The 176,391-nt window shown below is 68.4% G+C and carries 164 protein-coding genes, 4 tRNA genes and 6 pseudogenes; 75 read left to right on the plus strand and 99 right to left on the minus strand.

Annotation, left to right across the window (positions count from 1 at the left end; genetic code table 11):
- Positions 1 to 213: 213 nt before the first annotated feature.
- The 4 genes from ACM6LU_RS31005 to ACM6LU_RS31020 are packed head-to-tail and all read right to left on the minus strand — an operon-like array spanning position 214 to position 6,566.
- The gene (locus ACM6LU_RS31005; RefSeq protein WP_414941355.1) at positions 214 to 2,388 is read right to left on the minus strand and encodes a transglutaminase TgpA family protein; all 2,175 of its coding nucleotides are present in this window, start codon (positions 2,386 to 2,388) and stop codon (positions 214 to 216) included.
- Positions 2,385 to 3,512, minus strand: a complete 1,128-nt coding sequence (locus tag ACM6LU_RS31010) for a DUF58 domain-containing protein (protein ID WP_414941356.1) — start codon at positions 3,510 to 3,512, stop codon at positions 2,385 to 2,387. Before ACM6LU_RS31010 ends, ACM6LU_RS31005 begins: the two co-directional genes overlap by 4 nt.
- A gap of 2 nt (positions 3,513 to 3,514) precedes the next feature.
- Complete coding sequence (locus ACM6LU_RS31015) at positions 3,515 to 4,468, minus strand: AAA family ATPase (protein ID WP_414941357.1); 954 nt, start codon at positions 4,466 to 4,468, stop codon at positions 3,515 to 3,517.
- Positions 4,469 to 4,496: 28 nt separating this feature from the next.
- On the minus strand, positions 4,497 to 6,566 hold the full coding sequence (locus tag ACM6LU_RS31020) for a fibronectin type III domain-containing protein (RefSeq protein WP_414941358.1): 2,070 nt from the start codon (positions 6,564 to 6,566) through the stop codon (positions 4,497 to 4,499).
- Between the two features lie 129 nt (positions 6,567 to 6,695).
- Here ACM6LU_RS31020 and ACM6LU_RS31025 point away from each other — a divergent pair, with 129 nt between their 5' ends.
- Positions 6,696 to 8,012, plus strand: coding sequence for a type VII secretion protein EccE (locus tag ACM6LU_RS31025; RefSeq protein WP_414941360.1), 1,317 nt, complete (start codon positions 6,696 to 6,698; stop codon positions 8,010 to 8,012).
- Here ACM6LU_RS31025 and ACM6LU_RS31030 read toward each other — a convergent pair.
- Positions 8,005 to 8,481 (minus strand): TspO/MBR family protein, encoded by a 477-nt coding sequence (locus ACM6LU_RS31030; RefSeq protein WP_414941361.1) that lies wholly within the window; start codon positions 8,479 to 8,481, stop codon positions 8,005 to 8,007. The genes ACM6LU_RS31025 and ACM6LU_RS31030 overlap by 8 nt on opposite strands.
- A gap of 77 nt (positions 8,482 to 8,558) precedes the next feature.
- Between ACM6LU_RS31030 and ACM6LU_RS31035 the strand changes: the two genes are divergently transcribed.
- Together ACM6LU_RS31035 and ACM6LU_RS31040 are read left to right on the plus strand one after the other, a co-directional pair.
- Entirely contained in the window at positions 8,559 to 9,302 is a 744-nt protein-coding gene (locus ACM6LU_RS31035; protein ID WP_414941362.1) for a nucleotidyltransferase domain-containing protein, read from the plus strand.
- A gap of 457 nt (positions 9,303 to 9,759) precedes the next feature.
- Positions 9,760 to 9,885: a hypothetical protein gene (locus ACM6LU_RS31040; RefSeq protein ID WP_007031507.1), complete on the plus strand. Its 126-nt coding sequence runs from the start codon at positions 9,760 to 9,762 to the stop codon at positions 9,883 to 9,885.
- 66 nt (positions 9,886 to 9,951) lie between these two features.
- On the opposite strand, the gene ACM6LU_RS31045 is transcribed toward ACM6LU_RS31040, so the two are convergent.
- From ACM6LU_RS31045 to ACM6LU_RS31055, 3 genes are all read right to left on the minus strand, one after another.
- Positions 9,952 to 10,743: a SigB/SigF/SigG family RNA polymerase sigma factor gene (locus ACM6LU_RS31045; RefSeq protein WP_414941513.1), complete on the minus strand. Its 792-nt coding sequence runs from the start codon at positions 10,741 to 10,743 to the stop codon at positions 9,952 to 9,954.
- A gap of 110 nt (positions 10,744 to 10,853) precedes the next feature.
- Positions 10,854 to 11,195, minus strand: a complete 342-nt coding sequence (locus ACM6LU_RS31050; RefSeq protein ID WP_414941363.1) for an STAS domain-containing protein — start codon at positions 11,193 to 11,195, stop codon at positions 10,854 to 10,856.
- Positions 11,196 to 11,254: 59 nt separating this feature from the next.
- Positions 11,255 to 11,803: a hemerythrin domain-containing protein gene (locus tag ACM6LU_RS31055; RefSeq protein WP_414941364.1), complete on the minus strand. Its 549-nt coding sequence runs from the start codon at positions 11,801 to 11,803 to the stop codon at positions 11,255 to 11,257.
- Positions 11,804 to 11,902: 99 nt separating this feature from the next.
- Here ACM6LU_RS31055 and ACM6LU_RS31060 point away from each other — a divergent pair, with 99 nt between their 5' ends.
- From ACM6LU_RS31060 to ACM6LU_RS31075, 4 genes are all read left to right on the plus strand, one after another.
- The gene (locus tag ACM6LU_RS31060) at positions 11,903 to 12,280 is read left to right on the plus strand and encodes a VOC family protein (protein ID WP_414941365.1); all 378 of its coding nucleotides are present in this window, start codon (positions 11,903 to 11,905) and stop codon (positions 12,278 to 12,280) included.
- Positions 12,281 to 12,448: 168 nt separating this feature from the next.
- Positions 12,449 to 13,198, plus strand: a complete 750-nt coding sequence (locus ACM6LU_RS31065; RefSeq protein WP_414941367.1) for an ANTAR domain-containing protein — start codon at positions 12,449 to 12,451, stop codon at positions 13,196 to 13,198.
- Positions 13,199 to 13,254: 56 nt separating this feature from the next.
- Positions 13,255 to 14,040, plus strand: a complete 786-nt coding sequence (locus ACM6LU_RS31070; RefSeq protein ID WP_414941368.1) for an ANTAR domain-containing protein — start codon at positions 13,255 to 13,257, stop codon at positions 14,038 to 14,040.
- A 68-nt stretch (positions 14,041 to 14,108) separates the two neighbouring features.
- Positions 14,109 to 14,564, plus strand: coding sequence for a hypothetical protein (locus tag ACM6LU_RS31075; RefSeq protein WP_414941369.1), 456 nt, complete (start codon positions 14,109 to 14,111; stop codon positions 14,562 to 14,564).
- On the opposite strand, the gene ACM6LU_RS31080 is transcribed toward ACM6LU_RS31075, so the two are convergent.
- From ACM6LU_RS31080 to ACM6LU_RS31120, 9 genes are read right to left on the minus strand one after another with little or no spacing between them, the layout of a single operon-like run.
- Positions 14,561 to 15,922, minus strand: coding sequence for an MATE family efflux transporter (locus ACM6LU_RS31080; RefSeq protein WP_414941370.1), 1,362 nt, complete (start codon positions 15,920 to 15,922; stop codon positions 14,561 to 14,563). The genes ACM6LU_RS31075 and ACM6LU_RS31080 overlap by 4 nt on opposite strands.
- Positions 15,919 to 16,977 (minus strand): cysteine synthase family protein, encoded by a 1,059-nt coding sequence (locus tag ACM6LU_RS31085; RefSeq protein WP_414941371.1) that lies wholly within the window; start codon positions 16,975 to 16,977, stop codon positions 15,919 to 15,921. The genes ACM6LU_RS31080 and ACM6LU_RS31085 overlap by 4 nt, the downstream gene beginning before the upstream one ends.
- Positions 16,974 to 18,320 (minus strand): Y4yA family PLP-dependent enzyme, encoded by a 1,347-nt coding sequence (locus ACM6LU_RS31090; protein ID WP_414941372.1) that lies wholly within the window; start codon positions 18,318 to 18,320, stop codon positions 16,974 to 16,976. Before ACM6LU_RS31090 ends, ACM6LU_RS31085 begins: the two co-directional genes overlap by 4 nt.
- A complete protein-coding gene (locus ACM6LU_RS31095) occupies positions 18,311 to 19,294 on the minus strand; it encodes an ornithine cyclodeaminase (RefSeq protein WP_414941373.1) in 984 nt (327 codons plus the stop codon). Before ACM6LU_RS31095 ends, ACM6LU_RS31090 begins: the two co-directional genes overlap by 10 nt.
- On the minus strand, positions 19,291 to 19,917 hold the full coding sequence (locus ACM6LU_RS31100) for an ABC transporter ATP-binding protein (protein ID WP_414941374.1): 627 nt from the start codon (positions 19,915 to 19,917) through the stop codon (positions 19,291 to 19,293). Before ACM6LU_RS31100 ends, ACM6LU_RS31095 begins: the two co-directional genes overlap by 4 nt.
- 2 nt (positions 19,918 to 19,919) lie before the next feature.
- Positions 19,920 to 20,708, minus strand: coding sequence for an ATP-binding cassette domain-containing protein (locus ACM6LU_RS31105; RefSeq protein WP_414941375.1), 789 nt, complete (start codon positions 20,706 to 20,708; stop codon positions 19,920 to 19,922).
- Positions 20,705 to 21,514, minus strand: coding sequence for an ABC transporter permease (locus tag ACM6LU_RS31110; protein WP_414941376.1), 810 nt, complete (start codon positions 21,512 to 21,514; stop codon positions 20,705 to 20,707). The genes ACM6LU_RS31105 and ACM6LU_RS31110 overlap by 4 nt, the downstream gene beginning before the upstream one ends.
- Positions 21,507 to 22,523, minus strand: coding sequence for an ABC transporter permease (locus ACM6LU_RS31115; RefSeq protein ID WP_414941377.1), 1,017 nt, complete (start codon positions 22,521 to 22,523; stop codon positions 21,507 to 21,509). The genes ACM6LU_RS31110 and ACM6LU_RS31115 overlap by 8 nt, the downstream gene beginning before the upstream one ends.
- A complete protein-coding gene (locus tag ACM6LU_RS31120) occupies positions 22,490 to 23,992 on the minus strand; it encodes an ABC transporter substrate-binding protein (RefSeq protein WP_414941378.1) in 1,503 nt (500 codons plus the stop codon). Before ACM6LU_RS31120 ends, ACM6LU_RS31115 begins: the two co-directional genes overlap by 34 nt.
- Before the next feature lie 696 nt (positions 23,993 to 24,688).
- Between ACM6LU_RS31120 and ACM6LU_RS31125 the strand changes: the two genes are divergently transcribed.
- The 5 genes from ACM6LU_RS31125 (at position 24,689) to ACM6LU_RS31145 (ending at position 32,616) form a co-directional block, all read left to right on the plus strand.
- Positions 24,689 to 26,995 (plus strand): PQQ-dependent sugar dehydrogenase, encoded by a 2,307-nt coding sequence (locus tag ACM6LU_RS31125; RefSeq protein ID WP_414941379.1) that lies wholly within the window; start codon positions 24,689 to 24,691, stop codon positions 26,993 to 26,995.
- Between the two features lie 174 nt (positions 26,996 to 27,169).
- Positions 27,170 to 28,990, plus strand: a complete 1,821-nt coding sequence (locus ACM6LU_RS31130) for a hypothetical protein (RefSeq protein WP_414941380.1) — start codon at positions 27,170 to 27,172, stop codon at positions 28,988 to 28,990.
- 409 nt (positions 28,991 to 29,399) lie between these two features.
- Positions 29,400 to 30,089, plus strand: a complete 690-nt coding sequence (locus tag ACM6LU_RS31135) for a hypothetical protein (protein ID WP_414941381.1) — start codon at positions 29,400 to 29,402, stop codon at positions 30,087 to 30,089.
- Positions 30,016 to 30,333: a hypothetical protein gene (locus ACM6LU_RS31140; protein WP_414941382.1), complete on the plus strand. Its 318-nt coding sequence runs from the start codon at positions 30,016 to 30,018 to the stop codon at positions 30,331 to 30,333. The genes ACM6LU_RS31135 and ACM6LU_RS31140 overlap by 74 nt, the downstream gene beginning before the upstream one ends.
- Positions 30,334 to 31,722: 1,389 nt before the next feature.
- Entirely contained in the window at positions 31,723 to 32,616 is an 894-nt protein-coding gene (locus ACM6LU_RS31145) for a dienelactone hydrolase family protein (RefSeq protein WP_414941383.1), read from the plus strand.
- A gap of 51 nt (positions 32,617 to 32,667) precedes the next feature.
- Here the strand turns inward: ACM6LU_RS31145 and ACM6LU_RS31150 are convergent, their stop codons facing one another.
- Positions 32,668 to 34,977 (minus strand): ATP-binding protein, encoded by a 2,310-nt coding sequence (locus ACM6LU_RS31150; protein WP_414941384.1) that lies wholly within the window; start codon positions 34,975 to 34,977, stop codon positions 32,668 to 32,670.
- A 201-nt stretch (positions 34,978 to 35,178) separates the two neighbouring features.
- Here ACM6LU_RS31150 and ACM6LU_RS31155 point away from each other — a divergent pair, with 201 nt between their 5' ends.
- A complete protein-coding gene (locus tag ACM6LU_RS31155) occupies positions 35,179 to 36,021 on the plus strand; it encodes an acetylxylan esterase (RefSeq protein ID WP_414941385.1) in 843 nt (280 codons plus the stop codon).
- Positions 36,022 to 36,299: 278 nt separating this feature from the next.
- On the opposite strand, the gene ACM6LU_RS31160 is transcribed toward ACM6LU_RS31155, so the two are convergent.
- From ACM6LU_RS31160 to ACM6LU_RS31200, 9 genes are all read right to left on the minus strand, one after another.
- Positions 36,300 to 36,488, minus strand: coding sequence for a hypothetical protein (locus ACM6LU_RS31160; protein WP_414941386.1), 189 nt, complete (start codon positions 36,486 to 36,488; stop codon positions 36,300 to 36,302).
- Positions 36,489 to 36,823: 335 nt separating this feature from the next.
- Complete coding sequence (locus ACM6LU_RS31165) at positions 36,824 to 37,714, minus strand: SAM-dependent methyltransferase (protein WP_414941387.1); 891 nt, start codon at positions 37,712 to 37,714, stop codon at positions 36,824 to 36,826.
- Positions 37,681 to 38,313 carry a cysteine hydrolase family protein gene (locus tag ACM6LU_RS31170; protein WP_414941388.1) on the minus strand — a complete coding sequence of 211 codons (633 nt, stop codon included), beginning with the start codon at positions 38,311 to 38,313 and terminating at the stop codon, positions 37,681 to 37,683. Before ACM6LU_RS31170 ends, ACM6LU_RS31165 begins: the two co-directional genes overlap by 34 nt.
- The gene (locus ACM6LU_RS31175) at positions 38,310 to 39,392 is read right to left on the minus strand and encodes an isocitrate/isopropylmalate family dehydrogenase (protein ID WP_414941389.1); all 1,083 of its coding nucleotides are present in this window, start codon (positions 39,390 to 39,392) and stop codon (positions 38,310 to 38,312) included. The genes ACM6LU_RS31170 and ACM6LU_RS31175 overlap by 4 nt, the downstream gene beginning before the upstream one ends.
- Positions 39,393 to 39,422: 30 nt before the next feature.
- Entirely contained in the window at positions 39,423 to 39,959 is a 537-nt protein-coding gene (locus ACM6LU_RS31180; RefSeq protein ID WP_414941390.1) for an EF-hand domain-containing protein, read from the minus strand.
- 312 nt (positions 39,960 to 40,271) lie between these two features.
- Positions 40,272 to 40,946 (minus strand): hypothetical protein, encoded by a 675-nt coding sequence (locus tag ACM6LU_RS31185; protein ID WP_414941391.1) that lies wholly within the window; start codon positions 40,944 to 40,946, stop codon positions 40,272 to 40,274.
- A 652-nt stretch (positions 40,947 to 41,598) separates the two neighbouring features.
- Positions 41,599 to 41,671 (minus strand) — tRNA-Glu (locus tag ACM6LU_RS31190).
- Between the two features lie 132 nt (positions 41,672 to 41,803).
- A tRNA-Gln gene (locus tag ACM6LU_RS31195) sits at positions 41,804 to 41,875 on the minus strand.
- 51 nt (positions 41,876 to 41,926) lie between these two features.
- Positions 41,927 to 42,661: an HAD family hydrolase gene (locus ACM6LU_RS31200; RefSeq protein WP_414941514.1), complete on the minus strand. Its 735-nt coding sequence runs from the start codon at positions 42,659 to 42,661 to the stop codon at positions 41,927 to 41,929.
- Positions 42,662 to 43,210: 549 nt separating this feature from the next.
- On the opposite strand from ACM6LU_RS31200, the gene ACM6LU_RS31205 reads away from it, so the two are divergent.
- Entirely contained in the window at positions 43,211 to 44,449 is a 1,239-nt protein-coding gene (locus ACM6LU_RS31205) for an FAD-dependent oxidoreductase (RefSeq protein ID WP_414941392.1), read from the plus strand.
- Positions 44,450 to 44,516: 67 nt separating this feature from the next.
- Here ACM6LU_RS31205 and ACM6LU_RS31210 read toward each other — a convergent pair whose 3' ends face one another.
- From ACM6LU_RS31210 to ACM6LU_RS31235, 6 genes are all read right to left on the minus strand, one after another.
- The gene (locus ACM6LU_RS31210; RefSeq protein WP_414941393.1) at positions 44,517 to 45,287 is read right to left on the minus strand and encodes a fumarylacetoacetate hydrolase family protein; all 771 of its coding nucleotides are present in this window, start codon (positions 45,285 to 45,287) and stop codon (positions 44,517 to 44,519) included.
- A 19-nt stretch (positions 45,288 to 45,306) separates the two neighbouring features.
- Positions 45,307 to 46,932, minus strand: a complete 1,626-nt coding sequence (gene cimA / locus ACM6LU_RS31215) for a citramalate synthase (RefSeq protein ID WP_414941394.1) — start codon at positions 46,930 to 46,932, stop codon at positions 45,307 to 45,309.
- A gap of 599 nt (positions 46,933 to 47,531) precedes the next feature.
- Positions 47,532 to 48,575, minus strand: coding sequence for a 3-isopropylmalate dehydrogenase (locus ACM6LU_RS31220; protein WP_414941395.1), 1,044 nt, complete (start codon positions 48,573 to 48,575; stop codon positions 47,532 to 47,534).
- Positions 48,576 to 48,811: 236 nt separating this feature from the next.
- Positions 48,812 to 52,216, minus strand: coding sequence for a S8 family serine peptidase (locus ACM6LU_RS31225; protein WP_414941396.1), 3,405 nt, complete (start codon positions 52,214 to 52,216; stop codon positions 48,812 to 48,814).
- A 287-nt stretch (positions 52,217 to 52,503) separates the two neighbouring features.
- Positions 52,504 to 54,102 carry a phosphoglycerate dehydrogenase gene (gene serA / locus ACM6LU_RS31230; RefSeq protein ID WP_414941397.1) on the minus strand — a complete coding sequence of 533 codons (1,599 nt, stop codon included), beginning with the start codon at positions 54,100 to 54,102 and terminating at the stop codon, positions 52,504 to 52,506.
- A gap of 101 nt (positions 54,103 to 54,203) precedes the next feature.
- Positions 54,204 to 54,770 carry a TetR/AcrR family transcriptional regulator gene (locus tag ACM6LU_RS31235; RefSeq protein WP_414941398.1) on the minus strand — a complete coding sequence of 189 codons (567 nt, stop codon included), beginning with the start codon at positions 54,768 to 54,770 and terminating at the stop codon, positions 54,204 to 54,206.
- 98 nt (positions 54,771 to 54,868) lie between these two features.
- Between ACM6LU_RS31235 and ACM6LU_RS31240 the strand changes: the two genes are divergently transcribed.
- From ACM6LU_RS31240 to ACM6LU_RS31250, 3 genes are read left to right on the plus strand one after another with little or no spacing between them, the layout of a single operon-like run.
- Positions 54,869 to 55,771, plus strand: coding sequence for a TIGR03620 family F420-dependent LLM class oxidoreductase (locus ACM6LU_RS31240; RefSeq protein WP_414941399.1), 903 nt, complete (start codon positions 54,869 to 54,871; stop codon positions 55,769 to 55,771).
- On the plus strand, positions 55,768 to 56,604 hold the full coding sequence (locus tag ACM6LU_RS31245) for a TIGR03620 family F420-dependent LLM class oxidoreductase (RefSeq protein ID WP_414941400.1): 837 nt from the start codon (positions 55,768 to 55,770) through the stop codon (positions 56,602 to 56,604). Before ACM6LU_RS31240 ends, ACM6LU_RS31245 begins: the two co-directional genes overlap by 4 nt.
- The gene (locus ACM6LU_RS31250) at positions 56,588 to 57,544 is read left to right on the plus strand and encodes an ankyrin repeat domain-containing protein (protein ID WP_414941401.1); all 957 of its coding nucleotides are present in this window, start codon (positions 56,588 to 56,590) and stop codon (positions 57,542 to 57,544) included. Before ACM6LU_RS31245 ends, ACM6LU_RS31250 begins: the two co-directional genes overlap by 17 nt.
- An 811-nt stretch (positions 57,545 to 58,355) precedes the next feature.
- Here the strand turns inward: ACM6LU_RS31250 and ACM6LU_RS31255 are convergent.
- The 4 genes from ACM6LU_RS31255 to ACM6LU_RS31270 all read right to left on the minus strand — a co-directional run bounded on the left by ACM6LU_RS31255 (position 58,356) and on the right by ACM6LU_RS31270 (position 62,191).
- The gene (locus tag ACM6LU_RS31255; RefSeq protein WP_414941402.1) at positions 58,356 to 58,619 is read right to left on the minus strand and encodes a DUF397 domain-containing protein; all 264 of its coding nucleotides are present in this window, start codon (positions 58,617 to 58,619) and stop codon (positions 58,356 to 58,358) included.
- An 88-nt stretch (positions 58,620 to 58,707) separates the two neighbouring features.
- Positions 58,708 to 59,721: a ketol-acid reductoisomerase gene (gene ilvC, locus ACM6LU_RS31260; protein ID WP_414941403.1), complete on the minus strand. Its 1,014-nt coding sequence runs from the start codon at positions 59,719 to 59,721 to the stop codon at positions 58,708 to 58,710.
- 92 nt (positions 59,722 to 59,813) lie between these two features.
- Positions 59,814 to 60,320, minus strand: coding sequence for an acetolactate synthase small subunit (ilvN, locus tag ACM6LU_RS31265; RefSeq protein WP_076162709.1), 507 nt, complete (start codon positions 60,318 to 60,320; stop codon positions 59,814 to 59,816).
- Positions 60,317 to 62,191 (minus strand): acetolactate synthase large subunit, encoded by a 1,875-nt coding sequence (locus ACM6LU_RS31270; protein ID WP_414941404.1) that lies wholly within the window; start codon positions 62,189 to 62,191, stop codon positions 60,317 to 60,319. The genes ilvN and ACM6LU_RS31270 overlap by 4 nt, the downstream gene beginning before the upstream one ends.
- 344 nt (positions 62,192 to 62,535) lie before the next feature.
- On the opposite strand from ACM6LU_RS31270, the gene ACM6LU_RS31275 reads away from it, so the two are divergent.
- Together ACM6LU_RS31275 and ilvD are read left to right on the plus strand one after the other, a co-directional pair.
- On the plus strand, positions 62,536 to 62,994 hold the full coding sequence (locus ACM6LU_RS31275) for a PH domain-containing protein (RefSeq protein ID WP_414941405.1): 459 nt from the start codon (positions 62,536 to 62,538) through the stop codon (positions 62,992 to 62,994).
- Between the two features lie 63 nt (positions 62,995 to 63,057).
- Positions 63,058 to 64,902, plus strand: coding sequence for a dihydroxy-acid dehydratase (ilvD, locus tag ACM6LU_RS31280; RefSeq protein ID WP_414941406.1), 1,845 nt, complete (start codon positions 63,058 to 63,060; stop codon positions 64,900 to 64,902).
- Between the two features lie 73 nt (positions 64,903 to 64,975).
- On the opposite strand, the gene ACM6LU_RS31285 is transcribed toward ilvD, so the two are convergent.
- The 3 genes from ACM6LU_RS31285 to ACM6LU_RS31295 form a co-directional block, all read right to left on the minus strand.
- Positions 64,976 to 65,518, minus strand: a complete 543-nt coding sequence (locus tag ACM6LU_RS31285) for a DoxX family protein (protein ID WP_414941515.1) — start codon at positions 65,516 to 65,518, stop codon at positions 64,976 to 64,978.
- 88 nt (positions 65,519 to 65,606) lie between these two features.
- Complete coding sequence (locus tag ACM6LU_RS31290) at positions 65,607 to 66,431, minus strand: DUF72 domain-containing protein (protein WP_414941516.1); 825 nt, start codon at positions 66,429 to 66,431, stop codon at positions 65,607 to 65,609.
- 41 nt (positions 66,432 to 66,472) lie between these two features.
- Positions 66,473 to 67,378, minus strand: coding sequence for a 2-hydroxyacid dehydrogenase (locus ACM6LU_RS31295; RefSeq protein WP_414941407.1), 906 nt, complete (start codon positions 67,376 to 67,378; stop codon positions 66,473 to 66,475).
- Between the two features lie 64 nt (positions 67,379 to 67,442).
- Between ACM6LU_RS31295 and ACM6LU_RS31300 the strand changes: the two genes are divergently transcribed.
- Positions 67,443 to 68,666, plus strand: coding sequence for a PQQ-dependent sugar dehydrogenase (locus tag ACM6LU_RS31300; protein WP_414941409.1), 1,224 nt, complete (start codon positions 67,443 to 67,445; stop codon positions 68,664 to 68,666).
- 65 nt (positions 68,667 to 68,731) lie between these two features.
- Here the strand turns inward: ACM6LU_RS31300 and ACM6LU_RS31305 are convergent, their stop codons facing one another.
- The gene (locus tag ACM6LU_RS31305; RefSeq protein WP_414941410.1) at positions 68,732 to 68,962 is read right to left on the minus strand and encodes a hypothetical protein; all 231 of its coding nucleotides are present in this window, start codon (positions 68,960 to 68,962) and stop codon (positions 68,732 to 68,734) included.
- 155 nt (positions 68,963 to 69,117) lie between these two features.
- Between ACM6LU_RS31305 and ACM6LU_RS31310 the strand changes: the two genes are divergently transcribed.
- On the plus strand, positions 69,118 to 69,411 hold the full coding sequence (locus ACM6LU_RS31310; protein ID WP_414941411.1) for a hypothetical protein: 294 nt from the start codon (positions 69,118 to 69,120) through the stop codon (positions 69,409 to 69,411).
- A gap of 209 nt (positions 69,412 to 69,620) precedes the next feature.
- On the opposite strand, the gene ACM6LU_RS31315 is transcribed toward ACM6LU_RS31310, so the two are convergent.
- The 4 genes from ACM6LU_RS31315 to gatC are packed head-to-tail and all read right to left on the minus strand — an operon-like array spanning position 69,621 to position 73,435.
- Complete coding sequence (locus ACM6LU_RS31315; protein WP_414941412.1) at positions 69,621 to 70,127, minus strand: hypothetical protein; 507 nt, start codon at positions 70,125 to 70,127, stop codon at positions 69,621 to 69,623.
- Positions 70,120 to 71,625: an Asp-tRNA(Asn)/Glu-tRNA(Gln) amidotransferase subunit GatB gene (gene gatB, locus ACM6LU_RS31320; RefSeq protein WP_414941413.1), complete on the minus strand. Its 1,506-nt coding sequence runs from the start codon at positions 71,623 to 71,625 to the stop codon at positions 70,120 to 70,122. The genes ACM6LU_RS31315 and gatB overlap by 8 nt, the downstream gene beginning before the upstream one ends.
- On the minus strand, positions 71,622 to 73,139 hold the full coding sequence (gene gatA, locus ACM6LU_RS31325; RefSeq protein ID WP_414941414.1) for an Asp-tRNA(Asn)/Glu-tRNA(Gln) amidotransferase subunit GatA: 1,518 nt from the start codon (positions 73,137 to 73,139) through the stop codon (positions 71,622 to 71,624). Before gatA ends, gatB begins: the two co-directional genes overlap by 4 nt.
- Complete coding sequence (gatC, locus tag ACM6LU_RS31330) at positions 73,136 to 73,435, minus strand: Asp-tRNA(Asn)/Glu-tRNA(Gln) amidotransferase subunit GatC (RefSeq protein WP_414941415.1); 300 nt, start codon at positions 73,433 to 73,435, stop codon at positions 73,136 to 73,138. Before gatC ends, gatA begins: the two co-directional genes overlap by 4 nt.
- A 245-nt stretch (positions 73,436 to 73,680) precedes the next feature.
- Between gatC and ACM6LU_RS31335 the strand changes: the two genes are divergently transcribed.
- On the plus strand, positions 73,681 to 74,334 hold the full coding sequence (locus tag ACM6LU_RS31335; protein WP_414941416.1) for an amino acid-binding protein: 654 nt from the start codon (positions 73,681 to 73,683) through the stop codon (positions 74,332 to 74,334).
- Positions 74,335 to 74,918: 584 nt separating this feature from the next.
- On the opposite strand, the gene ACM6LU_RS31340 is transcribed toward ACM6LU_RS31335, so the two are convergent.
- The 4 genes from ACM6LU_RS31340 to ACM6LU_RS31355 are packed head-to-tail and all read right to left on the minus strand — an operon-like array spanning position 74,919 to position 79,327.
- Positions 74,919 to 75,416 (minus strand): GNAT family N-acetyltransferase, encoded by a 498-nt coding sequence (locus tag ACM6LU_RS31340; RefSeq protein WP_414941417.1) that lies wholly within the window; start codon positions 75,414 to 75,416, stop codon positions 74,919 to 74,921.
- On the minus strand, positions 75,409 to 77,583 hold the full coding sequence (gene ligA / locus ACM6LU_RS31345) for an NAD-dependent DNA ligase LigA (protein ID WP_414941419.1): 2,175 nt from the start codon (positions 77,581 to 77,583) through the stop codon (positions 75,409 to 75,411). The genes ACM6LU_RS31340 and ligA overlap by 8 nt, the downstream gene beginning before the upstream one ends.
- A complete protein-coding gene (locus ACM6LU_RS31350) occupies positions 77,564 to 78,268 on the minus strand; it encodes a hypothetical protein (RefSeq protein WP_414941420.1) in 705 nt (234 codons plus the stop codon). The genes ligA and ACM6LU_RS31350 overlap by 20 nt, the downstream gene beginning before the upstream one ends.
- A 21-nt stretch (positions 78,269 to 78,289) precedes the next feature.
- Positions 78,290 to 79,327 (minus strand): methionine synthase, encoded by a 1,038-nt coding sequence (locus ACM6LU_RS31355; protein ID WP_414941421.1) that lies wholly within the window; start codon positions 79,325 to 79,327, stop codon positions 78,290 to 78,292.
- 120 nt (positions 79,328 to 79,447) lie between these two features.
- Here ACM6LU_RS31355 and ACM6LU_RS31360 point away from each other — a divergent pair, with 120 nt between their 5' ends.
- From ACM6LU_RS31360 to ACM6LU_RS31370, 3 genes and pseudogenes are all read left to right on the plus strand, one after another.
- A complete protein-coding gene (locus ACM6LU_RS31360; protein WP_414941422.1) occupies positions 79,448 to 80,257 on the plus strand; it encodes a phospholipid scramblase-related protein in 810 nt (269 codons plus the stop codon).
- Between the two features lie 182 nt (positions 80,258 to 80,439).
- Positions 80,440 to 81,478: pseudogene (locus ACM6LU_RS31365) on the plus strand (MBL fold metallo-hydrolase).
- Complete coding sequence (locus tag ACM6LU_RS31370) at positions 81,475 to 81,918, plus strand: GNAT family N-acetyltransferase (protein WP_414941423.1); 444 nt, start codon at positions 81,475 to 81,477, stop codon at positions 81,916 to 81,918. The pseudogene ACM6LU_RS31365 and the gene ACM6LU_RS31370 overlap by 4 nt, the downstream one beginning before the upstream one ends.
- Before the next feature lie 80 nt (positions 81,919 to 81,998).
- On the opposite strand, the gene mnmA is transcribed toward ACM6LU_RS31370, so the two are convergent.
- The 4 genes from mnmA to ACM6LU_RS31390 are packed head-to-tail and all read right to left on the minus strand — an operon-like array spanning position 81,999 to position 87,022.
- Positions 81,999 to 83,090 carry a tRNA 2-thiouridine(34) synthase MnmA gene (gene mnmA, locus ACM6LU_RS31375; protein WP_414941424.1) on the minus strand — a complete coding sequence of 364 codons (1,092 nt, stop codon included), beginning with the start codon at positions 83,088 to 83,090 and terminating at the stop codon, positions 81,999 to 82,001.
- 5 nt (positions 83,091 to 83,095) lie between these two features.
- A complete protein-coding gene (locus ACM6LU_RS31380) occupies positions 83,096 to 84,292 on the minus strand; it encodes a cysteine desulfurase family protein (RefSeq protein ID WP_414941425.1) in 1,197 nt (398 codons plus the stop codon).
- Positions 84,293 to 84,340: 48 nt separating this feature from the next.
- Positions 84,341 to 85,735 carry an MFS transporter gene (locus ACM6LU_RS31385; protein WP_414941426.1) on the minus strand — a complete coding sequence of 465 codons (1,395 nt, stop codon included), beginning with the start codon at positions 85,733 to 85,735 and terminating at the stop codon, positions 84,341 to 84,343.
- An 18-nt stretch (positions 85,736 to 85,753) separates the two neighbouring features.
- Positions 85,754 to 87,022: a LuxR C-terminal-related transcriptional regulator gene (locus tag ACM6LU_RS31390; protein ID WP_414941427.1), complete on the minus strand. Its 1,269-nt coding sequence runs from the start codon at positions 87,020 to 87,022 to the stop codon at positions 85,754 to 85,756.
- A 135-nt stretch (positions 87,023 to 87,157) separates the two neighbouring features.
- Between ACM6LU_RS31390 and ACM6LU_RS31395 the strand changes: the two genes are divergently transcribed.
- The gene (locus ACM6LU_RS31395) at positions 87,158 to 88,048 is read left to right on the plus strand and encodes an NADP-dependent oxidoreductase (RefSeq protein ID WP_414941428.1); all 891 of its coding nucleotides are present in this window, start codon (positions 87,158 to 87,160) and stop codon (positions 88,046 to 88,048) included.
- Positions 88,049 to 88,142: 94 nt separating this feature from the next.
- Here ACM6LU_RS31395 and ACM6LU_RS31400 read toward each other — a convergent pair whose 3' ends face one another.
- The 4 genes from ACM6LU_RS31400 to ACM6LU_RS31415 all read right to left on the minus strand — a co-directional run bounded on the left by ACM6LU_RS31400 (position 88,143) and on the right by ACM6LU_RS31415 (position 91,945).
- Entirely contained in the window at positions 88,143 to 89,054 is a 912-nt protein-coding gene (locus ACM6LU_RS31400) for a lysophospholipid acyltransferase family protein (RefSeq protein ID WP_414941429.1), read from the minus strand.
- Positions 89,051 to 89,833: a GNAT family N-acetyltransferase gene (locus ACM6LU_RS31405; protein WP_414941430.1), complete on the minus strand. Its 783-nt coding sequence runs from the start codon at positions 89,831 to 89,833 to the stop codon at positions 89,051 to 89,053. The genes ACM6LU_RS31400 and ACM6LU_RS31405 overlap by 4 nt, the downstream gene beginning before the upstream one ends.
- Before the next feature lie 173 nt (positions 89,834 to 90,006).
- Positions 90,007 to 90,966 carry an electron transfer flavoprotein subunit alpha/FixB family protein gene (locus ACM6LU_RS31410; protein ID WP_414941431.1) on the minus strand — a complete coding sequence of 320 codons (960 nt, stop codon included), beginning with the start codon at positions 90,964 to 90,966 and terminating at the stop codon, positions 90,007 to 90,009.
- Positions 90,967 to 91,159: 193 nt separating this feature from the next.
- Complete coding sequence (locus ACM6LU_RS31415; RefSeq protein ID WP_414941432.1) at positions 91,160 to 91,945, minus strand: electron transfer flavoprotein subunit beta/FixA family protein; 786 nt, start codon at positions 91,943 to 91,945, stop codon at positions 91,160 to 91,162.
- A gap of 243 nt (positions 91,946 to 92,188) precedes the next feature.
- Here ACM6LU_RS31415 and ACM6LU_RS31420 point away from each other — a divergent pair, with 243 nt between their 5' ends.
- Positions 92,189 to 93,040, plus strand: coding sequence for a DegV family protein (locus ACM6LU_RS31420; RefSeq protein WP_414941433.1), 852 nt, complete (start codon positions 92,189 to 92,191; stop codon positions 93,038 to 93,040).
- Here the strand turns inward: ACM6LU_RS31420 and ACM6LU_RS31425 are convergent.
- Positions 93,021 to 93,443: a hypothetical protein gene (locus tag ACM6LU_RS31425; RefSeq protein WP_414941434.1), complete on the minus strand. Its 423-nt coding sequence runs from the start codon at positions 93,441 to 93,443 to the stop codon at positions 93,021 to 93,023. The two genes, ACM6LU_RS31420 and ACM6LU_RS31425, sit on opposite strands and share 20 nt — an antisense overlap.
- Before the next feature lie 136 nt (positions 93,444 to 93,579).
- Here ACM6LU_RS31425 and ACM6LU_RS31430 point away from each other — a divergent pair, with 136 nt between their 5' ends.
- The 4 genes from ACM6LU_RS31430 (at position 93,580) to ACM6LU_RS31445 (ending at position 97,745) form a co-directional block, all read left to right on the plus strand.
- A complete protein-coding gene (locus ACM6LU_RS31430; protein ID WP_414941435.1) occupies positions 93,580 to 94,353 on the plus strand; it encodes a methyltransferase domain-containing protein in 774 nt (257 codons plus the stop codon).
- Positions 94,350 to 95,861, plus strand: coding sequence for a 1,4-alpha-glucan branching protein domain-containing protein (locus ACM6LU_RS31435; RefSeq protein WP_414941436.1), 1,512 nt, complete (start codon positions 94,350 to 94,352; stop codon positions 95,859 to 95,861). The genes ACM6LU_RS31430 and ACM6LU_RS31435 overlap by 4 nt, the downstream gene beginning before the upstream one ends.
- A gap of 13 nt (positions 95,862 to 95,874) precedes the next feature.
- On the plus strand, positions 95,875 to 96,363 hold the full coding sequence (locus tag ACM6LU_RS31440) for a glutathione peroxidase (protein ID WP_414941437.1): 489 nt from the start codon (positions 95,875 to 95,877) through the stop codon (positions 96,361 to 96,363).
- Between the two features lie 128 nt (positions 96,364 to 96,491).
- Entirely contained in the window at positions 96,492 to 97,745 is a 1,254-nt protein-coding gene (locus ACM6LU_RS31445; protein WP_414941438.1) for a glycosyltransferase family 4 protein, read from the plus strand.
- A gap of 223 nt (positions 97,746 to 97,968) precedes the next feature.
- On the opposite strand, the gene ACM6LU_RS31450 is transcribed toward ACM6LU_RS31445, so the two are convergent.
- The 4 genes from ACM6LU_RS31450 to aceA form a co-directional block, all read right to left on the minus strand.
- Positions 97,969 to 98,112 (minus strand): hypothetical protein, encoded by a 144-nt coding sequence (locus tag ACM6LU_RS31450; protein WP_414941439.1) that lies wholly within the window; start codon positions 98,110 to 98,112, stop codon positions 97,969 to 97,971.
- Between the two features lie 192 nt (positions 98,113 to 98,304).
- Positions 98,305 to 98,436 carry a hypothetical protein gene (locus ACM6LU_RS31455; protein ID WP_414941440.1) on the minus strand — a complete coding sequence of 44 codons (132 nt, stop codon included), beginning with the start codon at positions 98,434 to 98,436 and terminating at the stop codon, positions 98,305 to 98,307.
- Between the two features lie 432 nt (positions 98,437 to 98,868).
- Positions 98,869 to 100,473, minus strand: coding sequence for a malate synthase A (gene aceB / locus ACM6LU_RS31460; protein ID WP_414941441.1), 1,605 nt, complete (start codon positions 100,471 to 100,473; stop codon positions 98,869 to 98,871).
- Between the two features lie 103 nt (positions 100,474 to 100,576).
- Positions 100,577 to 101,863, minus strand: coding sequence for an isocitrate lyase (aceA, locus tag ACM6LU_RS31465; RefSeq protein WP_414941442.1), 1,287 nt, complete (start codon positions 101,861 to 101,863; stop codon positions 100,577 to 100,579).
- Between the two features lie 228 nt (positions 101,864 to 102,091).
- On the opposite strand from aceA, the gene ACM6LU_RS31470 reads away from it, so the two are divergent.
- Both ACM6LU_RS31470 and ACM6LU_RS31475 read left to right on the plus strand, forming a co-directional pair.
- On the plus strand, positions 102,092 to 103,519 hold the full coding sequence (locus ACM6LU_RS31470; protein WP_414941443.1) for a short-chain fatty acyl-CoA regulator family protein: 1,428 nt from the start codon (positions 102,092 to 102,094) through the stop codon (positions 103,517 to 103,519).
- A 78-nt stretch (positions 103,520 to 103,597) separates the two neighbouring features.
- Positions 103,598 to 104,422, plus strand: coding sequence for an NAD(P)H-binding protein (locus ACM6LU_RS31475; RefSeq protein WP_414941444.1), 825 nt, complete (start codon positions 103,598 to 103,600; stop codon positions 104,420 to 104,422).
- A gap of 66 nt (positions 104,423 to 104,488) precedes the next feature.
- Here the strand turns inward: ACM6LU_RS31475 and ilvA are convergent, their stop codons facing one another.
- Entirely contained in the window at positions 104,489 to 105,745 is a 1,257-nt protein-coding gene (gene ilvA, locus ACM6LU_RS31480; RefSeq protein ID WP_414941445.1) for a threonine ammonia-lyase IlvA, read from the minus strand.
- Positions 105,746 to 105,839: 94 nt separating this feature from the next.
- Here ilvA and ACM6LU_RS31485 point away from each other — a divergent pair, with 94 nt between their 5' ends.
- Positions 105,840 to 106,406, plus strand: coding sequence for an NADAR family protein (locus tag ACM6LU_RS31485; protein ID WP_414941446.1), 567 nt, complete (start codon positions 105,840 to 105,842; stop codon positions 106,404 to 106,406).
- A 186-nt stretch (positions 106,407 to 106,592) separates the two neighbouring features.
- Here ACM6LU_RS31485 and ACM6LU_RS31490 read toward each other — a convergent pair whose 3' ends face one another.
- Positions 106,593 to 107,351: an acyltransferase gene (locus ACM6LU_RS31490; protein WP_414941447.1), complete on the minus strand. Its 759-nt coding sequence runs from the start codon at positions 107,349 to 107,351 to the stop codon at positions 106,593 to 106,595.
- Positions 107,352 to 107,404: 53 nt separating this feature from the next.
- On the opposite strand from ACM6LU_RS31490, the gene ACM6LU_RS31495 reads away from it, so the two are divergent.
- Positions 107,405 to 108,364 (plus strand): nucleoside hydrolase, encoded by a 960-nt coding sequence (locus tag ACM6LU_RS31495; RefSeq protein ID WP_414941448.1) that lies wholly within the window; start codon positions 107,405 to 107,407, stop codon positions 108,362 to 108,364.
- Entirely contained in the window at positions 108,364 to 109,488 is a 1,125-nt protein-coding gene (locus tag ACM6LU_RS31500; RefSeq protein WP_414941449.1) for an NlpC/P60 family protein, read from the plus strand. Before ACM6LU_RS31495 ends, ACM6LU_RS31500 begins: the two co-directional genes overlap by 1 nt.
- Positions 109,489 to 109,627: 139 nt before the next feature.
- On the opposite strand, the gene ACM6LU_RS31505 is transcribed toward ACM6LU_RS31500, so the two are convergent.
- A complete protein-coding gene (locus ACM6LU_RS31505) occupies positions 109,628 to 111,001 on the minus strand; it encodes an MFS transporter (protein WP_414941450.1) in 1,374 nt (457 codons plus the stop codon).
- A 59-nt stretch (positions 111,002 to 111,060) separates the two neighbouring features.
- On the opposite strand from ACM6LU_RS31505, the gene ACM6LU_RS31510 reads away from it, so the two are divergent.
- A complete protein-coding gene (locus ACM6LU_RS31510) occupies positions 111,061 to 111,453 on the plus strand; it encodes a MerR family transcriptional regulator (RefSeq protein ID WP_414941451.1) in 393 nt (130 codons plus the stop codon).
- Here ACM6LU_RS31510 and ACM6LU_RS31515 read toward each other — a convergent pair.
- Positions 111,436 to 112,144, minus strand: a pseudogene (locus ACM6LU_RS31515) (FAD-dependent monooxygenase); the annotation flags it as partial. The gene ACM6LU_RS31510 and the pseudogene ACM6LU_RS31515 sit on opposite strands and share 18 nt — an antisense overlap.
- Between ACM6LU_RS31515 and ACM6LU_RS31520 the strand changes: the two are divergent.
- Positions 112,118 to 112,362, plus strand: a pseudogene (locus tag ACM6LU_RS31520) (transcriptional regulator); the annotation flags it as partial. The pseudogenes ACM6LU_RS31515 and ACM6LU_RS31520 sit on opposite strands and share 27 nt — an antisense overlap.
- A 27-nt stretch (positions 112,363 to 112,389) precedes the next feature.
- On the opposite strand, the gene ACM6LU_RS31525 reads toward ACM6LU_RS31520, so the two are convergent.
- Positions 112,390 to 112,824 (minus strand): hypothetical protein, encoded by a 435-nt coding sequence (locus tag ACM6LU_RS31525; protein WP_414941452.1) that lies wholly within the window; start codon positions 112,822 to 112,824, stop codon positions 112,390 to 112,392.
- A gap of 129 nt (positions 112,825 to 112,953) precedes the next feature.
- Between ACM6LU_RS31525 and ACM6LU_RS31530 the strand changes: the two genes are divergently transcribed.
- The 3 genes from ACM6LU_RS31530 to ACM6LU_RS31540 are packed head-to-tail and all read left to right on the plus strand — an operon-like array spanning position 112,954 to position 114,428.
- Positions 112,954 to 113,415: a nuclear transport factor 2 family protein gene (locus ACM6LU_RS31530; protein ID WP_414941453.1), complete on the plus strand. Its 462-nt coding sequence runs from the start codon at positions 112,954 to 112,956 to the stop codon at positions 113,413 to 113,415.
- Positions 113,393 to 114,049, plus strand: a complete 657-nt coding sequence (gene lexA, locus ACM6LU_RS31535) for a transcriptional repressor LexA (protein ID WP_414941454.1) — start codon at positions 113,393 to 113,395, stop codon at positions 114,047 to 114,049. Before ACM6LU_RS31530 ends, lexA begins: the two co-directional genes overlap by 23 nt.
- A 37-nt stretch (positions 114,050 to 114,086) precedes the next feature.
- Positions 114,087 to 114,428 carry a VOC family protein gene (locus ACM6LU_RS31540; protein ID WP_414941455.1) on the plus strand — a complete coding sequence of 114 codons (342 nt, stop codon included), beginning with the start codon at positions 114,087 to 114,089 and terminating at the stop codon, positions 114,426 to 114,428.
- A gap of 2 nt (positions 114,429 to 114,430) precedes the next feature.
- Here ACM6LU_RS31540 and ACM6LU_RS31545 read toward each other — a convergent pair whose 3' ends face one another.
- A complete protein-coding gene (locus ACM6LU_RS31545; protein ID WP_414941456.1) occupies positions 114,431 to 114,778 on the minus strand; it encodes a DoxX family protein in 348 nt (115 codons plus the stop codon).
- A 135-nt stretch (positions 114,779 to 114,913) separates the two neighbouring features.
- On the opposite strand from ACM6LU_RS31545, the gene ACM6LU_RS31550 reads away from it, so the two are divergent.
- Genes ACM6LU_RS31550 through ACM6LU_RS31565 form a run of 4 tightly spaced genes read left to right on the plus strand, consistent with a single transcriptional unit; the run spans position 114,914 to position 118,022 of the window.
- Positions 114,914 to 115,522: a TetR family transcriptional regulator gene (locus ACM6LU_RS31550; RefSeq protein WP_414941457.1), complete on the plus strand. Its 609-nt coding sequence runs from the start codon at positions 114,914 to 114,916 to the stop codon at positions 115,520 to 115,522.
- Position 115,523: 1 nt separating this feature from the next.
- Complete coding sequence (locus tag ACM6LU_RS31555; RefSeq protein WP_414941458.1) at positions 115,524 to 116,180, plus strand: enoyl-CoA hydratase/isomerase family protein; 657 nt, start codon at positions 115,524 to 115,526, stop codon at positions 116,178 to 116,180.
- A gap of 17 nt (positions 116,181 to 116,197) precedes the next feature.
- Positions 116,198 to 117,226: a sigma-70 family RNA polymerase sigma factor gene (locus ACM6LU_RS31560; RefSeq protein ID WP_414941459.1), complete on the plus strand. Its 1,029-nt coding sequence runs from the start codon at positions 116,198 to 116,200 to the stop codon at positions 117,224 to 117,226.
- Positions 117,227 to 117,233: 7 nt separating this feature from the next.
- The gene (locus tag ACM6LU_RS31565) at positions 117,234 to 118,022 is read left to right on the plus strand and encodes an alpha/beta hydrolase (RefSeq protein WP_414941460.1); all 789 of its coding nucleotides are present in this window, start codon (positions 117,234 to 117,236) and stop codon (positions 118,020 to 118,022) included.
- Positions 118,023 to 118,596: 574 nt separating this feature from the next.
- Here ACM6LU_RS31565 and ACM6LU_RS31570 read toward each other — a convergent pair.
- The gene (locus ACM6LU_RS31570; RefSeq protein ID WP_414941461.1) at positions 118,597 to 119,460 is read right to left on the minus strand and encodes a nitroreductase/quinone reductase family protein; all 864 of its coding nucleotides are present in this window, start codon (positions 119,458 to 119,460) and stop codon (positions 118,597 to 118,599) included.
- Positions 119,461 to 120,110: 650 nt separating this feature from the next.
- Between ACM6LU_RS31570 and ACM6LU_RS31575 the strand changes: the two genes are divergently transcribed.
- Positions 120,111 to 120,371, plus strand: a complete 261-nt coding sequence (locus ACM6LU_RS31575) for a GNAT family N-acetyltransferase (RefSeq protein ID WP_414941462.1) — start codon at positions 120,111 to 120,113, stop codon at positions 120,369 to 120,371.
- Here the strand turns inward: ACM6LU_RS31575 and ACM6LU_RS31580 are convergent, their stop codons facing one another.
- Positions 120,372 to 120,800 (minus strand): acyl-CoA thioesterase, encoded by a 429-nt coding sequence (locus ACM6LU_RS31580; RefSeq protein WP_414941463.1) that lies wholly within the window; start codon positions 120,798 to 120,800, stop codon positions 120,372 to 120,374.
- 28 nt (positions 120,801 to 120,828) lie between these two features.
- Positions 120,829 to 121,605, minus strand: a complete 777-nt coding sequence (locus ACM6LU_RS31585) for a helix-turn-helix domain-containing protein (protein ID WP_414941464.1) — start codon at positions 121,603 to 121,605, stop codon at positions 120,829 to 120,831.
- Between the two features lie 66 nt (positions 121,606 to 121,671).
- Between ACM6LU_RS31585 and ACM6LU_RS31590 the strand changes: the two genes are divergently transcribed.
- A complete protein-coding gene (locus ACM6LU_RS31590; RefSeq protein WP_414941465.1) occupies positions 121,672 to 122,391 on the plus strand; it encodes a hypothetical protein in 720 nt (239 codons plus the stop codon).
- Between the two features lie 109 nt (positions 122,392 to 122,500).
- Here ACM6LU_RS31590 and ACM6LU_RS31595 read toward each other — a convergent pair whose 3' ends face one another.
- From ACM6LU_RS31595 to ACM6LU_RS31620, 6 genes are read right to left on the minus strand one after another with little or no spacing between them, the layout of a single operon-like run.
- The gene (locus tag ACM6LU_RS31595; RefSeq protein ID WP_414941466.1) at positions 122,501 to 122,875 is read right to left on the minus strand and encodes a DUF427 domain-containing protein; all 375 of its coding nucleotides are present in this window, start codon (positions 122,873 to 122,875) and stop codon (positions 122,501 to 122,503) included.
- 41 nt (positions 122,876 to 122,916) lie between these two features.
- Positions 122,917 to 123,279 carry an HAD family acid phosphatase gene (locus tag ACM6LU_RS31600; protein WP_414941467.1) on the minus strand — a complete coding sequence of 121 codons (363 nt, stop codon included), beginning with the start codon at positions 123,277 to 123,279 and terminating at the stop codon, positions 122,917 to 122,919.
- A gap of 27 nt (positions 123,280 to 123,306) precedes the next feature.
- Positions 123,307 to 124,476 carry a THUMP-like domain-containing protein gene (locus ACM6LU_RS31605; protein ID WP_414941468.1) on the minus strand — a complete coding sequence of 390 codons (1,170 nt, stop codon included), beginning with the start codon at positions 124,474 to 124,476 and terminating at the stop codon, positions 123,307 to 123,309.
- A 1-nt stretch (position 124,477) separates the two neighbouring features.
- Positions 124,478 to 125,440 carry a class I SAM-dependent methyltransferase gene (locus ACM6LU_RS31610; protein WP_414941469.1) on the minus strand — a complete coding sequence of 321 codons (963 nt, stop codon included), beginning with the start codon at positions 125,438 to 125,440 and terminating at the stop codon, positions 124,478 to 124,480.
- Between the two features lie 5 nt (positions 125,441 to 125,445).
- Positions 125,446 to 126,225, minus strand: coding sequence for an enoyl-CoA hydratase/isomerase family protein (locus ACM6LU_RS31615; RefSeq protein ID WP_414941470.1), 780 nt, complete (start codon positions 126,223 to 126,225; stop codon positions 125,446 to 125,448).
- 55 nt (positions 126,226 to 126,280) lie between these two features.
- A complete protein-coding gene (locus ACM6LU_RS31620) occupies positions 126,281 to 127,093 on the minus strand; it encodes an ABC transporter ATP-binding protein (RefSeq protein ID WP_414941471.1) in 813 nt (270 codons plus the stop codon).
- Between the two features lie 352 nt (positions 127,094 to 127,445).
- Between ACM6LU_RS31620 and ACM6LU_RS31625 the strand changes: the two genes are divergently transcribed.
- Together ACM6LU_RS31625 and ACM6LU_RS31630 are read left to right on the plus strand one after the other, a co-directional pair.
- A complete protein-coding gene (locus ACM6LU_RS31625; protein WP_414941472.1) occupies positions 127,446 to 127,994 on the plus strand; it encodes a cysteine dioxygenase in 549 nt (182 codons plus the stop codon).
- Positions 127,995 to 128,070: 76 nt separating this feature from the next.
- Positions 128,071 to 128,466: a rhodanese-like domain-containing protein gene (locus tag ACM6LU_RS31630; RefSeq protein WP_414941473.1), complete on the plus strand. Its 396-nt coding sequence runs from the start codon at positions 128,071 to 128,073 to the stop codon at positions 128,464 to 128,466.
- A gap of 4 nt (positions 128,467 to 128,470) precedes the next feature.
- On the opposite strand, the gene ACM6LU_RS31635 is transcribed toward ACM6LU_RS31630, so the two are convergent.
- Together ACM6LU_RS31635 and glgP are read right to left on the minus strand one after the other, a co-directional pair.
- Positions 128,471 to 129,295, minus strand: coding sequence for a hypothetical protein (locus ACM6LU_RS31635; protein ID WP_414941474.1), 825 nt, complete (start codon positions 129,293 to 129,295; stop codon positions 128,471 to 128,473).
- Between the two features lie 211 nt (positions 129,296 to 129,506).
- Positions 129,507 to 132,047 (minus strand): alpha-glucan family phosphorylase, encoded by a 2,541-nt coding sequence (glgP, locus tag ACM6LU_RS31640; RefSeq protein WP_414941475.1) that lies wholly within the window; start codon positions 132,045 to 132,047, stop codon positions 129,507 to 129,509.
- A 138-nt stretch (positions 132,048 to 132,185) separates the two neighbouring features.
- Between glgP and ACM6LU_RS31645 the strand changes: the two genes are divergently transcribed.
- The gene (locus ACM6LU_RS31645; RefSeq protein ID WP_414941476.1) at positions 132,186 to 133,658 is read left to right on the plus strand and encodes a neutral zinc metallopeptidase; all 1,473 of its coding nucleotides are present in this window, start codon (positions 132,186 to 132,188) and stop codon (positions 133,656 to 133,658) included.
- 362 nt (positions 133,659 to 134,020) lie between these two features.
- On the opposite strand, the gene ACM6LU_RS31650 is transcribed toward ACM6LU_RS31645, so the two are convergent.
- A complete protein-coding gene (locus tag ACM6LU_RS31650) occupies positions 134,021 to 134,998 on the minus strand; it encodes a tetratricopeptide repeat protein (protein WP_414941477.1) in 978 nt (325 codons plus the stop codon).
- A gap of 132 nt (positions 134,999 to 135,130) precedes the next feature.
- Between ACM6LU_RS31650 and ACM6LU_RS31655 the strand changes: the two genes are divergently transcribed.
- Positions 135,131 to 135,514 (plus strand): hypothetical protein, encoded by a 384-nt coding sequence (locus tag ACM6LU_RS31655; protein WP_414941478.1) that lies wholly within the window; start codon positions 135,131 to 135,133, stop codon positions 135,512 to 135,514.
- 1 nt (position 135,515) lies between these two features.
- On the opposite strand, the gene ACM6LU_RS31660 is transcribed toward ACM6LU_RS31655, so the two are convergent.
- A complete protein-coding gene (locus ACM6LU_RS31660) occupies positions 135,516 to 135,818 on the minus strand; it encodes an MTH1187 family thiamine-binding protein (RefSeq protein WP_093935487.1) in 303 nt (100 codons plus the stop codon).
- A 182-nt stretch (positions 135,819 to 136,000) separates the two neighbouring features.
- Between ACM6LU_RS31660 and ACM6LU_RS31665 the strand changes: the two genes are divergently transcribed.
- A complete protein-coding gene (locus ACM6LU_RS31665; RefSeq protein ID WP_414941479.1) occupies positions 136,001 to 136,501 on the plus strand; it encodes a MarR family winged helix-turn-helix transcriptional regulator in 501 nt (166 codons plus the stop codon).
- Positions 136,502 to 136,563: 62 nt separating this feature from the next.
- On the opposite strand, the gene ACM6LU_RS31670 is transcribed toward ACM6LU_RS31665, so the two are convergent.
- The 3 genes from ACM6LU_RS31670 to ACM6LU_RS31680 form a co-directional block, all read right to left on the minus strand.
- A complete protein-coding gene (locus ACM6LU_RS31670; RefSeq protein WP_414941480.1) occupies positions 136,564 to 136,932 on the minus strand; it encodes a DUF3817 domain-containing protein in 369 nt (122 codons plus the stop codon).
- Positions 136,933 to 137,097: 165 nt separating this feature from the next.
- Positions 137,098 to 139,512, minus strand: a complete 2,415-nt coding sequence (locus ACM6LU_RS31675) for a GH92 family glycosyl hydrolase (RefSeq protein WP_414941481.1) — start codon at positions 139,510 to 139,512, stop codon at positions 137,098 to 137,100.
- 94 nt (positions 139,513 to 139,606) lie between these two features.
- On the minus strand, positions 139,607 to 139,972 hold the full coding sequence (locus ACM6LU_RS31680; protein ID WP_414941482.1) for a hypothetical protein: 366 nt from the start codon (positions 139,970 to 139,972) through the stop codon (positions 139,607 to 139,609).
- Positions 139,973 to 140,144: 172 nt separating this feature from the next.
- Between ACM6LU_RS31680 and ACM6LU_RS31685 the strand changes: the two genes are divergently transcribed.
- From ACM6LU_RS31685 to ACM6LU_RS31695, 3 genes and pseudogenes are all read left to right on the plus strand, one after another.
- Positions 140,145 to 141,131: a LacI family DNA-binding transcriptional regulator gene (locus ACM6LU_RS31685; protein ID WP_414941517.1), complete on the plus strand. Its 987-nt coding sequence runs from the start codon at positions 140,145 to 140,147 to the stop codon at positions 141,129 to 141,131.
- Entirely contained in the window at positions 141,128 to 142,183 is a 1,056-nt protein-coding gene (locus ACM6LU_RS31690; protein ID WP_414941483.1) for a class I mannose-6-phosphate isomerase, read from the plus strand. The genes ACM6LU_RS31685 and ACM6LU_RS31690 overlap by 4 nt, the downstream gene beginning before the upstream one ends.
- A gap of 109 nt (positions 142,184 to 142,292) precedes the next feature.
- A pseudogene (locus tag ACM6LU_RS31695) lies at positions 142,293 to 142,544 on the plus strand (sugar ABC transporter substrate-binding protein); the annotation flags it as partial.
- Positions 142,545 to 142,881: 337 nt separating this feature from the next.
- Here the strand turns inward: ACM6LU_RS31695 and ACM6LU_RS31700 are convergent.
- A complete protein-coding gene (locus ACM6LU_RS31700; RefSeq protein ID WP_414941484.1) occupies positions 142,882 to 143,337 on the minus strand; it encodes a hypothetical protein in 456 nt (151 codons plus the stop codon).
- Positions 143,338 to 143,802: 465 nt separating this feature from the next.
- On the opposite strand from ACM6LU_RS31700, the pseudogene ACM6LU_RS31705 reads away from it, so the two are divergent.
- A pseudogene (locus ACM6LU_RS31705) lies at positions 143,803 to 144,522 on the plus strand (cation acetate symporter); the annotation flags it as partial.
- A gap of 149 nt (positions 144,523 to 144,671) precedes the next feature.
- Here ACM6LU_RS31705 and ACM6LU_RS31710 read toward each other — a convergent pair.
- Positions 144,672 to 145,415 carry an isocitrate lyase/PEP mutase family protein gene (locus ACM6LU_RS31710; protein ID WP_414941485.1) on the minus strand — a complete coding sequence of 248 codons (744 nt, stop codon included), beginning with the start codon at positions 145,413 to 145,415 and terminating at the stop codon, positions 144,672 to 144,674.
- Positions 145,412 to 145,876: a carboxymuconolactone decarboxylase family protein gene (locus ACM6LU_RS31715; protein WP_414941486.1), complete on the minus strand. Its 465-nt coding sequence runs from the start codon at positions 145,874 to 145,876 to the stop codon at positions 145,412 to 145,414. Before ACM6LU_RS31715 ends, ACM6LU_RS31710 begins: the two co-directional genes overlap by 4 nt.
- Positions 145,877 to 145,921: 45 nt before the next feature.
- On the opposite strand from ACM6LU_RS31715, the gene ACM6LU_RS31720 reads away from it, so the two are divergent.
- Complete coding sequence (locus ACM6LU_RS31720; protein ID WP_414941487.1) at positions 145,922 to 147,301, plus strand: PLP-dependent aminotransferase family protein; 1,380 nt, start codon at positions 145,922 to 145,924, stop codon at positions 147,299 to 147,301.
- 126 nt (positions 147,302 to 147,427) lie between these two features.
- Here ACM6LU_RS31720 and ACM6LU_RS31725 read toward each other — a convergent pair whose 3' ends face one another.
- Entirely contained in the window at positions 147,428 to 148,108 is a 681-nt protein-coding gene (locus ACM6LU_RS31725) for a peptidylprolyl isomerase (protein ID WP_414941519.1), read from the minus strand.
- 146 nt (positions 148,109 to 148,254) lie between these two features.
- Between ACM6LU_RS31725 and ACM6LU_RS31730 the strand changes: the two genes are divergently transcribed.
- Both ACM6LU_RS31730 and ACM6LU_RS31735 read left to right on the plus strand, forming a co-directional pair.
- Positions 148,255 to 148,842, plus strand: a complete 588-nt coding sequence (locus ACM6LU_RS31730) for a hypothetical protein (RefSeq protein ID WP_414941488.1) — start codon at positions 148,255 to 148,257, stop codon at positions 148,840 to 148,842.
- Between the two features lie 133 nt (positions 148,843 to 148,975).
- Positions 148,976 to 149,332: a beta/gamma crystallin domain-containing protein gene (locus ACM6LU_RS31735; RefSeq protein ID WP_414941489.1), complete on the plus strand. Its 357-nt coding sequence runs from the start codon at positions 148,976 to 148,978 to the stop codon at positions 149,330 to 149,332.
- A 254-nt stretch (positions 149,333 to 149,586) separates the two neighbouring features.
- Here ACM6LU_RS31735 and meaB read toward each other — a convergent pair whose 3' ends face one another.
- Together meaB and ACM6LU_RS31745 are read right to left on the minus strand one after the other, a co-directional pair.
- Positions 149,587 to 150,555 (minus strand): methylmalonyl Co-A mutase-associated GTPase MeaB, encoded by a 969-nt coding sequence (gene meaB, locus ACM6LU_RS31740; RefSeq protein WP_414941490.1) that lies wholly within the window; start codon positions 150,553 to 150,555, stop codon positions 149,587 to 149,589.
- A gap of 4 nt (positions 150,556 to 150,559) precedes the next feature.
- Positions 150,560 to 151,750: an acetyl-CoA C-acetyltransferase gene (locus ACM6LU_RS31745; RefSeq protein ID WP_414941491.1), complete on the minus strand. Its 1,191-nt coding sequence runs from the start codon at positions 151,748 to 151,750 to the stop codon at positions 150,560 to 150,562.
- A gap of 131 nt (positions 151,751 to 151,881) precedes the next feature.
- On the opposite strand from ACM6LU_RS31745, the gene mce reads away from it, so the two are divergent.
- The gene (mce, locus tag ACM6LU_RS31750; protein WP_414941492.1) at positions 151,882 to 152,331 is read left to right on the plus strand and encodes a methylmalonyl-CoA epimerase; all 450 of its coding nucleotides are present in this window, start codon (positions 151,882 to 151,884) and stop codon (positions 152,329 to 152,331) included.
- On the opposite strand, the gene ACM6LU_RS31755 is transcribed toward mce, so the two are convergent.
- Both ACM6LU_RS31755 and ACM6LU_RS31760 read right to left on the minus strand, forming a co-directional pair.
- A complete protein-coding gene (locus ACM6LU_RS31755; RefSeq protein ID WP_414941493.1) occupies positions 152,325 to 152,888 on the minus strand; it encodes a TetR/AcrR family transcriptional regulator in 564 nt (187 codons plus the stop codon). The genes mce and ACM6LU_RS31755 overlap by 7 nt on opposite strands.
- A gap of 16 nt (positions 152,889 to 152,904) precedes the next feature.
- Complete coding sequence (locus ACM6LU_RS31760; RefSeq protein WP_414941494.1) at positions 152,905 to 153,273, minus strand: SPW repeat protein; 369 nt, start codon at positions 153,271 to 153,273, stop codon at positions 152,905 to 152,907.
- A gap of 241 nt (positions 153,274 to 153,514) precedes the next feature.
- On the opposite strand from ACM6LU_RS31760, the gene ccrA reads away from it, so the two are divergent.
- From ccrA to ACM6LU_RS31780, 4 genes are all read left to right on the plus strand, one after another.
- Positions 153,515 to 154,855 (plus strand): crotonyl-CoA carboxylase/reductase, encoded by a 1,341-nt coding sequence (ccrA, locus tag ACM6LU_RS31765; RefSeq protein ID WP_414941495.1) that lies wholly within the window; start codon positions 153,515 to 153,517, stop codon positions 154,853 to 154,855.
- A gap of 104 nt (positions 154,856 to 154,959) precedes the next feature.
- A complete protein-coding gene (locus ACM6LU_RS31770) occupies positions 154,960 to 156,069 on the plus strand; it encodes a chromosome segregation protein (RefSeq protein WP_414941520.1) in 1,110 nt (369 codons plus the stop codon).
- A 104-nt stretch (positions 156,070 to 156,173) separates the two neighbouring features.
- Entirely contained in the window at positions 156,174 to 156,623 is a 450-nt protein-coding gene (locus ACM6LU_RS31775; RefSeq protein ID WP_414941496.1) for a universal stress protein, read from the plus strand.
- Entirely contained in the window at positions 156,623 to 157,780 is a 1,158-nt protein-coding gene (locus ACM6LU_RS31780) for an adenylate cyclase regulatory domain-containing protein (RefSeq protein WP_414941497.1), read from the plus strand. Before ACM6LU_RS31775 ends, ACM6LU_RS31780 begins: the two co-directional genes overlap by 1 nt.
- A 291-nt stretch (positions 157,781 to 158,071) precedes the next feature.
- Here ACM6LU_RS31780 and ACM6LU_RS31785 read toward each other — a convergent pair whose 3' ends face one another.
- The 3 genes from ACM6LU_RS31785 to ACM6LU_RS31795 are packed head-to-tail and all read right to left on the minus strand — an operon-like array spanning position 158,072 to position 161,047.
- On the minus strand, positions 158,072 to 159,304 hold the full coding sequence (locus ACM6LU_RS31785) for an aldehyde dehydrogenase family protein (protein WP_414941498.1): 1,233 nt from the start codon (positions 159,302 to 159,304) through the stop codon (positions 158,072 to 158,074).
- Between the two features lie 52 nt (positions 159,305 to 159,356).
- Positions 159,357 to 160,070 (minus strand): M50 family metallopeptidase, encoded by a 714-nt coding sequence (locus tag ACM6LU_RS31790; RefSeq protein WP_414941499.1) that lies wholly within the window; start codon positions 160,068 to 160,070, stop codon positions 159,357 to 159,359.
- 35 nt (positions 160,071 to 160,105) lie between these two features.
- Complete coding sequence (locus ACM6LU_RS31795) at positions 160,106 to 161,047, minus strand: DNA-3-methyladenine glycosylase family protein (RefSeq protein ID WP_414941500.1); 942 nt, start codon at positions 161,045 to 161,047, stop codon at positions 160,106 to 160,108.
- 142 nt (positions 161,048 to 161,189) lie between these two features.
- On the opposite strand from ACM6LU_RS31795, the gene ACM6LU_RS31800 reads away from it, so the two are divergent.
- The 3 genes from ACM6LU_RS31800 to ACM6LU_RS31810 all read left to right on the plus strand — a co-directional run bounded on the left by ACM6LU_RS31800 (position 161,190) and on the right by ACM6LU_RS31810 (position 164,365).
- Entirely contained in the window at positions 161,190 to 161,960 is a 771-nt protein-coding gene (locus tag ACM6LU_RS31800) for a class I SAM-dependent methyltransferase (protein WP_414941501.1), read from the plus strand.
- Positions 161,957 to 163,285 carry a M20 family metallopeptidase gene (locus ACM6LU_RS31805; protein WP_414941502.1) on the plus strand — a complete coding sequence of 443 codons (1,329 nt, stop codon included), beginning with the start codon at positions 161,957 to 161,959 and terminating at the stop codon, positions 163,283 to 163,285. The genes ACM6LU_RS31800 and ACM6LU_RS31805 overlap by 4 nt, the downstream gene beginning before the upstream one ends.
- Positions 163,286 to 163,411: 126 nt before the next feature.
- Positions 163,412 to 164,365: a trypsin-like peptidase domain-containing protein gene (locus ACM6LU_RS31810; protein WP_414941503.1), complete on the plus strand. Its 954-nt coding sequence runs from the start codon at positions 163,412 to 163,414 to the stop codon at positions 164,363 to 164,365.
- Positions 164,366 to 164,452: 87 nt separating this feature from the next.
- Here ACM6LU_RS31810 and ACM6LU_RS31815 read toward each other — a convergent pair whose 3' ends face one another.
- Positions 164,453 to 164,830 carry a DUF3224 domain-containing protein gene (locus ACM6LU_RS31815; RefSeq protein WP_414941504.1) on the minus strand — a complete coding sequence of 126 codons (378 nt, stop codon included), beginning with the start codon at positions 164,828 to 164,830 and terminating at the stop codon, positions 164,453 to 164,455.
- A gap of 47 nt (positions 164,831 to 164,877) precedes the next feature.
- Positions 164,878 to 166,404: a helicase HerA-like domain-containing protein gene (locus ACM6LU_RS31820; RefSeq protein ID WP_414941505.1), complete on the minus strand. Its 1,527-nt coding sequence runs from the start codon at positions 166,402 to 166,404 to the stop codon at positions 164,878 to 164,880.
- A gap of 112 nt (positions 166,405 to 166,516) precedes the next feature.
- Between ACM6LU_RS31820 and orn the strand changes: the two genes are divergently transcribed.
- Complete coding sequence (gene orn, locus ACM6LU_RS31825; protein ID WP_414941506.1) at positions 166,517 to 167,125, plus strand: oligoribonuclease; 609 nt, start codon at positions 166,517 to 166,519, stop codon at positions 167,123 to 167,125.
- Between the two features lie 78 nt (positions 167,126 to 167,203).
- Positions 167,204 to 167,279, plus strand: a tRNA-His gene (locus ACM6LU_RS31830).
- Positions 167,280 to 167,599: 320 nt separating this feature from the next.
- Here ACM6LU_RS31830 and ACM6LU_RS31835 read toward each other — a convergent pair.
- Entirely contained in the window at positions 167,600 to 168,820 is a 1,221-nt protein-coding gene (locus ACM6LU_RS31835) for a L,D-transpeptidase (protein ID WP_414941507.1), read from the minus strand.
- 204 nt (positions 168,821 to 169,024) lie between these two features.
- On the opposite strand from ACM6LU_RS31835, the gene ACM6LU_RS31840 reads away from it, so the two are divergent.
- Positions 169,025 to 169,097: transfer RNA gene (locus ACM6LU_RS31840), tRNA-Lys, on the plus strand.
- 39 nt (positions 169,098 to 169,136) lie between these two features.
- Here ACM6LU_RS31840 and ACM6LU_RS31845 read toward each other — a convergent pair.
- Positions 169,137 to 170,303, minus strand: coding sequence for a tyrosine-type recombinase/integrase (locus ACM6LU_RS31845; RefSeq protein ID WP_414941508.1), 1,167 nt, complete (start codon positions 170,301 to 170,303; stop codon positions 169,137 to 169,139).
- A 330-nt stretch (positions 170,304 to 170,633) separates the two neighbouring features.
- Here ACM6LU_RS31845 and ACM6LU_RS31850 point away from each other — a divergent pair, with 330 nt between their 5' ends.
- The 5 genes and pseudogenes from ACM6LU_RS31850 to ACM6LU_RS31870 all read left to right on the plus strand — a co-directional run.
- Positions 170,634 to 171,428 (plus strand): hypothetical protein, encoded by a 795-nt coding sequence (locus tag ACM6LU_RS31850; protein WP_414941509.1) that lies wholly within the window; start codon positions 170,634 to 170,636, stop codon positions 171,426 to 171,428.
- Positions 171,429 to 171,989: 561 nt separating this feature from the next.
- Positions 171,990 to 173,288 carry a DUF4041 domain-containing protein gene (locus tag ACM6LU_RS31855; RefSeq protein WP_414941510.1) on the plus strand — a complete coding sequence of 433 codons (1,299 nt, stop codon included), beginning with the start codon at positions 171,990 to 171,992 and terminating at the stop codon, positions 173,286 to 173,288.
- Between the two features lie 231 nt (positions 173,289 to 173,519).
- Entirely contained in the window at positions 173,520 to 174,107 is a 588-nt protein-coding gene (locus tag ACM6LU_RS31860) for a hypothetical protein (protein ID WP_414941511.1), read from the plus strand.
- 298 nt (positions 174,108 to 174,405) lie between these two features.
- On the plus strand, positions 174,406 to 175,848 hold the full coding sequence (locus ACM6LU_RS31865) for a hypothetical protein (RefSeq protein WP_414941512.1): 1,443 nt from the start codon (positions 174,406 to 174,408) through the stop codon (positions 175,846 to 175,848).
- Between the two features lie 235 nt (positions 175,849 to 176,083).
- Positions 176,084 to 176,233: pseudogene (locus tag ACM6LU_RS31870) on the plus strand (transposase); the annotation flags it as partial.
- Between the last annotated feature and the right edge of the window lie 158 nt (positions 176,234 to 176,391).

A 176,391-nucleotide genomic window follows, 5' to 3' on the forward strand; every position in this document is an offset into this window, starting at 1 on the left:
ATGGGGGACACTCGACGTCCCCGATCCTCCGTTGATCATGGTCAACTCGGTCGAGTGGGGAGGATGACACCGTTTTCAGCCAGTAGGCAAAGACAGGTCGGGCAGAAACCGAATCGCCACTCACGACCCGCTTGACCAGCTCTGCGACCCTGCCTTCAGGGTAGGCAAGGAGGCCTTCACGGACCAGAGCCTGCCCTGCGGGGAAAGTCCCCTTCAGCCCCCTTCGCGAGACTTGATCGGGATCAGGGTCCGCGGCTCGAGTGCCGCCAGCACCCGAGCCGCGAACGGTCTGGCGGCGAGGCCTTTGCGCACCTCGCCCACTTCCTGCCAGGCCCGCCGGACGGCGCCGTCGCCCACCGGGACACCGGACCACAGCGTCACGTCCAGCACCTTGGCCAGCCGCGCGACCGGCTCCCTGATCTCTTCCCCGGCAAGCGAACCCGCCGACTCCGCGAGATCGCGCGGGGTCATCCCGATCCGGAACGGCACACCGTGCGCGCGCAACCGATCACGGATCTCGTCCCAGGCACCGAGCACGCCTTCGGCACCCGAACGGCGACGCCGCCGTCGAGCTCGGACGACCTTCGCCAGCGGGACCCCGAAGAGCCAGAGGAGTCCAAAAAGGACGATCAAGGTGGCGAGCGCGAGCCACCACCAGGTCGCACCGGCGTCGGCGCTCTGGCCCTCGGCGGCGTCCGGTGGCGTGCCCGGTGGAAGCTGCGGCGGCCGCAGCTCCTGCTCGGCGGGCAGCTGGGCCCTCGCCCGCGCGACAGCCTTGCCGGGACCGCCTTGCCCCTGCTTCGCCTTGCCCGCCGTGGCGGTCGGGTCGAGCGCCACCCATCCCGCCCCGGCGACCGCGACTTCGGGCCACGCCAGGACATCGCGGTTGCGGACGACGTTCATCCCGCCGTCGGTCTCGGCCGAACCGCGGAAGCCGACGACCAGCCTGGCCGGAATACCGCTCATCCGCGCCAAGACCACGTACGCGGCGGCGAACTGCTCACTGGACCCCCGCTTGCTCTCCACCAGGAAGTGCCGAAGCTGCGGCCAGCCGTGCCCGGTCGGCAGGTCCTCCTTGCCAACCGCGACCTGATAGTTCGTGCTGAGGAAACGTTCCAGCTGCAACGCGGACTGGAACGTCGGGCGCAGACCCCGCACGGCGTCCTTGGCCATCCGCTCGATCTCGGGCGGCACCGCGCCGAGACCGCTGAGACCGCCCGGCGCCCTCGCGTCCACCTCACCGGTACCGAGGTCGACGTCGGGTGAGGACCAGGTGAGCCGGTACTCCCGCGCCGGCCCCGCCGAAGGCGATTCCATCAGCAGGGTGCCCGCGGTCTCGTCCACCAGCGGTGTCAACCCGTCCACACCGGTGAGACCCGGATGACTCGGCAGCCACGGTCCCGCGAGTCCGCGCACCCGCAGCTCGGCGCTGCCACCCGCACCGTCCGGCGCGCCGTCGAGACCCGCGCCGAGCCGCCGGAGCCGGGAATCGGCCAGCCAGTTCGCGCCGTCGAAACCGTTCAGCACGATCAAACGCCACTGGTCGACCGGTGTGTCACTCCGGTAGCGGAAGACCTCTTCGTCCGGCTGTGTCAGCCGCTGCGCGATCTCGTCCAGCGGATTGCCGAGCCTGCCCTTCGGCGGCGGCGCGGCCTGGGTGTCCTTGAGTGTCAGCGGATCGCGGCCGACCGGGTCGAGCCCGGCGAGCGCGACCGACCCGGCGAGCAGCGCGACCACGGTGGACAGTGCCGGCCACACCGCCGACCCCGTCACCCGCCACGAGAACCGCGGCCCGCCGGGCACCCGGCTCACCGATCGGGTGCGACGTCCGGTCCAGAGCAGGAGTCCGGCAGGCAGTGCGTACGCCAGTGCCGCCGCCACCGCGCCGATGCCCGTCAGCGCCTGATACGCCTGCGCGAGTCCGGCGACGGCCAGGCTCGGCACGAGCGCCACCAGCGGTTTCTTCAGGCGCAGCACCAGTTCCAGTCCGACCACGACGGCGAGCAGCACCGACAGCGGGACGAACAGCAACTGTTCGGGGACCGGCCGCGCGGGCCAGGTGGACTGCAGGGTGAGCCGCCAGCCCTCGGTGAGGCCGCGTGCCACCCCCCGCAACGACGCCCCGGTGGGGAGAGCGGCGAGCGTGGTCGAGGTCAGCACCGTCTCGATCAACCCGAGCAGGCAGGCCAGCGCCACGAGCAACGGCCTGAAGGGAGTCAGCTTGGGGAACTTCGCGGTCAGCTCGACGCAGCCGTAGCCGACGAGGACGACCACGAGCACCGGAACGAGCAGCGGTTTCCAGCCGAACACCGGCGTGAACAGCAGTCCGGCGACCCCGGACGCGCCGAGCAGCGCGGCGACCGCGATCCGGTCGAATCTCGCGCTCATGCCTTCCCCGCCAAGGAATTCCATCGTGCCACGGCACCGGTCGCGTCGACCGCGATGATCAGGCCGTTCGCCCCGGCCGACGGCCTGAGGTCACCGAGCCGGAACACGGTGTCGGGTTGCCAGCGCGCGGCGTGGCCGAGATCGGCGTCCGGCCCGGTGATCACGACGAGCACGCCACCGGGACGCGACGCGGCGGCCAGCGCCGAGGGCAGCAGCGGTGCGTCGTCCGCCGCGTCCTGCGTGACGAGCGCGAGTTCGTCCAGCAACGTCCTCGCCGCGCGTACCCCGCTGTCGGTCAGGGTGTCCGCGCCGGTAGCGGTGATCAGGCGGCAGTGCTGCCCCGCCGACGCCGACGCGTAGAACAGCGAGGCCGCCACCTCGACGGCCTCCTCGAAGACGGCCGGGTTCATCGACGCGCGCCGCGTGTCGAGTACGGCGGTGAACCGCGGCTGGGCCGGATCGGCGTACTCGCGCACCATGAGCCGTCCGGTCCTGGCGCTCGCCTTCCAGTGCAGATGCCGGACCTCGTCGCCGATCACGTACTCCCGCACCGCGCGCAGATCCGCCGACCCGCGCAGTGGCGGGTCGGTGATCGGGCCTTCGTGGTGGTGCCGTGGATGGCCCGCCTGCGCCGCGCGCACCGCGTGCCGTCGCGGATGCACCCACAACCACGCGGTGCCCCCGACGGTCAGGTCGCCGCGGGCGAGGTCGAACAGATCCGGCCGGTGCACCACGAGCGGCCCGACCCGCAGCTTCCCGCGGGTCGTCGTCGGCAGTTCGTAGTGGTACGTCGCCTCCGCTCCGGGGGCGAGCGGGCGCACGCGCAGGTGATGCGTTTCGGTCCCGATCCCGTCTCCCGCGGCGAAACCGCCGTGACGGCGCGAACCGGTGTTGCGCACCACGAGCGAGGCCAACGCGGGTTTCCCGCACTCGACCCGGTCCGGCTGGACGGTCCGGCCGATCTCCACCTTCGGCCGGAACCTGGTGGTGGCCAAGGCGATCAGCACCGCGCCCGCCGCGATCCCCGCGAAGGCACGGAAGAACGTGTACCCGGCCAGCTCGCCGAGGGCGTGGAACCCGGCGGCGAAGGCGAGCACGATGACGCCGCGGCGGGTGAGCCGCACGCCTACCTCCCCATCGCGGCCATGGGCGCGGCCGTCGCGCCCAGGAGTTCGTCGACGATGTCGGCGGTCCGCCGCTGGTTGAGTTCGGCGTCGGGCGTGAGCACGAGACGGTGGTCCAGCACCGGATGCGCGACGTCCTTGACGTCGTCCGGCGTCACGAAGTCACGGCCGAAGGTGGCGGCGAGCCCCTGTGCCGCCCGGATCAGCGCGATGCTGCCGCGCGGGCTCGCGCCGTAGCGGACGTCCGGATGCGACCGGCTCGCCGCGGCCAGCCGGACCGCGTAGTTGACGATCTCCGGTGCCAGATGGGACTTCCGGACCTCGGTGATCACCTGCTGGACATCGGCGATGCCCAGCACCGGCTTCAGTTCGTCCGGGGTCACGCCCGCGCAGTCCCCCATCACCACCCGCATCTCGGACTCGAGATCCGGGTAGCCGACCGAAATACGCATGAGGAACCGGTCCAGCTGCGCTTCGGGCAGCCGGTAGGTGCCCTCCAGCTCGATCGGGTTCTGCGTGGCGACCACGAGGAACGGCCTCGGCACCGCCTGGCCGACCGAATCGACGGTCACCCGGCGCTCGGCCATCACCTCCAGCAGCGCGGCCTGCGTCTTCGGCGTCCCCCGGTTGATTTCGTCCGCCAGCACGACGTTCGCGAAGATCCCGCCGGGGTGGAACTGGAAACGCTCGGCGTTCTGGTGGTAGACCATCACGCCGGTGATGTCGCCGGGCAGCAGGTCGGGGGTGAATTGGATCCGGCTCCACTTGCCGCCGATACTGGCGGCGAGGCAGCGCGCGATCGTCGTCTTCCCCACGCCGGGCACGTCCTCCATCAGCAGATGCCCTTCGGCGAACAGCGCCGCCACGGTGAGCCGGACGACCTCCGGTTTGCCGCGCACCACCGATTGCACGTTCTCGGCGATCTGCTCGTAGGCGACCCTGGGTGTGAGCGTCACAGAACTTCCTCGTTTTTTCGTCGGCCGGTCACGACGGCACACCCCGCCAGGTGTCCGTGGCGGTACCCGCGGAGGTCTTGATGTACGCGGTGATCGTGATGGCGCCGACCCAGGCGACCTCCGGAATGACCAGGGTCGTCGCCCCGGAACAGGCCACCGGGTTGGTCTTGCCGAAGAACTCCGCCTGGCAGGTCGCCGGCGCGCCCTTGCCGTCCGCGACCACCGAAACGAGCAGCGAACCGTTCTTGCCCCGTACCTGGGTGATCGTGATCGTCGGCGGCCCCGAAGCCACCGGCACGGTGACCTTCCTGCTGCCGGCGGCCCCGGTGAGCGCGGATCCCGAACCGAACTTCGTGACCGCGCGGACCGTGATGGTGGCGGTGCCGGTGACCCCGGTGAATTCCGTGGACGTGGCCGAAAGCTTGCGCTCGCCCTGGCCCGTCGCGCTCACCAGGTAGTGCACCAGCGTGCCGCCACGGAGGTCGGGCTGGGTCCAGCTCACCGACACCTTCCCGTCGGCACCGGCTTTCGCGGTGACGACCGGGGCCGCGGCGGGTCGTGACGTCGGTCCCGGGACGACCGCCTTGGCACTGGCGCCCGCCCCGACACCCGCCGAGTTCTCCGCGACCACGGTGATCACGTACGCGGTTCCGTTCTTCAGCCCGGAAACGGTGGTCCCTCGTGCCGATCCGCCCACCCGCGTCGAACCGCCGGGCCAGGTCAGCCGGTAGCCGGTGACCCGCGCGCCGTTGTCGGCGGCCGGGCCCCACGAGACCTTGATCGAGCCGTCCCCCGAGGTCGCGCCCACGTTCCTCGGCGCGCCGGGCGGAGTCGCCCTCGCCACCGGCGGCGGAACGGGCTTCCGGGTGCTCGGGGGCGCCTGCTGCTGTTGCTGCTGTTGCCGCTGCTGGGGCGGGGGTTCCTCGCCGGGCGGCGGTTCCGGGGCGGACGACGGCTCGCTCGCGGTCTGGCTGTTGGCCGCCTTGTCGACGTCGACGTCGAGCACCGCGCCGTTCTCGCCGTTGACGACCAGCACATGCGAACCGTCGGCACTGTCGACGTAGATTCGGTTGTCCTCGCCCTTGGCCAGCCTCGGCGGAGTCCCCTCACCAGGCACCTTCGCGGTGGACTTGAGTGTGCCCGCGAGATCGTAGGTCAGCACTTCCCCGCGGGTTTCGTCGACCATGGCGACGACGTTCGACGAGGAGACCGGGCCGTTGAACCGGCTGCCCTTGGTCAGCTCGACCGAAATCGGCTTCGCGGACGGGCGGTCCTGGTCAAGCCCGCTGATGTCGATCAGGTGGAGCTGGTTGCGCTCCGGGTCGGCGATGGCCAGCCGGTCACCGACGGCGCTGTTGGCCACCTGGGCCGACGGCGAGAGCTTGATGCCGAGCGGGAGGCCTTCACCGAGCCCGTCCATGCCGGCCCGGTGGAGGCTGTCGCCGGTGGTGTCGAGCACTACCGGCCGGTCACCGACCAGCGTGAGCCCTCCCCCGTGCGTCGGCGGGAGGTGCGCGGTGCAGGTCAGGACGGCGGCGCCCTTGGGCAGCTCGCAGATCGCGCCGTTGTCGACGCGGTGCACCCACACCGTGCCGTCGAGGGTCGCGACCGGCCGGGACAGTGGTCCCCCTGCGGGCACGGTCGCGGCCGGATCACCGAGGCGCACGAGCTGACCGGCGTTGCGGTAGACCAGGTACGGCCCGCCCGCGATCTCCATCACGAACGGGGCCTCCGGCGCGGGCGGCGGGGTGGACTCCTCCACGCTCAAGGTCGACTTGTCGAACTCCGTGATGCGGTTCCGCTCGACCACGTAGCCCGAATCGTCCCCCTGCACGACCTGGTTGCCGCGTCCGGCGCTGGGCACGTTCGCGCGCGCGTCGACGCGGTTCGTCGAGCCGTCGACGTGGAACGCGGCCTGGGCGGCGTCGTTGTAGACCCAGTGGCCGACCTGGACGAACTCCAGCCCTTCCGGGGTCGACGCCTGCCCGGTCACGGCCAGGCCGACCAGCGCGAGGCAGCCGGAGACCACCAGCGCCACGGCCATCCTGGTCCTGGCCACCACGCTGAATCGCTTCGCGCCCCGCTCGTCGGTGTTCACGCGATCAAACTAGAGAGCGACCATGAAATTTCGATGAAACAGCCCGTCCAGGGCCTGACGGCCCCTGTCATCGAAACCTCATGTTCGCGGGGCACGCTGGGGCGCACACCCGGTTGAGGAGGCACGACGATGACCGATCCCGGCGCGGCCAGGACGGGCGGACGGTTCCCCGCGCCGCCCCCGCCGCTTCCCCAGGCGGCACCGGCCGTACCGCGAGCCGGTGCCCTGCCCGACCCGCTCGCCTACGCCGCGCCCGCCGCGCGAGCCGCCGCACGCGAGGCCGCGCTGGCCGCACTGACCGCCGCTCGCCAGGCGGAGCAACTGCCGCGATGGTCCGCGCAGGTGCCCGCTCCCACCCCCGTGCCCAGTGCGCCGCCGTCGCCTCCACCGGTGCCCGCTTCAGGACGGCGTCCTGGCCGGTTCGGCGGGATCGGGGTGCTGCAGATCGTCTGCTGGCAACTCGTCCTTGTCTCGCTCGTGCTGGTGGCGGGACGGCCTTGGCCCTTGGCGGCCGTCGTGGTCACCGCGGCCGTGCTGGTCGTGGCGCTGGCCGCCGTGCGGATCCGGGGACGCTGGCTCTACGAATGGCTCGGTTCGGCGTCGGGATACCTGACGCGCGACCGCGACCGGGACCTCCGGAACGCGGGTGAGGCCGGCCGGGCGCTGCTGCGCCTGCTGTCGCCCGAAGCGGCGGGGACCACCGGCGAGATCGGCGGCGAATCGGTGTTCATGGTCAGCCGCGCCGACGGGATCACCGCTGTCCTGCAACCGAAATCGGCCGCGCGGGAGCAGCCGATGCCGTCGCCGCTGACGTTGCTGCCGCCGTCGCGGGAACAGGCCTTGGACGTCGCCGCGCAGGTCATCCACCACGTCGGCGCGGACCGTTCGCGGCCACCGCGTGGCTGGGTCGCACTGCAGGCCCTGCGCACGGTCGACGTCCACCGCGACGCCGATGTGCGGCAGGCGCTCGGGAACACGGTCCGGCGTGTGCGGCGCCAACTCCGTCGCGACGGGCTTCCGGTGCGGGCGCTCGCCGAGAACGAGGTCCTCGGCGCGCTCGCGTCACTGGCGCACGTCACGGCTGGCCGGGCCCGCATCCGGGAGGAATGGCGGTTCTGGCACAGCGGCCCGATCTGCCAGGCGACCTTCCACCTCGACGGCTGGGCCGCGCTGTCCCCGGTGCTCGCGGCCCAGCTTTCGCGCCGTCTGCTCGACGCCGCGCCTCGGGCCGCGGTGACACTCGCCGTGACCGCGCGCCGCACCGCCGCCGAGACCGAACCGCGGGTCAGCGCCGCGATCCGGGTCGCCGCCGCGGGCGCTCAGGCGACGGAGCACGCGGTACGGGATCTGGAACTCGCCGCGCGCCGGGGCGGGCTCACCTTGGAACGTCTCGACGGCAGGCACGCCAAAGGGGTGGCCGCCACGCTGCCGATCGGGGTCAGTTGAGCACGACGATCGCGAGGTTGAGCGCCGTCGCGTACAACGTCCAGACGAGGTACGGCACCAGCAACGCGGCCGAAACCCGGGAAGACCGGCGGAAGTGGAACGCGGTGACGACGATGGCGACGTCGAGCAGGACGATGTCGGCCAACGCGAGCGCGTAGGCACCGCCGGCGAAGAACAGCGGAGTCCACGCGGCGTTCAGGACCAGTTGCACCGCGTACCAGACCAGCCCGCGACGCTCGCCGCCGGATTTCCAGTACAGCCAGCCGGAAACCGCGATCCCGAGGTACAGGACCGTCCACACCGGACCGAACAGCCAGGCGGGCGGCGCGAACGGCGGCAAGTCAAGTCCACTGTAGACGGAGCGAGCGTTCGCGGCGGCCAGCCCGCCGACGACCGCGGCCAACGCCACGGCGGCCAGGAACGGCACCAAGGCCAGTGACGTACGACGTCGCTGGGGGATCGTGGTCATGGATCGAGCGTAAGGCCGTGGCCAGGGTCTCGCGCGCTCAAAAACCCTTGACGCACGCCCGTAAGATCGACTGTGTCATGAACGACGAGACCTTCCTTGCGCACGTGGCCGGCACCCTTGCCGCGCTGCCAGCCGTACACGCCGTCACCCTCGGCGGATCCCGCGCCCAGAACACGCACGATTCCGGCAGCGACTGGGATTTCGCCGTTTACTACCGCGGCGGCTTCGACCCGGCGGACCTGCGGGACGCCGGCTGGGAGGGCGAGGTCTCCGAGATCGGCGCCTGGGGCGGCGGGGTGTTCAACGGCGGCGCCTGGCTCACGATCGACGGCAGGCAGGCCGACGTCCACTACCGCGACCTCGACTCCGTCGAACACCACCTCGCCGAAGCGCGGCAGGGCCGGTTCCACTGGGAGCCGTTGATGTTCCATCTCGCCGGGATCCCGAGCTATCTGGTGGTCGCCGAACTCGCCGTCAACCGGGTACTCCGGGGTGATCTGCCTCGGCCGGACTATCCGGAAGCGTTGCGAGAGACGGCTCCGGCGATGTGGCGGGGCCGCGCGGAACTGACACTGCGGTACACCCGGGGCGCGTTCGTCCCCCGAGGGCAGGCCACGGAGGTCGCGGGCGCGCTGGCCGTCGCCGCCATGGAGACCGCGCACGCGGTGCTGGCGGCCCGCGGCGAATGGGTCACCAACGAGAAGCGGCTGTTGCGGCGAGCGGGCTTGCGCGAGATCGACACGATCGTCGCCGGCCTGCGCGCGGATCCCGGCGTCCTCGCCAAGGCCGTGGACGAGGCGGAAGCCCTGTTCCGCTTCTGAGCACGCGAGATCGGCATTGGCGGACGGACCGGGAAGGTCGTTTCGCCACCAAGTAGCCGGATTGTCGAAGTGGTCCGGCAGGGATCGGCGGGCTCTGGTTGCCGCCATGTCCAGGACCGATGCCTCCGCCCTCGCACGGACCACACTGGCGGCGCACCAGTCGTTCTCGTGCTGGAAGAACGGGGCCGGTCCCTGGCCGCGCTCCGGCGTGACCCGGTGGGCCCGGTCATCGTCTCCACCGGTTCACCCGCCGACCCGTCCTCCAGGCGATGGTCCGCGCCGAGACGCGTCCAGCACGCCCACGACCTGCTCGTGGCGAAGGTGCCGTACGCGGCGCCGTTCCTGGATACGGACCTCGCGGCCGGCTGTCACCGGACCGTGTGGCGGGCGTCACGGAATGACCGTCGATCTTCAACGCTACAGAGAGGTGAGACCCGTACTCACCCAAGGGAGTGACATGTCCGCTACCGCCACGCCGGAAGAGACCGCTCTGGCCGTCCCCGCGCTCGACGACTTCGACTTCCCGCTCACCGACGGAGCCGCTTGCCGCATCGACGACCCCGACTGCGAAGCCTGCCAGTAAGTACAGGAAGGCCCCCTTCCTCGCGCTAGACGCAAGGACGGGGGCCTTCCTGTATTTGGTCCAAAATCACCGTGGGTCGGCGAGCCGCCCACGCAGGTCGTGCAGAATCTTCGTGAGCAACCGCGACACGTGCATCTGGGAAAGGCCGACACGCTCGGCGATCTGCGACTGGGTCAGACCGTCGAAGAACCGCATCGTGACGATCGCCCGCTCCCGTTCCGGCAGCCGGTTCAGCAGCGGGACCACGGTGTGGCGGTCCTCGATGAGCTCGAACCGGGCATCCAGCTCCCCCACCACGTCCGCCAAGGGAGCCGAGCCCTCGCCGTCGTTGACCGGCCGGTCGAGGGACGAGGTCTGGTAGCTGTTCGCGGCGAGCAGGCCCTCCCGGACGGTGTCGACGTCCATGTCCAGGTGATCGGCGAGTTCACTGGGGGTCGGGGCCCGGCCGAGGACCTGCGTGAGTTCCGTGGTCCCCCGCGAAAGCCGGGCACGCAGCTCCTGCATCCCACGCGGGACGTGCACCGCCCAGCCGGTGTCGCGAAAGAAGCGGCGTACTTCGCCCATCACCGTCGGCACCGCGTAAGCCACGAAATCCACACCCTGGCCTGGGTCGAACCGGTCCACGGCCTTCATCAGCCCGATCCGGGCCACCTGGATCAGATCTTCCCGCGGCTGACCTCGTCCGCTGAACCGCACGGCGATGTGTTCGGCGATCGGCAGGAGTCCGAGAATCAGTCGTTCGCGCAGGTGTCGCCGATCCGGGTGATCGGCGGGCAACGCCACCAGCTCGTCGAAGAGGGGGCGGCAATGCGAATAGTCGTCACTCCGCCGTGTCCTTCCAGCCCGCGGGGACGGCACAACGCCCTGGTCGTCGACCAGGGATGGAGTGCTCACCACCGGCATGACTCTGCTCCCGTCGTCATGCTCGTTAGTACCCGGAGTTCCGGTCCGGCAAACATCGACGGGAGCTACTCGGCCATCTTCAGCGTCGACAGCAGACCGGTGAGTTCGATGGCCCGGTGCACGACCTTCGAGGGGGCGATGCTCAGCTCGATGCCCGACTCCGCGCAGTGGCGGTTCAGCTGGATCAACACGGACAACCCCGAGGAATCGCAAAAGCCGACTCCGGTCATGTCGATCACCGCGACGCGGGCCCCGCCCGCCAGCAGAGCGCGGGTCTCCGCCAGGAGCCGAGGACTGGTCGAAATGTCGATATCGCCCGCTACTCCGATGGTGACGGCATCGTGCGAACGCTCCGCCTCGGTCACGGCAAGTGGAGCAGGTTGCCCGAGCTCGGTGTTGAACGCCATTTCACGAAGGTAAGAGTCCACAGGCCGGACCGCAACCGCCGGGCGGCGAAGTCGATCGCTCACGACTTGAGAACCTGCTTGGTGATCTCCTCCTTGTCCATCTTCGACGTACCCTCCACACCCGCGTTGCGGGCCTGAGTCAACAGTTCCTCCCTGGTGGCTTCGCCGGGCCGGTCACCGAGGTGGGAGGTCCGGCTGGCCACGAACGCGTCACCCAGCTCGCGGCGCCGGGGATCGTCGAGCTCCCGCCGCATTTTCGGCAGGATCGTGGACTCTTCTTCCTTCACGTGATGGGTGACGGCCTCGACCAGGTCGGAAAGCACCTTGTCGAACTTCTTCGAGGCGGGGTCGGCGGCGTTCAGCTTCGCGAGCAGCAGCTCGGCTTCGGCGTGCTCCTTCTGACCGTGCGCGACGTCCTCGGCCTCGGCCGCCTCGCTCTTCGCGGCCGGGTACACCTCGGCCTCCTCGGCCCGGCTGTGCGCGGTGAGCAGCGACGAGAGCACTGGCACGAGCAGTCGCCGTTTCTCCGGATGCTTCTCGAGTTCATCGAACAGCCGCTCCACTTCCCGGTGGTCCTGCATGATCAAATCCACGACGTCGCCTGTCACGGCCGTCTCCTCGGTTCGGGATCGCTCTTCGCCGGGGGTATACCCACGTCTGGCCGGTTCACTCCTCCCGGGCTCGGGAGTACCGGTTATCCTCGCCGCATGGCCTGCCGTATCACCGAACTCGTACTCGACTGTGCCGATCCGGTCCGGATGGCGGCGTTCTGGTGCGAGGTGCTCGGGTACGTCGAGCTCGGCAAAGAGGACGACGACATCGAGATCGGCCCACCCGGAACCGGGTTCGGCGGTCCGCGGCCCACCCTGATCCTGAGCCGCAGCGACGACCCGAAGCCCGGCAAACTGCCCCTGCACCTCGACGTGAACCCCACCGACCGCGATCAGGACGCGGAGCTGCAGCGTTTGCTCGCCGCCGGCGCGCGGCCCGCCGATGTCGGCCAGACCGGGACGGAGTCGTGGCACGTGCTCGCCGACCCCGAAGGAAACGTGTTCTGCCTCCTTCGCAAGCGGCTCGACCCCTGACGGACCGTCCACTTCGGACTCTCGGGCCGGTCCGGAAGGAAGGCCGGTTCTGTCGTCGCCCTCCAGCGGCTAAGCTCGACGCGATCCGTTGAGCCCGAGCGGTTCGTCGCGGGACGACCGTCGGTGGCCGGCCCCGCTCAACCGGTGCAGGGAACGGAGCGGACCACGATGACCGAAGAGTCCCCGATGAACGGGCAGCTGGACGAGCTGGCCTCCGCCGTGACGGAACTGGCGCGCACGTTCGAAGCCGATTCCCACGACGGGGAGATCCTGGCGACCATCTGCGCGGAAGCGGTGCGCGTCGTGCCGGGCGCGGACATGGCCAGTATCACCGCCATCGATTCCGGAACGGCGGAGACCGCCGCGAGCACCGACGACCGCGCCGTCCGGATCGACCGGATCCAGTACAGCACGGGTGACGGCCCCTGCCTGCAGGCGGCACGCAGCGGGAAGATCGTCCGCCTGTCGGTCGGCCCCGCCCAGCGGATGTGGCCGGACTTCACCGAATCGGCACGGGCGCTGGGGGTGGGCAGCTATCTCGCCGCGCCTTTGCACGTCGACGACCGGCTCAGTGGCGCGCTGAACCTCTTCGGTTTCGGCGACCACGGATTCCGCGACAGTGACGCGCACCTCCTGAACCTGTACACCTCGGTCGTCACCTTCGGGCTGCATAGCGATCGGCGCTATCGCGACGCCCGCTCCCTCACCGTGCAACTCAAGGAAGCCATGCGAACGCGAGGCGTGATCGAACAGGCGAAGGGCATCCTCATGGCCGTCCACCGGATCTCCGCCGACGCCGCCTTCGAGCGGCTGGTCACCGAATCGCAGCACAGCAACACGAAACTCCACGACGTCGCCGCCCGCTTCGTCGAGGAGGTCACCGCCGGGGAAAGCGACGCCGCGCCTCGGACCATGTGAGAATCGCCGGGTCACTGGGTATCCGGTGAACACGGAAACCTACTGAATGGTCACTGATGGCAGACGAACGACTTTGGCAGCGTGAGAAGGCCGACTTCATCTCCGGCACGAACGGGTCCGCAGGGCCGCTGTCCAAGCAGTTCGTGGAACTCACCCGCCTGCTGCTGGCCGCCTCGACGCCCGCTCAAGTCCTCGAGCAGGTGATCGCTGCCGCGTACCGGGTGGTACCGGGCGCGGATCTGGTTTCGGTCACCCTCCGCGCGCCAGACGGGACTTTCTACACCCCCGTCTCGACCGGTGAGGTGGCTTTGGAACTCGATGAGGTGCAGTACCGCGCCGGGACCGGCCCCTGCGTCGATACTGCCGCAGACGGGAGCCCCGGTCACGTCCGCAGTGATGATCTGACGACCGAGCAACGGTGGCCGGACTTCTCCCGTGCCACCGTGAAGCACGGCTTCATTGCCATCCTGTCCACCGTGCTGGTGCCCGACGCGACTCCGCCGAAGCTGCCAGGGGCACTGAACATCTACAGCCGCCGCCCCGACGCGCTCGGTGCCGTCGCTCAGGACACCGCGCTGCTGCTGGCCACCCACTGCTCACTCGCACTGGCGAGCACCCAGGCCGTGAGCCGGGCGGAACTGGAAGCGAGCCACCTCCGGCAGGCCATCGAATCCCGCGACGTCATCGGGCAGGCGAAGGGGATCCTCATGCAACGACGCGGCCTGACCGCCGACGAGGCCTTCGACCTGCTTCGCCGCACTTCCCAGGACCTCAACGTCAAGCTCGCCGAACTCGCCCGCACCCTCGCATCCCGGCACACCGAACTCGACATCCCCGACTGACGGTCCGGTTTCGCGAGAATCAACTGTGGGTAGCCGGTGACCGGGGCATGACTTACGTGAGATGAGTTATGACAACGACCGGAAGAGTTAAGCGGAACCGCATCGACACGGCCGACGTCGGGCAACTGGAAACAGCGGTCGACGTCCTGCGGGCGCTGGACTACCGCCAAGGCGGGGGCTTCAGCCGGGACGCGGTGCATGTCATGAAAACGGTCAGCCTCCTGCTCCACTGGAGCGCCGTCCCCGCCGTACTCCGGTCGCGGCTGCTGACCGTGCTCGCCGAGCTGCACAATCTGCTGGGCTGGACGGAATTCGACATCGGCCACCGGACCCCGGCCACCCCCGTGATCCCGCTCGCCCACGCCATCAGGCGAACTCGCGTGATCAGCTGGACATCTCACGTGATCAGGTGGACATCTCACGTGATTAAACGGACAACACGCGAGATATCCGTCCAATCACGCGAGTTGTCCGTCCAATCACGCGAGTTACGCCGACAGCGCCCGGGATCGCACCGCAACTAGAGGACTAAACGCCGTCCGAGCAGGACCGCGGTCGCCGCGAAACCGAGGCACAGACCCGTCCAGACTCCCCAGCCGCCCCAAGCGAACACATAGGCGCACAGGACCATGGCCGGCACACCGACGACCCAGTACCCGACGAGAGTGCAGCGGAGCCCGGAAGCGGTGTCCCCGAGCCCGCGCAGCAAGCCGACGAGGATGTTCTGGGTTCCCTTGCTGTACTGCTGCGCGATGGCGAACAGCAACAAGGTCGACGCGGTGCCGAGTACCACCGCGTCCGCCTCGTCGTGCAGGAACGGCCACAACAGAAGCTGAGGCACCACCAGGTAACCCAGGCTCACCACCGCCATGAAGGCCCACGAGAGAGTGAGTGCCTGACGTGCGATCGCGGGTGCCTGCCGTCGTTCGCCATGGGCGACCGCGCGGCTGACCAAAATGGACGATCCCTGCGACAGCCCGATGTTGACCTGGTAGACGATGTAAGCGAGCTGGTTCGCGACGTTCGACGCGGCGAGCATCGCCGGGCCGAAAGCACCCATCAGCACCGTCGCGATCGAGGTGATCGCGGCTTCCGATCCGTAGGTGAAGCAGATCGGCGTCCCGTGCCGGACGATGTGCCGCACCACCGCCAGATCCGCGCGCCAGAGCGCGAGCGAAACCATCGGCCGCAGCCGTGGATCCCGGCGGACGGCCGAGGCGAACACGGCGAGGGTGAAGAACTGGACCAGCGTCGTCGCCAGGCCGATTCCGGTGACACCCAGTTCGGGCAGGCCCGCCCAACCGTAGATGAAGGCGGCGTCGAGGGCGGCGTTGACCGCGATCGACACGCACGTCACGGCGAGCAGGGAACCCGGACGACGCAGTCCGACGGCGAACTGGCGCAACACGTTCAGCCACACCATGGGGAACAGCCCACCGGCCAGCGCGAACATCATCGCCCTGGCGAGCGAGACGATCTCCGGCTGCTGGCCGAGCAGCGGCAAAGCGGCCGCGAGTCCACAAAGGACGCCCGCGCCGATCGCCGCGGTCAGTGTCGCGACGAGCAGCGCCGACCGCAGGAGCGACCGGATCTCGTCCCGCGCCCGAGCGTCGAGTTCGTCCGTGCCGGTACGGAGTTCACCCGCCCCGGCCGCCGTCGCCACGAGGTTCCCGACGCCGGTGACCATGCCGACGCACATGGTGCGGATCTGGTTGTACAGCAGGATCGCCAGTCCGCCCGCCGCCACCGCGGTCACGCCGAGCAGCCCGAGCATGGCCAGGTCGACGCTGGTGAGCGCCACCTGCGCCAGCTGGATCCCCGCGATCGGCGCCGCCAACGCGACCAGCGCCCGATATCCGCGCGTCGCCACCGGCGTGCTCACGCGCTCACCGCCACCGGCGCCGAACGAGCCCGCCTGTCGCGCGTGGCCACGCGCACGGACTCGGCGTACGTGGTGAACCAGCGGTCCATCCGGCGGTGGGCCAGCTCGTCGAGCACTCCCCTGGCACGCAGCCACTCGTCGTCGTAGACCGAGTCGAGGTACTTCTCCCCGGAGTCGTTGCACAGCACCACGACCGTGCTTCCGGCCGGGTAGGAGTAGAGCCGTCGGAGCGCGACGTGGATCGCGCCGCCGGTGGTCCCGCCGACCAGCACGCCGGTACGCCGCGCGACGACGCGGGCGCCGGCGAAGGCGTCGCTGTCGGACACGCGGTGGGCTTCGCCGATCACGGACCGGTCCACGTTGTCCCCCACCGGGAAACCGGCCGGGCTGCCCGCCCCGGTCTGGTGGTAGATCCCCGGCGCGCCACCGAAGATGATCGAGCCGACGGGCTCGACCGCCACCGCGTGGGTGCCGGCTCCCGCCGCGCGCAGGGCACGGGCCGTCCCGCACAGGGAGCCGCCGGTGCCGATCGCCGCGACGAGCACGTCGACGTCGCCGAGCTGCCGCACCAGTTCCCGTGCCAGCCCGGTGTACCCGTTGCCGTTGCCGGGATGGTTGTGCTGGTCGGGATGGTAGGCACCGGTTTCGGCGGCGATGCGGGCCGCGACCCGCCTGCGCTGGACCGAACTGACCCCGCCGTCCGGCGGGCACTCGACGAACACCAGTTCCGCGCCCAGCGCCCGCAGCATCCGGAGTTTTTCCCTTGCCGCGTGGTGATCGACGACGGCGGTGAACCGGTAGCCACGCTCCAGCGCGACCAGTGCGAGCCCGTTCCCGGTGTTGCCGGAGGTGGGCTCGACGATATGCCCGCCGGGCCGCAGAAGGCCGTCGAGTTCGGCCTCGTCGATCATCTGCCTGGCCATGCGGACCTTGCACGAGCCGGTCGGGTTGAGGTGGTCGAGTTTGAGCAGCAGGCGGGTCCCGGTACCGGTGCGCGCGAGCTCCAGCAGCGGCGTGTTCCCGATCAGATCGGACGCGCGCTGGACGATCGTCATCGGATCTCCTGGATCGGGTGGTCGGTGTCGAGATGCCAGCGGTCACCGTCGAGCACGACCTTGGGCGGGAGGGGAAGCTGGTGGAAGCCGCTCTCGTTCTTGTCCATCTGGTAGCCGGCCGTGTTGGGGTACACGAGCAGGTCGCCGGTCTTCGGCCGCGCGGGCAGTTCCACCGCGCGCCAGGTCAGCACGTCGTACTCCATGCAGCTGGAACCCCCGACGATCGTGCGCACCGGCGTGCCGCCCGGACCGTCCTGCCGTACCAGGACCGGGTCAGGCAGGAACTCGCTGCCCTTCCACTGCTCCGAGAGGCTCATGGACAGACCCGCGACCGTGGTGATCAGGTGCTCGTCGGCGGCTTTGCAGCCCAGCACCGGGAACACCGAGAAGCCGGCGCCGTCGACAAGAGCACGGCCCGGTTCGAGCAGCAGCTCGATCCCGGACGCGCGCAGCAGATCCGCCAGCGGTTTCCCGGCGATCTCGTGCCGGAGGATGGCGGTGACCATGGCCGCGCCGGTCGGCGACTGGTGATACGGATAGGTCCGCGCCGGGTTTCGGCAGGCGTGGAACCAGCCGTCATGCCTGCCGGACTCGAACCGGGCCCAGTCATCGGCGTCCACATAGGACACGGCGATCCCGCCGCCGATGCTGATCTTGGACGCGGGATGCCCGAGCGCGCGGGCGTCCCGGCAGAGGCCGATCAAGTACGCGGCGAGTTCCGCCCGCGGCACCGGGTCGTAACCGTCCAGGTGGAACGAGAACCCACGCAAGACGACAGGGCCCGCGCACTGCCGCACGGCCGCCGTCAGCGCGTCGGCGGCGAAGCCGAACCTGCTCTCCGGCGCCGACGGCGGACGCACCCGCAGCAGCACCTCGGCGGTTTCCCCGATCTCCGTGGCCAGCCGCGTGACGCGTTCCAGTTCGTCGGCCGCGTCCACCGCGATGAGACAGCGATGCCGCAGGGCGAGCCAGAGCAAACCGTCGGGCTTGGCGGCACCGGTCACGCCGATCGACTCGCCGCGCAGACCGTTTCCGAGGGCGTGCACCAGTTCGGGCACGCTCGCGACGTCGACCCCGGTGCCGGGCCGGGTGCATTCCCGCAGCCATGCCGCCGCCTTGTTCGCCTTCTTCCCGTAGTAGACGGTGCCGTCAACACGCTCGGCGGCGAGCGCGGCGACCATTCCGCCGAGGTTTTCGGCGAAGGACGCCGGATGGACCACGTGGAACGGGCCGCCGCCGATACCTCGGGCGATCTCCCACAGCGTCTCCGAACCACGCAACCGGTGTGCCCAAGGACGTTCGAGTGCGGGCAGGGGCGGGGACAGCGTGTCGATCAGGTCCACAGAGCCACCTCGCGGCCTCGGCCTGCCGCGATGGCGCGGGCGGCCAGCGCGTGCGCCACCGGGATGTCGGTGATGATCATGCCGCTGCTGAACGCGAACACCCGGTCTTCGTCGCGGTGGCGGCCCGGTGCGCGACCGGTGAGGATGTCGGGTAGTTCGGCGTCGATGCGGAACACGCCGTCCGGGCCCGCCATCCGCTGCCCGGTCACCTCGACCTGCGCGCCGTTGGTGGCCACGGTGTAGTCGGCTTCGGCGAGGGTGCCCTCCTGGACTCCCTTGCTGGCGACGGAGATCAGCAGCCCGCCCGGCGGCAGCCAGCCGAGCCGGATCTTCGGGTGCGCGGCCCTGCCCGAGGCGGCGACCACGATGTCGGACTCGCGTGCGGCGGCCTCGACGTCGTCGACGAGTTCGACCTCGCGGTCCGGGAATCGATCCTTCACCGCGGCGACGCTGTCACGGAGGCCGTCGGGATGCGTGCCGAACAGCCGCAGCCGTTCGAGGTCCGGCAAGGCGGTGAGCAGGTACGGCAGGGTCCGGATCCCCTGCGCGCCAGTGCCGACCATGAGCGCGGTGCGCGCGCCCGGCCGGGCGCAGGTACGCGCGATCAGCGCGGTGCTGGCGGGCGTGCGGGTGGCGCCGACGCGATGGCAGTCCATGAGCGCGAACGGCAGGCCGGTGCTGTCGTCGTAGAGGGTGATCGTCGTGTAGTACTTCTCGGCCGACGTGCTGCCCTGCCGAAAGCTCGTCTTGAACGCGACCTGTTCGAGGGAACCGTCGTACCCGAGCATCGAGTACGCGACGGCGTCCCGCGTGGGATCCGGCATCGGCACCATCAGCTTCGCCGGGTTGCGCGACGCTCCCGACGCGTAGGCCAGGTAGCCGTCTTCGACCATGGTGATCGCCTCGTCCGGGGCGAGTTCGAGGTTTCGCAGATCCGTTCGCGTGAGGATGTGCAGCGAGGGGCCGGAGTTCATGAACGGTCGACCTTTCTTGTGGACAGGGTGGGGGACGGTGCGACGAGCGCGTCCCGGATTTCGAAAACGCGATCGGAGCACGCACCGACCAAGGGCAGGTCATGGCTGATGAAGAGCACTCCGAGGCCGTCGTCCGCGGCGCGGCGCACGGTCGTGACAACGGCGGCGGTCGTCGCCGGGTCGAGGGCGGCGGTCATCTCGTCGCACAGGAGATAGCCCGGTTCGCCGGCGAACGCGCGGGCGATCGCGGCCCGCTGCAACTGCCCGTCCGACACCTGGCGCGGGAACCGGTCGAGCAGGCCGAGCGGGAGATCCGCTTTGGCGCACAAGCGTTCCCAGTCGACGTCCTGATCCGCCGCGCAGATCTCGATGGACCGGCGCAACGTCAGGCGAGGATCAACGGACCGGCGTGGGGACTGAAAGAGCATCGCCACCCGGCCATCGATGCGCACCTCGCCGTCGAGCGGCCGGTCCAGTCCGGAAAGGACACGCGCCAGCGACGTCTTGCCGCAGCCGGACGGACCGACGAGACCGACGATCTCTCCCGGCTCGACGTCGAGGTCGACACCTTCGAGTAACGGGATACGGCCGCGACCGACCGCGACAGAACGAGCCGAAAGCATGATCAGCCCCCATAGCGGTAGTCGGCGGACAGGTTGACGAGGTCAGGAGTGGGATGTGGCAACGGATGCAGCCCGTTCTCGGGAAGCGCGGCCAGCAGGTCGCGGGTGTAGGCGTGCCGCGGCGCCTTGAGGACCTCGTACGCGAGACCGGTCTCGACAATGCGCGAAGCGAACATCACGGACAGGTCCACGTCGTCCGGCAACGCGTCGATGTCGTGGGTGGCCACCAGGACGACGCGTTCCCTGCCCAGCCCGGTGAGCAGCGCGACGACGTTCCTTGAACGTTCCCGGTCGAGCGCGGACGTCGGTTCGTCCGCGACCACCACCGGCGGATCGCCCGCGAGCGCGGCCGCGATCGCCGCCCGCTGCACCATGCCGCCCGAAAGCTCGTGCGGGTACTTCCTCAGCGCGTCGGTTTCGAGGCCAACGAGGTCGAGCAGCTCTTCCGGCCCGCGTTCACCGCGAAGGTGGCGCACCGTTTCCGCGAGTTGCCCACCGAGCCGCCGGACGGGCGTGAAGCAGGTCATCGCGGACTGCGGCACGACCCCGACGACGCTCCCCCTGCGCGGTTCCTGGTGACCGTCGACCGCGACCTTCCCGGTCAACTTCGCCGTACCGGGGAGAAGTCCGGTCACCGCGGCGCACAGGGTGGACTTCCCCGAACCCGAGCCGCCGATCACGAAATGCGGCCTGCCGGGGACGGCGACGAGGTCGACGTCGGTGAGAGCGTGGACTTCACGACCGGGGCCGACGGGGATCCGCACCCCGACGCCTTCGAGCGACAGCGTCACGCGATCACCTCCGGACGCCGGGTCAAAGACCGGCCCAGCGCGGAAAGCGCCAGGGTGACGGCGACGATCGCGCCCGCCGGGAACACCAGCCGCCACCAGTGCCCGAGCAGCAACGCTTCCCCGGACTCGGCGAGCAGCGTGCCCAGCGAGGCCTGGTGCGGCGGCAATCCGACGCCCAGGAACGACAGCGTCGACTCGTGCCAGACGGCGTGGGCGACCAGCAGTACCGCGGCCACCCCGGCCTGGCCCGCCGCGACGGGCAGGAAATGGATCCGTGCGATCTTCACCCCCGGCAATCCCCTGAGCCGCGCCACCTCGACGTACTCGGCGTTGCGCGACGAAAGCAGTTCGGCGCGGACGACACGGGCGGTCGCCGTCCAGTGCGTGAGCACGAGCGACACGACGATGGCGATGAGCGAACCCCGGAACAGGGTGACGATGAGCAGCGACAGCAGGAGACTGGGGATGGCCGTCATCGCGTCGGCCACGCGCATCCCGACACGGTCCCACCAGCCACCGAACGCACCGGCCGCGATCCCGACGAGAAGCCCGACGATCGTGGACAGCACGGCGGTGGCCAGCGAGATTCCCAGCGATACCCGCATTCCCATCGCGACCAGGGTGAACAGGTCGCGGCCCGAAGTGTCGGTGCCGAACCAGTTCCCGGCGCCGGGGCCCTGATCGGCCGCCGCGAAATCCGTGATGGCCTCGTCGATCGGATGCACGAGCGGGGTGATGATCGCGTAGGCGGCCAAGACCACCACGGCCGCGCCTGCCAACCAGGTGGCGTGTCCGCGGTCAGCCATCGGCTTCGATCCTCGGGTCGACGGCGATCGCGGCGGCGTCCGCGGCGAGGTTGCCCGTCACGACCAGCCCCACCATGAGCACGGTGACGATCGCCAGCAGCGGGAAGTCCAGTGCTCGCGCGGAGTCCACGGTCGCGTCGCCGAGACCGGGCCACGCGAAGACGGTCTCCACCACGGTGGCCCCGACGAGCAGCTCCGGCAGCCTTCCGCCGATGAGGGCGAAGAACGGCGCCGAGGCCATCGGCAACACGTGTCCACTGTGGACGACACGGCGTGGAAGACCGCGGGCGTGGGCGCCCCGGACGGCGTCGCTTCCCAGGGCTCCGGTGATGGCTTCCCGCAGCCCCAGCGCCAGCCACGGCACCTGCGAAACGCCGAGGACCAACGCGGGCAGGACGAGATGGCGCGCGGCCGAAGCGGCCGTGATCGGCTCTCCCGGATCCGTGAGCCCCGAAGTGGGGAACAGGCGAAGCGTGACGGCGAACAGCAGGACGGCGCCCAAAGCGATGATGAACGGCGGAACCGCCTGCAGCACCACGGCGGTCCCGCTGATCACGCGGTCGGCGAGACCACCGGCCCGCAAACCGGCCGTGACACCCAGAGCGCACGCCAGCACCACCGCCACCACCGAACCGGCGAAGCCCAGCAACGCCGTCCATCCCAGCCGTTCGGCGAGTACCTGCGCGACAGGCTCGTGGTAAGCCCGCGAGTAGCCGAAATCGCCGGTCACCGCGCCGGAAATCCAGTGCCACCAGGCCGCGATCCAACTCTGGTCGAACCCCAGCGTGTGGCGGAGCACCTCGCGTTCGGCCTCGGTGTAGCCGTCGCCCGCCCCGCCGAGATAGGCATCCAGCGGGTCGAACGGACTCGCCGCGGCCAGCGCGAAAGCGGCCATCGAGACGATGAGGACCAACGGGACGCCGAACAGCAGGCGGCGTACGGCGAGACGACCGATCCGGGCGCGGCGCGACCGCGTCACTTCCGCGTCCAGCGCGCCAGGGAGTACCACGGTCCCCAGGCAACCCCGTGGCTGTGCGGTTCCAGTGCGGTGGCCCCGAACTGCCAACCGTTGTCCCGCACCACGTACACGTGGTTCTCCGAGACGAGGGCGAGCATGCCGGGCGCGGCGTGGTAGGCGGCCTGGAAATCCCGGTAGAACTTGGCTCGCTTGGCCGGATCCCGTTCGACACGCGCCGCCTCCAGCGCCTTGTCGACTTCGGGGTTCACGTAGTCCGAGGCGTTGTCCCACTTCGATCCGGCACCCGGGGCCGCGTACCGGGAGTGGAACTTCGGATACAGCTGAGTGTCCACTGTGTATGGTTGCCCGCCGCCGCCGAGCAGGAACGCGGTGCCCGACAGATACTGCGGGGTCATCGTCGACTTCTCCACGGCCACCGGCTTCATCTCGATACCGATCTTCTTGGCGTCGGAGACGGTGGCCATCGTCAGATCACGACGCAACGTCTCCGTCGGGTAGTAGGCGACGTCGAACTGCGCCCGGCGGCCATCGCGTTCGCGAACACCGTCCGCGCCGACGCGCCATCCGGCGTCGTCGAGCACCTTCCGCGCGCGGTCCGCGTCGAAAGTGAAGTCCTGCGCGGAATCATAGGCGTCGCCGAACAGCGGAGTGACCAGCGTCGAAACCGGAGTCCCTTCGCCCTGCAGTATGTCGCGCACCATCGCACCGCGGTCGACACCGAGGTTCAGCGCGAGCCGGACGGCCGCGTCACCGGCCACCGGGTTTCCACTGGGAAGCGTGACGCCGAGCCAGTCGTTGGCCTTGCTGACCACCGTGCGGTAGCCGTCCTTCGCGACGGCGCGAGCCAGCGCGGGGGACAGACGAGTGCCGTCGGCACTGCCCGCGAGCTGGGCCGCGCGCGCCTTTTCGTCGTCGGTTCGCCGCACCACGAAGGTCTTCACCTGTGGCTTGGCGCCCCAGTACCCGTCGCGCGCGGTGAGGACGACCTGATCGGGCCGCAGCTCCGTCAGCGCGTAAGGGCCAGTCCCGATCGGGCGGTCCCCCAGCGGCAACTTGTCCGCCGGTCCCGGCGTCGCCAACGACTCCGACGGCGCGATCGAGAGGAACAGCCTGTGCGGCACATCGCCGTACGCGCCGTTGAGCCGGAAATCGACGGTGTCCGGACCGGTCACCTGTGCGGTGCGGAGGAAATCGAAGTTCGCGGCGATCGGCGACGCGAACTTCGGATCGACGACGGCGTTGTACGTCGCCGCGACATCCTCGGGCCCGAAGGGCGTCCCGTCCGAGAAGCTGACGCCCTTCCTGGTCCGCACTCGCCAGTGGCCCAGGTCGCCGTCGACAGGTTCGGGCGCCCCCTCCGCGAGCACCGGCACCGCGTCCGGGATCCGGTCGTCCTGACCTTCCGCGACCCGGTACAGGCTCTCGTAGATCTTCGACTCGCCGTTGCCGCCGTGTCCGGTCAAGGGATTGAACCGGCCGAGTTCCTCCGCGTCGATCACGACGAACCTATCCGGCGCACCCCCTGACGCTCCCGGAGCACCGCAGCCCACGAGGGCGGCAGCGGAGATGGTGATGAGTGAAGTGGCGAGCAGGCGCCGAGGAAGGAAAAGCACGGCCGCAGCTTAATGAAAATGATAGTCCTTATCGTTAACTGTGAGCCATGTCACCCTTCGATCCCGGTCCGTGAGAGCCCCCTTGCCCACCCTGAAGGCCCCTTTCCTGCACCTAGGCGCAGGGTCCCGGCGAAGTCGAGGTCTTGCAGTTCAGGCGGCTCTTCGTCGCTGCGCGAGCTGACGATGGAGGAGTTGGGACGTTGAGTGTCCCAATTCCTACATCGTCGCGGGATCACACCGCTGCGAAGCTTTGATCAACAGAGGTTCAGGGACATGCCTCCCTCCGGCACGCCCGAGCGGGGAAGATTTCGGACGTTCACCGTTCCGAATCCTCCCCACTCGGCCCCCGCAGGCACCAGAGACATCAAGCCCGGACTACCACCAGCAGAAGGAGAACTTCACCCTGGAGCCATTCGGGGGAATCCGGCGGCCGGTGACCCGCACCCATCCGGCCCCGTTCTCGGCGTGTCCTCAGCGGTTTGTACGCATTTATTCTTGTATCCGTAACAACTTTTGGCTTCCTCGCGCCATACGGGACAGCTGCCGCGTTCTTTCGGTCCCTGCGCAGGAGGAGTTCGTGTGATGAGTTCTCGTCGTTCACCGTTCCCACGAAGATCACGACGCACGCTGGCGGTGGGCGTGGTCGCGCCGCTCGTCGGCGCCCTCGCGGTCGCGCTCGTCGCCGCGGCACCCGCCGAAGGCGCGGTGCCCGCCGGTTTCACCGACACGGTGGCGATCGGTGGGCTCAGCTCGCCGACGGCCACCGCGTTCGCGCCGGACGGCCGGGTGTTCATCGCGGAGAAAAGCGGCCTGGTCAAGGTCTTCGACTCGCTTTCCGACACGACCCCGACGGTCTTCGCCGATCTGCGCACGCAGACGCAGGACTTCTGGGACCGCGGCCTGCTCGGGCTGGCCGTCGACCCCGCTTTCCCCACCAGGCCGTACGTCTACGTCTCCTACACCCTCGACGCGGTGCCCGGCGGTACCGCGCCGCGATGGGGTGACACCTGCCCGACCCCGCCGGGCGCCACCGGCAGCGGCTGTGTCGTCACCGGCCGCGTCTCCCAGCTGACGATGGGTTCGGCTGGCACGGCCGTCAGCGAGAAGCCGCTGGTCACGGGTTGGTGCCAGCAGTTCCCCAGCCACTCGGTCGGCTCTCTCACCTTCGGACCGGACGGCGCCCTGTACACGGGCGGCGGCGACGGCGCCAGCTTCAACTTCGCCGACTACGGCCAGGTCGAAAACCCGTGCGCCGACCCGCCCTCGCCTGCCGGGACGAATCTCACGCCGCCGACGGCCGAAGGCGGCGCGCTGCGCTCGCAGTCACCGCGACGCCCCGCCGGGCAGCCGGTGCTGCTCAACGGCGCGTTGCTGCGTCTCGACCCCGACACCGGTGAAGGCGCACCAGGCAACCCCTACGCGAGCAGCGCCGACGCCAACGCCCGGCGCGTGATCGCCTACGGCGGGCGGAACCAGTTCCGGTTCGGCTTCCGGCCGGGCACCCGCGAGCTGTGGGCGGGCGACGTCGGCTGGGACACCTGGGAGGAGATCAACCGCGTCGCCGACGTCGGTGACGGCGTGGCGGAGAACTTCGGCTGGCCCTGTTACGAGGGCAACGCCAGACAGGCCGGTTACGACGGCGCGAACCTCGACCGGTGCGAGTCCCTGTACACCGCAGGCGGGCAGGCCACGCCGTACTACGCCTACAACCACAACGCCAAGGTGGTGGCGGGCGACCCGTGCCCGACCGGTGGCTCTTCGATCAGCGGCATCGCCTTCGAGTCCGGGAGCAACTACCCCGCCGAATACGACGGCGCGCTGTTCTTCGCCGACTCGTCCCGGGGTTGCATCTGGGCCATGCAGACCGTCGCGGGCCAACCGAGCCCGAGCCGTCTGGTGCCCTTCGTGACCGGCGTCAACGTTCCGGTGCAGGTGCTCACCGGCCCGGGCGGCGACCTGTTCTACGTCGCGCTGGGCAGCGGCGAACTCCGTCGCGTGAGCCATCCCGGCGGTACCAACCGGCCGCCGGTCGCGGTGGCCACGGCGAGCCCGGCGGGCGGACCGGCGCCACTGGCGGTCCAGTTCGACGGCACCGGCTCCACCGACCCGGACGCCGGGGACACCCTGACCTACGCCTGGGACCTCGACGCCGACGGCGCGTATGACGACTCGTCGGTCTCCCGCCCGACCTGGACCTACACTGCGGCCGCCGCCGTCGACGCCGGATTGCGGGTGACGGACTCCCACGGCGCGAGCGCGACCACGACGGTACGGGTGACCGTCGGGACCCCGCAGGGCCTCGATCCGGTGCCGGTCATCGACAACCCGGCCGGCGCGCTGACCTGGTCGGTCGGCCAGACCGTGCCGTTCTCCGGGCGCGCGGTCGATGCCCAGGACGGGCAGCTCCCGCCGTCGGCACTGTCCTGGCGGCTCGCGATCCGGCACTGCGCGACCAACGGCACCTGCCACACGCACAACGTCCAGGACTTCCCCGGCGTCGCGTCCGGCTCGTTCGTCGCGCCGGACCACGAGTACCCGTCGTACCTGCAGCTGACCCTCACCGCGACCGACTCGAGCGGCCGCACCGGCAGCAAGACCGTCGACCTCCAGCCGAAAACGGTGTCACTGGACTTCACCTCCAATCCCGGCCAGGCGATGCTCACCGTCGGCGGAACCCAGCAGCGCACGCCGTTCTCCCGGACGGTGATCGCAGGCTCCACCAACTCGATCAGCGCGGACAGCCCGCAGAACCTGCCTCCGCTCAACCTGAAGTACGCCTTCACCACCTGGGCGCACGGCGGCGCGCGGACGCAGAACATCGTCGCGCCGGGTACGTCGACGACCTACCGGGCGAACTACCGGCTCTGCTGGCTGTTGCAGCCCTGCTGACCCGTCGCCTTCCGTGTCCCGGTCGCTTCTCGCGGCCGGGACACGGAAGGGCGGACAGTCCTTTATGGACGAAAGTGCACGGTAGGCCCGGCGGGCGGATATGACGAGTAGCTTGATCAATCAGTCGCCGACCGTCGAACACCGCCAGGTCCCTACCGTGCGTGGAGTCGCCCAATGCCCGACCCTTGCCTGCTGGCCGTTTCGGCCCGACTGCCGCCTTCCCGATGGTCGACGGCCGAGCTGACGGACGCGGCGGGCGGCCGGTTCAGCGACCGCTTGACCACGATGCTGGGCGGCCTGGGTGTCGAGAACCGGCACTCGGTACTGGCGAACTACCCGGAGGTGCTGTTCGCCGGAGCCGAGCCCGAGGTCGAGGTCGCCGCGTCGGAACTGGCCGCCCGCGCCGCGCGGGACTGCCTGGCGAAGGCCGACGTGGATAGCGCGTCCATCGGCCTGGTGCTCGGTGTCTCGAGCAGTCCCGGGCGATTGCTGCCGAGCCTGGCGTGTGACCTGTTCTCCTTGATACCGGAGATTCCGCGCGAAGCCGTGGCGCTGAGCCTCGAGTACCTGGGCTGCTCGGCCATGGCCAAGGTGGTGGACACGGCGCGCTGGTTTCTCACCGTAGAACCGGACAAACGCGTCCTGGTCTGCTTCCTGGAGGCGATCACCCCGCTCTCCCCTCCGTTGCCCGGCGAATTCGCGCACTTCAGCGAGGTGACGGACGGCGAGCGCCAAAGCACCGTGAACGCGATGCACGGCTTCCTCTTCGGCGACGCCGCGGTCGCGATGCTGCTGGGCGCCGAGGGTGCCGGGCCGACCTTCGGTCCGGTGGCGCACCTGACCAATGAACGGCCGGAGGACGCGGAACTGGGCACCGTACCGGACGGCGGCTCGGACATCCCGGTCGTGTACGGGCGGCGGCTGTACACGCTCGGCCCGGAAGTCACCGCGCGCGGAACGCACTACGCGGTCAGCACCGTGCGGTCGTTGCTGGCAGGCGGAACGAACGGGCTGACGTCGGCTTCCGAGGCGAGCCTGGTGTTCCTGCACACCGGCAGCGGCCGGATCCTGCGCGGGCTGTGCGCCGAGTTCGACGTCGACCCGGCCGGACCGGAAGTCGCGTCCTCGTACCGGATCCCGCGCGAGTACGGGAACACGCTGGGCTGCTCGGTGCCGCTGATGTTCGCCGACCCGATCCGCCGCGAGCCGGGAACCGGGCTGGCGGTCGCGTTCGGGCTCCGCGGTTCTGGTGGACCGGCATTTGCCTACCCACTGGCTTCGATCCACGGTCAGGTACGCCGGGGCGGGGCGCGCCTTGGCTCCGAGACCGACCTGACCTCACGACCCCGACAGCCACCGAAACACCGCCACCGGACTCATCGAGGTCTCGCCGGGATGGGCCGAGTGGCTGGCGGAACCTTTAGACGATCCTGGCCACACGTGCGTAGGCAAATAGCGGCCCGCTCCAACCGTCCTCAGCACTCACGAGACCCGACCTATGCGGTCCTGTCGCGCGGTTGCCCACCTGAAGTACAGGAAGGCCCCCTTCCTTGCGCTAGGCGCAGGGTCCCGGCAAAGTCGGGATCTCGCAGGTCAGGCGGTTATTCGTCGCTGCGTGAGGCTGACGATGCAGGAATGGGGACGGTGAGTGTCCCAAATCCTCCCCACTCGACCCTGGCAGGCGCCAGTGATGCCGAGTCCGGATTACCAAGAGCAGCGCTGACCAGCAGCTCTGCGACTTTGCCTGGACCCTGGCGGAGGCGCGAGGAAGGGGGCCTTCCTGTACTTGGGATCGAGTTCCTTCGGCAGAGCCACGTAAAGGAGTCCTTCAGGGACCGCGATCCTGACTCATCCACCGTACCTAAGACACCCCTGGCTCCAGCCGTCCTTGCCACTCACAAGACGCAGCGCGGTCAGCCACCTACGCCGAGGTCACGAGACCGGATTCGAGGTCGTGCTCGTCTTCCACCTGCGACCGCGACACCATCATCGTGACCAGGTCGAAGATCGGCGTCGCCTCCTTCGGGAAGGAATCCCCCTGCTGGTGCGCGCTTTCGGCGATCATGGCCTGCTACTCCTCAAGAGTGACGACTACATCGACCGTTCACACTAACGGCCGAGCCACGGTGACGGGCCGTATTCGAAGTTTTCGTGCGAGCGAGTCAGCGAGCCGGCGGCTGATGGTGCTCACAGTCCGGCTTCGGACATCTAGCGGCGTTCCGCGGATCCCAGGCCGCGACCATCGACTCATCCCGCTGGGGGAACTGGGCGTCTCGCCGTGCACGCCACACCGAAGCCGGAATCCGCTGCACGAAGTAGACCGTGGACGACCCGGCGCGGCGATCGGCGCTCCGGGCCCGCCGGCCAGGGACCACTCCCCAAACCGGTGTGTTACCAACGGGGCATGCCGCGATCGAAGACTCGGAAAGCCAAGAAGACACGACACCGTCCTCCCCCGAAAGACTCGCGGCGGCCCGCGCACACCCCGCTGGCCGAGGGCGGACTGGTATCGGCCGACGAGGTCGCGAAAACGACGCCCCCGCCACGATTCCCGGCCGATCCTCAGTCTCCCCGCCACTCCGCGGGCGAGCCGCGGGCACTCCGCGACGCCGCCGCGGTCGACGAGCTGTATCACGCGCTGCTGCGTGCGGTGGACCTGCTGAGGAATGGACACGACCCTCAGCTGATGCGGGCTTTCGAGGAAGGGCGCCGCGTGGTGCTCGGACTGCTCAAACCATGGTGGCGAAAGATCTTCCAGCCATCACGTGCCACGTACCTGCACGCTCTGCGCCCGGCGCTCAACGCGCTGAACAAGGAATTGGAGCGCCGCCGTTCGCCTGAGCGCGATCTGCTCGAACGGCGGGCCAAAGCGGCTCCGATCGCCAGCCCGTGCCTGACCACTGACGGATGTGAGAAGTGCGGGACTCGCACCGAACGCCTGCTTCCCATCGTCGAGGACTGCGCGATCGGTCCTCCGCTGGGGTTGCGCCTCGCCTGCGCGACACTGTGCCGGAACTGCAGTGGCACCCCGTTCAAGAACCTGTTCGGACCGGCGGAAATCTCCAGGCGGATCAGGACGCATTCGACCCACTGACCAGTATCGCTGGCGCCGGATCGCCGAGCAGCTGGCCAAGCTGGCACCGCACGAGGGCTGGGCGCCCAAGAAGGCCGGGCACCTGGTCGCCGGGGTCCGCGACCGGCTCGCCAAGGCCGGAGTGCCCGGCCTCACCAAGGAGGAGGGCGGCGAACCGGTGGGCAACGCGCTGAACACTCACCTGATCGGCGAACTCCTGCACTCCGCGACTCTGGACCTGCTCGAACCGCGCGATCGGCTCTGATGTCGCACGAGAAGACTTTGCCGAGAACAGGAAATCAATGAGGATAGGGCCCGGTTTTGGGCTCGTGGCCACTGTGGGCGAACCCGTGGCGGTGGAAGCTGGAGAAGGAATCTCCGAAAGGACATCGGCTACCGGCTGACGTAGCCTCTGACCTGCTGCTTTCCACCATCGTCGAGGTGCCGCGACTCGGCCGCCCCCGTTCCGGAGGCACAGCCGGAATTCGTTCGAGCGACCGTGCTGTCGCCCACACGGGATTCACCTACATGGGGCGTTCCTGGTTCAAGGGTCGGTGAGCGGGCAACCTGGACAAAACCGGTGACCGGAGAAGGTGAGGATCGCGATGACGGCGTGGTGGGGCGCGGCTGGCCTGCTCGGGCTACTCGGCTTTTACGGTCTCGTTCGTTTCCGTCGGCGGAATGACGTTCGACGTGAGGGGCCGGTCGCGGACGTTTTCGCGCGGTATCCCACCGCCTGTGAACCGGCGTTGCCGAATGCCGACGCCGCGCACACCCCGCTGATGATGCCCGCGATCACCCCGGAGACAGTCGCCGACCAGCGGCAGTGGCAGACTCCTCGACCGAATCAGGGCCAGCCACCCAGGCCGGCCCAGCCTGCCCAGCCTGCCGCGGTACCGGCACCGTCCGCGCGACCCCGGCCGGTTGCCGCAGACGCGCGTCCGCCGTCCGAAAGCTCGGTTTCGGTATCACAAGCCGTCCCGAGCCACGAGTCTGCTCCTGCCACGTCGTCGGAAACGAAGAGCCCTGAATCTCGGCCCGACGCTGTGGTGCCGGACCAACGGTCCGCGGAGGCGGGAGCGATCGCCGGAAAACTGGTCTCGGAGCCGCAACCCGACGAGCTGCCGGATACTCAAGGCGAGGTACTGCCCAGGCCCGCGGAACCCGCCTCGCAGAAGCAAAAGCGGTTCCACCCGCGACGCCTGATCGATCCGGTGGTCGATAAAGCCAAGGCAGTTCTCGGACGTGGCTGATCACCACCCATGGTCATGCCCCCGGCGAAGCATCAGATGCCCACACCGCGCGACCGTTTTCGGCACGGCAGTCACATTCAGATAACTCACTGACTCGGCAGTCAGCAGCTATTTTTCTGAACCTACCACCGGGCCCGCCGTTGCTGAACGGGCTGACCAGGGGCACATCGGGAACCAGTTCCCGCATCATCCGGCGGCCGCTCCGGCGAGGAGTCGTCGGCGTCATCGGCCTCGTCATCGACGCCAGAAACATGACCCGCTGACCGATCCGCATTCACGGGGCGATTTTGGGTGCCCGGCCGCGAACTCGGTAATTTCCACGACGTGCGTCCGGTCGCCTTCCCGCTATATCTGGGAGACCGTTCCTGTCCCGGAACGGTTCTTCCGAGAGGACATGCGCAATGATGCGTGGACCATCGTGGGTCGCCGGGGTGCTCGGTGTGGTGACCGCACTTCTTGTGGCGGTACCGGGAATGTCGGGTACGCCCGTCGCCCACGCCGCGTCGGTGGCTGACAGTGAGAACCCTTATGCTCGCGGCCCGGCTCCGACGAAGGAAAGTGTCGAGGCGGCCCGTGGGTCGTTCCTGACCGCGACCGAAAAGGTCCCTGCCGGGCAGAGTTTCGGCGCCGGGACCATTCACTACCCGACCGATACCGGCCAGGGCACCTTCGGCGTGATCGCGGTCGCTCCCGGTTTTCTCGAGTCGGAGGGTGCGGTCGCCTGGTACGGACCGCGGCTGGCTTCCCAGGGCTTCGTCGTCATCACGTTCTCGACCAAGAGCACCTTGGACACCCCGGAGGCCCGGTCCGACCAGCTGCTCGCGGCGTTGCGTTACGTGACGAACACGAGCCAGGCCAAGAACCGCGTCGACCGGGACCGGCTCGCCGTCATGGGCCATTCGATGGGTGGCGGCGGTTCCCTGATCGCCTCCCAGAAGGCACCCACGCTGAAGGCAGCCATCCCGTTGACCGGCTGGAACCCGAAGACGACGTTCTCCGATCTGAAGGTCCCGACATTCGTCGTCAGTGCCCAGAACGACTTCATCGCGCCGGACGGCGCGCATTCACGCCCGTTCTACCAAAGCCTTCCGGCATCGCTGAACAAGGCGTACATGCTGCTGGCGGGAGCCGGGCACATGGTGCCGACGACGCCGAACGTGACCATCGCCAAGTACAGCATCTCGTGGATGAAACGTTTCGTGGACAACGACACCAGGTACGACCAGTTCCTGTGCCCACTGCCGGCGAATGACCCGAAAGTCGCCTCGTACCAGGGGAAGTGCCCGATCGGCTGAGGGTCTGGCCTCGCCTGCGTCAAGCCGCTGTGCCCCTGAACCTCCTCAGGGTCACAGCGGCTCGGCCTTGAAGACGGTGGTCCCCTTCTGTTCGACCCAGACGGCGAGCTGGGTCCGGTTGACGAAGTCGAGCTTGTGCGAGATGTGCTGCAGATGTGTCTCCACGGTGCGCCGTGCGATGACCAGCCGCGACGCGATCTCCCGGTTACTCAGTCCCGCCGCGACCAACCGCGCGATCTCCGACTCGCGCGGCGTCAGTGGCGAAAGTACGGCCGGCGCGCCGGTGGTCAGGTCTTCATCGCGCGCTCGCTGGCCGGTCAGCGCGTCGTGCGGGTCCCGCTGCCGCCCCTCGGCGAACGCGGCGTCGAACTCAACGGTGCCCAGCGCTTTCCGGGTGGCCCGCTGAAATCCCGAATGGGCCACGGAGACTGCCACATCGGGCTCGGCGCCACAACGATCCCAGAGCGTGGCGGCGGTTCCGAACAGTTCCGCCGCGCGGGTCCACTCCTCGCGCCGTGCGGCCACCCAAGCCAGACCGTCCACTCGGTACGCCGCGGAGAGCACGTCGGACCCGCGCAAGTCGATCTCGAGCGCGGCGCGGACACATCGTTCGCCGTGGTCGAGATCGCCGCCGAAGCAGACCTCGGCGACGCCCAGCCCGAACAGCGCCATGGAGCGATACCGATATTCCCCCGCCGCCTCGCACACCCGGCGCATCGAATCCAGCAGTATCCGTGCTCCCGGCAGGTCCCCCCGGTAAGCCATCGCGACGCCCTGGATGAACATCGGATGCATCTGACGCCGCACATCGCCACGCTCGCCGAAGAGCCGCACGGCCTCCGCCGCGTGAGTCATCGAGTTCGGCTCGGTCGACAACATGATCACGAATGCCCGCGCATGGGCGATGTACGGCCGGGCGTCATCGTCCTCGATCGCCTCGGCGGCGATCAAGCGCTGCCGAGCACGGAGCAGGTCCGCGTGCAACGCGGCGCAAAGGGCCGCTATCGCGAGGCCCCTCGCCCGGCCCGGGGCGTCCGGTTCGACCGCGGCCAGTGCGCGATCGATCCAGTCGCTCAGCTCCCAGGCGGCACCGCGGGCCACCCAGTATTCGATCGTCTCCGTGGACATCGCCAACGCCACCGAGCCTTCGCCGGGAGTGCGCAGCGACCACGACAGCGCTTCACGGATATCGGCGTGCGCGGCAGTCAAGCACTCGAACGCCTCGTCCTGCCCCGGCCCGAACCAGGTGCCTGCCGCCTGCCGGATCAGCCGAGCGTAGTGATCACGGTGTTTCTTCGTCACGGCGGGCGCATCACCGGAATCGATGAGCAGCCCGCCGCCGAATTCACGAAGGAGCCGGAGCATTCGATAGCGCACCCTGTCCGTGCCGTCGACGCGGACCAGCACAGACTTGTCGACCAAGCCGTCCACGGTGTCCAGCACGGTCGCGGGGTCCAGTCCCCCGTCCTCTGGCTGGCCGCAGACGTCCTCGACCGCGGCCATATCGAACTGTCCCGCGAACACCGAACACCGCGCCCAGACAGCTCGCTCGGTCGCCGTGCACAGGGAAAGGCTCCACTCGATGGTGGTGCGCACCGTCCGATGCCGCTCGACGGGCATCCGGAGACCTGTGGCCAGCACACCGGAACTCTTCTCGACCCGGTCCGCGATCTGTGACGGCGACAAAGCACGGATACGGGCCGCGGCGAGTTCGATCGCCAGCGGCAAGCCGTCCAGTTGACGGCAGAGCCGCACGACAGGCACGACGTTGCCGTCCGTGACCCGGAACGAGGGCAAGACGCCGGCGGCGCGCTCCGCGAACAGCCGCACCGAGGGAAAGGCGAGCGCACCCTGAGGTGTCGTGGTCTCCTCGGGCGGCACGGCCAACGGCGCGATCGTCAGCACGTGCTCCCCGGCAAGCCCCAGCGAACAGCGGCTGGTGGCCAGGATCACGAGGTTCCGGCAGTCGTGGAGAAGCGCGTTGATCAGCTCCGCGCAACCGGCGAGAAGATGCTCGCAGTTGTCCAGTAACAGCAACGACCGCCGAGGGCTCAGATACGCCACCACGGTGTCCAGATCCGTGCGCCCCGCCGTGTCGTGCAGAGTCAAGCTGTCGGCGACCGTGCGCGCGACGAGACGTTCGTCCCGCAACTCTCCCAGCCCGACGACCACCACCCCGCCGGGGAAATCCCGGGTGAGTGAACTGGTCACCTTGGCGGCCAACCGTGTCTTGCCCACCCCGCCGGGACCGGTCAAGGTGACCAGGCGCTCCGAGCCAAGCAGCCGCCGTACCTCGTTCTCGTCCGCCAAGCGGGCGATGTAGCTCGTCAGCGCTCGCCATGGGACCTCGTTGTCCGTCATCTGTCTCACCGCCCATAAGTGCCGTCGGCCGAACACCTGTGATCAGACATCGAAGCATGCTCGTGAATTCGGCGCCCTCCTCGGGGACGGCACCTGGGTCTACGTAGTTTCGACGATGCGCGTCGCGGCACTTGACCGGCACAGTGTCGCCGACGTGGCTTCAGCGCCACACCCGTGTCCGACGACTCCAGGAACCCCCACATGCGAAAACACATCATGTCGGTGCTCAGCGTGGCTCTGGCATTCGTTCTGGCTGCCCCGGCCGCTCCGGCGCAGGCGGCACCCACTTCCGTCACCGATTCCTACTGGGCGCCGGGCCCGCACACCACGATCAAGTTGCGTGGCGGGCCCGATCACACCTTCTACTATCCGAGCGATCTCACCGCCGGCTCCCGCCATCCGGTCATTCTCTGGGGCAATGGCACCGGCGCGACACCCGACGCCTACGACTTCCTGCTCCAGCACCTGGCCTCCTGGGGATTCGTGGTCGCCGCGGCGAACACCAAAAACGCCGGATCGGGTTCGGAAATGCTGGCGGGGGCACGATTCCTCATCGAGGAGAGTAAACGACCCGAAAGCAGGTTCTACCAAACCATCGACGAAAAGGAAGTGGGCGCGACCGGACATTCACAAGGGGGTGGCGGCGCGATCGTGGCGGGCGCCGACCCGATGGTGACCGTCACCGCGCCGATCCAGCCCGGCCCGCAAGGCGACGTCCGCACGCTGAGGGGACCGAGTCTGCTGGTCGCCGGACAGACGGACACCATCGTCCCGTCCGTCTACGTCCGAGCCAGGTACTACCAAGCCGCCCAGATTCCCGCCGTCTTCGCAGAGCTACGGAACTCCGACCACTTCTTCTCCAACGGCGGAGCGAAACGCCTCGTCGGGGCGATGACCGCGTGGTTTCGATACTGGCTCGCCGACGACCAGCAAGCCGCGCCCCTCTTCTTCGGGCCGAGAGCTTCTTGTGGTCTCTGCCGCCAGAAAGACTCCTGGTCGACGGTCGAACGCAACACCAAGGCCCGGCAAATACAGTCTGAATAACCTTCGCGCGCGAACCGGCGCCACCTCGCGGGCCACGGAATAGAGGATCTCCTCAAGGTACGCGAATGAAAAGTTCTTTACGGTCTTGTAAAAGTCCAACCGGTCGAGTTGGTTATGCGGGGACAACGGAAAATGACGAGGTCGTCGTCGAGCGGTCCAAACCACCGTCAAATGCTCGACTCCCTGGCCGAGCGATACGCATCCGCCTTGAGTGGACCGTTCCGGCGACATTTGACGGCAAGACTGTCGCCACCATGCTCGCCGATACTGACGTCAGCTCACAATTGTGACGACAGCCAAACCGCCATCCATACCAGGCATCCGAGCGCCCCACCGACTCCGAACGCGAGCAGCATCCGCCGGGCGGCGGCGATCTCTCCGGGCCGTCCGACCGTCTCGGTCATCCCGGCTCGTACTGTCGTCATCTCCGTCATGCCGATGAACTTCCCGGACAATCCCCAGTTCACACCCGAACTTCTGCCGCTCAACCGAATGGGTGCTACATCCGTCCCTTCCGCGAACGTCGCGGAAGGTGCGGTGTGCAGTCCGGGCAATGCCTGGAATTACTCTCGTAACCAGCATTCGAAGCCGCCCCAACGAGGGAGGAACATGGGGCTTCGGACCTGCGAAAACAGCGGAAACGCCTGGTCAGGTCTGGTTGATCTTCCTTGACACGGAGGAGGCGATGGCCTTCGAAGCGGTCTCAAGCCGTCCCCCAGCATCGTCCGCTCACTCAACGCGAGCGCGACCGACCCGATCCACCGGTCTCGAAAGCTTGCAGGTGACAGTCGGCAAAGGCGGGTCAAGGTTTGCTCGCGAAGACCCACCTGTTGCTCGCCAGGGCGTCGTCCGGCTCGGGCCGGGGGCCGCGCCCGAACTCGCGGGTGAAGTCGAAGGGTGTCTTGACCTCGGTGATCCACCCTCGGCTCTCGAGGTCTCCGATGGAGTCGGGGCGTGGTTCCCGGTCGAACAGGGTGAGCAGGTCAACCCCGATCCGCTGTTTCGCCGAGGTGTAGACGGCGTTCGCACGTACTTCGGGGCGCTCCACGCCGAGTTTGACCTCGAACGCCAGCGAACTGCCTTCGGTGCTCAGGCTGTCCACGGTGGAGATGAGGCTCCGCTCGGCGGCACTGGACAGGTAGAGCAGCAGGCCTTCGGCCAGCCAGACACTCGGCAGGGCCAGGTCGAATCCGGCGGCGATCAGGGTGGCCGCCCAGTCGCCGCACAGGTCGCCCGCGATCGGTACGCGTCGTATTTTCGTGGTGGCGCTCAGGTCGTCGAGGACGTCCTGTTTGAACCCCAGCACGGGTTCCCGGTCGATCTCGAACAGCACACAGCCCGCGGGCCAGTCGAGCCGGAAGGCCCGCGAATCCAGACCCGCGCCGAGGAGCACGACCTGACGTCCTCCGGCCCGCGCCGACCGGAGAACGAAGTCGTCCAGGACCCGGGTTCGCAGGCCGAAGTAACGCCCGAGCCTGCCCCACAGAGGATCGGCGTCCCCGGCAGGCACCTGCTCCATGCGCAGCGGCCACGGGTCGCAGGTCCGGGCGGCACGCACGAAATGCTCCGCGTAGCCGTCCTTGGCGAGCGAGTCCGGGCGGTGGGTTTCGATCGCACGGGCGGCCGCGACCATGAGCGCGGTCCGGCCGACACCCAGTTCTATCGCGCCGTCGTCGTGTTTCGCATCGGCCAATGCTCCTGCCTTTCGGGCGATGACCACGCTTCCGGGTCGTCGAGGGTGGCCAGACGAGCGCCGTAGACAGTGCTCATGAAGCGCAGGATCGTGTCGTCGGGCAGATGAAGACTCGTCGTGCAGTCGGTCAGGACGGTCACGTGGAACCCCTGCTGGAACGCCGTCCGCGCGGTGGAGTCCACGCAGACGTCGGTGTAGAGACCCGCGAACACCAGATGTCCGACACCGTTGCGGACGAAATGGTCCTCGAAACCGTTGGTGAGGAAGGCGTCAAAGCGCGCCTTCTTGGTGAAGACACGTTCGCCGGGGCCCGGCGAGACCCGGTGGAATTCCGCACCCCAGGTACCTTCCCGGCATTTGGGTCGTTTGCCGAGCGACAAATCCCGGTGCCGCCAGCTCGGTCCCTGATGTTCGGCGTCGCCGTGGAACCGGACGAAGACGACCTCGGTGCCGCGAGCCCTCGCCACGTCCACCGCCCGCACCGCACCGGCCGTCGCCGCGTCCACTGTGGACAGATCGCCCGCATACCCGGCCGCCACCACCGGTCCGGTGCAGAAGTCGTTCTGCAGATCCATGACGACCAGCGCCGTCCCGGTCATCCCTCCACTGCCGAGACGGCGTCGGCGGGCCGTCCGGGTTGCGTCAGCAGGTCCACCACGGCGTCCGTCACCTCCGTAGTCGAGTGAGACCCGCCGAGGTCCGGCGTCGTGATCTCCCGGCGCCCGGCGGACTCGAGAGCGTTCTCCGTGCTCTTGATCGCGCCCGCGCAGCCGGCGTGCCGTTCCGCGATCGCCGCCGCGGCCCGGATGGTCGCCACGGGATTGACGATGCCAAGGCCCGCCAGATCGTCGGCGGAACCGTGGACGGTCTGGTACTCGACCAGCCCGGCGACGTCGGGATGCAGGTGGATGTTCTCGGTGTAGCGGTTCTCCTGCCGTTCGGAGCCCAGCCGGTCCAGCAGGACCACATGCATGATGTCGGCCCATTCGTTGGCACCGATGATCACCGTGTGTCGCGGCAACCCGTGCTCGATGAGGTTGCGGTTGACCGTGTCCGGCTGGGCCAGGGCGATCTCCACGCCGTGCCGTGCCGCGATCTCCGCAACCCAGTCACCGAGAGCGCCGTCGAGCAGATGGAACTTGTAGGCCATCACCACCTGTTCAACCTGCTCATCGGGCCACTGCCGCCGGGCCTGTTCCAGTGCGGCGGCGACCACTTTCCCGGTGATCTCCTTGCTGAACCTCATGGTGCGGTGAACGACACCGGGACCGTGGCTGTTCTCACCGGTATAGAAACCCTGGGCTTCGTCGCGCACCATCAGCAGCGACGAGTCCGGACCCTCGATGAGGTCGACCTTCACTGCCTGCAGGCGCTCGCGGACCAGGTACAACGACTGGGCGTTGATCGCCGTCCGGAAGACGGCGGTGGTGCCCACGAGTGCCTGAGTGCGGCAGAACCGCTCGTAGTGGTCGGCGTCCTGCCGGGTCAATCCGCCGATATCCGCGAAGCCACTTCCTGCGGCTTTGAGGGAGAAGTACGAGTGATACAGCCTGGGCGAGCGCACAATGCGGATGGTTGTCGAAAACGCCTGCCCGAGGGTGGTCAGGACACGTTCGAAGACGTTCGCGAGTTCCGGTCCGGTACCGCGGCCGACGGCCAGTCCGATGGTGGGGTCCACCGTGCTCCTTTCGCTGCTCGGAGGCCGGGTTCAGGCTGTGGGCGCGCCGCTGACCAGGTGATCGCCGGCGATGCCCGTCTTCGTCGGGCTGTAGTAGTCCTTGATCCCGGTCACCCAGGTCGAGACGGTGATCTGGTCATCGGCGGACGGGCCGAAAGCATCGAAGAGCGCGTCGATGTTGGCCCGGTCGAAACCGATCGCCGTCATAAGCGCGTGGAAGACGTGCCGCTCGATGAATCCGTCCCCGTCGGGGTCTCCCAGCGCCGCGAGCGACTCGGCGAAAACACTGATGGTCGAATCGAACCGTTCCGGTGACAGCACGACTGCGGTGTACTCGTCGAAGCTGACCTCGCCGTCGCGGTCGACGTCCAGTTCCTCGGCCAGGGTCCGCCAATACTGCTGGAACGCCGCCCGCATCGCGTCCTTGGCCGCTGCACTGGATTCGGGTGCCGCCTCGACGACATCGATCGCCATGATCTCGAAATCATCGGCTTCGAGATGCCCGTTTCCGTTGCGGTCGAACAGATTGAAGATGAGCGTGACACGTTCGAGGGCATCCGTCTGCATCAAGGAACCATCCTTCACTCGGATCGAAATGGGGAATGGTGAAATACTCGGTCGTGACTATGCCAGCGGCGACGCCAGGGAAAAATACGAAGAACCCGGCCACCACCGTAAAGTGTGGTTTCCCGCCGAAAGCGTCCAGAACGCCCGAAAGCCCGTTGATTCACCCCCGGCCAGTGTGCAGCGCCCACACTGGGCCGGCACCGAAGCAACTCTCGGTCTTCACTCTCACGCCGAGGCTCCTCCCCCGGCAGCACCCGAGTCCTGATCGGGTCCCCGGCCGCGACCCACCGTCACCCGGTTCGAGTCGACGCCCTACTCCGATATGCAGGTCACGCGGTGATACGCATGACCGTCGAATGCCGGAGCACCACCCCGGATCGCATCGCCCATGAAGCATGGATGGAGCGCATCGGCACAGCTGTGGCGCGACGTCACCCGCGGCTGCGCACGCACCGACAGCGCCGGCGCGCCGATGCCACGGTGGCCCGCCTTGTCCTCATTCCGGCGTGACGTCCGTGCAGGACTGGGCTGACGATCTCGAGTACCGCCCAGCTGCGGGTTTGTCCCGTGGTCCTGGCGAGGTGTCCCGGACAGTGAGGTGGACCGGGCCGATACCCACAGTGGGCCAGTGCGCAGCCATCGGTAACGCTCCTCGATCTCACATGTCAGGGTCGCCCGAAACGTCCGGCGGATTTGCGCGAAGATCGGGCGTAACCAGCTCAGGGAAATCGCCATCACGCCGGTGATCGCCAAATCCTTGGCCAGTTCCAGGCGTGGGCCGCCAGTCACCACGGCGACGGTGATTCCCATTCCGAAGCGGACAAGGTGAATCTTATTGGTACGCTGGAAAGTCACGATCGAGCCGAGCAGCGACACGGACGTGGCGCCGACCAGCGCTACACCACAGGCCAGCAGTCCGAAGTAGACGATTAAGAGAAAAGCGACGTTTTTCCTATCGCAAGCCAGAATCGCTGCGTCCCCTGCCACAAGGTGTAGCGCGCGTCAGGAGATCACGCTCGATCGGAGTCATCACCACCGAGCCGGTGAAGATCCCGTCGCGATCGTGGTGCGAGAACCCCCAGCACCGAACGCACCTACCCCTTCCGCGGCACGGTCCTTCACAGCTACAGAAGGCGCATGGCTGGTGACACGAAACACAACAGGCTCTTCTACTACCTGCGCTGGCCGGGAGGGAACAACCGCGGCGACGCCGGGCTTCCGTCAGCCATCCGGCTCCGGGAGGACGAATTACTCGAAGCCGACCTGACCGAGGTGGCACGCGGCAGGGCTCGGTTCTGCGGCAGACGCGAGACGACGTTCCTGACGACCCCTTCGCCAGAACTACAACAAGCTCGAGGACGACAAGATCACAGCACTGGTCGCGATCGCCCACCTCGACGCGGAAGACGTGAAGCAGTCGGCGAAGGCCACGTTGGCAGATCTGGCCTTGGGCGCTACTCCGCCGTCTCTTCGAGGTCACCAGCTCACCGTCAAGGTGCGTGGCGTGGGTGACCATTACCATCGAACTGCCGGTCGACTGCCGGAAACCGCGGAAAGGATCGGCGACACGATGACTTTCATCCCAAATCCAAGAAGTCCCGACCGAAACGGTCGGGACTTCTTGGATGGAAGCTGCCTGTACCCCCGATGGGATTCGAACCCACGCTACCGGCGTGAGAGGCCGGCGTCCTAGGCCGCTAGACGACGGGGGCTAGGATCTTCCTCCTGCGAGAGGAGGGTTTTCAGTTGTTCACCTGCGGTGTTGCTGAGGAGAAACTTACCAGACCGGATTCCCCACCTTCTCAGGGGGGTCACTCTGTGTTTCACTCCGGAGAGTTCTCCAGCTGGGGTACCAGGACTCGAACCTAGACTAACTGGACCAGAACCAGTCGTGCTGCCAATTACACCATACCCCAGTGAGGTACCGTTCCGGTCTCGACCGGCTCAGTACCGCACGAGAAAGAATACTAGAGCACGCTGTTCCCCACCGTGAAAGCGGGGGTCTCACTAGCACGCTGAGCCGGGACGCCGAGTTTCGCGAACTCGGAAACGAGCAGCTCAGGCAGCTCTTCGAGGCCGGAGATGGTGTGCACGCCCGCCGGGGCGCGCTCGGCGATGCCGTCCCTGTCGAGCCAGACTGCGCCCAAGCCGGCGTCGCGCGCGCCGATGGCGTCGGTGTCGAGCTTGTCGCCGACGTGGACAGCCTGGGCCGGGTCGCAGCCGAGGCCGAGGCAGACCGAGTGGAACATCGCCGGGTCCGGTTTGGCTACTCCGAGTTCACCGGCGATGGCCACGTGGTCGAAGAACCGGGCGAGCCCGAGGTCGGCGATCTTCTTGCGTTGATGCGTGCCCGAGGCGTTCGTGACGGCCGCGACGAGGACACCGGCGGCTCGCAGCCATTCCAGGCACGGGAGGACATCTTCGAACAATTGCCACGAACGGGTGAGGATTTCACGGCGACGCCTTTCGAAGCCGGCGACCTGGTCTTCGTCGGCCAGAATGCCGATCTCGTCGAGGAAGCATTCAGTACGACGGTGATGCATGGTCGCGTAATCGATTTCACCCGCCACCACCAGCGCGACATGCTCTTCGGTGATCAGATCCCACAGTGGCCAAAGGTCGTTCTGGCCGGTGAGCGCGCGCAGGCTGAGCCGGATCGCCGCCGTGCAGTCGATCAGCGTGTCGTCGATGTCGAGGCACACCAACCGTAATTCCGGGGGCTCCCAAGGGACGCCGTCCCGAACGTCCGGCGTGGTTCGTGACGGGGTCCGGGGCACGAGAGCGAAATTCACCAAGTGAGGCTAGGGCACTCAGCGCGATCGCGACTCTGCCGATGAGGTGATTAAGGCTGCTCTGTTCCGGCGCGGGCACTCTACTCCCAGTTGGTGAGATGTCGTGTTTTAGTTACCGGGCAACGACTAAGCGGGCGCCCGAGTGAATTGTCGATACCCGGCGGCCCGTCCGATTCGCGGCGCGTACACCCTGTGACGACAACGAAATCCTTACGCGGCTTGCGGCATCGACCGTCCACAAGGGCGCTTCGCGGCCGTTGTCCTTCCAGGACCATCCGGGCTTCTTGAGTCCTGTTTGGACAGTCGGTCGGGCGTCCGCCGAACACACGCGGACCGGTGAGACCTCGACCATGGCCCGAACAGCGTATCTGCCCGGATGGCGCTTGACGCGTCGGTCGAGCAGGTGCATGCTGAGCTTATTCAACAAGTGATGAATAAGGATTCGAAGGGGTGGGACGGATGAACGAACGCACGAACTGCGTGGTCGTCGGCGGTGGCCCCGCGGGCATGGTCGCCGGATTGCTGCTGGCCAGGGCCGGGGTCGAGGTCACGGTGCTGGAGAAGCACAAGGACTTCCTGCGGGACTTCCGCGGCGACACGGTGCACCCGTCGACGCTGACCCTTCTCGACGAACTGGGGCTCGGCGAAAAGTTCCTCAGCTTGCCGCACAGCGAGATCGCCTACGCCGGCTTCCCGACCGAGGACGGCACGATGATGCGACTGGCCGATTTGACCCGGCTGAAGGTGGCGCATCCCTTCATCGCCATGGTCCCGCAGTGGGACTTCCTGGACCTGCTCGCCGACGCCGGCGCGAAGGAGCCCACGTTCACGCTGCGACAGAGCACCGAGATGACCGGGCTGATCCTCGAGCGGGGCCGGGTGACCGGTGTGCGTTACCGCGACACCGAAGCGAAGACCGGCGAACTGCGTGCCGACCTGGTGATCGCGGCCGACGGCCGCTGGTCGCAGGCCAGGCGGGAGGCCGGGCTGGTTCCGAAGGAGTACGACACCCCGTTCGACGCGTGGTGGTTCCGGATCTCGCGGCGTGACGGGGAACTCGAGGGCAGGCTGGCCCCGAAGATGCGAGACCGCCGGTTCGCCGTGCCGCTGCCACGCAAGGGCTACTTCCAGATCGCCTACCTCAGCCCCAAAGGCGACGACCTGCGTGACAAGGGCATCGAAGCGTTCCGGGCCAACGTGGCCGCGGTCCTGCCCGAACTGGCCGACCGCGTGGACGAGCTGAAGACGACCGACGACATTAAATTCCTGGACGTCAAGCTGAACCTGTTGCGGAAATGGCATCTCGACGGGCTGCTGTGCATCGGTGACGCGGCACACGCGATGTCACCGGTCGGCGGAGTCGGTATCAACCTCGCGGTGCAGGACGCGGTCGCGGCCGCCACCCTGCTCGCCGGCCCGTTGCGCCGGGGGCGGCCGTCGGTGGCGGATCTGGCGAAGGTCCGCAAGCGCCGTCTCGCGCCGACGATGCTGGTGCAGGGGCTGCAGCGCATGCTGCACAAGAACGTCCTGCGGCCGGTGATGGAGGGCAGGCGTAATGGTCCGCCCGCGCCGATGGTGAAGCTGTTCAGCCGTTTCCCCGTGCTGTCCTACGTCCCCGCGCGGCTACTGGGCCTCGGCCTCCGGCCCGAGCACGCCCCGACCTTCGCGCGGCGGGCGATGGAGCCGGTGGACGGTTAGCCTCCGGATGCTATGAACGGTCCGTTACTTGCGAATTTTGCAAGTAACGGACCGTTCATAGCACGCTTTAGACGCTCTGCACCGGGTTCGTCAGGGTGCCGATGCCCTCGATGGTGATCGAAACGGACTGACCGTCCTCGATCGGGCCGACGCCCTCGGGAGTACCCGTCAGGATGATGTCGCCGGGCAGCAGGGTCATCACGCCGGACACGAACTCGACCAGCTCGGGGATCTTGTGCACCAGGTCCGACGTCCGGCCGTTCTGCTTCAGGACACCGTCCACCTCGGACTTGAGCGCGAGGTCGGCCGCGTCGATCGAAGTCTCGATCCACGGACCGAGCGGGCAGAAGGTGTCGAATCCCTTCGCGCGGCCCCACTGACCGTCGGCCTTCTGCAGGTCACGCGCGCTGACGTCGTTCGCCACCGTGTAGCCGAGGATCACGCTCGCCGCGCGGGCGGCGGGCACGTTCTTCACCGGCTGGCCGATGACGATGGCCAGTTCGCCCTCGAAGTCGACGCGGCCGATGCCGTCGGGAACGCGAATGGGCGTGTTCGGGCCGATCACCGTGGTCGACGGCTTGATGAACAGCATCGGGTCCTGCGGGACCTCGTTGCCGAACTCGGCCGCGTGCTTGGCGTAGTTCCGGCCGACCGCGATCACCTTCGACGGCAGGATCGGCGCGAGCAGCCGGACATCGGCGAGCGGCCAGCGCTTGCCGGTGAAGTTGGGGTTGCCGAAGGGGTGCTCGGCGATTTCGAGTACCTGGGCGTCGTCGCCGTCCCCTTCGACCGAAGCGAACGCGACACCACCGGGATGAGCAATACGGGCTAGACGCACTCCCCCACTGTACGACTCCTCAGGCCGGGGCCGCGGAGAGGGACTTGTGCACCAGCGCGTCGCACAGCGCGAGCCAGCTCGCTTCGACGATGTTGCCGTGCACGCCGACGGTGGTCCATTCCCGCTCGCCGTCGCTGGTCTCGACGAGCACCCGTGTGACGGCGTCGGTGCCCGGATGGCCGGGCAGGATCCGCACCTTGTAGTCGGCCAGCTCGACACTGTCCAACCAGGACAGATGCGGGCTGAGCGCCTCGCGCAGGGCGGCGTCGAGCGCGTGCACGGGGCCGTTGCCCTCGGCGGTGGCGATCACCCGCTGCCCGGCGACGTGCACCTTCACCGTCGCCTCGGAGACGACCTCGCCGTCGGAGCGGTGGTCCAGTACGACCCGGTACGACTCGAGTTCGAACGGCGGTTCGTCGAGGACGTCGCTCTGCGGGCCGTCGACCTCCCGCCGAAGCAAGAGTTCCAGTGAAGCGTCCGCAGCCTCGAAGGACCAGCCTTCGGCTTCGAGTCGCTTCACCTTGCGTATGGCGCTAGCCAGTGCCTCGGGCTGGCCGGCAAGGTCGACCCCGAGCTCACGTCCCTTGAGCTCCAGGCTGGCCCTGCCGGCCATCTCGGTGACCAGTACCCGCATGCCATTGCCGACAGAAGCTGGATCGATGTGGTTGTACAGCAACGGATCCACCTTGATCGCGCTCGCGTGCAGTCCCGCCTTGTGAGCGAAAGCCGACGCCCCTACGTAAGCCTGGTGGGTGCAGGGGGCGAGGTTGGCGATTTCGGCGAGAGCATGGGAGACCCGGGTGAGCTCGGCGGCGCCTCCGGTCGGGAGCACCTCCATTCCGAGCTTGGTCACCAGATTTCCCGTGACGGCGAACAGATCGGCGTTACCCGCCCGTTCGCCGTAACCATTGGCGGTGCACTGGACGTGCGTCACGCCTGCCTGCACGGCGGCGACGGAGTTCGCCACCGCGCAGGAAGTGTCGTCCTGACAATGGATTCCGAGCCGGAATCCGGTCCTTTCCTTGACCTCGCGGACGGTTTCCGCGAGGCCGAGCGGCAACTGGCCGCCGTTGGTGTCGCACAGCACGGCGACGTCGGCGCCCGCGTTCATCCCCGCGTCGAGCACCTTCAGCGCGGTGTCCGGGGAGAACGCGTAACCGTCGAAGAAGTGTTCCGCGTCAAGGAAGACGCGGCGACCTTCGCCGACGAGGAACGCGACGGTGTCCCGCACCATCGCGCAGGCTTCGTCGACGTCGACCCGCAGCGCGCGTTCGATGTGGCGGAGGTCCGATTTGGCCACCAGCGTGATCACCGGCGCCTGCGAATCGAGCAGGGCCCGCACCTGCTTGTCCTGATCCGCGGTGGTGCCCGCCTTCCGCGTCGCGCCGAACGCGACGAGTGCCGCGTGGCGCAGCTTCAGTTCGCCCGAAGCCGCGCGGGCGAAGAATTCCGTGTCCTTGGGCAGCGCGCCCGGCCATCCGCCTTCGATGAACCCGACCCCGAGGTCGTCGAGCAGCCTCGCCACCGCCAGTTTGTCCGTGACGGAGTAGGAGATCCCCTCGCGCTGCGCGCCATCGCGCAACGTCGTGTCGTACAGATGGAAGGCGTCGCCGAGCGGCGTATCGGCGGGCTCCGTGCGGGTCACGGGGGACTCCTCGTGGTGACAAAGCTGATTCGGGCAACAAAAAAACCTCCCGCATGGGTGCGAGAGGTTGCGCGCCGGGGGCTCTTGTGGAGCTGTTATCCGGCGCGCTCGGCGATAATGATGGTGCAGGAGGTCACGGACGCATCATCGCACACGCTCCGTCGGGCGTCCACAAGCCGGGCGACAGTTCCCATTCGCTGAGACGGCGGCTGAAGGGGACTTTGCCCGCGTCTCACGCGGTGAAGGGGACTTTCCCCGCATGACATGCGGGGAAAGTCCCCTTCAGCCGACCGGCAGAGGCAAGAAGCGTGAGTGGCGATTCGTGTATCGGGCGAAGGTGCCGTGTCGGATCGCAGGTCCGTGAAGGCCTCCTTAAGGGACTCTGGGTCCCTCAAGGAGGCCTTCACGGACTTCGTAGCCGAGCCACTGACGTCACGGGCGTCCCAGTGTCACCCAGGGATCACATCAGCGGGTGGTGAAAGCCTCCTAAACGCACGCGGGCGCGGGGCGACCAGGCACCACAGCGTTCGCCCTCGGACGCGATGAACGGGACTCTTCTTGCGAAATTTGCAAGGAAAGTCCCGTTCATCACACGGTGACTAGTGCGTGACCGGGCGCACGTTCGATGAGACGAGCGCCGCCAGCCGGTCACCGATCGCGTGCGTCGCACCGGGCGACGCCTGGTCGCGGGTCGCCAGGTCGAAGGCCACCGAGGCCTCGATCCGCCGCGCCGCTTCCTTCTGTCCCAAGTGGTCCAGCAGCAGCGAGACCGACAGCACCGCGGCGGTCGGGTCGGCGAGACCCTGGCCCGCGATGTCCGGCGCGCTGCCGTGCACCGGCTCGAACATGCTCGGGTTCCGCCGGGTGATGTCGAGGTTCCCGCTCGCCGCCAGCCCGATGCCACCGGTCACCGCCGCCGCGAGGTCGGTGATGATGTCGCCGAACAGGTTGTCCGTCACCACGACGTCGAACCGCGAGGGATCGGTCACCAGGTGGATGGTCGCGGCGTCCACATGGGAGTAGGCGACCGTCACCTCCGGGTGCTCCAGAGAGACCTCTTCGACGATCCGTGACCACAGCGAACCCGCGTACTCCAGCACGTTCGTCTTGTGCAGGAGCGTCAGGTGCTTGCGAGGCCGCGCCTCGGCACGGTTGAACGCGTCGGTCACCACGCGCCGGACGCCGAACGCCGTGTTGACGCTGACCTCCGTCGCGATCTCGTGTTCGGTGTCCTTGCGCAGCAGGCCACCGTTGCCGGCGTACGGGCCCTCGGTGCCCTCACGCACGACGACCATGTCGATCTCGCCCGAGTCGGCGAGCGGGCCACGCACCCCCGGGTACAACCGGGCGGGCCTCAAGTTCACGTGGTGGTCGAGCTCGAACCGGAGCCGCAGCAGCAAACCACGCTCCAAAATGCCGCTCGGCACCGTCGGGTCGCCCACCGCGCCCAGCAAAATCGCGTCGTGCTGACGGAGTTCGCCGAGCACGGACTCCGGAAGCAGCTCACCGGTGGAGTGCCACCGGGCGGCGCCGAGGTCGTAGTTCGTGATCTCCGCCGTCGGCGCGACCTCACCGAGCACTTTGAGCGCCTCGGCGACCACTTCGGGCCCGATCCCGTCTCCTGGGATCACCGCGAGCCGCATCCACACACCTCCGTAGACCAGGCCACCGACAGTCCGGATGGCCCATCCGCAAGAAAACGCCAGCAGCGGAAGGTTACCGGCCGTAGCCCGGTAGCCGTAGCCGCACCACCCTTATGCCGGAATCTCCCACAGAGCGAGACAGCCGAAAGAGTGAATACAAGAAGGGACGCCCTGGCGGAAAGCATGCCGCCAGGGCGTCCCTCACCTCATTGAACGCGGGTTACCGCACTACCGCGTCAGCCCACACCGATCGGCTGGCGCCCGGTGTGCCGTCCGCCGTTGCCCGGCCGGTCGACGCCGGCGTTGCCGTTACCGGCGTTCACCTGGATCTTCACCACGTTCGCCCGGTTGCCCGAGGCGTTGTGGTGATCGATCGCCAGCAGGCCGAGGACGGTGTCCTGTGCGGCCGTGTTGCGGTTGACCACCAGCGCCGTGCCCGGCTTCGCGACGTAGCCCAGCGCGGAGTCGCCGCCACCCTGGACCGTGTACGCGGGAGCCAAGGCGTCGAATGAAAGCGGCGTGCCGACGTGGTCGATCGTCGACGAGTCCGCACCCGGCGCCGCGTAGAACCCGGAGGTCCCGACCGTGTAGCTGATCTTGTGCGAAGCGGCGTTCGGGTCGATGCCCAGCGCGGCGATGCTCACCGGCAGCACGACGACGTTGGTGTCGTACACGTTCGTGTCGACGTCGCCGAGCTGGCCGTTGACCGGCTGGATGTCCACCTGCGGGAAGCCCGGCTTCAGTGCCACCGTGACGGCCACCAGCACATCGGTGGCGGTCACCTTCGTGACATAGGTCTCGAAGTCCGGCTGCCCGTCGCCCGTGGTGTCGATGTCCACGAACGGCGAGGTGTTGCTGCCCAGGTTGGCCAGGTCGCTCCAGGTGGTGAGACCGAAGGCCAGCAGCGCGTTCTCCGGCTCTCCCTGCGCCTTGGCCAGCGGAGCCGTGGACGCCGCTCCGACGTAGCGCAGGTCGGCACCCTTGGCGGTCTGGTTCAGCGTGCAGTCGGTGGTGACACCGCCGTCGCACTCGGGCAGCTGCGGGGATTCCGCCTGCAGCTCGAGCACGCTGATCAGCGAGCGGTACCGCTGCGGGCCGGTGCCCTGGTCCACGCCCTTGCCGGTCAGGTTCAGCACGGCCTGGGTCTGGCCGTCGCCGAAGTTGACCGTGCCCGGGGTGTTGATGGCCGAGACGGGCTTCGGCGCGGAGTACACCGAGAGTCGCAGCGGAACGGTGGTTCCGCTCTTCGGAGTGAACGCGATCCGGCCGGAGGCGTCCGCCACGAACTGCCGGGCGAGGCCGACCTGCGAGGCCGCCATGGTCGGGTCCATGACCTTGCGCAGCGCCTTGGGGTCGGCGATCTTCAGGGTCACCTTCACCAGCGCGACACCGCGCGGGTTCAGCTTCACGGTCGGCTTGTCCACTGTGTATTCGACACCGGGGAGCGAGTTCACGGCTTCGTAGCCCACCGAGTACTCGACCGGCTTGATGCCCTTGTTGACCACCTTGACCGTCTTGGTCAGGGTGACCGGGCCGCCCGCTTCGACGACGCCGAAGTTGACCGAGACGAAGCCGGGGTTGTCGACGACGTAGGCCAGGACCTGGTTGTCCAGCGCGGCCTTCGCGTCGATCCGGCCACTGCCGACGCGCTGCGGCCCGTACGTGCGGCCCGACGCGTCGTGGATGTCGTGCCCGGCGGTGTTGATGACCGAGGCCTTGACCTCTTCGACCGACCAGTCGGGGTGCGCCTGACGGATCAGGGCGGTGATACCCGAGGTGTGCGGAGCCGCCATCGACGTCCCGGAGATGACCAGGCGACCGGCCCCGCTTCCGCTCAGCGCGGACGAGATCGAGTCACCGGGCGCCGCGACGTCCGGCTTGAGCGCCGGCCCGCGGCCGCCACGCGAGGTGAACGAGCTCGGGGTGTCCACAATGGACTGGTCGGTGGTCGGCACGGACACGCGGCCCTTGCCGGTCATGCGGACCTGCAGCGTGCCGGCGGCCAGCGCCGGGCGGACCGAGGCGGTCGCGCCGCCGGTCAGCTGGAACGTCGGCAGTGCCGCGTTGCCCGCGATCCCGGCCGAGAAGTGCTCCAGCGTGGACGAGAACAGCGCGCCCTTGGCGCCGGCGGCCTGCGCGTTGTTCGAACGGGCGCCGGAACCGCAGGCGCGGGTCGCGTCGTTGTCGTCCCATTCGAGGAACACGATCTTGCCCGCGGCGGCCGCCTTGTCCGCGGCGGAGTACGGGTTGCAGCCCGCCGCGTTGGCGGCGGACAGTTTGACCACCGGCGCCGTGACGTCGAGCGTGTCGTAGGCCGCGTAGTTCTGGCTGAACTGCCCGGTCTTCGCGCCCTTGACACCGTCGGGAGCGACGGCTTCGACGGCGTCGCGAAGGACGGACGCGTCACGGCTGCTGGCGACGGTCAGCGCCTCGGGCGTGTTGCCCGGCGCGCCGCCGACGTCGTTGAGGTCGCCGCCGTTGCCCGCGGAGAACACCGGCACGACGTTGTTCGCGGCGATCTTGCGCACGAACAGCGAGTCCGGGTCGTCCGGGGTGGCGAAGTCGCCGCCCAGCGACAGGTTGACCACGTCGAGGTGGTCGGTGAAGTCGCCGTCGCCGTCCGGGTCGAGCGACCAGTCGAGCGCCTGCGAGGTGACGTTGGTCGAGCCGTCGCAGCCGAAGACCTTGATCGCGTACAGCAGGGCCTTGGGCGCGGTGCCCGGCCCGATCTGCATCGCTTCGATCTTCTTCTTGTTCAGCTTCTTGTAGTCGCCCGTGAAGGTCTTGCCCGCTTCGTCCACACCGAATCCGGCGACCGTGCCCGCGACGTGCGTGCCGTGGTGGCCGCACGAGATCGGGTTGGGGTCCGGCTTCGGGGTGTTGAGTGCCGGGTCGTCGCTACCCGAGTCGTAGGCGTCGCCGACCAGGTCGATACCGCCGACGACCTTGTCGGTCGGGAAGGCGGGGGTGGCCTGGTCGCGGTTGATCGCCTTGTACGCCTCGGCCGTGCCCGGGCCGCCGAAGGTGGCGTGGGTGTAGTCGATGCCGTCGTCGATCACGCCGACGCGGATGCCGTCGCCGTAGCGGCCGGTCTGCTGCCACGACGCGAGCGTGTTGGTCAGCTGGACCGCGCTGGAGTTCGTGCGGGTCTTCGGGACCACCTTCTTGACCGAGACGACGTCCGGCCGCTTCGCCAGCTCGCGGATCTTCGCCGCGTCGGCCGTGACGACCGCGCCGGCGACCGCGTTGGCGGTCTGGGTGACCAGCTGGGTGCCGGCGTCGGCGGCCTTGAGCTGACCGACGACGGAGTTCACCGTCGCGGCGGCGTCGGCCTTGGCGGCCTTCGCGGCCCGCTTCGCCTGGTCCCGGCCCCCGCCCTTGTTCTGCTCGGCGTTGAAGGCGTCGACGGCGGGCTGCTTGGCCAGCTCGACGAAGGCGGTGATCTTGCCCTGGGCGGCCTTGAGTTTCGGCTCGACCTTCCCCTGGAATCCGTTACGGTCGATCTTCGCCGGCGTGATGCCGTCCGCGAGGGGGACATCCTGTGCGGCTGCGGTCGCCCCGGTCACGGACGTCGCGAGCAACGCGGCGAAGACCGCGGCCGATGAGCGGATGGCCCACCGGGGTACGCGGGATCTGTTCATGAGTACGTGCCCTCACTCGAGGCCTTGACTCGGAACCTGCCTGCCGCTCGAACACACACCCCCGACGGTGAGCCCCGGCGCCGCGCCGTGCCCTTGACGGCGCGATGGTTCGGCCTCGCCGGAGAAACCTATCCGGGGACCAGCCCGACTTCAGTAGGCAATTTTCACCGTTACTGAATCTTGCTCATCACAAGTAGTCGACCACTTGCGCAACGTGACGGCAATTCGTTGCCATATAACGAAAGCCGCGTCCGTTGGACGCGGCTTTCGTTTACGGAATTCGCAGGTCAGCCGAAGTTGACCGCGCGGATCGTGTGCGCGCCCACGGTCGCGCCGATCGGCTCCAGCAGATGCGAGTCCACGGAACGGTCCACCCGCAGCAACATGACGGCGTCCGCGCCGTCGGTGGTCTGGCTGATCTGTGCGGCCTCGATGTTGAGACCGGCCTCGCCGAGCAGCGTGCCGACGCGGCCCATGATGCCCGGGCGGTCCGGGTACTCGAGCAGCAGCACGTTGCCCTCGGCACGCAGGTCGAAGTGGCGGCCGTTGACCTCGACCAGCTTCTCGACCTCGTCCTTGCCGGTGACCGAACCGGACACCGACAGGGTCGCGCCGTCGGCGTAGACCGCGCGGACGGTGACCAGGCTGCGGAACTTGGGGCTTTCGGTTTCGGTGACCAGCTCGACCTGGACACCCAGTTCCTCCGCCACCCGCGGCGCGTTCACGAAGGTGACCTGGTCCTCGACGACGCCGGAGAACACGCCGCGCTCGGCGGCGAGCGGGAGCACGCTGACGTCCTCGCTGGACAGCTCGCCCTTGACCACGACGGTGACCGAGGACGGCGCCTTCGGGTTGAGCGCGGTGAGCACGGTGCCGAGCTTCTGGGTGAGCGAGAGGTACGGCCGCACGAGCTCGCCGACCGTGCCGCCGCCCGCGACGTTCACCGCGTCCGGCACGAAGTCGCCGCGCAGCGCGAGCAGCACGGACTTCGCGACGTCGGTGCCCGCGCGGTCCTGCGCCTCGGCGGTCGAGGCGCCGAGGTGCGGCGTGACGACGACGTTCGGCAGCCCGAACAGCGGGCTTTCGGTGGTCGGCTCGGTGACGAACACGTCGACACCGGCGCCGCCGACGTGGCCGGAGCGCACCGCGTCCGCCAGCGCCTCCTCGTCGATGAGGCCACCGCGCGCGGCGTTGACGATGATGACGCCCTGCTTGACCTTCTTGAGCGCCTCGGCACCGATCAGGCCCTTGGTCTCGGGGGTCTTCGGCAGGTGGATGGAGATCGCGTCGGCGCGCTCCAGCAGCTCGTCCAGCGTCACCAGCTCGATACCGAGCTGCGCGGCGCGGGCGGCGGAGACGTAGGGGTCGTACGCGATGAGCTTGGTGTCGAACGCGGCGAGCCGCTGCGCGAACAGCTGGCCGATCTTGCCGAGACCGACCACACCGATGGTCTTGCCCTGGATCTCGACGCCGGAGTAGGCGCTGCGCTTCCACGCGCCGCCCTGGAGGCTCTGGTCCGCGGCCGGGACCCGGCGGGCGACCGCGAGCAGCAGCGCGACGGCGTGCTCGGCCGCGGAGACGATGTTCGACGTCGGCGCGTTGACCACCAGCACACCGCGTTCGGTGGCGGCGGGGACCTCGACGTTGTCCAGCCCGACGCCGGCGCGGGCGACGACCTTGAGCGAGGTGGTGGCACCGAGGACCTCGGCGTCGACCTTGGTCGCGGACCGCACGAGCAGCGCGTCCGCCGTCTTCACGGCTTCGAGCAGCGCGGGACGGTCCGTACCGTCCACATGCTGGACCTCGACCTCGTCGGAGAAGACACTCAGCACGGAAGGCGCGAGCTTCTCGGCGATGAGGACGACGGGCTTGTTCGGCTTGGTCACGATACGGCTCCCACTATCTGGTCTGTGCCTGCGACTCACTGTTGACGGTCACGCCGTTGTGCCCGGTTGCGCCGCAGTTTAGCCCTGGTGACAGGGGATTGTTAACTCGCCCGTAATCCGGCGAAAACGAGATCAAGGAGCCGTTCGAGGCCCTTGTCACCCGAAAGGTGTTCACTGGCCCAGGAAAGCGCGTGCAGCAGCACCAGCAACTCGTGCACTGTGACGTCGGCCCGGAGCTCACCCGAAGCCTTCGCCCTTTCCACCAGGTGGGACACCTGGTCCCGCATGGCGTGACATGAGGCATACAGCGGTGAGGTCTCGTCGTCGAGGACGTCGACCATCAGTTCGGGCAGGCCGCGGTAGCGCGCCGCCTGTTCACCCATCCCGGCGAACCAGGCCTTGAGCGCTTCCACCGGATCCGGGGAGCCGAGAAGGTCGCGGGCCCCCGCGGCCTGCGCGTCGTAGCCCTCGCGGAGCACCGTCTCGACCAGAGCCTCCCGCGTCGGGAAGTGCCGGTAGAGCGTCCCGATGCCGACACCGGCCCGGCGCGCGATCTCTTCCAGTGACGCCTCTACCCCGCGCGCGGCGAAGGCACGCCTCGCCTCTTCGAGGAGGCGCTCGTAGTTGCGCCGGGCGTCCGCCCGCAGCGGCTTCTTCTGGGTTCCCATCGCGCTCCCGAGCCTAGTCTCGACAAATCGGAGGCAGCCTCCGTATAGTCGGACGGCGTAAGCGGAGGCTGCCTCATTTTAACTGGAGAGACTTTGCGATGGACCTGATCGAAGAAACCCGGAACCGGCTGGGCCCGGTGGGTGTCTGGCTGCCGGTCGGCATGTTCACGCCGACACCCGACGAGGAACGGCGGGCGATACAACGGCTGGAAGAGCTGGGCTACCGGTCCGTGTCGGGCGGAGGGGGACCGGGAAACCGGGAGTTGTTCGCGTACAGCGCCATCACGCTCGCCGCCACCGACCGGGTGGTGATCGGCAGCGGGATCGCCAACATGGGGTCTCGGCCCGCGTACACCGCCCAAAGCGGCGGACGGACACTCGCGCAGGCCTTCCCCGGCCGGTTCGTGCTCGGCGTCGGGATCGGGCATCAGGCGGCGAAGACCGGCTCGGACTACCGGCCGCTCGAACAGACCCGTAAGTACCTCGCGGCCCCGTCCGCCGCGGAAGCCGAATTCCCTTCACCGATCCCGTTTCCGCGCGTCCTCGCCGCCGTCGGCCTGAAGATGCTCGAACTGGCGAGGGAGATGACGGACGGCGCGCACCCGTTCGCGCAGCCCTTAGAGCACACGCCGTACGCCCGCGAGATCGTCGGGCCGGACAAGCCGCTCATCCCGGAGCATCCGGTCCTGCTCGGCGACCGGGAGGAGGCTCGGGTGCACGTGGCGAGGACCATCGAACTGATGAAGCAGTACGACATTCCGCACTACTTCAAGGGCTGGAAACGGCTTGGCTACAACGACGCCGACATCGACGGGGTCAGCGACCGGCTCGTGGACGAGCTGACCGCCTGGGGCGACGAGGAGAAGATCGCGGGCCGGGTCAAAAAACTCATCGACGCCGGCGCGGACACCGTGCTCGTCAACCCGGTCGGCGACGGCCCGGAAGCCATCGTGGACCAGCTGGAACGACTGGCCCCGGCGCTGACGGCGGTGATCCGGTGAGCGTCGGCATCTGGACGTTCTCCTTCGACGGCAGGGAAATCGGCGAGGTTCGCGACGCGGCCTCGGAAGTCGAAGAGCTGGGGTTCGACACGCTGTGGTTCGGCGAATACCTGGGAAGGGAGGCGTTCACGCAAGCGGGCCTGCTGCTGGCGGCGACGTCCCGGCTGACGGTCGCCACCGGGATCGCGCGGTTCGGCCATCGGGAACCGATGGCCGCGGCGGCCGCCGAACGGACGCTCGCCGAGGCCTATCCGGGCCGGTTCGTCCTGGGGTTGGGCGGACACCTGCCGGGTGCGAAACCGCTGGAGGCGATGCGCGGATACCTCGACGGGATGGACAAGGCCGAACTGTCCACACCGGACTCTCCGCGTCGTCGGCTGCTGGCCGCTTTGGGGCCGCGAATGCTCTCCCTGGCCGCGGAACGCGCCGATGGGGCGCATCCGTACTTCGTCCCGGTCGAACACACCGCTCTCGCCAGGGAAATCATGGGCCCTTCGGCTTACCTGGCCGTCGAACAGGCCGTGGTTCTGGGCTCGGATCGGGAGATCGCCCGACGACACGTGTCGATGTACCTGGAGCCGGCGGCCCACCATCGGGCGAATCTGCGGCGGTTCGGCTTCACCGAGGAGGATTACGGCTCGGATCACCTCGTGGACGCGCTGGTCGCCGTCGGGGAGGACGCGATCTCCGCGCGGGTGCAAGCACATCTGGACGCGGGCGCGGATCATGTCTGCCTGCAGGTCCTGACCGGGGACGAGCGGATCCCGCTGACGGAATGGCGGCTTTTGTCGGGGGTCGCGGGTAGCGTGCGGAAGCGTGACGTCACCGGCTGAACTCGCTTTCGAACGGGCACGGGAACTGATCGACGCGCGGGACCTCGCCGGGCTCGCGCGCCTGATCGGCGACCTGCCCACGCTCGTCCACGCGCACGGGGAGAACGGGAATGATCTGCTCGGCATGGCCACCGCGACCTGCGACGAGCGGCTGTGCCGGATTCTGCTGGACCACGGGGCCGATCCGGCGTCGGCCAATGTGCACGGCTGGACGGCGCTGCATCAGGCGGGCTACGTCGGCCTGCCACTGCTGGTCACGATGCTGCTCGACGCGGGCGCCCCGGTCGATGTATCCGCGCGCGGCGACGGCGGGACGCCGCTAATGGTCGCGTTGTTCTGGGGTCACCGCGAGGCCGCCGAGGTACTGGCCGCGCGCGGCCTGTCCCCCGCCAACCTGCGCGTCGCCGCCGGTCTCGGCCGCGTGGACCTGCTCGACGCGTTGATCGCGCCGGATGGCACGCTCTCCCCCGCGGCGGGCGCACATCGCGAGTTCCACCGGCCGCATAGCGGTTTCCCGAAATGGCGGCCGAGCGAAGACCCCGCCGAGATTCTCGATGAGGCGCTTTCGTGGGCCGCGCGAAACGACCGCTCTTCGGCTGTCCGCACGTTGGTGGAGCGGGGAGCCGACGTGAACGCCGATGTCTATCGGGGAACGGCGCTGACGTGGGCCGCCGCCCAGGGAAAGGCCGAGGTGATCGGAACGCTCGCGGAGCTTGGTGCTTCGGTGAACCGTCAGGGCACCTTCGGCGGGCTGTCCCACGGGGAAGGTGTCACGGCGCTGCATCTGGCAGTGCAGGGCGGTCACGTCGCGGCGGTTCGCGCTTTGCTGGCGGCGGAGGCGGATGTGTCCGTTGAGGACTCTTTGTACTCGTCGTCGGCTCTGGGGTGGGCTGAGCACTTCGAGCAGGAAGAAATCCTGGCGGTGCTGCGGGACGCTTAAGCTTGGCACTGATGTCCCCAATGCGACATTGGAGACGCTGAGCGTCTCCAATGTGGCATTGGGGGCACTTCCGTTTCGTCTGCCTGGAAACCTCAATGACCACACGCGCGAAGCCTTAGACAAGCTTTCCGGAGGCATCACCGCCGGCCACTGGAAGGACCTTTTCGCGTTCTACGCGGAAGACGCCGTCGTCGAGAACCCGCAGCGCCCGCCCGTGCCGACCCGCTTCGAAGGCCGCGAGACCCTCCTCAAGACTTGGCGGATGAATCAACGTGCGGATGAGCAGGGCAGATGTCCTGATTTATGGGAAGACCGACCCGGAGGTGATCATCGCCGAGTACCGCGACGTCGGCGGTACTCGACACCGGAAAATCCCTTGACATCGCCAATATCCAGCTCCTCCGGGTGCGAGACGGGCTCATCGCGGCGATGGTCTGAAAGAACTGAAGAAGTGCTACGAGACCGCGGAGCGGGAAATCACGCCGGTTCCGCCACGGCCCACGTCGACGGCGGATCCGAAGCCCGCGTGGCGTGTTCGAGCGGCTCGTGGACGGCGAGTGGGGCGAACTGTCAGAACTCTATGCCCGGGGCCAAGACGCTGAAGACCCGGCAGGACCTGCGTGAACATTTCAAGTTCGGCGAGCGGCACGAGGTCGATTTCCAGGTCCGTGATCTGGTGATCCACGAGACCCTCGCCCCCGCGGTCGTGATCGGCGAGTTCGATTGTCAGGGTACAGCGGGCGGCAGCCCGCAATTCCGTGCGCGACGGGTTGATCGTCGAATGGCGGCTGGACGAGCTGTTCGCGCTCGGTTAAGCGGGAAGGTCGAATTCGCCGTCCGCGACGCCTTTCACGAAGGCATCCCATTCCCTCGGGGTGAACACGAGGACATGGCCGTCCGGATCCGAGGTCTGGCGCATCGCGGTGTAGGTGACGCCGTCGGTGTGCGGCACCAACGCGTACTCGACGCAGTCTTCGAGGTCGGCACCCTCCGGCTCCGCCCGGATCCACGTCACTTCGGTCAGGTCCAGCTCTGGCCGGATTTGGGCCTTGTCATCCACCGGCTGCTCACTCATGGTTTCCACGCTATCGCTTTCCGGCACGCAAAACGAAGGGGCCCTTCACGATGAAGGGCCCCTTCGCGGTGACAACTAAGCGGTGAAACTAGGCGGTCTCGGTGATCGGCCGGTCCACCCACGACATCAGGTCGCGCAGCTTCTTGCCGGTCTCCTCGATCGGGTGCTGGTTGCCCTGCTCCTCGAGCTTGGTGAAGTTCGGCCGTCCGGCCTCGTCCTCGGCGACCCATTCGCGGGCGAAGGTGCCGTCCTGGATCTCGCCGAGGATCTTCTTCATCTCTTCCTTGACCGCCGGCGAGATGACGCGCGGGCCGCGGGTCAGGTCGCCGTACTCGGCGGTGTCGGAGATCGAGTAGCGCTGACGCGCGATGCCGCCCTCGTACATGAGGTCGACGATCAGCTTCAGCTCGTGCAGCACCTCGAAGTAGGCGATCTCCGGGGCGTAACCGGCCTCGGTGAGCACCTCGAAACCGGTCTGCACCAGCGCGGAGGCCCCACCGCAGAGAACGGCCTGCTCGCCGAAGAGGTCGGTCTCGGTCTCCTCGGTGAAGGTCGTCTTGATGACACCCGCGCGGGCTCCACCGATGGCGGCGGCATAGGACAGCGCGAGGGCCTGCGCGTTGCCGGAGGCGTCCTGCTCGACCGCGATGAGCGCCGGAACGCCCTTGCCGTCGACGAACTGGCGGCGGACCAGGTGGCCCGGGCCCTTCGGCGCGACCATGGCGACGTCCACGCCTGCCGGCGGCTTGATCAGGTCGTAGCGGATGTTGAAGCCGTGCCCGAAGAACAGCGCGTCACCGTCCTTGAGGTTCGGCTCGATGTCCTTTTCGTAGATCGCGCGCTGCTTGGTGTCGGGCGCGAGGACCATGATCAGGTCGGCTTCGGCGCTGGCCTCGGCCGGGGTGAGCACGCGGAGACCCTGTTCCTCGGCCTTGGCCCGCGACTTCGAGCCCTCGGGCAGGCCGATGCGGACGTCGACGCCGGAGTCGCGCAGGCTGAGCGAGTGCGCGTGGCCCTGGCTGCCGTAGCCGATCACGGCGACCTTGCGACCCTGGATGATCGAAAGGTCCGCGTCGTCGTCGTAGAAGATTTCCACTGCCATGAGGGGTACTGTTTCCTTTCCTGACTTACAAAATTAAGGCGCCCTGTGAAGCGCAGCTTCTCTGTTGAGGGTGGCGGCGGGGCATGGATGGACTATCGAGCGGAGGTGGCGGTTATCGACCGCGCGCCACGGCCGACCGCGACCATTCCGGACTGGACCAGTTCACGGATGCCATAGGGCTCCAGCATCCGCAGCAGGGCACCGATCTTGTCCGAGGTCCCGGTGGCTTCGACGGTGAGCGCCTCGGGAGACACATCCACCACTTTCGCACGGAAAAGCTGCACTGTTTCGAGGACCTGGCTGCGCACGGTGGCGTCGGCCCGGACCTTGACGAGCAGCAGTTCGCGCTGCACGGCTGTGGACTTTTCCAATTCCACGATCTTGATGACGTTGACCAGCTTGTTGAGCTGTTTGGTCACCTGTTCGAGCGGTAGCTCTTCGACGGCGACCACGATCGTCATCCGGGACACCTCGGGATTCTCCGTGGGTCCGACGGCGAGGGATTCGATGTTGAAACCGCGCCGGGAGAACAGTCCGGAAACCCGCGCGAGGACACCGGGCTTGTTCTCCACCAGAACGCTCAGGGTGTGCACGCTCATCGGGCGTCTCCTTCTGTGGCGGCGTTCAGCTCCGCCTCCTCGGCGACTTCATCGTCGTCGAAGAGCGGGCGGATCCCGCGCACGGACATGATTTCGTCGTTACCGGTGCCCGAGGCCACCATGGGCCACACCTGGGCATCCTTCCCCACCACGAAATCGATCACGACGGGGCGGTCGTTGATCTCCATGGCGCGCCGGATGGTGGCGTCGACGTCCTCCTTGGTCTCACAGCGGAGCCCGGCGCAGCCGAGCGCCTCCGCGAGCAGGGTGAAGTCGGGGATGCGGTGCTTGTGGGTACCGAGATCGGTATTGGAGTACCGCTCCGAGTAGAAGAGGTTCTGCCACTGGCGGACCATGCCCAGGTTGCCGTTGTTGATGACGGCGACCTTGATCGGCGCGCCCTCGATGGCGCAGGTGGCCAGTTCCTGGTTCGTCATCTGGAAACAGCCGTCGCCGTCGATGGCCCAGACCTGCTTGTCCGGCATACCGAACTTGGCGCCCATCGCGGCGGGGACGGCGAAGCCCATCGTGCCGAGGCCGCCGGAGTTGATCCAGGTGCGCGGGTTCTCGTACTTCACGAACTGCGCGGCCCACATCTGGTGCTGGCCGACGCCCGCGGTGTAGACCGCGTCCGGGCCGACGAGCGAACCGATCCGCTCGATGACGTACTGCGGGGAAAGCGTCCCGTCCTCGGGCCACTCGTAGCCGGCCGGGTAGTCGTCGCGCCAGGAGCTGACCTGCGTCCACCAGTCCTTCAGATCCGGCTTCGCGGACTTGTCGGTCTCGGCGCGGACGGCCTCGATCAGCTCGGTGATGATCTCCGCGCAGTCGCCGACGATCGGCACGTCCGCCTTGCGGTTCTTGGAGATCTCGGCCGGATCGATGTCGGCGTGCACGATGGCGGCGTCGGGTGCGAACGAGGACAGCTGCCCGGTGACGCGGTCGTCGAAGCGGGCGCCGAGCGCGATCAGCAGATCCGCTCGCTGCATCGCGGCGACCGCGGAGACCGAGCCGTGCATGCCCGGCATACCGAGGTGCTGCGGATGCGAATCGGGGAACGCGCCGCGGGCCATCAGCGTGGTGACGACCGGGATCCCGGTCAGCTCGGCCAATTCCATCAGCTGACGCGAGGCGTCCGCCTTGATCACGCCACCGCCGACGTAGAGGACCGGGCGACGCGACTTGCTGATCAGCCGGGCGGCCTCGCGGACCTGCTTGCCGTGCGGGCGCAGCGTGGGACGGTAACCCGGCAGCCGCATCTCCGTCGGCCAGGAGAAGGAAGTCATCTCCTGGAGGACGTCCTTGGGGATGTCCACCAGGACCGGGCCGGGGCGGCCGGTCGAGGCGAGATGGAAGGCCTCCGCGATGGTGCGCGGGATGTCCGCCGGGTCGGTGACCAGGAAGTTGTGCTTGGTGATCGGCATCGTGATGCCGCAGATGTCGGCTTCCTGGAAGGCGTCCGTGCCGATCAGCGCGCGGGACTGCTGACCGGTGATGGCGACCACCGGCACCGAGTCCATGTTCGCGTCGGCCAGCGGGGTGACCAGGTTGGTCGCGCCGGGACCCGACGTGGCCATGCACACACCGACCTTGCCGGTCGCCTGCGCGTACCCGGTGGCGGCGTGGCCGGCGCCCTGTTCGTGGCGGACCAGGACGTGGCGGACCTTCGTCGAGTCGAGCAACGGGTCGTACGCCGGGAGAATGGTGCCGCCGGGAATACCGAACACGACTTCCGCGCCCACCGCCTCGAGCGAGCGGACGAGCGACTGCGCGCCCGTGACCCGCACGGGGGTCCCGGCCGGCGGTGCCGGCTTGGGTCGGGACCCGGATGTTCCGGTGTTCGCTTCAGCTCGCGAGGTGGCACTAGTCATCGCTGTTTGCCTCGTCTTGTCTAGTCACTCGTTCGGGTATTCATTGGCTGGTTCGGCGGATGAAACTGTTCCAGGCTACGCTGCGCCAATGTTTTGAACATCAAAAAACCCCCGCCGACCGGAGTGGTCGCACGAGGGTCGCGCGTCGACGCAGCGGAGACTTCCCTAAGCGTCGACGCGCTTGGGAAGTACGAGGCCGGTCTGCGTTGTCACGAGAGTGAAGCTAGCCGGTCCCCGTCAAGAGTGTCAACTCTGCGGGACGGCGATTCCGCATGCTGGACACTGTCGGTGTACTACAAGACCCGCGTTCGAGGTCCGAAGGGACGCGGTGCACCATCTTTGACGTGGCAGAAGAAAAGCAGCAGGAACAGGCGAACGAGGCTCCCAAAGCCGTCTTCAAGATTCCGAACACGGCGTTGTTGGCGATCGCTTTCCTCGTCGTTTGTGTGACGCCTGTCGCGTTCGGCGACGTGCCGTACCTCCAATGGCTCTACGTCTTCCCGATCGCGCTCGCGGTGTTCGTCATCCGGACCCGCACGACCGCGACGGCCGAAGGACTGGAAGTCCGCACGGTGTTCGGACGGCGGGACCTGCCGTGGTCCTCCCTCAAGGGCCTCGCCATCACCGACAAGGCGAAGGTGCAGGCGGTGCTGAAGGACGAGACCAAGGTCGCCCTCCCGGCCGTGCGCACTCGCCATCTTCCGGTGATGTCGCTGGTCAGCGCGGGCCACATGGCCGATCCTTCCGGGCTGACCGACGACGCGGGCGAGGCTCCGGAAAAGACCGGCGATTCCGGGGAGTAGGATTGGTAGGACCAGTTTGGCGCTCGTTCACCCCGGTCCCCACCCCGAACCTTGGAGTCAGCCGTGCCCCCACTCCGTTCCCGGACCACCACCCACGGCCGCAACGCGGCGGGCGCCCGCTCGCTCTGGCGCGCCACCGGGATGACCGACAGCGACTTCGGGAAGCCGATCGTCGCCATCGCGAACTCCTACACCCAGTTCGTGCCGGGGCACGTGCACCTCAAGGACCTCGGCGAGATCGTGGCCGGCGCGGTGAAGGAGGCGGGCGGTGTCGCCCGCGAGTTCCACACGATCGCCGTCGACGACGGGATCGCCATGGGGCACAGCGGAATGCTGTACTCGCTGCCCTCGCGCGAGATCATCGCCGACGCGTGCGAATACATGGTGAACGCGCACCAGGCCGACGCGCTGGTCTGCATCTCCAACTGCGACAAGATCACCCCCGGCATGCTGAACGCCGCGATGCGGCTGAACATCCCGGCGGTGTTCGTCTCCGGCGGGCCGATGGAGGCCGGGAAGGCCGTGGTCGTCGGCGGGGTCGCCCAGGCGCCGACCGACCTCATCACCGCGATCGCCGCGTCGGCCAACAGCGAGGTCGACGAGGACGGGCTGTCCATTGTGGAGCGCTCGGCCTGTCCGACCTGCGGCTCGTGTTCGGGCATGTTCACCGCGAATTCGATGAACTGCCTCACCGAGGCGCTCGGGCTCTCGCTGCCGGGCAACGGTTCCACCCTCGCGACGCACGCCGCGCGCAAGGCGCTGTTCGAGAACGCCGGGCGCACGGTCGTCGAACTGTGCAAGCGCTGGTATGAGCAGGACGACGAGTCCGCGCTCCCGCGCTCGATCGCCTCGAAGAAGGCGTTCGAGAACGCGATGGCCCTCGACATGGCGATGGGCGGTTCGACCAACACCGTGCTGCACGTCCTCGCCGCCGCGCAGGAGGGCGAGGTCGACTTCACCATCGACGACATCGACGCCATCGGCCGCCGCGTGCCGTGCCTGTCGAAGGTCGCGCCGAACTCGGACTACCACATGGAGGACGTCCACCGCGCCGGCGGAATCCCGGCCATCCTCGGTGAGCTGTACCGCGGTGGGCTGCTGAACACCGACGTCCACTCCGTGCACTCGCCGGACCTCGACTCGTGGCTGTCCACTTGGGACATCCGCGCGAAGGAGCCGTCGGAGCGGGCGGTCGAACTGTTCCACGCGGCGCCGGGCGGGGTCCGGACCACGAAGGCGTTCTCCACCGAGAACCGCTGGTCCTCTTTGGACACCGACGCCGCGGACGGCTGCATCCACGACGTCGAGCACGCCCATACCAAGGACGGCGGACTCGCGATCCTCCGCGGGAACCTCGCCGAGAACGGCGCGGTCATCAAGTCCGCGGGCATCGACGAGGAACTCTGGCGCTTCGAGGGCCCGGCCCGGGTGCTGGAAAGCCAGGAGGAGGCGGTTTCGGCCATCCTCAAGAAGGAGATCCAGCCCGGCGAGGTGCTGGTGATCCGCTATGAAGGTCCGGCGGGTGGCCCCGGGATGCAGGAGATGCTGCACCCGACGGCGTTCCTCAAGGGCTCCGGCCTCGGCAAGAAGTGCGCGCTGATCACCGACGGCCGGTTCTCCGGCGGTTCGTCGGGCATCTCGGTGGGGCACATCTCCCCCGAGGCCGCCGCGGGCGGGGCGATCGGCCTCGTCCAGAACGGCGACCGGATCCTGCTCGACGTCCACGAGCGCCGTCTCGAGCTGCTCGTCGACGCGGACGTGCTGGCCGAGCGGCGCGCGAAGATGGAGGCGAGCGAACGGCCTTGGCAGCCGGTCTCGCGGGACCGGCCGGTCACCGCCGCGCTGCGGGCTTACGCGCGGATGGCGACTTCGGCCGACACCGGCGCCGTGCGAGACCCGAGCAAGTAGTCCTCTGGTTGCGGGGGCTCACGTGTGATGCGAGCCAGGACCGCAACCAGAGGACTACTCGCGGACCGGTCCGTCAGCGGCAGAGGACGATCACCACGACCGAAGCCGCCGCCGCCAGCAGGAGCCCGATCAGCCCGAACGGAAGCGGCCGCTTTCGCCAAGGCGTGTTGACGTCCAGCGCGATCCGGCCCGAGCCCGCGAGCAGGACGGTCAGCGAGGCCGCGCCCAGCAGGAGTTCGAACTCGAAGCCCTGCCCCTCCTTCTGGAAGAACCCGCCGCCGAACTTCACGAACACGATGTTCGCGCAGACCCCGAGCAGGGCGGCGGCACCGACCGGGGTGAACAGGCCCACCAGGACGAGCGCGCCGCCGAGCACCTCGCTGATCCCGGTGATCCACGAGAGCAGCGTGGTCTGGGTGGTGTAGCCGAAGTTGCCGAGCACCCTGGCGAAGCCGCTGACCCCAGGCCCGCCGAAGGCGCCGAAGAGGTGCTGCAGCCCGTGCGCGCCCATGGTCACGCCGAGCACCACTCGCAGGACGAGCAGACCGAGGTCGATCCCACCCCTGGTCTCCGCCGGGGCCGGGCCGCTGTCGGAGTCGGCCACGTCCGAGATCATGCCGGTCTGGTAGTCATCGCTCACGCGCGAAGGGTAGGCGAAACCGGCCCGTCAGGCGACTGAACCGCCGGACCGGTGGCAAAGCGGCTCAGAACAGGGTCGCGGGCTCGACCGGTTCGGGCTCGGGCAGCGGGTCGAGGCCCGGCACCAGGGCGCGCACGTCGTCGTGGAACCGGCGGGCGAGCGCCGGTGCGTCGTCGTTGTCCGGGGTGTGCAGGAAGACCGTCGGCGACCGGCCCGCACGCAGCCATTCGGCGACCACCTCGGTCCACGGTCCCCATCCCTGGACGGTCTCCTCGGTCGAGTCCCGGCCGAGGTAACGGACGATCGGCCGGTCGGTCAGCGCCCGCGTCCGCCGCGGCAGCCGGGGTTTCTTGGCCCAGGCGTCCTGTTCGGCCTCGCTTATCGGCGGGCTCTGGAAGAAGACCGTGGTGTCGAACGGCACCCATTCCGCGTCCGCGTCGGTGAGCGTTCTCTCCAGCAGCGACGTCGAGCGGGCGTCGGTGTGGAACTCCGGGTGGCGTACCTCCACGGCGCGCCGTCGGCCGGCGGGGAGCCGTCGCAGGAAGCGGCCGAGGGAGTCGACGTCCGACGGGCCGAACGAGGCGGGCAACTGGGTCCACAGGACCGCCCGGTCGCCGAGGGGTTCGATCGCGTCCAGGAACGCCCGCATCTCGGTCTCGACACCGGCGAGCCGTCGCTCGTGCGTGACGACCTTGGGCAGCTTGACCACGAACCGGAAGCCGGGGTCGGTCTGCCGTGCCCACGTCGCGACGGTGTCCCTGGCAGGGGTCGCGTAGAAGGTGGTGTTGCCTTCGACCGCGTTGCACCAGCCGGAGTAGGCCCGCAGGCGCTCCCCTGCCGTCGACGACCGCGGCAGGAACCGTCCGGCCCACGCCTTGTGCGTCCACATCGCACAGCCGACATGAAGACCTGTCACACCCGTCACCCTGCTCAGTATTCGCCGTGGACCAGGTTCTTCGGCAGCTCTCCGCTCAGATAGTGGCTCAGTTCCCGCACCACCACCGCGTAGGCGCGCTGCCGCCGCCCGCTCACCGCGCCCGCGACGTGCGGCGTCAGCAACAGCCCCGGCACCTCCCACAGCGGATGTCCCTCGGGCAGCGGTTCGGGATCGGTGACGTCGAGGGCGGCGCGCAGCCTTCCCGACGCGAGTTCCGCGACGAGCGCGTCGGTGACGACGACCGGTCCCCGCGAAACGTTGACGAGGATCGCCCCGTCCGGCATCGCGGCGAGGAACTCCGCGTCGACCAGACCCTGGGTGTGCTGGGTGAGCGGCACCATCAGGACCGCGATGTCGTGTTCGGGCAGCAGGCCGGGGAGTTCGCCGACGCCGTGCACGCCCTCGCGAGCGGTCGCGCCGACCATCGTGCACCGCACGTCGAAGGTCTCCAGCCGTCGCCGCAGGTGCTTGCCGAGGTCGCCCGCGCCGACGATGAGGGCTCGCTTGCCCTGCAGGGTGTCGGTGATCCGGCGTTCCCAGTGCTTCCGCCGCAGGCCATCGGCGAAACCGTCGAGACCGCGGTAGATCGCCAGGAGGACCGCGACGACCCACTCGGCGGAGCTTCCACCGTGCGCGCCGCGGCAGGTCGAAAGCAGGACGCCGTCCGGCACTTTGCCGATCCAGTCCTCCGCCCCGGCCACCAGCAACTGCACGAGTCTGACGTTCGGCAGTTCGCGCCACATGTCGTCACTGGGCTGGTCACCGGTCACGAGGACTTGGGCCTCGGCGGCTTCGGCAGGCGCCGGCTCTCCCCGGCGGTACACCACCGGACGCACACCTTCGATCTCCGAAAGCGCGGCCACTCCGTCTTCGTCGGGTACGAGCACGGTTACCGTCATGATCACCACGGTAATCCAGTGCCGCTTACCCGTGGCTCACGCAGGCCCACCTAGGCTGGGCCCCGTGCGTACCAGGTACCGGCGGAAATGGACCGCGCCGCTGGCTCTGCTGACCTGCGGCGCCCTGCTTCTCTCCGGCTGCGCCGATTTCGACAACACGGCTGCCGGGCAGAAGTTCACGCCGGTCAACCCGCCGTCTCCCGAGGTCCCGCCGCAGGCCGGGCCTGGCGGTGAGGCGGGTGACTCCGGTCCCGGCCGTGGCAGCGGACCGAACCAGACGCCGACCCCGGTTCCACCGCCGCAGGGCTGCAAGGACTTCGACAAGGCCGTCATCGCGACCTGTCTGGACACCGTCGCCGCCGTGGCCGCGATCCCCGGTGACGGCTCCGCGCCCAGCGCGCTCGCGGGGGAACGCAAGAGCGGCCGGATCATGCTCGCCGCCGCCGAGAAGGATCCGGCCGACTGGGCCACCATCCCCGTGGACGGTTCCGGCGACGGGGGCCTCACCTCGCTCGCGCTGTCCCCCGGTTTCGCCGAAGACCAGCTGGTCTTCGCGTACATCACCACGCCGACCGACAACCGGGTCGTCCGGCTGGCGAAGGGTCAGGCGCCGAAGCCGGTGCTGACCGGCATTCCCAAGGGCGCCACCGGCAACCGTGGCGTGATCGGCACCGACGCCAAGGGCGCGCTCCTGGTCGCCACCGGCGACGCGGGCAACGCCGGACTCGCGGCCGATCCGGCGTCGCTGGCCGGGAAGGTGCTGCGCGTCGACACCTCCGGCAAACCGGCGCCGGGCAACCCGACGGCGGGCTCGGCGGTCTTCTCGACCGGCGTGCACTCGCCCGGCGGCTTGTGCCGCGACCAGGCCGGTTCGCGGGTGTGGCTGACCGACAGGCTGGCGGACAAGGACGTCGTCTACCGGCTTCACGCGGGCCAGCCGCTGACCACCCCGGCGTGGAGCTGGCCGGACAAGCCCGGCGTCGCGGGATGCGCGGACTTCGTCGGAGCCACCGGCTATCTCTCCGTGGCGACGTCGATCGCGGGGAATCTGCAGAACCTGCCGGTGACCCCGGACGGCGCGATCACCGGCAAGCCCAACGTCAACATGGACGGCAAGGTCGGCAAGCCGCCGAAGACCTTCGGCCGCCTGGCTTCCATGAGCATGATCAACCCGCAGATCGCGCTGGCCGGCACGGTCAACAAGGACGGCGGGGCGCCGGTGTCGAGCGACGACCGCGTCGTCATCATCACGCCGAGCGCCGCGTCCGGCGGGGGCGGCAAGGACTAGGTGTACTGCCTCGGACACACGAGAGTGGCCGGGCCGATATCGGCCCGGCCACTCTCGTAGTCGGATCAGCCGCCGATCGTGTAGGCGTAGAGGTGCCACCCGTCCATCTGGGTGTACTGGCACCTGGTACGCACATCGCTGCTGGCCCAGGCGTCAGCGGCCACCAGGCACTGCCCCTCCGTGGGGTAGCTGCCGATGAAGACCCAGTCGACTGCTGCCGCGGTGCCGGTGGCACCGCCGAACAGGATGGCTGCGGATGCGGTCAGAATGGCGATTCGCCCCAGTATCTTCTTCACCGCGAGATCATCTCAGGGACGAGCCCGCCGTGTTGCCTTTTGTCGGAAATTCCCTTACCTGGACGGTCGCGGGAACACCGGCGGGGTGAACCGGACGAACGAGGGCGGGACGGGCTTTCCTTGCCCTGCGGGTCGAACAGGTCCGGTACCAGCTGATGATCCTGGCCATAGGCGGACGCGGCGGCGGTGAGCCGGTGCGGGTCCGTGGCAGGCCGGCGTCCACTGTCCACACGGGACAGCAACGTGCGGAGCAGGACGATCTCCTCCGCCGCGTTGAACGAGCAGTGGCCGCCCCTGTTGACGTAGGTCTGGCGCGACCGGGCGGGATCGCCGCGCCGTCTCGGACCTGGTCGGCGTACGAGCGGACCTGGTCCGAGACGGCGCCGCCGTCGCCGGTGGTGTGCACGGTCAGCACGGGCGACGGGGTGGTGCCGCCCACCACCGTGTAGCGGTGCATGTACGCCTCCGCCTTCGAGTCGGCCGTGATCCGCGGAGCCGCGGCGAGCCTGTCGAGGTCGGTGTGAGGGCGTGACTCGCGTGCTCAGAGGCGTATCTCGCGTGCTTGGAGACCGAACTCGAGTGTGCGGAGTCTGAGCACGCGAGATCCGCCTTCAAGCACGCCTGGGGCGCAACTAGAGGACTAATTGCGGGAGGGGTGTCAGCGGCGGGTGCGGGTCTCGGCGCGCAGGACCCGGACGTCGAAGAAGGCGACGACGGCGGAGACCACACCGGCGAGCAGGCCGAGGTAGCGGCCCAGTCCGGTCCCGATCTCGACACCGGCCGCGGAGAGGATCCCTCGTTGGTCAGCGTCGAACTGCCAGTCGAGGGTGACCCAGCCGAGCACCATCAGCAGGAGCGCGCCGATCGCCGCCAGCAACCACAGATGCGGCAAACCCGCGCGGCGGACGGCGTCGACGCGGCCGAACAGCGCGACGGCGAGGCTGGGCAGGAACAGCAGGAAGAGCGGCGCCCAGGCGAGGAAGCCCGCGCGCCACGCGTCACGCGTGACGTCGGCGGCGGGCAACGTCGTCAGCACGTCTTCGATCTCCGGGCGCGACGCGGTCAGCGTCGTCCACGGCAGGAACAAGGCCACCAGCGCGAGCAGCCCGGCCGCGAGGCCGAGCCACTCACGCCAGGTGACCTTCTTCAAAGCGAGGTCAGGCACCGACCCGCTCGACGATCAGTTCGCGCACGCGCTTCGCGTCGGCCTGGCCCTTGGTGGCCTTCATGACCGCGCCGACGATCGCCCCGGCCGCGGCCACCTTGCCGCCGCGGATCTTCTCGGCGACGTCCGGCTGCGCGGCCAGCGCCTCGTCGACCGCCGCGATGAGCGCGGAGTCGTCGGAGACGACCTTCAGGCCGCGCTTCTCGATGACCTCGGCGGGCGAACCCTCGCCGGCGAGGACGCCCTGCACGACCTCCTTGGCCAGCTTGTTGGTCAGCTCACCGGATTTGACCAGCCCGATGACGTCGGCCAGCTGTGACGGCGTGATCGTCAGCTCGGCGAGCTCGATCTCGCGGGAGTTGGCCTCCTGCGCCAGCGTGTTGACCCACCAGCTGCGGGCCTCGTCCGGTGTCGCGCCCGCCACGACGGTCGCGGCGACCAGGTCGACCGCGCCGACGTTGAGCAGGTCGCGCAGCGCCTCGTCGGTCAGGTTCCACTCGCGCTGGATGCGCTTGCGGCGCTCCGCGGGCATCTCCGGCAAGGTCTTGCGCAGTTCCTCGACCCATTCGGCCGACGGCGCGATCGGCACCAGGTCGGGCTCCGGGAAGTACCGGTAGTCCTCGGCGGTCTCCTTGGTGCGGCCGGGTGACGTGGTGCCGTCGGCCTCCTGGAAGTGTCGCGTCTCCTGCTTGATCGTGCCGCCCTCGGCGAGGATCGCCGCCTGCCGGGTCATCTCGTAACGCACGGCGCGCTCGACGCTGCGCAGCGAGTTGACGTTCTTGGTCTCGGTGCGCGTGCCGAACTCGGTCGCGTCCTTGGCCATCAGCGACACGTTGGCGTCGCACCGGACCGAACCCTGGTCCATCCGGACATCCGAGACGTCGAGCGCGCTCAGCAGATCCCGCAGCGCGGTGACATACGCCCGCGCGACCTCGGGAGCGCGTTCACCGGTGTGCTCGATCGGCTTGGTGACGATCTCGATCAGCGGCACGCCGGCGCGGTTGTAGTCGAGCAGCGAGTGCTCGGCGCCGTGGATGCGACCGGTGGCGCCACCGACGTGCAGCGACTTGCCGGTGTCCTCCTCCATGTGCGCGCGCTCGATCTCCACACGCACGACCTCGCCGTCGTCCAGCGTCACGTCGAGGTAGCCGTTGAAGGCGATGGGCTCGTCGTACTGCGAGGTCTGGAAGTTCTTCGGCTGGTCCGGGTAGAAGTAGTTCTTCCTGGCGAACCGGCACCACGACGCGATCTCGCAGTTGAGCGCCAGGCCGATGCGGATCGCGCCCTCGACGGCCTTGCCGTTCACCACCGGCAGCGAGCCGGGCAGGCCGAGGCAGGTCGGGCACACCTTGGAGTTGGGCTCGCCGCCGAACTCGTTGGCACAGGCGCAGAACATCTTGGTGTTCGTGTTCAGCTCGACGTGCACCTCGAGGCCCAGCACCGGGTCGAACCGCTCGATGACGTCGGCGTAGTCCATGAGTTCCACTACGGCGGTCACTTCTTTCCTCCCAGCTCAGGAACCTGGTGCACCAGCGAACCGCCGTTGGCGGCGTCCCGCGCGACCTCGTAGGCGGCGCCGACGCGGTACAGCTTGTCGTCGGCCATCGCCGGGGCCATGATCTGCAGGCCGACCGGCAGGCCGTCCTCGTGCGACAGTCCACTCGGGACGCTCATCGCGGCGTTGCCTGCGAGGTTCGACGGGATGGTGCAGAGGTCCGCCAGGTACATCGCCATCGGGTCGTCGACACGCTCGCCGATCTTGAACGCGGTGGTCGGCGTGGTCGGTGAGACCAGCACGTCCACCTTCTCGTACGCGGCGTCGAAGTCGCGCGTGATGAGCGTGCGGACCTTCTGCGCCGAGCCGTAGTAGGCGTCGTAGTAGCCCGAGGACAGCGCGTACGTGCCGAGCATGATGCGGCGTTTGACCTCGGGGCCGAAGCCCTTCTCTCGGGTCAGCGACATGACCTCTTCGGCGCTGTGCGCGCCGTCGTCGGACACCCGCAGGCCGTAGCGCATGGCGTCGAACCGGGCGAGGTTCGACGAGCACTCGCTCGGCGCGATCAAGTAGTACGCGGGCAGCGCGTAGGTGAAGTTGGGGCACGAGACCTCGACGATCTCGGCGCCGAGCGCGCGCAACTGTTCGACGGCGGCCTCGAAGGACCGCAGGACTCCGGGCTGGTAGCCGTCGCCGGCGAACTCCTTCACCACGCCGACGCGGACGCCCTTGAGGTCTCCGGTCAGGCCCTGGCGGGCCGCGGCGACCACCGGCGGGACCGGCGCGTCGATCGAGGTCGAGTCCATCGGGTCGTACCCGGCGATGACCTCGTGCAGCAGTGCGGCGTCGAGCACCGTCCGCGCGCAGGGGCCGGCCTGGTCCAGCGACGAGGAGAAGGCGACGAGACCGTAGCGGGAGACACCGCCGTACGTCGGCTTCACGCCGACGGTGCCGGTGACCGCGCCGGGCTGGCGGATCGAGCCACCGGTGTCGGTGCCGATCGCGATCGCGGCCTCGAACGCCGCGATGGACGCCGAGGAGCCACCGCCGGAACCACCGGGGATACGGGCGTGGTCCCACGGGTTGTGCGTCGGGCCGAACGCGGAGTTCTCCGTGGAGGAGCCCATCGCGAACTCGTCCATGTTGGTCTTGCCGAGCACCACGACACCGGCCTCGCGCAGCTTGCGCGTCACGGTGGCGTCGTACGGCGGGATCCAGTTCTCCAGCGTCTTCGAACCGACGGTGGTCGGGATGCCCTTGGTGGTCAGCACGTCCTTGAGCGCCAGCGGCACCCCGGCGAGCGGCGACTTCGGCGCCTTGCCCTCGGCGACGTCGGCGTCCACCGCGCGGGCCGCGTCGAGCGCGCCCTCGGTGTCCACGTGCAGGAACGCGTGGATGTGCTCGTCGACCTCGGCGATCCGGTCCAGGTGGGCCTTGGCGACCTCGACCGCCGAGACCTCACGGGCCTGGATCTTGTCCGCCAGTTCGGCGGCGGTCAGTTTGATGAGTTCGGTCACTGCTCTTCTCCCAGAATCCGCGGCACCCGGAAACGACCCTCTTCGCCGGCAGGCGCACCGGCCAGCGCCTGCTGCTGGGTCAGCCCCGGTCGGACCGTGTCCTCACGGAACACGTTGGTCAGCGGGACGGCGTGCGACGTGGGCGGGACGTCCTCGCCTGCGACCTCGCTCACCTTGGCCACCGAGTCCAGGATCTGGTCGAGCTGGCCTGCGAAGACGTCCAGCTCCTCCTCGGTGACGGCAAGCCTGGCCAGCTTGGCGAGGTGTGCGACCTCGTCGCGGGAAATGTTGGGCACGCGGGTGACTCCCGGGGTGTGCTGTGCGGGTTCTGTCGGAAGCTGCAAGTCTATGGTGGCGGCGTCGGCGAACTCGACTGGGTTATGCCGCGGCCTGTCACTCCCACGTCGGGTAAGGAGTGCCTGGTTCGTTATCCCGCGCCCCGGACGTCGATCCCCATTACCTCGTCCGGTCTGTCACAATCGGCGCCCGGCGTAGCGCGTTCCACGGCGAGGCTGGAACGCCTGAGGCGAGAGGGGCGCGTGTGTCGTTCCTGATCCGGGTCCAATTACCGGACACCCCGGGGACCCTCGGCGCGGTCGCCACCGCGCTCGGCACCGTCGGCGCCGACATCCTGAGCGTGGACGTGGTCGAACGAGGCGGCGGTGTCGCCATCGACGACCTCGTCGTCGAAATCCCCTCCGGCAGGCTGCCGGACGCGCTGATCACCGCCGCCGAAAGCGTCGACGGCGTCGAGGTCGACGCCGTCCGCCCGTATGCCGGGGTACTGGACACCCATCGCGAACTCGAACTGGTCGAGGAAATCGCCGCGAAGCCCGCTTCGGGGCTGGAGATCCTCGCCGAGGGTGTGCCGCGGATCATCCGGGCGGGCTGGGCCGTCGTCGTCGAGCACTCGGAGTCCGGCGCCCTGCGGCTGGCGTCGTCCAACGCCGCGCCCGAGACGCCGATCACCGACCTGCCGTGGCTGCCGCTGGAACGCGCCACCATCCTCGACGCCGAGGAGGCCTGGGTCCCGGAGACGTGGAAGGAACTGGGCACGGAACTCGCGGCGACGCCGCTGGGGAAACCAGGGAAGGCGCTACTGGTCGCGCGGCCGGGCGGGCCGAACTTCCGGGCCGCAGAGGTGGCGCGGTTGGCGCACTTCGCGGGGATCGTGGCCGTCGTGCTGGATAGCTGAGCTTCGCGGGCAAGCGGCGGCGGTACCGAGTCGGTCGGCCTTGTTGCGGGATGGCCGTGAAGGCCTCCTTCGCTACCTTCAGAGTCAGGGTCTCGGCAAAGTCGAGGTCTTGTAGGTCAGGCGGCTCTTCGTCGCTGTGCGAGGCTGATGATGTAGGAGTTGGGACGTTGAGTCTCCCCATTCCTGCATCGTCGCGGGATCACACCGGTCACGGAACCCGATCACCAGAGGTTCAGGGGCATGCCTCCCCCAAGGAACCCCGGCACACGCCCGAGCGGGGAGGATTTCGGACGTTCAACGTCCCAAAACGTCCCCACTCGGCCCTTGCAGGCACCAGAAATGCCGGACTACCGCCAGCAGCGCTGACCAGCAGCTCTTCGACTTTGCCGGGACCCTGACCTTGAGAGCAGGGAAGGAGGCCTTCGCTACGTGACCGACGAGGCGAGGAGGCGGAACTCCCGCGACCTCGCCGCGCGAAGGACGCTTTCCCCGCATGCCATGCGGAGAAAGTCCCCTTCAGCCCCCTCACCCGTAACCCAGGATGACAAGCGCAATGAAGGGGCCCTTCGTAGCAAAGGTCGCGGCTAGGTGAGCTCCAGGCGGTAGGCGATCAGCGACACCCCAGGGTGCGGTTCCCAGTCCCGCTCCGGCATCCGCACAAAACCGAGCCGCTCGTACAGCCGGTGCGCCCGCGCCATCGTGACCAGACTGCACAGCACCACCCGGTCGACGTCCAGTTCCCGTGCCCGCGTGACGACCGCCCTGGTCAGCGCCTCGCCGATACCGCGCCCGGTGGCCGAGGGGAGCACGCCGAGCATGCGGAACTCCAGTTCGCCCTCGCGGGACAGCTCGGCGAACGGCGTCCCAGGCCGCGCGATGGTGACCGTGCCGACCAGCGTGCCGTCGCCGTCCACCGCGACCAGGAGCTCGGCCTGCTTCGCCCGCTTCGCGGCGTCGACGAGTTCGGCCGCGTAGCCTACGCCCTCCACGAGACCCCGTTCCGCGGCGTACGCGGCCAGGGTGAGCTCCCCGACCGCCTTCAGTTCGCCGTCACGGGCGGGCCTGATCTCCAGGTCACTCACCACTCTCCTCCTCGGCGGGCTCGTCGGTGGGCAGCGCGAGTTCCGCGGCCGCCTCGGGGCCGCTCTCCAGCAGCACCCGGAAGCCGTTCTCGTCGAGCACCGGCACCTTCAGCTGGACGGCCTTGTCGTACTTCGTCCCCGGCGCGTCCCCCACGACGACGAACGCCGTCTTCTTCGACACCGAACCGGCCGCCTTCCCGCCTCGGGCCATGATGAACTCCTTGGCCTCGTCACGGGAGTAGTCGTTCAGCGAACCGGTGACGACGATCGACAGGCCTTCGAGGTTGCGCGGGATGGACTCGTCGCGTTCCTCCTCCATCCGCACGCCCGCCGCGCGCCATTTCTCGACGATCTCGCGGTGCCAGTCGACCTCGAACCATTCCTTCGCGGCTCGCACGATGGTCGGGCCGACCCCGTCGACACTGGCGAGCTCCTCCTCGGAGGCGTTCTCGATCCGTTCCAGTGAACCGAATTCCCTCGCGAGCGCCTGCGCCGCCGTCGGGCCGACATGCCGGATCGAGAGCCCGACGATGACCTTCCACAGTGGACGGTCCTTGACGGTTTCGAGGTTCTCCAGCAGTTTGCGCCCGTTGGCCGACAGCTCCCCAGCCTTGGTGCGGAACAGTTCGACTTCGAGCAGCTTCTCCTCGTCCAGGTCGAAGATGTCGCCTTCGTCGTGCACGACACCGGCGTCCAGCAGCGCCACCGCGGCCTCGTACCCGACCACCTCGATGTCGAAGACGTTCCGGCTCGCCAGGTGGAACAACCGCTCCCGCCGCTGCGCCGGGCAGAACCGCGCGTTCGGGCAACGGATGTCGATGTCGCCCTCCTTCTGATACGCCAGTTCCGTGTCGCAGTTGGGGCAGCGCAGCGGCATGACGAACTCGCGCTCCTCACCGGTGCGCGCGTCGGCGACCGGGCCGAGCACCTCGGGGATGACGTCGCCAGCCTTGCGGATCACGACCTTGTCCCCGATCAGCACGCCCTTGCGCTTGACCTCTTCCTGGTTGTGCAGCGTCGCCATCGCCACCGTGGACCCGGCGACCTTCACCGGCTCCATCACCGCGAACGGGGTGACCCGCCCGGTGCGGCCGACGTTGACCTGGATGTCCAGCAGGGTGGTGATCGCCTCTTCCGGCGGGTACTTGTAGGCGATCGCCCAGCGCGGCGCGCGTGAGGTCGTCCCGAGACGGCGCTGCAGCGCGACCTCGTCGACCTTGATGACCACGCCGTCGATCTCGTGCTCGGCGTCGTGGCGGTGCTCGCCCCAGTACTCGATGTGCTCCAGCAGTTCCTCGCCAGAGGTCAGCACCTTGCTGTGCGGCGAGACCGGCAGGCCCCACGCGGCGAGCGCGTCGTACGCCTCGGACTGGCGCTTCGGCTCGAACCCTTCGCGTTTCCCGAGGCCGTGGCAGATCAGCCGCAGGTTGCGGGACTTCGTGATCTTCGGATCCTTCTGCCGCAACGATCCGGCGGCGGTGTTGCGCGGGTTCGCGTACGGGTCCTTGCCCGCCTCGACCATCTTCGCGTTGAGTGCCAGGAAGTCCTCGACGCGGAAGAACACCTCGCCGCGGACCTCGACCAGTGCGGGCACCGGGAACTCATCGGTGCCTGTCAGCCGATCCGGCACCTGCTCCAGCGTGCGGACGTTGAGCGTGACGTCCTCGCCGGTGCGGCCGTCGCCCCTGGTCAGCGCGCGGGTCAGGCGGCCGTTCTCGTACAGCAGGTTGATCGCGAGCCCGTCGATCTTCAGTTCGGCGAGGTACTTCGTCGTGCCGATCTCCTTCCGCACCCGCTCGACCCAGGTCTCGAAACTTTCGCTGTCGAAGACGTTGTCCAGGCTGAGCATGCGCTCGAGGTGGTCGTGCGCGAGGAACTCGGTCGAGAACGTGCCGCCGACGTTCTGCGTCGGCGACTCCGGCGTCACCAGCCCCGGGTGCTCGTCCTCGATGGCCTGGAGTTCGTTGAGCAGCGTGTCGAACTGGCCATCGGACACGATCGGTGAGTCCAGCACGTAGTACCGGAACTGGTGCCCGCGGATCTCCTCCGCCAGTTCGGCGTGCCGTTCGCGGACCTCGGCGGGGACCTCGGTGATGTCCTGCGCCGGCTCGGGGTTTTCGGGAAGTTCGCTGCTCACGGGGGTAAGCCTAGTCGGGGGTACCGACATTTCCGGACGTACCGGAGCCGAGTCGGCCGACCACTTCACGAAGCTCCAGAAGGGTCAGCTGTCCCTCCTGCGCCTCGGTCACCAGCTCGACCTTGCCCAGCCTTTCGGCCGCGACACGCTCACCCAGCGTGGCGTCCAGCGGCAGGAAGGTCATGGTCGTCCGGGTCTCCGGCCGGAGTTCTTCGATCAGCGGATGGAACACGGTCACATCCACCCGTCCGGCTGATTCGTCCACCTTCGCGGTCACACGGACGTCGGCGAGCGCGATGCGGGTCTCGCCGAGGTTGACGGTGACCTCACTCGGATCGGGGACCGGCGGCACGGAGTCGTGGTACTCCCAGATCGCGTCCTCCGGCGGCGCGGCGGCCTTCCACGCGTCGGTGTACGGGCGCAGTTCCGGATCCTCCTGGCCGGTGACCACCAGCGAGTAGATCGCCCGGTGCCCACGATCGAGGGAGAAGTGCAGCCGCGGGTGCAGCGCCTCGACGATGGTGCAGAGGTCGTGTTCCACGCGATGCGGTTCGCGGTCGCCGAGCGCGGCGCTGACCTCCGGCAGCAGTGCGAACCACGCCTCCCAGAACGTCACCGCCGCGGCGGCCGCGTCCTCGGGGACCGGCTGCTCCGGCCAGGCGGTGCGGGGGTCGGGGACGTCCTCGGCCTTACGGGAACGGCGGAACAAACGCATGCGGGCACGCTACCGCGCCGGTCACCAGCCTTCAGGCGGTTCGAGGAAAGCCTTGCCCGCCTCCCGGCCGAGCGTGAACGCGTGGCGCATCCAGTCGGGGGTGGCGCCCGCGAGACCGCACGCCGGCGTCGGCACGACGCGTTCGGCGAGGATCTCGCGACGGAATCCGAGCCTGTCGACGAGTTTGAACACGGGCGTGACCACGTCACGCAGCGCCACTGGAACACCGGGGTCGGCTGTGGGGACGAGCCCGAGCATCAGCGTCGTGCCGGAGTCCAGCGTCTCGCCGATCTCGTCGAGCTGCGCGGGCGAAGCACCCTTCAGCAGGGTGAAGTCGAAGGCGATCGCTTTCGCCCCCGCCGCGCGCAGCAACGAGATCGGTGGCTTCTCGGCGCAGCAGTGCACCGCGACCGGCTGCCCGGTGATGCGCTCCGCCCCGGAGATCACCGTCGAAAGCAGTTCGCGGGCTTCCGGCGCGGGGACGGCGGAAACCGTGCCGTACCCGGACGCCGTCGGAAGATCGCCGGCGAGGACCGCGGGCAGCGAGGGTTCGTCGAACTGCAGCACCACCGGCGCTCCGATGCGCGACTTCAGCTCCGCGACGTGCTCGGCCAGGCCGTCCAGCAAGGACGCGGTGAAATCACGCAGCGCACCCCGATCGGTGAGGATCCGGTGCCCGCGCTGGAGTTCGATGTTCGCGGCGAGGGTCCAGGGGCCCGCGACCTGTGTCTTGAAAACCGGCGGCGCGGCACCCGCCTTCTCCCTGGCCTCCTGTACGGCGTCGAGGTCCCAGTTCATCAGGTCGACGGCCCGGCGGTGGTCGTGCCCCGGGTGCGCGGCGACCCGATAACCGCTCGGCACCACCTCGACGGCGAGATCGACCAGCAGCGCCGCCGTCCGGCCGATCAGGTCGGCACCGACGCCACGCGCGGGAAGTTCGGGCAGATAGGGGAATTCGGGCAGTTCGCCGAACACGATCGACGCGGCCTCGACCGGATCGGTGCCGGGCTGGGAACCGATCGCGGTCGCGGCGCCAGGGGGCCAAGGTCGTTCGTTCACCCCCGGATTCTCCCCTTGGTCCCACTCGGCGGGGCGGCGGGGCACGTGACGACACGGACATTCGCCGCAATTGCCGTCGACAGGCCCGCGGGGGCGCCTCGCGCATTACGCTGACCTGCCATGACGAGCTCTCCACAGCCCGCCGGCTGGTATCCCGACCAGCAGGACCCCCGGGTGTACCGGTGGTGGGACGGGCGGGCCTGGACGGCCAACACGCGGCCGTCCCACGATGCCGAGATGATCGAATTGGACATCGAAGGCGCGCGAGACCCGAACAAGATCCGGGCGCAGGCGGCCAAGGGGACGCAAGGCCGGGCGAACGGACTCACCGGCGGCGGGACCCTGTTCTCCGAACCCGTGCTGGTCGTCAACCAGCGCGCGAAGCTCATCGAGATGGCGGGCGAGTTCGGGGTGTTCGACCAGAACGGCAACCGCCTCGGCGGCGTCGTCCAGGTCGGGCAGAGCACGTTGAAGAAAGCCATCCGGCTGCTCACGAACTACGACCAGTTCCTGACCCACCGCTTCGAAATCCGCGACGCGAACCACAGCACCGTGCTGAAGGTGACGCGGCCGGCGAAGGTGTTCAAATCCCGGTTCCTGGTCACGAAGGCCGACGACACCTCGATCGGGGAGATCGTGCAGGAGAACGTCTTCGGCAAGATCCGGCTGGGTTTCGTGGTCGACGGCCAGAAGGTCGGCGGGATCTTCGCGGAGAACTGGCGAGCGTGGAACTTCGTGATCAAGGACCACGCCGACGTCGAGATCGCGCGGATCACCAAGACCTGGGGCGGTTTCGTGAAGGCCGCGTTCACCGCCGCCGACAACTACGTCGTCGAGATCCACCGTCCGCTGCGGGATCCGCTGGCTTCGATGGTGGTCGCTTCGGCGCTGACCATCGACACCGCGCTGAAGCAGGACGACAACCGCTGACCTGCCGCAATTAGTCCTCTAGTTGCGGTCCTTGCGCGTGCAACTACCGCAACTAGAGGACTAAACGCGTGGGGGGCTAGTGACACGGGTCTCACCCCGGTCAAGTGGACACTCGGCTTCCGGCGGCACAAAGTGGAAGAACCGGTCGGCACGCCGGAGTGCGTCCGGGGACGGAGGACACCATGGAGCCGTTGCCCGAAGACGGCGAACGGGACTGGGCCGAACCAGGCGTGTACACGGTTTCGCCGGGGGTCCACCGGATCCCGCTGCCCCTGCCGCACGACGCGTTGGCGCGCGGTCAACGTCTACGTCGTCACCGACGGCACCCGCCTGGTCCTCATCGACTCGGGCTGGGCCCTGGAGTCGGCGCGTGAGCGGCTTTCACGCGGGTTGAAGGCGCTCGGCGCCGATCTCGGCGACATCGACGAATTCCTAATCACCCACGTGCATCGCGATCATTACACCCTCGCGGTGGAACTGCGCCGCGAGTTCGGCGGCAAGGTCGGGCTCGGGAAGCTGGAAGAACCTTCACTGGTGCGCTCCGGTGATCCAGACCGCTTCCCGATGGAGGCGCAGGTCGACCTGCTGGAGCGTTGCGGCGCGGCCCCTGTCGTCGAGGTGCTCGCCAAGGCCTTCGGCGACGTCCGGCACACCGAGGCGCATCTGTGGGAGCAGCCCGACGAATGGCTCGGCCCCGGCAAGCGCACGATCGTGCCTGGCCGCGAGTTCGACATCGTGCACACGCCGGGTCACACCGCCGGGCACGTCGTCTTCGTCGACGACGAGGCGGGGCTGGTGTTCTCCGGCGACCACGTGCTGCCGCACATCACGCCTTCCATCGGGTTTCAGCCGGTGCCCGCCGACCTGCCGCTGAGCGACTACCTCGACTCCCTGCGCCTAATGCGCGAGATGCCGGACCGGCGCATGCTGCCCGCGCACGGCCGGGTGACCGACAGTGTCCACGCCCGTGTGGACGAACTGCTGGAACACCACCGCGACCGGCTCGAGGTCATGGGTGCCGAGATCACCGCGGACGTCACGACCGCGTACGAGGTCGCGCTCCGGCTGGGCTGGACGCGCAGGTTGCGCAAGCTCCCGGAGATGGACCCGTTCAACCAGATGCTCGCCGTCCTCGAGACCGGTTCGCATCTGGATCTGCTGGTGGCACAGGGGAAGCTCACCGCGACCGAGACCGATGGAGTGCGACACTACGCCTCATGATCATCCGTCAAGCGCGCCAGGAAGACGTCGCGGCGATCGTCGGGATGCTCGCCGACGACCAGATCGGCAGCACCCGCGACTCCACTGACGACCTCACGCCGTATCTCAAAGCATTCGAGGAGATCGACGCCGATCCGGCGCAAGTGCTGATCGTCGCCGACGACGCCGGGGAGGCCGTCGGCACGCTCCAGCTGTCGATCATTCCGGGCCTGGCGAGGAAAGGCGCGCTGCGCGGGCAGATCGAGGCGGTCCGGGTGCGGGCGAGCCATCGCGGGTCCGGGCTCGGCGGCGAGCTGATGACCTGGGCCATCGACGAATCCCGGCGCCGGGGCTGCGCGCTCGTGCAGCTGACGTCGGATGTGAAACGCGAGGACGCGCACCGCTTCTACGAGCGCCTCGGTTTCGAGGCCACTCATACCGGCTTCAAACTCAAGCTCTAACCCGCCACCCGCCGCGTTTAGTCCTCTAGTTGCGGTAGTTGCACGCGCAGGGACCGCAACTAGAGGACTAATTGCGGGAGTTAGCGGGTCCCCGAGATCTTCGCGCTGCCGAGCACGAGATCGCCTTCGGCGGCGTCGGTGCGGTAGAGGACGACGACCTGGCCCGGCGCGACGCCGCGTAGCGGCTCGCGAAGCTGAACGGTCACCTCGTCGCCCGAAACCTCCGCGACGGCCTCGACGATCCCGCCGTGCGCGCGCACCTGGACGACGCATTCGGTGGGCCCGTCCAGCGGGCGCTCGCTCGGCCAGATCGGGCGGTTCGCCTCGATCACGTTCACGCCGAGGTCCCGCGCGGAACCGACCTTCACGGTGCCCGAAACCGGCTCCAGCGAAAGCACGTAGCGCGGCCGCCCGTCCGGCGCCGGTGCCTCGATACCGAGGCCCTTGCGCTGGCCGACGGTGAACCCGTGCACGCCGGTGTGCTCACCGAGCACGGCACCGGTCTCGGCGTCGACGAGCTGCCCGGGACGCTGGCCGAGCCGCTTCTCCAGGAAGCTCTTCGTGTCCCCATCCGGGATGAAGCAGATGTCGTGGCTGTCCGGCTTGTTCGCCACCGACAGGCCGCGGCTCTCGGCCTCGGCACGCACGTCGGTCTTCCACGAGTCGCCCAGCGGGAACAGCGAATGCCGCAGCTGCTCCGGGGTGAGCGAAGCCAGCACGTACGACTGGTCCTTGCCGGAGTCGACGCTGCGCCGCAGCTCCGGGACACCGTCCACAAGGGACAGCCGGGCGTAGTGCCCGGTGGCGACGGCGTCGAAACCGAGCGCCATCGCCTTGTCAAGCAACGCCTCGAACTTGATCTTCTCGTTGCAGGTGACGCACGGGTTCGGTGTGCGGCCCGCCGCGTACTCCCCGACGAAGGTCTCGATGACCTCTTCGGTGAAGCGCTCGGCGAAGTCCCAGATGTAGAAGGGGATGCCGAGGATGTCGGCCGCGCGGCGCGCGTCGCCGGAGTCCTCGATCGTGCAGCAACCACGGGAGCCGGTGCGCAGCGTGCCGGGCTTCGCCGACAGCGCCAGGTGCACGCCGACGACCTCGTGCCCGGCGTCCACGGCGCGCGCGGCGGCCACCGCCGAGTCCACTCCCCCGCTCATCGCGGCCAGTACGCGCATTTCCCTCACACCTCTTGCTTCTGCGTCTGCTTGCGCATTCCCGCGAGTCCCGCCTGCCTCGCCCTGTCGACGACGCCCGCGATTTCCCTCGAAACCGCTTCAACGTCTTCCGGCGCCGAGGTATGCCCGAACGAGAACCGCAGCGACCCGCGCGCGGCCGCCGGATCGGCACCCATGGCCAGCAGCACGTGGCTCGGCTGCGCGACACCCGCCGTGCACGCCGATCCAGTGGAACATTCGATGCCCTTGGCGTCCAAGAGCATCAACAGGCTGTCACCCGCGCAACCGGGGAAGGTGAAGTGGGCGTGCGTCGGAAGGCGCTCGCCCTCACCGCCGTTGAGCAAAACGTCCGGCACCTCGCGCCGGACGGCCTCGATCAGGTCGTCCCGCAGCTCGGCGACGCGTTTGGCGTACTCCTCGCGGCCGTCGACCGTGGCCTTCACCGCCGTCGCGAACGCGATCACCGCCGGCACGTCGAGGGTGCCCGAACGCACACTGCGCTCCTGGCCACCGCCGTGCAGCACCGGCACGCACGCGGTGTCACGCCCGAGCAGCAGCGCGCCGACGCCGTACGGGCCGCCCAGCTTGTGCGCGGTCAGGGTCAGCGCGGAAACACCGCTCGCGGCGAAGTCGACCGGCACCGCGCCGACGGCCTGGACGGCGTCGGAGTGCAGCGGAATCTCGTGGTCGGCGCAGACGGCGGCGAGTGCGGCGATCGGGTTGATCGTGCCGACCTCGTTGTTCGCCCACATCACGGTGGCCAGCGCGACCGTCTCGGGGCTGTCGCCGATGGCGGCGCGCAACGCCTCCGGGGAGACCCGGCCCGCCTGGTCGACCTCTACCCAGACGATCTCGGCGCCCGCGTGCTGCTCAAGCCACTCGACGGAATCGAGGACGGCGTGGTGCTCGACGGTGCTGCACAGCACCCGGCGGCGCTTCGGCTCCTCGCCGTTGCGGGCCCAGAAGATGCCCTTGACCGCGAGGTTGTCGCTCTCCGTGCCGCCACCGGTGAAGATCACCTCGGACGGCCGGGCGCCCAGCGCCTCCGCGATCACCTCGCGGGCCTCTTCGACCTTGCGGCGGGCCCGGCGACCCGAGGAATGCAGCGCGGAGGCGTTGCCCACGGTGGACAGCGCCTCGGACATCGCCGCTACGGCTTCGGGCAACATCGGGGTGGTCGCCGCGTGGTCGAGATAGGTCATCGCCATACCAGGGTAGACCGCTCCGGGGCGTGATCAAGCCCACCCTGGTCAGCGGGTGGTGGCGCTCATATCCGACGGCCACCGGCCGGTCAGCCGCACCCCGAGCAAGGCGATGCCGGCCAGCAGCACCGAAAGCACCAAGATCGCCACCGAAGGCTCCTTCGCCGAGGCCAGTGAGGCGAGCAGAACTCCACCCAAACCGATGGTCAGGGCCGATCCGACCCAGTCGCCGAGTTGCAGCGCCGAGGTGTTGAAGCCACGTTCGGCCGCCGGCGAGTAGCGGAGCAGCAGAACCGAGATCGCGGGCATCGCGATGCCCATCCCGGCACCGCCGACGGCCGACGCCACGAACGCCATCCAGCCGGGGAACCACGGCAGCGGCACGAAGACGAAGATCGCCAGATCGGCCGCGACCAGCGCGAACCCGATCCGCAGGGATACCTCGCGCGACCAGTCGAGCATGCGGCCCTGCAGCATCGACCCCGCCGACCAGCCCAGCGCGGTCACCGTCAGCGGCAGCCCGGCCAGTGCGGGGCTGTAGCCGTGGACCTCGGACATCGTGAGCGGCAGGTAGGCCTCCATCCCGGCGTAAGCGCCGGCGATCAGCCCACGCGAGGCGATCACTGTCGGCAACCCCGGCCGTGACGTCAGCGTGCCGGCGGGCAGGAGTTTGCGGAGCGCGTACGCGAGGGCGACGAGACCGGCGCCGCCATAGGCGAGGGCGGCCAACGAGGGATGCTGCGCCGCCCACGTGAGCGTGGCGACGCCGAGCGCGGCGATCACCGCGGGTACCACCCCGGCTCGGACGGCGGATTCGCCGGGCACGTGGGCGGGCAGCTTGCGTGTGACCAGGACCAGCAGGGCGAGCCCGATCCCCGTCAGCGGGATCAGCCCAAGGAACACCCAGCGCCAGCCGACGCTCACGGTCACCACGCCCGCGATCGAGGGCCCGATCACCGCGGGAAGCACCCAGGCGGCGGCGTTGGCGGCGTAGATCACCGGCCGCTCACGGTCGCTGAAAGTGAGGGCGATCAGCAGGGACACCGAGACCAGCAGGAGTCCCGAACCGAAGCCCTGCAAGGCCCGGCCGAGCAGGAGCACCGGCATGTCGTGCGCGAGGCCCGCCACCAGGAGCCCGGACGCGAACAACGCGGTACCGGCGAGCAGCGCGGGCGCCGGGCCTTTGCGGTCGCCGAGCCGTCCGGAAAGGACGGTCGCGACCACGCTGGCGACCAGGAACGTGGTGAAGGGCCACGCGTACAGCGCGAGGCCGTCGAGGTCGGCCACCATTGTCGGCATCGCGGTGGCGACGCCCATGCTCTCGAACGCGATGAGCGTGACCATGAGCAGCAACCCGATCGTGGTCGCCCGGTGCTCCGGCGTCCAGAGCACGCCCTTCGGCTTCGCCTTGTCCCCAGCGATCGTCATACGATGAGCGTGCAACCTCCAGTCGAGTGGAGGTCAAGCGCCGGCGGACTCCAGGCGCAGCTCCCGCGCCAGCATCGCGGCCTCGCCGCGCGAGGTGACTTCCAGCTTCCCGAGGATCTTCCGCACGTGAAACTTCACCGTGTGCTCGGTCAGGCGCAGTTCTTCGGCGATCTGCCGGTTGCGCCTCCCGCGCGCGATCCCGGCGAGAACCTCGAGTTCACGGGAGTTCAGCCGGTCCAGCGGGCGCAGTTCCGGCGTTTCCTGGACGCCCAGCGGCAGAACGGCGGTGATCGTGGTGCCCCAGCCGGGTACGGCGTCGACCTCCCAGCGGCCGCCGAGCGGGGTGATCCGCTCGGTGAGGCCGATGGCGGGCACGGCGCGGGCGACGTCCGGGCCGTCGTCGCGCACGGTGATCCGGAGGGCCTGCCCGTCGATCTGCCAGGACGCCCTGGCGCGGGCACTGCCACGTTCCAGCGCAGCGAGCACGAGGCCGCGGGTGACCGTGCGCGCGGTGTGCGCGATGTCCTGCGGGAGTGGCCGATCGTCGCCGGGCCCGGCGAGGTCGACGGTCACGTCGTTGTGGCGCACCAAGGGATCCAGCTGCGCGACGAGGGTGTCGAACGCCGCCGACGCCGGCTCCGCCGAAAGCTCCTGATCACGGTCCGCGATCGAGCGCAGTTCGACCAGCGCTGCCGCGGCGAGGTCGGTCGCGGTCTGCCGGGCGGCGGCGTCGCCGAGCCTTCGGGACCGCAGCACCGAAAGCAAGGACGCCAAAGTGGTCCCGTGGGTCTGCCCCAGATCGGTGATCGCCCGCGCCCGCGCGGTCGCCGCCGCGATGTTGCTCTCCAGGACCGCGGGCTCGGGGTCGCTGGCGCGCTGGGCGGCGTTCACGCTGACGATCTCCCACAGCTTGGCGACGATGTCGAGCGCGCGGTCCGCGGGCGCGTCCTCGGTGGGGACGAGCGCGATCATCGCGCCCTTGCCGATCACCGGAGCCGACGTCAGGACGACGAGTCTCCGGCGCTTTCCGCCGAGCGTCTCCTCGGCCACCACGGCCTCACCCGGGACGCCGAGCGCGGCGAGCCGCCGCAGCTCCGCGCTCGTGACCGAGCCCACGATCATCGGGTCGCCGTCGACCTTGATCGGCAGGCGGGAGCAGTCACCGGTCTCCATCGCGGCGGCCCGGTGCGGCAGGACGGCCGCGGCCGTCGCGGAGAAACGCGGCAGGAGTTCGGGGCGCGGAGCGGCGAGCATGTACTCGACCTGGCTCAGCACGTACAGCGGATCCGACCACTCGTCCATGACTCCACAGTAAGCGCGTTCTCCGTCCGCGACGCTGCTCGCCCGGCTAACGAACACTGCTCGTCCGAGCGGTTCGGGCGGGGTCCGGGCGCCGGTTGACTGATCGCAGCGAAGAAATCCGAAATAGGAGTGAACATGCGAGCGATCATCATCACCCAGTACGGCGAACCGGACGTTCTGCGGTCCGCCGAGGTCCCGCTGCCGGAGCCCGGCCCGGGCCAGGTGCGGGTCGCGGTCAAGGCCGCCGGGGTCAACCCGATCGACTGGAAGATCCGGTCCGGTGCCATGGCGGAGGTCCGCCCGCTCGACTTCCCGCACATCCTCGGCCTGGAACTGGCGGGAGTGGTGGACGCGGTGGGCGAAGGCGCCGGATTCGCCGTCGGGGACGAGGTCTTCGGCTGGTCCGACACCGGGACGTACGCGGAGTACGCGTTGGCGACCAACGTCATCCGCAAGCCCGCCGGGCTTTCGTGGCCCGAAGCCGCCGCGCTGCCCATCGCCGGTGAGACGGCGTTGCGAGTGCTGGGCGAACTCGAGGTCAAACCGGGCGAAACCCTGGTGATCCATGGCGCGAGCGGCCAGGTCGGCCGGATCGCGACGCAGGCAGCCGTCGCACTGGGCGCCACGGTCATCGGACTCGCCGGAGCATCGTCGCTGGACGAGGTGAAGGCGCTGGGCGCGGTTCCGGTCCAGTACGGGGACGGGTGGGTGTCGCGGGTCCGCTCGGTGGCGGTGGGAGGGGTGGACGCGGTGTTCGACGCGGCCGGATTCGGCGTCCTGGGTGATTCCGTCGACCTGCTCGGATCACCCGACCGGCTGGTCACCATCGCCGATCCGGCGGCGTTCGCGCAGGGGTTGCGGTTCTCGGCTTCCGGCTCGGAAAGCGCTGCGGTGCTCGAAGATCTGGTCGCGCGCGGGCTGAAGCTCAAGCTGGGGTCGAGTTACGGGCTGGCGGAGGTCGCGGAGGCGCACCGGGAGAGCGCGACCGGGCACGCGGGCGGGAAGATCACGCTGACGCTGAGCTGAAGGGGACCATGCCCGCATAGGACGCGGTGAAGGGAGCTTTCACCACGTCCTATGCGGGGAAAGTCCCCTTCGGCCGCTCGATCTCACGCGAGGGTCACGGGGAGGGCACTTTCGCGACAGGGGTGACCGGAGTGGGAGCCAGCACAGCGGGAGCGGAGGAAGCGCGACGCCGCCGCGTCTGCGCCGGGATCTGCACCCGCCCGAGCGCCGCCTGCACCGCGGATTCCGCCAGCGCGGCCAGTTCCCGCCGGTCCGAAGCCTTACCGGGCGCGATCTCCGGGCACACGTGCACCTCCAGCACCAGACCGCGCAAAGCGGCGACCCGGCGCAGCGACGCGATGAGCGACTCCGGCCCGATGAACGCCGGTTGCGTGGTCTCGCGGCCGTCTGCGAGCCGGAACCGCAGGGCCAGTGGCCGCACGGGGACACCGCCGTCGATCGCGGCCTGGAAGGTCGCCGAGCGGAACCGGCCCGACGCCAGACCGCACCAGGTGGTCCCCTCCGGCGTCACGCTGACGAGTGAACCGCCGCGCATCGCGTCGGCCAGTTCGGCCATCGTCGCGGGCAGGCTTCGCAGGTTCTCGCGGTCGAGGAAGATGCTGCCGCCGCGGCGCACGAGCAGGCCGAGCACCGGCCAGGCGCCGACCTCCTTCTTCGCCAGCGCCCGCATCGGCTGGATGGCGTTGACCGCGACGATGTCCAGCCACGAGATGTGGTTGTTCACCACCAGCGCGCCACGGCCCGGCACGGCGCGGAAACGCTCGTCGCCGCATACCACGAGGCGCACCCCGAACGAGCGCAGGATGCCGAGGAACAGCAGACGCACCAATCGTTCCCGCGGCATGCCGCGCAGCGCGAGCACCAGCGGCGCGCTCAGGAAAGCACCGAAGATGACGCTGATCGCCGCGGCGAACCGCAGCACGCGCCGGCCGAACGCCACCGTCGGCACCCCTTCGCTGAGGCATCCGTCGCCGCACGGCGACTTCGGCATCCAGGCGTGGGTCATCCCTGCACTCCCAGGAAGAACTTGAGGTACCGCTCGTCGACGTTGTGCAGATCCAGCAGGACGAAGAAGTCCGCGACGCCGAAGTCCTCGTCCAGCGCGGGCGGGCCGTAGATCTTGGCGCCCAGGCGCGTGTATCCCTTGATGAGCGGCGGCAGGAGCGCGCGGGCGGGCCGCTCGATCTTCTCGGTCGGCCACGGGTTCAGCGGCGTGACCCGGAGCGACTCGTCCGCGTAGTGTCTGGCGCGCAGGAGATCCCAGACTCCTGCCGCGTATTCCCCGCCTCCGGTCAGCGGCACGGACGCGCAGCCCGCGAGGTACCGGTGCCCGGCCAGCAGCATGTAGCGCCCGATACCCGCCCAGACGAGGCTCACGACGGCGCCGCTGCGGTGGTCGGGGTGCACGCACGAGCGGCCCGTCTCGACCAGCGAAGGACGCAGCGAATCGAGTGCCGTGAGATCGAATTCGCTGTCGGAGTAGAGCTTTCCGGCCCGCGCCGCCCGATCGGGCGGCAACATCCGATACGTGCCCACGATCTCGCCGGTGTTGTCGTCGCGCACCACGAGGTGGTCGCAGAACTCGTCGAAGTAGTCGACGTCAAGGCCGGGTTCGAGCGAATTGAGCTTCGCGCCCATTTCCTCGGCGAACACCTGGTGACGAAGGCGTTGCGCGGCAACGACTTCCTCGTTTCCGTTGGCTACGAGGAGCGAGTAACGCGGTGTGTCGGCCGGGAGTTCGACACCTGCCTGGTCAGTACTGACGAGGAGCTGTGACGTCGTCATAAGCAAGGTCTACCCCTCGCTGGGTACCAACGACGATGCGCCCGATGGCCGAACAGTGCACGTTCAGTTAAATGCGGGTTCTCAGGCTTCTCTCAGGGTGCAATATCACTCTCGGATCACAGAAAAGGGGCCGTCCGGGAAACTAATCCCGGACGGCCCCTTCAGGATGAAACTCAGCCCTTGCGCTTCTGGACCTCTTCGGTCAGCTGCGGCGCGACGTTGAACAGGTCGCCCACCACACCGAAGTCGGCGATCTCGAAGATCGGCGCCTCGGCGTCCTTGTTGACCGCGATGATGGTCTTCGAGGTCTGCATGCCCGCCCGGTGCTGGATCGCGCCGGAGATGCCCAGCGCGATGTACAGCTGCGGCGAGACCGTCTTACCGGTCTGGCCGACCTGGAACTGCGCCGGGTAGTAGCCCGAGTCGACGGCGGCGCGGGAGGCGCCGACGGCCGCGCCGAGCGAGTCGGCCAGCGACTCGACGACGTCGAACTTGTCGGCCGAGCCGACACCGCGGCCACCGGAGACGACGACCGAGGCCTCGGTCAGCTCCGGCCGGTCGCCGCCGACGATCGGCTCGATGCCGGTGATCTTGGCGGACTTCGCCGGGTCACCCGCGGGGACCTCGACGGTCTCCTCGGCGGCCGCACCTTCGGCCTGGGACGCCTCGACCGCGCCGGGGCGGACCGAGATGACCGGGACACCCTTGGTGGCCTTGGACTTCACGGAGAACGCACCACCGAAGATGGACTGGTCCACGCTGCCGTCGCTGTTCACACCGACGGCGTCATACAGCAGACCGGAGCCGAGGCGCACCGCGACACGAGCGGACACCTCCTTGCCCTCGGCGCTGGCCGCGACGAGCACGGCGGCCGGGGAGGACCGCTCCGCGAGCGCGGCGAGGACGTCCACCTTGGGGGTGACCAGGAAGCCGGTGGCGTTGTCGCCCTCGGCGACGTACACCTTGGCGGCGCCGTGCGCGGCGAGGGCTTCCTTCGCCTTGGCGGCGGTGCCGGTCGGGCCGACGACGACCGCGGACGGCTCACCCAGCTCGCGAGCGGCGGTCAGCAGTTCGAGCGTGACCTTCTTGACTTCACCGTCGACGTGGTCGACGAGGACGAGTACTTCAGCCATTTCCTATTCCTCCTCGAAACCTGTCTCAGCGCTGTCTTGGAACCCGCGACCGCGATCGCGTCGCCAGGGCGCGCCTTGTCCTGTTCGCTCACCTGACGCCGTCTGGCGCCCTGCCGCCGCGATCGCGGGGCCTGCCGACCGGAGTGGGTTCGCGTTCCTACTTCCGCATTTCATCCGCGTATTCACGTCTCCGTCAGATGAGCTTCTGCGCGACCAGGTAGGCGGCCACCTTGCTGCCGCCGTCACCCTCGTCCTCGACGCGCTCACCGGCGGTGCGCGGCGGCTTCGGGGAGGCTTCGAGCACCGACGACCAGGCGTTGCCGAGGCCGACCTCGCCCGCGTCGATGCCGAGGTCCGCGACGGTCAGCGTCTCGACCGGCTTCTTCTTCGCGGCCATGATGCCCTTGAAGGAGGGGTAGCGCGGCTCGTTGATCTTCTCGCCGACGCTCACCAGCGCGGGCAGGTTCGCCTCGAGGTGCGTGACACCGTCCTCGGTGTAGCGGTCGGCCTTGATCGCGGTGCCGTCGACGGTCAGCTCGTTCACGTGGGTCAGCTGCGGCAGGCCGAGCAGTTCGGCGATGATCGCCGGCACGGCGCCACCGCGGCCGTCGGAGGCCTCGTTACCGGTGATGACCAGGTCGTAGCCTTCGACCTTGCCGATCGCGGCGGCCAGCACCTTCGCGGTGGCGATCGCGTCGGAGCCGTGGAGAGCCGCGTCGGAGACGTGGATGGCCTTGTCGGCGCCCATGGACAGCGCCTTGCGGATCGCGTCGGTCGCGCGGTCGGGACCCACCGAGACGACGGTGACCTCACCCTCGCCGGCTTCCTTGATCTTCAGGGCTTCTTCGACGGCCTTCTCGTTGATCTCGTCAAGCACGGCGTCGGCGGATTCGCGGTCAAGAGTGTTGTCGGCACCGGAGAGCTTCCGCTCCGAGTAGGTATCCGGTACCTGCTTGACCAGGACAACGATATTCGTCATGGGTCTACTTCGACCTCCCGTTAGTGGCCAGCGTCGGCCACGGGGCAACAGCTCTACTGGCCGGTAGATTAGGGCCATTTCAGCGCCGCGGCCCGCCGAGGTGACCTCATTCACCTGGATGCACGTTTTATTGGGACCATCGTCCAGGTATTTCACCCGGAAGTGAGTGTTACCGGGCGACTAACCCGAACGGTCGTATTCCGGGGTACTCCCAGTGCGGGCGACGGGCTAATCTGCCCCACCATGCGTTCCATGCCCGGCCCTGTCGCCGTGATCACGGACTCGACCTCCTGCCTCCCCGCCTCGGTCGCCGAACGCTGGGGAATCGGCGTCGTTCAGGTCCGATTGCAGGTCGGAGAGCAGTTCGACGAAGAGAACCGCTACGACCGCGACGAAGTCATCGGCCAGCTGCGCGCCGGGACGCCGGTGAAGACGGCGCCGCCGGAGGTCGCCGCGTTCTTCTGGGCGTTCCAGGACGCCGCGAGCAAGGGCGCCTCGGCGATCGTCAGCGTCCACATCTCGGGACGGATGTCGGAGACGGTGAACGCCGCCCGCGAAGCCGCCCAGCAGGTGAGCGTCCCGGTCCACGTCCTCGACAGCGGGACCACCGGGATGAGCCTCGGTTTCGCGGCGACCTCGGCGGCCAGGGTCGCCGCCGCCGGCGGGCAGGCCACCCGGGTCATCGACGCGGCCGAACGCCGGTTCCGCGCCGGCCGGGAGATCCTCTACGTCGACACGCTGGAGTTCCTGCGGCGCGGCGGCCGGATCGGCGCCGCGCAGGCGTTCCTCGGTTCCGCGTTCTCGATCAAACCTCTGCTGACGCTGAAGAACGGCGAGGTCGCCCCGCTGACCAGGGTGCCGGGTCAGCGGCGGGCGCTCACCAAACTCGTCGACCTCGCGGTGGAATGCGCGGGCGATCAGGACGTCGAGATCGCCATCACCCGGTTCGGCCCCGACGAACGCGACCTCGAGATCGGCGGACGGCTGCGGGCGCGGCTGCCCCGGATGGTCGACAGCACCCTGGTCGACGCGAGCATGATCCTCGGCGCCCACCTCGGCCCTGGCGCCATCGGCATCACGGTGTCACCGGTGTAGCTCGCTTCCCGGGGATCAGTACGAGCACCAGCGGGAGTACCGCGCCCAGCGCCGTCGTCGCGACGATGAGCACCTGGTCCACCGGCTCGAAATGCGAGACGTGGCCGAGGTGGTAGAGGAAGTGCGGCAGTCCGAAGAGGAAGGTCGCGAGCGCCGCGAGCCTGGCCACGGCGGTCGTCCCGATCACGGCGGCACCGAGCAGGATGGCGGAAAGCGCCAGGTTGAGGCCGCCGAAGTCGCGGAGCAGGTGCTCGTTGAAGGGGCCGTCCATCGCCACCCAGCCGGTGCGGAAACCGGGGAAATCCCGGTAGAACCCGTCCGGGCTGAGCAGCGGCCACAGCCCGACCGGCAGTTCGATCAGGCCGAAGACGACGAGCAGTACGCGAGTGAGTGTCCGTTGCATACCTCCTGGACCGCGCGGCGCCGCGAAACGTGACACCGCAATTCGTCCTCTAGTTGCGGTAGTTGCACGCGCAAGGACCGCAACCAGAGGACGACTTGCGGAGGGGAGGGAAGTGACCGGCCGGTAGGGTCGCGGCGTGACCACCCCAGCCACCAGGGCCGAAGCGCTGCACCTCACGGGTGAACGCACCGTGCCGGGCATCGCCGAGGAGAACTACTGGTACCGCCGCCATGAGGCCGCGTATCACAAGCTCCTCCCCTTGTGCGCGGGCAAGACCGTCCTGGAGGCAGGCTGCGGCGAGGGCTACGGCGCCGGGCTCATCGCCACCGTCGCCGAGCGGGTGCTCGCGCTCGACTACGACGTCCCCACCACCGAGCACGTCGCCCACCGCTACCCCGGCATCGGCGTGACCAGGGCGAACCTGGTGTTCCTGCCGCTGCGGGACGCCTCCGTCGACGTCGTCGCCAACTTCCAGGTGATCGAGCACCTCTGGGACCAGGCCGCGTTCCTCGCCGAATGCCGACGCGTGCTCTCCCCCGGCGGACGGCTGATCGTCACCACGCCCAACCGGCTCACCTTCACCCCGGACAGCGACACCCCGCTCAATCCCTTCCACACCAGGGAACTCGCACCGTCCGAATTGGACGAACTGCTGCGCGACGCCGGGTTCGAGGTCGAGACGCTGCACGGTCTCCACCACGGCGCGGGTGTGAAGGAACTCGACGACAAGTACGGCGGCTCGATCATCGACGCCCAGCTCGACGTCGTGATGGGGCAGCTGCCCGGACAGGCGACCTGGCCGGTGGAACTGCTCGCCGACGTCGAAGGCATCCAAACCACGGATTTCGCCATCCACGGTGAAGACCTCGACGCCAGCCTCGACCTCGTCGCCGTGGCAGTGCGCCCATGAGCGAGTACGAAGGCACGTTCTGCCTCGTCGTGCACAGCCACCTGCCGTGGCTGCCGCACCACGGGTCCTGGCCGGTCGGCGAAGAATGGCTTTACCAGGCCTGGGCGCATTCGTACCTGCCGATGGTCGACCTCTTGCGCCGCTTCGCCGACGAGGGCCGCGAAGACGTCCTCACCCTCGGCATGACACCGATCCTCGCCGCGCAACTCGACGACCCGTACTGCATCGACGCCTTCCACGACTGGCTCGGTCATTGGCAGCTACGCGCCTGGCACGCGTCCACGCTCTGGCGCGGCGACCCACTGCTACGCGACCTCGCCGCGAGCGAATACCAGACCGCGCTCAAAGCGTCGGAAGAACTCGAAACCCGCTGGCGTCACGGCTTCTCACCGATCCTTCGATCCTTTGTGGACAACGGGACGATCGAACTGCTCGGCGGGCCGCTGGCGCATCCGTTCCAGCCGCTGCTCGACCCGGCGGTGCGCGACTTCATGCTGCGCGGTGGCCTAGCCGACACCGCGCTGCGGATCGGTCGGCGCCCGGAAGGCATTTGGGCACCTGAATGCGGGTACAACCCCGGCATGGAGGCGGGTTACGCCGCCGCGGGCGTCCAGCGTTTCCTCGTCGACGGCCCGTCTCTGCACGGCGACACCTCCGCCGCGCGGACCGTCGGCGATTCCGACGTCGTCTGCTTCGGCCGGGACCTCGAGGTCACGTACCGCGTCTGGTCACCGAAGGCCGGATACCCCGGCCACGCCACCTATCGCGACTTCCACACCTGGGCGCACGAAGTCGGCCTCAAGCCGTCGCGGGTGACCGGCAAGACCATCGACCCGCCGGACAAGGCGCCGTACGACCCGGCGATGGCGGCGGGCACCCTCGGCGGCCACGTCCAGGACTTCGTCGACACCGTCGTCGCCCGGCTGCGCTCGCTCAAGGCCGAGCACGGCCGCGAGTCGCTCGTCGTCGCCGCGTACGACACGGAACTGTTCGGTCACTGGTGGCACGAGGGTCCCGCCTGGCTCGAAGGCGTCCTGCGCGCACTGCCGGAGGCCGGGGTCCGCGTCACCACCCTCAAGGGCGCGCTCGAGGCGGGCCACCTCGGCGGACGGGTCGACCTCCCGGCGTCGTCGTGGGGCTCTGGCAAGGACTGGCGTGTCTGGGACGGCGAGCAGGTCGCCGACATGGTGCGGGACAACACCGCGCTGCAGCACCGGATGCTCGACCTCGTCACCGGAATGGACACGACGACCCGAGACGCCGTCCGCGACCAGGCCGTCGCCGAGGCGATGCTGGCGCTTTCGAGCGACTGGGCGTTCATGGTCACCAAGGATGCCGCCGCCGACTACGCGCGGCGGCGGGCGAAGGTGCACACCGACCGGTTCGACACGCTCGCCGGACTTCTCCGCGACGGCGCGCACGAGCGTGCACGGGAGACCGCGGCCGCGTTCCGGCGTGACGACGGCCCGTTCGGGCACGTCGACGCGCGTGACCTGCTGAGGAAATGAGGAAAGGGGAACCATGGGGATCCACGACATTCCACTGAAGACGCTCGCGGGCGAGGACACCACACTCGGCGCGCTCGAAGGCAAGACCCTGCTGGTGGTGAACGTGGCGTCGAAATGCGGCCTGACGCCGCAGTACACCGGGCTGGAGAAGCTGCAGGAACGCTACGCGGACAAGGGCTTCTCGGTCGTCGGCTTCCCGTGCAACCAGTTCGCTGGCCAGGAGCCGGGCACCGCCGAGGAGATCCAGACCTTCTGCTCGACGACGTACGGGGTTACGTTCCCGCTGTTCGCGAAGCTGGACGTCAACGGGGAAAGCCGTCACCCGCTCTACGCCGAGCTGACCGAGACGGCCGACGCGGAAGGCGCCTCCGGTGACGTGCAGTGGAACTTCGAGAAGTTCCTCGTCGCCCCGTCCGGCGAAGTGGTGGGACGATTTCGCCCGCGTACCGATCCCGAAGACAAAGCGATCATCAAGGCGATCGAGGCCACTGTCGGCGCCTGACGGAGTCCTTCAGCCCCCGGCGTCGATGGCCGTGCGGTTCCGGGCGGCGCCGGTCCCGAGGCCCGCCTCTTTCGCCGGGGGTGATCGCCCCGTCCCGGCGAAGACCGACTGACGAGTAGCCTCCACCCATGCGCGTGCTGATGTTGTCGTGGGAGTACCCACCCGTGGTCGTCGGCGGACTCGCACGGCACGTCCACGCACTGGCCAGGCACCTCGTCGGCCAGGGACACGACGTGGTCGTCCTGTGCCGTCACACGGCGGGCACCGACGCCGAGACCCACCCGAGGACTGATCGGGTGGTCGAGGGCGTGCGGATCATCCGGGTCGCCGAGGACCCCCTGCACGTGACCTTCGAACGCGACCTCGTCGCGTGGACCCTGGCCATGGGGCATGCGATGGTCCGCGCCGCGACCGACCTGCTGCGCACCTGGCAGCCGGACGTCGTGCACGCGCACGACTGGCTGGTCACCCATCCCGCGATCGCGATCGCCGAGGCCGCGCGGGTACCGCTGGTCGGCACGATCCACGCCACCGAGGCCGGACGGCACTCCGGCTGGCTCTCACATCCGCTGAACCAGCAGGTTCACTCGGTCGAATGGTGGCTCGCGAACCGCTCGGACGCGCTGATCACCTGTTCGCAGGCCATGCGCCGCGAGGTGTCGCATCTGTTCGAGGTGGACGGCGACGCGGTCACCGTGATCCACAACGGCATCGAGGAACGCACCTGGCAGGTGCCCGCGGAAGAGGTCGCGCAGGCCCGAGAGGTCCACAGCCCCTCCGGTGCGCCCTTGTTGCTCTACTTCGGCCGGTTGGAGTGGGAGAAGGGCGTGCAGGACCTGCTCGCCGCGCTCCCCCGGATCCGCCGCGCCAAACCGGGGACCCGGCTGGTCGTCGCCGGCAAGGGCAGGCACCTGGAGGAACTGGTCGACCAGGCGCGGAAGCTGCGCGTGCGCCGCGCGGTGGACTTCGTCGGGCACCTGTCCGACCGCGAACTGCGCGCGGTGCTGGCCGCGGCCGACGCCGTCGTGCTGCCCAGCCGGTACGAACCGTTCGGGATCGTCGCACTGGAAGCGGCCGCCGCGAAGGCGCCACTCGTGGCTTCGACCGCCGGCGGACTCGGCGAGGTCGTCGTCGACGGTGAGACCGGCCTGGCGTTCAGCCCCGGCGACGTCGGCGCCCTCGGGGACGCCGTCGAAGCGGTACTGGACGACGAAGTCGCCGCGGCGCGACGGGCGCTGACCGCGCAATCGCGCCTGGCCGCGGACTTCGACTGGGGACGGATCGCGGAGGCGACCGTCGCGGTCTACCGGCGGGCTCGCATCGGGGAGCCGATGGAACTGGGGCGCCCGAAGATCGCGACGGGCAACGCCTTCGAACCGTGAGTCTTTCGTAACCCTCTTCCTTGCGCCAGGGTTCCGGCGAAGTCGGGATGGTGGTCAAGCGGGTCGTGTGTGGCGGTTCGGGTTCTGACAGACCTGCATTCGCCTGCCCACTCGCCCGAGTTGATCAAGGTCCGAGGCCCCGCGCCGTCGGGCTGACCACACGTGGGCAAGCAAAGACCGGTCCGCCCTAACCCGACTTACCCACCCCCGACCGAAGCGTGGCTCAGACGTCAAGCGCGGCCGCCCCCTGTGTCGCGAAAGCCACTTTCGCGACGTCAGATGTCCCGAAAGTGGCTTTCGCGACACCGGCCAGCGGCCAGTAGGTACCCAAAGCCAACCCTTGGCTCCAGCCCGAATCGCCACTCACGGCCACCCCCTTCCGGAAACTTGACGAGACCGGGCCCGGATCGTCAAGAGCGGCACTGAACGGCAGCTCTGCGACTTCGCCTGGACCCTGGCGCCAGGCGCAAGGAAGGGGGCCTTCTGTACTTGGCGGGGCGGACGAGCGGTCGCGGGTCGCGAGGGGCGCGACCCCCGTGGCTGCTCTAGGTGACGAAGATCAGAAGTGGCAGGGCCGGGCACAGTCCGGCTGCACCGAGACCGCCACCGAAGCGGATACGGCCGGTGCGGCGAGGGCGACCGCGAAGACGGCGAAAGCTGTGGCCAAAACCCTCCTCAACTGCTCCTTCATGGTGGCTCCTCGGGAATTCGGGCGGAAAGTGCACCCGGGACCGAGCATCCGCGTGAATCGCCGCGGAAACAATGGGGGTTTCACTAGGTACCCCTACGTAATCGCGATCCGTGACCGTTTCGTCCCTCTGCCTCAAGTCCGTGAAGGGCTCCTTGAGGGACTCTGGGTCCCTCAAGGAGCCCTTCACGGACTTCACGACCGGCAGAACCAAAACCCGTGAAAGCCGCGAAGGCCCCGCCCACTGCGGTGTGAGGGTGAGCGGGGCCTCCGCGACAGCGCGCGCACGCCCGACAGCGCTACCGGAAGGGGGCGCGCGCGAGAATCAGGTCCGGCGGCGGGGAGCCTCCGCCGCCGGACCCGATGGGCCACACCGTCCCAAACCGGTGTGGAACCCGGCCGCCCCGCGTCAGGTAGGGGCGGCCGGAGCCGGTGTCAGTAAGTGGTCAGGTACCGCGCGTACGCGCCGGTGGTGAGGAAGCTCGGCAGCTTCTCGCCCAGCGCGGTCTCGGTGAAGATCTCGTAGGCGTCGCCGAGGCGGTTGCCCTCACCCAGTTCGGAACGCGCCGAGGTCAGCTCTTCGTCCAAATAGGACACCGTGAGTTCGCGGGTGAGCGCGGTGCCGTCTTCGAGTTTCGTGCCGTTGCGGATCCACTGCCAGATCTGGCAGCGGGCGATCTCGGCGGTGGCGGCGTCCTCCATCAGGTTGTGGATGGCCGCCGCGCCGGTGCCGCGCAGCCAGGCGTCGATGTAGCGCAGCGCGACGTTGATGTTGGCGCGGACACCGGCTTCGGTGACCTCACCGCCGGCGCTGGCGACGTCGAGCAGGTCCTCGGCGGTGACGACGACGTCCTCACGGACCTTGCCGAGCTGGTTGGGCCAGCCGCCGAGCACTCCGTCGAACACCTCGCGGCAGACCGGGACGAGGCCGGGGTGCGCGACCCACGAGCCGTCGAAACCGTCGTTCGCCTCGCGTTCCTTGTCCTGGCGGACCTTTTCCAGCGCGGTCGCGTTGATCTCCGGGTCCTTGCTCGGGATGAACGCGGCCATGCCGCCGATGGCGTGCGCCCCGCGCTTGTGGCAGGTGCGCACCAGCAGCTCGGTGTAGGACCGCATGAACGGGACGGTCATCGTCACCTGCGCGCGGTCCGGCAGCACGAAGTCCGCGCCGTGCGAGGAGAAGTTCTTGATGACGCTGAAGATGTAGTCCCAGCGGCCGGCGTTCAGGCCGGCGATGTGCTCGCGCAGTTCGTAGAGGATCTCCTCCATCTCGAACGCGGCGGTGATCGTCTCGATCAGCACGGTGGCCCGGATGGTGCCGCGCGGGATACCCAGTTCTCGTTGCGCCAGCAGGAAGACGTCGTTCCACAGCCGCGCTTCGAGGTGGTTTTCGAGCTTCGGCAGGTAGAAGTAGGGGCCGCTGCCGCGGGCCAGCAGCTGGCGCGCGTTGTGGAAGAAGTACAGGCCGAAGTCGACAAGGCTCGCCGAAACCGGGCGGCCGTCGATGCGGATGTGCTTCTCCACCAGGTGCCAGCCGCGGGGGCGGGCGACGATCGTCGCGGGCTCGTCGCCGATCGTGTAGCGCTTGCCCGCCTCGGTGGTGAAGTCGATGTTGCGGCGGATCGCGTCGAACAGGTTGAGCTGTCCGTCGATCACGTTGTGCCAGGTCGGCGAAGTCGCGTCCTCGAAGTCGGCGAGCCAGACCTTGGCGCCGGAGTTGAGCGCGTTGACCGTCATCTTGCGGTCGGTCGGGCCGGTGATCTCGACGCGGCGGTCTTCGAGACCGGGCGCGGCCGGGGCGACCGACCAGCTGCCGTCGTCGCGGATCGAGCGCGTCTCGGGCAGGAAGTCCAGCGGCTCCTCGCCGGACTGCAGCTTCTCGCGGCGCAGACGGCGGGCGTCGAGCAGTTCACGGCGGCGGCCGGCGAACGCGTTGTCCAATTTGGCCACGAAGTCCAGTGCGGCCGGGGTGAGGATCTCGTCGAACCGGTCACCGGCGGGTCCGCAGACGTCGGTCCGGTAGTTCAGCTTCTCAACCATGGTGTGCCTCCGCTGGGCTTCGCGAAAGAGAGTTAGAAGAGGAAAGGGAGGTGGCGGTCTCCCGGGGGCGAAAGACCGCCACCTGGCACCTACTTGCGAGGGATCAGAACTGCTCGGCCTCGGTGGAACCGGCGAGCGCGGTCGTCGAGCTGGTCGGGTTCAGCGCGGTCGCGACGTTGTCGAACCAGCCGGTGCCGACCTCGCGCTGGTGCTTCGTGGCGGTGTAACCGCGGTCCTCCGAAGCGAACTCGCGCTCCTGCAGGTCGACGTAGGCGGTCATGCCCTCGCGGGCGTAACCGTGCGCCAGGTCGAACATCGAGTAGTTCAGGGCGTGGAAGCCTGCCAGGGTGATGAACTGGAACTTGTAACCCATGTGGCCGAGTTCGCGCTGGAACTTCGCGATCGTCGCGTCGTCCAGGTGCTTCTTCCAGTTGAACGACGGCGAGCAGTTGTAGGCGAGCATCTGGTCCGGGTACTTCGCCTTGATCGCCTCGGCGAACTGACGGGCGACCTCGAGGTCCGGCTTGGAGGTCTCCATCCACAGCAGGTCGGCGTACTCGGCGTAGGCGAGACCGCGGTCGATACAGGGGTCGATGCCGTTGGTGACGTTGTAGAAGCCCTCGGCGGTGCGCTCGCCGGTGACGTACTTGCGGTCACGCTCGTCCACGTCGCTGGTGATCAGCGTGGCGGCCTGGGCGTCGGTGCGGGCGACGATCAGCGACGGCACGTTCAGCACGTCCGCGGCGAGGCGGGCGGCGTTCAGCGTGCGCTCGTGCTGCTTGGTCGGGATCAGCACCTTGCCGCCGAGGTGGCCGCACTTCTTCTCGGACGCGAGCTGGTCCTCCCAGTGCACACCCGCGGCACCGGCGGCGATCATGCCCTTCATCAGCTCGAAGGCGTTGAGCGGGCCACCGAAGCCGGCCTCGGCGTCGGCGACGATCGGGGCGAACCAGTCGGTGTCGGTGTTGCCCTCGGCCCAGTTGATCTGGTCGGCGCGGCCCAGCGCGTTGTTGATGCGGCGGACGACGGCGGGCACCGAGTTGGCCGGGTAGAGGCTCTGGTCCGGGTAGGTCTGGCCGGAGAGGTTCGCGTCGGCGGCGACCTGCCAGCCCGAGAGGTAGATGGCCTTGAGGCCGGCGCGGACCTGCTGCACCGCCTGGTTACCGGTCAGGGCGCCCAGCGAGTGGACGTAGTCCTCGTTGTGCAGGAGGTCCCACAGCTTCTCGGCACCGCGGCGAGCGAGCGTGTGCTCCTCGACCACGCTGCCGCGCAGCTTGACCACGTCAGCCGCGGAGTACGACCGCTTCACGCCCGCCCAGCGGGGGTCGGTCTCCCACTGCTTGGCCAGTTCGGCGGCCGCCTGCTCCAGCTGCTGCGCGTGCTGAGTCATCGGATTCTCCCGGTGTTGCGAAGTTTGCGAGTGATCGCCTTTCCTGACCAGACCCTGACATGACAGGGGAAATCCGATCCAGGTCTCCAATTTGCCAATTTCTGCGAAGCTTCCGTACCATCTTGCAAAGGTTGCGAATCTCCTGTTCGCAAGCCGAGCGAAAATCCACGGGCTTGACCGTTCACTGAATCGTTCGAGTCCGGAAACCTTGCGGACAGAGAGGCCTGTGTGGACAAAACCTTCGCCGGAGCGAAGCTTCGGCATCTGCGCGAAAGCCGGTCGATGAGCCAGGCGGATCTCGCTCGTGTGCTGGAGATCTCACCCAGTTACCTCAACCAGATCGAGCGCAACACGCGTCCGCTGACCGTCCCGGTGCTCCTTCGCATCACGCAAGCGTTCGGAGTGGACACCGAGTTCTTCGCGAACAACGACACCGCCAGGCTCGTCGCGGACGTGAAGGAAGCGCTGCTCGACGAGGTCCTCGGCGTGGACGTCACCACCAGCGAGCTGAACGACCTCGCCACGAACCTGCCGACGATCGCCCAAGCCCTGGTCAAACTGCATCGCAGCTACCGCAACTCGGTCGAGAACACCGCCGCGCTGACCACCGAGAACGGGCTGGGCATGCACGGCAGCGCGGCCGGCTCGTTGCCGCACGAAGAGGTCCGCGACTTCTTCTACGAGCGGGAGAACTACGTCGCCGAGCTGGACGAACGCGCCGAACGGATGGCGCACGACATCCCGCTTCAGCGCGGCCGTGTGCTCACCGCGCTGAAGGAAACCCTGGCCCAGCGCTACGGCGTCGACGTCACCAGCGACGGCATCGACGAAGCGGCCGGTGAGCAGCACCGGTACGAACCGGGGCCGCGGGTGCTGCGGCTGGCGCCGAGCCTGCGCGTCGGGCAGCAGGCGTTCCGGATGGCTTCGCAGATCGCCCTGCTCGACTACGACGACCTGATCACCGAACTCGCCGATTCGTGGGCGTTCTCCGGACCCGCCGCGCGTTCGCTGGCCCGTGTCGGGCTCGCGAACTACTTCGCGGGTGCCCTGATCCTCCCCTATGGACCGTTCCTCTCCACCGCGGAACGCTTCCGCTACGACATCGAGCGGCTGTGCGACCACTTCGGCGTCGGCTTCGAGACCGTCTGCCACCGGCTCTCGACGTTGCAGCGGCCGAAGAACCGCGGCGTGCCGTTCTCGTTCGTGCGGGTCGACCGGGCCGGGAACATGTCGAAACGCCAGTCCGCGGCCGGTTTCCACTTCTCCCGCGTCGGTGGCGCCTGTCCACTGTGGAACATCTACGAGGCGTTCACGCAGCCGGGCAAGATCCTCACCCAGATCGCGACCCTGCCCGACGGCAAGAGCTACTTCTGGATCGCGCGGACGGTGTCCCGCAACATCGGCGGCTACGGCAGCCCCGGCAAGACGTTCACCGTCGGCCTCGGCTGCGAACTACGGCACGCGAAAAGGCTGATCTATTCGACCGGTCTCGACCTCGACGACCGCGCCGCGGCCACCCCGATCGGCATGGGTTGCAAAGTCTGCGAACGCCCGGCCTGCTCTCAACGCGCGTTCCCGACGATCGGCAAGCAGCTGACCGTGGACGAGAACACCAGCACCTTCGTCCCGTACCCGGCGGTGCCCAAGGCGCCTTGAGCGGTCTCGATCTCCCTGGCAGGGTTGCCGACGAGGGCCGCCGCCTGTGACGGCGACCACCACACTGGGGAGAACTGAATGATCTTGGTGACCGGGGCAGGCGGGAACGTCGGCTCGGAACTGACCGGAATCCTCACCCGCGACGGGCATCCCGTCCGGGCGCTGGTCCGCACGCCGCGGCCGCTGCCCGACGGCGTCGAAGGGGTGCTGGGCGATCTCAACGAACCGACCAGCCTGAAAACCGCGCTGGAAGGTGTCCGGGCGGTCTTCCTGCTCGGCGGTTACGAAGACATGCCGGGTGCGCTCGCGGTGATGCGGGACGCGGGCGTCGAGCAGGTCACGCTGCTGTCGTCGAGGTCGGTCGTCGGCGGGCACTCCGACAACGCCGTCGCGGGAACGCATATGGCGGCCGAGGCGTCGGTACGCGCGTCGGAGCTGGCCTGGACGTTCCTGCGGGCAAGCGGGTTCATGTCGAACACGCTGCGCTGGATCCCCAGACTTCGCGAGGGCGATGTCGTCCGGGAACCCTTCGCGGACGTGCCGGTGGCGACGATCGATCCGTACGACATCGCGGCCGTCGCGGCGGAATCCCTGACCACGCCGGGACACGAGGGGCGGGCATACGCGCTCACCGGTCCGGAAGCGCTCCGGCCGTCGGACCGGTTGCGCGTCCTCGGCGAGTTGCTGGGACGGGATCTGCGGCTGGAGCCTTTACCGAACGAGGAAGCCCGCGTGACGATGAGCGCGGAGATGCCCGCGAAGTACGTCGACGCGTTCTTCCGGTTCTTCGTCGAGGGCGAGTTCGACGACTCCCGGGTCACGGGGGTCGTCCAGGAACTCACCGGCCGGGCACCCCGCCCGTTCGCCGCCTGGGCGCGCACCCACCTCGCCGCCTTCCAGTAGCCCGCAATTCGTCCTCTAGTTGCGGTAGTTGCACGCGCAAGGACCGCAACTAGAGGACGAATCGCGTCACACCAGGAAGTGGAAGAGGGGGCTGCCGGGTTCGACGCGCTCCACCTGCAGCGGGCTCGCGTCCAGCCGGCGCAGCAGCCCTTCGAGGTCACCGGCCCGCGCGAGTTCGATGCCGATCAGCGCCGGGCCGGTCTCCCGGCTGTTGCGCTTCACGTACTCGAACCGCGTGATGTCGTCGTCCGGCCCGAGGACCTCGTCGAGGAACCGCCGCAGCGCACCGGGCTCCTGCGGGAACCCCACCAAGAAGTAGTGCTTCAGTCCTTCGTGGATCAGGGACCGTTCGAGCACTTCGCCATAGCGGCTGACGTCGTTGTTGCCGCCGGAGACGACACACACCACGATCTGCCCGGGATCGATCTTCACCGTCGTGCCCACTGCCGCGGTCGCGAGCGCGCCCGCGGGTTCGGCGATCACGCCGTCGGCCTGGTACATCGCGAGCATTTCCGTGCAGATCGCGCCCTCGGCGACGTCGGTGAGTTCGACGCCGCCGTCGCGGACCAGCGGATACGTCACCGCTCCTGCCAGCGCGACCGCCGCGCCGTCGACGAACGTGTCGACGGCCGCGAGTCGCACCGGCTCGCCGGCCGCCAGTGCGGCGGCCATGCAAGCCGCGCCCGCCGGTTCGACCCCGACGATCCGCATCTCCGGCGCGCGTTCCGCGGCCCACGCGGCGATCCCCGCGAGCAGGCCACCGCCGCCGACCGGCACCACCATGACGTCGGGGATGAACCCGAGTTGCGCGACGACCTCCATCGCGACCGTGCCCTGCCCGGCGACCGTCTCCGGCGCGTCGAACGCGGGGACCAGTGTCGCGCCGGTGCTCTCCGCGTCCTGCTTCGCGGCGGTGAAGGCGTCTTCGTAGGTCTCACCGACGACGATGACCTCGATGTGCGAGCCGCCCAGCGTCGCGATCCGCTCGCGCTTCTGCCGCGGAGTCGTACCGGGCACATAGACCCGGCCGTCCGCGCCGAGACGCCGGCACGCGTACGCGACACCCTGCGCGTGATTGCCCGCGCTCGCACAGACGACGCCGCGCTCCCGGTGCTCCGCGTCGAGCTGGACGATGAAGTTGTAGGCACCGCGGATCTTGTACGAACGCACGGTCTGGAGGTCTTCGCGTTTGAGCCAGACCCGGGCGTCGACCCGTGCCGAGAGCCGCTCGTTCGGTTCGAGCGGCGTGCGGGTCACCACCCCGGCCAGTCGTTTCGCGGCCTCTTCGACCGTTCGGGCGCTCACCGTTTCGATCCCTTGCACGAATGCTGAATGTACTGACCGCCACTGGCCACGGCGGAGAGTGGTCCAGTGGCCAGTGCGCAGGATGTCGGTGGCCTGTGGTCCACTGGTCGCCATGGTGAGCAAGGTCGACGGAGTCCGGAGTCTCGATGCGTTGCGCGAACTGGTCCACAGTGGCGCGGTGCCCGAGTACCAGCTCTTCTACGGCCACACCCCGCTCAAAAGCGGCCGGGTCAACGCGGCCTGCCTGAGCCAGTGGTGGCACGCGCCGTTCGTCGCGGGCGGCGAACGGTACCCGACGGCCGAGCACTACATGATGGCGAGCAAGGCGGAACTGTTCGGCGATCTCGAGGCCGCGGAGGCCATCCGACAGGCGCCGGACCCCAAAACCGCCAAGATCCTCGGCCGCGAAGTCTCCGGCTTCGACGCCGACCTGTGGGAGCGGCACCGCTTCGACATCGTGGTCGACGGGAACCTGGAGAAGTTCCGCCAGCACGCCGAACTGCTCGAGTTCCTGCTGAGCACCGGCGACAAGGTGATCGTCGAGGCGTCGCGGATGGACCTGGTCTGGGGCAGCGGCGTGGCCCGCGACGACAAGAACGCCACCCGCCCCGACTACTGGCGCGGGCAGAACCTCCTGGGCTTCGCGCTCATGGAGGTCCGGGAACAGCTCCGCGGCTAGCCGTCCGTGTTCTCCGTCTGATCACGCGAGTCGTCCGTCTGATCACGCGAGTTGCTCGTCTAAGCACGAATGCTGTCCGTCTGATCACAGCCGGTGCGTTGGTACGAAACGGACAACACGCGTGATTGGGCGGAAAACTCAGGTGATTGGGCGGAGAACTCGCGTGATTGGACGGACGACACGCGGCTAGTTGTCGACGCCCAGGGTCTTCTGAAGCGCCTTGTTCGCCTTACGTGCCATGTCCGCGACAGCCTCGCGACGCGCGGCGTCGGCGGCGTAGTCGTCCTGCCGGTTCCGCACCACGCGGGCAGGGGACCCGACCGCGATCGAGTAGTCCGGGATGTCGCCCCGCACCACGGCGTGCGCGCCGAGGACACAGCCGCGGCCGACCCGCGTGCCCTTGAGCACGGAGACCTTGGTGCCGATCCAGGTGTCCGGCCCGATCCGCACCGGCGACTTCAAGATGCCCTGATCCTTGATCGGGACGGTGATGTCGGTGGTGACGTGGTCGAAGTCGCAGATGTACACCCAGTCCGCGACCAGTGTGGCCGCGCCGAGTTCGATGTCGAGGTAGCCGTTGAGGACGTTCTGGCGCCCGAACACGGCCTTGTCGCCGATGCGCAGCGAACCTTCGTGGCAGCGGATCGCGTTGCCGTCACCGATGTGCACCCAGCGGCCGATCTCCAGCCGCCCGTAGCCGGGACGGCAGTGGATCTCGACGTCCTTGCCGAGGAACACCATGCCGCGCAGGATGATGTGCGGATGCGCGATCCGGAACTTCAGCAGCCGCCAGTACCGGACCAGGTACCAAGGCGTGTACGCGCGGTTCCGCAGCACCCAGCGCAGCGAATCCGCCGTCAGGAACTTCGCCTGCTTAGGGTCGCGGCGGGCCTGGCCCCAAGCGCGGAGCCTCGACAGTGCGGGCGCACCCCACATGGACGTCATACCGGTGACCGTAACCTGTGATCAGGCCGCCGACCGCAAAGGGGAGCACGCGCATGGGCACCAAGCTGATCATCGACACGGACCCGGGGGTCGACGACGCCTTCGCGCTGGCCTTGGCCGCGCGATCCGAAGACGTCGACCTGCTGGGCGTGACGACGGTGTTCGGCAACGTCCCGCTGAGCCACACCACCGCCAACGCGCGGCGCCTGCTGCGGCTTTTCGGCCGTGACGACGTGCCCGTGGCCGCCGGTGCGGCGCGTCCGCTGGTCTACGACAACGCCAAGCCCGCCGGTTTCGTCCACGGTCAGGACGGCCTGTCCGGCCACGCAGGCACGCTGCCGGAGGCGACGCGCCCGCTCGACGAACGCGGTGCCGTCCGCCTGCTGGTGGATCTGCTGGAGGCCGCCGACGAACCGGTGACCATCGCCCCGATCGGTCCGCTCACGAACATCGCGCTGCTGCTCGCGGCCCATCCGGGGATCCGCGAGAAGATCGGCCGCATCGTCATCATGGGCGGTGGCGTGACCAAGGGGAACTCCACCACGGCCGCCGAGTTCAACATCTGGAGCGATCCCGAGGCCGCGCGCCGGGTGCTGGTCGACGAGGACATCCCGACGGTCCTTGTCCCGCTGGACATCACGCACCAGTGCTCGGTCGACACCGGCTGGCTCGGCAAGCTGGCCGCGTCCGGCCCGCTCGGCGCGGCGCTCGAAGCGTTCACGCCCACCTACGTCGAGCACTACACCCCGATCCTCGGGTTCCCCGGAATGGTCATGCACGACGCGGTCGCGGTGGCCGAGGCGATCCGGCCGGGCATCCTCCACACCGAGTCGTACCCGGTGGACGTCGAGTGCGGCTTCGGCCCCGCGCGCGGCGCGACACTCGTAGACCGGCGAAAACTGCGAAGCACCGATCCGCAAGCCGTTCCGGGCCGCACCATCGACGTCGCACTGACCACCGACGTCGACGCCTTCCGCGACTTCGTGCTCGGCCGCATCGTCGGAGGGCTCTGATGGAAGAGAAGACCTCCCGCCGTCGCAGACTGCCGGTGATCATCGCGGCCGTCGTCGTCGCAGGCGCCGCACTGGTCGCCGCCATCACCTTCGCCCCGAAGGACGAGCCGAAGACGGAAGCCGCCGCCGTCCAGTCGTCGGTGCCGCCCGCGCCGCCGACGTCGTCCGCGCCCGCGGAAGTCCCCAAGGAGCAGCCGAAGGTCCCGCCGCAGCAGGGACAGGAGTTCGACGCCTGGGTGTCGAAGACCAGCGGCTGGCTCGACATCCCGCTGCGCGCGATGACCGGCTACGCGAAGACCACCGTGGCGATGGGCAAGGAAGCGCCGGGCTGCCGCCTGTCGTGGGTGACGCTGGCGGCGCTCGGGAAGATCGCCTCGGATCACGGCCGTGCGAAGGGTTCCAGCCTCAATGACGCCGGGGTGATGACCGTCCCGCTCGGGACGGTCGAGGTCCGTGACTTCTACAACAAGGTCGTCTCCGTCCCGAACGCGAGCGGCCCGCTGCAGCTTTCACCGTCTGCGTGGAACCAGTTCCAGGCCTCGGCGAGCGGCGCCAAGCCGGATCCGCAGAACATCGACGACGCCACCCTCGCCGCCGCTCGCGCGTTGTGCGCGGGAGGCCGCGACCTCGGCCAGGGCCAGACGTGGTGGAACGCGGTGAGCACCCTGCAACCGGCGCCGATGATCATGCACCGCACGCTCGCGACCGTGAACGTCTACGGCACGGTCGGCCAGAGCCCCCAGCCGCCGAACGTGGCGGCGCTGAGCGCGGTCAACTTCGCCATCGACAAGATCGGCCTGCCCTACGTCTGGGGTGGCAACGGAACCGGCGGCGGCGACCCCGGTTTCGACTGCTCCGGCCTGACGACGGCCGCGTACGCCAGCGCGGGCGTCAAGCTCATGCGCACCGCCCACACGCAGTACCACAGCGTGAACAGGGTGACCGATCCCCAACTGGGCGACCTGATCTTCTACGGCGAGCCGAACACGAAGATCCACCACGTCGGGCTCTACATCGGGAACCAGCAGATGATCGACGCCCCGCAGACCGGGCAGGCAGTGCAGGTGCACACCTATCGGAAGCAGGGCGACGACTACGCCGGGGCAGGCCGCCCGACGGCCTGACCTGAGCGTAGCCTCCGCACCGATCGAGCACTTCCGCTTGTACACGAGCATTCGCTCAGGTGCCGCGGACAGTCTGGTTTGGACTTGGACACACCCGTGGGCGCGGCCGCAGGCTGTGCGGCCGCGCCCATCCGTATAGTCAGGCCGCTGGACGCCGTCCGGCGAGTGCCGCGAGGCCGATGAGCACCGCCACGCCGATCGCCGCGACCACGACCAGTCCGGGAGTGAAGCCGTGCCCGCGCTGGACGAAGGTGCCGATGCTGCCGAGCACCGCCACCCCCAGTGCCAGCCCGAACTCCACGCTGGTCTCCGACAACGCCGACGCCGCACCGGCCCTGCCGGGTGGCGCCGCGCTGACCACGGTGTCCGTGCTCAGTGCCATCACCGGCCCCAGGCCGAGATAAATCAGCACGAGTCCGGCGACCAGCGGCGCGACCCCCTGTTCGGCCGGAGTCCACGCCAGCACGAAAAAGCCGGCCGCCGACACCGCCAGTGACCCCGCGAGCAGGCGGTGGACCGGGATCCGGCGAGCCAGTGCGGATGCCGCCACCGAGGTGAGGACCATCGCCACCGCGGAGGGCACCAGCCACAACCCGGCCTCCAGGGGAGACAGCCCGGTCACCTGCTGGAGGTAGAGCGCGGCGAACAGGTAGACCCCGGCGACGCAGGCGAGCGCGGCGAGCAGGATCAGCAGCGCGTTCCGAAACGGCCGCGAGGCGAACAGCCGGAGGTCGATCAGCGGCAGGCTCAGCCGCCGCTGCCGTCGCAGGAACACGATCCCGGCACTCCCGCCGAGCAGCAGTGCGGTCCCACCTGGCAGTACCGATCCGCCCTCGGCGAGGTGCTTGATGCCGTAGACGATTGGCAGCACGGTCGCCAGGGACAAGGCCACGCTCGCGAGGTCCAGCTTTCCGGGGTCGGGGTCGCGCTGTTCCGGCAGCACGATCGGCCCGGCGATCAGGAGCAGGATCATCACCGGGACGGCGAGCAGGAACACCGAACCCCACCAGAACCATTCCAGCAGCAGCCCGCCGGCCACCGGGCCGAGCGCCACCCCGGCGGACAGGCCCGCGGACCAGAGCCCGATCGCGGCGCCGCGCTGGCGCGGATCGCGGAACATGCCGCCGATCAGTGCGAGTGTGGACGGCATGAGCGTGGCACCGGCGATACCGAGCAGCCCGCGGGCGATGATGAGCAGTTCGGCCGACGGCGCGTAAGCCGCCAGCACCGACACGACCAGGAAAGCCGCGGCCCCGATCAACAGCAGGCGGCGCCTGCCGATGCGGTCGCCCAGCGTGCCCATGGTGACGAGGAAACCGGCTACCAGGAAGCCGTAGGCGTCGGAAATCCACAACACCTGGCCCGGGCTCGGGTTTAGCTCGGCGGCGAGGCTGGGAAGCGCCAGGTAGAGGACCGTGGCGTCCATGGACAGCAGCGCGGTCGGCAGCACGAGCACGGCGAGGCCGAGCCATTCACGTGGCCCCGCGGAGATGTGGAGTTGTCGATCGGACATGCCGTGACGCTAAGGTCTCACATACATGTGAGAGTCAAGCGTGAGTTTTCGGAGAAGCCATGCGCATCAGTGAACTGGAACGCAGGACCGGGGTCAGCCAGCGTCTGCTGCGCTACTACGAGGAGCAAGGACTGCTACGGCCGCAGCGTCTCCCGAGCGGCTACCGCGTGTACGCCGAAGACGACGTCACCACCGTCGAGCACATCCGCAACCTGCTCGCCGCGGGCCTGTCCACCACCACGATCGCCGATCTCCTGCCCTGTATGGGCTCCGCGGGCGGGCAGCTCATCGCCGACTGCCCTGAACTACTGCTGGACCTGCACCGGGAACGCGCCCGGCTCACCGCCGCGATCACCGAGTTGACCACCGCCCGCGGCACCCTCGACCAGGTGATCGCCACCGCGCCGCCCTCGGTCGAGCACGCCGCGGCGCGACTACGCGAAGTCGGCTGACTTGCCGAACCAGCGGGTGAGGTGGTCGTCCAGGTCCCGCTGATCGTCACCGATCCAGGCGACGTGGCCGTCGGGACGGAGCAGGACTCACGGAACATCCAGCCCCGCGGCGGAATCCGCGAGGTGGTCGACCCGGTCCGACCAACCGCCTGCGGTCAGGCGCTCGGTGCGGTCCAGCAGCAGACCGCGGCCGCGACGCAGCAGGTCGTAGAGCCTGCCCTGGTTCACGTCGATGTCGCGCAGGCGGCGGCCGAGCAGGTCAGGGCCTTCACCGAAGTCGTAGCGGATGTCGATCGGGGTGATCTTCTCGATCAGATAGCGGTTCACCTCGTTGAAGTCCATCAATTCGGTGAGCAGCCTGCGCACGGCCTGCGGGCCCGGTTCGGCCGACGACAGTTCCCTCTGGGCGCGGGTGTTGTCCAGCACGTCCGCGGCGACGGGATGACGCTCGGCCTGATAGGTGTCCAGCAGTGTTTCCGGCGCCCAGCCACGGATCTGGGCCGCGAGTTTCCAGCCGAGGTTGAAGGCGTCCTGCACACCGAGGTTGCACCCGCCCGACGCGATACTGTTCGGCCAGCCGGGTGGCGTCCCCGAAGCGGGACGACCAGCGCGGGGAATGCGCGCCGAAATCGGTTCCGGCGATGGCGCGCAGCTCCCGTCGGGCCCGGAGTTCGTCGCGCTCTGGGGCGATCACCGCGTGCAGCCCTGCGACGCCGCGGCCGACGCACTGCACCATCCCGTCGTCGGCACGGTGACGGTGCCCAGCAGACCCTGTCGATCGCCCGCTCACCGGACCAGCTGCTGATCGTGTGCACGACACCCGCCGGCTCCACCAACGCGCAGGCCCTCGCGCTACTCCGGCAGGCCGGTTCAGGCCTTGTCGCGCATGGTGATCGCGTAGACGCGTGATCGCCGTCCAGTCACCGGCCGGACGGCTCAGGACCTCGTACTCACCAGCGTCTCCGGCTTGAACGCGAACACGTCGCCGCCTTGGACAAGCACGTGCCATTCCCCGCAGACCTTGTCGGTCCGGCTTTCCTGCCCCTTCGGCCACCACTGGGCGACGAGCGTGGCCGACCGCGTCGCGGCCGGGCCCGGCACACACTCGGCGGGCAGGGCTCCGCCGGTGAACCGCAGGATCCGCTCCGACCCCGTGGTCCGGATGACCTCCGTGACCGACGCGGCCTTGTCCGGCACCCACTCCGGCAGTCGCGCGTCCTCGTGCCGCTTGCCTTCCGCGCCGGTCGGATAGCCGACCGTCTTGACGTGACCGTTCGCTTTCTCGGTCAGTCCCTCTTTGAGACCGCATCCGGTCAGGGCGAACGTGGCCGTCGCCGCGGCCAGCGCCGCTGCCGTGATCTTCGTGTTCATACGAGCGAGTCAACCTCGCGGAAGCGTCGGCGGGATCGGACTTTCGGTCCGGCCCGGGCGGCCATCCGGCCGATCTTCACGACGGATAACCGCCAGCGCCCGCCGGCATCACACACCAGAGTGGTCGTCGTGACATCGACAACGGACGCCCTGTCCGTACTCAAAGGCATGTACGCGGCGGAAGCCGGCTACTTCGCCGCGGGCGGCCCCGGCAAGTCCTCCTTCGCACCGCTCGCACCGTTCTTCTCCCCCGATGTGGTGCTGCACCAGGCGGATGGCCTGCCATACGGCGGAATCTGGCGTGGTCACGCGGGCATGGAACAATTCTTCCTCGCCATGAGCGGCACCTGGGACGTCTTCGACATGGTGGAGCAGAGCTTCCTGGGCGAGACGAGCCCGCTGGTCGTCCTGACCCACGTGCACGTCCGGGCCAGGGCCACCGGCCGCGAACTGGACTTCCCGATCCTGCAGACGATCACCGTCGAGGACGGGCGGATCACCGAGGTGCGGCCGTTCTATTGGGACACCGCGGCGATCGCGGCGGCCTGCACGAACTACCATTCGGCGGATGACCGCCTACCACGATCTTGACGTGTTCGAGGAAGCCGCTTCCCTGCCGGAACGGCAGCAGAAGATCCTGCTGACCATCCGCGAATGGGTGGTGGAGCACGGGTACTCGCCGAGCACGCGTGAAATCGGCGAAGCGGTCGGGCTGCGGTCGACGTCCTCGGTGTCGAAGCATCTGGCCGCCTTGGAGGAGAAGGGTTTCCTCCGCCGCAGCAGCTCGATTTCCCGCCCGATCGACGTCCGCGGGTTCCTGCGCGGCACCACGTCGCGAGAATCCACAGAGGACTCCGTGCCGGTTCCCGTCGTCGGTGACATCGCGGCGGGAACGCCGATCTCGGCCGTCGAGCACGTCGACGACGTGATGACTCTTCCGCGTGAACTTACCGGGCGGGGCAACGTCTTCGGGCTGCGCGTGCGCGGTGACTCGATGATCGACGCGGCGATCTGTGACGGCGACATCGTCGTGGTGAAGCAGCAGCAGGAGGCGCACTCCGGCCAGATCGTCGCCGCGATGATCGACGAAGAGGCCACGGTCAAGGTGTATCGCCGCCGCGACGGACACGTGTACCTCGAACCGCGCAACCCCGCCTACGACGTCATCGACGGGGATCGCGCGGCCGTGCTGGGCGTCGTGGTTTCGGTCCTGCGCAGCGTCTGAGGAGTTTCTGTCGGTGGGCCGGGGTACCTTCCGGCCCATGTACGAAATCGACTTCGTCGAGTTCCCGTCCAGTTCGGCCGCGGGCTCGAGCGGCTTCTTCGAGAAGGCCTTCGGTTGGACAGCGACGGCGTACGGTCCGACGTACACCGACGTCCAGAGTGGCGGGGTGGTCTCGTTGGGCTTCCAGCAGGACACCGCGCAGCAGACCACCGCGCCACTGGTGACGATCCGCACCGCCGACCTCGCACGGGCGAGGGGTTCCGTCGAGGCCGCGGGCGGAGTCGTCACGGTCGAGCCGTTCTCGTTCCCCGGCGGGCGCCGGTTCCACTTCCGTGAGCCCGGCGGCGCCGAACTCGCGGTGTGGTCCCCGGACGCCTGACCTCAGGCGGCGAGTCCGAGCACCAGGGAGGCGGCGACGGGCGCCAGGTACATCAGCGGGAACGCGACGTGCGACGGCCAGTGCGCGCGGAGCACGGTGATGACGGCGCCGGTGAAGTAGAGCACCAGGCCGATTCCGGCCGCGACGCCGATCGCGGGCAACCACAGGCCCGCGATCAGGCCGAGCGCGCCCGCCGCTTTGGCGACGCCGAGCCAGTTCCACCAGGCATGGGGAACGCTGTAGTCGGCCAGCGGCTGCACGACCCACTTGGCGCGGAAGAAGATCGAGGCGGCCGAGAAGGCGGCCATGAACGCTCCGACGCTGGTGGCGACGACGTAAGCAGTGGACATTTCGGTTTCTCCTCGGGTTTCGGTGGTTCGTCGGGTTGACCCCGGCCGCCGAACCGATGTGACAGCACGGCGCGTGAACCACGTCACAGCCCATGACGGCAAGTTTTAGAGCAATCGCTCTGTTATTCTCGCCGCATGGCCCGCCCCCGCGTGCACGACCTGGATCGGCTGCTCGACGCGGCCGAACGCCTCGTCGTCGACTTGGGCCCGCGCGGCGTCACCGTTCGGTCCCTCGCGGCCACCGCGGGGGTCTCCAACGGCACGATTTATCACGCCTTCGGCTCGCTCGGCGCGTTGCTGGCCCGCGTCTGGCTCCGTGCGGCGAGCGACTTCCTCGACCTCCAGACCGAGCTGGCCGACCAGGCGGGGGACACCGCCGCGGCGGTCGTGGCGGCGGCGGGCGCACCGGCCGCGTTCGCCGACCGGAGGCCGGAGGCGGCCCGGCTGCTCATCACCGTCAAGAAAGAGCACCTGCTCGGCCCGCAGATCCCCGAAGACCTCGCCGGCGACCTCCTGGCGCTCGACAAACGCCTGGTCAAGCTTCTGGTCAGGCTCGCCGACCGCCTTTGGGGCAGACGGGACGCCCAAGCCGTCGAAGTACTCACGACCTGCGTGGTCGATTTGCCGACCGCCCTGTTCCGCGGCGCGTTCACCGAGGGCGAGCCGATCTCCGAAGACTCACGTGGGAGGCTCACCGCCGCGGTCCGCGCCGTTCTCCTGCTCCCACCCCCACGAAAGGACTGACATGCCGACTCTGCGCTACGACGCCCCGGTGTTCCTGCTGGACCTCGGCGACGACGAGAACCGCTTCTCGCCGTCCTGGCTGCAAACCGTCCATTCCCTGCTGGACACCGTCGTCGCGCATCCGGATCCCGCGGTGCTGGTCACCGTCGGCTCCGGGAAGTTCTACTCGAACGGCCTCGACCTCGACTGGCTCACCAGCAACCCCGCCGACGCCGCGCGGTACGTCGGCGACGTCCACGAACTGCTGGCCCGTGTTCTCACCCTCGGCGTGCACACGGTCGCCGCGGTCAACGGGCACGCCTTCGGCGCCGGGGCGATGCTCGCGATGGCGCACGACTTCCGGGTGATGCGCGCCGACCGCGGGTACTTCTGCTTCCCGGAGGCCGACATCAACATCCCGTTCACGCCGGGGATGGCGGCACTGATCCAGGGCAAGGTCACCCCCGTGGCCGCCATCGCGTCGATGACCACGGGACGCCGGTTCGGCGGCACGGACGCGCGGGACCTGGGGCTCGTGGACGCCGTCGCCGAGAAATCCGCGCTGATCGAGTACGCCGCCGACCTCGTCCGCCCGCTGGCCGGGAAGGACCGGGGCACGCTGTCCGCGATCAAGACGACGATGTTCACCCCCGCCGTCACTTCACTTCGCGCCGGTTAAGGGCACAATCATCGCTTGTGAGCGAAGATATCTTGCGCGCCGAGGACCCGGACGTCGCCGAAGCCCGTAACGGGGACGACGCGGCGTTCAACCGCCTGGTGGAACCGCTGCGCCGCGAGTTGCACGCCCACTGCTACCGCATGCTCGGCTCGACCCACGACGCCGACGACGCCCTGCAGGACGCGCTCCTGCGGGCTTGGCGGGGGCTGGAGCGCTTCGAGGGCCGCAGCTCGATGCGCACCTGGCTCTACACCGTCGCCACCCGCACCTGCCTCGACACCGCCGCCGCGCGCGGCAAGCGCGCCCTGCCGATGGACCTCGGCCCGTCGAGCGAGCGGGCCGTGCTCGAACAAGCCCCGGTGACCGAGGTCGCGTGGCTCGGCCCGTACCCCGACGGGAGCCTCGGCCGAGGCTCGGCGGGGCCCGACACCCGCTACGAGCAGCGTGAGGCCGTCGAACTGGCGTTCGTCGCGGCGCTGCAACACCTTCCGGGCAACCAGCGGGCGGCACTGCTGCTCTTCGACGTCCTCGGCTTCTCCGCCGCGGAAATCGCGTCCACGATGGACACTTCGGTCGCGGCGGTGAACAGCGCGCTGCAACGCGCGCGGGCGATCGTGGCCGAGAAGGTCCCGTCACCGAACCAGCAGCAGACGCTGCGGAAGCTCGAAGACGCGCGGATCCGCGAGATCGCCGCGGACTTCGCCTCGGCGCTCGACCGCGGCGACGCGGACGCGCTCGTGGCGTTGCTGACCGAAGACGTCACCTGGTCCATGCCGCCGCTCGCCCACTGGTACCGCGGCATCGAGGCCGTCGCCGACTTCGCCGTCGAGGTCCCGATCGGCCGGTGCCCGAGCTGGCGCAACGAGATCATCACCGCCAACGGTCAGCCCGCCGTCGCCTGCTACGTCGGCGAATCGGCCGACGTCACGCACCACGCCTGGTCGATCAACGTGCTGTCCCTCCGTGACGATCGGATCTCCGAGATCACCTCGTTCCTCGATCCGGCCCTGTTCGCACGGTTCGGCCTTCCTCCGACGAAACCCTGACCGGGGGATGCGCAAGAAGATGGTGATCGGTCTGGCGGTGGTCGTCACCATCGTCGGGGTGCTCTTCGGCGGCGCGTTCGCCTTCCAGCGCAAGCTGATCTACCTCCCCGAGGGCGATCCGCGGCTCAGTGCCGCCGACGTCCTGCCCGGCGGTCGGGACGTCACGCTCACCACCTCGGACGGGCTGAGTCTCGTGAGCTGGTACTTCCCGGTCGCTCAGGCGAAGGCGACCGTGCTCGTCGCGCCGGGCAACGCCGGGAACCGGTCGCACCGCGCACCGATGGCCCGCGCGCTGACCGCGCGCGGGCTGTCGGTGCTGCTACTGGACTATCGCGGCTACGGGGGCAATCCCGGCGATCCGTCCGAGGACGGGCTCGCGCGGGACGTCCGCGCCGCGCGGGAGTTCCTGCTGCGCGAGGCCGGAACGCCGCTGGTGTACTTCGGCGAGAGCCTCGGCTCGGCGGTCGTCACCGAACTGGCCACCGAACATCCGCCGTCCGCGCTCGTACTGCGCTCGCCGTTCGTCGACCTCGCGTCGGTCGGGCAGCGGCACTACCCGTTCCTGCCGGTCCGGTGGCTGCTGCGGGACGAATTCCCGACGCGGGACAACATCGCACGGGTAAAAGCCCCGGTCACCGTGGTCTACGGCTCCGCGGACTCGATCGTCCCGGCCGGGCAAAGCCGCGAAGTGGCGCGGGCGGCCGGCGCGAAGACGATCGAAGTTCCCGGCGCCGACCACAACGACCCGGCGTTCTCCGACGGCCCGGCGCTGATCGACGCCATCGCGGGCCGCTGACGGGCTCAGGCTCGCCGCGCGCTCCGGCGCAGTGACAAGCAGTGGCCGGGGTTGAGTTTGCGGCCGAGGCGGTCGGCCTTGGGGCGTCTTAGAACTGAGGTCATGTCGTCGTTTCTTGTCGATGGCCAGGGCGGGTTTCAGCTTGTGTCACGCCACGGCGCACGAAAGGCGACGCCCGCAGCGACTTCTGCGCGAGCGTGCTTGGACGACACGACACCCAAAGCTTGGGACCGTCCGATCAACGAACGGCGTCGGCCGAAGGTTCCGGTGCGGGGTAAGAGGGTTCGCGAAAAAGATCCACGTATCGCTCTCCCTGGGGGGTCGCATGGTCGTTTCGCTCGACCTGAGCGTCGAGCGGATGGCTGAACAGCGCACTGTCCGTGCTGTAAGTGTTAACGGCGAAACCTTTCGGAGGGGACCGCTCGTTCGCGGTCTTCGGCGAGGTCAGGGATGATTTCCACCCGCCTCGCGCAGGATCGGCGTCACGCCGAGAGGGCGCCGCCACCCGCAATGATACACGCCCCGGGGCCGAAACCCCAGGGCGCCGCCGCCGATCAGCCGAAGTCGCCGCCGATCAGCCGAAGTCCGGTGCCGGCGCCGTCACGTTGAGCGTCGCGACGACGGTTTCCTCCTCGTAGGCGAAATGTGCTTCGAGCCTGCCCGCGAGCGCCTCGAAGTCGTCACGCAAGCGGACCGGGTCACTCTCGCCGTGGACGTACCCCTCGACGAGTGCGCGGATCCGCTTCTGCGACTCCGCAACGACGGCGTGCTCCTCTCCCAGCTTCGTCAAAGCCGGGGCGAGCGCGGGAAACCGTTGGGCCAGCATCGGAAACGCTCCCATGTCCTCGCCGGAATGATGTTTGGTCAGTGCCTCGCAGAACGAAACACAGTGCGCCCGCAGGGAATTCTCCATGACCAGCGAATCCGCGCGCCCTGCCACGATGTCGTCGACCCCGGCGCGCAACGTCTTGAGTTCCTCGCGCAGCCACTCGTGGACCTCCACCAGGAAGTCCCCCATCCCCCGCACCCGGTCGTCGATCCGATGCAAGATCACGACGGGCAGCACCCGCGTCGTTTTCGCCTGGTACTCGGCGAATCCCGGCTCCTCGGCGACGATCTTCTCGAACAGCACGTCACGTTCCGCCGACGGCGGAACGGCCGCGATCGCCTCGTAGCTCTCGGTTCCCGTCTCGATCGTGACACGCTGGTCGTGCCGGATGTTGTGATACCACCCCGGATGCTTCGGCGCTCCCATGTTCGAAGCGACGACGACGGTCTTGCCGTCGATTTCGAGGTACCCCAACGGATTCGTACGCCGCTTGCCGCTCTTGGCGCCGGTGGTGGTGAGCAGGATGAGCTCCCACCCCTCGAACATGCCGCCGAGTTTTCCCTTGTTCTGCCTGAATTCCTCGATCACCTGGTCGTTGAAGCCGGTCAACGCGATCCTTTCCCATCGAAGTGTCGACAGGAGGGCGCGGAACCACCACCGAAAGAAGAGCACACGAACCTGGATACGCCCGGTTTCGGGCGCATCGCATGGAGGCGTCATCCCACGACGCGGGGATGACTGAATACGAGAGACGGGGTGTGCCGATCTCTGGTGGCTGAGTAGCCGCTACCTCCATGCGTAGGCCCATACGGGGCTCGGCGACGACGTTAGCACAAGGCCGGCTTCTCGTGCACCTGCCTGCTGCCACGGCAGAACTGAACCATCTTTCGTAAGTGCCCGTGTTCGAGTCATTCAACGTTGTGGGCGTTGATCAGCGAGCCCTCCAGCGGGAAGCAGGCTGAGGGCTGTGTGGAAATAGGGACAATCAACGTCCCTATTTCCACACAGCCCCAGGCAGATCTTCGGCCAACGGCACGGGCAGGCCCAGCACGTCCGGCGCGCACCGGCGAGGAGGACGCGATACTCGACCTTCTCGCCGAAGCCGCGGCCTCGCTGGCCGGACGCGGAATCCGCCAATGGCCGCGACGTTTTCCGCGAGAACAAATTCTCCGACAGATCGAAAGAGGTGAAGTACTGCTGATCATCCGGCGCGGCGAGCCGATAGCGACCTGTGTGATCGTCGAAGCGGAACCGGATCTTTGAGTGAAGCCACGGAACCCGCCTATTATCTGGGCCGCCTCGCGGTGGCACGGGAGGCGGCCGGAGCCGGGCTCGGGATCCGGGTCATCGACTGGGTCGGCTCGAAAGGCGCGGCACAGGGCAAGGCGTTCGTCCGGGTGGCGACCACGAGCACCAACCCGGCCTTACGTGAGTTCTACGAGCGCGCGGGCTTCGAGCACGTGGCGGACCCGCCGACGGCCAAGTGGCCGACCAGTCTCTACCAGCGGAGGGCCGGGTGATCACGGGGCCAGGCCGAGGACTTCCGGCCGCACGGCGTACTTCCGCCAGTACCGTCCGGGCTCCGGGACCAGCCGTCGTCGTTCCAGATCCAGCAATCCGGAAAGGCTCTCCACCTCGGCCACCACGGCGCCTTCGGGTGTCACGAATTCCTGGGCGACCCGTGACACTTTGCCCGGCTCCCAGGTGAACCGGGTCAGGACGTCGATCCGCGCGCGGGCACGAAGCTCACGGCGGAACCGGACCGTCGTTTCGAGGTTGACCGGGCCGAGGTTCTCGGCCTTGAGCGCCAGCGGATCCACTCCGGCCGCCCACACGCATTCCCAGCGCGCGTGATCGGCGTACGCGAGGTAGGCGGGGCCGCGTACGTGACCATTGATGTCGAGATCGTCCGTGCGGACGTCGATGGTGATGCGGAAGGGTTCGAGCACTTCCCGATCTTCGCCTCGGCAGGCCGCCTCAGTCTGGAACGTTTCGGCCAGCCCAGGACCGCACGAGCGCGCCGGGCGAGGCGCCCGACAGCCGGCGGCACTCCCGTCCGAGATGGGATTGATCCGCGTAACCCACATCGGCGGCGACGTCGGCGAGCGACGCATGGTCCCGCGCCACGGCCTCGACCCGCTTGAGGAACCGGTGGAACCGCAGCACCCGCTGCAGCTCCTTGGGACCGACGCCGACGTCGTGCCGCACGTGCCGTCGAAGGCCGCGCTCGCTCACACCCAACTCCGCCGCCACCCGGTCGGTGCGAGCGCCGGGCGAACGCAACGCGCGAGCGGCCGCGATCGAGAGCCCGTCCAGCTCGACGTCCCGGATCCGGTCGGCGACCAGTGCCTCCAGCACAGAACGCGCCTCGCCAGGCGTCACGCACGCGGCCAGCCTGGATTCCGCGCGACGGGCCCTCGCGTCCCACAGTTCACGCAACGGGGTGGCGTCCGCCGTCAGCTCCGTCATCGGCAGTCCCAGCACCGCGCCACCGGCACCGCACCGCAGGCGGAGCCCGACGGTCCAGTCCGCCGACGGCAGCTCATGCCGCAGCACACCGCGCACCGTGGTGACCGCGGCGAGCCCTCGTCCGTCCCAGACGAGGTCCACACAGCCGTCCGGGAACACCCTCAGCGGACGGCTGCGGCCCACCAAGCCCGTCCACGCAGTCTCGACCACACCTGCCACCGCCGCGGCAGGCTTGCTTTCGCGATACACCGAACGGCCCGAACGGCGACGCAGCGGAACACCCACGCCCGGCAGTATGCCCCCACCCACCGACAAGATGCGCGCCACTTGATCTTGCTGAAGACTGCCAGCGTGCTGCGGCCGATACTCGACCCGTCCCCCGCCGAGTGGATCTCCTCCAGGCTCGGTGGGACGTTCGGCGCGACCTGCCGCACGGTCCCACACGGCTACGCCGCCTACGCCCGGCTCTGCCACCCTGCCGAACGCGACCGCGGCGGCTGGGCCACCTGGAGCGAAGCCGCGGCCGAGACTGGACGGCGTGCCCACGGCGCCATGCAGTGGCACGCGTTGGCGGGCTCCCCGGATCCGGTGAACCCCACCGGCTCGCTCTGGCGGGGCTCCCCGCCAGGTCGAGGCACTCTGCCCGCGCACAGTCTCACCGCTCTGCTGGGCGTCCTCGGCGACCATACGTCCACTTCGGACACCTGGTTCTGCCTTTGGGAAGGCTACGACTGGGCCGACGAGGCGACGTTGTCCCGAGAGCACCTCGACGCGCCACGCCTGCGGCATCCCGGCCGCGACTACCTGATGTTCGCCGGGCCGCTGGCCTCGGCGACGGAACTCGGCTGGCGGCCACGGCCGAACTGGTTCGAGGCGCAGTCCCCCAACCTGTTCTGGCCGGACGACCGCGCGTGGTGCGTGGCCACCGAGATCGACTTCGACTCGACCCTCGTCGCCGGTGAGGAGGCCTTGATCGACGCGCTCGTCAAGGCGCCCGGACTGGAGGCCTGGCGGATCGAACCCGACACCTCACTGGCCGCCGACGGGGACCGGATCAATCACATTCCGTGACCATGGGGCCGTAACCCGGAAGGCCCTGCGACGTGATGAACGGGACTTTTATTGCAAATTTGCAATAAAAGTCCCGTTCATCACACGGCTGGACCGCGTGTGGCGACGGTCAGTGCTCTTCGATCGCGTCGACCTTCGCCGGGTAGAACGCCAAGTGGTCCTTGATCTCGGCGACCGCGTCGTGCGGCGCCTCATAGGTCCACACGGCGTTCTCGGCGACGCCGTCACCGGTACGGATGCTGTAGTAGGACGCATCGCCCTTGAACGGGCAGTACGTCGAGTGTTCCGTCCGCTCCAGCACGCCGAAGTCGACGTCGGCACGGGGGATGTACTGCGCCGGCGGGTAGTTCGCCTCCTGCAGCGTCAGCGCGTTCGCGCTGTCCGCCACGACCTTCCCACCGACCGTGACGACCACGCGCGCCTTGTTCGGCGCCACCGTGATCGGGTGGTCCGCGCTCGGCTTCAGCACCTTCTTGTCAGGCATGGATCAGCTCCCTCGGGGGTTTCCGATACCAGGGACAGCAATCAAACCGGCCGGGATATTCCGTCAGGGCAGTGGCACATCGGGTTCGGCAGCTTCACCGGGAACTCAGCGTAACCGCCTTCGAGGTCGCTGAACCGGTCGCCGAAGTCGGCCACGATGGTCGCGCCGGTCGAGGCGATGTGCTTCCGCGTGCCCGCCTTGTCCTGGACGGCAGATAGCCCGGCGCGGTGGTCTTCGGCTTGAAGAACGCCCCGGCCGGCGCCGGTAAGCCCTCCTTCGCGAGGTTCTCGAGCGACCGCGGCACTGGAACCTGGCGTTCGGTGTCGGAGACGAAGCGGCTGTTGTCCGAGTGCCGGTGCTTGCCGTCGAGTTTGACTGGCCGATAGCGGTGGGCTCGTGGCCAAGCCGCCAGTCGGCGTCGTCCTGATTCCTCACGTCAGCTGTGCGCGGCACAGGAACGCTACTCCAGAACGGCCGATTCTGGTCAATACCAAGGTCGCTTCTTCGCCGCCGCGCGGTTTCAGCTTGTGCCGCAACGCATCCGGGTCGATATCGAGTCCGCGGACAAGGATCTCCAGCCGGCCGATATCGTGCTTTCTCAGCAATACGCGCAGGTTCTTCTCGCTGTACGGTCCGTGCTCGAACACCCGGAACGCCCGGATTCCCAGCGGCGGAACGTCTCCGGTCAGATACGCGATGCGCTCGTCGAGCTGCCACAAGCCGTGCCGCGCCGCGTAATGCCGCACGAGTCCCGCCCGGACGACGGCGCCGTCGGGGTCGATGATCCATTCACCCGGTTCACGCGCGGGGATCTCGTCGGGATCGGCGTCGGTGACCGTCCACTGTGCACCGTCCGAACGCAACACCGTCGCGCGCCGGGACACGGTGGAGCCCACGCCGCGCCACAGGCACGCCTCGCGGACCTGACCGTCGAGCGAAACGAGCTCGACCTCGTCCGCCCAGGGCGCGATGGAGAAGTCGAGGCCTGGCGCGCATTTGACCGACAAGTCGCGTCCCGCGTACGCCTCGACGAGGCCGTCCAGCGGCGGGAAGAAATCGGCAGGTTTCCACGCTCGGCGTCCGGCCGAATCGCGGCGGGCCGGATCGGCGACGACCACCGAGGAACGGCTGACCGGCCGCAACGCGTCCGCACGCAGTAACCCCGGCGAAACACCGGCCTCACCGGAATTGTGCCGGGCCATCGCCAGCCGGACCTCGTCCAGATCGGACCCCATCGCCCGGCGCGCGACCCTGGCGATCTCGACCAGGTCCGCGCCGACTGAACAGGTCACGTCGTGGACGTCACGGTCGGCCAGCCGCGAGGCCCGATGCCGGGCGACCGCGGTCGCGCTGGCCTGCTGGAGTGCGTCGCCGGTGAACAGCCACGACCCCGCGAAGTCCAGCTTGGACGACGACTTCCGCCGCAGCACCACCGTTTCCAGTACCGCCGCCGCGTGGTCCGGGGCGATCCGGCGGGCGGCGGCGACGTCGGCGATGCGGGTCTTGTCGGTCAGCGGCAGGGACGAGCACTCGGCGATCGCCGCGCTTCCCGCGCCGGAGCGCAGGAAGGCGACGTCGTCGAGGGTGAACTGATACGGCAACCTACGATCGCTTGGTGCCGGTGATCATCACGTTGTAGAACAGTTCGCGCGGCAGCACCTTGGCGAGCAGCTTCTTGTCCAAAGCGGACAGTCGCAGCCAGAGCCGGTACGCGAACAGGCGCCAGCGCAGGGTCAGCTTCTCCTGCGGTACGGCGGCTTCGAAGGTCCGGATCGGCCAGCCCGCGAGCGCGGCGGCGAACTCCTCGGTGACCGCGCGGACATCTTGCGCGCCCGCGCCACGGGCCATCGACTCGAGGTCCGCCGGATCGAACGTGTGGATGTCGACCACGGCCTCCAGCGCGGCCGCACGGGAGGACTCGTCGAGTTCCTCCTGCGGACGACGCCAGCCGTTCAGCGCCGGGAGCTTCGTCAGATTCGTGGTGAGGTACCAGGTGATCTGGCCGAGCTTGCGCGCGTAGAAGTCTCCGACCTTCGTCGGCTCGCCCGCGAACACGAACCGGCCACCCGGCTTCAGCACCCGCAGCACCTCGGCGAACGCCGCGCGGACGTCCGGGATGTGGTGCAGCACCGCGTGTCCGACGACGAGATCGAAACTGTTGTCCTCGTAGGGGATCCGCTCCGCGTCGGCGACCCGGCCGTCGACGTCGAGGCCGAGGTTCTCGGCGTTGCGCAGCGCGACCTGGACCATGCCCGGCGAGAGGTCGGTGACCGACCCCTTCTTGATCACGCCGCCCTGCATCAGGTTCAGCAGGAAGAAACCGGTGCCACTGCCCAGTTCCATCGCGGTCGGGTACGGCTGGCTGTCTTCACCGACGGCCGTGTTGAACACGTCGGTCGCGTAGGAGATGCAGCGCTCGTCGTAGGAGATGGACCACTTCTCGTCGTAGGTCCCGGCTTCCCAGTCGTGGTAGAGCACGTTGGCGAGCTTGGGATCGCCGAAGGCGGCTTTGACCTCTTCGGCGGTGGCGTGCGGGTTCGGCGCCGGATCGTTCACCTGGGTCATCGTGCTTACTTCCCCTCGAAGGCGGCCTTGCCAGGGCCGTTTTCGATGAACGACTTCATGCCGTTGCGCTGGTCTTCGGTCGCCCACAGCGCGGCGAAGAGGTGTGATTCGAGCTTGAGGCCGCTCGCGAGGTCGGTGTCGAGACCGCCGTCGATCGCGGCCTTCGCGGCGCGAAGCGCCACTGCCGGGCCGTTCGCGAACTGCGAGGCCCACTTGTGCGCGGCGGCGTAGACGTCGTCCGGCGCGACGACCTCGTCGAGGATGCCCAGCGCCAGCGCCTCTTCGGCCTTCACGAAGCGGCCGGTGAACACGAGGTCTTTGGTTTTGCTCGGGCCGATGAGCCGCGCGAGGCGCTGCGTGCCACCGGCGCCGGGGATGACGCCGAGCTGGATCTCCGGCTGGCCGACCTTGACGTTGTCGCCGGCGATCCGGCGGTCTGCGGTCAGCGCGAGTTCGAGGCCGCCACCCAGCGCGTAGCCGGTGATGGCCGCGACGACCGGCTTCGGGATGTTCGCGATGGTGGCCAGCGACGCCGTCAGCGCCGCGCCGAACTTCGCGATCTCGGGGTAGGTGCGCTCGGCCATCTCCTTGATGTCCGCGCCGCCCGCGAAGGTTTTCTCGCCGCCGTAGAGGATCACGGCGCGTACGTCGTCGCGCTCGGAGGCCTCACGCGCCGCCTCGGCGAGCTCGGCCTGCACCTGGTTGTTCAGTGCGTTGACCGGCGGGCGGTCCAGCCGGATCGTGCCGACTCCACCTTCGACCTCCAGGCTTACGAACTCTCCCACGCCGTCCTCCTTAACCGTCCAAGACAGATTGCAGGCTACCGGTCAGTACGACCTGTCAACGCCGTCGGGCGAAGTAGCGATCACCGGACCGTTCGAGCAGGAGGTCCTGGTCGAACGTCTTGGACAGGTTGTCGCTGGTCACGACGTCGTCGACGAGTCCGGAAGCGACCGCGCGGCCGTCGCGCAGCAGCAGCGCGTGGGTGAATCCCGGCGGGATTTCTTCCACGTGATGGGTGACGAGCACCATGGCCGGGGCCTCCGGGTCGAGGGCCAGCTCGGACAGGCGCGCGACCAGGTCCTCACGGCCGCCGAGGTCGAGTCCGGCGGCGGGCTCGTCGAGCAGCAGCATCTCCGGGTCGGTCATCAGCGAACGCGCGATCAGCGTCCGCTTGCGCTCGCCCTCCGACAGCGTGCCGAAAGTGCGCTCGGCCAGATGCGGGATGCCCAGCGCGGTCAGCAGTTCGCGGGCGCGGTCGGTGTCGAGACTGTCGTATTCCTCACGCCAGCGGCCGACGACGGCGTACCCGGCGCTCACCACGACGTCGACGACGCGCTCCTCGCCCGGCACCCGCTGGGCGATCGCGGCCGAGGTGAACCCGATCCGCGGGCGCAGCTCGAAGATGTTGACCTTGCCGATCCGGTCGCCGAGCAGGTCGACCGTTCCCGAGGTCGGGTGAAGTTCGGCCGCGGCCAGCCGGAGCAGGGTGGTCTTGCCCGCGCCGTTCGGGCCGAGCACCACCCAGCGCTCGTCCAGTTCCACGGTCCAGTCGAGGTCGGCGAGGAGGTCGTTGCCTGTTCGGCGGACCCCGACACCGGTCATCCTCACCACGAGGTCGTCAAGTTCGCTGGGCTGGATCGGCTCGCTCACGCGCCCATTGTGTCCGCACAGGCGCGCGCGTGTGCACCGGGCCGCCGGTCAGGGGAAAGCGGCTGGTCCAGGGAATGGGACGGAGCTGTCCGGAACAACCACGGCCGCCGGACCTGTGGCACGATCGAAGGCGTGATCAGGTCCGTGCCCGCCGCCTTCCCCGTCATCGGGGGCTCTTTCTGGCGCCGCCGGACCATCGACCTGCTCCTCGTCGCCTCGTGCGGGTGTACCACCGCGCGACACGGCTGAGTCCCACTCTTCCGACGGCACACGAGTCCCGTGTGCCGTGGCACCCGTGTCGCGCCGCGTTCGGCCCCGCTTCCGAGCCCGCGAAACCACGAGGAGCCTCACGGTGACCACCTCCATCTCCCCCCGCCAAGACTTCGAGATCCACCCTCAGCTGATCGACCCGCTGCTCCCGGAACTGCTGCGCCCCGAGCGCCTGCTCTGGACGCCAAGGGAACTGGCCGAGCTGACCTCCACCGTCACCACGGAACTCACCACGGGCCTGCGCGGCCTGCTGCGCTTCGACGAGGACCACCGCTGGTGGGCGCGGCTCGCGCTGACCGACGGCGTCGAACTGTGGCTGCTGTCCTGGCTGCCCGGCCAGCAGACCAAACCGCACGACCACGGCGGCGCGTCCGGCTCGTTCACCGTGCTGCAGGGCGAACTCGGTGAGGAGTACCGCTACCCCGGCGGCCCGATCCGGCGCCGCACGCACGTCGCGGGTGAGGGCATCGGCTTCGGAGCGGGGCGCGCGCACCAGATGACCGGAATCGGCACCGAGCCCGCGGCCAGCGTCCACGCCTACTCGCCGCCGCTGGTCGCGACCCGTGAATACGTCACGCTCGCCGACGTTCCCGCCGAGATCCCCTCGCTGGCCCCGATACTGGGCCGATGAGCGAGCGTGCGAGCGAGTCAAACAACACAGTGTGCCCGCTCATGCTACGCAAAGTGACCCGTTACGAGGAGCAGGCATGAGCGCGATCGACGACCTGCTGGCCGCCGCCCGGTCCGGACTGGACCGGGCGGAACCAGGGCAGGCACAACGGCTGCACCGCGACGGCGCCCTGATCGTGGACATCCGCCCGCACGTCAACCGGCTCGAAGAGGGCGAGATCCCCGGCTCGGTGGTCGTCGAGCGGATCCACCTCGAATGGCGGCTGGCGCCGGACAGCGAATGGCGGCTGCCGGAGGTGAAACCGGACTCGACGGTGATCGTGGTGTGCAACGAGGGGTACTCGTCGAGCCTGGCGGCCGCCGACCTGCAGCGGCTCGGGCTGCCGGGTGCGACCGACCTCGAAGGCGGGTTCCGCGCGTGGCGCTCGGCCGGCCTCCCGATCCGGGAGGGCGGCACCCCCGCCGTTCCTTGACGCCCTACCGGCGGACCGTCAACCGGGCGATCGAGTCCGGCGTGAGCGGAAGCGCCGCGTGGATCCCGGCGCCTGGCACCGGACTGGGGTTGACGAGGACGCCGGTCGCCACGCCACGCCTGGCGGCCGCGAGTACGACCTCGCGGCCGGTCCGGTGACGGACCCGGATCCAGCGGGCGCCGGTGGCCGCGCGGTACTCGGCGAGCAGGCGCTCGTCGGTGAAGACGCAGAACCAGTCGCCCCGCCCGCCGACGCGGGCCGGGAGCGGCGCCCCCGCTTCGTCCGCCGGACCCCACACCGTGCCGTCGAGGAACATCCGCATCACCGTCGGCTCGGGGCCGCGGGCGGGCTCGTCCCGTTCCGGCCGGACGTTCCCGGCGATCCACCCCGAAGCGAGCCTGAAGTCTTCACCGGTCAGGTCCTCCTGGAAACCGTCCAGGCTGTTCTTGACGCTCCCCAGGAAGTCGTAGAACCGCCGGGTGCAGGTGCGCTCGGAAACCGCCACCCGGCCGCGGCCGACCATGGTCCTGATCCGGCCGACCATGCCCGCCCCGCCGTCGACCGGATCCACGCCGAGGTTGTAGGCGGTCCAGACGATTTCGGGTACGAGAGGATCGGCGAAGCGTTCGAGGACGCGGTTCAGCCGCAAAAGGACGATCTCCCGCACCCTGCCGGGCTCGGCGTCGTCGGCGACTCCCCAGATGGCCCGCAGCTCCGGACCCAGCGCCTGGCCGAGGCCGGTCTGCCGGATCCCGGCGCGGGCATGGACGTGGTGCAGCCGATCCTTGGCCCTGCGCGACATTCTCGTTTCCTTCGCCGAGGCCACCATTCCTCCGTCATTCGGGATCGGCCCGGCAAAGTCTATTTCACCTGCGTGTTCATCATTGTTCGGCAGAAATCGAAGATCGAGGATTTCCTTTGTTCACTACCGGCTTGACAAGCAAATAAGCAGGCGCGCGGAGCTGAAGGGGACTTTCCCCGCGTCCCACGCGGCGAAGGGCGCTTTCACCGCGTCGCATGCGGGGAAAGTCCCCTTCAGCTCAGGCCAGGACCACTCGCGCGAGTTCCGCCGGAGTGGCGAGCAGACGGTGTTTCGGCAGTACGCGGACGGTGTAACCGATCGAACCCGGATGCGGCAGCTTCAGCCGCGCGGCGAACGCGCCGATCCCGTCGCCGGACATCGGTACGGTGACGGGCTCGCTCAACTCGTCCCCGTCGCCGACCTTCCCGACGACGGCCTGAACGTCCACTTCGGACGGTTCGAGGCCGGCGAGGTCGATCCGCGCCCGGATGGTCACCTCGGTACCGGTGACCATCGGCGCGGCGTCCTCGACGAGCAGTTCGGTGTCGAAGATCCGCACCCGCGGCCAGGAAACGTCCAGTTTGGTCCGGTAGTCGGCCAGCGAAAGCGCGCCGCGGTACCCGTCGCCCGTCGCCTCCGCGACCATCCGCGAGGCGGGCAGATAGCCGGACTCGACGTACTCCCGCACCATGCGCGAAGCCTGCACGCGCGGCCCGAGGGTCTCCAGCGTGTGCCACACCATCGACAGCCAGCCACCGGGTACACCGCCGGCGTCGCGGTCGTAGAACAGTGGCGCGATCTGGTGGCCCAGCAGGTCGTAGAGCGCCGCGGCCTCCAGTTCGTCACGGCGCAGCGGGTCGGTGACGCCGTCCGCGGTCGGGATCGCCCAGCCGTTGCTCCCGTCGTAGCACTCGTCCCACCAGCCGTCGCGGATGGACAGGTTGAGGCCGCCGTTGAGCGCGGACTTCATCCCCGACGTCCCGCAGGCCTCCAGCTGCCGCACCGGCGTGTTCAGCCACACGTCGCAACCGCGGTAGAGGTAGCGCGCCATGGACATGTCGTAGTCCGGCAGGAAGACGATCCGGCGCCGGACCTCGGGATCGTCGACGAACCGGACGATCTGCTGGATCAGCTGTTTGCCGCCGTCGTCGGCCGGATGCGACTTGCCCGCGACGACGAGCTGGATCGGGCGCCGCTCGTCCAGCAGCAGCGCGCGCAGACGCTCCGGGTCGCGCAGCATCAGCGTCAGCCGTTTGTACGTCGGCACGCGGCGCGCGAAGCCGACGGTCAGCACGTCCGGGTCGAAGACCGTGTCGGTCCATCCGAGTTCGAGCGCGGACGCGCCACGCTGCATCCACGCGGCCCGCACCCGGCGCCGCACCTCGGCGACCAGCTTCTCGCGCAGTTCCCGGCGCAGTGCCCACAGCTGCTCGTCGCTGACGCCGTCCCGCAACGGCTTGCCCTGGGCGCTGTCGAGGCCCAGTTCCTCGTGGTTGCGCCCGAGCAGGGCGCTCAGTTCGCGCGCCACCCAGGTCGGCCCGTGGACGCCGTTGGTGACCGACGAGACGGGCACTTCGTCGAAGTCGAACCCTGGCCACAGCCGGGAGAACATCCGCCGTGACACGCGGCCGTGCAACGCCGAGACGCCGTTCGCGCGCTGCGCGAGCCGCAGTCCCATATGCGCCATGTTGAACAGGCCCGGGTTGTCCTCGGCGCCGAGCGCGAGCACACGGCGCGGGTCGACGTCCGGGACCAGCCTGCCGTCGGTGAAGTACCGCTGAACGAGGTCGACGGGGAACCGGTCGATCCCGGCACTGACCGGCGTGTGCGTGGTGAACACGGTCCCGGCGCGGACGGCGGGCAGCGCCTCGTCGAAGGCCAGCCCGTCGGCCTGGATGATCTCGCGGGCGCGTTCCAGCCCGAGGAATCCGGCGTGGCCCTCGTTGGTGTGGAACACCTTCGGCTGCGGATGCCCGGTCAGCTCGCAGTAGCGCCGCACCGCGCGGAAGCCACCGATCCCGGACAGGATCTCCTGCCGGATGCGATGGTCGGCGTCACCGCCGTAGAGCCTGTCGGTGACGGCGCGCAGGTCCTCGTCGTTGACCTCGGTATCGGTGTCCAGCAGCAACAACGGGATCCGGCCGACGCGGGCCTTCCAGATCTGCGCGTGCAGCGTGCGCCCCGCGGGCATCGCGACGTCGACCAGCACCGGCTCGCCGCCGTCGGTCAGCAGTTCCAGCGGGAAGGCGTTGGGGTCGATCACCGGGTAGTGCTCGACCTGCCAGCCGTCGAGCGAAAGCGCCTGCCGGAAGTACCCGGCGCGGTAGAGCAGCCCGACGCCGACCATCGGCACGCCGAGATCCGACGCCGCCTTGAGGTGGTCCCCGGCGAGCACCCCGAGACCGCCGGAGTAGTTCGGCAGCGCCTCGGTGACGCCGAACTCCATCGAGAAGTACGCGACGGCCGGCGGGAGGTCGGTGTCGTCTTGCTTCTGGTACCAGCGCGGCTCGGCGAGGTAGCGGTCCAGATCGGCGACCGCCTCGCGCGCGTGGGCGAGGAAGGCGTCGTCGACGGCCAGTTCGTCGAGCCGGGCCGGGGACAGGGCGGTGAGCATCCGCAGTGGGTCTCGGACGCGGTTGAAGAGCTCCGCGTCCATCGACGCGAACAGGTCGCGGGTGGGCGGATGCCAGGTCCAGCGCAGATTCGTGGCGAGGTCACCGAGGCCGGAGAGCGACTCCGGCAGGCTCGCGCGGACGGTGAACCGGCGGACAGCTCTCATGAAGAGCGACCATATCGCCCACGGTCCAGCCCCGCTCAAGACCCACTTCGGGGATTACCTGAACGCGGGCCATATGCGCTGGGTAGGGTCCCTGCTTGCCGGTGTACGCGGCCCGGTCGGGGCCCTGACGACAAGCGAGTGAACATGATCCAAGGGGGAGATCGGGGCCTGCGCCGCCCGGCTCTGATCGCGATCGTGGTGGCGCTGGCCCTCGGGCTCAGCGCTTGCGGCGACAAGGGAAGCTCGGGGACCGGCAAGGACGGCAGCCAGCCGGGCGCCGGTGACATCGCCGGCCTGCCGGTCACGCATTTCGAGAGCGGGCTGAAGCCGGACGCGCCCAAACCGGACCTGCAGGTCCGCAACGAGGACGGCTCCGAAGACGACCAGCTCGCCATCGCCGCGATCGCCGACGCGCAGGCCTACTGGACCGAGGTCATGCCGCGCGACTTCGGCCAGCCGTACGAGCCGCTGAAGGCGCTGCTGTCCTACAGCGCGAAGACCGACAACGAAGAGACCGAATGCGGGAGCGTCAAGAAGCTCGTCAACGCGTTCTACTGCCCGCCGGGTGACCTGGTGGCGTGGGACCGCGGCGTGCTGCTCCCGATGCTGCGCGAACGGTTCGGGAAGATGGCGAGCGCGGTCGTGCTCGCGCACGAACTCGGGCACGCCGTGCAGTACCGGCTCGGCGAGAAGGCCAGCATCAAGAAGAACACCCCGTCGATCGTCAAGGAGCAGCAGGCCGACTGCTTCGCGGGCGGCTACTTCCGCTGGGTCGCCGAGGACAAGAGCAAGTTCTACCGCGTCTCCACGTCCGAGGGCCTCAACCAGGTCATGGCTTCGCTGTTCCTGATCCGCGACCAGGCGGGCACCAGCGCGACCAAACAGGGCGCGCACGGCACGGCGTTCGACCGCACGTACGCGTTCCAGGTCGGGTTCGAGAAGGGCCCGAAGGAATGCGCGACGATGAACGAGGAGAACATCAAGGCACGCATCACCGAGCGCCCGTTCGACAAGGGTGACAAGGGCAAGGGCGACGAGAAGCTCGACGCCGAGATCATCGGGATCCTGAAGAAGAGCCTCGACGACGCCTTCAAGGGCGCCGGCGTCCCCGGCCCGGAGATCACCGAAGACGGCAACGGCAGCTGCTCCGGCGGCCCCAGCACCCCGCCCGCGTCGTACTGCCCGTCGAACAACACCGTCAGCATCGACATGGCGAAGCTGCGCGAACTCGCCCAGCCGGTCGACCAGGAAGCCGAATGGAAGAGCGGGCACAGCGAGGGCAAGGGCGACTTCGCCGCGTTCTCGGAAATCGCGTCCCGCTACGCGATGGGCATCCAGAAGGGTGTCGGCGCGTCGATCGACAACGCGAACGCGGGACTGCGCACCGCGTGCCTGGTCGGCGCGTGGGCGAAGGCCAGCTCGGTGCCCGGCGCGACGCTGCGGCTTTCCGCCGGTGACCTCGACGAGGCCATCTCGGATCTGCTGAGCCCGGAGAGCCTGGTGTCGGCCGACGTCAACGGCAAGCGCGTGGAAAACGGTTTCGAGCGGATCGAGGCGCTGCGGAAGGGCTACCTGGAGAGCTCCGCGGTGTGCTCGACGCAGTACGGCTGATCGGTCCGGTCACGCCTCCCTGAAGTGTGATGAACGGGACTTTCAGTGCGAAATTCGCACTGAAAGTCCCGTTCATCACGTCCGGGGGTTGCGAAGGTGCCCGAAGTCAGGGCAGAGCGCCCAACGCCGTGAAGGCCTCCTTCCCTACCTTCAAGAAGGTCAGGCCCCGGCAAAGTTGTAGAGCCGCTGGTCAGCGCTGTTGAGTGGGAAAGGCATGTCCCCGAACCTCTGTCGATCAAGCTCCGCAACCGGTATGACCCCGCGACGATGCAGGAATGGGGACACTCGACGTCCCCATTCCTTCATCGTCAAGGTAGGGCAAGAGGCCTTCACGGCGTTCTGGCTCAAGGTCGGACGAAACCTCAGTAAAGCGCGCTCGCCAGATCCCGTCGCGCCTTCATGACCCGCTCGTCCGCGGAATCGAACAGGTCGAACAGCGCCACCAGGTGCTCGCGCACCTTGTTGCGGTCGTCGCCCGCGGTACGCCGCACGGCCGCGATCAGCCGCGCGAAGCCCGCTTCGGGCTGCTGTCCGGCGACTTCGAGGTCGGCCGCGGCGAGCTGGGCGTCGAGGTCGGCCGGGTCGGCGTCGGCCTTCGTGATCGCGTCCGGGCCCGCGGCCTCGGCACGTGCGGTGAACTTGACCTGCGCGAGCGCGGTCTTGGCCTCCTCGTTCGACGGCTCGACGTCGAGGATCCGCTCGTAGGCCGCCTGCGCCTCGGCGAAGTCACCGCGTTCGAAGGCCTCCTCGGCCTCGGTGAACCGCGTGTCCTCCGGCACCTCGACGCCGCCGCCGTCCTCCTCGGCCGCCTTGATGCCGGGCAGCCGGTCACGCAGCGCGTCGAGCAGCGAACCGAGCCACTTGCGGATTTCGGGTTCGGGCAGCGCGCCCGAGAACGCGTCGACCGGCTGGCCGCCGCCGATGGCGATGACCGTCGGGATCGACTGCGCGCCGAAGAGCTGCGCGATACGCGGGTTGGCGTCGACGTCCACCTTCGCGAGCACCCAGGCACCGCCGGACTCGGCGGCGAGGCGTTCCAGTACCGGGCTGAGCTGCTTGCACGGCCCGCACCATTCGGCCCACAGGTCGACGACCACCAGCTGCTGCAGGGATCGCTCGACGACCTCGGCCTGGAAGGTCGCTTCGGTGACTTCGATCACGGCACCGCCCGCGGCCGGGGCGGGACCGGGCCCGGCTCCGTCCGCCGGGGGCCGCGGTGGCGCCGGGGGCTGTTTCTGGGGCGCTTCGGCACGCGCCTTGAGCGCGGAAAGGTCGACCGCGCCGGAAAGCGCGGCGGACATCGCCGCTGTCTTCGCTGCTGATCCGCGTGGGTGTGTCACGGTTCCATCCTGGCACGCATCCCTGAGCGTTTCACCGCATGCCCCCGCCTGCCCGCTTGGCAGGACGGGTCCGTTCCGGCAGGCTCCTCCCCGAAGGGGGTGATCGACATTCCGACACGCAGGACGGCCACCGTGGCCGTCGCGATCGCCATGGCCGTCACCTGGGTGAGCGTCATCACCGTGCTGATCGGCCATCAGCCCGATCCCGGTGTCGGCACGCCGGGGCAGCTCAGGGAGGACCTCACCGTCGCGCTCAACCGGCACGACGCCGAGGCCCTCTCCGAGCTCATCGACTACCCGCCCGCGTCGGCGGACGACTTCGCGAAGTCCTACGTCGAAGCGCTGGCGGGCCGCGGCGCCCACGACGTCACGGTGCGATTCACGCCGGACGACCTGTCGCCGACTTCGGCGACCGTCAGCGGGAAACTGGCCGACGGCCGCGCGTTCGACTACGCGGTGGCCGTCGCGGTGAAGGACGAGCTGTGGATGGTCTCCTTGACCCCACCGCTCCCCTGAGCTAGCCGCCCAGGTGCTTCTCGACGCGCTCCACCTTCGCGGTCAGCTGGCCTTCGTAGCCCGGCCGGATGTCGGCCTTGAGCACCAGCCCGACCCGCGACGAACCCTCACCGGCGGCCTCGACGGCCCGCTTGACGACGTCCATGACCTGGTCCCAGCTCTCCCCTTCGATGTTGGTGAACATGGCGTTGGTCGAATTCGGCAGGCCGGACTCGCGCACCACTTTCACCGCGCGGGCGACCGCCTCACTGACACCGCCGTCTTCCTCGGCCGCGGACGGGCTGACACTGAAGGCCACGATCATCTTCTGCTCCTCGTTAGAGCCTGCTGGCGGAGCTAAGATGTACCTGAAAAGCGACCGCACGCGTGCACCCGCCCTGGCCGACGTCGATCGCGGGTTCGCCACAGAGACATTCAGACACTTTTCGCCCGCGTAACACCCGGTCGTGCGCGTGGCACGGGTACCCGCTGGTAACTTCGAGCGCCATGAGCCGTCCGTTGCCGTTCGACCCGATCGCCCGCGCGGCGCAGCTGTGGGAAGCCCGTATCGGGCCGTCCGAAACCATGGCCGCGGTGACCGGGATCATGCGCGTGCAACAGATCATCCAGTCCGCGGTGGACGGTGCGCTCAAACCGCACGGGCTGACCTTCGCCCGGTACGAAGCGCTGGTCCTGCTGACCTTCGCCCGCGCGTCCCACCTGCCGATGCGCGTGATGGGCGAACGGCTGCAGTTGCACCCCACGAGCGTCACCAACATCGTCGACAGGCTGGAAAAGGACGGGCTGGTGAAGCGCGTCCCGCATCCGACCGACCGCCGGACCACGCTGGTCGAGATCACCGATGAAGGCCGCGCACGCCGCGAAGAGGCCACGAAGGCGGTCACGGAGATCGACTTCGGGCTGACCGGGCTCACCGGGAAGCAGACCGAGCAGCTGACCGACCTGCTCACCAAGGTCCGCAAGGCCACCGGCGACTTCTCCGAATAGCCACCCAGTACGCGAAAGGCCCCCATCCACTGGACGGGGGCCTTTCGCGTGCTATCGGAAGATCAGACGGCGACGGGCTCCGGCGACTTGCCCGCGAACAGGCCGACACCGCCGTGCGACAGCCGCTGCGGGCCGTCGAGCTTGCCGCTGCGCAGCGCCCAGGACTCGAACAGCCAGGTGAACAGCGGCGGGAGGCTGGCGAGCAGCGCGAGGATCAGGGTCTTCGGGCGCCAGCCCAGAGACTTCGCCACGGAGAGGGAGACCAGCACGTAGAGGACGAACACGACACCGTGCACCATGCCGAGGACGGGAACTTCGCCATCGCCGGCGCCGACGACGCGCTTGAGGAACATCCCGACCAGCAGCCCGGCCCAGGAGAGGGCTTCGGCTACCGCGGCCACGCGGAATACTAGAGCGGCCTTGCTGGACACTTTCTCCTCCTCATGCGTCTCACCACTGCGTATGTCTACATGACTACGTCCGACGAGCACTGTCCAAGGCGAACTCGCCAGGGACGTCAACAGCGCTGTCGGACGTGGTAGGACCAGTGTGAGGCGTGACGGCCCTCACCGGAACACCGGGGGCCGTGATGCTCCTCACGACCCTGGTACGAACCGGTCCAAAGGCCCCGCGCACGGCGATTTCGGCGCCCCTTCCGGACCGGTCGCCCACGTCGCCTTGGCGGCGTCGTCCGTGAGCTTGAAGTCCACTGTGGTCCCTCGCGTCAACTGCTCCAGGCCGACGTAAGCCCGCTGCGAGCCGGCTCCCAGTCCTTGGACGTACTGGAGTTTCGACGGGTCGGCGCCGTCGGCCTTGATCGTGATGGTGCGGCCGTTCTCCAGCCGCACCACCGACTTCTCGAACCGCGGCGCGTTGAGCACGAACTGCCCGGTGCCCGGCACCGCCGGGTACAGGCCGAGCGCGCTGAAAACGTACCAGGCGGACATGGTCCCGAGATCGTCGTTGCCGGTGACGCCGTTGGGTGCGTTGGTGAACAACGTGTGCGCCGCGCGCACCACGGCCGAGGTCTTCCACGGCTGCCCGGTCAGCGTGTACATCCATGGCGAGTGCAGATCCGGCTCGTTGTTCGGGTTGTAGCGGAACTGGTTGTAGTAGTTGTACGGGCCGACGACCCATTCCTCGCGCACGGTCTTGGCCGGATCCTTCAGCAGATCCCCGTAGGCGAAGAAATCGTCGAGCCGCTTGCCGACGTTCTCCTTGCCACCCATACGGTCGACCAGACCGGGGATGTCCTGCTGGGTCAGCCACTGGTACTGCCACGACGTGCCTTCGTGGAACCCGTCCTGGCTCTGCGGGGTGTACGGTTTGCCCACCGGGCTGAACCACTCGCCCCCTTCGAGCTTGGGCCGGTAGAACCCGGTGAAGCCGCGGTCGGTCACCGACGGGTCCCATAGCGTTCGATAGCTGCGTCCCTTGTCCGCCAAGGCTTTCGCGTCCGCCTTCTTACCGAGCGCATCGGCCATGATGGACAGTGAGCAGTCCGCGAGCGCGTATTCCAAAGTGGCCGAAGCGCCGTGGTTCGGGTCGGTGTCCTGCCCCTTCTTCGGGAAGTCCCTGTCGTACTGGACGAACCCGTCCTTCTGATAGCTCGCGTTACCCGAACGGCCTTGGAACGGCGAAGACGCGGGCGGGATCTCCCGCGAATTCCGCAGAAGTGCCTGGTACGCCCGGAGTTCCTGGCCGGAAAGCGCACCGAAGCGCCACAGGTCGACCAGGAACGGGGTGACCGGGTCGCCGGTCATGGTGTTCGTTTCCTGGTTCGCGTACGCCCAGCGTGGCAGCCAGCCACCCTGGTCGTGGATGGCGAGCACGGACTTCGCGACATCTTTCGCCCGCGACGGGCGCAGCAGCGCCAGCAGCTGGTTCTGCGTGCGATAGGTGTCCCACAACGAGAAGAACTCGTAGTACGTCCAGCCCAGCGCGCGGTGTATTTTGTCGTCGAAGCCGCGGTAACGGCCGTCGGCGTCGTTGCCGGTCAGCGGCTGCAGCAGCGCGTGGTAGAGCGAGGTGTAGAACACCGTGCGGTCGTCCTTCGCCCCGCCCTTGATGTCCACTGAGGACAGTTCCTTGCGCCAGGCGCGCTGAGCGCTGTCGCGGACCGCGTCGAACGAACGCTTCTTTTCCGAGACCAGGTTGAGCTTGGCGCCGAGAGCGTCCACATGGGAGATCGCCGTCGTGGCGGTGACCCGCCCACCGCCGAAGGTCAGCCAGGCACCGCGCAGGCCCTCGCCACCGGCGGATTCCTTCGAGCCTGGGGTACCACCGGTGGGCGACCAGGTGCCGAAAGACTTGAAGGGTTTGTCGAACGTCGTGGTGAACCAGGTCCTGTACGGCTGCCCGCCGCAGAACGCCTGCGACTCCACCATTCCTTCGATCGTCCGGTCGCCGACGACGCGGATCTGGCTCGCCGTCACGGGCTCCTTGTCGTTGGCCTGACCGACGTTGACGAAAACGTTGGCGTCACCGGACTTCGCGAAGGTGTACCGCTCGACACCGGTCCGCGTGGTCGCGGTGGTCTCCGCGTCGACGCCGCCGTAGCCGGTGAGCCGCACCTTGTAGTAGCCGGGTTTCCCGACCTCGCCATCGTGCGTGTACGGCGAGGCGTACTTCTTGTGGTCGAAGGTGTCGGGTCTGGTCGTGTCGAACGCCGCGCCGGGCCCGACCGAACCGGTCGTGGGCAGGGACGACACGAGACCGCCCTGCTCCCAGCAGCCCGCGCCGGACAGGAAGAAATGCCCGAAGCCGCGGATCGCGGTGTCGTCGTAGCGGTAGCCGGCGTAGTGCGAGGAGATCGGGCTGACCTGCGTCATCCCGAACGGCGCCGAGGCACCGGGAAAGGTGTTTCCGTCGTCCTTGGTGCCGATCAAGGTGTTGACCGCGTCCACGGGGTCGCCACCGGGCGTCGCCGCCGCGACGGGCGTGAGCAACCCTGCGGGGACGACGAGCGCGGTGAGCAACCCGGCGACGCGGGTCGAAGTGCGTGCAGGCATGGGAAAGGCCGCCTCCTGACAACGTTGTCGCTTCCTGCTCACCTTCGACAAGAACAGACCATCCGGTCAAGAGGTCCGCCAAACCCTGTCCGATTCAGGACAGCGGCAGCACGAAGGCGGCCACGCGGACCGCGCCGGTCCCCGACTGCCTCAGCCCCTCCAGGACGATCTCGGTCGGCTCCTCCTCGGCGTCCAGCTCGACGACCTCGCGCGAGAGGTCCTCGGTCGCGCCCAGTTCGATCGCCAGCGAATCGCCGTCGATCAGCAACCGGACCCGGCCGACGGTCCCCGCGCCCGCGACGGTCTCGATGACCAGCCGCACACGCCCAGCCGTGACGAAGGTCCGCAGCAGGCGCTCCCACCTCCGCGATTCGGTACCGGGCCAGTCCTCCGGCCGGGCAGGCGCGAACGGCTCGCCGAGTGACGGCCCCGCGGGCACCGGCCGGTAGAACTCGCTCATACCCCCAGTATCGCGGCCGCCCGGCCGTAACGGTTCGAACTCGGAAAGCGTCTTCGTGAAGAACCCGGCATTGACATCATCGCGTCGCTCGCGTTCAATTCCCGCCACTATGACAACGTTGTCTCCCAGCGGACCGGACAACGGCCACCGCACCACCGGCCGACGGGCCACGATGAGCGACGTGGCCCGGCTCGCGGGCGTGAGCATCAAGACCGTCTCACGGGTAGTGAACGACGAGCCCGCCGTCCATCCGGATACGGCCGAGCGCGTCATGGCGGCGATCGAGCAGCTCGGGTTCCGGCGCAACCTCGGCGCACGGAACCTGCGGCGCGGCTCGACGACCGGGACGATCGGCCTGATCGTCGAAGACGTCGGGAACCCCTTCTACTCGGAGCTCAACCGGGCGGTCGAACGCATCGCGACCTCGTTCGGGCGCCAGGTGCTGACCGGTTCGTCGGAGGAGAACTCCGACCGCGAACGCGAACTGGTCCTCGAGTTCTGTTCCCGCCGCGTCGACGGGATCCTCGTCGTCCCGGCCGGGATGCAACACGGCTACCTGGTACCCGAGATGCGCGCGGGCACACCCGTGGTGTTCCTCGACCGGCCCGCCGGCGACATCGTGGCCGACACGGTGCTGGTCGACAACATCGGCGGCACCATCGAAGCGGTCACCCACCTCGCCAAACACGGGCACCGCCGGATCGCGTTCCTCGCCGACAGCCCGGACATCTTCACCGCGGGCGAACGCCTGCGCGGGTTCCGGGAAGGCTGTGTCCGCAACGGGATCCCCTACGACGAGAGCCTCGTCGTGCTGCGGACGCCGACGGCCGAGAGCGTCGGTGACGCCGTGCGGCGGCTGCTCACCGGGCCGACCCCGGCCACCGCCGTGATCGCGGGCAACAACCGCGTCGCCGTGCACCTGCTGCGCGCGCTGGCGCACGCCGAACGGCGGCCCGCGATGATCAGCTTCGACGACTTCGAACTGGCGGATCTGCTGGATCCGCCGGTCTCCGTGATCGCGCACGACGTGAGCGCATTGGGCAGGGCGGCGGCGGAACTGCTGTTCGCCAGGGTCCAGGGAGATCAATCCGCACCAAGAAAGGTAGTTCTGCCCGTGCATCTCGTAGCCCGTGGTTCCGGGGAGGTCGCGCCTTCATGAGCGGTCACCTCGAACCGATCCGCCTGCCGGCGAACCAGCCGCCGCAGTTCTACCGCGGCGGCGACGCCATCGCCGCGCTGCGGGGCGCCACCTCCGAGTCCAAATTCGGACCCGAGGACTGGGTCGGCTCGGCCACCACGATGTTCGGCCAGGAGACCAACGGCCTGACCAAGCTGCCCAACGGAGCCTGGCTGCGTGACGCCGTCCGCGAGAACCCTTCCGCCTGGCTCGGCGCCAAGCACGTCGAAGCGCTCGGCGATTCGACCGGCCTGCTGGTGAAGCTGCTCGACGCGGGCCAGCGCCTGCCGGTGCACTTCCACCCGTCGGATTCATTCGCGAAGCGGCATTTCGACTCGCACTTCGGCAAGACGGAGGCGTGGATCGTGGTCGGCACCTACGGCGACGACCCGCGTGTCTACCCGGGATTCCAGGAGACCGTCGACAAAGCGACGGTCAACGAATGGGCCCGTTCCCAGGACGCGCCCGCCATGCTCGAAGCGCTGAACAGCGTCGCCGTCACCCCCGGCGACACGGTCTACATCCCGGCCGGACTGCCGCACGCGATCGGCGAGGGCGTGTTCGTCGTCGAACTCCAGCAGCCGACCGACTTCTCGCTGACCTTGGAATGGCGCGACTTCCTGGCGGATCCGGAGAAGGCGCACCTCGGGATCGGGTTCGAAACGGCCATCGAAACGCTAGACACCTCCGGCTGGGACGAAGACCGGCTCGGCTCGATCATCAAGCGCACCGCGGGCGACCAAGCGTCCATTGTGGATCTTCTCGCCGACGGCAGTGACGCGTTCTTCCGTGCCGATCAACTCCGTCCCGCTGTTTCGAATGACGCGACAACGTTGTCACTCGACCCGTCGTTCGCGGTGCTGGTCGTCATGGACGGTTCGGGCACGCTCCGCACCGAACACGGCGGCGAGTACGCACTGCGCAAGGGCGAGACCTACGTGATCCCGCACGACGCCGGTCAGTCCACTGTGGAGGGTGACGTCACGGTCATCCGCTGCAGGCCACCGGCACCGGAGAAGAGGGAGCGGCCGTGAGCGAACTCCTGCGCGACGCACAGGACCTGGCCAAACGCTACTATTCGGTAGAAGCACCGCGCGGCGCGTCATTCCAGGGGCGGGCAGCGTTGTCACCGCGCTGATCGGTGACAACGGCGCCGGTGCCGCGACCGGCCCGCGGTACGCGGGCAAGATCGGCGCGGGCAACCTGATCGGCTTCGACGCGTCGCCGTCGGGGATCGAGGGCCTGAAGAAGAGCGAGTACCAGGGCCTCTTCGCGCAGGACCCGGCCGCCATCGGTCAGCAGGCCCTCGCGACGCCGGAGGGGAAGCCGCTCACGCGCGACCTGACCGCTTCGCCGCACTCCATCACGAAGGCGAACATGGACGCGAACACGTAGTACTTCCAAGAGCAGAGGTGCTGACGCAAGCCCTGACGTTGCGGTCTCCTTCCCTACTTTGAGGGTCAGGGTCCCGGGGCATAGTCGCAGGGCTGCCGGCGGGACGGTGAGCGTCCGAAATGCTCCTCGCTCGGGCGTGCGCCGGGGGCATGGCCCTGAACCTCTGTCGATCAAGTTTCGCAAACGGTGTGATCCCGCGACGAATAACGTTCTGACCTACAAGACCTCCACCGCCCTGGGCCTTGACCGGGTGGATTCGGGGCATCTGACGTCCCAAATCCACCCGGTCCTTCATCTGACCCGGCTGTACCCACTCCGTCCACACGGAACGACAGGCTCACTCCCGCGGCTCGACCACCCCAGCAGGCGCAAACCTCTTCAGCGCCCCGTACAGCGCAGCGCCCCCACCCAGGTGTCCCAGCGCGTACACGTACCCGTCACCCTCCCGCAGCAAGTCCGGCCCGGCACCGGACCACGACAGCCGGTAGTGCCACCAATGCATCCACCGCCCCACGCGCCGCTTCTCCCGCCACACCCGCACCCGCGTGACCTCGGTCCACCGGATCTCGAAAACGCCCGGTACCGAGAACCCCGCGGCCGAAACCACCAGAGAAGCGGCCGACCGACGCAGTCCGAGCAGGATCAGCCCCGCGAAAGCCACGCTGAGTAGTCCGAACACCACCTGCGAGAACAGCCACACGACGCCGCCCACGCCGAAGACCACGAAACCCGCCAACGCGAGCCGTCGCATCACGACGTCCAGCCGGAGCACCACGGCATCCCCACTGACCATCCCCGCAGCGTAACCGCCGAAATTCCGTACCGACGTTAGGATCTAGCCCTCAACGTCGCGGAGGAGGCCGGGTGACCACCCGCCTGCCCTGGCGTCCCGCCGCGAGCGCGGATCCGGTGCCGGTACTCGCCGCCGCCCAGCGCGTTTCCGAAGATCTCATGGACGGCCCCGCCGGGCCTCGCGCCCGTCACGCGACACACGGTCTCCGCCGGCTGTTCGGCGTTCCCGGTCTCGGGCTGACCGACCTCTCCGGTTCGCTCATCTGGTCCGGCCGCCCGGCGGCCGACGACGTCGTGGTCTCGGCGCTCGATGAGGTCCTCCACTCCGAGAGACCGGTGTCCGAACCCGGGTTGCTGGCGTTGCCGCTGCACGTCCACGGCGAACTGGCCGGGGTTCTCCCGGTCACCGAAGGAAAAACGTCCTCGCCCGCCAGGCCGCCGAACTCGTCGTCCACGCGCTCGAACGAGGGCGCCTGGAGGCGTCCGCCGAGCAAGCCGCGGAGGCGGACCGCGCGCGCTACGGGCCGAGATCTCGGCGGCGCCGCTGCTGGCGCTGGAACTCGGCGGCCCGATCCTGCTCGGCCTGATCGCGGCGATCGCCTTCGCGACGATCCTCGCGGTGGTCGTGGGCCTGACGATCACGGCGTCGGCGTCGTTCGCCCATGACGTCTACGCCAACGTGATCAAGCGGGGCAAGGCATCGCCGGCTTCGGAGGTGAAGGTCGCCCGGATCACCGCATTGGTGATCGGGGCGGTCGCGATCGTCGGCGGGATCCTCGCGAAGAACCAGAACGTGGCGTTCCTGGTGGCGCTGGCGTTCGCGGTGGCGGCGTCGGCGAACCTGCCGACGATCCTGTACTCGCTGTTCTGGAAACGGTTCAACACCCAGGGCGCGTTGTGGAGCATCTACGGCGGGCTGAGCGTGTGCGTCGTCCTGATCGTCTTCTCACCCGCGGTCTCCGGTAAGCCCATCGATCCGAAGACGGGCAAGAGTGCCTCGATGATCCAAGGCGTCGACTTCCACTGGTTCCCGCTCGACAACCCCGGCATCGTCTCGATCCCCGTCGCGTTCTTCCTCGGCTGGCTCGGCACCGTGCTGTCCAAAGAACACAACCAGAAGAAGTACGCCGAGATGGAGGTCCGCTCCCTCACCGGCGCGGGCGCAGAGAAAGCCGTCACCCACTAAGTCGCCGGGGCGGTGCGGCCGGCATCCAACGCCCCCGGCCGCACCGTCCCGGTTCCCCTTCCCCAGGAGCTGAAGGGGACTTTCCCCACATACGATGCGGGGAAAGTCCCCTTCACCGCGTACTACGCGGGCATGGTCCCCTTCAGCCTCTAGTACGGCAGCTTCCCCGCTGCCAGGTCGGCCAGTTTCGCCCGGATATCGGCGCGGACCGACTTCCACAGCCCGGTGCCCAGAGAGATCCGCGCCACCCCCAGTGCGGCGAGCGCGGAGAGATCGTAGCCCCCGGGAAGCGGTGCGACGTTGACCGCGCCGGGAGCGACGGCCTTCACGTAGTCGGCCAGTACCTCCTGCGACTTCATCAGGATCGGGTAGACGCAGTCCGCCCCTGCCTCGAGATACGCCCGGCCCCGCGCGATTCCGTCGTCCAGGACGGCTCGCTCGTCGGACGCGCCGAGGAAGACGTCGACACGGGCGTTGATCACCAACGCGTCCCCGGCGGCCTTCCGCAGCTGAGCGATCCGTTCCGCCTGCGCTTCCAGCGGTCTCAGCCCGCCGGCCGCGTGGTCGGTGTCCTCGTAGTTGCAGCCGACCGCGCCGGTCTCGGCCAGCCTCTCGGCGAGTACCCCCGCTTCGAGGCCGTAGCCGGATTCCACGTCGACGGTGACCGGCACGGACACCGCCCGCGCGATCCGTGCGGCGGCCGCGAACATCTCGGCGGCCGGCGCGTCCTCCCCGTCGTCGTAACCGAGCGTCTTCGCGATGGCGAAGGAACTCGTTGCCACCACAGGGAATCCGGCCGCCTCCACAAGACGCGCGCTGTCGGCGTCCCACGCGTTCGGCAGGAGCAGCGGCGTACCCGCGACGTGCAGTTCCCTCAGCCGCGCCGCGGTCATTCGGCGCGCTCGGGCAGAGGCGCGTGGCTGATCACGCACATGCGGTTCCAGCTGTTGATCGCGATGGCCTCCCAAACGACGGTGCGGTACTGCTCCTCGGTGAAGACGCGGGTGGCCTCTTCGTAGACGTCGTCCGGGACCTCGTGCACGGTCGCCAGGTTCGTGATCGCCTCGGTGAGCGCGAGCGCGGCGCGCTCCTGCTCGGTGAAGAGTTCGGTCTCGCGCCAGCCCTGCAGCACGAACAGCCGCCGCGGCGACTCACCCATCTGCAGCGCGTCGTGAGAGTGCATGTCGAGGCAGAACGCGCAGTGGTTGATCTGCGACGACCGCATCTTCACCAGTTCGAGGATCTTCTGGTCGACACCGGCGTTGACGGCGGCCTTCTCGACTTCGGCTTGCAGTTTCGCCATCGCCTGGTAGATCTCGGGCACTCGTTTGCCCACGTGGATTCGTTCGGTCATGGCTCGAATCTAGCGGCAACTGGCCCACGCGTATGGTCCAGTCGCATGGAAGAATCATGGTCCAGTTCGGGAATAGACGTCCACCTGGACTGGTGCCCCGAAAGCGGCCGGACCGGGCTCGCCGCCGCGATCCGCGCCGCCATCCGGGAAGGCCGCTGGCAGGCGGGCGCGGCCGTGCCGTCCACCCGGGCGCTGGCCCAGGACCTCGGCGTCGCCAGGGGGACGGTTACCCGCGTCTACTCCGACCTCGCCGCGGAGGGGTATCTGCGGACCGCTCAGGGCGCCCCGACCCGCGTCGCGACGGCGGGCGCGCTGCCCGCGTCGCCACCGAGGCCCGTCCCCCGCGACCCGGCGCCGCGTTGGGATCTGCGCCCCGGCAGGCCGAACCTGTCCGCGTTCCCCCGGTCGGCCTGGCTCGCGGCGACCCGGCGGGCACTGCACCAGGCGCCGATGCCGGCCTTCGACTACACGGCCGAGTCCGGTGCGGCGGAACTGCGGGAGACGCTCGCCGCGTATCTGGCCAGGAGCCGCGGCGTGGTCGCCGACCCCGAGCGCATCCTGGTGTGCGCCGGGTTCTCGCACGCGATCGCGATACTGACGCGGGTCCTGCGCGCACGCGGCGCGGAAGAGATCGCGTTCGAGAACCCGTCGCTGCACATCTATCGGGACATCGCCGCGGCGAACGGGTCCAGGGTGGTCGGCGTCCCCGTCGACGACCACGGGATCGAGGTGTCCGCTTTGGACAGTCCGGCGGTGGTGGTCACCCCGGCGCACCAGTATCCGCTGGGTGTCACCCTCGCCGCCGCGCGACGGGCGGAACTCGCCCGCTGGGCGGCGGAAACCGGCGCCATCGTCATCGAGGACGACTACGACGGCGAGTTCCGGTTCGACCGCCAGCAGGTCGGCGCGTTGCAGGCGTTGGCACCCGAACGGGTCGTGTACGTGGGGACGACGAGCAAGACCCTCGCGCCGTCGCTGCGCCTGGGGTGGATGGTGCTGCCGCGGTTCCTCGTCGAACCGGTGCGTGCGGAGATGTATGCGAGCGGGGCGCGGCCTGCCCTGCTGGACCAGCTGACGATGGCCGAACTGATCGAATCGGGCGCCTACGACCAGCACATCCGCCGGTGCCGCGCCGAGTACCGCTCCCGGCGTGACCGGCTGCTGGCGGCCCTGCCGGATTCCGTGCTGCCGCAGGGCATCTCGGCGGGGCTGCATCTGGTGCTCCAGTTCCCCGGTGCAGTTCCCGGGGAGATGGAGGTGCTGGCCGCCTGCCGCCGTCGCGCGATCGGGGTCGAAGGGCTGAGCGGCTACTGGATCGGCGAGCCGCGGCGCGAAGGACTCATCATCGGATACGGCGCCGCCGCGAAACACGCGTTCGGCGGCGCCACCCAAGCCCTGCGCGAGGCCATCTTCGAGGTCACCTGACACCCCCCGCGTTTCGTCCTCTAGTTGCGGTAGTTCGTTGTGCGAACCACCGCAACTAGAGGACGAAACGCGACGGGGGCAGGGGGTCAGGGGGTCAGGGGGTCAGGGGGTCAGGGGGTCAGGGGGTCAGCAGTACCAGGGGCGGGCGCGCTGGATGTCGGTCTTCCGGACGGGGGCGCCGTCGACCGGGGCGGGGTCTTCCGGAGTCGGCTTGATGCCGCCCGCGGCGACGTCGTCGAGGGTTTCGAGGCCTTCGTGGCCGACAGTGCCGAAGATCGTGTAGTTCGGGCGCAGCGCGGAGTCGCCGTACACGACGAAGAACTGGCTGCCGTTCGTCGCCGGACCCGCGTTGGCCATCGCGAGGACGCCGCGCGAGTACACCTTCCGCTCACCTGTCGGGTCGGTCGGCGCGGGCGGCAGACCGACGGGCAGTTCGTCCTTGTACTTGTAGCCGGGACCGCCCTCGCCGGTGCCACTCGGGTCGCCGCACTGCAGCACCTTCAACGTCGGGTACGCCGTCAGCCGGTGACACGTCGTGCGGTCGTAGAACCGGTGCGTCGCCAGGTGCAGGAAGCTCTGCACCGTGCACGGCGCCTTCGCCCGATCGAGGGTCAGGTCGATCTTGCCCTGGTTCGTCTTCAGCTGCACCGGCACCTTGCCCCGGTTCGGCGTTCGACGGGGGTCCGGCGGCAGCGGAACCGGCCGCGCGGCGGGCTCGTCCGGAGTCTGCGTGTACTGGCAGGGCCCCTTCGTGACCTTCGGCGGCGCAGCTTCGGCCGACGCCGTTCCGGTACCGACCGCGAGCATCAGCCCGGCGCCCAGCACAGCCACAAAAACTTTCGCGATCCTCTGCACGGTTCCTGCCTCCCAGCCGTGGACGAAGAAGAGAGCATAGGGTGAATCCCCACCGCTTACACAGGTCCGGAAGTAGGTCCGCGGTTAGGGTCGGAGCCGTGGAGATCGCCGAACGACACCAATGGCAGCTGAACGCGCTGACCTTCCTGTACGCGTACACGCAGTACGTCCTGGTGCACGAACGCGTCATGGCGGGCCTGCCGCCGGACAAGCCGGCCGAACTCGACAAACCGCGCGTCCTCAGGCTCGCCAAGGTCGTCGACGACATGATCCTCGACTTCCGCAAGGGGGACGGGCTGACCGACCTCGAACGCCGCCGGGTGATCCGCCTCGCCAGGGAGATCAAGTCGCACGTCCGGGAGAAATGGCCGCGCGGTGACGCGTCGCTGACCGAGTGGATCGCCTCGGCCGCGGCGCACTTCTACTGCGAGGAGCACATCAACAACGGCTACGTCCGGATGGGCCGCGTCTTCGACCCCGACATGGCGGACAGGTTCCTGGAGCGCGTCGAATTCTGCCGAGGACAGACCGTCACGATCACGAATTACGCCAACAAGGTCGCCGACGGCGAAGAACTGACTTTCGGTGAGACTAACCAGCTCGAGGTCTGGAAAGAGGACGCCGTCAGCCATTTGGACAACCTCGACAGCGACTTCGGCGACATCAAAATGTATGTTGAATTCTAGTCGCTGCACGGACGAACAGACTTGCTTGTCCCAACGTACCCACAGAACAGTGGGCAAATTGACAACCGCCACCGGTGATCGAGATGCTCGACAGTGAAGCTCCTTTTTTCGGATTTCTACCGAAGGAGAATCCATGATCTCGAACAAGAAGAAGAAGGCAAGCCGCATCATGGCCGTGGCGGCCGCCGCTGCCGCCACGTTCACGATGCTCGTGCCGACCGGGACCTCGTTGGCCATCGATCACATTCCCTGCAAAGAAGGGGAGAACTACCTGAAGATCTGGTCGCACCTCGGCGGGGGAAGCAGCGTCGACTGCTACGCCAACCGCGGGAGGATCAACTTCGGGGGTTGGTGGATCGACCGGATCTCCACCGGGAACAACGACCTGGTCTACTACGACAGCAATGGTTCTGACGTGAGAATCAACCGCTGGACCGATATCAGTTTCCCGAATCGACCCCCGAAGGTCCGCGTCATCGAAATCCTCTGAACGATCCTCTTGAACGATAAGGACAATTAGGGCCAAGGGTGTGTTAGGTACCGAATCACGGTCCGTGAAGGACTCCTTGAGGGACCCAGAGTCCCTCAAGGAGTCCTTCACGGACTTGGAACAGCCGGCCGGTCGCTCCAGTGGCCCCGCGCCAGTCACCACGGTGGCGCGTGAAGGACGCCTTTACGTACTTCAGGTGGGCGAACCGCGCGACAGGACCGCATGGGTCAGGTCTCGTGAGCCGTCCTTACCACTCACGAGTCCCGAAGGTCCGCGATCAGTTCCGCGGCTGCCGCGAACGGGTCGATCTTTCGCGCCACCACGCGTTCGGCCAGGTCGGCGAGCCGATCACCGTGCCGCAGGTCGACGATCTCCGCGCGCAGCCGCTGGACGGCGATCGCCTCGACCTCATCACGAGCCCGTGCCGCCCGCCGCCGGGGCAGTTCGTCCCGCTGGACCAGCCAGTCGTGGTGTTCGCCCAGCGCGCGGACGACGTCATCGACGCCTTCGCCCCTCGATGCCACCGTTCGCACGATCGGCTGACGCCAGCTCGGACCGCGGATCTCCCGGCGCACCAGGGAGATCATCTGCTTGAGGTCGTGCACGGTCGCGTCCGCGCCCTCGCGGTCGGCCTTGTTGACCACGAACACGTCCGCGATCTCCAGCACCCCGGCCTTCGCCGCCTGGATGCCGTCGCCCATACCGGGCGCGAGCAGGACCACCGTGGTGTCGGCCAGTTTCACGACGTCCACTTCGGACTGCCCGACCCCGACGGTCTCGATCAGCACGACGTCGAACCCGGCCGCGTCGAGGACGCGGACCGCCTGCGGGGTCGCCCACGACAGCCCGCCGAGGTGCCCGCGGGTGGCCATCGAGCGGATGAACACACCAGGGTCGGTGGCGTGCTCGGTCATCCGGATCCGGTCACCGAGCAGCGCCCCGCCGGAGAACGGCGACGACGGGTCGATCGCCAGCACCCCGACCCGCAGGCCCTCCGCTCGCAAGGCCGTGAGCAGCGCGGACGTCGATGTCGACTTGCCGACACCGGGTGGCCCGGTCAGCCCGATGACGCGCGCGTTGCCGGTGTGCGGCGTCAGTTTCGCCGCGACCTCGGGCAATTGCGGATGAGCGTCCTCGACCAGCGACAGCAACCGGGCGATCGCGCGGGGAACGCCGTCCCGCGCGCGACCGACCAGTTCGTCGATATCCAGCTGTACCGGCAAGGGCTTACGGAACGCGCAGCAGCAGCGCGTCACCCTGGCCGCCGCCACCACAAAGGGCGGCCGCGCCGAGACCGCCGCCACGACGGCGAAGCTCGTGGATCAGGTGCACGGCCAGCCGCGCTCCGGAAGCGCCGATCGGGTGACCGAGCGCGATGGCGCCGCCATCGACGTTGACCTTGTCGGTGTTGAACACGTCGATGCCGAGCTTGTCACTGGAGACCAGCCCGACGGCGGCGAACGCCTCGTTGATCTCGATCAGGTCGAGCGCGTCCGCGGTCAGCTTCTCCTTGGCCAGCGCGGCCAGGATCGCGTTCGACGGCTGCTCGTGCAGGCTGGCGTCCGGGCCGGAGACCACGCCGTGCGCGCCGATCTCGGCGAGCGCGGTGAGGCCCAGTTCCTCGGCCTTGGCCTTGCTGGCCACGACGACCGCGGCCGCGCCGTCGGAGATCTGCGACGCCGAACCGGCGGTGATCGTGCCGTCGGAGGCGAACGCCGGACGCAACTTCGCGAGGCTTTCCGCGGTGGTGTCGGCGCGGACGCCTTCGTCCTTCGAGAAGACGACCGGGTCGCCCTTGCGCTGCGGGACCGACACCGGCGCGATCTCGGCGTCGAAGCGGCCTTCCGCGATGGCGGCGGCGGCACGCTGGTGCGAACGCGCGGAGAACTCGTCCTGCTGCTCGCGGGTGAGGCCGTAACGGCTGTTGTACTTCTCCGTCGACGAGCCCATCGCGACCTGGTCGAAAGCACAGAAGAGGCCGTCGTAAGCCATGTGGTCGACGAGCGTGGTGTCGCCGTACTTGAAACCGGCACGCGACTTCGGCAGCAGGTGCGGCGCCTGGGTCATCGACTCCTGGCCACCCGCGACGATCAGGTCGAACTCACCCGCGCGGATGAGCTGGTCGGCGAGCGCGATGGCGTCGAGACCGGAGAGGCAGACCTTGTTGATGGTCAGCGCCGGGACGGTCATCGGGATGCCACCGGCGACCGCGGCCTGACGGGCCGGGATCTGGCCGGCGCCCGCGGTGAGCACCTGGCCCATGATCGTGTACTGGACCGCGTCCGGCGAGACACCGGCCTGTTCGAGCGCCGCCTTGATCGCGAACCCGCCCAGTTGCGCACCCGAAAAGTCCTTCAGGGAACCGAGCAATCGCCCGATCGGTGTACGGGCGGCACCCAGGATCACGGAACCGGACACGGCGTCCTCCAAGCATCGGCGCAAGGGCAAAGGCGGTCTTCGCGACCATACCGGGGGAACCGGCCTCTTGATGGAGACAGTGTGAGGCGGCGCACGCCGGTTCGCCCGCTCGCGGACCTATCCTGCTCTGCATGAACCAGGCGCTGAAACCGTTCGTGACCGCCATCGACCACGTCGGCATCGCGGTGCCCGACCTCGACGCCGCGATCGCCTTCCACGCCGAGCATTTCGGCCTGGAGGTGGCGCACGAGGAGGTCAACGAGGAGCAGGGCGTCCGCGAGGCGATGCTGCGCGCGCCGGGCACCGCCGGGACCGAGACCGCGATCCAGCTCCTCGCGCCGCTGCGCGACGACTCGGCGATCGGGAAGTTCCTCGCGAAGAGCGGCCCCGGCTTGCAACAGCTGGCGTATCGAGTGTCCGATGTGGACGCCGCCGCCGCGGCGCTGCGCGCGCGGGGACTCCGGCTGCTCTACGACGAAGCGAAGCGCGGCACGTCCAACAGCCGGGTGAACTTCATCCATCCCAAGGACGCCGGCGGTGTGCTCGTGGAACTGGTCGAGCCCGCGAAGGACGGTCACTGACCGCGCGTCAGCGCCTCGGCGATGAAGGCGACCTCGCGATCGATCTCGGCGGGGTCCCGGTCTTCGTTGTGCCGCGCCGTCGCGTGGCGGTGGCTGACCGCCCGCGCGAGCAGCCCGGACGCCGAGTCGACGTCGGCGATCGCGAGTTTGCCGCCGGTCGCGGCGACGATCACCGCCTTCACCTGGCGGACGAGTTGCTGGAACCGTTCGGCCAGCGCGTCGCGGACCGCGCGATGCGTGTCGGCTTCGCGCCACAACAGGTGTGACAGCGCCAAGGACCGGTTGAACCGCCGGTCGAGTTCGCGGACGAGGCCGCGCAGGCTGCCCGCGAGGTCGCCGGGGACCACCACGACGGCCGGTTCGATCCGGGCGTCCGGCAGTTCGGCGACCAGGGCGGACAGCAGGTCCGGCTTGCGCCGGAAGTAGTAGTGCACCAGGCCTTTGGGCACACCGGCCTGTTCGGCGATCCGGGACGTGGGGGTGGCGTCGAACCCGGATTCGGCGAAAAGCGCCTCCGCGGCCCGCAGGATGCGCTGTTTCGCCGAATCCTCTTTCACGCGGTCTCCTCCGGGGTCAGTGCTGTCCCGCCGCCTTGTGCGTCGCCTGTGCGATCGGCATCGCCGCCGCCCCGGCCACCACGGTCAGGACGCCGCCGATCCAGGCGGTCCAGGACGCGCCCATGAAGTCGGCGTAGCCCATCACCCATGGCGAAATGAACAGCAGCGCGCCCAGGACGATCTGAACGCCTTCGCCGTAAACCATGCCAGGCATCGCAAGCGACGCGAGGCCGTCGAGAGCGATCAGCACGCCGAGGACGACGAGCGTCCACATCGCGGTGTTGTCCGTGGTCATCCAGAGGGGTGAAAGCGCGACCACGGCACCGATGACCACCTCCGCCCAGTCATGGGGACGGCTCCAAGGGCGCGTCGTGGGTTCATTCATCCGTGCTCACCTCCGAAAATCGGCTTGACCTGCAGGTCGGAGAGATCTCCACCACCGATGCTCCGCTTGATTGGCCGGCCGGTCAAGACCGGTCGATAACACTTCGGACGGGGACGTGCTCCACGTCTCGTACAGTTGTGGACTTGGTTACCCATGAGTAATTTGGGCGAACCACTCGTTGCCGGTGCGGCCGTATCAGCGCAGTGCCGCCAACGCCGTCCCCCCATCCGCGGAGGTTTCGATGACGCAGCTCGGCGAGATCCAGCAGGCCATTCTGAACGATGACCTCGACGCCGTGGCGTCGCTCGACGTGCCGGAGACCTATCGCGGGGTGACCGTGCACAAGGACGAGGCCGACATGTTCCAGGGCCTCGAAAGCCGGGACAAGGACCCGCGCAAGTCGCTGCACGTGGACGAGGTCCCGACACCGGAACTCGGCCCCGGCGAGGCGCTGGTCGCGGTCATGGCGAGCGCGATCAACTACAACACCGTCTGGACCTCGATCTTCGAACCGGTCTCGACCTTCAAGTTCTTGGAGCGCTACGGGCGACTCTCGCCGCTGTCGAAGCGCCACGACCTGCCGTACCACGTCGTCGGCTCGGACCTGTCCGGCGTCGTGCTGCGCACCGGCGTCGGCGTGCACAACTGGAAGCCGGGCGACGAGGTCGTCGCACACTGCCTCAACGTGGAACTCGAAAGCCCGGACGGGCACAACGACACGATGCTCGACACCGAGCAGCGGATCTGGGGCTTCGAAACGAACTTCGGCGGGCTCGCCGAGATCGCGCTGGTCAAGGCGAACCAGCTGATGCCGAAGCCGGACCACCTCACGTGGGAAGAGGCCGCGTCCCCCGGTCTGGTGAATTCCACGGCCTACCGGCAGCTCGTCTCCCGCAACGGCGCGGACATGAAGCAGGGCGACGTCGTGCTGATCTGGGGCGCTTCGGGCGGCCTCGGCTCCTACGCGACGCAGTACGCACTCAACGGCGGCGCGATCCCGGTGTGCGTGGTCTCCAGTCCCGAGAAGGCGGAGATCTGCCGCAAGCTCGGCGCGGAGCTGATCATCGACCGCGACGCCGAGGGCTACAAGTTCTGGAAGGACGAGAACAACCAGGACCCGAAGGAGTGGCAGCGGTTCGGCAAGAAGATCCGCGATCTGACCGGCGGCGAAGACCCGGACATCGTCTTCGAGCACCCTGGCCGTGAGACCTTCGGCGCCTCGGTTTACGCCGCGCGCAAGGGCGGGACGATCGTCACGTGCGCGTCGACGTCCGGGTTCATGCACCAGTACGACAACCGCTATCTGTGGATGAACCTGAAGCGGATCATCGGCAGTCACTTCGCCAACTACCGCGAATCGTGGGAAGCGAACCGGCTGATCTCGAAGGGTCTGATCCACCCGACGCTCTCGAAGACCTACGCGCTGGAAGACACCGGCCAGGCCGCGCTGGACGTGCACCGCAACGCCCACCAGGGCAAGGTCGGCGTGCTCGCCCTTGCGCCGGAAGAAGGTCTGGGCGTCCGGAACCACGAACTGCGTGAGAAGCACATCGACGGGATCAACGCGTTCAGGAACGTTTAGCGCGCCAGAACGCACTTTCGCCGCGCGTTGCGTGGGTGCTCACCCTTCCGTGACTCCAGCTCGACTACGGTAGAAGGATGAGCCTTGGCGAGGAACGGGAGCTAGTGCCGCTGGGAGCCGGCTTCGACGTGGCGAAGCGCGGTTACAGCCGTGCGCAGGTTGACGAACATCTGGAACGGCTGGACGCCGATCTGAAGATGCTCACCGCCGATCGCGATGCCGCCATCGGACAGGCAGGCGACCTGGCACGGCAGTTGGAGACCGCGCGCGGCGAGATCGCGGACCTGCGCGGTCAGGTCGACAGGCTGGCCCAGCCGCCGACGAGCGTCGAAGGCCTTTCCGAGCGCCTGCAGCGCATGCTGCGGCTCGCGCAGGACGAGTCCGCCGATACCAAGGCGCGCGCGGAAGCCGAAGCCGGGCACATCCGTGCCAAGGCGGAGACCGACGCGAGCGCCATGCGCGCCCGCTACGAGCAGCTGCTCAACGAACTCGACCTCCGCCGCAAGGAGATGGAGGCCGAGCACCGCGGTGTGCTGGAGACCGCGCGCGCCGAGGCCAAGGACATCACCGACAAGGCGAAGGCCGAGCGCGACAAGCTCGACGTCGAGTCGCAGCAGCGCCGCACGCAGGTCGAAGAGGACTTCGAGATCGCGATGGCGTCGCGGCGCACCGAAGCCATGCACGCGCTGGCCGAGCAGGAGGCCGCGAGCAAGGCCGAGGCCGCCCGCCGCGTCCGCGAGGCCACCGAGGACGCCGCCGCCATCCGCGCGAAGGTGCTCGAAGAGGAGACGGCGGCCAAGGCCGACATCGAGCGTCGTCAGCGGGAGTCCGTCGCCGACGCCAACAAGCGCAAGCAGGACTCGATCACCGAGGCCAACGCCCGGCTCGCCGAGGCTGCCGACGAGGCACGCCGCCGCGTCCGGCAGGCCACGGAGGAGTCCAACCGGCGGATCACACAGGCCACCGAACGGGTCGAAGCGCTCCGCAAGGTGCGCTCCAGTCTGGCCGAGCAGGTCCGCACCGCGCGGACCGCGCTCGCCGAAGCGAGGCACGTGCTCGGCGACGAACCGCACGTCCCGGCGGATCTCAAGGCGAAGCCGTCGCCCGACTCGGAAGCCACCGTGCAGATCCGGACGGCCGATGTGCCGAAGGCCACATCCGGCGCGAAGCCTTCACCTCGACCTGCGGCAGCGCAGAAACCGACTGGCGAGTAACCTTCTTCTCCGACCGGGCTCACGACACCCTGCGGGACCGTCGGCGAGCGGTTATCGTCGCTGCTCGCACGCCGGTGCGGCAGACAGATCGGTGGAGGTTGCGGATGGCTGCATATCGGACCGTGGTCGTGGGCACGGACGGCTCGGATTCCTCGTTCGCCGCGGTCGACAAGGCGGCGGGTGTCGCCGGGGACTCCGGAGCGACCCTGGTCGTCGTGTGCGCCTACTACCCCGCCAACAAGGGCGATGTGGAGAAGGCACAGGACGCCCTGCGTGAGGAGGCGCACCAGATCGTGGGCTCGGCACCGGCCGAGGACACGCTGCTGTCCGCCCGTGACCGGGCCGCCAAGGCAGGCGCGCAGAACATCGAGACCGCCGCCGTCGTCGGCGACCCCGTCGACGCGCTGCGCAAGGTCGTCGCGGATCGCTCCGCGGACCTGCTGGTGGTCGGCAACCGCGGGCTGAACACCCTCGCGGGCCGCATCCTGGGCTCCGTGCCGTCCGAGGTGGCGCGGAAGTCCGGGGTGGACGTGCTCATCGTGCACACCACGTAATGGCCGATACCGGCGAGCCCGCACCCGACGCGCTTCAGCAGCGTCTCGAACGGATCCTCCTCGGCGGCAGACGCAAGTACACCCGGCTCGAAGTCGCCGAGAAGGCAGGCGTTCCCGAAGAGCGTTCTCGGCGGCTTTGGCGTGCGCTGGGCTTCGCGACCGTCGATGACGACGAGGTCGTCTTCACCGACGCCGACATCGACGCGATCCGCACCGCCGACCAGCTGATGAACTCGGGCCTGATCGACCCGAGCATCGAGCTGGCGGTGACGCGCGCACTGGGCCAGCACCTTTCGCGGCTCGCGGAATGGCAGGTCCACATGCTGTGGACGATGATCACCGAGAACAAGGACATCGGCACCAGCGAACCGCAGATCGCGCGGCTCGTCGACCGGCTGCTGCCCGAGCTGGCGAAGGTGCAGAACTTCGTCTGGCGACGGCACCTCGCGGCCTACGCCGGGCGGGCGTTCGCGTCCCCGGACGAAGACCTCGAAGCCAGGACCGAGGTCGTCGGGTTCGTCGACATGGTCGGCTACACCCGGCTGACCAGGCAGATCGACGAGGACGAGCTGAGCGCCGTCCTCGACCGGTTCGAATCCGTCGCCACCGAGGTCGTCGCCGAGCACCACGGGCGGATCGTTAAAATGATCGGCGACGAGGTGCTGTTCGTCGCCGATTCGGCCGTCGACGGCGCCGAGATCGCCCTCGCGCTGTCCGAACGCGCCGACGCCGACGAAACCCTGCCCGCCGTGCGCGCCGGCCTGGCGTCGGGCCGGATCCTCCTCCGGTTCGGCGACGTCTACGGCTCGGTGGTGAACCTCGCCGCCCGCCTCACCTCCACCGCGCGGCCGGGCACCATCCTGGTGGACAAGGAACTCGCCACCGAACTCCTCGAGTTCCCGGAGTACGAGGTGCGGACCCGGCGGCCCGTTTCGGTGCGGGGGTACAGCCGGCTCCGGCCCTCTTCGCTGCGGCGAGCACGGGATCGGCCCTCGGGAATGTTCGCCACTTCGCAGCAGCTCGCCGCGGAGATGCTGGGGCTGACGCCTGGGGCCGCCGCTTCGGAGTCTTCTGACGTGGAGGAGATCGAGGACGCCACAGCGGACTCGTCACCTTCTCGGCCTCGGCCTCGCTCGAAGCGGCGCCGGCGGCGCTGAGCGCTTCACTCGTCGCGGGAGCAAGGGACCTTTGCTATCGCCTCGGGGGCTCCCGGGGTCTGGGGCTGTGTGGAAACAGGGACGTTGAGTGTCCCTGTTTCCACAGCTTCTGTCCTGGACGTGAAGAACTCTCCGACCCGGCGGGGTTCGAACTCAGGCGTCGGCTCCTAACCGGGACCGTGTGGATTATGGGACGTCAGATGTCCCACAATCCACACAGTGGTCGCGAGAGTCCGTCGCCGGGAGCAAGGGACCTTTGCTATCGCTGCCGCTGTCGGGAGCTTCCCGCGGTCAGGCGGGCAGCACGGCGTACTGCCGCACGTAGAGGTCGGTGTAGGTGACCGGGCCACGCGGACCCGGGACCCTGTCCAGGTTGATGCCGGTCTCGGGGACGGCCAGGAGCTTGAAGCCGTCGAGCAGCCGGGTGGGGGCGTTCCAGAAGACGCCGGTGCCGGTATAGGCGTCGAAGAACGCGTCGGCGGCTTCGCTGCTTTCGGTGGCGATGCCGGCGGCCAGGCCCGAGGTCTGCTCGTTGGCGATCTCCGCCGCCTCGGGCAGGCTCGCGACCTTCGCGACGGTGACGGTGGCTTCGTGGTCGGAGTCGAGGGCCCATTCGTAGCCGATGGCGTGCTCGTGGGGTGCGAGCGACGGCGTGACTCCGCGTTCGGCCAGCGCGCCGGAGATGCCGGGCCAGACGCGGTCGTGGGCGTCCTCGTGGATCAGCAGCAGGTTCAGCCGGTTGCAGACGCCGAGCCGGTCGAGGCTGGTGAAGACCAGGTCCCGTGCCTTGTCGGTGTCAGCCGCCTCGTCGATGTACAGCACACCACCGCCGTCGGCGTGGGCCAGCGTGCGGACGCCGTGGACGGCCGCCTCGGTGGCCAGCGCCCGGGTGCTGTCACCGCTGCCGCGCAGGATGACCAGCGGTACGAGCGCGGGGAAACGCACCAGCGCGGAAGCCGCTTCGCGCTCGGCGCGGGGCACCAGCTGGATGACGTCCGGGTCGATACCCGCCTCGGCGAGCGCGGGGGCGATCACGGTCTCGCGCAGGCGCTGGGCCGAGCCGAGCGCGGCGGAACCCGTGCGGAGCACGCCACCGTTGCGTGACTTCACCAGCTGCGAGGCGACGTCGACCGTGACGTTCGGGCGCGCCTCGTAGTTCGCGCCGATCACGCCGACCGGGCGGCGGCGTTCCACCAGCCGCAGTCCTCCGTCCAAAGTGGACACATCGACGGACCGCTCCTGGTGCGGCGCGCCGGCCAGGAGGCGGAGCTGCTCGGCCATGCCGGTCAACCGCTCGGGCGTGATGGTGAGCCGGTCAAGGAGCCCGGCGCTCATTCCGTCCTCGCGTGCCTTCGCGATATCGGCCTGGTTCGCCTCCAGCACCGCGTCGGCGTGCTCGACCAGCTTGCCCGCCATGGCGTTCAGCGCGGCGTCGATCGCCTCCGCGGAGGCGGCGGCCAGTGACGGCGCGGCCCGTTTCGCCGATCGAGCGCATTCCTCGACGGCCTTGGCGACCTCGTCCATCTGGTGACTCCTTCCGCGCGGAACGAGCCATCAGTCTGCCGCACCGCCCCGGTCAGGCGACGGTCGGCTCCAGCAGCCACAACCCGCCCGCGAACAGACAGCTCACCGTCAGCACGGCCATCACCAGCACCCACAGCACCGCGGGCATCCCGGTGAGCCTGCCGAGCTGATCGGCGTCGGAATCCCGCGCCGACCCCCGGCGCCGTTTGATCTGCAGCTCGACCACCGGCCGGACGCCGCCGAACAGCAGGAACCAGGTCAGCAGATAGACGAAGATCGCCTGGAACCACGACGGCGCAACCAGTGCGACCAACCCGAGCACCACCGAACTGGTGACCACCGCGAAAACGCCGTAGGTGTTGCGCACCATCACCAGTACGCCCAGCAGCATCAGGGCCATCACGATCAGGACGACGGTGATCAGATCCGACGAGAGGAACCCGGCGAACACCAGCCCGAGCACCGCGGCCGCCGGGTACCCGGCCAGCGCGGTGAACGCCATCCCCGGTCCCTCCGGCTTCCCGCGGGAGACGGTGACGCCGGAGGTGTCCGAGTGCAGCTTGATGCCCTGCAGCCGTCGGCCGACCAGCACGGCCGCCAGCGCGTGGCCTGCCTCATGTACGAGCGTGATCACGTTGCGGGCGATCCGCCATGGCCTGCCGGACAGCACCACGAGCAGGGCGAGACCACCGGTGACCAGGGTGATCGTGCCGGGCGGGGTGGACTGGGCGATGTCGGAAACCGTTTCGGCGGGAGACGAGCTCACCGCACCAGCTCACCACAAGCCGGGTACGTCCCGTGTCAGGCGGTCATCGAACCCCCGATCTCGCGCGTGCGAAACTCCCGGTCGTTGCGCAAGGCGAAGGCCACCCAGCTGCGGAACGGCCGCCACACCGCGGACAGTTCCTCCAGTTCCTCGGGCGGCGCCAGCGGCAGGTCGTACGCGGCCCGCATGGCCTCCTGCAACCGAGGCTCGTCTCCGGGGAAGACGTCCGGGTGCCCAGCGCCCCGGATCAGGATCAGCTGTGCCGAGAACGGGCCGATCCCCGGCAACCGCTGCAGGCAGCGCAACGCGTCCGGGACCGGCATCGCGCGCAGGTACGCGGCGTCGAGCAGACCGTCCTTGGCGGCGTTGGCCACCGCACGCAGCCGCTCGGCCTTCATTTCCGGCAGCCCGCGCCCGGCCTCCGGCCCGGCCAGGACGTCCGGCGCCGGGAACGACATGAGGATCTTGCCGCCGACGTTCACCGGCCTACCCAACTCCTCGGCGAGCCGTCGTTTCACCGTGGCGGCCTGCGACATCCGCGTCCGGTGACTCAGGATCGCCCAGCAGGCCGCTTCGTACGGCGAATGGAACAGCACGGGCCGCAGCCCGGGAAACGTCTGCTGAAGGCGGCGCACCACGGGATCAGCGGTGCCGACCTTGGCGAAGCCGACACCGTCGACGTCCACCGAAAGGATCCTCCGCACCTGGGCGCCGACCTCGACGGCGAGCCCTTCGTCGGCGAAGACCTCCACCTCGATCGAGCCGGGCGATCTCTGTCTGACGGCCGCACCGACGTGCTCCCAGCCCGCTTCGGCGGGAAAGGCGAGGCGCAGGGTGCCGGGTTCGGCATCGGCGTCCGTGCGGCACGCGGGCGGGAAATCGGTCAGGAACCGGATGGACTTGTCGAGGTCGAACGGGCCGCGCACCGGGATGCGAAGCGTGGTCGTGGCGGTGTGCTGCAGGATCGAGCCGGTCATTTTCGGGCTCCTTCGGCTGGGGAACGGTGACTCCCTCCGACGCTAGAGACGGCCACCGACAGTTTCGGGTCGCGGTGGCGGGAATGTCGCGAACGGGCCGGTCATGGCAGATTCTCGGGTGACCACCGTGAAGGGAGCAGTCATGCCGGACCATCGCGAACGTCTCTTGGGCCTGCTGCGGCCGGGTACCACGCCCGCCGAGACAGGGGAAGGTTTTCTCGATCTGGTGGGAGAAATTCCGCAGGCGGGGCCGCCGACCGGCCTCGCGCAGCGGCTCATGCGCACCTCCGCCGTGCCGCTGATCTACGAGCGGTACTGGCGTCCCACGCTGGGCAGGGTCGCGAAGGGACTGAACGGCCCGACCATGGCGGACGAGGTCCGGATCGCGATCGAAGCGCTCGGCCTTCGCCCCGGCCAGGTCGCCCTGGACGTCGCCTGCGGCACCGGCCGGTTCACCCGCGCGTTCGGCGAAGCGGTCGGCCCGGATGGGCTGTCGATCGGGCTCGACGGTTCGGTCACCATGCTGAAGAAGGCACTCGCCGCACCCAACCCCGCTTCGGCGGCCTATCTGCGTGCCGACGCCGTCGATCTGCCGCTCGACGATTCCACTGTGGACGCCCTCTGCTGTTTCGCCGCACTGCACATGTTCGCCGACCCGGACGCGGCACTGGATTCGTTCGCCCGGGTACTGAAACCCGGCGGCTCGCTCGTGATGCTGACCAGCGCCCGGCACAGCGACCAGCCGATGCGGCTGGCCGACACCGTCCTCGGCAGGCTGAGCGGACAGCGGATGTTCGATCGCGGCGAGATCGCGGTGAAACTGTTCCGGCGCGGCTTCGACCACGTGGACGAGCGGTACTCCGGCGTCACGCAGATCGTCACGGGCGAGCTACCGGTTAACATCCGGAAATGATCCGCTCTGAGCACGCTTCGCCGACTCCCCCAGACGACAGCTACCTCCGTTCGCTGGTCGAAGCGACCGCGGACGCCGTCACCGCGGCCGAGCCCCTCGGCTCGCCGCATGATGGCGCGGACTCCGCCACACGGGACGCCGTCGGTGCCGAAATCCGCGCGCTGACGGCGGAATTGGTGGAACTGAGCCGAGACCTGCACGCGCATCCCGAAGAGGGTTTCGCCGAGCACCGCTCGGTTCGCGCGCTCGGGGACCTGCTCCAGCGGCACGGCCACGAGGTGACCATCGGCGCGGGCGGGCTCGACACCGCCTTGGTCGCGAGCACTCCCGGAACCGGCCCGCACATCGCGGTCCTCTCCGAGTACGACGCCCTTCCCGGGCTCGGCCACGGCTGCGGGCACAACGTCATCTGCACCGCCGGCGCGGGCGGGTTCCTCGGTGCGGCGGCGGTCGCCGAACGGCTGGGCGGCCGGGTGTCGCTGATCGGCACACCGGCGGAGGAAGGTGGTGGCGGCAAGGAAACCATGGCCCGCGCGGGCGTTTTCGACGACGTCGACGCCGTGCTCATGCTCCACCCCTTCAGTCACGACATCGCCATGCACCCGTTCCTCGGCAGGCGACAGCTGGAAATGGTGTTCCACGGTGTCGGCGCGCACGCCTCGGCTCAGCCGTTCATGGGGCGCAACGCACTCGACGCCGCCGTCGCCGCGTACCAGGGCGTCGCGGCACTTCGGCAGCATCTGCCCTCCAGCGACCGCGTCCACGGCGTCTTCAGCGACGGTGGCGCACGGCCGAACGTCGTTCCCGAACGGGCGGCGCTGCTGTTCTACCTCCGCTCCGCGCAACCGGAAACGCTGCGCGACCTCGCCGAGCGGGTTTCGGCGATCGCGCGCGGCGCGGCGGAGATGACCGGCTGCGGCGTCGAACTGCTTTGGGACGAGCAGCCCGCGTACCTGCCGATCCGGTTCAACACCACCCTCGCCGGACGCTGGTCGGCGCATCAGGTCGACGCCGGCCGCAAACCGCTGCCGCCGGGGATCGTGCCGGAGTTCCTCACCGGCTCGACCGATCTCGGCAACCTCTCCTACCGGATGCCGGCGATCCACCCGATGATCGCCATCGCCGGGCCGACGACCGCCTTGCACACCAAGGAGTTCGCGGCCGCGGCCGGTTCGCCGGACGGTGATCGCGCGGTCGTCGACGGCGCGCTGGGGCTGGCGATGACCGCCGTCGACTACCTGGCCGACGCGAAACTCCGTGCCGCGGTGCACGAAGAGTTCGAGGCTTCGGGCGGCGCGCTGGACGTACCGGCGTTCTTCGACTGAGAAAACGTCGACACGCTCGAAGTTCTTCCGCTGAGAGGGCATGGGCAGAGTCTCAGCTGATTCTTCTCAGCAAAGCCCAGGGGATTTCCACATGCGATTCACAAGTACGGGCGCGAATCTGGTGCCATGACAGAGAACGAGAGTCGGCCCGGCCCCGCCTCCACCGGTGGGCACCAGCCGCCGCACCAGCAGCATTACCCCGGTCACACCCCTTGGCAGGCCGCGCCGAATCCGCTCTTCACCCAGACGCCGGCCCCGCCGCCCCGTAAGAAGGGCGGCCGGGTCGCCGTCCTCGTCAGTGCGACGGCGCTCGCCGCCGCACTCGTCGGCGGTGTCGGCGGAGCGGCACTCATGGGCATCGACTCCGCTTCGTCGGGGTCCGGCACAGGTTCGTCCTCGGTCGCCAACGGGCAACTGGTCGGGAACAACACTTCGGGTGACGTCAGCGGGGTCGCCGCGAAGGTGACGCCGAGCGTCGTCCAGGTGAACGTGACCACCGCACAGGGTGAGGCTGTCGGCTCCGGCGTCATCCTGACGGCGGACGGGCGCATCGTCACGAACGCCCATGTGGTCAACGACGCCCTAGGCGACGTGACCGTCACGCTTTCGGATGGCAAGCAGTACAAGGCGAGCGTGGTCGGCGCCGACACGAAGGCCGACATCGCCGTCCTCCAAGCGAAGAACGCGAGCGGGTTGACCCCGGCCTCGCTCGGCGACTCGAGCAAGCTCGTCGCGGGACAACAGGTCGTCGCGATCGGCTCGCCCGGCGGACTGCAGAACACCGTGACCACCGGGATCGTGAGCGCGCTGAACCGCGAGCTCGACGAGTTGAGCGGCGGCCAGGACCGGCGCTCGCCCTACAGCAGGACCACGAACGAAAGCGGGCCGAGCTACACCGCGATCCAGACCGACGCCCCGATCAACCAGGGCAACTCGGGAGGGGCGCTGGTGGACGCGCGGGGCAACGTCATCGGCATCAACTCGGCGCTGTACAACCCGGCTTCGACCGGCAGCATCGGCATCGGCTTCGCGATCCCCATCAACGACGCGAAGAAGATCGTCGAGCAGATCGTCGGCTGACCCGGCCGTCTGGACCGCTGTCAGGGGGCGGCCCAGCAGGCACTGTCCGTGAAGGCCTCCTTCGTGCGGGGAGACCTTCACGGACTTTCAGAGTTCGTAGGTGAGGGTGAAAGTGTGGTTGCCTTCGTCGTCCTGGACGATCTCCGCAGTTCCGGTGATACCGGCCAGTTCGCCGTGACCGGAGCCCGGCAAGACGATCAGGCGATGCCCGTTCTCCCCCGCCGAGTGGTGCAGGACGAAGCCACCTTTACGTCCGCCGACGGACACGGCCAGCCGCTCGAAGGCGACGTACGCCGAGGACGTCTCGTTCACCGCCGTGAGCATCTCGACGGCGCTGGTCCCCTCGACGTCACCGGTGAACGTCTTGGTCAGCCGCACTCGCGAGAACTCGGTGTCTTCGGCCTTCTCGGTGCTCTGCGGATCCCAGCCGTCCACGGTGAACGACGCTGTCGCGGTGTTGATCATGACGTCGAGCCTGTCACACATACCTGACAAAACACGTCAGGTATTCCTCACCGCCTCCGGTTCCCGAACAGGCCGCGGGTGATCTCCCGTCCGAGCGCGCTCGCCGCGGAGCGAAGGAACGACTTCACCGCCGGGTTCTTCATCGCCTGCTCGACCATCCCAGGCCCTTCCTTCTCGGGTTTCGGCGCCGGGGGCACTTCCGGCGGAGCCTCACCGGCGGGCGGCGCGGCCACCTTCGCCGCGAGCTTCTCGTAGGCCGACTCGCGGTCGATCGTCTTGGCGTACTTCGCGTGCAGATCCGAAGACGTCGTCGCCGCGGAGATGGCTTCGGCCCCGATGGACCCCATCTTCGACCGCGGCGCGCGAAGGCGGGTCCACGCGACAGGCGTCGGCGCGCCCCGCTCGGAAAGCACCGTGACGATCGCTTCGCCGATACCGAGCGACGTCAGCGCCAAGTCCAGTTCGTAGTGCTCCGTCTTCGGGTACGTCTTCACCGTCTTCGTCAGCGCTGCCTGGTCCTCGGGCGTGAAGGCGCGCAACGCGTGCTGCACCCGAGCGCCCAGCTGGGACAGGACGTTGTTCGGGATGTCCGTCGGGAGCTGCGTACAGAAGAACACGCCGACACCCTTGGAGCGGATCAGCTTCACGGTCTGCTCGATGCGTTCCAGGAACGCCTTCGACGCATCGTGGAACAGCAAGTGTGCTTCGTCGAAGAAAAACACCAGTTTCGGCTTGTCGAGGTCGCCCTCTTCGGGCAGTTCCTCGAACAACTCGGCCAGCAGCCACATGAGGAACGTCGAGAACAGCGCGGGCTTCGACTGGAGGTTGTCCAGCTCCAGCAAGGTCACCATCGCCTTGCCATCGACCTGGCGCATCAGGTCGTGGACGTCCAGCTCGGGCTCGCCGAAGAAGTCCTCACCGCCTTGAGCCTCCAGATTGGACAGCGCCCGGAGGATCACCCCGGCCGTCGCGGTGGAGACGCCGCCGATGCCCTTCAGGTCCCCTTTGCCCTCGTCACTGGTCAGGTGCGTGATGACCGAACGGAGGTCCTTCGAGTCCAGCAGCGCGAGGCCGCGCTGATCGGCCCAATGAAAGATCAGGCCGAGCGTCGACTCTTGGGTTTCGTTGAGCCCCAGCACCTTCGACAGCAGGATCGGGCCGAAACTCGTGATCGTCGCCCGGATCGGCGATCCCTTGCCACCCGTGCCCAGCGACAGGAACTGCACGGGGAACGCGGACGGCTCCCACTGATCACCCAGTTCTTCCACGCGTTCGGCGATCTTGTCGTTGCTCTCGCCCTGCGCCGCGAGCCCCGACAGGTCACCCTTCACGTCCGCCAGCACGACCGGGACTCCAGCGGCCGACAGCTGCTCGGCGATCAGCTGCAAGGTCTTCGTCTTGCCGGTACCGGTCGCTCCCGCGACCAGCCCGTGCCGGTTGAGCGTCGCCAGCGGCAGACGGACCGCGGCACCCGCCTCGGCCTTGCCGTCGATCACGACGGCACCCAACTCGACCGCCGCCCCCTCGCTCACGTAACCCTGCGCGATCTCGTGGGCTGGACCCTGTTCGGCCACTGTCGCTCCCTGGTCTGTGATACGGCTCACCTGAGGGTGCACACGCTGCCAGTTAGCCGCCGAACCCGCACGTCGCGCGCCCCGAATTCCCGGGTCGGGTTAGGGTTCCGGGGTGAACGACCGCCTAGTCTGGATCGACTGCGAAATGACGGGGCTCGACCTCGGCAAGGACGCGTTGATCGAAATAGCCGCGCTGGTGACCGACGCCGAACTCAACGTCCTCGGCGAAGGCGTCGACATCGTCATCCACGCCGACGACGAAACCCTCGACGGCATGCCCGAGGTCGTCCGCGAGATGCACGCCCACTCCGGCCTCACCGAAGAGGTCCGGCGCTCCACGGTCACCATGGAGGAGGCCGAGCGGCGCGTCCTCGAGTACATCCGCGCGCACGTGCCCGAGGCCAACGTCGCCCCGCTCGCCGGCAACTCCATCGCCACCGACCGCGGCTTCATCACCCGCGACATGCCCGCTCTCGACGAGCACCTGCACTACCGCATGGTCGACGTCTCGTCGGTGAAGGAACTCGTCCGGCGCTGGTACCCGCGGATCTACTACGCCAAGCCCGAGAAGGGCCTCGCCCACCGCGCACTCGCCGACATCAAGGAATCCATCGGCGAACTCGACTACTACCGTCGAGTGGCCTTTGTCCCGCAGCCCGGACCGACCACCGAACAGGCCAAGGCCGCTGCCGCTGAAGTGCAGGAACGCCACGAACCGTAACCCGTTGCGAGCCCCGGAAACGGGCACGCTAATATAGTGCGGCCGAGGTGATGGGGAAGCTTCCCGAGCCCGGCGATGGTGGGCGTAGCTCAGTTGGTAGAGCACCTGGTTGTGGTCCAGGAGGTCGCGGGTTCGAAACCCGTCGCTCACCCCATCACCCCAGTCCGGTCGGGTCTCACGGCCTTCATCCGGACTGGGGTTTCGCTTTCCCGGGGCCGCCGGTGACACGGCGTGGCGATCGCGCGGGTTCACGCGCGGAGAATGCCATTGAACGATGGCCGGTCTTGCGGTTTGGGATTCTGCATGCTCGCCGGGGCCTGTTCGGCCTCACCGTCGAACCGAACACCCACGCCGCCGGTGACGCCTGGTCCGATCGCAACCGTGACCGCGGCGCGGCTCACCTCGACCTCCGGAACACCATGAGGGGTCCCTTCAGGACCGATTTCGTCCTAGGGGACCCCTCATGGCGTCGAGTCAGTTGCGGTCGCCGCCGGTCTTCCAGTCGTCCCACGACATCTGCCACACCGACCAGCCGTCGGTCGGCTTCAGTACCTGCGGACCCGAGTTGGCGACCGTGATGATATCGCCCTTCTTCGAAGTGTCCATCAGCCACTTCGCGTTCTCCGTCGACAGGTTGATGCAGCCGTGGCTCACGTTCCGCTTGCCCTGCGATCCGACCGACCACGGCGCCGAGTGGTAGAAGATGCCGCTGTTCGACATCCGCACCGCGTACTTCACGAACGTCCGGTAGCCGGCCTTGCTGTCCGTCGGGACGCCGTAGGTACTCGAGTCCATTGTGTACCCGGTGTGCTCGCTCATCACCGTGTAAGTCCCGGTGGGAGTGCTGCTCGACGGCTTGCCCATCGAGATCGGCATCTGCTTGACTTCTTGGTCGTTCACCACGACCTTCATCTGGTGCGTGCCGCCGTCGGCGGTCGCGACCAGTTTGTCGCCGACGACCACCTTGGCGGGCTTGTCCTCGCGACCGAAGGTGTTGTTGCCCAGGTTCTTGCCGTAGATGGCCGCGTTGACCGAGATCTTCGTGCCCGGCTTGAAGTACTCCTTGGGCCGCCACATCACGGTCTTCTCACCGAACCAATGGAAAGCGCCCTCGGCCGGCGGCTCGGTCACGATCTTAAGCGCCTTCTCGGTCGCCGCCTTGTCCGGCACGTTGCCGGTGAAGCTGAAGATCAACGGCAGGCCGACGCCGACCGTCTCACCTTCGACCAGGTTGATCGAGACACCGATCTGACGGCCCGCCTTGGCCGTGGAGAACGTCGAGGTCGCGGTGACCGGCTTGCCGTCGGTGCCGGTCGCGGCGGCGGTGACGGTGTAGCTCTTGCCGTAGCCGAGCGGTTCCGACGACTCCCAGCCCGAACCGTCCTCCTTCGGCTTGCCCGCGACGACCTTGCCATCGGTGCCGGCCAGCTTGACCTCGCCCACCTTGCCGTCGGCGACGGCGACGGACACCGGCTCGCCGGGCGCCACGTCCGCCGCGCCCTGCGCCGGAGTCAGCGTCATCGCGGCGGGCTTCGGAGCCGGAGCGGCCTCACCGCTCTGCTGGGAACCACCGGGAGTACCACCCGGAGACGGCGATTCACCCGACGGTGTACTACTGCACGCCGCGAGTGTGAACCCGACCACCACAGCCACCAACGCCACCCGCGACCGCCCCGTCGCTCCCCAGACCCTCATGCACACCGCCCGTTTCGCGTGGTACCAACCCCTACGTCTGGCTATAGTCTGCCTGACCGGCCGCAACGCTCGCGGCCGGATGGCCGAATCCGTCCCCGTGACGCCCACGGCGGCCGGAGGGGACCCCCTGAAACGGGCCCCAGCAACCCTGTGTTAATGTTTTCCACGTCGCCGAGGGGAACACCAAAGCGGCGGAACAAGCAGGCGCCATTAGCTCAATTGGCAGAGCAGCTGGCTCTTAACCAGCGGGTTCGGGGTTCGAGTCCCTGATGGCGCACAGTTAGAAATCAAAGCCCACCAACGATTTCCCCTCACTTCAGGGATGCCGTTGGTGGGCTTTGTTGGTGTGTGAGCCCAAGGTGGGGCCACCGTGAGGCCGTTCGAGTGCCTCTCCTCGATAGATGAGGCGCGGACCTCGGCCGCTGCCCTGACTTCGTTGTTGTCGACTGCGAGTGGCGCGCGACCTGCAGATCTTCTGACCCCGTTCGTAGCCGGCGCGACGAATAAGGCTCGCGGTCGCTTCGGCGCTGGCACGAGCGAGCGACGGGAGCACGCTGGTGTAGGTGTCGGCCGTCAGGACGATACTGGCGTGGCCCAGCAGCGCTTGCACCGTCTTCAGGTCGTTCCCCGCGGCCAGCGACAGCGTGGCTGCACCGTGCCGGAGGTCGTGGAACCGTACCGGCGGCAGTCCAGACTTGGTGACAAGCCGACTGAACGCGTGCGACACGTAACTCGGACTCCAGTGCTGCCCATTGTCATGCGCGAAAACCCAGCCATCCGGAGCTCCTCCGCCCGTCTGGAGCTGAGAGGCACGCAGCCGAGTCAGTAGAGCTATCGTGCTTCGGTCCAGGGACACCGTGCGGCCACTGGCCGTGGTCTTGGGCAGGCACACCACCGCTTGGCCGTCTCGCTCTTGAATCTGATGAGTCACCGTCAAGGTCGCCTCGTTCAAATCGAGGTCGCACCAGCGCAGGCCAAGGGCCTCGCCACGCCGCAGCCCGGTCAAGGCCGCGACGTGGAACAAGGGATGCAGCGGGTGCTGCCCGGTGAACTGGAGAAACGCCGCGGTCTGTTCAGCCGTCGACACCGCCAGCGGTGGACGTTCCCCGGTCGCCCGCCACACCGCCACCCGCGCCTCCGTCCACACCACCGGACGCGGCCGCTGCGGCGAGGGCAATTCCACCCACCGCGCTGGATTGCTCGTGATCAACCCACGCCGGATGGCCCCGTTCAACGCAGCACGCAGCACCTCCCGCATCCGCTGCACCGTCGCCGCCGACAACGGCCGCACCCGCGTCGCATTCGCGCGCAGCAGACCGGTGAACATCGCCTGCACCCGCCCGATCGTCAGCTCCGCCAGCACCACGTTCCCAAGACGAGGCTTCAAGTAGTCACGAACGAGCTGGGTGTAGATCGTCCGAGTCGCCGGACGGATCGTGTGACGAGTCGCCAGCCAGATGTCCAGCCACTGCCCCACCGTCACCAGACTCAGATCAGGATCAACATCCTCGCCCCGCCAATACCGCCGAGCCTGTGTAGCCGCCGCCCGTGAGGTGAATCCGCCGCGCCGCAGCCTGCACCGCCCACCATCCCTGCGCCCTGGCAACTCCACCGTGAAATACCAGCTACCGTGCCCCCGCACCGCCAGCTGCGGACACCGAGGACCACACCGACGTCCTGTCTCCTGGTCGACACACCCACACCGCTTCCACACACCACGCTCACCCATCACGACTCCCTGACGCTGATCGATTCCGTCAGACCAGGATGCGCTCATCTTGAGCCGATGGCGAAATCCGAGTAGTAACGTCCTATGGCTGCACTCCACAGTGATCCAGACCTAGCGCAGCAACTACTTGCTCAGCTTGAGTGGGTCGAACTGCACCTGAAAAACCATGCGAACCTCGTCGGCGGCGGCGAAACCGATCCCGGAACAAGTGATTGGTGGGCCAGCGCGACCGTACGCGTCCTGCCGGACGAGGACGAGGCCGACGGCATCAACCCCTGGCACGAAATCGAAGGCACGGCACTCTCGACGAAACGACTCGACGAGGAAGCTCTCGACGTCACGATATTCGAAGCCAACGGGTTAACCGTCGACCTCCAGCACGTCAAAAACATCCACGTCGCACTCGATGCCCGCAGCGAAGACTACGCCAAATTCATCCCCCTCTTCGGCAGCCGCGATCAATTCGGCTTCGTCACACTCCGGGATGACCTCGAAGACGAGGTCGACTCGCTCGGCAGCCACGTCTTCATCATCGACCGAGTGCAGCTCGCACCGGCCTGGCGCGGCCTCGGCGGAGTCGGACGGCTACTCACCGCCCGCCTGCTCCGCTGGGTCTGCGCCGACCCGCGCCTCGTCGCTGTACTGCCGTTCCCCATCGACCTCGACCGCGCCCTGCTCGAAGACGACTCGGCCTTCGAACCAGCACTCGAAAAAGTACGCCGCACCTGGGCAGCACTCGGATTCCAACCCGCCATCGATCAGCTGTGGATCATGGATCCCGCCATCGGAACACATCACAACGCCGTCACCCAAATCGAACAGTCCCTCGGACTCAGTAACGAACTGGGTAAAGAGGCGCATCACGTGCCCGAAATGTAGCAGTCCGCCGTGCTGGTTGATGAACAACGAACACCTGCCACTTCGATCGCAGGCGAACGACGCCTTGCAAGAGGCCACGGCGGCGCTGCCGCATACCTCCGTTGACTTCATCGTGCGAGACGCGGTTGCTAACGTCGGCGCATTTGCCGACGAGAGTTGCAGCTTCCACACACAACCGGTCCAAACCGTGTAACACACGCTCACGAAACCGCGACTTCTGCGGTGATCAGGAACAGCGGAGGTAGTGGTATGGGATATAGATTCAATCCGCCACCGAACTGGCCGGCAGTCCCCTCCGGATGGACGCCTCCGCCCGGCTGGCAGCCACCCGCCGACTGGCCCGCACCGCCGAAATTCTGGCAACTGTGGACACTTGATCCCGAGCCACGGTCTCAAACAGCGCCCGTCCAAGCAGGACCGGGCCCCGCAGCATCGAGCAAGCCTGGATTTTTCGGCTCCCGAAAACGGGTTCGAGAACTCGTAGCCGAACTCAGCACGGAGACCGCCAAGTTCCAACAAGCGGCATCCCAAGTTCGCGAACTCGGTACACACAACGCTACGTTGAGCGCGAAACTGGCGGACCTCAACGCCAAGTACGCTGAGCTCCGCGGCAAGGACGCGCTGGAGGCAGAGCGAGAAATCCGGCAGATGCGCCAGACTATCGCCGAACTCGGGCAAGAGGCACAGAAACAACGAGGCGCCCAGGCACAGAGCCAGAAGGACGCCGCGGCACAACTGGCCTCGATCCGACGGCAGACCGACGACGCGGCAATCAAGCTCAAGTCACTGCACGGCCAAATCGTCGAGACTGAAGAAATCACGCTGCTCCAGGAGGCCGGAATCTACGAGTTTCGGCACCGGCTTGCCGACGCCGTAGCCTACAAGGCCGCCCTGCAGCGTCTCAAGGATTCCATCAAGATCTCCGCAAAGAACAACCATGCGATCACCGCGACCACAGACTGGACCGTGAACGGTTCCACCGTCGAAGGCCAGCGCATGGTCAGAGACTTTTCCAAGCTCATGCTGCGCGCCTACAACGCCGAAGCCGACAACTGCGTGAGATCCATGCGCCCCTACCGCCTTGACTCCGCCAAAGACCGTCTGACCAAGACCCGCGAGGTCATCTCCCGCCTCGGCAAAACCATGAACATCAACATCTCCCCCAGCTATCACAAGCTGCGCATCCAAGAACTCGAACTCACCGCCGACCACCTCGCGAAGGTCGAAGAAGACAAGGAGCGCATCCGAGCCGAACGGGAACGTCAACGGGACGAACAGCAGGCTCAGCGGGAGTTCGAACGTGAGAAAGCGAGACTGACCAAGGAAGAGGCACACTGGCGAAACGCCCTGCAGAAGTGGGCCACATCCGGCGACGAGCAGCAGGCCGACGCGGCACGGGCGAAGCTGGACGAGATCGGTGACGCAATCAGAGGGGTCGAGGAGCGCGAAGCGAACATCCGCACCGGGTGGGTCTACGTGATCTCCAACGTGGGATCTTTCGGCGACAGCGTTGTCAAGATCGGATTGACCCGGCGGCTCGATCCACTCGAACGCGTGCGCGAGCTCGGCGACGCCTCGGTTCCGTTCAGGTTCGATGTCCACGCCACGATCTTCGACGCCGACGCTGTGAGCCTGGAAACGCGGCTACACCAGCACCTCGCCGACCGGCGCGTCAACCGGGTCAACCTCCGGCGCGAGTTCTTCTACGCCACCCCGCCTGAGATCCTCGCGATCCTCGAAGACCTGGGCCTGAAGGACAACCTCCTCGACTACGTCGAGGAGCCGGAAGCACAGGAATGGCGTTCCAGCCAGCAGTTGGCCCGCGACACCCACGCACCAGCCATCTCCGCACCGTCGTAGCCAGCAACTACCCGACAGCGTTGTCGAGTGCGCCTAAACGTCAATCCCACATTTCGCACCTCGACCTTGCGTTTCCCAACCAGCCACCCGCGCGAAATAGCCGACGGACACAACTACCGGACCAGAAATTCCGGGACGCTTCGGAACGCGGACGTCGCCTCCTCATATCACGCGGAAGAGTTGGCTCGCCTACTTCTAGCTCATAGTCAAGCTCAGTTTACCCTGACGCCCATGACAAGCATGGTTTCTCCATGGGTCACGGTCGCGCTCGGTGTGCTGACGGTGCTTGGCACGCTCGGCGGCGCCTTGGGTGGGCAGTTCATCGCCGCTAGAACGGCCGAAAAGACCGCTAACAGGGCGATAGCGAATGACGAACTGCGATGGACCCGCGATCAGGAACGTCATCGCGACGACCGGACACACGACCTGTTGAAGCACTGGAGCGAACAGCGCTTCGAAGCGTATTCCCAGTGCCTCACAGCGTTCGAGACCTGGCTGGACGTCCTGAAGGACGAGCTCGACGAACTGCGCGCCGCCGATGGCGATGACGCACTAGGCTTGCGCAACAAAGCAGCACATGCCGCCGTCAGGGAGGCTGTCGATCGCGTCCACGTTATCGGCTCCGACGACTCCATCCAGGCAGCGCTGATGACCTACCGGGACTTCCATCGATATCACCACCGAATCGACATCGGCAACGAATCTGGCTGGATGCCAGACGAACCTGCCATGCTCCGGGAACAGTTCGAGGCGGTCCTCGATACCTTCAAGGCCATGCGAACAACCTTTCGGCGCGACTTTGGCTTCGGGAGCAGTTAGCGGGCTGCCCGGAGAGCATCGGCAGGCTCCTCAGTGTGCTGCCCGCCGACTATCTATCTCCAGTGCGGTTCTGGTCATGTAGCTCGCTAGGAACACGACCACCGAGACGACGCTGCGGCATGGTTGAAGCGCCCCAGCGGCACCTCAACCGGCCGCGCCACTCTTGTTACCGTCAGCTGAGTCGATATCTGGGTCGTTCCTAACCTTAGCCAAATCTGATTTGACGTGTGCGGAAATATGTACCGGGAAGGTAGTCATGTTCCAATCGAATCTAGATCGGGATCATAGGTAGCACGAGATGGCGCAGAGCAGTAATAAGACCAAACCCTGGTTAAGAGCTGCGGAGGCACGGCGCGAACGGGAGCGGACCCAAGCACGGGAAGAGGCTGCGCAGTTCTCCGCGCTTGGGGTCGCGCTCGACGCGAGATGCGCTGAGCTCGGACTCAAGCTGACTCCGTGGGGAGACGACACCTTGGGGGCGCCCAACCTCCGTCCAAACCGACAGCTGCAGCGCGCCCTGCACCTGAGCGACGGTGCCGGTGAGATGGAAATGCCTCTTCGTCTTAGCTCACTCGGGATAGTGAGGCAGCTGACCACCGACCTCTCCAGTGATCTCATGCTCTTGCCCGAACACGCGGGGATCATCCAAGTAAGCAGGGGATACATCGAGGCGATCATCGAGGACGTCCACACCCGTTCCGGAGGAGGACTTCGCCCATCCACCTACTACATCGATCAACACCTGTTCGCCTCGCAGGATGGTGTCTTCAGACGGGGGCCAGGCGAGATCACCTTCGCGCCTACCGAAGAGGGAATCGCCGTGGAGATCTCACGCCCAAGCGCCCTCTTTACTGCGTTAGAGGCCCGGCTATCGGCTCCGTCCCCTTACGGTGACGACTGGCCCGAGCTCGTGACGATAAAGATCTCTGGCGCCAAGCTCCATGACCGGGTTCATGGCCACGCCGTGCTCAAGGCGGTGGCCAACTCGTGCTCGATTGGGCTTGAGGCTCGGTTCGGCAGAGGTTTCGTTCTGTCCCCCCGGTTCGACTGGGACGGATTCTGGGAGCGCGGTGGGGCGCGTTCTGTCCAACGATCCCGCCCAGAAGCCGCTCGGCAGCCCTTGCCGCTCATGCTGAACGAGTACACGAGCAATGCCCTGAGCTACTATTGGGATGCAAGAAAGCTGGAGAGCACTCCGATCCACGCGTACAACGCCTACTACAAGGTTCTGGAGTATCACTTCCAGCGGTACGCGGTGGAAAGCGGGATCAGGCTGCTTCGCAAGCAAATGAGGGATCCACGTATCGACCTCGCGGACGATCATGACGCAGCTGCGTTGCTAGCGGCAGTCCAAGATCAGGTCCGGAAGCGGAACTCCAAGGAAGAACTCTTAGCCATGACCCTGGCAATCTGCATAGAACCCCATGACATGGCCAAGTTCATCGCCTCCGACGTCGCGCTATCGCGCCACCTGGCCCGCAGAGACGTCCTGGCCGGTGTTCCCGCCATCCCCAAGGCAACCAGACGCGACGAGCTCGTGAAACGGGTGGCTGAACGTCTCTCCAAACTCCGCAACCAAACCGTACATGCAGAGGGCGACATCGAAGACGGCCGGAACCTCTTGCTCGTCCCCGGAACTTCCGCTGCCTTGAGTGTCAGCGAGGACGTGAAACTTATCCGGCACTGTGCTTTAACAGTGATGATCGCAAGTTCACGACCACTCGACGTGGAGCGGCTCTAAAGCAGACCTATCTATTGGGCAGGCTTGTAGCCGTTGATGCAGGTCACTATCGGCTACCTATACTGCTTGTCCTTCGCAGGTAAGGTTAGGGTCGGGTCCAAACGGTGGATGCGCGGGTTTCACATAGCGGTGCGGTAAAGGCTGTTGAGGTCAGGCAGTCCGACCTGGGGACTGCCCAGGGTTTGGTTGACACCTGATCTGTGAGGCTTCGGCCTTGCTTGGAAGGATGTCACTCGTGCCTAAGCCTTATCCTCGTGAGTTTCATGACGACGTTGTTGCGGTCGCCCGTCAGGGGCAGGTCCCGTTGAAGCAGGTCGCGAAGGATTTCGGGATCTCCGAGTCGTGTCTGGCGAACTGGTTGCGTGCCGCGGACGTCGAGGACGGCACACGACCTGGTGTGACCCGGGATGAGTCCGGGGCGTGTCACGGTAACCGTGTAAGCCAGAGGTGTACCAAGATCGACTTGCTGGTTTAGCGGTCGGAAGGGACACTGAGTGACACAGGACATATCGTCTCGTCGGGGTGATGAGGCGGCATCGCGGC

This window comes from Amycolatopsis sp. cmx-11-51 (assembly GCF_047608665.1).
In the GTDB taxonomy this organism is placed as follows: domain Bacteria; phylum Actinomycetota; class Actinomycetes; order Mycobacteriales; family Pseudonocardiaceae; genus Amycolatopsis.

Bases quoted from the DNA above. Each gene is read 5' to 3' on its own strand.
- ACM6LU_RS31005 (WP_414941355.1), bottom strand. From the start codon at position 2,388: ATGAGCGCGAGATTCGACCGGATCGCGGTCGCCGCGCTGCTCGGCGCG.
- ACM6LU_RS31025 (WP_414941360.1), top strand. From the start codon at position 6,696: ATGACCGATCCCGGCGCGGCCAGGACGGGCGGACGGTTCCCCGCGCCG.
- ACM6LU_RS31030 (WP_414941361.1), bottom strand. From the start codon at position 8,481: ATGACCACGATCCCCCAGCGACGTCGTACGTCACTGGCCTTGGTGCCG.
- ACM6LU_RS31035 (WP_414941362.1), top strand. From the start codon at position 8,559: ATGAACGACGAGACCTTCCTTGCGCACGTGGCCGGCACCCTTGCCGCG.
- ACM6LU_RS31040 (WP_007031507.1), top strand. From the start codon at position 9,760: ATGTCCGCTACCGCCACGCCGGAAGAGACCGCTCTGGCCGTCCCCGCG.
- ACM6LU_RS31050 (WP_414941363.1), bottom strand. From the start codon at position 11,195: ATGGCGTTCAACACCGAGCTCGGGCAACCTGCTCCACTTGCCGTGACC.
- ACM6LU_RS31060 (WP_414941365.1), top strand. From the start codon at position 11,903: ATGGCCTGCCGTATCACCGAACTCGTACTCGACTGTGCCGATCCGGTC.
- ACM6LU_RS31065 (WP_414941367.1), top strand. From the start codon at position 12,449: ATGACCGAAGAGTCCCCGATGAACGGGCAGCTGGACGAGCTGGCCTCC.
- ACM6LU_RS31070 (WP_414941368.1), top strand. From the start codon at position 13,255: ATGGCAGACGAACGACTTTGGCAGCGTGAGAAGGCCGACTTCATCTCC.
- ACM6LU_RS31075 (WP_414941369.1), top strand. From the start codon at position 14,109: ATGACAACGACCGGAAGAGTTAAGCGGAACCGCATCGACACGGCCGAC.
- ACM6LU_RS31085 (WP_414941371.1), bottom strand. From the start codon at position 16,977: ATGACGATCGTCCAGCGCGCGTCCGATCTGATCGGGAACACGCCGCTG.
- ACM6LU_RS31095 (WP_414941373.1), bottom strand. From the start codon at position 19,294: ATGAACTCCGGCCCCTCGCTGCACATCCTCACGCGAACGGATCTGCGA.
- ACM6LU_RS31100 (WP_414941374.1), bottom strand. From the start codon at position 19,917: ATGCTTTCGGCTCGTTCTGTCGCGGTCGGTCGCGGCCGTATCCCGTTA.
- ACM6LU_RS31110 (WP_414941376.1), bottom strand. From the start codon at position 21,514: ATGGCTGACCGCGGACACGCCACCTGGTTGGCAGGCGCGGCCGTGGTG.
- ACM6LU_RS31125 (WP_414941379.1), top strand. From the start codon at position 24,689: ATGAGTTCTCGTCGTTCACCGTTCCCACGAAGATCACGACGCACGCTG.
- ACM6LU_RS31130 (WP_414941380.1), top strand. From the start codon at position 27,170: ATGCCCGACCCTTGCCTGCTGGCCGTTTCGGCCCGACTGCCGCCTTCC.
- ACM6LU_RS31135 (WP_414941381.1), top strand. From the start codon at position 29,400: ATGCCGCGATCGAAGACTCGGAAAGCCAAGAAGACACGACACCGTCCT.
- ACM6LU_RS31145 (WP_414941383.1), top strand. From the start codon at position 31,723: ATGATGCGTGGACCATCGTGGGTCGCCGGGGTGCTCGGTGTGGTGACC.
- ACM6LU_RS31150 (WP_414941384.1), bottom strand. From the start codon at position 34,977: ATGACGGACAACGAGGTCCCATGGCGAGCGCTGACGAGCTACATCGCC.
- ACM6LU_RS31155 (WP_414941385.1), top strand. From the start codon at position 35,179: ATGCGAAAACACATCATGTCGGTGCTCAGCGTGGCTCTGGCATTCGTT.
- ACM6LU_RS31170 (WP_414941388.1), bottom strand. From the start codon at position 38,313: ATGACCGGGACGGCGCTGGTCGTCATGGATCTGCAGAACGACTTCTGC.
- ACM6LU_RS31180 (WP_414941390.1), bottom strand. From the start codon at position 39,959: ATGCAGACGGATGCCCTCGAACGTGTCACGCTCATCTTCAATCTGTTC.
- ACM6LU_RS31205 (WP_414941392.1), top strand. From the start codon at position 43,211: ATGAACGAACGCACGAACTGCGTGGTCGTCGGCGGTGGCCCCGCGGGC.
- ACM6LU_RS31220 (WP_414941395.1), bottom strand. From the start codon at position 48,575: ATGCGGCTCGCGGTGATCCCAGGAGACGGGATCGGGCCCGAAGTGGTC.
- ACM6LU_RS31225 (WP_414941396.1), bottom strand. From the start codon at position 52,216: ATGAACAGATCCCGCGTACCCCGGTGGGCCATCCGCTCATCGGCCGCG.
- ACM6LU_RS31235 (WP_414941398.1), bottom strand. From the start codon at position 54,770: ATGGGAACCCAGAAGAAGCCGCTGCGGGCGGACGCCCGGCGCAACTAC.
- ACM6LU_RS31240 (WP_414941399.1), top strand. From the start codon at position 54,869: ATGGACCTGATCGAAGAAACCCGGAACCGGCTGGGCCCGGTGGGTGTC.
- ACM6LU_RS31255 (WP_414941402.1), bottom strand. From the start codon at position 58,619: ATGAGTGAGCAGCCGGTGGATGACAAGGCCCAAATCCGGCCAGAGCTG.
- ilvC (WP_414941403.1), bottom strand. From the start codon at position 59,721: ATGGCAGTGGAAATCTTCTACGACGACGACGCGGACCTTTCGATCATC.
- ilvN (WP_076162709.1), bottom strand. From the start codon at position 60,320: ATGAGCGTGCACACCCTGAGCGTTCTGGTGGAGAACAAGCCCGGTGTC.
- ACM6LU_RS31270 (WP_414941404.1), bottom strand. From the start codon at position 62,191: ATGACTAGTGCCACCTCGCGAGCTGAAGCGAACACCGGAACATCCGGG.
- ACM6LU_RS31285 (WP_414941515.1), bottom strand. From the start codon at position 65,518: ATGATCTCGGACGTGGCCGACTCCGACAGCGGCCCGGCCCCGGCGGAG.
- ACM6LU_RS31290 (WP_414941516.1), bottom strand. From the start codon at position 66,431: ATGTGGACGCACAAGGCGTGGGCCGGACGGTTCCTGCCGCGGTCGTCG.
- ACM6LU_RS31295 (WP_414941407.1), bottom strand. From the start codon at position 67,378: ATGACGGTAACCGTGCTCGTACCCGACGAAGACGGAGTGGCCGCGCTT.
- ACM6LU_RS31310 (WP_414941411.1), top strand. From the start codon at position 69,118: ATGATCCTGGCCATAGGCGGACGCGGCGGCGGTGAGCCGGTGCGGGTC.
- ligA (WP_414941419.1), bottom strand. From the start codon at position 77,583: ATGTCGGTACCCCCGACTAGGCTTACCCCCGTGAGCAGCGAACTTCCC.
- ACM6LU_RS31350 (WP_414941420.1), bottom strand. From the start codon at position 78,268: ATGCGTTTGTTCCGCCGTTCCCGTAAGGCCGAGGACGTCCCCGACCCC.
- ACM6LU_RS31360 (WP_414941422.1), top strand. From the start codon at position 79,448: ATGACGAGCTCTCCACAGCCCGCCGGCTGGTATCCCGACCAGCAGGAC.
- ACM6LU_RS31370 (WP_414941423.1), top strand. From the start codon at position 81,475: ATGATCATCCGTCAAGCGCGCCAGGAAGACGTCGCGGCGATCGTCGGG.
- mnmA (WP_414941424.1), bottom strand. From the start codon at position 83,090: ATGCGCGTACTGGCCGCGATGAGCGGGGGAGTGGACTCGGCGGTGGCC.
- ACM6LU_RS31380 (WP_414941425.1), bottom strand. From the start codon at position 84,292: ATGACCTATCTCGACCACGCGGCGACCACCCCGATGTTGCCCGAAGCC.
- ACM6LU_RS31390 (WP_414941427.1), bottom strand. From the start codon at position 87,022: ATGGACGAGTGGTCGGATCCGCTGTACGTGCTGAGCCAGGTCGAGTAC.
- ACM6LU_RS31395 (WP_414941428.1), top strand. From the start codon at position 87,158: ATGCGAGCGATCATCATCACCCAGTACGGCGAACCGGACGTTCTGCGG.
- ACM6LU_RS31400 (WP_414941429.1), bottom strand. From the start codon at position 89,054: ATGACCCACGCCTGGATGCCGAAGTCGCCGTGCGGCGACGGATGCCTC.
- ACM6LU_RS31405 (WP_414941430.1), bottom strand. From the start codon at position 89,833: ATGACGACGTCACAGCTCCTCGTCAGTACTGACCAGGCAGGTGTCGAA.
- ACM6LU_RS31410 (WP_414941431.1), bottom strand. From the start codon at position 90,966: ATGGCTGAAGTACTCGTCCTCGTCGACCACGTCGACGGTGAAGTCAAG.
- ACM6LU_RS31415 (WP_414941432.1), bottom strand. From the start codon at position 91,945: ATGACGAATATCGTTGTCCTGGTCAAGCAGGTACCGGATACCTACTCG.
- ACM6LU_RS31420 (WP_414941433.1), top strand. From the start codon at position 92,189: ATGCGTTCCATGCCCGGCCCTGTCGCCGTGATCACGGACTCGACCTCC.
- ACM6LU_RS31425 (WP_414941434.1), bottom strand. From the start codon at position 93,443: ATGCAACGGACACTCACTCGCGTACTGCTCGTCGTCTTCGGCCTGATC.
- ACM6LU_RS31435 (WP_414941436.1), top strand. From the start codon at position 94,350: ATGAGCGAGTACGAAGGCACGTTCTGCCTCGTCGTGCACAGCCACCTG.
- ACM6LU_RS31440 (WP_414941437.1), top strand. From the start codon at position 95,875: ATGGGGATCCACGACATTCCACTGAAGACGCTCGCGGGCGAGGACACC.
- ACM6LU_RS31445 (WP_414941438.1), top strand. From the start codon at position 96,492: ATGCGCGTGCTGATGTTGTCGTGGGAGTACCCACCCGTGGTCGTCGGC.
- ACM6LU_RS31455 (WP_414941440.1), bottom strand. From the start codon at position 98,436: ATGAAGGAGCAGTTGAGGAGGGTTTTGGCCACAGCTTTCGCCGTCTTC.
- aceB (WP_414941441.1), bottom strand. From the start codon at position 100,473: ATGGTTGAGAAGCTGAACTACCGGACCGACGTCTGCGGACCCGCCGGT.
- aceA (WP_414941442.1), bottom strand. From the start codon at position 101,863: ATGACTCAGCACGCGCAGCAGCTGGAGCAGGCGGCCGCCGAACTGGCC.
- ACM6LU_RS31475 (WP_414941444.1), top strand. From the start codon at position 103,598: ATGATCTTGGTGACCGGGGCAGGCGGGAACGTCGGCTCGGAACTGACC.
- ACM6LU_RS31485 (WP_414941446.1), top strand. From the start codon at position 105,840: ATGGTGAGCAAGGTCGACGGAGTCCGGAGTCTCGATGCGTTGCGCGAA.
- ACM6LU_RS31490 (WP_414941447.1), bottom strand. From the start codon at position 107,351: ATGACGTCCATGTGGGGTGCGCCCGCACTGTCGAGGCTCCGCGCTTGG.
- ACM6LU_RS31495 (WP_414941448.1), top strand. From the start codon at position 107,405: ATGGGCACCAAGCTGATCATCGACACGGACCCGGGGGTCGACGACGCC.
- ACM6LU_RS31500 (WP_414941449.1), top strand. From the start codon at position 108,364: ATGGAAGAGAAGACCTCCCGCCGTCGCAGACTGCCGGTGATCATCGCG.
- ACM6LU_RS31505 (WP_414941450.1), bottom strand. From the start codon at position 111,001: ATGTCCGATCGACAACTCCACATCTCCGCGGGGCCACGTGAATGGCTC.
- ACM6LU_RS31510 (WP_414941451.1), top strand. From the start codon at position 111,061: ATGCGCATCAGTGAACTGGAACGCAGGACCGGGGTCAGCCAGCGTCTG.
- ACM6LU_RS31525 (WP_414941452.1), bottom strand. From the start codon at position 112,824: ATGAACACGAAGATCACGGCAGCGGCGCTGGCCGCGGCGACGGCCACG.
- lexA (WP_414941454.1), top strand. From the start codon at position 113,393: ATGACCGCCTACCACGATCTTGACGTGTTCGAGGAAGCCGCTTCCCTG.
- ACM6LU_RS31540 (WP_414941455.1), top strand. From the start codon at position 114,087: ATGTACGAAATCGACTTCGTCGAGTTCCCGTCCAGTTCGGCCGCGGGC.
- ACM6LU_RS31545 (WP_414941456.1), bottom strand. From the start codon at position 114,778: ATGTCCACTGCTTACGTCGTCGCCACCAGCGTCGGAGCGTTCATGGCC.
- ACM6LU_RS31550 (WP_414941457.1), top strand. From the start codon at position 114,914: ATGGCCCGCCCCCGCGTGCACGACCTGGATCGGCTGCTCGACGCGGCC.
- ACM6LU_RS31555 (WP_414941458.1), top strand. From the start codon at position 115,524: ATGCCGACTCTGCGCTACGACGCCCCGGTGTTCCTGCTGGACCTCGGC.
- ACM6LU_RS31565 (WP_414941460.1), top strand. From the start codon at position 117,234: ATGCGCAAGAAGATGGTGATCGGTCTGGCGGTGGTCGTCACCATCGTC.
- ACM6LU_RS31595 (WP_414941466.1), bottom strand. From the start codon at position 122,875: ATGCCTGACAAGAAGGTGCTGAAGCCGAGCGCGGACCACCCGATCACG.
- ACM6LU_RS31610 (WP_414941469.1), bottom strand. From the start codon at position 125,440: ATGACCCAGGTGAACGATCCGGCGCCGAACCCGCACGCCACCGCCGAA.
- ACM6LU_RS31630 (WP_414941473.1), top strand. From the start codon at position 128,071: ATGAGCGCGATCGACGACCTGCTGGCCGCCGCCCGGTCCGGACTGGAC.
- ACM6LU_RS31635 (WP_414941474.1), bottom strand. From the start codon at position 129,295: ATGGTGGCCTCGGCGAAGGAAACGAGAATGTCGCGCAGGGCCAAGGAT.
- glgP (WP_414941475.1), bottom strand. From the start codon at position 132,047: ATGAGAGCTGTCCGCCGGTTCACCGTCCGCGCGAGCCTGCCGGAGTCG.
- ACM6LU_RS31660 (WP_093935487.1), bottom strand. From the start codon at position 135,818: ATGATCGTGGCCTTCAGTGTCAGCCCGTCCGCGGCCGAGGAAGACGGC.
- ACM6LU_RS31665 (WP_414941479.1), top strand. From the start codon at position 136,001: ATGAGCCGTCCGTTGCCGTTCGACCCGATCGCCCGCGCGGCGCAGCTG.
- ACM6LU_RS31675 (WP_414941481.1), bottom strand. From the start codon at position 139,512: ATGCCTGCACGCACTTCGACCCGCGTCGCCGGGTTGCTCACCGCGCTC.
- ACM6LU_RS31680 (WP_414941482.1), bottom strand. From the start codon at position 139,972: ATGAGCGAGTTCTACCGGCCGGTGCCCGCGGGGCCGTCACTCGGCGAG.
- ACM6LU_RS31685 (WP_414941517.1), top strand. From the start codon at position 140,145: ATGAGCGACGTGGCCCGGCTCGCGGGCGTGAGCATCAAGACCGTCTCA.
- ACM6LU_RS31690 (WP_414941483.1), top strand. From the start codon at position 141,128: ATGAGCGGTCACCTCGAACCGATCCGCCTGCCGGCGAACCAGCCGCCG.
- ACM6LU_RS31700 (WP_414941484.1), bottom strand. From the start codon at position 143,337: ATGGTCAGTGGGGATGCCGTGGTGCTCCGGCTGGACGTCGTGATGCGA.
- ACM6LU_RS31710 (WP_414941485.1), bottom strand. From the start codon at position 145,415: ATGACCGCGGCGCGGCTGAGGGAACTGCACGTCGCGGGTACGCCGCTG.
- ACM6LU_RS31715 (WP_414941486.1), bottom strand. From the start codon at position 145,876: ATGACCGAACGAATCCACGTGGGCAAACGAGTGCCCGAGATCTACCAG.
- ACM6LU_RS31720 (WP_414941487.1), top strand. From the start codon at position 145,922: ATGGAAGAATCATGGTCCAGTTCGGGAATAGACGTCCACCTGGACTGG.
- ACM6LU_RS31725 (WP_414941519.1), bottom strand. From the start codon at position 148,108: ATGCTCGCGGTCGGTACCGGAACGGCGTCGGCCGAAGCTGCGCCGCCG.
- ACM6LU_RS31735 (WP_414941489.1), top strand. From the start codon at position 148,976: ATGATCTCGAACAAGAAGAAGAAGGCAAGCCGCATCATGGCCGTGGCG.
- mce (WP_414941492.1), top strand. From the start codon at position 151,882: ATGAACCAGGCGCTGAAACCGTTCGTGACCGCCATCGACCACGTCGGC.
- ACM6LU_RS31760 (WP_414941494.1), bottom strand. From the start codon at position 153,273: ATGAATGAACCCACGACGCGCCCTTGGAGCCGTCCCCATGACTGGGCG.
- ccrA (WP_414941495.1), top strand. From the start codon at position 153,515: ATGACGCAGCTCGGCGAGATCCAGCAGGCCATTCTGAACGATGACCTC.
- ACM6LU_RS31775 (WP_414941496.1), top strand. From the start codon at position 156,174: ATGGCTGCATATCGGACCGTGGTCGTGGGCACGGACGGCTCGGATTCC.
- ACM6LU_RS31780 (WP_414941497.1), top strand. From the start codon at position 156,623: ATGGCCGATACCGGCGAGCCCGCACCCGACGCGCTTCAGCAGCGTCTC.
- ACM6LU_RS31785 (WP_414941498.1), bottom strand. From the start codon at position 159,304: ATGGACGAGGTCGCCAAGGCCGTCGAGGAATGCGCTCGATCGGCGAAA.
- ACM6LU_RS31795 (WP_414941500.1), bottom strand. From the start codon at position 161,047: ATGACCGGCTCGATCCTGCAGCACACCGCCACGACCACGCTTCGCATC.
- ACM6LU_RS31800 (WP_414941501.1), top strand. From the start codon at position 161,190: ATGCCGGACCATCGCGAACGTCTCTTGGGCCTGCTGCGGCCGGGTACC.
- ACM6LU_RS31805 (WP_414941502.1), top strand. From the start codon at position 161,957: ATGATCCGCTCTGAGCACGCTTCGCCGACTCCCCCAGACGACAGCTAC.
- ACM6LU_RS31810 (WP_414941503.1), top strand. From the start codon at position 163,412: ATGACAGAGAACGAGAGTCGGCCCGGCCCCGCCTCCACCGGTGGGCAC.
- ACM6LU_RS31815 (WP_414941504.1), bottom strand. From the start codon at position 164,830: ATGATCAACACCGCGACAGCGTCGTTCACCGTGGACGGCTGGGATCCG.
- ACM6LU_RS31835 (WP_414941507.1), bottom strand. From the start codon at position 168,820: ATGAGGGTCTGGGGAGCGACGGGGCGGTCGCGGGTGGCGTTGGTGGCT.
- ACM6LU_RS31850 (WP_414941509.1), top strand. From the start codon at position 170,634: ATGGCTGCACTCCACAGTGATCCAGACCTAGCGCAGCAACTACTTGCT.
- ACM6LU_RS31860 (WP_414941511.1), top strand. From the start codon at position 173,520: ATGACAAGCATGGTTTCTCCATGGGTCACGGTCGCGCTCGGTGTGCTG.
- ACM6LU_RS31865 (WP_414941512.1), top strand. From the start codon at position 174,406: ATGGCGCAGAGCAGTAATAAGACCAAACCCTGGTTAAGAGCTGCGGAG.